Origin of the sequence: Gordonia aichiensis, assembly GCF_039946255.1 — a bacterium.
GTDB classification, from domain to species: Bacteria; Actinomycetota; Actinomycetes; order Mycobacteriales; family Mycobacteriaceae; genus Gordonia; species Gordonia aichiensis_A.
Genome location: NZ_JBCDWL010000007.1, coordinates 1 through 224,644, shown reverse-complemented (window position 1 = coordinate 224,644; position 224,644 = coordinate 1). Strand labels below are relative to the sequence as shown.

240 protein-coding genes and 2 pseudogenes are annotated in these 224,644 nt (G+C 65.7%); 152 read left to right on the top strand and 90 right to left on the bottom strand.

Annotation, left to right across the window (positions count from 1 at the left end):
• The first annotated feature begins 152 nt into the window (after positions 1-152).
• On the top strand, positions 153-374 hold the full coding sequence (locus tag AAFO60_RS11025; protein ID WP_347956245.1) for a hypothetical protein: 222 nt from the start codon (positions 153-155) through the stop codon (positions 372-374).
• A gap of 45 nt (positions 375-419) precedes the next feature.
• Here the strand turns inward: AAFO60_RS11025 and AAFO60_RS11020 are convergent, their stop codons facing one another.
• The 4 genes from AAFO60_RS11020 to AAFO60_RS11005 form a co-directional block, all read right to left on the bottom strand.
• The gene (locus AAFO60_RS11020; protein WP_347956244.1) at positions 420-1,235 is read right to left on the bottom strand and encodes an AAA family ATPase; all 816 of its coding nucleotides are present in this window, start codon (positions 1,233-1,235) and stop codon (positions 420-422) included.
• The gene (locus AAFO60_RS11015; RefSeq protein ID WP_347956243.1) at positions 1,232-2,653 is read right to left on the bottom strand and encodes a Mu transposase C-terminal domain-containing protein; all 1,422 of its coding nucleotides are present in this window, start codon (positions 2,651-2,653) and stop codon (positions 1,232-1,234) included. The genes AAFO60_RS11020 and AAFO60_RS11015 overlap by 4 nt, the downstream gene beginning before the upstream one ends.
• 35 nt (positions 2,654-2,688) lie before the next feature.
• Positions 2,689-3,288: a recombinase family protein gene (locus AAFO60_RS11010; protein ID WP_347956242.1), complete on the bottom strand. Its 600-nt coding sequence runs from the start codon at positions 3,286-3,288 to the stop codon at positions 2,689-2,691.
• Positions 3,289-3,477: 189 nt separating this feature from the next.
• Complete coding sequence (locus tag AAFO60_RS11005; protein ID WP_347956241.1) at positions 3,478-4,377, bottom strand: DUF2268 domain-containing protein; 900 nt, start codon at positions 4,375-4,377, stop codon at positions 3,478-3,480.
• Between the two features lie 63 nt (positions 4,378-4,440).
• Here AAFO60_RS11005 and AAFO60_RS11000 point away from each other — a divergent pair, with 63 nt between their 5' ends.
• The 3 genes from AAFO60_RS11000 to AAFO60_RS10990 all read left to right on the top strand — a co-directional run bounded on the left by AAFO60_RS11000 (position 4,441) and on the right by AAFO60_RS10990 (position 7,184).
• Positions 4,441-5,241, top strand: a complete 801-nt coding sequence (locus AAFO60_RS11000) for an aminoglycoside 6-adenylyltransferase (protein WP_347956240.1) — start codon at positions 4,441-4,443, stop codon at positions 5,239-5,241.
• A gap of 281 nt (positions 5,242-5,522) precedes the next feature.
• Entirely contained in the window at positions 5,523-6,314 is a 792-nt protein-coding gene (gene erm / locus AAFO60_RS10995; RefSeq protein WP_347956239.1) for a 23S ribosomal RNA methyltransferase Erm, read from the top strand.
• A gap of 216 nt (positions 6,315-6,530) precedes the next feature.
• Positions 6,531-7,184 carry a hypothetical protein gene (locus AAFO60_RS10990; RefSeq protein WP_347956238.1) on the top strand — a complete coding sequence of 218 codons (654 nt, stop codon included), beginning with the start codon at positions 6,531-6,533 and terminating at the stop codon, positions 7,182-7,184.
• A gap of 57 nt (positions 7,185-7,241) precedes the next feature.
• Here AAFO60_RS10990 and AAFO60_RS10985 read toward each other — a convergent pair whose 3' ends face one another.
• Entirely contained in the window at positions 7,242-7,922 is a 681-nt protein-coding gene (locus AAFO60_RS10985; RefSeq protein WP_347956237.1) for a hypothetical protein, read from the bottom strand.
• A gap of 278 nt (positions 7,923-8,200) precedes the next feature.
• Here AAFO60_RS10985 and AAFO60_RS10980 point away from each other — a divergent pair, with 278 nt between their 5' ends.
• From AAFO60_RS10980 to AAFO60_RS10970, 3 genes are read left to right on the top strand one after another with little or no spacing between them, the layout of a single operon-like run.
• Positions 8,201-8,713 carry a WhiB family transcriptional regulator gene (locus AAFO60_RS10980; RefSeq protein ID WP_347956236.1) on the top strand — a complete coding sequence of 171 codons (513 nt, stop codon included), beginning with the start codon at positions 8,201-8,203 and terminating at the stop codon, positions 8,711-8,713.
• Entirely contained in the window at positions 8,710-9,552 is an 843-nt protein-coding gene (locus AAFO60_RS10975; protein WP_347956235.1) for a hypothetical protein, read from the top strand. The genes AAFO60_RS10980 and AAFO60_RS10975 overlap by 4 nt, the downstream gene beginning before the upstream one ends.
• A complete protein-coding gene (locus tag AAFO60_RS10970; protein WP_347956234.1) occupies positions 9,549-9,887 on the top strand; it encodes a hypothetical protein in 339 nt (112 codons plus the stop codon). The genes AAFO60_RS10975 and AAFO60_RS10970 overlap by 4 nt, the downstream gene beginning before the upstream one ends.
• Positions 9,888-9,908: 21 nt before the next feature.
• On the opposite strand, the gene AAFO60_RS10965 is transcribed toward AAFO60_RS10970, so the two are convergent.
• The gene (locus tag AAFO60_RS10965) at positions 9,909-10,610 is read right to left on the bottom strand and encodes a hypothetical protein (protein WP_347956233.1); all 702 of its coding nucleotides are present in this window, start codon (positions 10,608-10,610) and stop codon (positions 9,909-9,911) included.
• Positions 10,611-10,662: 52 nt separating this feature from the next.
• Positions 10,663-11,967: an AAA family ATPase gene (locus AAFO60_RS10960; protein ID WP_347956232.1), complete on the bottom strand. Its 1,305-nt coding sequence runs from the start codon at positions 11,965-11,967 to the stop codon at positions 10,663-10,665.
• Positions 11,968-12,090: 123 nt separating this feature from the next.
• On the opposite strand from AAFO60_RS10960, the gene AAFO60_RS10955 reads away from it, so the two are divergent.
• Positions 12,091-13,809: a hypothetical protein gene (locus AAFO60_RS10955; protein ID WP_347956231.1), complete on the top strand. Its 1,719-nt coding sequence runs from the start codon at positions 12,091-12,093 to the stop codon at positions 13,807-13,809.
• Here the strand turns inward: AAFO60_RS10955 and AAFO60_RS10950 are convergent.
• Positions 13,806-14,282 (bottom strand): hypothetical protein, encoded by a 477-nt coding sequence (locus AAFO60_RS10950; protein WP_347956230.1) that lies wholly within the window; start codon positions 14,280-14,282, stop codon positions 13,806-13,808. The genes AAFO60_RS10955 and AAFO60_RS10950 overlap by 4 nt on opposite strands.
• A 60-nt stretch (positions 14,283-14,342) precedes the next feature.
• On the opposite strand from AAFO60_RS10950, the gene AAFO60_RS10945 reads away from it, so the two are divergent.
• The 4 genes from AAFO60_RS10945 to AAFO60_RS10930 all read left to right on the top strand — a co-directional run bounded on the left by AAFO60_RS10945 (position 14,343) and on the right by AAFO60_RS10930 (position 17,158).
• Complete coding sequence (locus tag AAFO60_RS10945; protein ID WP_347956229.1) at positions 14,343-14,729, top strand: hypothetical protein; 387 nt, start codon at positions 14,343-14,345, stop codon at positions 14,727-14,729.
• Positions 14,726-15,319, top strand: coding sequence for a hypothetical protein (locus AAFO60_RS10940; RefSeq protein WP_347956228.1), 594 nt, complete (start codon positions 14,726-14,728; stop codon positions 15,317-15,319). Before AAFO60_RS10945 ends, AAFO60_RS10940 begins: the two co-directional genes overlap by 4 nt.
• A complete protein-coding gene (locus tag AAFO60_RS10935) occupies positions 15,316-16,329 on the top strand; it encodes a hypothetical protein (RefSeq protein WP_347956227.1) in 1,014 nt (337 codons plus the stop codon). Before AAFO60_RS10940 ends, AAFO60_RS10935 begins: the two co-directional genes overlap by 4 nt.
• 76 nt (positions 16,330-16,405) lie before the next feature.
• Entirely contained in the window at positions 16,406-17,158 is a 753-nt protein-coding gene (locus AAFO60_RS10930; protein ID WP_347956226.1) for an HNH endonuclease family protein, read from the top strand.
• Between the two features lie 42 nt (positions 17,159-17,200).
• Here the strand turns inward: AAFO60_RS10930 and AAFO60_RS10925 are convergent, their stop codons facing one another.
• Together AAFO60_RS10925 and AAFO60_RS10920 are read right to left on the bottom strand one after the other, a co-directional pair.
• Positions 17,201-17,476 carry a hypothetical protein gene (locus AAFO60_RS10925; RefSeq protein WP_347956225.1) on the bottom strand — a complete coding sequence of 92 codons (276 nt, stop codon included), beginning with the start codon at positions 17,474-17,476 and terminating at the stop codon, positions 17,201-17,203.
• A complete protein-coding gene (locus tag AAFO60_RS10920; RefSeq protein WP_347956224.1) occupies positions 17,460-18,473 on the bottom strand; it encodes a hypothetical protein in 1,014 nt (337 codons plus the stop codon). The genes AAFO60_RS10925 and AAFO60_RS10920 overlap by 17 nt, the downstream gene beginning before the upstream one ends.
• 188 nt (positions 18,474-18,661) lie before the next feature.
• Between AAFO60_RS10920 and AAFO60_RS10915 the strand changes: the two genes are divergently transcribed.
• The 5 genes from AAFO60_RS10915 to AAFO60_RS10895 all read left to right on the top strand — a co-directional run bounded on the left by AAFO60_RS10915 (position 18,662) and on the right by AAFO60_RS10895 (position 23,815).
• The gene (locus AAFO60_RS10915) at positions 18,662-19,777 is read left to right on the top strand and encodes a hypothetical protein (RefSeq protein WP_347956223.1); all 1,116 of its coding nucleotides are present in this window, start codon (positions 18,662-18,664) and stop codon (positions 19,775-19,777) included.
• Positions 19,778-20,019: 242 nt separating this feature from the next.
• Positions 20,020-20,679, top strand: coding sequence for a hypothetical protein (locus AAFO60_RS10910; protein WP_347956222.1), 660 nt, complete (start codon positions 20,020-20,022; stop codon positions 20,677-20,679).
• Positions 20,680-20,709: 30 nt separating this feature from the next.
• A complete protein-coding gene (gene dnaG / locus AAFO60_RS10905; RefSeq protein WP_347956221.1) occupies positions 20,710-22,449 on the top strand; it encodes a DNA primase in 1,740 nt (579 codons plus the stop codon).
• A 90-nt stretch (positions 22,450-22,539) separates the two neighbouring features.
• A complete protein-coding gene (locus tag AAFO60_RS10900; protein WP_347956220.1) occupies positions 22,540-23,094 on the top strand; it encodes a hypothetical protein in 555 nt (184 codons plus the stop codon).
• A 121-nt stretch (positions 23,095-23,215) separates the two neighbouring features.
• Positions 23,216-23,815, top strand: a complete 600-nt coding sequence (locus AAFO60_RS10895; RefSeq protein ID WP_347956219.1) for a hypothetical protein — start codon at positions 23,216-23,218, stop codon at positions 23,813-23,815.
• A 60-nt stretch (positions 23,816-23,875) separates the two neighbouring features.
• Here the strand turns inward: AAFO60_RS10895 and AAFO60_RS10890 are convergent, their stop codons facing one another.
• The gene (locus AAFO60_RS10890; RefSeq protein ID WP_347956218.1) at positions 23,876-28,129 is read right to left on the bottom strand and encodes a cutinase family protein; all 4,254 of its coding nucleotides are present in this window, start codon (positions 28,127-28,129) and stop codon (positions 23,876-23,878) included.
• Between the two features lie 171 nt (positions 28,130-28,300).
• On the opposite strand from AAFO60_RS10890, the gene AAFO60_RS10885 reads away from it, so the two are divergent.
• Positions 28,301-29,356, top strand: a complete 1,056-nt coding sequence (locus tag AAFO60_RS10885) for a hypothetical protein (protein WP_347956217.1) — start codon at positions 28,301-28,303, stop codon at positions 29,354-29,356.
• A gap of 74 nt (positions 29,357-29,430) precedes the next feature.
• Here AAFO60_RS10885 and AAFO60_RS10880 read toward each other — a convergent pair whose 3' ends face one another.
• The 3 genes from AAFO60_RS10880 to AAFO60_RS10870 all read right to left on the bottom strand — a co-directional run bounded on the left by AAFO60_RS10880 (position 29,431) and on the right by AAFO60_RS10870 (position 32,553).
• The gene (locus AAFO60_RS10880) at positions 29,431-29,898 is read right to left on the bottom strand and encodes a hypothetical protein (protein WP_347956216.1); all 468 of its coding nucleotides are present in this window, start codon (positions 29,896-29,898) and stop codon (positions 29,431-29,433) included.
• A 109-nt stretch (positions 29,899-30,007) separates the two neighbouring features.
• A complete protein-coding gene (locus AAFO60_RS10875; protein WP_347956215.1) occupies positions 30,008-31,351 on the bottom strand; it encodes a hypothetical protein in 1,344 nt (447 codons plus the stop codon).
• 59 nt (positions 31,352-31,410) lie between these two features.
• The gene (locus AAFO60_RS10870; RefSeq protein ID WP_347956214.1) at positions 31,411-32,553 is read right to left on the bottom strand and encodes a hypothetical protein; all 1,143 of its coding nucleotides are present in this window, start codon (positions 32,551-32,553) and stop codon (positions 31,411-31,413) included.
• Positions 32,554-32,926: 373 nt separating this feature from the next.
• Here AAFO60_RS10870 and AAFO60_RS10865 point away from each other — a divergent pair, with 373 nt between their 5' ends.
• Positions 32,927-35,065, top strand: a complete 2,139-nt coding sequence (locus AAFO60_RS10865) for a helicase HerA domain-containing protein (RefSeq protein WP_347956213.1) — start codon at positions 32,927-32,929, stop codon at positions 35,063-35,065.
• Positions 35,066-35,097: 32 nt separating this feature from the next.
• Here AAFO60_RS10865 and AAFO60_RS10860 read toward each other — a convergent pair whose 3' ends face one another.
• Positions 35,098-35,712, bottom strand: a complete 615-nt coding sequence (locus AAFO60_RS10860; protein WP_347956212.1) for a hypothetical protein — start codon at positions 35,710-35,712, stop codon at positions 35,098-35,100.
• A gap of 225 nt (positions 35,713-35,937) precedes the next feature.
• On the opposite strand from AAFO60_RS10860, the gene AAFO60_RS10855 reads away from it, so the two are divergent.
• Together AAFO60_RS10855 and AAFO60_RS10850 are read left to right on the top strand one after the other, a co-directional pair.
• Complete coding sequence (locus tag AAFO60_RS10855; protein ID WP_347956211.1) at positions 35,938-36,264, top strand: hypothetical protein; 327 nt, start codon at positions 35,938-35,940, stop codon at positions 36,262-36,264.
• A gap of 93 nt (positions 36,265-36,357) precedes the next feature.
• The gene (locus tag AAFO60_RS10850; RefSeq protein ID WP_347956210.1) at positions 36,358-36,762 is read left to right on the top strand and encodes a hypothetical protein; all 405 of its coding nucleotides are present in this window, start codon (positions 36,358-36,360) and stop codon (positions 36,760-36,762) included.
• A 271-nt stretch (positions 36,763-37,033) separates the two neighbouring features.
• Here the strand turns inward: AAFO60_RS10850 and AAFO60_RS10845 are convergent, their stop codons facing one another.
• Together AAFO60_RS10845 and AAFO60_RS10840 are read right to left on the bottom strand one after the other, a co-directional pair.
• A complete protein-coding gene (locus AAFO60_RS10845) occupies positions 37,034-37,426 on the bottom strand; it encodes a hypothetical protein (protein WP_347956209.1) in 393 nt (130 codons plus the stop codon).
• 157 nt (positions 37,427-37,583) lie between these two features.
• Positions 37,584-38,621 (bottom strand): hypothetical protein, encoded by a 1,038-nt coding sequence (locus AAFO60_RS10840; RefSeq protein ID WP_347956208.1) that lies wholly within the window; start codon positions 38,619-38,621, stop codon positions 37,584-37,586.
• A gap of 220 nt (positions 38,622-38,841) precedes the next feature.
• Here AAFO60_RS10840 and AAFO60_RS10835 point away from each other — a divergent pair, with 220 nt between their 5' ends.
• The 3 genes from AAFO60_RS10835 (at position 38,842) to AAFO60_RS10825 (ending at position 43,159) form a co-directional block, all read left to right on the top strand.
• Positions 38,842-40,182: a metallophosphoesterase family protein gene (locus AAFO60_RS10835; protein WP_347956207.1), complete on the top strand. Its 1,341-nt coding sequence runs from the start codon at positions 38,842-38,844 to the stop codon at positions 40,180-40,182.
• 3 nt (positions 40,183-40,185) lie between these two features.
• Positions 40,186-40,770, top strand: coding sequence for a hypothetical protein (locus tag AAFO60_RS10830; protein ID WP_347956206.1), 585 nt, complete (start codon positions 40,186-40,188; stop codon positions 40,768-40,770).
• Positions 40,771-40,837: 67 nt separating this feature from the next.
• Complete coding sequence (locus AAFO60_RS10825; protein ID WP_347956205.1) at positions 40,838-43,159, top strand: AAA family ATPase; 2,322 nt, start codon at positions 40,838-40,840, stop codon at positions 43,157-43,159.
• Between the two features lie 207 nt (positions 43,160-43,366).
• Here AAFO60_RS10825 and AAFO60_RS10820 read toward each other — a convergent pair whose 3' ends face one another.
• Positions 43,367-44,539: an AAA family ATPase gene (locus AAFO60_RS10820; RefSeq protein WP_347956204.1), complete on the bottom strand. Its 1,173-nt coding sequence runs from the start codon at positions 44,537-44,539 to the stop codon at positions 43,367-43,369.
• Between the two features lie 70 nt (positions 44,540-44,609).
• Between AAFO60_RS10820 and AAFO60_RS10815 the strand changes: the two genes are divergently transcribed.
• The 5 genes from AAFO60_RS10815 to AAFO60_RS10795 all read left to right on the top strand — a co-directional run bounded on the left by AAFO60_RS10815 (position 44,610) and on the right by AAFO60_RS10795 (position 51,690).
• A complete protein-coding gene (locus tag AAFO60_RS10815) occupies positions 44,610-46,244 on the top strand; it encodes a hypothetical protein (RefSeq protein WP_347956203.1) in 1,635 nt (544 codons plus the stop codon).
• Between the two features lie 90 nt (positions 46,245-46,334).
• Positions 46,335-47,321: a hypothetical protein gene (locus AAFO60_RS10810; RefSeq protein WP_347956202.1), complete on the top strand. Its 987-nt coding sequence runs from the start codon at positions 46,335-46,337 to the stop codon at positions 47,319-47,321.
• A 104-nt stretch (positions 47,322-47,425) separates the two neighbouring features.
• Positions 47,426-49,993 carry a hypothetical protein gene (locus tag AAFO60_RS10805; protein ID WP_347956201.1) on the top strand — a complete coding sequence of 856 codons (2,568 nt, stop codon included), beginning with the start codon at positions 47,426-47,428 and terminating at the stop codon, positions 49,991-49,993.
• A 16-nt stretch (positions 49,994-50,009) separates the two neighbouring features.
• Positions 50,010-51,140, top strand: a complete 1,131-nt coding sequence (locus tag AAFO60_RS10800) for a hypothetical protein (RefSeq protein WP_347956200.1) — start codon at positions 50,010-50,012, stop codon at positions 51,138-51,140.
• A 10-nt stretch (positions 51,141-51,150) separates the two neighbouring features.
• Entirely contained in the window at positions 51,151-51,690 is a 540-nt protein-coding gene (locus tag AAFO60_RS10795) for a hypothetical protein (protein WP_347956199.1), read from the top strand.
• A 75-nt stretch (positions 51,691-51,765) separates the two neighbouring features.
• Here the strand turns inward: AAFO60_RS10795 and AAFO60_RS10790 are convergent, their stop codons facing one another.
• Genes AAFO60_RS10790 through AAFO60_RS10775 form a run of 4 tightly spaced genes read right to left on the bottom strand, consistent with a single transcriptional unit; the run spans position 51,766 to position 56,310 of the window.
• On the bottom strand, positions 51,766-52,569 hold the full coding sequence (locus tag AAFO60_RS10790) for a metal-dependent hydrolase (RefSeq protein ID WP_347956198.1): 804 nt from the start codon (positions 52,567-52,569) through the stop codon (positions 51,766-51,768).
• A 20-nt stretch (positions 52,570-52,589) separates the two neighbouring features.
• On the bottom strand, positions 52,590-52,853 hold the full coding sequence (locus tag AAFO60_RS10785; RefSeq protein WP_347956197.1) for a hypothetical protein: 264 nt from the start codon (positions 52,851-52,853) through the stop codon (positions 52,590-52,592).
• A complete protein-coding gene (locus AAFO60_RS10780; protein ID WP_347956196.1) occupies positions 52,850-53,665 on the bottom strand; it encodes a hypothetical protein in 816 nt (271 codons plus the stop codon). Before AAFO60_RS10780 ends, AAFO60_RS10785 begins: the two co-directional genes overlap by 4 nt.
• Before the next feature lie 26 nt (positions 53,666-53,691).
• Positions 53,692-56,310, bottom strand: a complete 2,619-nt coding sequence (locus AAFO60_RS10775) for an FtsK/SpoIIIE domain-containing protein (protein WP_347956195.1) — start codon at positions 56,308-56,310, stop codon at positions 53,692-53,694.
• Between the two features lie 352 nt (positions 56,311-56,662).
• On the opposite strand from AAFO60_RS10775, the gene AAFO60_RS10770 reads away from it, so the two are divergent.
• Positions 56,663-57,541, top strand: a complete 879-nt coding sequence (locus tag AAFO60_RS10770; RefSeq protein WP_347956194.1) for an alpha/beta fold hydrolase — start codon at positions 56,663-56,665, stop codon at positions 57,539-57,541.
• 117 nt (positions 57,542-57,658) lie between these two features.
• Here the strand turns inward: AAFO60_RS10770 and AAFO60_RS10765 are convergent, their stop codons facing one another.
• Both AAFO60_RS10765 and AAFO60_RS10760 read right to left on the bottom strand, forming a co-directional pair.
• Positions 57,659-58,183 carry a single-stranded DNA-binding protein gene (locus AAFO60_RS10765; RefSeq protein WP_347956193.1) on the bottom strand — a complete coding sequence of 175 codons (525 nt, stop codon included), beginning with the start codon at positions 58,181-58,183 and terminating at the stop codon, positions 57,659-57,661.
• Positions 58,184-58,348: 165 nt separating this feature from the next.
• Positions 58,349-60,016, bottom strand: coding sequence for a hypothetical protein (locus AAFO60_RS10760; protein ID WP_347956192.1), 1,668 nt, complete (start codon positions 60,014-60,016; stop codon positions 58,349-58,351).
• Between the two features lie 152 nt (positions 60,017-60,168).
• Here AAFO60_RS10760 and AAFO60_RS10755 point away from each other — a divergent pair, with 152 nt between their 5' ends.
• The 3 genes from AAFO60_RS10755 to AAFO60_RS10745 are packed head-to-tail and all read left to right on the top strand — an operon-like array spanning position 60,169 to position 62,497.
• Positions 60,169-61,041, top strand: a complete 873-nt coding sequence (locus tag AAFO60_RS10755) for a RusA family crossover junction endodeoxyribonuclease (protein WP_347956191.1) — start codon at positions 60,169-60,171, stop codon at positions 61,039-61,041.
• Positions 61,042-61,050: 9 nt separating this feature from the next.
• Complete coding sequence (locus tag AAFO60_RS10750) at positions 61,051-62,241, top strand: DnaB-like helicase C-terminal domain-containing protein (RefSeq protein ID WP_347956190.1); 1,191 nt, start codon at positions 61,051-61,053, stop codon at positions 62,239-62,241.
• A gap of 16 nt (positions 62,242-62,257) precedes the next feature.
• Positions 62,258-62,497: a hypothetical protein gene (locus tag AAFO60_RS10745; protein WP_347956189.1), complete on the top strand. Its 240-nt coding sequence runs from the start codon at positions 62,258-62,260 to the stop codon at positions 62,495-62,497.
• Positions 62,498-62,501: 4 nt separating this feature from the next.
• On the opposite strand, the gene AAFO60_RS10740 is transcribed toward AAFO60_RS10745, so the two are convergent.
• Positions 62,502-63,440, bottom strand: coding sequence for a hypothetical protein (locus tag AAFO60_RS10740; protein WP_347956188.1), 939 nt, complete (start codon positions 63,438-63,440; stop codon positions 62,502-62,504).
• A 25-nt stretch (positions 63,441-63,465) separates the two neighbouring features.
• Here AAFO60_RS10740 and AAFO60_RS10735 point away from each other — a divergent pair, with 25 nt between their 5' ends.
• The 12 genes from AAFO60_RS10735 (at position 63,466) to AAFO60_RS10680 (ending at position 73,428) form a co-directional block, all read left to right on the top strand.
• A complete protein-coding gene (locus AAFO60_RS10735) occupies positions 63,466-64,620 on the top strand; it encodes a hypothetical protein (RefSeq protein ID WP_347956187.1) in 1,155 nt (384 codons plus the stop codon).
• The gene (locus AAFO60_RS10730) at positions 64,617-65,039 is read left to right on the top strand and encodes a hypothetical protein (RefSeq protein ID WP_347956186.1); all 423 of its coding nucleotides are present in this window, start codon (positions 64,617-64,619) and stop codon (positions 65,037-65,039) included. Before AAFO60_RS10735 ends, AAFO60_RS10730 begins: the two co-directional genes overlap by 4 nt.
• An 82-nt stretch (positions 65,040-65,121) precedes the next feature.
• Positions 65,122-65,610 (top strand): hypothetical protein, encoded by a 489-nt coding sequence (locus AAFO60_RS10725; protein WP_347956185.1) that lies wholly within the window; start codon positions 65,122-65,124, stop codon positions 65,608-65,610.
• An 82-nt stretch (positions 65,611-65,692) separates the two neighbouring features.
• On the top strand, positions 65,693-65,974 hold the full coding sequence (locus AAFO60_RS10720; RefSeq protein WP_347956184.1) for a hypothetical protein: 282 nt from the start codon (positions 65,693-65,695) through the stop codon (positions 65,972-65,974).
• 160 nt (positions 65,975-66,134) lie between these two features.
• Positions 66,135-66,680, top strand: a complete 546-nt coding sequence (locus AAFO60_RS10715; protein WP_347956183.1) for a hypothetical protein — start codon at positions 66,135-66,137, stop codon at positions 66,678-66,680.
• An 85-nt stretch (positions 66,681-66,765) separates the two neighbouring features.
• Entirely contained in the window at positions 66,766-67,422 is a 657-nt protein-coding gene (locus AAFO60_RS10710; RefSeq protein WP_347956182.1) for a hypothetical protein, read from the top strand.
• Between the two features lie 10 nt (positions 67,423-67,432).
• Entirely contained in the window at positions 67,433-68,260 is an 828-nt protein-coding gene (locus tag AAFO60_RS10705; protein ID WP_347956181.1) for a hypothetical protein, read from the top strand.
• Positions 68,261-68,294: 34 nt separating this feature from the next.
• A complete protein-coding gene (locus AAFO60_RS10700; RefSeq protein WP_347956180.1) occupies positions 68,295-68,591 on the top strand; it encodes a hypothetical protein in 297 nt (98 codons plus the stop codon).
• A gap of 156 nt (positions 68,592-68,747) precedes the next feature.
• Positions 68,748-69,866, top strand: coding sequence for a DUF932 domain-containing protein (locus tag AAFO60_RS10695; RefSeq protein WP_347956179.1), 1,119 nt, complete (start codon positions 68,748-68,750; stop codon positions 69,864-69,866).
• A 17-nt stretch (positions 69,867-69,883) separates the two neighbouring features.
• Complete coding sequence (locus tag AAFO60_RS10690; RefSeq protein WP_347956178.1) at positions 69,884-72,241, top strand: YqaJ viral recombinase family protein; 2,358 nt, start codon at positions 69,884-69,886, stop codon at positions 72,239-72,241.
• 213 nt (positions 72,242-72,454) lie between these two features.
• Positions 72,455-72,946 carry a hypothetical protein gene (locus AAFO60_RS10685; protein WP_347956177.1) on the top strand — a complete coding sequence of 164 codons (492 nt, stop codon included), beginning with the start codon at positions 72,455-72,457 and terminating at the stop codon, positions 72,944-72,946.
• A complete protein-coding gene (locus AAFO60_RS10680) occupies positions 72,943-73,428 on the top strand; it encodes a hypothetical protein (RefSeq protein WP_347956176.1) in 486 nt (161 codons plus the stop codon). The genes AAFO60_RS10685 and AAFO60_RS10680 overlap by 4 nt, the downstream gene beginning before the upstream one ends.
• Before the next feature lie 36 nt (positions 73,429-73,464).
• On the opposite strand, the gene AAFO60_RS10675 is transcribed toward AAFO60_RS10680, so the two are convergent.
• The 4 genes from AAFO60_RS10675 to sul1 form a co-directional block, all read right to left on the bottom strand.
• Entirely contained in the window at positions 73,465-73,746 is a 282-nt protein-coding gene (locus AAFO60_RS10675) for a hypothetical protein (RefSeq protein WP_347956175.1), read from the bottom strand.
• 94 nt (positions 73,747-73,840) lie between these two features.
• Positions 73,841-74,605: an IS6-like element IS6100 family transposase gene (locus tag AAFO60_RS10670; RefSeq protein WP_001389365.1), complete on the bottom strand. Its 765-nt coding sequence runs from the start codon at positions 74,603-74,605 to the stop codon at positions 73,841-73,843.
• 506 nt (positions 74,606-75,111) lie between these two features.
• Positions 75,112-75,612, bottom strand: coding sequence for a GNAT family N-acetyltransferase (locus tag AAFO60_RS10665; protein ID WP_000376623.1), 501 nt, complete (start codon positions 75,610-75,612; stop codon positions 75,112-75,114).
• Between the two features lie 127 nt (positions 75,613-75,739).
• Positions 75,740-76,591, bottom strand: coding sequence for a sulfonamide-resistant dihydropteroate synthase Sul1 (sul1, locus tag AAFO60_RS10660; RefSeq protein WP_007929940.1), 852 nt, complete (start codon positions 76,589-76,591; stop codon positions 75,740-75,742).
• A 101-nt stretch (positions 76,592-76,692) separates the two neighbouring features.
• Between sul1 and intI1 the strand changes: the two are divergent.
• Positions 76,693-77,274: pseudogene (gene intI1 / locus AAFO60_RS10655) on the top strand (class 1 integron integrase IntI1); the annotation flags it as partial.
• 55 nt (positions 77,275-77,329) lie between these two features.
• On the opposite strand, the gene AAFO60_RS10650 reads toward intI1, so the two are convergent.
• From AAFO60_RS10650 to AAFO60_RS10640, 3 genes are read right to left on the bottom strand one after another with little or no spacing between them, the layout of a single operon-like run.
• On the bottom strand, positions 77,330-78,094 hold the full coding sequence (locus tag AAFO60_RS10650; RefSeq protein WP_001389365.1) for an IS6-like element IS6100 family transposase: 765 nt from the start codon (positions 78,092-78,094) through the stop codon (positions 77,330-77,332).
• A 32-nt stretch (positions 78,095-78,126) separates the two neighbouring features.
• Positions 78,127-80,325: an RNB domain-containing ribonuclease gene (locus AAFO60_RS10645; RefSeq protein WP_347956174.1), complete on the bottom strand. Its 2,199-nt coding sequence runs from the start codon at positions 80,323-80,325 to the stop codon at positions 78,127-78,129.
• A gap of 55 nt (positions 80,326-80,380) precedes the next feature.
• Positions 80,381-81,451 carry a tyrosine-type recombinase/integrase gene (locus AAFO60_RS10640; protein ID WP_347956173.1) on the bottom strand — a complete coding sequence of 357 codons (1,071 nt, stop codon included), beginning with the start codon at positions 81,449-81,451 and terminating at the stop codon, positions 80,381-80,383.
• A gap of 161 nt (positions 81,452-81,612) precedes the next feature.
• On the opposite strand from AAFO60_RS10640, the gene AAFO60_RS10635 reads away from it, so the two are divergent.
• The 4 genes from AAFO60_RS10635 to AAFO60_RS10625 all read left to right on the top strand — a co-directional run bounded on the left by AAFO60_RS10635 (position 81,613) and on the right by AAFO60_RS10625 (position 84,421).
• The gene (locus AAFO60_RS10635; RefSeq protein WP_347956172.1) at positions 81,613-81,894 is read left to right on the top strand and encodes a hypothetical protein; all 282 of its coding nucleotides are present in this window, start codon (positions 81,613-81,615) and stop codon (positions 81,892-81,894) included.
• A 287-nt stretch (positions 81,895-82,181) separates the two neighbouring features.
• Complete coding sequence (locus tag AAFO60_RS20990) at positions 82,182-82,235, top strand: chloramphenicol resistance leader peptide (protein WP_011113070.1); 54 nt, start codon at positions 82,182-82,184, stop codon at positions 82,233-82,235.
• A 21-nt stretch (positions 82,236-82,256) separates the two neighbouring features.
• The gene (cmx, locus tag AAFO60_RS10630) at positions 82,257-83,432 is read left to right on the top strand and encodes a chloramphenicol efflux MFS transporter Cmx (protein ID WP_347956171.1); all 1,176 of its coding nucleotides are present in this window, start codon (positions 82,257-82,259) and stop codon (positions 83,430-83,432) included.
• On the top strand, positions 83,432-84,421 hold the full coding sequence (locus AAFO60_RS10625; RefSeq protein ID WP_011113072.1) for an IS481-like element IS5564 family transposase: 990 nt from the start codon (positions 83,432-83,434) through the stop codon (positions 84,419-84,421). Before cmx ends, AAFO60_RS10625 begins: the two co-directional genes overlap by 1 nt.
• Before the next feature lie 696 nt (positions 84,422-85,117).
• Here AAFO60_RS10625 and AAFO60_RS10620 read toward each other — a convergent pair.
• A pseudogene (locus tag AAFO60_RS10620) lies at positions 85,118-85,402 on the bottom strand (GAF domain-containing protein); the annotation flags it as partial.
• Positions 85,403-85,463: 61 nt separating this feature from the next.
• Here AAFO60_RS10620 and AAFO60_RS10615 point away from each other — a divergent pair.
• The 6 genes from AAFO60_RS10615 to AAFO60_RS10590 all read left to right on the top strand — a co-directional run bounded on the left by AAFO60_RS10615 (position 85,464) and on the right by AAFO60_RS10590 (position 93,460).
• Positions 85,464-86,078: a GNAT family N-acetyltransferase gene (locus AAFO60_RS10615; RefSeq protein WP_347956170.1), complete on the top strand. Its 615-nt coding sequence runs from the start codon at positions 85,464-85,466 to the stop codon at positions 86,076-86,078.
• Between the two features lie 574 nt (positions 86,079-86,652).
• Positions 86,653-86,829: a hypothetical protein gene (locus tag AAFO60_RS10610; protein WP_347956169.1), complete on the top strand. Its 177-nt coding sequence runs from the start codon at positions 86,653-86,655 to the stop codon at positions 86,827-86,829.
• Positions 86,830-87,091: 262 nt separating this feature from the next.
• Positions 87,092-89,407 carry an exonuclease domain-containing protein gene (locus tag AAFO60_RS10605; protein ID WP_347956168.1) on the top strand — a complete coding sequence of 772 codons (2,316 nt, stop codon included), beginning with the start codon at positions 87,092-87,094 and terminating at the stop codon, positions 89,405-89,407.
• 91 nt (positions 89,408-89,498) lie between these two features.
• Positions 89,499-89,864: a hypothetical protein gene (locus AAFO60_RS10600; protein ID WP_347956167.1), complete on the top strand. Its 366-nt coding sequence runs from the start codon at positions 89,499-89,501 to the stop codon at positions 89,862-89,864.
• Between the two features lie 2 nt (positions 89,865-89,866).
• Positions 89,867-91,555, top strand: coding sequence for a DEAD/DEAH box helicase family protein (locus AAFO60_RS10595; RefSeq protein ID WP_347956166.1), 1,689 nt, complete (start codon positions 89,867-89,869; stop codon positions 91,553-91,555).
• Positions 91,556-91,969: 414 nt separating this feature from the next.
• Positions 91,970-93,460, top strand: coding sequence for an AMP-binding protein (locus AAFO60_RS10590; protein WP_347956165.1), 1,491 nt, complete (start codon positions 91,970-91,972; stop codon positions 93,458-93,460).
• On the opposite strand, the gene AAFO60_RS10585 is transcribed toward AAFO60_RS10590, so the two are convergent.
• From AAFO60_RS10585 to AAFO60_RS10575, 3 genes are read right to left on the bottom strand one after another with little or no spacing between them, the layout of a single operon-like run.
• Positions 93,461-94,264, bottom strand: a complete 804-nt coding sequence (locus AAFO60_RS10585) for a hypothetical protein (RefSeq protein ID WP_347956164.1) — start codon at positions 94,262-94,264, stop codon at positions 93,461-93,463.
• 10 nt (positions 94,265-94,274) lie between these two features.
• Positions 94,275-94,703, bottom strand: coding sequence for a hypothetical protein (locus AAFO60_RS10580; protein ID WP_347956163.1), 429 nt, complete (start codon positions 94,701-94,703; stop codon positions 94,275-94,277).
• The gene (locus tag AAFO60_RS10575; RefSeq protein WP_347956162.1) at positions 94,700-95,098 is read right to left on the bottom strand and encodes a hypothetical protein; all 399 of its coding nucleotides are present in this window, start codon (positions 95,096-95,098) and stop codon (positions 94,700-94,702) included. The genes AAFO60_RS10580 and AAFO60_RS10575 overlap by 4 nt, the downstream gene beginning before the upstream one ends.
• 564 nt (positions 95,099-95,662) lie before the next feature.
• On the opposite strand from AAFO60_RS10575, the gene AAFO60_RS10570 reads away from it, so the two are divergent.
• From AAFO60_RS10570 to AAFO60_RS10560, 3 genes are all read left to right on the top strand, one after another.
• Positions 95,663-96,568 carry a hypothetical protein gene (locus AAFO60_RS10570; RefSeq protein WP_347956161.1) on the top strand — a complete coding sequence of 302 codons (906 nt, stop codon included), beginning with the start codon at positions 95,663-95,665 and terminating at the stop codon, positions 96,566-96,568.
• Positions 96,569-96,696: 128 nt separating this feature from the next.
• A complete protein-coding gene (locus AAFO60_RS10565) occupies positions 96,697-97,347 on the top strand; it encodes a hypothetical protein (RefSeq protein ID WP_347956160.1) in 651 nt (216 codons plus the stop codon).
• Between the two features lie 118 nt (positions 97,348-97,465).
• Complete coding sequence (locus AAFO60_RS10560; RefSeq protein WP_347956159.1) at positions 97,466-97,765, top strand: hypothetical protein; 300 nt, start codon at positions 97,466-97,468, stop codon at positions 97,763-97,765.
• Positions 97,766-97,860: 95 nt separating this feature from the next.
• Here AAFO60_RS10560 and AAFO60_RS10555 read toward each other — a convergent pair whose 3' ends face one another.
• From AAFO60_RS10555 to AAFO60_RS10525, 7 genes are all read right to left on the bottom strand, one after another.
• Positions 97,861-98,988, bottom strand: coding sequence for a hypothetical protein (locus AAFO60_RS10555; RefSeq protein ID WP_347956158.1), 1,128 nt, complete (start codon positions 98,986-98,988; stop codon positions 97,861-97,863).
• A gap of 295 nt (positions 98,989-99,283) precedes the next feature.
• Entirely contained in the window at positions 99,284-99,877 is a 594-nt protein-coding gene (locus AAFO60_RS10550; protein ID WP_347956157.1) for a hypothetical protein, read from the bottom strand.
• A gap of 29 nt (positions 99,878-99,906) precedes the next feature.
• Positions 99,907-103,098, bottom strand: coding sequence for a transglycosylase family protein (locus tag AAFO60_RS10545; protein ID WP_347956156.1), 3,192 nt, complete (start codon positions 103,096-103,098; stop codon positions 99,907-99,909).
• A gap of 1 nt (position 103,099) precedes the next feature.
• A complete protein-coding gene (locus AAFO60_RS10540) occupies positions 103,100-103,738 on the bottom strand; it encodes a hypothetical protein (RefSeq protein WP_347956155.1) in 639 nt (212 codons plus the stop codon).
• Complete coding sequence (locus tag AAFO60_RS10535; protein ID WP_347956154.1) at positions 103,735-103,938, bottom strand: hypothetical protein; 204 nt, start codon at positions 103,936-103,938, stop codon at positions 103,735-103,737. The genes AAFO60_RS10540 and AAFO60_RS10535 overlap by 4 nt, the downstream gene beginning before the upstream one ends.
• 131 nt (positions 103,939-104,069) lie before the next feature.
• Positions 104,070-104,669, bottom strand: a complete 600-nt coding sequence (locus AAFO60_RS10530; protein WP_347956153.1) for a hypothetical protein — start codon at positions 104,667-104,669, stop codon at positions 104,070-104,072.
• 48 nt (positions 104,670-104,717) lie between these two features.
• A complete protein-coding gene (locus tag AAFO60_RS10525; RefSeq protein WP_347956152.1) occupies positions 104,718-107,222 on the bottom strand; it encodes a hypothetical protein in 2,505 nt (834 codons plus the stop codon).
• Between the two features lie 73 nt (positions 107,223-107,295).
• Between AAFO60_RS10525 and AAFO60_RS10520 the strand changes: the two genes are divergently transcribed.
• Positions 107,296-107,838, top strand: coding sequence for a hypothetical protein (locus tag AAFO60_RS10520; protein WP_347956151.1), 543 nt, complete (start codon positions 107,296-107,298; stop codon positions 107,836-107,838).
• A gap of 2 nt (positions 107,839-107,840) precedes the next feature.
• Here the strand turns inward: AAFO60_RS10520 and AAFO60_RS10515 are convergent, their stop codons facing one another.
• The 6 genes from AAFO60_RS10515 to AAFO60_RS10490 form a co-directional block, all read right to left on the bottom strand.
• Positions 107,841-110,930, bottom strand: coding sequence for an ATP-binding protein (locus tag AAFO60_RS10515; protein ID WP_347956150.1), 3,090 nt, complete (start codon positions 110,928-110,930; stop codon positions 107,841-107,843).
• A gap of 48 nt (positions 110,931-110,978) precedes the next feature.
• Positions 110,979-111,587 carry a hypothetical protein gene (locus tag AAFO60_RS10510; protein WP_347956149.1) on the bottom strand — a complete coding sequence of 203 codons (609 nt, stop codon included), beginning with the start codon at positions 111,585-111,587 and terminating at the stop codon, positions 110,979-110,981.
• Positions 111,588-111,600: 13 nt separating this feature from the next.
• Positions 111,601-111,924: a TrbC/VirB2 family protein gene (locus AAFO60_RS10505; RefSeq protein WP_347956148.1), complete on the bottom strand. Its 324-nt coding sequence runs from the start codon at positions 111,922-111,924 to the stop codon at positions 111,601-111,603.
• A gap of 94 nt (positions 111,925-112,018) precedes the next feature.
• Positions 112,019-113,911, bottom strand: a complete 1,893-nt coding sequence (locus tag AAFO60_RS10500; protein WP_347956147.1) for a conjugal transfer protein — start codon at positions 113,909-113,911, stop codon at positions 112,019-112,021.
• A gap of 255 nt (positions 113,912-114,166) precedes the next feature.
• Positions 114,167-116,086, bottom strand: a complete 1,920-nt coding sequence (locus AAFO60_RS10495) for a hypothetical protein (protein WP_347956146.1) — start codon at positions 116,084-116,086, stop codon at positions 114,167-114,169.
• Positions 116,083-116,757: a hypothetical protein gene (locus AAFO60_RS10490; RefSeq protein WP_347956145.1), complete on the bottom strand. Its 675-nt coding sequence runs from the start codon at positions 116,755-116,757 to the stop codon at positions 116,083-116,085. Before AAFO60_RS10490 ends, AAFO60_RS10495 begins: the two co-directional genes overlap by 4 nt.
• 377 nt (positions 116,758-117,134) lie before the next feature.
• Here AAFO60_RS10490 and AAFO60_RS10485 point away from each other — a divergent pair, with 377 nt between their 5' ends.
• Positions 117,135-117,656 (top strand): hypothetical protein, encoded by a 522-nt coding sequence (locus tag AAFO60_RS10485; protein WP_347956144.1) that lies wholly within the window; start codon positions 117,135-117,137, stop codon positions 117,654-117,656.
• A 532-nt stretch (positions 117,657-118,188) separates the two neighbouring features.
• Entirely contained in the window at positions 118,189-120,450 is a 2,262-nt protein-coding gene (locus AAFO60_RS10480) for a hypothetical protein (protein WP_347956143.1), read from the top strand.
• Positions 120,451-120,470: 20 nt separating this feature from the next.
• Here the strand turns inward: AAFO60_RS10480 and AAFO60_RS10475 are convergent, their stop codons facing one another.
• Positions 120,471-121,886, bottom strand: a complete 1,416-nt coding sequence (locus AAFO60_RS10475; RefSeq protein ID WP_347956142.1) for a hypothetical protein — start codon at positions 121,884-121,886, stop codon at positions 120,471-120,473.
• A gap of 4,044 nt (positions 121,887-125,930) precedes the next feature.
• Between AAFO60_RS10475 and AAFO60_RS10470 the strand changes: the two genes are divergently transcribed.
• The 15 genes from AAFO60_RS10470 to AAFO60_RS10400 all read left to right on the top strand — a co-directional run bounded on the left by AAFO60_RS10470 (position 125,931) and on the right by AAFO60_RS10400 (position 134,808).
• Entirely contained in the window at positions 125,931-126,281 is a 351-nt protein-coding gene (locus AAFO60_RS10470) for a DUF3085 domain-containing protein (protein ID WP_347956141.1), read from the top strand.
• A gap of 415 nt (positions 126,282-126,696) precedes the next feature.
• A complete protein-coding gene (locus AAFO60_RS10465) occupies positions 126,697-126,933 on the top strand; it encodes a hypothetical protein (protein WP_347956140.1) in 237 nt (78 codons plus the stop codon).
• Between the two features lie 310 nt (positions 126,934-127,243).
• Positions 127,244-127,531 (top strand): hypothetical protein, encoded by a 288-nt coding sequence (locus AAFO60_RS10460; RefSeq protein ID WP_347956139.1) that lies wholly within the window; start codon positions 127,244-127,246, stop codon positions 127,529-127,531.
• 110 nt (positions 127,532-127,641) lie between these two features.
• Entirely contained in the window at positions 127,642-128,139 is a 498-nt protein-coding gene (locus tag AAFO60_RS10455) for a DUF3145 family protein (RefSeq protein WP_347956138.1), read from the top strand.
• 172 nt (positions 128,140-128,311) lie between these two features.
• Positions 128,312-129,022 (top strand): hypothetical protein, encoded by a 711-nt coding sequence (locus AAFO60_RS10450; protein ID WP_347956137.1) that lies wholly within the window; start codon positions 128,312-128,314, stop codon positions 129,020-129,022.
• On the top strand, positions 129,019-129,693 hold the full coding sequence (locus AAFO60_RS10445) for an RES family NAD+ phosphorylase (protein ID WP_347956136.1): 675 nt from the start codon (positions 129,019-129,021) through the stop codon (positions 129,691-129,693). Before AAFO60_RS10450 ends, AAFO60_RS10445 begins: the two co-directional genes overlap by 4 nt.
• A 211-nt stretch (positions 129,694-129,904) precedes the next feature.
• On the top strand, positions 129,905-130,369 hold the full coding sequence (locus AAFO60_RS10440) for a hypothetical protein (RefSeq protein ID WP_347956135.1): 465 nt from the start codon (positions 129,905-129,907) through the stop codon (positions 130,367-130,369).
• 148 nt (positions 130,370-130,517) lie between these two features.
• Positions 130,518-130,784, top strand: a complete 267-nt coding sequence (locus AAFO60_RS10435; RefSeq protein WP_347956134.1) for a hypothetical protein — start codon at positions 130,518-130,520, stop codon at positions 130,782-130,784.
• A gap of 255 nt (positions 130,785-131,039) precedes the next feature.
• The gene (locus AAFO60_RS10430; protein WP_347956133.1) at positions 131,040-131,555 is read left to right on the top strand and encodes a hypothetical protein; all 516 of its coding nucleotides are present in this window, start codon (positions 131,040-131,042) and stop codon (positions 131,553-131,555) included.
• Positions 131,556-131,584: 29 nt separating this feature from the next.
• Entirely contained in the window at positions 131,585-131,776 is a 192-nt protein-coding gene (locus AAFO60_RS10425; protein WP_347956132.1) for a hypothetical protein, read from the top strand.
• A 253-nt stretch (positions 131,777-132,029) separates the two neighbouring features.
• Positions 132,030-132,293 carry a hypothetical protein gene (locus tag AAFO60_RS10420; RefSeq protein ID WP_347956131.1) on the top strand — a complete coding sequence of 88 codons (264 nt, stop codon included), beginning with the start codon at positions 132,030-132,032 and terminating at the stop codon, positions 132,291-132,293.
• Between the two features lie 68 nt (positions 132,294-132,361).
• Positions 132,362-132,706 (top strand): hypothetical protein, encoded by a 345-nt coding sequence (locus tag AAFO60_RS10415; RefSeq protein ID WP_347956130.1) that lies wholly within the window; start codon positions 132,362-132,364, stop codon positions 132,704-132,706.
• Positions 132,707-132,991: 285 nt separating this feature from the next.
• Positions 132,992-133,444, top strand: coding sequence for a hypothetical protein (locus AAFO60_RS10410; RefSeq protein WP_347956129.1), 453 nt, complete (start codon positions 132,992-132,994; stop codon positions 133,442-133,444).
• Positions 133,437-133,757 (top strand): hypothetical protein, encoded by a 321-nt coding sequence (locus AAFO60_RS10405; RefSeq protein WP_347956128.1) that lies wholly within the window; start codon positions 133,437-133,439, stop codon positions 133,755-133,757. The genes AAFO60_RS10410 and AAFO60_RS10405 overlap by 8 nt, the downstream gene beginning before the upstream one ends.
• Positions 133,758-133,893: 136 nt before the next feature.
• Positions 133,894-134,808 (top strand): hypothetical protein, encoded by a 915-nt coding sequence (locus AAFO60_RS10400; RefSeq protein ID WP_347956127.1) that lies wholly within the window; start codon positions 133,894-133,896, stop codon positions 134,806-134,808.
• A gap of 112 nt (positions 134,809-134,920) precedes the next feature.
• Here AAFO60_RS10400 and AAFO60_RS10395 read toward each other — a convergent pair whose 3' ends face one another.
• A complete protein-coding gene (locus tag AAFO60_RS10395) occupies positions 134,921-135,679 on the bottom strand; it encodes a hypothetical protein (RefSeq protein WP_347956126.1) in 759 nt (252 codons plus the stop codon).
• Positions 135,680-136,194: 515 nt separating this feature from the next.
• Here AAFO60_RS10395 and AAFO60_RS10390 point away from each other — a divergent pair.
• The 14 genes from AAFO60_RS10390 (at position 136,195) to AAFO60_RS10325 (ending at position 144,292) form a co-directional block, all read left to right on the top strand.
• Positions 136,195-136,437 carry a hypothetical protein gene (locus AAFO60_RS10390; RefSeq protein WP_347956125.1) on the top strand — a complete coding sequence of 81 codons (243 nt, stop codon included), beginning with the start codon at positions 136,195-136,197 and terminating at the stop codon, positions 136,435-136,437.
• Positions 136,422-136,643 (top strand): hypothetical protein, encoded by a 222-nt coding sequence (locus AAFO60_RS10385; RefSeq protein WP_347956124.1) that lies wholly within the window; start codon positions 136,422-136,424, stop codon positions 136,641-136,643. The genes AAFO60_RS10390 and AAFO60_RS10385 overlap by 16 nt, the downstream gene beginning before the upstream one ends.
• Before the next feature lie 117 nt (positions 136,644-136,760).
• The gene (locus AAFO60_RS10380) at positions 136,761-137,117 is read left to right on the top strand and encodes a hypothetical protein (RefSeq protein WP_347956123.1); all 357 of its coding nucleotides are present in this window, start codon (positions 136,761-136,763) and stop codon (positions 137,115-137,117) included.
• A 135-nt stretch (positions 137,118-137,252) separates the two neighbouring features.
• Positions 137,253-137,675, top strand: a complete 423-nt coding sequence (locus AAFO60_RS10375) for a hypothetical protein (RefSeq protein WP_347956122.1) — start codon at positions 137,253-137,255, stop codon at positions 137,673-137,675.
• A gap of 217 nt (positions 137,676-137,892) precedes the next feature.
• Positions 137,893-138,165: a hypothetical protein gene (locus tag AAFO60_RS10370; RefSeq protein ID WP_347956121.1), complete on the top strand. Its 273-nt coding sequence runs from the start codon at positions 137,893-137,895 to the stop codon at positions 138,163-138,165.
• A gap of 93 nt (positions 138,166-138,258) precedes the next feature.
• On the top strand, positions 138,259-138,678 hold the full coding sequence (locus AAFO60_RS10365; protein ID WP_347956120.1) for a DUF6283 family protein: 420 nt from the start codon (positions 138,259-138,261) through the stop codon (positions 138,676-138,678).
• Positions 138,679-139,016: 338 nt separating this feature from the next.
• Entirely contained in the window at positions 139,017-139,373 is a 357-nt protein-coding gene (locus AAFO60_RS10360; RefSeq protein ID WP_347956119.1) for a hypothetical protein, read from the top strand.
• 254 nt (positions 139,374-139,627) lie between these two features.
• Positions 139,628-139,837, top strand: a complete 210-nt coding sequence (locus AAFO60_RS10355; RefSeq protein WP_347956118.1) for a hypothetical protein — start codon at positions 139,628-139,630, stop codon at positions 139,835-139,837.
• A gap of 112 nt (positions 139,838-139,949) precedes the next feature.
• Complete coding sequence (locus tag AAFO60_RS10350; protein ID WP_347956117.1) at positions 139,950-140,246, top strand: hypothetical protein; 297 nt, start codon at positions 139,950-139,952, stop codon at positions 140,244-140,246.
• Between the two features lie 234 nt (positions 140,247-140,480).
• Positions 140,481-140,936: a hypothetical protein gene (locus AAFO60_RS10345; RefSeq protein WP_347956116.1), complete on the top strand. Its 456-nt coding sequence runs from the start codon at positions 140,481-140,483 to the stop codon at positions 140,934-140,936.
• A 364-nt stretch (positions 140,937-141,300) separates the two neighbouring features.
• Complete coding sequence (locus tag AAFO60_RS10340; RefSeq protein ID WP_347956115.1) at positions 141,301-142,002, top strand: hypothetical protein; 702 nt, start codon at positions 141,301-141,303, stop codon at positions 142,000-142,002.
• 141 nt (positions 142,003-142,143) lie between these two features.
• A complete protein-coding gene (locus AAFO60_RS10335; RefSeq protein WP_347956114.1) occupies positions 142,144-142,470 on the top strand; it encodes a hypothetical protein in 327 nt (108 codons plus the stop codon).
• A gap of 585 nt (positions 142,471-143,055) precedes the next feature.
• Positions 143,056-143,262: a hypothetical protein gene (locus AAFO60_RS10330; RefSeq protein ID WP_347956113.1), complete on the top strand. Its 207-nt coding sequence runs from the start codon at positions 143,056-143,058 to the stop codon at positions 143,260-143,262.
• Between the two features lie 208 nt (positions 143,263-143,470).
• Positions 143,471-144,292, top strand: a complete 822-nt coding sequence (locus tag AAFO60_RS10325) for a hypothetical protein (RefSeq protein ID WP_347956112.1) — start codon at positions 143,471-143,473, stop codon at positions 144,290-144,292.
• A 7-nt stretch (positions 144,293-144,299) separates the two neighbouring features.
• Here AAFO60_RS10325 and AAFO60_RS10320 read toward each other — a convergent pair whose 3' ends face one another.
• On the bottom strand, positions 144,300-144,944 hold the full coding sequence (locus AAFO60_RS10320; RefSeq protein WP_347956111.1) for a hypothetical protein: 645 nt from the start codon (positions 144,942-144,944) through the stop codon (positions 144,300-144,302).
• Positions 144,945-145,074: 130 nt separating this feature from the next.
• Between AAFO60_RS10320 and AAFO60_RS10315 the strand changes: the two genes are divergently transcribed.
• From AAFO60_RS10315 to AAFO60_RS10295, 5 genes are all read left to right on the top strand, one after another.
• Positions 145,075-146,433 (top strand): cytochrome P450, encoded by a 1,359-nt coding sequence (locus AAFO60_RS10315; protein WP_347956110.1) that lies wholly within the window; start codon positions 145,075-145,077, stop codon positions 146,431-146,433.
• On the top strand, positions 146,430-147,419 hold the full coding sequence (locus AAFO60_RS10310) for a GAF domain-containing protein (RefSeq protein WP_347956109.1): 990 nt from the start codon (positions 146,430-146,432) through the stop codon (positions 147,417-147,419). The genes AAFO60_RS10315 and AAFO60_RS10310 overlap by 4 nt, the downstream gene beginning before the upstream one ends.
• A 156-nt stretch (positions 147,420-147,575) precedes the next feature.
• On the top strand, positions 147,576-148,013 hold the full coding sequence (locus AAFO60_RS10305; protein ID WP_347956108.1) for a hypothetical protein: 438 nt from the start codon (positions 147,576-147,578) through the stop codon (positions 148,011-148,013).
• Positions 148,014-148,217: 204 nt separating this feature from the next.
• A complete protein-coding gene (locus tag AAFO60_RS10300; protein ID WP_347956107.1) occupies positions 148,218-148,778 on the top strand; it encodes a hypothetical protein in 561 nt (186 codons plus the stop codon).
• A 207-nt stretch (positions 148,779-148,985) separates the two neighbouring features.
• Entirely contained in the window at positions 148,986-150,005 is a 1,020-nt protein-coding gene (locus tag AAFO60_RS10295; RefSeq protein WP_347956106.1) for an NYN domain-containing protein, read from the top strand.
• A 15-nt stretch (positions 150,006-150,020) separates the two neighbouring features.
• Here AAFO60_RS10295 and AAFO60_RS10290 read toward each other — a convergent pair whose 3' ends face one another.
• From AAFO60_RS10290 to AAFO60_RS10245, 10 genes are all read right to left on the bottom strand, one after another.
• The gene (locus AAFO60_RS10290) at positions 150,021-150,209 is read right to left on the bottom strand and encodes a hypothetical protein (protein ID WP_347956105.1); all 189 of its coding nucleotides are present in this window, start codon (positions 150,207-150,209) and stop codon (positions 150,021-150,023) included.
• Complete coding sequence (locus AAFO60_RS10285) at positions 150,206-151,990, bottom strand: MinD/ParA family ATP-binding protein (RefSeq protein WP_347956104.1); 1,785 nt, start codon at positions 151,988-151,990, stop codon at positions 150,206-150,208. Before AAFO60_RS10285 ends, AAFO60_RS10290 begins: the two co-directional genes overlap by 4 nt.
• A gap of 64 nt (positions 151,991-152,054) precedes the next feature.
• A complete protein-coding gene (locus AAFO60_RS10280; RefSeq protein ID WP_347956103.1) occupies positions 152,055-152,714 on the bottom strand; it encodes a hypothetical protein in 660 nt (219 codons plus the stop codon).
• 114 nt (positions 152,715-152,828) lie between these two features.
• Positions 152,829-153,686 carry a hypothetical protein gene (locus tag AAFO60_RS10275; protein ID WP_347956102.1) on the bottom strand — a complete coding sequence of 286 codons (858 nt, stop codon included), beginning with the start codon at positions 153,684-153,686 and terminating at the stop codon, positions 152,829-152,831.
• Positions 153,687-154,654: 968 nt separating this feature from the next.
• Positions 154,655-155,371, bottom strand: a complete 717-nt coding sequence (locus AAFO60_RS10270) for a hypothetical protein (RefSeq protein ID WP_347956101.1) — start codon at positions 155,369-155,371, stop codon at positions 154,655-154,657.
• Positions 155,372-155,414: 43 nt separating this feature from the next.
• Positions 155,415-155,765 (bottom strand): hypothetical protein, encoded by a 351-nt coding sequence (locus AAFO60_RS10265; RefSeq protein ID WP_347956100.1) that lies wholly within the window; start codon positions 155,763-155,765, stop codon positions 155,415-155,417.
• Between the two features lie 112 nt (positions 155,766-155,877).
• A complete protein-coding gene (locus AAFO60_RS10260) occupies positions 155,878-156,135 on the bottom strand; it encodes a hypothetical protein (protein WP_347956099.1) in 258 nt (85 codons plus the stop codon).
• 223 nt (positions 156,136-156,358) lie between these two features.
• Positions 156,359-157,411: a hypothetical protein gene (locus tag AAFO60_RS10255; protein ID WP_347956098.1), complete on the bottom strand. Its 1,053-nt coding sequence runs from the start codon at positions 157,409-157,411 to the stop codon at positions 156,359-156,361.
• Between the two features lie 192 nt (positions 157,412-157,603).
• A complete protein-coding gene (locus tag AAFO60_RS10250; protein ID WP_347956097.1) occupies positions 157,604-157,933 on the bottom strand; it encodes a hypothetical protein in 330 nt (109 codons plus the stop codon).
• 254 nt (positions 157,934-158,187) lie between these two features.
• Positions 158,188-159,339 (bottom strand): ParA family protein, encoded by a 1,152-nt coding sequence (locus AAFO60_RS10245; protein ID WP_347956096.1) that lies wholly within the window; start codon positions 159,337-159,339, stop codon positions 158,188-158,190.
• A 1,616-nt stretch (positions 159,340-160,955) separates the two neighbouring features.
• On the opposite strand from AAFO60_RS10245, the gene AAFO60_RS10240 reads away from it, so the two are divergent.
• The 10 genes from AAFO60_RS10240 to AAFO60_RS10195 all read left to right on the top strand — a co-directional run bounded on the left by AAFO60_RS10240 (position 160,956) and on the right by AAFO60_RS10195 (position 167,422).
• A complete protein-coding gene (locus AAFO60_RS10240) occupies positions 160,956-161,237 on the top strand; it encodes a hypothetical protein (protein WP_347956095.1) in 282 nt (93 codons plus the stop codon).
• 3 nt (positions 161,238-161,240) lie between these two features.
• Entirely contained in the window at positions 161,241-162,284 is a 1,044-nt protein-coding gene (locus AAFO60_RS10235) for a hypothetical protein (RefSeq protein WP_347956094.1), read from the top strand.
• A complete protein-coding gene (locus tag AAFO60_RS10230) occupies positions 162,277-163,455 on the top strand; it encodes a site-specific integrase (RefSeq protein ID WP_347956093.1) in 1,179 nt (392 codons plus the stop codon). The genes AAFO60_RS10235 and AAFO60_RS10230 overlap by 8 nt, the downstream gene beginning before the upstream one ends.
• Before the next feature lie 153 nt (positions 163,456-163,608).
• Positions 163,609-164,667 (top strand): hypothetical protein, encoded by a 1,059-nt coding sequence (locus tag AAFO60_RS10225; RefSeq protein ID WP_347956092.1) that lies wholly within the window; start codon positions 163,609-163,611, stop codon positions 164,665-164,667.
• Positions 164,636-164,983, top strand: a complete 348-nt coding sequence (locus AAFO60_RS10220) for a hypothetical protein (RefSeq protein ID WP_347956091.1) — start codon at positions 164,636-164,638, stop codon at positions 164,981-164,983. Before AAFO60_RS10225 ends, AAFO60_RS10220 begins: the two co-directional genes overlap by 32 nt.
• Before the next feature lie 200 nt (positions 164,984-165,183).
• Complete coding sequence (locus AAFO60_RS10215) at positions 165,184-165,531, top strand: hypothetical protein (RefSeq protein ID WP_347956090.1); 348 nt, start codon at positions 165,184-165,186, stop codon at positions 165,529-165,531.
• A gap of 69 nt (positions 165,532-165,600) precedes the next feature.
• Positions 165,601-165,888 (top strand): hypothetical protein, encoded by a 288-nt coding sequence (locus AAFO60_RS10210; protein WP_347956089.1) that lies wholly within the window; start codon positions 165,601-165,603, stop codon positions 165,886-165,888.
• Between the two features lie 235 nt (positions 165,889-166,123).
• Positions 166,124-166,477, top strand: coding sequence for a hypothetical protein (locus AAFO60_RS10205; protein WP_347956088.1), 354 nt, complete (start codon positions 166,124-166,126; stop codon positions 166,475-166,477).
• 75 nt (positions 166,478-166,552) lie between these two features.
• Positions 166,553-167,059, top strand: coding sequence for a hypothetical protein (locus AAFO60_RS10200; protein ID WP_347956087.1), 507 nt, complete (start codon positions 166,553-166,555; stop codon positions 167,057-167,059).
• A 147-nt stretch (positions 167,060-167,206) separates the two neighbouring features.
• A complete protein-coding gene (locus AAFO60_RS10195; RefSeq protein WP_347956086.1) occupies positions 167,207-167,422 on the top strand; it encodes a hypothetical protein in 216 nt (71 codons plus the stop codon).
• A gap of 180 nt (positions 167,423-167,602) precedes the next feature.
• Here AAFO60_RS10195 and AAFO60_RS10190 read toward each other — a convergent pair whose 3' ends face one another.
• The 4 genes from AAFO60_RS10190 to AAFO60_RS10175 are packed head-to-tail and all read right to left on the bottom strand — an operon-like array spanning position 167,603 to position 170,417.
• Entirely contained in the window at positions 167,603-168,109 is a 507-nt protein-coding gene (locus tag AAFO60_RS10190) for a hypothetical protein (protein ID WP_347956085.1), read from the bottom strand.
• Positions 168,102-168,692, bottom strand: a complete 591-nt coding sequence (locus AAFO60_RS10185; protein ID WP_347956084.1) for a hypothetical protein — start codon at positions 168,690-168,692, stop codon at positions 168,102-168,104. Before AAFO60_RS10185 ends, AAFO60_RS10190 begins: the two co-directional genes overlap by 8 nt.
• Positions 168,693-168,737: 45 nt before the next feature.
• Complete coding sequence (locus AAFO60_RS10180) at positions 168,738-168,869, bottom strand: hypothetical protein (protein WP_347956083.1); 132 nt, start codon at positions 168,867-168,869, stop codon at positions 168,738-168,740.
• Positions 168,870-168,911: 42 nt separating this feature from the next.
• Positions 168,912-170,417 carry a WGR domain-containing protein gene (locus AAFO60_RS10175; RefSeq protein WP_347956082.1) on the bottom strand — a complete coding sequence of 502 codons (1,506 nt, stop codon included), beginning with the start codon at positions 170,415-170,417 and terminating at the stop codon, positions 168,912-168,914.
• 260 nt (positions 170,418-170,677) lie between these two features.
• Between AAFO60_RS10175 and AAFO60_RS10170 the strand changes: the two genes are divergently transcribed.
• A complete protein-coding gene (locus AAFO60_RS10170; protein ID WP_347956081.1) occupies positions 170,678-170,932 on the top strand; it encodes a hypothetical protein in 255 nt (84 codons plus the stop codon).
• Positions 170,933-170,936: 4 nt separating this feature from the next.
• A complete protein-coding gene (locus AAFO60_RS10165) occupies positions 170,937-171,209 on the top strand; it encodes a hypothetical protein (RefSeq protein ID WP_045536277.1) in 273 nt (90 codons plus the stop codon).
• A 271-nt stretch (positions 171,210-171,480) separates the two neighbouring features.
• On the opposite strand, the gene AAFO60_RS10160 is transcribed toward AAFO60_RS10165, so the two are convergent.
• Positions 171,481-171,663, bottom strand: a complete 183-nt coding sequence (locus AAFO60_RS10160) for a hypothetical protein (RefSeq protein WP_347956080.1) — start codon at positions 171,661-171,663, stop codon at positions 171,481-171,483.
• Between AAFO60_RS10160 and AAFO60_RS10155 the strand changes: the two genes are divergently transcribed.
• Both AAFO60_RS10155 and AAFO60_RS10150 read left to right on the top strand, forming a co-directional pair.
• Positions 171,662-172,183 (top strand): hypothetical protein, encoded by a 522-nt coding sequence (locus AAFO60_RS10155; RefSeq protein WP_347956079.1) that lies wholly within the window; start codon positions 171,662-171,664, stop codon positions 172,181-172,183. The genes AAFO60_RS10160 and AAFO60_RS10155 overlap by 2 nt on opposite strands.
• Positions 172,184-172,520: 337 nt before the next feature.
• Entirely contained in the window at positions 172,521-173,540 is a 1,020-nt protein-coding gene (locus AAFO60_RS10150; protein WP_347956078.1) for a hypothetical protein, read from the top strand.
• A 138-nt stretch (positions 173,541-173,678) separates the two neighbouring features.
• On the opposite strand, the gene AAFO60_RS10145 is transcribed toward AAFO60_RS10150, so the two are convergent.
• From AAFO60_RS10145 to AAFO60_RS10135, 3 genes are all read right to left on the bottom strand, one after another.
• Entirely contained in the window at positions 173,679-173,888 is a 210-nt protein-coding gene (locus AAFO60_RS10145) for a hypothetical protein (protein WP_347956077.1), read from the bottom strand.
• Positions 173,889-174,326: 438 nt separating this feature from the next.
• Complete coding sequence (locus AAFO60_RS10140) at positions 174,327-174,668, bottom strand: hypothetical protein (protein ID WP_347956076.1); 342 nt, start codon at positions 174,666-174,668, stop codon at positions 174,327-174,329.
• Complete coding sequence (locus AAFO60_RS10135) at positions 174,668-175,036, bottom strand: hypothetical protein (RefSeq protein WP_347956075.1); 369 nt, start codon at positions 175,034-175,036, stop codon at positions 174,668-174,670. The genes AAFO60_RS10140 and AAFO60_RS10135 overlap by 1 nt, the downstream gene beginning before the upstream one ends.
• A 79-nt stretch (positions 175,037-175,115) precedes the next feature.
• On the opposite strand from AAFO60_RS10135, the gene AAFO60_RS10130 reads away from it, so the two are divergent.
• Positions 175,116-175,247 (top strand): hypothetical protein, encoded by a 132-nt coding sequence (locus AAFO60_RS10130; protein ID WP_347956074.1) that lies wholly within the window; start codon positions 175,116-175,118, stop codon positions 175,245-175,247.
• A gap of 87 nt (positions 175,248-175,334) precedes the next feature.
• On the opposite strand, the gene AAFO60_RS10125 is transcribed toward AAFO60_RS10130, so the two are convergent.
• Both AAFO60_RS10125 and AAFO60_RS10120 read right to left on the bottom strand, forming a co-directional pair.
• Positions 175,335-175,682: a hypothetical protein gene (locus AAFO60_RS10125; RefSeq protein ID WP_347956073.1), complete on the bottom strand. Its 348-nt coding sequence runs from the start codon at positions 175,680-175,682 to the stop codon at positions 175,335-175,337.
• A gap of 15 nt (positions 175,683-175,697) precedes the next feature.
• Positions 175,698-177,014, bottom strand: a complete 1,317-nt coding sequence (locus AAFO60_RS10120; RefSeq protein WP_347956072.1) for a hypothetical protein — start codon at positions 177,012-177,014, stop codon at positions 175,698-175,700.
• A gap of 127 nt (positions 177,015-177,141) precedes the next feature.
• On the opposite strand from AAFO60_RS10120, the gene AAFO60_RS10115 reads away from it, so the two are divergent.
• Both AAFO60_RS10115 and AAFO60_RS10110 read left to right on the top strand, forming a co-directional pair.
• A complete protein-coding gene (locus AAFO60_RS10115) occupies positions 177,142-177,567 on the top strand; it encodes a hypothetical protein (RefSeq protein ID WP_347956071.1) in 426 nt (141 codons plus the stop codon).
• Positions 177,568-177,688: 121 nt separating this feature from the next.
• Positions 177,689-178,177 (top strand): hypothetical protein, encoded by a 489-nt coding sequence (locus AAFO60_RS10110; RefSeq protein ID WP_347956070.1) that lies wholly within the window; start codon positions 177,689-177,691, stop codon positions 178,175-178,177.
• Positions 178,178-178,254: 77 nt separating this feature from the next.
• On the opposite strand, the gene AAFO60_RS10105 is transcribed toward AAFO60_RS10110, so the two are convergent.
• The 3 genes from AAFO60_RS10105 to AAFO60_RS10095 all read right to left on the bottom strand — a co-directional run bounded on the left by AAFO60_RS10105 (position 178,255) and on the right by AAFO60_RS10095 (position 179,654).
• Entirely contained in the window at positions 178,255-178,752 is a 498-nt protein-coding gene (locus AAFO60_RS10105; protein WP_347956069.1) for a hypothetical protein, read from the bottom strand.
• A gap of 26 nt (positions 178,753-178,778) precedes the next feature.
• Positions 178,779-179,279: a hypothetical protein gene (locus AAFO60_RS10100; RefSeq protein WP_347956068.1), complete on the bottom strand. Its 501-nt coding sequence runs from the start codon at positions 179,277-179,279 to the stop codon at positions 178,779-178,781.
• Between the two features lie 78 nt (positions 179,280-179,357).
• Positions 179,358-179,654, bottom strand: a complete 297-nt coding sequence (locus AAFO60_RS10095; RefSeq protein WP_347956067.1) for an ArsR/SmtB family transcription factor — start codon at positions 179,652-179,654, stop codon at positions 179,358-179,360.
• 143 nt (positions 179,655-179,797) lie between these two features.
• Here AAFO60_RS10095 and AAFO60_RS10090 point away from each other — a divergent pair, with 143 nt between their 5' ends.
• The 6 genes from AAFO60_RS10090 (at position 179,798) to AAFO60_RS10065 (ending at position 185,342) form a co-directional block, all read left to right on the top strand.
• Positions 179,798-181,384, top strand: a complete 1,587-nt coding sequence (locus tag AAFO60_RS10090; protein ID WP_347956066.1) for an ABC transporter substrate-binding protein — start codon at positions 179,798-179,800, stop codon at positions 181,382-181,384.
• A gap of 83 nt (positions 181,385-181,467) precedes the next feature.
• Entirely contained in the window at positions 181,468-182,421 is a 954-nt protein-coding gene (locus AAFO60_RS10085) for an ABC transporter permease (protein WP_347956065.1), read from the top strand.
• Positions 182,418-183,257, top strand: a complete 840-nt coding sequence (locus tag AAFO60_RS10080; protein ID WP_347956064.1) for an ABC transporter permease — start codon at positions 182,418-182,420, stop codon at positions 183,255-183,257. The genes AAFO60_RS10085 and AAFO60_RS10080 overlap by 4 nt, the downstream gene beginning before the upstream one ends.
• Before the next feature lie 71 nt (positions 183,258-183,328).
• Positions 183,329-184,027, top strand: coding sequence for an ATP-binding cassette domain-containing protein (locus AAFO60_RS10075; protein ID WP_347956063.1), 699 nt, complete (start codon positions 183,329-183,331; stop codon positions 184,025-184,027).
• Positions 184,018-184,629 (top strand): ABC transporter ATP-binding protein, encoded by a 612-nt coding sequence (locus AAFO60_RS10070; protein WP_347956062.1) that lies wholly within the window; start codon positions 184,018-184,020, stop codon positions 184,627-184,629. Before AAFO60_RS10075 ends, AAFO60_RS10070 begins: the two co-directional genes overlap by 10 nt.
• A 116-nt stretch (positions 184,630-184,745) precedes the next feature.
• A complete protein-coding gene (locus AAFO60_RS10065; RefSeq protein WP_347956061.1) occupies positions 184,746-185,342 on the top strand; it encodes a hypothetical protein in 597 nt (198 codons plus the stop codon).
• A gap of 38 nt (positions 185,343-185,380) precedes the next feature.
• Here the strand turns inward: AAFO60_RS10065 and AAFO60_RS10060 are convergent, their stop codons facing one another.
• Positions 185,381-186,298: an esterase/lipase family protein gene (locus AAFO60_RS10060; protein WP_347956060.1), complete on the bottom strand. Its 918-nt coding sequence runs from the start codon at positions 186,296-186,298 to the stop codon at positions 185,381-185,383.
• 107 nt (positions 186,299-186,405) lie between these two features.
• Between AAFO60_RS10060 and AAFO60_RS10055 the strand changes: the two genes are divergently transcribed.
• Positions 186,406-186,735 carry a hypothetical protein gene (locus tag AAFO60_RS10055; protein ID WP_347956059.1) on the top strand — a complete coding sequence of 110 codons (330 nt, stop codon included), beginning with the start codon at positions 186,406-186,408 and terminating at the stop codon, positions 186,733-186,735.
• A 30-nt stretch (positions 186,736-186,765) separates the two neighbouring features.
• Here the strand turns inward: AAFO60_RS10055 and AAFO60_RS10050 are convergent, their stop codons facing one another.
• Both AAFO60_RS10050 and AAFO60_RS10045 read right to left on the bottom strand, forming a co-directional pair.
• Positions 186,766-187,326, bottom strand: coding sequence for a hypothetical protein (locus tag AAFO60_RS10050; RefSeq protein WP_347956058.1), 561 nt, complete (start codon positions 187,324-187,326; stop codon positions 186,766-186,768).
• Between the two features lie 94 nt (positions 187,327-187,420).
• The gene (locus AAFO60_RS10045) at positions 187,421-188,449 is read right to left on the bottom strand and encodes an exonuclease domain-containing protein (RefSeq protein WP_347956057.1); all 1,029 of its coding nucleotides are present in this window, start codon (positions 188,447-188,449) and stop codon (positions 187,421-187,423) included.
• Between the two features lie 158 nt (positions 188,450-188,607).
• On the opposite strand from AAFO60_RS10045, the gene AAFO60_RS10040 reads away from it, so the two are divergent.
• The gene (locus AAFO60_RS10040; protein WP_347956056.1) at positions 188,608-188,868 is read left to right on the top strand and encodes a hypothetical protein; all 261 of its coding nucleotides are present in this window, start codon (positions 188,608-188,610) and stop codon (positions 188,866-188,868) included.
• Positions 188,869-188,950: 82 nt separating this feature from the next.
• On the opposite strand, the gene AAFO60_RS10035 is transcribed toward AAFO60_RS10040, so the two are convergent.
• The 3 genes from AAFO60_RS10035 to AAFO60_RS10025 all read right to left on the bottom strand — a co-directional run bounded on the left by AAFO60_RS10035 (position 188,951) and on the right by AAFO60_RS10025 (position 192,255).
• Positions 188,951-190,819 (bottom strand): hypothetical protein, encoded by a 1,869-nt coding sequence (locus AAFO60_RS10035; protein WP_347956055.1) that lies wholly within the window; start codon positions 190,817-190,819, stop codon positions 188,951-188,953.
• Between the two features lie 148 nt (positions 190,820-190,967).
• The gene (locus tag AAFO60_RS10030; protein WP_347956054.1) at positions 190,968-191,564 is read right to left on the bottom strand and encodes a hypothetical protein; all 597 of its coding nucleotides are present in this window, start codon (positions 191,562-191,564) and stop codon (positions 190,968-190,970) included.
• Positions 191,565-191,712: 148 nt separating this feature from the next.
• Positions 191,713-192,255 carry a MerR family transcriptional regulator gene (locus tag AAFO60_RS10025; RefSeq protein ID WP_347956053.1) on the bottom strand — a complete coding sequence of 181 codons (543 nt, stop codon included), beginning with the start codon at positions 192,253-192,255 and terminating at the stop codon, positions 191,713-191,715.
• A 344-nt stretch (positions 192,256-192,599) separates the two neighbouring features.
• On the opposite strand from AAFO60_RS10025, the gene AAFO60_RS10020 reads away from it, so the two are divergent.
• The 7 genes from AAFO60_RS10020 to AAFO60_RS09990 all read left to right on the top strand — a co-directional run bounded on the left by AAFO60_RS10020 (position 192,600) and on the right by AAFO60_RS09990 (position 199,427).
• Positions 192,600-192,989, top strand: coding sequence for a hypothetical protein (locus AAFO60_RS10020; protein ID WP_347956052.1), 390 nt, complete (start codon positions 192,600-192,602; stop codon positions 192,987-192,989).
• A 1-nt stretch (position 192,990) separates the two neighbouring features.
• Entirely contained in the window at positions 192,991-195,528 is a 2,538-nt protein-coding gene (locus tag AAFO60_RS10015) for an ATP-dependent DNA helicase RecG (RefSeq protein WP_347956051.1), read from the top strand.
• A gap of 26 nt (positions 195,529-195,554) precedes the next feature.
• Positions 195,555-196,676, top strand: a complete 1,122-nt coding sequence (locus AAFO60_RS10010; RefSeq protein WP_347956050.1) for a hypothetical protein — start codon at positions 195,555-195,557, stop codon at positions 196,674-196,676.
• Between the two features lie 63 nt (positions 196,677-196,739).
• Positions 196,740-197,360 carry a hypothetical protein gene (locus AAFO60_RS10005; protein WP_347956049.1) on the top strand — a complete coding sequence of 207 codons (621 nt, stop codon included), beginning with the start codon at positions 196,740-196,742 and terminating at the stop codon, positions 197,358-197,360.
• A gap of 68 nt (positions 197,361-197,428) precedes the next feature.
• Positions 197,429-198,100 (top strand): type IV toxin-antitoxin system AbiEi family antitoxin domain-containing protein, encoded by a 672-nt coding sequence (locus AAFO60_RS10000; protein WP_347956048.1) that lies wholly within the window; start codon positions 197,429-197,431, stop codon positions 198,098-198,100.
• Entirely contained in the window at positions 198,087-199,115 is a 1,029-nt protein-coding gene (locus AAFO60_RS09995; RefSeq protein WP_347956047.1) for a nucleotidyl transferase AbiEii/AbiGii toxin family protein, read from the top strand. Before AAFO60_RS10000 ends, AAFO60_RS09995 begins: the two co-directional genes overlap by 14 nt.
• 105 nt (positions 199,116-199,220) lie before the next feature.
• Positions 199,221-199,427, top strand: a complete 207-nt coding sequence (locus AAFO60_RS09990; protein ID WP_347956046.1) for a hypothetical protein — start codon at positions 199,221-199,223, stop codon at positions 199,425-199,427.
• Between the two features lie 360 nt (positions 199,428-199,787).
• Here AAFO60_RS09990 and AAFO60_RS09985 read toward each other — a convergent pair whose 3' ends face one another.
• Positions 199,788-200,816, bottom strand: a complete 1,029-nt coding sequence (locus AAFO60_RS09985; protein ID WP_347956045.1) for a DNA adenine methylase — start codon at positions 200,814-200,816, stop codon at positions 199,788-199,790.
• A 208-nt stretch (positions 200,817-201,024) separates the two neighbouring features.
• Here AAFO60_RS09985 and AAFO60_RS09980 point away from each other — a divergent pair, with 208 nt between their 5' ends.
• From AAFO60_RS09980 to AAFO60_RS09950, 7 genes are all read left to right on the top strand, one after another.
• Positions 201,025-201,420, top strand: a complete 396-nt coding sequence (locus AAFO60_RS09980; RefSeq protein WP_347956044.1) for a hypothetical protein — start codon at positions 201,025-201,027, stop codon at positions 201,418-201,420.
• 14 nt (positions 201,421-201,434) lie between these two features.
• Positions 201,435-202,160: an RES domain-containing protein gene (locus AAFO60_RS09975; protein ID WP_347956043.1), complete on the top strand. Its 726-nt coding sequence runs from the start codon at positions 201,435-201,437 to the stop codon at positions 202,158-202,160.
• Between the two features lie 154 nt (positions 202,161-202,314).
• Positions 202,315-202,803 (top strand): hypothetical protein, encoded by a 489-nt coding sequence (locus AAFO60_RS09970; protein WP_347956042.1) that lies wholly within the window; start codon positions 202,315-202,317, stop codon positions 202,801-202,803.
• 248 nt (positions 202,804-203,051) lie between these two features.
• On the top strand, positions 203,052-203,564 hold the full coding sequence (locus AAFO60_RS09965) for a DUF6011 domain-containing protein (RefSeq protein WP_347956041.1): 513 nt from the start codon (positions 203,052-203,054) through the stop codon (positions 203,562-203,564).
• A gap of 22 nt (positions 203,565-203,586) precedes the next feature.
• Entirely contained in the window at positions 203,587-203,883 is a 297-nt protein-coding gene (locus tag AAFO60_RS09960) for a hypothetical protein (RefSeq protein WP_347956040.1), read from the top strand.
• Between the two features lie 60 nt (positions 203,884-203,943).
• Positions 203,944-204,189 (top strand): hypothetical protein, encoded by a 246-nt coding sequence (locus AAFO60_RS09955; RefSeq protein WP_347956039.1) that lies wholly within the window; start codon positions 203,944-203,946, stop codon positions 204,187-204,189.
• A 42-nt stretch (positions 204,190-204,231) separates the two neighbouring features.
• The gene (locus AAFO60_RS09950) at positions 204,232-204,567 is read left to right on the top strand and encodes a histone-like nucleoid-structuring protein Lsr2 (protein WP_347956038.1); all 336 of its coding nucleotides are present in this window, start codon (positions 204,232-204,234) and stop codon (positions 204,565-204,567) included.
• Positions 204,568-204,640: 73 nt separating this feature from the next.
• Here AAFO60_RS09950 and AAFO60_RS09945 read toward each other — a convergent pair whose 3' ends face one another.
• Positions 204,641-204,868: a hypothetical protein gene (locus AAFO60_RS09945; protein WP_347956037.1), complete on the bottom strand. Its 228-nt coding sequence runs from the start codon at positions 204,866-204,868 to the stop codon at positions 204,641-204,643.
• Positions 204,869-205,130: 262 nt separating this feature from the next.
• Between AAFO60_RS09945 and AAFO60_RS09940 the strand changes: the two genes are divergently transcribed.
• Together AAFO60_RS09940 and AAFO60_RS09935 are read left to right on the top strand one after the other, a co-directional pair.
• Positions 205,131-205,586: a hypothetical protein gene (locus AAFO60_RS09940; protein WP_347956036.1), complete on the top strand. Its 456-nt coding sequence runs from the start codon at positions 205,131-205,133 to the stop codon at positions 205,584-205,586.
• A gap of 2 nt (positions 205,587-205,588) precedes the next feature.
• Positions 205,589-206,620 (top strand): hypothetical protein, encoded by a 1,032-nt coding sequence (locus tag AAFO60_RS09935; protein ID WP_347956035.1) that lies wholly within the window; start codon positions 205,589-205,591, stop codon positions 206,618-206,620.
• A gap of 56 nt (positions 206,621-206,676) precedes the next feature.
• Here AAFO60_RS09935 and AAFO60_RS09930 read toward each other — a convergent pair whose 3' ends face one another.
• Together AAFO60_RS09930 and AAFO60_RS09925 are read right to left on the bottom strand one after the other, a co-directional pair.
• Positions 206,677-207,144 carry a TIGR04338 family metallohydrolase gene (locus tag AAFO60_RS09930; RefSeq protein ID WP_347956034.1) on the bottom strand — a complete coding sequence of 156 codons (468 nt, stop codon included), beginning with the start codon at positions 207,142-207,144 and terminating at the stop codon, positions 206,677-206,679.
• The gene (locus tag AAFO60_RS09925) at positions 207,141-207,983 is read right to left on the bottom strand and encodes a DUF2786 domain-containing protein (protein ID WP_347956033.1); all 843 of its coding nucleotides are present in this window, start codon (positions 207,981-207,983) and stop codon (positions 207,141-207,143) included. The genes AAFO60_RS09930 and AAFO60_RS09925 overlap by 4 nt, the downstream gene beginning before the upstream one ends.
• A 505-nt stretch (positions 207,984-208,488) precedes the next feature.
• On the opposite strand from AAFO60_RS09925, the gene AAFO60_RS09920 reads away from it, so the two are divergent.
• Together AAFO60_RS09920 and AAFO60_RS09915 are read left to right on the top strand one after the other, a co-directional pair.
• Positions 208,489-209,391 carry a DNA-processing protein DprA gene (locus AAFO60_RS09920; protein WP_347956032.1) on the top strand — a complete coding sequence of 301 codons (903 nt, stop codon included), beginning with the start codon at positions 208,489-208,491 and terminating at the stop codon, positions 209,389-209,391.
• Positions 209,392-209,493: 102 nt separating this feature from the next.
• A complete protein-coding gene (locus AAFO60_RS09915) occupies positions 209,494-209,901 on the top strand; it encodes a hypothetical protein (protein WP_347956031.1) in 408 nt (135 codons plus the stop codon).
• Here the strand turns inward: AAFO60_RS09915 and AAFO60_RS09910 are convergent.
• Both AAFO60_RS09910 and AAFO60_RS09905 read right to left on the bottom strand, forming a co-directional pair.
• Positions 209,898-210,419, bottom strand: coding sequence for a hypothetical protein (locus AAFO60_RS09910; RefSeq protein ID WP_347956030.1), 522 nt, complete (start codon positions 210,417-210,419; stop codon positions 209,898-209,900). The two genes, AAFO60_RS09915 and AAFO60_RS09910, sit on opposite strands and share 4 nt — an antisense overlap.
• 166 nt (positions 210,420-210,585) lie before the next feature.
• Complete coding sequence (locus AAFO60_RS09905) at positions 210,586-210,840, bottom strand: hypothetical protein (RefSeq protein WP_347956029.1); 255 nt, start codon at positions 210,838-210,840, stop codon at positions 210,586-210,588.
• A 399-nt stretch (positions 210,841-211,239) separates the two neighbouring features.
• On the opposite strand from AAFO60_RS09905, the gene AAFO60_RS09900 reads away from it, so the two are divergent.
• The 6 genes from AAFO60_RS09900 to AAFO60_RS09875 all read left to right on the top strand — a co-directional run bounded on the left by AAFO60_RS09900 (position 211,240) and on the right by AAFO60_RS09875 (position 214,863).
• A complete protein-coding gene (locus tag AAFO60_RS09900) occupies positions 211,240-211,560 on the top strand; it encodes a hypothetical protein (protein WP_347956028.1) in 321 nt (106 codons plus the stop codon).
• Positions 211,561-211,806: 246 nt separating this feature from the next.
• Positions 211,807-212,355: a S1 family peptidase gene (locus AAFO60_RS09895; protein WP_347956027.1), complete on the top strand. Its 549-nt coding sequence runs from the start codon at positions 211,807-211,809 to the stop codon at positions 212,353-212,355.
• Positions 212,352-213,704, top strand: coding sequence for a hypothetical protein (locus tag AAFO60_RS09890; protein ID WP_347956026.1), 1,353 nt, complete (start codon positions 212,352-212,354; stop codon positions 213,702-213,704). The genes AAFO60_RS09895 and AAFO60_RS09890 overlap by 4 nt, the downstream gene beginning before the upstream one ends.
• Before the next feature lie 96 nt (positions 213,705-213,800).
• A complete protein-coding gene (locus AAFO60_RS09885) occupies positions 213,801-214,046 on the top strand; it encodes a hypothetical protein (RefSeq protein WP_347956025.1) in 246 nt (81 codons plus the stop codon).
• Positions 214,047-214,072: 26 nt separating this feature from the next.
• Complete coding sequence (locus tag AAFO60_RS09880; protein ID WP_347956024.1) at positions 214,073-214,654, top strand: 3'-5' exonuclease; 582 nt, start codon at positions 214,073-214,075, stop codon at positions 214,652-214,654.
• Positions 214,651-214,863 (top strand): hypothetical protein, encoded by a 213-nt coding sequence (locus tag AAFO60_RS09875; protein WP_347956023.1) that lies wholly within the window; start codon positions 214,651-214,653, stop codon positions 214,861-214,863. Before AAFO60_RS09880 ends, AAFO60_RS09875 begins: the two co-directional genes overlap by 4 nt.
• 417 nt (positions 214,864-215,280) lie before the next feature.
• Here AAFO60_RS09875 and AAFO60_RS09870 read toward each other — a convergent pair whose 3' ends face one another.
• The gene (locus AAFO60_RS09870) at positions 215,281-215,979 is read right to left on the bottom strand and encodes a hypothetical protein (protein WP_347956022.1); all 699 of its coding nucleotides are present in this window, start codon (positions 215,977-215,979) and stop codon (positions 215,281-215,283) included.
• Positions 215,980-216,136: 157 nt separating this feature from the next.
• Positions 216,137-216,580, bottom strand: coding sequence for a hypothetical protein (locus AAFO60_RS09865; RefSeq protein WP_347956021.1), 444 nt, complete (start codon positions 216,578-216,580; stop codon positions 216,137-216,139).
• 132 nt (positions 216,581-216,712) lie between these two features.
• Between AAFO60_RS09865 and AAFO60_RS09860 the strand changes: the two genes are divergently transcribed.
• Entirely contained in the window at positions 216,713-217,132 is a 420-nt protein-coding gene (locus tag AAFO60_RS09860) for a hypothetical protein (RefSeq protein WP_347956020.1), read from the top strand.
• A gap of 91 nt (positions 217,133-217,223) precedes the next feature.
• Here the strand turns inward: AAFO60_RS09860 and AAFO60_RS09855 are convergent, their stop codons facing one another.
• A complete protein-coding gene (locus AAFO60_RS09855; RefSeq protein ID WP_347956019.1) occupies positions 217,224-218,537 on the bottom strand; it encodes an AAA family ATPase in 1,314 nt (437 codons plus the stop codon).
• Between the two features lie 439 nt (positions 218,538-218,976).
• Here AAFO60_RS09855 and AAFO60_RS09850 point away from each other — a divergent pair, with 439 nt between their 5' ends.
• From AAFO60_RS09850 to AAFO60_RS09825, 6 genes are all read left to right on the top strand, one after another.
• On the top strand, positions 218,977-219,204 hold the full coding sequence (locus AAFO60_RS09850; RefSeq protein ID WP_347956018.1) for a hypothetical protein: 228 nt from the start codon (positions 218,977-218,979) through the stop codon (positions 219,202-219,204).
• A complete protein-coding gene (locus tag AAFO60_RS09845; RefSeq protein ID WP_347956247.1) occupies positions 219,201-219,494 on the top strand; it encodes a hypothetical protein in 294 nt (97 codons plus the stop codon). Before AAFO60_RS09850 ends, AAFO60_RS09845 begins: the two co-directional genes overlap by 4 nt.
• The gene (locus AAFO60_RS09840) at positions 219,377-219,787 is read left to right on the top strand and encodes a DUF4314 domain-containing protein (protein WP_347956246.1); all 411 of its coding nucleotides are present in this window, start codon (positions 219,377-219,379) and stop codon (positions 219,785-219,787) included. The genes AAFO60_RS09845 and AAFO60_RS09840 overlap by 118 nt, the downstream gene beginning before the upstream one ends.
• Positions 219,788-220,023: 236 nt before the next feature.
• Positions 220,024-221,874, top strand: coding sequence for a hypothetical protein (locus AAFO60_RS09835; protein ID WP_347956017.1), 1,851 nt, complete (start codon positions 220,024-220,026; stop codon positions 221,872-221,874).
• 133 nt (positions 221,875-222,007) lie between these two features.
• Positions 222,008-223,663 (top strand): AAA family ATPase, encoded by a 1,656-nt coding sequence (locus AAFO60_RS09830; RefSeq protein ID WP_347956016.1) that lies wholly within the window; start codon positions 222,008-222,010, stop codon positions 223,661-223,663.
• 167 nt (positions 223,664-223,830) lie between these two features.
• Positions 223,831-224,556 (top strand): serine hydrolase domain-containing protein, encoded by a 726-nt coding sequence (locus tag AAFO60_RS09825; RefSeq protein ID WP_347956015.1) that lies wholly within the window; start codon positions 223,831-223,833, stop codon positions 224,554-224,556.
• Positions 224,557-224,644 lie beyond the last annotated feature (88 nt).

The window sequence follows — 224,644 nt, the reverse complement described above, 5'->3', positions numbered from 1 at the left end:
TCGTACAAGTCGACCGCGTTACGCCGGAACTCCTCGTCGTAGTGCTTCCTGGCCATGGACTACATCATCTCGCTTCCCCAGCATCAGGCTGGAATCAGCGTGTCCAACATCCAGGGGGAAGGCCCGACTGTGTCTACGAGGGTGCTTTCCGAGTGCGCTTCACTGATGACACTGAATCTGTCGCGGCGGGGTGGTTTGTTGAAGACAAATCCGATCGACCCCTGGTGTGGCACAACGGTTACGCCTCCGGATTCGGCGCTCACATGGTGCTGGATCGCCAGCGCCGACGAGGGGCGTTCATCTCGGTGGTCAGCCCGTATCCCGACGCGGACATCGAGCCCGTCGCGATGACAATGCTGGATGCGGCGGTGTAAGCGACATCCTCTGTACGAGGCCACGACGACAGCAGGACGTTCTCGTCAGTGCCCGAGGACCAGGGTGCTGGCAGCAGCCTCAATGACATCGTCGGTGATGGTCTCCAACTCGTTGATCTTCAACACCCGCTTGATCTGGGGGAACAATCGCTCCACTACGCGGAAGTTGCCGCGGGTCAGTCGCTCGATCGCGGCGATGGCTTGCGCATCTGTGAAGTCCTCCGGGTCCAGTTCTCTACCTAGGCGCTTGTAGTGCCGGTTCAGCACGAACAGCAGCTCGTCTTTGCCCAGGGCACGGTAGCGATGAGAGAAGCCCAACCGGCCGAACAACTGGGGGTAGTGCCGGAAGCGCTGGTCAATGCCGGGCATGCCGATGAACATGATCGCTACACCGTCACGATCGTGGATGTCTCGCAGCATCTCCAGGGCGGTGGGAGGCAATCGTTCTGCCTCGTCGATGATGATCAGCTGGGTGAGCGTCTCCCCACTGGATCTGCGCATGCGGATCTGGTCGCGTTGTTCGGTGGCCATCAGATGCTCCATGATGCAGACGTCGAGTTTTCCCCGGTAGAACTCGATGTCACGGATCAGCGCCCGGTACTTGGGTTGGACCTCAGGGGTGTAAAACACGGTGCGCGCCCAATGGGCCGTCGCATAGATGGCCAGGTCCGATTCACTGCGCGGCCCCCAGTCATCAATGAACGAGCCCAGAACATCCCAGTGGGCGTAGCGTCTGGCGGACTGTGTTTTGCCGACTCCTGCATCGCCGTGGCAGATGCCGATGGTGGTGTCTTTGCGGATCGCGTTGGCGAACTCGACGAAGCGGCGGTGCTCTTTGGTGACGATGAAGTCGCGGCTCATGGTGACAGGTCCTCTTCATAGGTCCGCAGGCGAGACGCACGGCCACGCGGAGGTTGCGTTTCGGTGTTCAGATCGGGGGTCACAGGCCCAAGGTCTGGTGGTCGTGGTTCGTGGGTGGGGATGCGCTCGTTGATTCCGGCACGTAGTTGACGCCGTCGGCGTCGACGAGCGGCCTGGATATCTGCCAGGCTGTAGCGCTGGTTGGGGTGGTCTTCATCCACGGCGACGCACAGCAGGGTGTCGTGGTCGTAGACCCGGATTTCGGAGAGATCCCGCGGGTCGTAACGGATGGTGACGTCATCGCCGACAAAAGGTGCCAGGGTCGGGCTGATGTAGCGCTGTCCCTGGAAATGGATGCCGTCGCGCTGCACCCGGCGGTGGGTGGAGACCCGCAGCAGGAGCCCGTCGAGTTCTTCCAGGTTCTCCGGCATTCTGGGAATCCACCCCTGTCCGATCCACGCGGCCTTCGGGCTGGTGTTGATCGAAGAATGTGTGCGCTGGTTGTAGCTGCTAATGAACTCACCGACGGCGGTATCCAGGCTCGTCAGATCCAGTACGGGGTGTGGGTTGCGGACGCCGGGGGCGAGGTGGCCGGGCAGGGTGGTGAGAAGTTCGGTGTTCACGGTGTTAAAGAACCGCTCGATCTTTCCGCGGCCCTGCGGACGGGCGATGGCCGAGTGGATGATCCGGATCTTCAGCGCTGTCGTGGTGTATGTGATGTGGCCACTGGTGAAGTCGGAGCCGTGATCGACATAGAGGACGTCGGGAATACCGCACATCGCCCAGGTGGGGTCTGTTTTCCGCCAGATCGCCTGACGTAGTGTCAGGGCGGTGTTCATCGCCGAGGGCGCGGTGGGGGCGACCATGTAGCCGCACACTGCCCGGGAGTAATCGTCGATGATGATCGTGAGCCAGGGGCGAGTCGGGGTGCCGTCCGGGTTCTGGATGAGGATGTCGAGTTGGGTGTGATCGGCCTGCCAGATGGCGTTGGGACGTTCAGCCCGGTGCCGGTAGACCAGTTCGTGTCGATCCCGGTAGGACGTCGGGCCCTCCAAGGCGAGGGCGACCATCGCCGGGTCGAGGGCTTGGATGATGTTGCGCACGGTGGCGTAGCTGGGTGGTTTCACCGATAGTTGCTGTGCTCGCGAACTCACCAGGCGATGCAGGGCGGCCATCGATGGCCGTGGCCTGGTGAGCCCGAGGTGTTCGATGTAGGCGACCAGTTCCGCGGATATGCGATGGGCTCCGGCGTCGGATCGTGTGGTGTTGCGTAGGCTGCGGATTCCGTCTGAGCGGTAGCGGGACACCCACCGGGATAGGGTGCGGGTGCTGATGCCGGTGGACCGTGCCAGGTCGGTCAGGGTGATGCCGTCTTCGATGTGCAGGCGGAGGATCTCCCAGCGTTGCATCTCGTCCATCACCGTCACCTCACGCGCTGGTCATTGTGTCAGTGTCAGGCGGTCGGTGCTGACTGGCGTCGTTTGGCGTCCTGCAGATGGCGGTACAGTGTCGCCCGCGACCAGCCGACCATGCTCGCGGCGTCTTCGGCACTACGGCCTTTGGCTCTCTCCTCAGCAACGATGGCGAGCTTGCGATCAACCACCTCGGGATCCACAGGTGGCCGCCCGAAGCGGGTGCCCTGAGCTTTCGCTGCGGCGATACCGGCGTTGACTCGTTCGGTGATCAGTTCTCGTTCGTACTCAGCCAGGGTGCCCAGCATCCCGAGCATCAATCGACCCGAGGACGTCTCCGGGTCGATGCCGTCAGAGACCGACTTGATCTTCACCTCCCGCTCGCGCAGCAGATTCACCGTATTGAGTACATCGAGCAAGGATCGGCCCAACCGGTCGATGCGCCACACCACGACCGTGTCCCCGGATTGTGCGTAGGCGAGGAGCTTCTTCATCCCAGGACGCTCGGTGGCGTTCTTCGCCCCGGAGGTGACATCGCTGAAGACATCACGGTCCTGGACCCCCGCAGTGGCCAAGGCGTCGTGTTGAAGTGTCGGATCCTGACCGACGGTGGATACCCGGGTGTAGCCCAACAGTCTCATGCCCACCATCATGCCTCACTAACCCATAGATCGGAAGAAGATGAAACACATTTCGGTGAGACAGGTTATCGAGACACTTTTCGAGTCGGTTCCCGCAGGAGCGGCCCGTTTCGGTGCGGTCACTGTAGGTGTCCTGTAAACCTTTAGTATTTCAAGACAAGAGAGAACGGGCAGTACAGTTTTGCATTACTACTCATCACCTAGCCCGAGCCGAGGGAGAACATCAGACAGAACTGTTTCCACGGGCGTATGGACGTTGCTTGCCGCCGTGCCCCCATGGAGATGTAGGTACTCACTCACCAATCTGACCCCGGCGGCGTATCCAGCACCAGTGGGCAGGCCGACCGGTTCCGCCCCGAATAGTTGGGCGGTCTTGTCGCCGAGTACCCATGCAGCAAAGTCCTGCATTCCGGTGACCTGTAGGCCACTGGCGACCTTGGCCAGAACACTGTCGTCATTGCGGGTCTGGTCATCGACGAAGTGGGTGTAACCGTGGCTGCCGTAGAGCTCGGTAGCAAAAACATCAGCTAGGCCCTCTGCAACGACATGTTCGCCCACTGTCACTGTGACCGGATCCCACACGACTCCGCCGGGCGAGTACCGAACATTGTGGTGCAGTTCATGGACAACGATGGCCTCCAGACGATTGAGGACGTCAATGGTGGGCCAGACCGATATGACGATATAGCCACTGATGCCGCCGAACGCGCTGAGCCCTTTGACTTCCTCCATGAAGTGCCTGTTGGTGGGATCGCCAAGCAGCAGCAGTACCTTCAGGTCTGGGATGTGTAGGTCTGGGTTCGCTGTCTTCAGCGTTTCGATTCCACGTTCCAGAGCGTGGTGCATGCGTTCCCATGCGTTAGCCCGGATCAGGGTGTCCAGGGATTCACGAAGCTCTTCTTCGGGGCCATTTTCCGGGAAGCCGAAGTTCTGCTTGTGGATGACGGCCAGGTCCATCTCGCCGGGAACGAAGTGATACATGCCATTCATGGGCGACCACATCTTCCTAATGAGGTCACGACGATGCTCTGGGGCCATGTCGAACACTCGGGTCATAGCTGCAGCAGTATCGATGATGTCGATGTTCATGCCGGCTCATGCTAGACCCTGACGCAGCGTCAAGGTCAAGGGATGATCGGGTAAAACAGAATAATGAACTATCAAGGGGTCCTCGCCGACGTCGTGTCCTGGGCCGAGCGAGAGTCCAACGTCCGAGCAGTCATCCTGACCGGTTCCGCCGCATCCAACGCCGAGCATCCGCTGTCCGATCGTGATCTTGAACTGTACGTCCAGCAAAGAGGGCCACTGGAAAACTCGGATGAGTGGTGGTCGAGCCTGGGCGATGTCCTTGCGGTCGAGCGACTAGAAAACGGCGAAGATCAACCAACCCGACTGATCTACTATGTCGGTGGCAAGTTGGACTTCACGCTGATTCGTATCGATGAGGAGCGCGGGGTGTACGACCGCCCGTTCACCGTCTTGCTGGATAAGGATGAGGTAGCTGGTGATTTCACGCTCTGCGCTCCTACGGTGGTAGGCCCCACTCAGGCAGTGTTCGACAAATCCGCCAATTGGGCGGGTGCTGCAGTGTTGATGACCGCCAAAGCAATCATGCGTGATGAGCCCTGGTCGGTGATGATGCGTGACGCTGATTTCAAAGTTGAACTGCTTCGCATGATCGAGTGGGATCATATCCTGCGATACGGATCTTCCCGTGACGTGAGATACCTGGGGACGCAGATGAGATCGTGGATGGACATCGGTGTTCAACATGTCCTTGACACCTGCACTGTGACGTATGGAGCTGATAACCGAGATGCCCTCTCTGCAGGGATCGAATTCTTCAGCCGTCTTTCCCATCAGGTGGCGGGTGAAGGTGGACTCGCGCCGTTTCCTTTCGAACGGATCGAGACCGAGGTCCTCCGCATCCTCAGTGCTTCATCATGGGCATGACCAACCACTGTATGGGCCCCTCACATAGTCGAGATGAAAGTTCGGATGACCAGGACAAGCAGGTCAGGCATCCGCGTGCTGTGATATGATTCGCGCCATGGGCGTAATGAATGCAATTTTCACCACCTTCGGTCGGCTCCGGAGCTCCGGAGCCGCCGGTGGGTGTGTCCGCTAACGGGGGACGTTCCACGGAGGTAGAGACACCCACCGCTCAGCTTGTCCAGCCGGGCGGCCGTTTCGGCATGCCCGGAGCACGATATCTGCTGCGGAGTGTCTTTTCTATGCCTACCTACAGGCCGAACAAGGGCCGTCACGAGAACGGCCAGAACTACCTCGTCAACAAGTCAATGATTAAGAAGGTCGTTGACCTTGTCCCTGTCAGTGCGTCCGTCCCGGTCATAGAGATCGGCCCGGGACACGGGGCGCTGACCTTTCCCCTCCAGGACCGTGTCCTGGCTACCGGTGGATCGTTGACCGCCGTCGAGATCGACCCGGCCTCCGTCCGGTGGCTGGAGGAGCGGCTGCGTCCGGAGGTTCACCTGTACGAGCAGGACGCCCTTGATTTTGTGCTGCCGGATGGCCCGCACGTCCTGGTGGGGAACCTGCCGTTTCACCTGACCACCGCGATCCTGCGGCATGTCCTTCACTCACCGGGGTGGACTCACGCGGTCTTCCTGGTGCAGTGGGAGGTCGCGCGTCGCCGCGCCGGCGTCGGTGGTGCCACGATGATGACAGCCCAGTGGTGGCCCTGGTTCGACTTCGAACAGCACGGGCGAATACCATCCACACATTTCCGTCCCCGCCCCACCGTCGACGCCGGTGTCCTGGTGATGCGTCGCCGGGAAGAGCCTCTCGTCAACTGGTCGGAGCGTGCGCGGTACGCGTCGTTCGTCCATGCCGTGTTCACCGGCAAGGGCCGAGGCATCGCCGACATCGTGTCCCGGGTCGTGGGGCGTCGGCGTGAACGACGGTGTGCTGAGGTCCTGCGTGAGGCCGGTGTTCCGGCAAACGCACTGCCGAAACAGTTGGACGCGGGGCAGTGGGCCACACTGTTTAAGGCCGTGGGGCGCTAAAGGCGAGCTGATCGCGATGCGATCGGTCGCTGCGTCTGATGTCGGCAGCAGAAGAAGTGCCATCCCTCCCAGATCCTGTTCCAGGGAAACTCTAAAGACAGCACCGTTGGCCATACGAAGAGCAATGTCTTCCCGGTCCATCAGACCAGCACGCCATAGAGTGATCAAGAATCCACGCCATATAGCGCTCATATTCACAGCTATGACCAGCACACCGTGATCGACCGAGCCTTCGCCGCACTGCGCACAGCCTCAGCACACCCCCTAGATCCGGCAGCCCAACGGTTCACCAACCCACCCCTCGACATCGCCGGCTACCTACTGACCCGCGACAACCGCTTCGCCCTGCCGCCAGCTTCACGACCGACCGCCGCAGCCGCTCTCGCAGCGAGCCTCGCCGTCAGCAGTGTCGCCTTCGGAGCGCACCCCGTCCATACCCTGCCCGCAGATCTTGCACGCACCATCGGCAATCACCTCAAGCAGACCTTCGGCCGAGCAGGACGACTCTCGCCGGAACTGTCCGCCCGCGCCCGCAACCTCGAAGTGCTTCTCCAAACCACGCTGGTGCCCGATCATGACGAGGCCACACTGACGATCGGTCGCTTCCTGTCAGACGGAGTAGGCGTGTGCTTCACCGGCAGTGCCACAACTCCTGATGGTCGCCGCTACAGCCGCAAAGACATGGAAGACATCGCCCGCCAGTGTGGGCTGCGCACACTCGGCAGCGTCACCAAGAAGCACTGCTCAGCGCTCATCGCCGCACAGATCGGCAGCCAGTCCGGAAAAGCAAAGGACGCGATCCGTTTCGGCATACCGATCTTCTCCGCAAGCGAGTTTCTGGACTGGGCAGCTCAATCCGGGGCTGCATGACGCCGTTCGTGCCCGCGGAGATACTTATCGCGTACTCCACGGGCACGACAGCCTGGGTCAGGCGTCGACGGGTTTCTCTTCAATAGTGAAACTCTCGAATGAGTGATCACGGAAGTATTCCTCGATGACCTGATCCCGGTCGTCAGGGACCCGACCCCGGTCTGTGCCAGCGATCCGTCGGTACAAGGCGTCGCGAGCCCGCTGCTCGGAGGAATGCAAGGACATCTCCGGCCGTGCGACTTCGCCGCCGCCGGTGACGGTCAGCACCCACACGGGGGTCGGGGTGCTGATCCCGTGGCCGGTGAAGTCCAGAAGGTCGCTCAGTGCCTGGAGCGAGTTGAAGCCTTCGAACGGTTCATCGCCCCACGACATTCCTCCCGCCAGCAGCACTTCGAAGCCGCCGATGGTGAAGACCGTGACGTAGCGGCTGCAGATCATCTGGGCAGCCTCAATGAGGTGCTCGCGGGCCTTGGCGACGAGAACGGGAGTGCTGGCGAACTCGGTGATCGCTTCATTGTCGCCGTCGCTGAGATAGTCGAGGACATCCTCGAACCGCTCAGTTTCCGCGTCGTCGAGACGCTCGTAGAACCCTGCGAGGTTCCAGGCGAGCGCCGACGCGATGTCCTTCGGCGTCGCCTCTTCGACCACCCGCCGGTACGGCGCGAGGGGGTCGGTGTCGGCTCCCTGCGGATCGGATGGCAGTCCCTTCAGTGCGGTCATCATCAGGTCAGCTCCCATGGCTGTGCTCCTTCTCGTGTCGCCACCGAGTGTGGTGGGGCGCTGTCTACGCACACCAACGATCACCAACCGGTCCGGGTGGCCGCGGCACGCCGACCGTCGGGACTTGGGCACGGGAAGCGAACCCATGAACCCGATCTGAACTGCGATTATGCGAAACCCATCGGCAGTTTTGTCGGGGGAGTGCGAGAGGCTGTCCGCGGACTTCCGCTCGGAGCTCTCGCAAGGAAACACGTCCGGATAATCGTTAGGAACGTTGAAGAATTGGAGGTTCCGCAGTGACTGTCGCGTATGCGCCCACGGTCAGTTCTCGGTCGGGCAGCTACCCCGACCTTCCCTCTGAGCCGATCGGCTGGCGCGACGAGGGGCACTGCACCCGGTCAGCACTCGAGTTCAACCCGGCGATCGAAGTCGGAGGCCGAGTCCAACCCACAACCGCACAGCAGCGAGCTCAGTGCGTCGGCTGCCCCGTCGCTCGCTGGTGCGCCCTCGACGCTCTCAAACGAGCCGCAGAATACGGCTCCATCGACGGGGTGTGGGCGGGACAGGCCGGCACCGTCACCATGCGAGGCGAAGCCTTCAACACCCTCATCGCCAACCTGGGCCGTATCGCCGGGCTCCCCGACGACCACTACCTGCTGCGCACCAACCGCATCGACCGTCGCCGCGCACACATCGGCACCCTCTACGAATGCGGAGTCAACCCAGAACAGATCGCCAACAGACTCAACCTGAGCGTCGTGACCGTCGAACGAGACCTCACCGCGCTCTGCGCCACCGACCTCCGATGACCGCCGGCCGCAACCTCATCCGAACCGGACCGAACCGCCGCGAGTACCAACGAGCTCACTACCTCGCCGCGAAACTGGCCACAGACGTCGACCCCGCTGACATCGAGTCGACGATCATCCCTCCCCATCCTGAGATCGACGACCTCGTCGACACCGCCGCCGCCTACGCGGACCTGCACGCCCGACACCCGACCGACCGCAGCGGTCACCAACTGTTTGCCGCCGTCCTAGCCGTCGGACACCACGTGGCGGCAGCCGCTGACCGCAGCTCCCGCAGCGCCATCTCCATCGCCGACTGCGGCCGCCCACAACTTCGGCCCGCCGTAGTGACAGCAGCACGGAAAACCGCCAACGAGAACCGCGCGCAATGGATGCGGATCCGGGCTACCGACCCCAACTTCACCCGGACCGACGAGGACCTCGCCAACGACCTGACCGTGCGACCCATCGAACGCCGCTGGCGGCGCGCAGTACTCGCCGACCACCAGGCAAGCACCGAAACATTCCTGACCCTCCACCGTCAGGTCTGCGGCCGCGACGAGAATTGGGCCCAACGCGCCGCGATCCGCACCTACAGCTACGCCACCACCATCGGCACCGATGCCCTCGGCCACGACTGCCTCGGAGCCCGCACACGCGACACCCTGGACGGGCTCTACCGCATCCACCGCCCCGACCTACCGGGCCTCGCCGTATGCGCCAGCGTCCACCGCGCACCGCTGGCAGTAGGGGAGAACGCCCTCCTGACCGGCGACCTCGGCGGCCTCATCGGCGACGGCTGGCGCACCGCCGACCCACACCACCGCGCGTTCATCCTCGGCGCCTGGAGAATCCCTTGACCAGACAATCTACGGTTCGGCGACGTCGGTCGGCGCCACAGCCGATCACCATCGGCATCGCCGGGCGCGATGGATCAGCCATCAGCTGGTCACGCGAAGACGAAACCGATGACTTCAGTCCGGGTCACTTCGCCGGCACTCCGCACCTCGTCGATACCGCGACCGCCATCGTGATTGCCCGGGAACCGCTCACTTTGCCGACCGGCCGCGCCTGGACCTTCCCGCACCACCTGGAGCTGCGGGCCGTCGACGCCGCCGCCGCCATGCTCGCCGCCCTCCAAGCCGACGCCGATCTCAGCGGCCTGATCGCACAGTTTCCCGACCTCGCGGAATGAATGAGTTCGCGGTAGCTCCGGTTACCGCGGAACGACGGCCACAGCCTCCAGCTGCTGCCGTTGCACCTCGGTGAGATAGCCGCGTTTGGTGGCCTTATCGTGCAGCCAGACCCCGATCGGCGCGGACTGTCCCGTCGCCGGATCGGTGGTCTTCTCCCATCGGTGCACCGTCTTGATGCGGGTCTTGGTGGTGTGCGTCGCCACGAGGGTGATCCAATCGTCGATGCTTCGCCGCGGCGCACGGTTTGAGGTTTGCGCGAACGTGAATCCGGGGATCGCCTCGAAGAGCGCGTCGATCCGGGCTGGGAGCCGCCCTTGCCGGAATGAGGCCTTCACCTCCCGCACCCGTTGCCCGAGTGGGTAACCGTCGGCGGTGACATACGCAGCTGGCGGATTCGCATGACCACCTGCCGAGTTCGCGAACACTGCGAGTTTGCGGGCCGTCAGCACGTAGTGGCTGGTGGTGCGCTTGATCAGTCGAATGCGGAAGTCGTCGGTGCCGACCTCATCGAGCAGCCGCGTGTCGATGGTCAGCCGTTTCAGAGTCCGTTCATCGGGGTCGGTGCTCGCTTCGATGCCGGCCCGCCACGCCAGCAGGGCCTCGTTGACGTAGTCGTCTTCCTCGGCGAGCGTGGTGAGCACCTGCCACGCTGCCAGGTGTGAGGTCCTGGCGACCTTGACGTCGATGGGGGAGGAATCGGCACTGCGGTCCAGGACCGGCAAGATGATCAGCGCGTGACGGTCCGGGACAGAACTCGACGAAGGGCGAGGTTGGCTAGTGTGATGACCCGAGTTCAGCGATCTCAGTGACGATGGCACCGAACACTGAGGCGAAGACCTGCGCTGCGTCGCGGACTCGGGCCGGTTCGGTTGCGGATGCGGTCAGGGGGCCGAACATGGCCTGGGGGCCGTGTCGGCGCATGGCTTCGGCGCCCTCGAGGTCGGCGAGCTGCGGGTACCAGGCGGGGTCGCAGTGGTGGTTGATGCCGTAGCGGCGGCCGGAGGTCCGCAGGTTCTCGGCAACCTGCAGGAGGTCGTCGCCGACGCCAAGACGCGCGGCGACAGCATAGTCAGTGTCGACACGCACGTGCATGGACAGGCGGCGCAGCAGGCTCGCCGACAGGGGACGGATTCCGATGTCGGAGTGGTTGTACGACACGATGACCATGAAGCCGTCGACTGCCCTGACTGGCGGCAGATCAGGGCGGTCGGCGTTGATGATCTGCCGCCGCTTGTCGGTCAGCGACAAGAGCGCGTCGTCGACGTCGCGGGGCGCCCGGTTGGCTTCGTCGATGAGCAGGACCTTCCCCTCGCGGGCGGCGCGGACCGCGGGGCCGTCGACCCACCGCCACGCTGCACCGGAGCCGGGCTCGCCGGGCAGATACTGGCCGTACAGGGACGCGACAGTCAGATCGGGGTGGCCCTGCACGCAGATGATGTCGTCACCGAATGCGGCGTCGACGAGCGTGGTCTTACCCGATCCGGGAGGCCCCGACAGTCGGGCGTGCATGCTGCCGCCGGCGCGGAGCTCCCGCAGGAAGGCGACGTCACTGGTGTCGAACAGGGCGCGCGGCCAATACTGGCCACCGCCAGGCAGATCGATCGGGTCGAAACGCGGCCGATCAACGTGGCCGTGGGCCGCGCACACCACCGTCGGGGCACCCGCCGGCGGTGCGGAGAGTTCAGCGGCGGCCCGCTCGGCGCGCATCGGCTCACCAATGGTGGCGGCGACGGCCGACAGCAGCTCCTGAAGGGAAGCGTCGGAGATCTCATCGCCGTCGACGGGCAACCGGTACAGGTTGACGGTCGTCGAACGCAGTGCGCGGTCGGCAGCCTCTACCTCGTCGGGTGAGGTCCGGTCGAAGTAGTCGCCGGCAGCGACGAGGGCGCGGAGGGCGTCTCGTTCGCTGGCGTACTCGGCGCGCAGGATCGCGGCTACTGCAGCATCGCCGAATGCGCGCATGAACGGATCGTGGTTGGCGACGATCCAGGCGCCGGCGTCAGTGCGGTACAGCAGGCGCGGGCTGTCGTCGGCGGTGATGACGCCGACGATCGGGCGTAGAGGTCGGTTGGTAGTCATGGGGGCTCCCCGGGGAGTGATCAATGTGGTCATGGCTGCCACCATGCCAATTCAGGTTTGATCGCCGCGGCACCGACGTGTGGCTTGCCGCACGGCATGGAACTACCCGTCACCATAATGGGCATGAACCCAGCACTGGCGGAACTGACCGCCGATCTGACGCGGACGGTCACTGCGCTGATCGATCGCCGCGACGTCATCGTGGCCCTGGACCCGGCTCTGCCGGTCGATGGGCAGTTCAACGCTGCCACCGCACAGATCGCGATCAACCTGGACCGCATCTGCGCCCCGGACACAGTGGCAGCCCTGCAATCCCGGTCGGTGACCATCACGGACGTGGAACGACTGCACGGGGTCCTCGCTCACGAGGCCGGGCACGCCGCACACACCTCGATCCGGCCGCTGCCCCCACACCTAGTCGACTGGGTCGAACTTCTGGAGGAGCCCCGCATTGAAGCGGCGATCCTTCGCCGACGTCCGGAGCTGGCGTCGCCGCTGGCTGCAGCGGCCGCCCCCGCCGTCGGGACCGCGGCCCCGACTGAAGCCGTCGCCGCGATCGAAACGTTGATCCTCGTCGGCGGCCGCATCACCGCCGGAGTCTTCACCACAACTGCCGACTACACGGCAATGCTCGACGCCGCCCGCACGATCCTGGACGCCGACGACGTCGCCGCGATCGACGTCCTGGCGGCCACGGCCCTGCAGATCCCCGATGATGACCTGCCGGCCATGGTGCGGGCCGCGCAGCAACTGTTCGACATCGCGTCCCGCTACGGTGCCGCCGGCCGCGCTGGAACCACTGTTCATCACGTCACCGGACGGGAAAGCCCCGACGTCGACGACTCCGACGACCCCACCCCCGACAGCGGCGGCGCAGAGGAGTCGAGTCAGGCAGACAACGACGACCGCGGCGCAACAGGATCCGATGACCCCGACGGCGGCAATGCCCCTGCCTCCGACGATGCCCAGCAAGCTGAGTTGGCAGGCGCCACCGCCCCAGCTGCACTCAAGTCGGAGCAGCACGTCCAGGAGGTGCCGACGGCGTACATCGACGGCGACCCGAAATTCTTCAGCAGCACAGTGACCGGACGTGCCGACGACTGGTTCACGGTGCGCGCACTCCCAGACGAAGCGAGCTCCCACCGGCCAGTCACCAGCACCGACCGGTCCTCTGTGCGGGCGCTGCAGTCGTGGTTGGTCGGCCACAGCAGCGAAGCACCAGTAGAGACCGTTGTCGGTTCCCGACTACCGCGGGGCCGGCTGAACACCACCGAGCTGATGCGGGCGTCAGCCCAACAGGAACTCGGCCTGGCGGTCACTGCCACCCCGTGGCGCCGCCGCCGGACCGTCGAACATCCGACCGCGCCGCTGGAGCTCGGCATTATCTGCGACCGCTCCCAGTCGATGAGCAGGCACCTCGAGGCGGTCGCGACGGTGGCGTGGACGCTGCAGCACAGCATCGTCGGCACCCGAGGCCGATCACGTGCGTGGGTCTTCGGAGCAGACGCCCACGTTCTCCCAGAACAACGAGGGGACCGGATCACCATTCCGGCGGTCGACGCAAACACCCTCGCCCTGCTGCCGGCGATCGTCGACTACCAGCGATGGGCGCGCCCCGAGAACGCCGCGAAAGTCCTCATCATCATCTCCGACGGCGCCCTCTACGGAGATCCCGTTCGCGACCAACTCGCCCGACTGGCAACCACCGGCGTCAAGATCATCGGCATCACTCCAAGGCCGACGGCCATCGAAGCCCTCGCCAACCATCTCCCCGCCGGAAGCCCCGTGGAAGTCCTCGGCGCCGACCTGCTCACCCAGATCCAGCAGCACCTGGTCGGTTAGGCAGCTTCGATGTCGGACGCCATCTGGACTGCCATCGATGCCTGGAAATTCAGGTCGTGAACCCAGTCCTGTGCGGTCGCCTCGACGCCGTTGGATTGGATCTTCGGGTACGCGAACCGGCCCGCAGCCACATGGTGCGCCATCGTCGCCATGACGTCGGCGATCTGCCTGAACCACGCGGTGTGCACCAGGACGTGGTCGAGGGGCATCTTGTTTCGCACCAGATCGGATTGCCGTTCCTCATCCATCAACGCCATGTGCGTGAAGACGTACCGCTGCAAGAACAGCAGATCGGCGTAGCTGTAGTCGTGAGTGTCTGCGGACCGCGCCGGTAGGACGGCCGCAGCAGAGGACTGCAACGACATGGTGATGTCGGTGATCGTTGCTGCCAGCCTCCCCAAGGTCTGCACGTTGGTTGCAGCCACCGCATCGTCGTCGGCCCAGATCGGAGTCGCGTAATCGAATGTCGCCATAACCCCAGTATCCGAAGCAGTTTCCCGGCGCCCGGAAACCGGGCTCCTACCGTGTTGACCGTGCACACACGAACTCGGCTGAGACGCTCCCTGCCACTGCTGACGGTCGCCGCCGTCGCCGCGTGCAGCGCTCCCGCCGCTCCCTCCCCGCAGCCGACTGCCGGCCCGCGGGCGGTCGCCGAACCGGCCATCGTCACCATCCGTCTCGATGTGACCGGCACCGGCACCGGCACCATCCGCTACAGCAGTGATCACGGCCCGCAGCAAAGCGCGGTGACCGTCCTGTACGGCTGGTCGTACACCTACATGGCCTCCAGCAAGAGCCCAATCACCCTGGAAGTCCGGCATCGCGCCGACCTCGACGCCAGCTGCGCAGTGCACATCGACGGCCACCTCCGCACCACCGACTCCGGCATCAACCCCGTCTGCACGGTGAACCAGACATGAGCACCACCCGCCGCGGAACCCCCCGCAACCGACTGCAACTCTGCTCCGTCGACCCCACCAATCTCGACGGAGCCAAAGCCGCACTAGGATCGGTGTCGGCTCTCACCGGCGTCCACCAACGCGTCACAGTCCGCGACTACGGCCTCAACCGCCGGGCCGCGATCCGCACCCTGCTCGTCCGGACCGACCCGGACGGGCACATCGAAATCCTCGCCGACGGCGGCACCTACCGGTACCTCATCGTCGGCGGCGGGACCGCAGACATGCACATCACCTCACCTGCAGGGACCCTCGTCGACATCGTCGACGCCTCCGACCTCACTATCACCGCCACCGACGTCAGCGTCGACATCATCACGCGATCGGGAGCGACGACGATCGCCGTAGAGCGCGGCACCCGCGGGCGCATCGAAGTCGTCGACGGCGCCGACTGCACCATCAGCGGCGCCGGCCCAGAGCTCCAGGTTGTGCGGCGCACACCAACCGTCATCGTCGAAGTCTCGCCGGAATTGACGCGACAACTCATCGCCCACGTCCCCGCAAACCCCTTCGGGTTGCCAGCGGCTACAACGCAGAGGACTCACCCATGACCGCCCCAACACATCTGACCGCGACCGGGACCGTGAACGCTGCTGCCGATCTGATCGACCGCACACAACGGTGGCTTCGCACCGATCAGGCCGCGATCATGCGCCAACTCCCCGAACAGCAGTCCGCAGCCAACTGGTGGACCAGCCAGGGCCATGAGCATGCCGACTCGGTCGTGACCGTCCCGGCGTGGATCGAGTTTTGCTACGGACAGTCGGTGACCGCGACGAAGGAACATCCGACGCTGTCGGCGACGGCATCCGCTGTCGCCGAGCTGCTGACCGTCATGTCGCGGCAACTGCAGGACTTGCCGCTGTACGTCATCGACGACCCGCATGTGCGGCTGGCGGCGATCACTCTCGCCAGAACCAGCGCCTATCGGCACCCTCCTGTGAAGTGGCCAGCCGCCAGCGACGCGGGCACCGTCCTGTTCACCGACCCGATTCCACTGCGTCAGTACACAGCTCCCGACGTTGCGGTGCCTGGGCTGAGCGCGACCGTCGACAGAGATAGTGCCCCCACCCTCGCGGGCCTCACGTGGAGCCGCGACCGCGGCCAGGACCTCGTCCGCTGCCAGGACTGGATCCACACCGGCATCGACACCCTGGGCATCGCCAACCTCGACGAACAGATCGCCAAGAACACTGCCGGAGGTCTCGTCCCGCCCATGCTCAACAACGGGTACTGGAAGCTCCCCATCGCCGGCGACTCCTCGCAGGATCAGGCACGTGCTCGGCTGATGGCTGCCCACTCGGAGGTCATGAGTGGCCGCGCAGTCCGGTGGGATGGGCTCGAGACGATCACCGATGACGACGCCCTATTTGCGGCGCGACTGACGACGGTGCTCGCTGATGCGTTGACAGCGGAACTGTTTGAGATCACTGAACGTCGCATCACCAGCGGGGTCGGTCGCTGCAGCGAGCGGAAGTCTTCGCGCCGGCCGCGCCGTCATCGGCGCCCGGCTCGGACGGTCTTGTACACCTTGGCGCCCAAGCCGAGGGCTGCCGGATAAAGGGGTGCCGCGCATCGGAGAACGGCCGCCTACGGTGGAAGCACATTCGAAGCCACACCACCGATCGAGGACCTACATGAGATCACTGCGTACCGCGGCCATCGCCGTCGGCGCTACCGCCGTCATCGGAGCTGCCACCGGCTGCCAGGCGATGAACGACATCGCCACCAGCATCGACATCCCCAGCCAGGCGCCGGTCAGCACACAGACCGACCAGGTTCCTGAACCCGGTAATGCGGCGGTCACGACGAGCGCCGACGTCGCCGACGCCCTGACCCTGCTCGGCCAGCTGCCGGTGAAGGGACGTGCGCCGAAGACCGGCTACAGTCGCGCCCAGTTCGGAAAGGCGTGGACCGACAACGTCAACGTCGAAGGCGGGCATAATTCCTGCCCGACTCGTGAAGACATCTTGGCCAGGGACTTGGTCGACATCGTCTACATGCCCGGCAAGAAGAAGTGCAAAATCAAGTCCGGCACCCTCCACGACTCGTACACGGGGAAGACGATCCACTTCCAGCGAGGCGAACAAACGTCGTCAATGGTGCAGATCGACCATCGGGTTGCGCTGTCGAACGCATGGCAAACCGGCGCGCAGCAGCTCACCGTCGAACAGCGCACCGCCCTCGCCAACGACCCCGCCAACCTCGTCGCCGTCGACGGCCCCACCAACCAGAAGAAGAGCGACGGCGACGCCGCAACCTGGCTGCCTCCCCTGAAATCTGGCCGATGCCAATACGTCTCGGCTCAGATCACGGTCAAGCACACCTATCACCTTTGGGTGACACCGCCGGAGAAGCAAGCCATGGAACGCATACTCTCCGCCTGCTGAAGCTCCACGACCGAGCCACCGACACCCACCGGAGTCGGTAGCTCAGTCGTCTCCAGCGTCGACCGGTTCGGCCAGTCGCCCCTGCTCGTGCCGGTAGCCACGGAACCACATCAGCGCCAGAAACCGCCCCACATCAGAGCGGTCCGCGAGATACGGGTTCTGTCCAGGCGTGATGCGCTCATGAACGGCGGCAGCACCCTCCTGCTGTGCGGTCACGATCTCGCCGATCGGCGCCGGATAGCCACCACGACTGACCTTGAGGTCACCGCGCTCACGGCGAGCTGACAGGAACTTCAGACCGTTAGACAGAGACGGCATTATCGAACCTCTCGATATGGGCTTCCTCGTAGTCACCGCTGGTTCGGATCGCTTTGAACCGCGCGAACGACATATGACCGCCGGTGGAACTCAAGAACCCCAGCAACTCCTCGGAACCGTACGCGTTGACGCGTTTGGCGTTCCCCGACAGCAGCGACCAGGCGTCGACCTTCAATGCGCGGCCGCGCGCATTCAGCAGATGCCCTCGCGTGGCGACCTCAGCTGCCATGTACCGCTCATAGGTGTACTCGTCGTACTCGTCCTGCATCTGCTTGGCGGTCGGCGTCGCGCGGACACCGGCCGCGGTGCGGTGCGCCGGATCCGTGATGATCGTCGCCTCATAGCGGCGGAAGTCGCGGGGGGACATGTTCTGGAACGACCACTCCATCCGCCGGTCGATCGCGTCTTCGAGTTCGGGATCCTCCAGCGGCGAGTCCGTGTGGTTGAGCAGCCGCCGGTCCATCTCCGTCTCCGCGAGATCCCGCAACTGCGGATCGACGTGGGCATCGAGCCACACTTCCTTGAGTTCACCGTCGGTCAGTTCCTCGGGGGAGTGGAGTTTGTCGACCAGCACCGAAAACGACGTGATCGGGAACAAGTCCCGATCGAAGTCGGTGCGGGACTGCATCTCCCGCCGAGACCACTCCCTCTCGACGAGGTGCTGTCCTACGAGATCACTGGAATGCTCCCGCCACAGCCGCTCGAGGTCCTCGTCGTCGGTGTGCGCGAGCTCGTACGCATCCAACGGCGCCGGCGCGGGCGGCTCGACAGGGATCTCTGGAACCTCCGACCGCACACCAATGTCGTTGATCGCCTCAATGACCCGTGACATCGCGCGGTCGATCTTCGAGGCGTCACCGTCAGCCTCCGCGGCCGCGACCGCTCGTTCCCACCGAGACAACCGTTGGACGGCGGAAGCGAGGAGCTTCCTCGCCGGATCCGTATGGGATGGGCAGCGGAGATCGCATTTGTCCCCGCATTTGCGTGAACGGCACATGCAGCTGGTACCTCGTGGTGGTGTGGCTTCGAATAGTGCTGTGATCGTAACCGCACACCATCCCCGGGGAACGGACCTCGGCCTGATCACAGCCTGCAGCACTGCTGTCGGCAGCTGATGCCGCACCAGATGCGCGCGCCTGAGACTCTGGACGCACAGCACCACGCACACGATGGAAGGACAAACTCGTGGCACCGTCAGCAGGCATCGGAGTATCGGTGACGCCCTCTCGTTACTGGGGGGCGACCGTAGAAGCCATCGAGCAATTCTCCTCACTCGACCAGCGCGTCACCGTCACCGCCGTCGCCGACACGATCACCGCCACGGTGACGACGGCGCAGGCACGACTGAGGGTGGCCCGGCACGTCGACTGGTACATCGCCGACGTCGGTGACCACACCATGTCGGCGACCGCCCGTCATATCAGGGACCGCCGCTATCGGATCTCCGAAGCGGGGGGCTGGCACACGTCCACCGAGTCCTGCCGACCAAGTCGGAAAGCGCCCCGAACCGTCCTGTCGCGGACCGCAGCGTCGGGACAAATCACCACCGGCGCCTTCAGCCAGCAACTGTCGGCAATCGTGAACGCGCCAGCGGTCAGCCACGTCCAGATCGCCGCAACCCCCGCGGGTGCCCTTGGACTCTCGACCACCAGCACCGTCATCACCGCCGCGATCAGCAGCGGCCCGATCGGGGACACCGCACAGATCGTGGTACTCCCGGTAAACCTCGCCGCAGCCCTCGCGATCCTGATTGCCGACGAACCCGCCGACCAACCCCTCACAGTGACCGTCGACGCCACGAAGATGACCGTCGCCGCAACCTCCGCCGAGACCACGATCTCCATCACCGCCCGCACCTTCGAGCCCGCCGTGCCGTGGCCGACCCCACCCAACCCCGAGCTGGAGCGCCACGACTTGATCGTCACTGACCTGTCGCCCTGGCACGAACTGGCCGACCACCCGGTAACCGGGCGGCCGTTCCCCACCTCGCACCTGCGGTGGAACACCAACTCCGGGACGCTGTCGGTGCTGTCGCGTATCGGATCAAGCACCATCGACCTCGATCTGCCGGCCACCAGCTCCGATCGATTCGCCGTCGACCTGCCGTGGCCCGCCCTGAAGGCACTCCTCGCCGGCGCCACCGACGCCCGCCAGGTCGGCCTGCGGTACTTCGCGCCGAACCCCACACTGACGTTCCTGACCGCTGACTTCCGACTCGGGGAACTCAGCGGGTTCGCCACCGTCGGAGCGCGCCGCCCAGACAATCGACTTAACGGAGGAGTCTCGTCGACCGGGCGCTAGCGTTCGGCGCGTCACGACCCCACCTCGTACGCTGGCTAGACGACTACCTCTAATCTGGGGACTGCATTAGTCCAGTCCCCAGACGCGACGACGTCGACCTGGGGACACGGGCTGACAGGAATGCGACGTTAAGGGAGACGAGAGTGAGCGCACAGCGGCGCCCACGGTATTTGCCGTGGCAGGATGCCCTCTCAGATCCGGGCCCGGTCATGGTCTTCGACATCGATGGTGTCGTCGCCACGATGAAGAAATTCGAGCCACTCCTCGGCGACCGATTCGACGAACAGGCGTGGCGAGCGTTCAACGACAAGTACAAGTTCGCGGCCCTCATCACCCGCGGGGCCCGACTTGTCGACCTCGCCGTCGAATCCGGCCTGCAGGTCGTCTGGTCGACCACCCGACCCAGCACAGCCGGCGAAGCCACCTGGAACTGGCTCGGCCGCCACAACCTTCCCCAAGGGCCGATCATGATGCGTCACCGCATCAAAGACGGGTACCGGCCAGCGGTGGAGGTGAAGGTCCGGCACTGGTACTCCTGGCTCGACAAGTACGGCGACACCAACCCCATCCTCGGCTGGGTCGATGACGACGATGCCGCCCTGCACGCACTCCCGTACAACGGCTGTCCGACCTGGCATCCGATGAAACTGCAGCGTGCCCTCAACCGTCCCCGCGGCTCCGCCCTGATCCCAACGCTCACCACTCGGGTGTCGCCGCCGACGGACGTGCTCGCCACCAACCTCGCTGAGCACCGCGCCGAATGGGATGCCCGCGATGAAGCCTTCCAAGCAGCTCAGAGCATCTGGTGGGAGAAGGAAAAGGCCCGCAACGCAAAGAGGCGGGAGGCGCGACGTGAGCGTCAACAGCAGGGGCGCCGGGACGCCGATCGGCGACGCCGCTAGCCGGGAGACCCGCCGACTACGGTTCACGGCGTGAGGATCCCCGAATCGTTCGTCGACGAACTGCGGCAGCGGGTCCCCATCGCTGACGTCATCGGCGACTACGTCGACCTGAAACAGCAGGGGCCACTGCTGGTCGGCTGCTGCCCGTTCCACTCCGAACGGACTCCCAGCTTCAAGGTCCGACCCGAATACCACCGCTACCGCTGCTACGGCTGCGGGGAGAGCGGCGACATCTTCGACTTCCTCGCCCACACCGAGGGCCTCGAGTTCCGTGCCGCCATCGAGCACCTCGCCGGCCTTGCCGGCATTGCCGTCCCCGACACCGGCGGCCGCCCCGACGACGCAGACCAGTCACGACGACTGCGCCGCACCCTCGACGCCGCCCACACCCTCCTCCAAACCTGGCTGAGCGACCCGGCTGCGGCGACCGCCCGCACCTACCTGACCGACCGCAACTTCGACACCGACCACATCCACTCGTGGCAACTCGGATACAACCCGCCCGGCACCCAGCTCCTCGACCAGATGCTCGCCGACGGTCACACCCGCGAAGACCTCGCCGCCGCCGGACTGATCAAACAATCGCCCCGCGACGGACGCTGGTACGACTACTTCGGAGGACGGCTCATCTGGCCGCTCCACGACCCGGCAGGACGCCTCTGCGGCCTCGCCGGCCGCGCCCTCACCGAGCAGCCGCGCGCCAAATACCTCAACTCCGAAGACTCCGTCCTGTACCACAAGGGTCGGATGCTCTACGGACTCTGGAACGCCCGCCGCGACATCCTCACCACCCGCACCGCGATCGTCGTCGAAGGCTACACAGACGTCATGGCCCTCGCCGCCGCCGGACACCCCAACACCGTCGCCGCATGTGGCACTGCCATCAGCACCGAGCAGGCCGACCTGCTGCACTCACGGGTCGGCGACCAAGGGCACATCGTCAGCGGCTTCGACAACGACGACGCCGGCCGCAAAGGCGCCTGGGCACTGTTTCTCGCCTGCCAGGACTTCACCACGCAGATCACCGCCATCGACTACAGCCAGTACGGCGCCAAGGCCGACGCCTGCGACGTCCGAACCCGCGGCTCGGACACTGACCTCACCGAGCTCGTCGCCGCCCGAATCCCGGTCCTGCAGCTACTCCTCGACGCTGACACCGCTATGCCCGCCGACGCAACCCCCGAACAGGTCGCATTGGCCGCTCATCACGCCGCCGAGCGTCTCGCCCAGGTGCACTCGCCGATCCTCCGGGACCGATACACGCAGCACGCTGCTACTCGACTCAACATCCCGGCCACCGCACTGCGCACCGCCCACACCGCGCCGCCCGCGCCCGCAATCTCAACGATCTCCCGGCCAGCGCTCGATGACGACGCAGTCACCCTCGCCGCGCACCTCATCGACACCCCGACCGCCGTCGACAGCGCCTTGTCGGCAGCCGGCGTCACCGCGCTGCGGGAACTCGTGTCTGCGCCGATCGTCAACGCCATCGAAATCTCCTGGTGCAGCTTCGCCGACGGCCGCCCCACCGAACCTGACGCGGCTAAGACGTGGGCTGACTACATGACCGCGGTCCTCGAACCCGACGACCATCCACTGTTCTGGCAGATCGCGTTCGCCGACCACACCGCCAGCACCGCGGCCGACCTCGCGATACGACTGCGGCGCCAGCAGCTGCAGACCATCATCGCCACCGCCCGCACCGACCCAGCACGCGCCAACGAATACATGAACGCCCACCGACAGCTCCGCGCCCTGCGCAGCGCCTGAACAGACCAGAACCCCTGGCACCAGCGTGCCGCGACCTCCCATCACGCCCTTCTAGCGTCGAGCCATCACTCGAGTAGAAGGAGACACCAAATGACGTTCCCGAACCGCAACCAGTTCGCGAGCCGCCGACCACCCGTTGCGGTCAAGACCCCGACACCCCCACAGACCACCGAGCCCGAACCTGCCGACACCCTCGATGTGGAGGTGCCCGACACGTCCTCCGACACCGCCACGCCGGCCGCTGAACCGACGCCCGGCAACGACGCGGACGGCGTCGACGAGGCAGCGGCGGCCGACCTCGAGGACCCCGCCGAGGCTACTGCGCCGCACGCAAACCCCGAGCCGGAGATCGTCGAGGAGCCGAAGCCTGCCAAGAAGCCGCGCACCACCAAGAACGCCCGGAAGACCCCCACCGCAAAGGCCACCGCCACGGAACCCATCCTGATCGTCGTGAAGGGTGGCGCCATCACTGCCAGCACCGCAGCAGTGATCATCGACCTCGACACCGCTGCCGACGACGATGTCGACGCCCACCAGATCGTCGACATGATGACCGACCTCGCCCGAACCGGCGACACTCCGATCCGGGCGACTGCCCTCACCGCTCTGACTGAATTCGTCACCAGTAAGGCGATGAACGCCTAGCCGCATACGACCCTCTGTGGTGCTGTGCGAGCGCAACTACGCAGCACAGCACCACAACGGCGGGAATCGTCCCTGACACAATGGCGACGTCGAACACGCCCCGCAATGAAAGGCACCCTCCATGAGCAAGATCCAAGACCTACTCGACCGGGTACCCCGGTGGGGCGAACTCGACGGTCGCGGACGTGCACTGTCCATCGGCGGCCTCGCGGTCCTCGTCGTAGTCATCGTCGTGGCCGGCCTCTTCATCGGCGGAGTCTTCTCCAGCAGCGACCAAGCCTCCGGACCCACCGACGAACTGCCCTACGGGAACGGGGTCGCCGACTGCATGCGGAGCATGACCCACCCCGACGACGCAGAATCCGCCGATCTCGTGTGGGTTGCGTCCGGCGGAGACAAGGGCCTGCCGTACCGAGCGAACGTCGCCGACGCGATGATCCAGGAGGTCCAGGGCAACCGGTTCGCATTCGTCGCGATGTGCATGGAACCGAAGTCGACGCAGGAGCAGATCACCGACACCGCGACCGTGATCGCCCAGAACGTCAAGGCCAAGTTCAGTGGTCAAGCGACGCTGTCCGCGCTCGTCGTCCAGTACCTCGGCGACGGTTCGACCCCGCTTTCCGAGGTCACCACGTACTGGAAGGATCACCCGTTCCTGCCCGGGACCCCGGTGAAGGACCAGCGTTCGGCGTGGGAGTTCAACCCGAACCCGACCAACTAGTCCGGCAGAAACGAGTGTGGCCCCGAACCGGGAAGGTTCGGGGCCACACTCATCTGCTGCCTACTTCAGCTTGGCGAGGCTGGCGAGGTTGTCGATCCACTGGCTCACCCAGGTCAGCGACCCGAGCTGCCCTGAGATCTTCAACTGCGGGTACAGAACGTGGGCGTTGGCCCGCCAGTACTGCGGGTTCGTCACCATCTGCACCAGCCCGGTGTTGTCCTTCACCAGGCCCTGCATGAGCGCGGTGGCCGCCTCCGGATACTTCTGCACATCCAGCGGGCTCGTCATCCCGGCCTCCTGGAACGCTGCGTTGACGCGGGCGAGGACCTTGTCCAGGCCTGTGTTCTCCATCGCGTTCTGCGGTGCCGTGCTCAGACCGCGCAGCAGAGCAGGAACGTCCTGCAACTGAGCGAAGATCTCCGGCATCGCGTCCGGCAGAGTCGACACGCCTTGGGCGACCAGCGCCGCACCCGCCGGCTGCTGCGCCGCCAGCATCACACCGCCAGCGGCGATGTTCATCAACGCCGACAGCGTGTTCGACGACAGCTTCGTCCGCGGCAGTCCCGTGATGTCCGCGACGGTGTTCAGGCCCTGCAGAGCCAGGACGCCAGCCATGCGGGTCGAGCCCTCGTCGCCGACCATGTCGGGGAAGTCCAACGACACGTTCTGCGCGAACTTCACCAGATCCTGCGCGAGCTCCGAGTTCTCCGGCAGCGAGCAGACGATGTCACCGGGCACGCACAGGGACACCACGCGGCCCTTGAGCTGTCCGAAATCGGCGTCGCGCTTGCCGGCCAAGCCTCCACCTGCGACGGCCTTCTGCGTGACCGGCGAGATCGACACCTTGGTTCCACTGGTGGCGGGTGCACTCGTCGAATCCTCCGAATCGGTGGTGCTCGTCGGACCGGTGATCAGGTTCTCCAGCTGCGTCGACAGATCACCATTCGTGGACGGGGTAGTCGTCGACGACGGGTCCGCCCCAGCAACCTGCGGTGTGCTCGTCGCGCTCCCGCCCACGACACCGGTTGACGGTGTCGTCGACGACGGCTCCGAATCCGACGGCGAGTCATCGACCGGGACCACGGTGGTGGACGGACTGGGATTCTCAGAATCAGTCGTCGGCTCGTCCGCCACAGTGGTCGGGTTGCCGTCGCCACCGGTGGGGGCGTCCGCGAGGTTCGTCGGCTCGTCGCCGTCGTCCGGTGTCGTCTTCTCCGGGGTGTTCGTCGTCGGCGCCTTCGGGGTTGTCGTCTCGGCGTCAGCACACGCAGAAGCTGCCTTCTTCTTGCAACTGGGCAGGTCGGTGGGGAGCTGCTCGATCTTGTATCCGAGAGTCCCCTGCTTGTCGGCTTCCTTGCCCTTGTCGATCGCCGACTTCAGCAGCGCCTCGGTCAGCAGATACTCCGTGGACCCGTAGGAGAGCACCTTCTGCTTGCAGTCGTCGTAGCCGAGCTTCGCGCACTGCCCGTACCGGTAGTAGTCCGGGAACAGCTCCGCGCGCTTGTCCTTCTCCTGTTTCGTGTAGTCCCACACGTAGCCCATCCCGAGCTGGGCCGCGATCAGTTTCTCATCGCCTTCGGGTATCGACGTGGCCTGACCATCAGGGCTGATCAGCGTGTTCACGCCCTGCGGCCGTTTGCGTGAATCGTTCCCGGTCGAAACGCTGCGTCGGACGTCGTCGAAGATCTTGACTGCCTTCACGACCTCCGGCGTCGCCCACCGGAATCCGTCTGCGTACAGGTCTTCGGGTTTGCTTCCCGCCGGCGGGTTCGTCGGCGCCGATGCCTGCACGTCGCCGATTACGATCTGACCACGGTCGTCGACCGAGGGGTAGGAGACCTTGAGGACCTTCGTGACACCGTCAGGTGCAGTCTTCGGGCCGCTGATCTCGGACTTCAGGATCGCGCATGCCCTCACCGACAGGGTGTCGCACTTGAAGGGGTTCTCGTAGCGGTGGACACCGTCGGTCGCCGATGCCGGCACGACGTTCGCTTCCCAGTCGGGTTTGTTGCTGTTGTACTGCCTCTCAGCGGTGCCCGCGAGCACTTGGAGCTGGCCGTTGGTGAACTTGCTGCCCTTCGCGTACCTTCCGCCGACCGCCTGGAAGTACGACTTGCAGGCGCTCAACGTCCAGGTGCCGTTCGGTGCCGGAACGCTCGTCTGGTTGCTGCTCAAGCCGTCGCCGCACCCACCGAACTGGTAAAGACGGTTGATGAGGGTTTCGCGGTCCTTGTCGTTGTCGGGACTCCGCGAGGACCGGTAGCCGGTCTTGTACACGATCTTCCCGCCCGTGTAGAGCTTCTCGAAGTCGTTGAACGTTGCGATGGACCAGGCCGCACATTCACGGCCGGTCTCGTGCAAATCGATGTCACCGGACCGCTTGTGGAAGTCGTCCACGCTGGCTGCGCGATTGAACCGGGAGTTGGATCGTCCCCATCCTTCCGTCGCGTTGATCCACGAGGACTTCAGCCACTCGTTGTCCTTGTCGCCCATGTCGGCGGTGGGAGCGGATCCTTGTTTTCCGTCGCGGTGGCAGATCTTGTAACTGCTCTTGGGGTCGATCTTCCCGACGTTCCGATCACGGAGTGCGGTGATCGGCTGCTGGTTACCGTCACCGTCCAGGAACCCGACGGCGTTCTTGATGTCCTCGAGGTAGGGCTTCCGATCATCGGGTTTGAGGTCGTCGAAGTTCGGGATCGTCTTGGCGCCCTTCGACGACGCTGCAGCGGTGTTGTTGCCTGCCTGCTTGAGCTGTGCGTCGAGTGCGCACTTGTCGCTGGTTTTGCTCAGGCAGCCGTCGAGGATCTTCTGATCCGGTCGCTGGTATCCCGGTGCTTTGATCTTGTCGCGGGTGGCGGTGAGTTCACTGGAGGGGACCATGAAGCCGTCGGCGACACGGCCACCGGGCAGTCCGTCGACGAAGTTGCCGCGGCAGTCGCCGAGGGTCTTCGCCTTGCACTTGTCCCAGCCATTCATGAACAGGTCATCGACGACCTTGCGGCGGGCATCCTTCTCAGCCGGGGTCCGGCCGTACACCCAGCCACCCTCCTGTGCCTTCGTTTTGAAGTCGCCGCCGGCGATGCTGCCTTGCCCTGAGATCGGAACCCATTCGGTGCCCTTGCCGATCGACGTGACGCCGTCAGCGATCTTCTTGCGGAGCGTCCCGTCGTCGGCGTCTTCCGGTTGTGCCGGCGTCAGCTCATCGTCGGCCGCTGGGAGTGCTGTCGTGTCGTCGATCTGAACAAACGACGCCGTACCGCTCGTGCTGCTGCCCGCGATCTTCGGCGTCGACGGGTCCAGCGGCACCGACGGTGTGGTCGTGGCGTCGGGACTGTCCGACGGTGCACTGTCCTGCGGTTCGACCGAGGTCGGCGCCGGCGCCTGCGTGGACGGTTCGGCGCCAGCTACACCCGTGGTGCCGCTGGTGCCGGTGACCGCGCCGGCGAGCTTGCCTGCCATGTCGGTGAGGGTGCCGGCGAGATTGGCGCCGTTGTTGCCGAGCAGATCATCGGCGGTCATCTGCAGTTGCGCGAACGACGGGTTGTTGCTGAGCGCTCCGATCGCGTTCTCCAGGAACGCGGGCACGTCGGGACGGGACTGGCTGGTGTCGGCGATGACGTTGGAGTTCGGGGTGCGCTGCGGGTCGGAGACCAGGACGACGCCGGCAATGCGCGCCGGGTCGACCGGGGTCCGCTTCTGGCCGATGGCGGTGGCGACGTCGCCCGCGACATCAGCGCCCTGACTGTAGCCGCCGAGAATGATGCTGGACTTCGGGCAACGGGATGCGGCGTCGGTGATCGTCGCCAGGGTCTTCTTCGCGCCGGCTTCCACTGATGCTTTGTAGCTGGTGCCATTGACGCCGGCGTCCGCATCGTAGGTGATCATCGTGACGCCGAACTTGTTGCCGAGCGCTTTGCTGAGCGGGTCAGTGACCTTCGACAGCATGCCGATCGGCTTGTTCGGGTTGTCGTCGCGGTTGATCTCGAAGGTGCCCGGCACACCGACGAACATGAATGGCGCACAGTTCGGGCGGGTCGACTGTTCGACAGCGGGCCGGTTCGTGAACTGTTTGCGGATGCCTCCGTTGGGGACGATCGGCAGGCGGATGTTGGTGCGTCCATCGGTGCCGATGGTGGGTGTCTTTCCACCGGTTAGGGCGTCGAGGCCCGGGAGTTGCAGGCCTGTTGGCAGTCCCGGCATGGTGTTGGCGGGGTCGGCGAATGCGGTCGCGGGCGTGACGCTGACGGCCAGCACCGCGGTGGCAGCGATGGCGGCGGCAGATCTCCCCAGACGAGTTTTAGGCCGAGTACGCATAGTGCGGACTCCTCTTAGATTGTGTGGCTTCGAATATGGTGATTCTGAGCCTAACAGAGCAGGTTGACAGCGTTTGGACGTCGATTTCGCGGGTGTGGAGTGCCGCGGTTCCGGAACGTGTCGCCGTACGCTGCAGTCGATTTCCCGACCGTGCAATGAGAAAGCGAGCACATGCAGTTCGAACCAGCTCTCCGCGCCGCAGAACGGCTTGTCGGTGCCAGCGCCCGACGCAGTGATGTACTGCCCGCACTAGAGGCCCTGCTGGACGGTGACGGCGCGATCCTCCCCATCCCCACCGACGCCGTCGGCGATCCGGTGGTGTGCGTCGATGGGGCGGTGATCTCCACGCAGACCGACATCGTGACGTGGATTGCGGTGGCCGCTACCAACTCGTCGGAGTCGGCGTCCCTGTCGACGGCGACGGTCACCACCGTCGGGTCACATGCTGATGCGGTCCGGGCGGCGGTGATGGCGGCCGCCGAACTGGCTGTGGCTGTTCGGACTGCGGAAACCGACGGTGGGCCGGTGTGGATGGACGGATCGTTGGCGACACCGCTGATCTCGATCGCGACGAGCCTGACGTCCGTCCCGGCAGCCGAGGCCGCGGAGTTCGCGCACTGCCTGCGCGAACTGCAGGTGGTCGAATCGGTGACCGCGTACGTCGACCTCGCTCACGCTGGCCGGCTACGGTCTCTGCCGAAGCAGGACACCTCGAGGTCGTACCTGAATCTGTGGGCGCCGCGCATGGAAGGGGCCGCGCAGGGCTGGCTGCGACTGCAACGGGACCGAATCCTGATGGGGGAGTTGCTGCCGCCAGGGTTCGTGATGACGCCGCGGCCGTCTCCGGAGGTCGCGTCAGTCGCGCTCGTCGAACCTACACCGGCCGAGCTGTGGGATCTGTTCAGTGAGTTGCGGTTGGCGATGGCCGGATGGGGTGACAGCGACCCGCAGGTCACGTACCTGATGCCGACGGACCTCAACAGGCCGATCAAGATCGAGTTCACCGCGGCCGGGCAGCGCGATCGGGCCGCGGACACGGCGGTGCAGTTGGCGGCGCAGATCGATCCGCTGTGCCACGGTCCGCGGATGTTGGAGCCGTACCCTCAATTCGTCGTGGATTCGTTCGCGAAGGCTCAGGTGCAGTTCGCGAATCAGGTTCTCGCCTCTGGCATTTCATCGGCGTTCGGGGCCAGCCACCCGGAACTGGTGCGTGCCTACCGCACCTGACGGCCGGCCCGTATACGTCGAAGCGCGCCGCACCCGTTCGGGGATGCGGCGCGCTTCGACGTGCTGTGCGACAGCTAGGGGATCGCGATGTAGAACGAGGCGCCCTTCTGGGCCGGGTTCATCGACGAGAACCCGATGAGGTTCAGCCCTGATCCGATGTGGAACTTCTTCTGCGCCAGGATCGGTCCTCGTTTGCGGGTGCCGGTGATACGCATGAACTTCTCGTGGTAGAAGGCGGGAACGGCATTCCAGTAGTTCAGCTTGATGGTTGCCTTGCAGGTGTTGCTGGTAAACCCACGAGACCGCAGCGTGACCTCGATCCAGCCTCGCTTGGCAGGGTCATTCTTGACGCTGACGCCGATGGTTCCGCGGCAGCGGCCGTTGTCGCCAACTGTCCACACTTCGTCGCCTGCGACGCCGATACGGGGGGTCTCGCGGTACTTGGCGTCGGCGGTTCCTGCTCCGACGAAGGTTGCCATCGCCGCGGCGATGAGGCCGATGACGGCCAGCATCACGCCGGTCTTGGTGAAGTTCCTGGTCATGAGGTGCTCCTTAGCAGTCCTGCGCGAGGCGGGATGTCGAACGTTGGTATGAACCGTAGCCGGTGCGGTGGCGGGCTGTCCGTACAGGCTCAGCCCGCCACCGGGTCATCTAGCGGCCGTGCTTGCCGGCGGAGGCGGGCTTCTTCGCGCCCTGCTGGCCGGGAGCCTGCAGCTGCGGCCAGTTCACTTGCAGACCCTTGATCGCCTGTTGTGCCTGGTTGCTGACACTGCGGGTGACGTCGTTGATGGCCTTCTCCGCTGCCGGGGCAGCCGGGCCGAGCGCCTTGATCGGTGCCTGCGCCTGCTCAGCAGTCCACCCGATCTTGGTGCCGCCGACGTTGACCTGGACATCGCCGCCCTTGTTGACGACGTAGTCGACCGGCGGGAGACCAGCGCGCTGCGCATCCTCCTTCGGCAGGTGGACCTCGAACTGGTTGCCGCCGGGGTTCGGCAGCGGAGCGGGGTCGGCCTGCCGGTGCTTGCCGCGCTCTTCGGGCTTCGGCAGGTTGTCACCCGGCCGCTTGTACTTTCCGCCCGGGTCACCTGCACCGAGCACGTAGCCGGCGCCCGCACCGATGAGTGCACCGGTGATGGCTGTGGCGGTTCCGACGGCAAGACCGGAAGCGATGGCCACACCGGCACCAGCTGCGGCACCGAGCCCTGCGCCTCCGAGGATGGAGAAGGGGTTGCCCGTCATGGAGCCGATGCCTGCGCCGATACCGGCTCCGATCGGGACTGCAAAGACGCCGACAAAGATCGTGGTTGCGGTGAACCCGACGGCGGCACCCGTCAGGCCGCCAGCGGCAGCGCCGGTGACGATCGCCGCAGTCTGCCGAACGGCTTCATCCTCGGGAACGCCGATGGAGATCATGAAGTTTGCGATCTCCTGCGAGGCGTAGCCGTTCCAGCCGTTGGCCCAGTCGATCGTGTGCTGCTTGTTCGGGAAGTCCGGCAACTCGTCGTAGTCGCGCTCGAAGTTGCCAAGCAGCAGCGTGCTCTTCTTCGGCGGTGCCGGACGCTTGACCTTCGGTGCGGTCGGGTCAGGGGAGTGGATCGGAGCGACGGGGACCGGACTGTAGTCGCCCTCGTAGTTCGGCGTCTCCGGCGCCGTGTGCTGCGACGGCGGCGCCGAGGGCGCCGACGGCAGACCCATCGGCCCGGGCGTGTACGACGGCGGAGCCACTGGTGCAGGCTCGGGTGCCGGTGCAGGCTGGGTCGGGGTGATACCGCCCTGCTGCTGCGGGCTCTCCGGCTGGGTGGGGGTGATGCCACCCTGCTGCGGTGGAGTGTCCGGCTGCGACGGGGAGATGCCGCCCTGCTGCGGGGCAGCCGAGGCAATACCGGGCGCGAGCGGCCCACCGATCGCGACGGCGCCGGCGAGAAGTGCGGCCATCCCGATCTGGGACAGGGGCCGGCTGGCCGGGGGGCGGTACGTGCAGGTCTTGGATGCCATGTGCTGTTCCTTGCTGTGAAGTGCGCGGCGGTCGTCCGCCGCGAGTGCGTGGGTGGTGGTTACTGAACCTGGTTCGAGACGATCAGGGTCTTGCCGCCGGAGCGTGCCGTCTGGATGCGCTGCTTGAAGATCTCGGGGTCACCTCCTCCAGGAGGGATCTGGGACAGTTCAGTCGAGTAGAGACCGTTTCCGAGATCGGTGATCGTCAGACAGTGGGTGGTCCCCTGGGGGAGGGCGTCGATCGCTGCTTGCAGGTTGTCGATCGACCCGAACATCGGCCTGATCGAGGACGACATCACTGCATCAGCAGCAGCCTCACTAGAGCGTTTCGTGTAGTAGGCGTAATTGAAGGATTTGATGGTGTCCGCGCCGCTGGCAGTCAGGCTTCCGGCATCGTTGCCAGTGGTGACCTTCCCCTCCGTAGAGGACGGGCAGCTGCTGCCGGGCGGCACCGCCGAGGTTGGCGTCTGAGCTGACGTCAGCGACGAAGTCGCTGCCGGCGGCGTCGCCACACTCTGCCCATCGCCTCCGCCGAGCATCATGTAGCCACCGATGCCAGCGCAGGCGACCACCACGGTGCACGCCGCGGCCCCCAGCAGCAGCCGGCGGTTGTTCCGGGAATTATCCGGCCGACTGCCAGCCAGCGATCCGATGTTGCTGTCGGCGTGCTTGCGTTCACGGCGTGCGGCGCGCTCGGCGTCCTTCGCTTCCCGCTCAGCCTTCTTCTCAGCCGCGCGCTCTTCTCGCTTTGCCTTCGTGGCCGCGATCCGCTGCTCCCGGAGTTCATTCTTGGTCAGCCCCTCCTCCGGAACGGTTTCAGCGGTCGCGGCCGCCAGAGCCGTCGTAGCCGGCTCCTCGTCCCGACGAGATGCGCGGCTACGGGGGCGGCGCGGTTCGCTCGGGCGGTGCGAGGCCCGCAGGACCTCGTCCCGGCCAGGCAGGTCGAACGCCGCACCGACGGTGCGCGAGCCGACGAAGTCAAAATCGGGGTCCATCCCGAACTGGACGCCGTTGTCGAAGTCCGCGCTCGAGGAGATCGCGGCCGTCGCGCGCCGCGGAGCAACAGGTGCTGGACTGTCCACGACGGGATCGAGCGTGTCAGTCATGTTCGAGGCCGGAATCGGGGCCGAGTTCTCGGCAACGGGCTCATCGCCGAAATCGTCGGGCATGTCCCACAGCCCGCCCTGGTCGAGTGGGGTCATCAGCGGTCCTCCCGCATCGAGCTAGCGGACAGTACGAAGTTGAGCGTGGCGGGCGCGGTCACACGGTCAGCGCCAGCGATGCTGGGTGTCACAGTGGGTCCTCTCCGCAGCGCTGCCCAACAGAATCCGAGAGAGTTCAGCCGCGGTTAGCTGACAGGTCTGATGAGGCAGTGGTGGTCTGCGCGTTGTGGCTTCGAATAGTGCTCGAAGCATAACCGGCGGGTTTCCGGCACTGCCATCGCAGAACGCGCACGTCACAGCGGTGCGCACCCGATCGGTACCGCGAACTCGGACACCAGCGCTCTACGTTGTCCTCTGACACCGAGCAGTGACACTGCTGCCCGACACCAACCCTGCGAAGGAGCATCGCCGCGTGAGTACCTCACTGGATGTCGCGACAGTCGCGACCCAATCGACCTGCGACCGGCTGGAGCTGATCTTGAAGCGTGACGCCGCCAGCCAGCCCCTGCTGGGCGCGATGCTGGCGATCGAGGTCGACTTCGATGACGGTGACACCGAAGTCGCCCTCGGTGCAGTCACCGCGATCGAAACGGTCAACCCGCTGATGGATGCGCGCGGAGCGATGGCCTCCCATCTCGCTGTCGACTCCGCGACATCGATCCGCGCCAGTCAAGACAATCGGCGGGTCATCGTGAAGGTGGAGGCAGTGTTCCGTGGACACGGCGCGCAGTGGCGGCGGTGGTCGACGACTCTGTCGAACTCTCCGGCCACGGGAACCTCGGTGCGGGTGCTGGACCAGGAGCTCGCGGACGCCCTGATGAGCGATGCCCATGACGCCGGATATCTCGGTACGCTGCGCGGGCCGGGATCGGTTCTGGTGCCGATGACGTTGCCGCACTACGCGACCGACCGCGGAGCGGTACATATTGGCCTGTTCGGGCAGAGCGGATCTGGCAAGAGCGCGTTTGCGTCGTACTTCGTATCGACGATGATGCGGCACGAGAAGATGGCCTTCCTGGTCGCGGATCCGCAGGGGCAATGGAGCCGCGAGCACGGGCTGCCGATCTCCCTGCAGGGTGTTGCCAGCGCGCTCGGCCGCCAAGTGATCGTCGCGCGCATCTCGCAGTCCCTCCGGCTGCAGAAGGACGCGCCCCTATTCCTGCGACTCCTGCAGGAGGCCGGGTTCTTCCGGCTGTTGGCGTTCGGCGCCAGCGCCGAAGAGAACATGGCGGCCGCCCGCGCCACGTTCGCCGACGCCCTCTCCCGCACCGGAGAGGTCGAAGCCGCATGTCACACGGGGGACTGGACCGAGGTGGCGTCCGCTGATCTGCTGGCCTACCTGCTCGATGTCCTGCACACGATCCTGCCGACCGGCACCGTGTACGCCGGCCGCGAGCAGCAGGAGCGCGTCGCCGCCACCATCTACCGCCCCGAGTTCGACTCCCGCGGCGAACCCCTCGAGCAACGACTCGCCGACCGGCTCCCCGCAGGAGCCCTCGACAAGGACGGTGAGCACAAATTCGACCAGCTGCTGGAAGTGTTCGCCGCCCTGCACCAGCTGTGGGGTCCGTTCAACCCCGCCGGGCTCGCCGAAATCGCCGACGGCACCGCACCCGAAGACCTCGACAAGTCCTACCGCCGCACCCCGGCCTGGGGCGTACTGACCACGGCCCTGCGGCCACCGGAGAACTCCCCCGCACCGCTGGTGATCCTGGACCTGTCGGCAGACGTCGCAGCAGGGACCAAGGCGGCCGAGATCCTCGACTCGAAGTCGGTGAAGGCCCGAATCATGCGTCAGATCGTCGGGACGATCAAGCGGGTGGGGCAGAGCGAGTTCTCCGCCGGGCGGACCCTGAACGCTCTGTGGCTGACCGATGAGGCGTGGGAGTGGGCCGGACCGGTCGATTCCCGCACGCAGTCCGACGCCCAGATCGAGTTGTCGAACGAGTTCGCGGCCGCCGCACGCGACGTCCGCAAGTTCGGCATCGGGATGGGTTTCATCACCCAGTCGATCACCTCGATCCGCGACGACATCTGGCGGCAGCTCGGCGTGGTGTTCGTCGGCTACGGACTGCACGATCAGGCAGACGTCAAGAAACTCGCGGGGAAGATCTCCGATGCCCACGTCGCCCTGTACCGGGCCACTCCGCCACCGGCAGCAACCGGACGCTACGTGTGGACGTGCATCGGAGGACAGATCACCGGTCTGAGCTTGGGAACCAACCCCGTATTCCTTGAAGTGTTCACCGATCCGGCACTCTGGCTGCAGCACAACGAGCAGTGGATCACCGAACTACGGGCCCGCTACCTGCATTGCCTGCCCGACGGCGACCGCGGAGGACGACTGACCGCCATCCCCGGGCGCCCTGTGAGCGGCGACCGGTCGGTCCGCAGCCACACGTCTCTGCTGGACGTGCGGGAAGCGCCGACCAGCGCGTCGGTGATGGCTGCGTTCACCCGCCCCCGCACGCCCGGGCACGTGGCACCTGCTGGCCCCGGCAAGTCCGGACGATGGGCGACCGCCGCCGCCGACGGAGAGCCGCCCTTCTAGTCAGGGACAACCCTCCGCCCGGCAACGCGCCGTTAGGACTTCATGATCGGAAGCGCACCGATCAGGATCGGCGACGGGGCACGCCACTGCACGGCCGGTTCGTCGCTGGTCGACGGGGACAGCTTGTCGAACAGCTCGATGCGGTCAATGGTGACCGAGTCCTGGAGCTTGGGGTTCGCGAACGCGATCACTCCCTCGGCGTGGTGATCGATCGGGGCATTGCCCAGCGCGTTCGGCAGGTCGCTCGGAGTCCTGGAGTAGTACTCGCTGGACCCGGTCACCAGCCGCCAGCTCGTGTACAGCGGCTTAAGCTGGCCGGACTGGATGTCAATCACCACATCAAATACCAGCAGGTCGGTCTTGCCGTTGCTGGTGACTGTCCGCCGGGGCTCGTTCTTGACCTGGATCCGTGCAGTGAATCCCTCGCCCTGGACGGTCTGCACCGACCCCAGCTGGCCATCGGTCGATACAGGCTCGGTGCCTGGCTGGGTTGGCGCAGTGCCACCTTGCGTCGGAACCGGCTGCATCGAAGAGACCGACGAAGACGCCGTCGAAGCATCCTGCGAGTCGGTGGACATCGACGAGCCACTCGAGCACGCCGCGGTCGCCACCAGGGCAGCCGAGAGCACTGCTACGGCACCAGCCATGCGAACAGAATGAGAGAACAAGAGATAGTCCTTCCTGGTCCGGGGCGGACCACTGTCCGCTGTCACCCATCCTGCCCCGCCGACTTCCCGGGCGGCGGCCGATAGTTCATCCGTGCCTCGCAATCGACTGGATCGCAAGCACTTTCACCCACGCCGTCAACCAGCAGGGCTGCAGGAAACAGTCTCCCTACACTGACTGAAACCGATCCAGCACAGGAGATTTTCATGGCACAGCCGATCATGGTCATCAGCTTCGACGACACCGAGCGCGCAACCCTCGGCGCGGACGGGAAGGGCCGCAGCGACGCCGCTGGTGAACTGAGCAAGTCGATCAGCAAGATGATCAAGGAAGTCTTCAACGATGCCCGCGCGCTCGCCGGCACCTACCCGAACGAGCAGAGCCTCACGGACATGCAGACCCGACTAGACAACATCCGAGCCATCGTCAAGATCGTTCCCTCCGCTGATGGCGCCCAGGACCTCAACGACGCCGTCGACAGCATCAGCGGCGTCATCGAGTCCGCCCGTCGCGCCCTGCAGACCATGAACTAGACTCCCCCCGCAACCATCCCTCCCATTTCCGCCCTGCCCCGCGAGCATCTGCTCCAGGCGGGGCGGATACGCACACTTCTAGACAGGCCCAGCGTGGACGACCCCCACCGGTATGCGGAGATGCTCCGAATCGTCACCGACGTCGAAGCCCTCCCTGCCAGTCAACAGATGCAGTTCGTGGAGATCTCCCAGCAGACCAGCAAAGCCAGGACCGCCGCCGAGCGCGCTTTGTCGCGCTGGCAGGCTGCGACCGAGTGGAGTCAGCAGTCGCTGATCGCGCGGTTCCCTCGCGCTGGCGGCTATCTGGAGGAAATCACCGCGGCACAGCGCCCGACGGCGCTGCCGTTCGTCGCGCGAACCGCTGTCGTGGACGCCCTGCAGTGCATCCTCATCAGTGGTCTGACGCCGCCACCTCCGGCAGGGATCGTCGAGATCATGTGCGAGCCCGTCGCAGATCTTCTCTACGGGGGTCGGATCGGCACCGCTGCCCACAACTGATATCCCCGGCGAAGAGGGGGATGACGCAGCCGAACCCGTCGACAACAGCGATTGCTGCGCCTGTTCCCCGCACAGCACCGCATAGGACTGTTGGTACGGTTCCTCTCCTCACCGCGAACGGCACGTGTTCCATACGGCGAGGTGAGTAGCTACCTCTCGGTCTCGCGCCGTTATCTGTAGTTGTTCGGCGGTGTGTACGACTGCGTACGACAACGCTCCGATCTCCGTATAGACGTCGTGCACAGTCTTGTCTGGAACGGTGACCCGACGGTCACGATGTCTCCACGCCCTCGTTGGTCACGAGCCGTAAACCGGGACCAGGAGCCTCGGCGGTCACGACGTCGTTCTGCCACGCCCACGCGTAGATTTCGTCCCACGTCTCGGTCGGCAGCCACTTCGGAAGCGTGCGGCCGTTGCGATAGTCAATGCGAAGCACGGACCGGACCCATCTTCGCTGTGGTGTAGCTGCCCCGATGACGATCCTCTCGACGTCCGCCGTCCACTGCGATCGCGGCCCCATCCGGGTCCCGGCGTCCTTACGTCCCTCTGCGACCTCGTACACGGCAAGCACAAACAGCAGCGCATCTCCCGAAAGATCAGGCGTGTTCAGGAGATCGCGGGTTCGTCGATCGCGACTCATGATGCGCGCCAGATCAGTACTCACGTTGCCTCCTTGGTGCGCATGTGCATCACGTCGCCCACCTGACCAAACAACCAGTTCTGCTCATCGAAGTTACGGATAAGGTGACAATGCCGAGGACGATCAGTCCGATACCGATCCTCTGGCCGTGCGTGAGGCATACTTCCTGCTCAGGGGGAGGTCAGCGGTGCGCGAAGCGTGAGAGTGCTTCACTGCGATGACTGACAAGGGTGGTGCGCCGCACTCTACTCGACAGGGGGGTGGGGCCACTGAATATCGTCGTGTGTGAGCGATCTGCGAGGTCGAGGATTCGGTCGTGGTCGACGTTACGGCGGATCGCGGTGAGGTCGCGTGCGTACTGCTCACGATGAGCCGCTGCGGCCATGGCGGCTGCTGCTTGCGAGTCCGCAGCCGCAAGACTGCGACGTCGCTGCGCCCACGGGCTGGGGGCGTACTTCCCTTCGGGGGCGAAGCCGAGGATGTGGGCGAGCTCGGCGACCTTCTCCCACTTGGTGTCAAGAACTTGCTTCAATCGGTTCTTCGTGACCAGCCCGTCGGTCAGGCCTGTGCGCAACAGAGCGATCTCGTCCGTGTAGGACAAGACGATGCGGCCGTCGGCCGAAGCGGTTGGCTTCGCGTCGAGGTAGGACTGCGTAACGACGGTGTCGGTGCGGCGCTCGTCCAGTGCGATGCGGACGGCGTAGGGGTCGTGCGCGCCGACGGGCTCAAGGTCGGCCGGCACCCAGTCCGTGCGCGGATCGTGGCGCACGCCTGTGAGCTCCAGCTCGACGTCGAGAGTGAACTGGTCGAGGTCGCGTCGGCGGGGAATGTGGTGGACGGCGTCAGCGGGGAGCCCTTCGGCGTCGAAGGCGACTGCGCCGCGGACCTCGGTCTGAGGCCGCTGTCCGGCGAACAGTTGCTCGGTGGTCTCCCTCTGGCACTGCTGGAGGAAGGGGCAGCGTTCGCAGGCGCCGACGGCCCGTTTGGCGGCGCGGGCAAACCGTGCTGTCGCGGAGGCCTCGTCGGCGACAGCGTCCAAGGTGATGTACCCATCGTCGGTTCCGACGAGTGGGTTTGCGTCGGCTTCGACAGGAGCGGGTTCGGGCAGGTCGAAGAGCGCGGGGGTGCGTTCACATTCGCGCACCGGGGTGGTTGGTGTAGGCCGAACGGTTCGAACGGCAGGGCGGTATGCCCGATTCAAGACTGCAGCGGCGACCACGATGATTCCTCTGTGTAATTGGTCTTGATAGACCGATCCCACGAGAGAACAAGCGCAAACGTAGAGCGGGTCTATCAATGTGTAGCTTCGAAAGTGAGGCCATGGTATCGCACCCGCGTCTGCGTGGACAGCCGAACGCGCCGGGGACTGTACAGGCAGGGTCTGACACCCAGTGGCGGCTGTGCCGCGCCAGCCGGAAACCGGTCCAGACAATAGGTCCATGACCACGAACACCGTCTTCTCTCTCGGCTTCTACGGCTGCGCCCATCTCGGGTACCGCATGTCGGGGATGGCCCGTCAGCATCCCAGCGGCCTGAACATCCGCGAAGTTGACGGCTACGCCGCCTACGAGCAGGTCATGGCCGGGATGATCGCTGCCGGCGTCGATGTCATCGTCGACGGCGGCGACACCTTCCACACGCACACACCCACGCCCCGCTCAATCGACGAGGCCCTGCGCATCGACGACCTGCGCGTCGCCGCGGAGATCGAACGAATCACGAACTCCGGCAACCACGATGCGGCGTCGTCCACGCAGGTGTCGGCAGTGGCGTCAGTACATCGACCGACGCTGGGGTCGCGGGCGGTGTTCCCCCGCCAGGAGCGCAACGGCGACGACGCGGTCGGTCCCTGGCCGGGCCTTTACGAGGTGCACCAGCCGAACCCCGACCTGCCGCTGTATCTGCATGTGGTGTCGCACTACGGGCTGAATCCGCGACTCGCCGACCGCGGCATCGACATCGATCCCCAACCGGTGCCGGACGCGGTCAACATCCTCGTCGCGCACGGCATCTTCTCCGCCGACGACCGGCTCTTCGGTGCCGACGACCGCCACGGAGCAACCCGCATCATCCCGTCAGAATGGGTCGATCGAGGCTTCAGCGCATCGATCCTGTCGGACTATCACACGCCGGGCCCGATCCCCGGGTTCGGGCCGGACGACCGCAAGGCCGGTCAGGTGTGGATGACCGGGTCGGTGATCGGCCGCGGATTCTCCGACGACATCTGCACACGCGGCTGGCTGCTGGTGGAGCTCGGCGAAGACGGCTACGTCACTGTGACACTCAAGCCGGTGTGGATGCGTCCGCAACGCGACTTCGAACCCATCGACTGCACCGGATCCAGCGTCGCCGACATCAACGAGCTCGTGCACCGACGCCTCGCCGAGCAGGATTGGTGGGACGACCAGTCTGCCGAGATCACCGGAGACGGCGGCTGGATCCTGCGCCAGCAACTCATCGGCGCCACCCCCACACAGCGACACGGCGTACGGGCTCTCGCCGGGGAGTGGTCTGCGGCCGCCGGCCAAGCCGCCTACTGGGGCGTGAGCTTCGCCGGCAACGCGCTGCGCGATGCCGTCGACGGCGGCGAGCACCCAGACCGGAAGATCGGCCGTAACTCCGGAGGCCGCGCCTTCAGCTACATCGACGACTTCACCTCCAGACGAGACCATGGGCGAGTCGCGGCCGTCATTGCCGGCGCCAGCAACGAGGTCCGGGAGGCGGCGCTGTCGAAGGTGACCGCTACGCTCACCGATCTGCAGACAACGACCGGAAGCTGACCTGTGAGCATCTCCTTAACCGCCCATGACATCCTCGACCTCCTCGACGATCCCGCCCAGATCGTGGCGGCCGAGGGCACTGTATGGATCACCACCGACCGGCAGACTCGCGCGCAAGCCGCCCAGTACGCGCGGATACTCGCCGTCTACGAACAGCAGGTCACCGACCTTCTCAGCCTGATCCGACTCCCGAGATCGGCGCTGGTGTACCGCGGCGACCATCTGCTGGGCCTGACTGCGCCAGTCGCTGTAGCCAGAACCGGCGCCCCACCCGGGTGGTTCCTGTCAGGAAAGGACCTGCTGAAGCCAACCGTTCGGAGCGGCCCGGTCGGCAGGGAAGCAGCCCAGGCGTTCAATGCGGCCGAGTACCGTCCCGAGGCCGCCGAGTTCATTGACGGGATCCGTCCGCCGGCGGACGGCACTCTGCTCGCCGGCCCCGGCGCCATCGCGTACGTTTCCGACGACGAGAACGCCGCGGCCAGCAGCCTCTGGGAACGCGTCCCCGACCTGCTGTGGACACAGGTCCGCAGCTTCGCTGAGGAGGACCTCACCGACCTCGGAATGCCGCAACCTGGCGAGCACCCCTGATTCGATCACCATGCGTGAGCCACGGGTTCACGCTCCGCCGCCCTCGTTTTCCGTGAAGGACCATCTCATGCGACTACTGACCGCTCACCTGGAGAACTTCCGGTCCACCGAACAGCTGGACCTCGACTTCCGTGCCGACGGAGTGCACGCGTTGGTCGGGCCTCCCGGCTCCGGGAAGTCCTCCGTGTTCGCCGGACTCGTGTTCTCGATGTACGGAGATCCCGGACCAGATCAGGAGATGCTGGACCTGCGGTATGACCGTGCCGAACCGAAGTCCTTGGTGGTCGCCGACTACACGTGGTCGCATGAGGGCACCACGTACCGGACACGCCGGTGTCTGCGCCGAGCCAAGCGCGGCGGACAGGACAAGGAGATCTCGTCGGCGCAGATGTGGCGCGACGGCGTGGAGATCGAGAACATGACTCCGACGCTGATGACCGGTGAGGTCACCAAGATCCTGGGAATGGGGGAGCGAGGACTGACCGGATCGAGCCTCATCCGGCAGGGCGAAGTCGCGATCCTGACGACTGCACCACCCACAGAAGTGCAGAAGCTCGTCGAGGAGCACACCGGTGTCAGCAAGCTGACCAAGGCCCGCGACACTGCCCGCAAGGCCGCCAACGACGCCCGGAAAATCTCCGACGCGCTGCCCGGCTCCCACCCCGACGTCGCCGACGCTGAAGACGCTGCAGACACCGCGACCGCTGATGCCGAGGAACTGCAGAAGGCCGCCGATCTGGCGCGTGCCAAGTCCGATCGCGCCGTCGACAACTGGCGAGACGCCCACACCATCGCCACCGACCTGCAGCAGCGCGCGATCACCGCCCAATCCTCGAGGGAGGCTGTTGTGGCCGCCCGCGCCGGCGTCTCCGCCGCCACCAACAGCGTGGATGCGGCCACCGCCGCGCTCGCTGAGATTGGGCTGACCCCCTCGACCAGCCTTGATGACGTCGATACGCAGCTGCGCGCACTCGACACCCAACGCGGCACGATCGCCGACCTGGGGAATGCGCTGCTGACGGCCCGCCGGACCGCTGAGGCCGCACACACGGATGCGCAGACCGCGCGGGAAGCGGCCTCGGCTGCCGAAGCCAGCCGCCCGAACGTGGAGTCGCAGGTCACCGAACTGGCCGAAAAGTACGAGACAGTGGTCGCCGAAGGGCAGCAGGCACGGGCTGCGCAAACCGCCGCCACCACCGAAGTCGCGCGACTAGGGAAGTCGTTGGACACCCTCGCATCGGCGGCCGCGCATTGCCCGACCTGCCAGCAGACCCTCGCCGACACCGCCGGACTCATGGCTGATCTGACCGACCAGCAGTCGGAGGCATCGGCGCGTGCCGCCGAGCACGGTCGAACCATCGACGAGCTGACCGGTCAGGCTCGCACCCTGACCGCGACGATCAAGAAGCTCCGCAGCGAGCTCGACCAGGCTGACCGGGTCGCAGCGGCCGCCGACGGCGCCGCGCACCGCGACCGACAGGCGCAGGAGCACCTTGCTGAGCAGCTCGCTGCCGCCGCTGCCCTCGTCGAGGACACCGACGGCAGCATTGAGGAGGTCCTGGCGGGTCTGCGGGCAGCCAAGGCATCAATCGATGCACGGCTGACGACCGCGGGCGAACAGCGTGCCGCGATCCGAGCCGTGCATGCCGCGGGCGAGCAGTTGCGGAAGGTGACCGCCGAGCTGGAGACAGCGACGGTCGCTGTCGTCGACGCACCCGATCCCGAGGTTGTCGCCGAAGCGTTGAGTGAGGCCGGCCGACTGCGGGGGACTGCTGACTCGTTGACTGCAGAGACAGCGTCGGCGACGACTGCGGCGCAAGCAGCGCAGATGGGGGCCTCACAACTGCGGTCCGCCGCGCAGGTGGCAGCTAACCAGTGGGCGCGCAAGCAGAAGGCTGTGCAGGACGCCGAGGTGTTGGCGACGGTATCGCAGCTGCTCGGCGCCTACCGGGAGGATCTGATCGGGGACTTCTGCGCGGGCATTTCCGCGGCCGCTACTGAGCTGCTGGCCCGATTCGGTGGCGAGCATGTCGCGTTCCGACTTGAATCGGATTTCGTTCCTCGGGTGGAGCTCGCGGACGGGCGGCTCCGGAAGACGTCGGCGCTCTCCGGCGGCGAGAAAGCTCGCGTGGGGTTGGCGTTCCGGTTGGGAATCTCGATGCAGATCACCGAGGGCGGTCTGCCGTCGCAGTTGGTGGGCGATGAGATCACCAGCTACCTCGACGAGGATGGCCGCCGCGGAGTGCTGGAAGTGATTCGGGAGTTGTTCTCCAGCCCGATCCTGGTGTCGCACACCAATGAGATCCTCGATCACGCTGCGCAGGTCCACCAGTTGTGGCGCTCTCCGCTAGGGACGACGCAGTCCGTGGACGTCGAGCTGGCGTCCTGAGATCGGCGCAGTCCCGTACAGGCGTCGGAGGGCTCACCTACACTGGCGAGCGATAGGGAAGTGGCCTCTGGCGGTGCATTACTGATCCCCTTGGGATGTGCTGGGAGGCCGCGATCCTCATCCCTGGCCATGTGTGGGCCGGCAAGGTGCGGCGCCGGAACGCTGCGGGTCTTTGCTGTGGACCCTCGTTCCGGCGCCGACACTCGTTTACGGGGACACCGCCACCAGCGGACTGATCTGTGTGGACAGGATGTTCGCGGCTTCCTGCCCGAAGTCCTCTGCCTGATCGACAGGGCATTTGGACAGGAGAGCTGCGGCCGCGAAGTCGACACCGAACACCGTTTCCACGCTCGCCGCCGACACTAGTTCCCGCTGCGATGGCACCCAGAGGGTGTGGTCCTGCTCTTCGAGCGCCCGTTGCTGACGTGCTTGGGCGAGGGCGAGGAGGGTCGGCGGCACGTGGTCGGCGACAGCATCGAAGTTGACGGGGACTTGGATGATCAGGTCTGTGCGGCTCAGGATCGGGTCGGACAGGCCATACCCGATCCCAGGGTTGACTGTGGTTATCACGCTGAACCCCTGTGCGGCGTGAACGATTTGCTCGTTAGGGCGGTCGATGACCGTCACACGGCGGCTGTCATCCATGACCGAGTGCAGCATGGCCTGAACGCCAGGTGGCATCCACATCGCATCGTCGATGAGCAGTGGCAGACCGCGGGTCATCGCCTGCAGGAGCGGGCCGTCGACCCAGTCGTATTGCCCGGCCGAACCGGGGACTGGAAGCAGCGCTCCGACAACGTCCTCACGGGCCATGCCCTCGTAGCAGTTCATCATGATGATGCGGTCACCGAACGCGGCGACGGTCGCCGACGTCTTCCCGGTTCCCGGCGGTCCGATGAGCGCCGCATGCAGGCCGGCGCGGTTCGCGGCGATCAGCATCGACGCGTCACCGACGTCGTTGACCAGCCGCGGCTGGTATCGCCGGCCATCAACCAACGTCATGGGCGTAGGGGCGGCACCGCTACGCCCTACAGCGAGCGGCATACTCCGCCGCGCGAACTCTTCGGCACTGCCCTGGATGCCCTTGCCCTGGTAGACCTCGTTGATGAAGGCCTTCACGCACTGTTCCCAGTCTCCGGATTCGACGTCGACGTCGACGAGGACCGGCGGACTCGACTGCGATGCCCGATTGGCGTGGAGGGCATCGATCAGCTCCGCGAGCTGCCGTTGTTTGGTCCGCGACAGCCGCCAGTCAGGGGAGCGGTGCGCCCGCGACGCCAACCCTTGGCGGGAGTCCAGGGTGTACCCGTCCTCAGTCACCGCAGACATCTGCGCATCGGCGAACTCGCCATCGGCATAGACGAACCCGTACAGGAGCATCCCCTGGTGGCCTCTCACTCGGAAACTACTGACCTACATTTGCCGAGCAGTCTAAGGATGAGGTTTCCAAGTGAAGACGACGTTTCAGCGCGCCACCACGGCCGCCGCCGCACTCGCCGCTGAACTGTTCCCCCACACCCAGTACCCCGTACCGGCCGTGGTGGTCGGCGCCCGACCGGGGGCCGGTGTCATCGTCCCGGACCGGTACCGCCTGCCTGATGCGGCGCTACGACAGGACATCGGCACCTACACAGGCAAACTGCGTGCAGCGCCCTTCGTGGCGGCCACCGTCGCGGTCAGTACTGCGGCCGCCGCACCCAGCGTCATCGACCTCAGCGCCGAGGCCACCGACGACCACATCCAGGTGGCCCAGCACCTGCGTGCACTCCACATCGGGTTCCAACTGAGAACGACGGGCATCGAGGAGGCCGGCACTCTCACGGCGGTCGCCGACACCCTGTGGCGACCCGAACGGACCACCGGCCCAGTCACCGCCGCGTTGGCGGTGTGGGAGCTCCTTCCCCGCGTCGATGCCGCGATGCTGCCACCATCGGTCACCAGCGACATCAGGGACCTGTTGGGCGAGCACCTGCCGATCGCTTCCCTCGCCGAATTTCAGCGACTGTGGCGGGCCGCACTGACCGGACACCCCACCCCGACTACGGTGCCGACCGCACTGGACTGGCTGACGTTGGCAGCCCAATGGATAGACCTGCACCACCAGACGTTCCCCGACGTCCCCCTACCCGGCCTCGGAACCGACGGCATACTCCAGTGGCCAGAGAACCCCACTCGAGACCCTCTCGGAAGGCACCTGTCAGCGTCACTGTTGGCGGCGGCAAAGACCGCCAAGGACCGGGCCGCGAGGCTGTCCACACTCATTCCCGACGCCGCACCGGCCGTAGGTGTCGGCCACGCCGCCGCCGGCGGTGAGATCGGCGCCGGCGGCCCGATGACATCCGGTCGCCGACTGGTGTCCTGGCGGGAACCCACCGAACGCGATCTCAAGAACCGGCGGACCTTCATGCAGGGTCTGGTCGTTGCCGGCCACCGGGTGCCATCGATGGCACCGACGCCGATCTCCTATCCGGCAGGGCGGTTGAACACCCGCCAACTGGTAGCGCGGTCAGCCCAGTGGGCTGCAGGGCTCCCGGTCACGGCGAAACCGTGGACGGCGATGCGGTCAGTTCCGCGGACGAGTACGCGTCTTCGGTTGGCGGTCATCGTCGATGCGTCGGCGACCATGCAGCGGTGGGCCCAGACGGCTGCCCCGTTGGGGTGGGCGGCCGCGCACGCTGTCGCCGAAATCGGTGGGCAGCACACCCTGTGGGGGTTCGGCGGGGATGCGTTCCCGATCGTCCCCTCCGGTGTCGCGCCGAGAAAGGTGCCGGTCGTTCTCGATCCGGGTTCCGGGTCGGCGGGAGCGGGCGCGGCGATCCGGTCATCGACCGCAGAGCTGACCGGTGACGGCGTCGGCCTGATCGTTGTGGTCACCGATGGTGCACTTCCTGACGAGACGGACGTGCAGGATGCCGTCGATGACGCCGTCCGGGCCGGATTCACGGTGGTGTGGGCGATGCCCGACAGCGGGGAGGACCGGGTCCGTCCACGGCAGGCGCACGTCCTGGAGCGGCAAACGCCGGACAAAGTCGCGGCCACCATCTCCGAGACGGCGTTTGCGCTGCTCACCGGCATGAACAAATAGCTGGTCCCACAGCTGTCCAGGGGTGGGGAAACGCGGTTCCTATCCTCAGATCACCCATTCGAAGCCACCTGGAAGGTCCAGTGATGTTCCGTGACCGTGATTGATTCCGAGCAGGCGCGGCAGATCCCCCCGCACCTGTGCGCTCCGCCGATGTGCACCACGGATGCGAAGAAGACTGGAGTCGGCGCCGCCCACGGTCGAGTGCTGCCGCTGGTCGGCAACACGCGCCCATACTTGTATGACGTGACAATCGTGGGCACCGATGACCGGATCTACGCGGACCGGCTCACCGACGTCCTCGGCGTTCTGATCGGCGAGCAGTACTTCGCCCTCGCAGAGCAGATCGACGCACTCGGCGTCCGGGACACCACCGATGACGGGGCGTCCGCCAGCGTCGGTGACCTGTTCCCGCCGGAGATCGCCGCCGCCGCCGAACCTGACGAGGACGAGCCGACTCCGTTCGACTCGCCCGAACGAATCCGTGCACATCAGGAGTTGCAGAACCTGCTGTACGAGATGGCACTGCTGAGAACTGCGTTCGCGGCCCGCATCCGGATCACATTGCAGCAGGCGATCAACGCCGACGCCGTCGCCTCCGGGCTGTGGGATCAGCTCACTGACTTCGAGAAGGAGGAGCTGACGGTGTCCGCAACCGAGGGCGGCGGCTTCCCGATCGGCATCCCCGCCGAAGTTCCGGTCGTGATCAACGCCGAGACCGCACCGCAGACCGTGCTGATGGTGCGCCCCGAGTGGCGGGCTGAGACCCGACTGGTGATCAACACCGGCGACTACAACCCGTGGACAGATGCGCCGACCATCGAAACGATCCGACAGGCAACCGACGCCGACGGCGAAGTCTTCGACTACCCGACCGATGAGAACGTCGTGTCGCTAACGATCGACACCGAAGAAGAACTGATCGACAGCCTGGTCCAGGCGGGGTTCCTCACGTGCGAGACACGGCCGGCATACCAGCTCTCTGATCTGTACACCGAGTTCACCGATGACCCTGTCGCGCAACCGTTCCTGCGTCGCAATCAGGAATCCGACCCATCATCAGCGCAGGTCAATGCCTGACAGCAGGCGTGCGCGCCTGTGATGATCTAAGACACCATTCGAAGCCACACAGACACTAGGAGACCCCAGTGGTTTGCCGCGAAAATCCTCAACGGTCTGCAGTCATGGGCCTGATCAAGAAGATGTCGGTCGCCAACGGTGACGGCGTCTTCCACGACGCCGAAGTCCAATCGTCGATCCACGAACTCGGACACGAGCTCGAAGGCATGACGCCGATGACCAAAGAGCAGCAGATCGAGCATCTCAACCAGATCATTGCCCAAGTCGAAGCTCTCCCGGATCTCACCGACGAAGAGAAGTACCGCCCCTACAGTGGCCGCGCAGGACAGACCGGAATTATTACCCGCTTCCGCGCAGAGCAAGAGGCACTTAGGACCGGCAAAGACCGTCATGGGCGACCGATCGAAGGCACTGCCCGCGAGAACAAACCTCATCAGCTGGCCGCGACGCTACGACTCGGACAGATCCTCGAGAGCCGGCAGCCCGCCAAGATGAACTTCCTGGAGATGAACGCCCGTCACCGGGGCATCCCAATGGCGCAGGCCAAGTCCGAGTGGAATGCCCTGATGAAGCGGACCGGCGACTTCTCCAACATCTCGCTGACCGACACGTTCCGCGAGAACATCGGCGCCGGCGGACCACAAGGCGAAGGCGACACCCGACCGGTGTCGCTGCAGCAGAGTTTGGCGATGGCCGGTGTCACCTCCCGCGACCAGGACGAGATCGGCCAGTCGGGGCGGGCTCGGGCAGCGATGGCCGAAATGGAGCAGCGGCGGCTGTCCGCGCTCGCGGGGCAGCCAAACAAGTCTGCGATGGGCGACGAGTTCTGCACGACACGCACCTTCCAGGACGCCAGCAACAAGAAGAACCTCCTCAAGTGCGGCCAGTGCGGCCAGTTCGGTCACGAAGAACCCGACTGCCCGAACGAAGTGCTGGTCGCCCAACGAGACGCCCTCGCCGAACGCAGCAGCAAGCTCGATCTGATGCGAGACGCACAAAGGTGGCAGTCCGTCATCAACACCGACGACGCAAAACTCGAAGCGGTCCTCGATCGCCTGTACCCCGGACATTCCCTCGCCTCCCTGCGCGAACTCGGGTCGGCACGCATCAACGAACTGTGCCCCGACGGGGTTCCCACCGAACGGCAGATCGCCCGCGAGGAGAAGGACATCAACGCCGAGAGCGCCGCACTACGCGCCGAGTTCGACAAGGCTGGTGGCAGCGCCTCGTGGATCCGAGAGGCTCGCTACAACCCGTCCAACGGGGTCCTGCAGATTACCCCGCAGCCGTACACCCGCAAGGACGGCACCGTCACCCCGCCGACGCCGTTCCGGCGCCGGATCTCCCCGCAGACGTGGGAGGAACTGACTGACGGCACCGACAGCTTCGGAAAGCGTGTCCACGCACTCGGTCTGGCACCCCAGAAGTTGGATGAGGTGTACAAGTTCGAGAACGCAGCGGATGCAATCGCCGCAGGCACCATGACTCAATGCCCGACCTGCGGGCAGTTCGCGTCGATGAACAGTGCCCACCGCTGCCCGGTCGTCGGTGGCCCCTCAGAGAAGGTCCCCGCCCGCAACGCCGCCAACAACGCCGCCTACCGCCAAGTTCTCCGTGAGGTTCCCGGGGCAATGCCTCCTCGACCCCGCACCCTGAAGACTGGTCTGGCGCGCGCCGGCAGCAAGCAGCTGCACTACCTCGATGCCGACGGAAACCACGCTGAGGGACGCATCCAGATGGCGACGGTCGCCGCGGTCAAAGCCGAGACGGCGACCAACTCCACCCTCGCCCAGGTCGGTGTGACCGCGGACCTCCCGGACGCGAACGTGACCGGCCACGTTCGGCTGTGGTCCGAAGACGGTCAGCGGTACATGTCGCCGTTCGACGACGGCGGCCGCTCAACTCTCAAGTGCAGTTGCGCTCAGTACGCCCGCAATCACTCCTGCCACCACGTGGCCGTCGTCGCATCAAACACCGGGCGCCACTACGAGGCCGCCAACGGCTCCCAGCGTCGCCCTGACGCCAACCCCGAAGCCGTCCGCGGTGTCTCCCTCGATGCGCCGCTGACCGCGAGCAGTCGCGTCGACTTCGCGACCCTGGCCCGGCGACGCGGGGAACGCAACGGCGAGTTCCTGGCGGCCGTCGAACAACGCAGCTTCGCCACCACCCTGATGCGGTCACCGGTCAGCATGCCCGCCCGCAACGCAGACAATCAGCCGATCGACGAACCCACAACGTGGACCCGCCACCACGACGCGACGCGCTCTGACGGCACCACCGCCACCCAAGTCCGCGATGTCGATCTGACCGACACCAAGGCCGTGCAGTATCGACTCCGCAAGGTCCTGTCCGGTCGCGGTGCCCGCCGCTCCTACTCGGTCCTCGCCGACGCCAACGGCGGCATCACCGTCGGCATCCAACGGTCGGCGCGCGGCAAGAAGACGATCGCCACGCAGCAGCGTGACCTGAAGCAACTGCTAGGCCTTCCGGCGAACGCCAACGTGGAGCACGGCTACTACGTGCCGCCTACCGGATCAGCTCGTCACGAGGTCCTGGACCGGGCCTACGGCGACGAGCAGCGCGTTCAGCAGTCCCGCTGGCTGGTGAACCCGACCTCCTCCGACATCGCCGCCGGCCGCCGTCAGCGGCTCGCCGCCGAGCACAAGTTCTGACCAGTAGAGGAACCCGATGACCATCACAGATCCCGGTACGGCGATCGACGACGCCGACGCGGCCATCGACGCCGACCTGGCGGAGATGGCGCTGGTCGATCAGGCACCCGCCGCCACTGACGGCGAAGTCGTCGACATCGCGTCGACACCGTGCACCGCGGAGGAGGCGCGCGCACTGATCGGGAAGGCCGTCACTGCCGCCAACGACTTCTACGAAGCCGTCGGCGAGCTGCTATCCCGCAAGGGGCACGTGGCGCTCGGCTACGACTCTCCGCGCCAGATGCTTTCCCGTGAGCTCGCGGGGATGCTGCACAACCCGCGGACGGGGAAGCCGTTGTCCGACACGCATCTGCGGCGGATGACGCGGGTGGCGTGGCTGGCGTGGTCGATCGCGCAATCGACGGGCATCGACATGTCGCAGCTGCACATCACCGAACGGCAGGTGCGGTCGATCTCGGCGGCGTCGGCTGGCGCCGATGACACCGACTTGATCGAGGACATCAAGGACCGGCTCACCGAGCTCGACCCGAAGGGCCCCGACCAGGTCAACGACATCATCGGTGATGCGTTGGAGAGCTTCGAGGAACGTGCTGCCCGGAAGGAGCAGCAGCAGGCCGGTCCCCCAGATCGCGACGACGACGTCGATGATGGGTCGACGCGGCCGTCCGGCGGCACCTCGGACGGGGGAAGCGCACGAGAGGGGCAGGCTTCACGCCCCCGTGCTGACAGCGTCGAGGATGAGGACGACCTCGACGACGGTATCGACGACATCCCCGCCGAGGCGCCACCGTCGGCGCCACCGGCTCCAAAGCCGTCGGTGACGTCGATCTTCGACACCGCTATGCCCGAGGGCGCTACCGAAGTCTCTGATTTCGACGTCAGCAGTGCGCTGGTGCATATGCGAACGGCCGCTGATGTGCGTCGGGCGATGCACGATGCTGTCCGCATCCTCGAGCTGCTGCCGGCGATCGCCAAGATCGAGAAGACCGTGCCGCACGTCATCGACGCCGTCGACGACGATGACCTCGACGCGATCCGGAAGGAACTGACCGGCACGGAAGCGGCCACCAAGTGGGCCACGAAGACACTGGCAGTGATCGCCGAAGCGCTCGAAGAAGTCGACACCCGCATCGACGAAGCCGTCTAGCTCAGGAGACATGACCATGCCCCACCCCCTCACCCGATCGGCGGTCCTGACCGTCGCAGCTGCCGCCGCAGTCATCGGCGTCAGCAGCTGCAGCACCGCCTCCGCAGAGCAACCGGCCAGCGTGGCGTGGAGTCATGCGCCGCACGAGTACCAGGAGGCCATCGACTCCGCGGTCGGCAAGCACGGCTGCAACGGCATCACCCGCGACATCATCGCCGCCCAGATGTACACCGGCTCCCGTTTCAAGGCCGTCGAGTCCCCGTCGGGGGCACGCGGCCCAGCGCAACTGTTCCCGTCCCAGTGGGATCGTTACGCGCCCATCCTGAAGGCCACCGACATCAACAGCCCCACCGACGCCTCGAACGTTCTCGTCGCGGTCAACTGCGACAACGTTCAGGAGTTGCGGTCCGCCGGCATCGACCCGAACCTGAACAATGTGATGGAGGCCTACGTCGCTGGCCCCCGCGCGGTGATCAACCCGATCCCGCAGCACTACAAGGACATCCGCGCCAACGTCGAACCGCTGTTGGCCGCTGCACGTCCTGCCTGACCACTCCGCATCACCCCGGAGAGGACTGTGGCCGCCCACCTGATCGGTGGGCGGCCACAGTTGCCTTCTCGGGCGCTACGGTGCTGCCGTGGTCAACGCGGGCGGCCAGGGCGCACCAAGAATCGACGGGTCGAACACGGTCGCATACGTCAGCCACACCGTGAGGACGGTGAACACCCCGAGCAGGACCTTGTCGGCGACGCCGTTGGCCTTGATCCGCAGGAACCCGGGCGGGCAGATGTCCCACCACCTTTTCCCGTTGATCGACACCAGTCCGCCGAGCATCGGCACCCCCGACTTGGTGAGCGCATCCCCAAGCAGGTGCGCAATCACCCCGACAGTGACCGCCATCCCCAATGCCCACGCACTGGCCATCTGCGGCTGCCACGCGCCGACCGCGAACGCCGCCCCGGCCGAGACCGCGGTGATCGCCAGCCAATCGGACTTCGATGACCATTCCGGGAACAGGCCGCGGACCGCGAGCCCTAGCATCAAGAACAGCACAATCAGCGCCGGCACCTTCCCGAACATCGCCACCAGCACCCCGACGAGAAGGCCCGCGAGGATCGCGAACCAGATCGTGTGTGTGGCTGTCCGGTGCCCGTTGTGCAGGTCCCGATCCCGATCCGACCGCGACACCTCATAGACGGCCAAGGCGGCGTTCTCGGTGATGTGCGCAGCCCCCACCGACAGGAACCCGAAGGTGCGGGCGATGGTCGCCTGCGGTGAGTCCAGGTCCGGCAGGAGTGCGGCGCCGGCGGTCACCGCGGCGAACGTCATCGCGCCCACCGCGGTCGACGGCCCTCCGATCGATGCGGGGATCACCGCGGCCATCCCCAACCCGAGGGCAGCACCGGACATCGAGTGAGTCGGTCCCATCACCATGGGTGATCAGCCCCTCACGCCGCGCACGCCGGTAGGGTGCACACGATCTGCCGGGAACCGTCGACGGCGCCGAGGCTGAAGTTCTGCGGCTGCGGCGTCTGCGTCTCGTACTTCGCCTTCTGCTTCTCCCATTCCTCCTTGGCGGGCTCGACCTTGTTGTTCCAGGCCTTGTCCCACAGGTCACGGACGCCTTGTGGAACGGGCAGGGACCCGTACGCCGCCCAGAACAGGATGCCGAGGACGATGACCACCGCCCCTACGAGGCTTCCTAGTCTCATGTCAGTTGTTCTCCTTGCTTAGTGGTGGCGAGATGGTGGCGGAGGCTTACTTCCGCCGCACGATCGATGAACGGCACCTGCACGTCAGCGATCGCGCCGGATGCGGTGAACCAGCCTCGGCCGAGACCGGTGCCCGGCGCACGGTGGGGGAGTTCGACGGTGCCGAACAGGATTCGGGCGTTGTAGTCGGTGTCCGTATCGGGTCGTAGGAGCAGTCGGGCGGTCAGCATTTCCCGCGTCGTCGCATCCAGGCATACCGAGTTCGCCTGCAGTGCGGTCACCGCGACGTGAACGCCGACGGCGGCGCCTGTCCGGAGGATCTCGCGAAGGTCTTCAACCATCCGGGAGGCGCCCTTCATGTGGCTGATCTCGGGGTCGGCTTCGATGACCAGAACCAGTCGCCGCCTAGGGTCGGTGGTGTTCTGTTCGCGGAGCCGACGGCGCACGACGGCGAGGCAGTCCGTGACGACGGCCCGAAGATCCTCCCGGCCGGTGTAGCGGATGCCGATGTCAGTCACCGACTGCGGCAACTCCGCGTGTGGCGAATTGACGATCATGTCGATCAGGTCGTGGTTGGCGGCCGCCTGGTACGCCAGCGTGGTCACGAGGGTGCTCTTGCCGCTTCCCGGTGACCCAACGGCCAGCAGGTGCCCGTCGGCTGCAAGATCCCATTCGGCAGTACCGCCGTCTGCGGTGCGCGCGAGGATGAAGCGGTTGTCGCAGACTCGGTGGATCCAGTCCTGACCGCGGTCAGTCGCCAAGGAAGGGAACGGAAGTGGGCCGATCGTGTCCAACTGAGCGAGTGTCGTCATGTGTAGCTCCTCCTCTATCGGTCGGGTCAGGCTGATTCGTAGGTGTTTTCGTCGGTGTCCCAGGGCGGGTCGTCCCACAGCTCTTCGCCGGCACCGAACGGGGAGTCCTGGCTGTTGGGGGTGTCGTCGGTGAGTTCGTCGTCGACGAGGTACTTATCGCCAGCATCAGCAGGGAAGTCGGCCGGGACCAACCTCTGTTCCGAATCCGTCTTGCGTCGTGCAGTTTCCGATCCCTCGACTGTGACCCAGCGCGGCTCCATGCCACCCGATGCGTTCGGTTCGTGAATCTGAACGTATCCTTCTGCTTTCAGCTTTTCTCGAATCAGATCGCGAGTTCCTCGCAGTTTCACACTTGGATCCCAGGGGCACAGCTCATCGGCGTTCGGCAGGTAAGGGATCTGAACAACCTGGTAATCAGCACCTGATGTGTAGGCCCAGCCGCGGCCCTTCGGGGTTCGCTTACTGGGGAATCGTGTGCCGTGGTTAGAGTCAAGAATCTGCTCTGACGTAGGCCCGTTAACCCTTCCCACACACAATCTGAAACCAAGATTCTCTTTTAGCTGCGTCGACAGCCGATTCTTGTCTGGCTTCTGTGCGGCCGTTAGGACGTTTATCTCGAGTGCGCGAGCAAGCTGCCCGATACCTTCCATCTGAGTTCGGGCGCGCCCTTTCAGCTCCTCTAGTTCACTGTCGTCAGACTTCATCCACCAGTTCGCGATCTCGTCGAAGATCATGATCAAACGTTTCGGGGCGGGACCGTCTTCAGCTTCATACTCGGGGTGTTCCTTGTAGAGTCTTCGCAGGTATCGCATGTTTCGAGTTCCTGGGTATTTCTGCAGCAGCCCCTGGCGGCGGTCCATTTCCGAGGCGAGATAATCGATCGCATCGACGATCTCCGTAGCTCCTGCCGCAAACTCGACGACGTTCGGAAACTCAGGAGTCCAGGTGAAGTCACTTCGCTTGGGGTCACAGATCACCAGATCCACCATGTCGTGACACCACATGCTGAGGAAGATCACCTCATCGAGCGTGACGCTCTTTCCCTGACCCGTTTTTCCGCCGATGAGGCCGTGCGGATCTTCATTGAGGTTCCATACGAAGGTCCCTCCCCCCTTCTGCTCCCCAATGACAATCTTCCCTTCCCGGAACAGGCGGATGTACTCGTCAAACTCCGGGGTGCCGGGCCCTGGGAACGAGAAAGCTTGCGGAAGTGGTGGAACAGCCTTGATTTCCACGTACCCTTCTGGCGTATTCCACTCGTAATGCCAGTCATTCGCGTCGTCGATGCTGTCCCAGTGATCCTGGAACTGATCACGAGTGTCGGACTTCGTAACATCAACGGTCCCGAAGTGGACTCGCGCCTTCTGTGGAAGTGCCGTCCCCACCGCACTGAGGTCCGGCTGCCATTCAAGAACTTCGGTCGTGACGGCATTGCGGCTGGTTCCGAACTTGGAGTCCACAACATTCCGAAACCGAGTAAGCGCTACTCGACGGAGAGCGCGGGGGTCGTCTTTAGCTACTAGCGTGATGTCGAGTTCAGTGGTCGCCCCGTGATGCCATTCGAGTAGGGAACGCGCTTCAGGCCAGCGATTGACGACGGCCGCATCGAACCCGTCCTCGATCTGATCCTTCTTCCGTGGATCGTCCAGAGCAAGAGTTCCGAACGAGACGTGAAGATGCCGGGGGAGAGCTTGTTCTGGGCCAACCCATTCGACGACTTCGAGGATGACGGGGTCTTTCCCGCGTGCGGGGGAGAGTGCGTTGATGTCGTCGGACATGCGCCGTTGTGTGCGTTTGCGTTGCGCTTCGAGGCTGTCCCTGTCGGTGTGGTCGACCGACAGCATGGAGGCGCTGGCGTCCCAGGTGAACAGCCATTCGCCGGGGACGGGGATTGCGCGTTCAGTGAGGCGTTCGACCTTGTCGCGGAGAGCGAGGTCCGTGAGGTCTCGGTCGGCGCAGCGGACGCTGATTCCGGTGGGGTATTCGACGGTTTCGCCGGTGGCGGATTCGGCTTGTGCCCAGTCTTTGACTTCGACGGCCCAGCCGGTTGCTGCGGCGGCGGTCATGCGGACGGCGAAGTTCTGTGCGACGAGTGCGGTGATCCGGCGTTCGTAGAGTTTACGGACCAGTCGGGGATCGGTGTGGTCGACGGCGGTGGCGGTGAGGGTCGACTTGTTCCAGGTGAACAGCCATTCGCCGCCCTGTTTGCTTTTGCTGTGGGGGAGGCCTTCGATGATGACTTCGAAGCCGCCGCGCAGCAGTGGGGCGACGGCGGCCGGGGATGCGGAGTTGAGGGTGACGCTGAACTGTTCGGGGAGTGCGCCAGCACCCCACCGGATCTTCTTGATGTGGTTGCTCGGGACCGCGGGGCGGGTGGCGGTTCCGGACGGCCACTTCGCTGCGGGTGCAAGGGATTCGAAGATGCCGGCGACCTGAGTGCGGCGGCGGCGCTGGACGTAGGCGGACCGGAGCAGGGTGATGAGGAACCAGCCGCCGGTGACGGCGGCGATGGTCAGGGTGAAGCCGGAAGCGTAGATGATGACGCCGATGACGGCCAGGAACATCCAGTTGAGCAGCGTGGGGGTGATCGGGCCGGCGAGCTTCTGCCTGTCCTGGATGAAGGTCAGGGTGAACCAGTCGCTCATGAGTTGCTGAAAGTGTCGTCCGGCGGCCGCGCGGGCGCGCTGGGCAGTCGGGGATGAACGACGTCGTGCTGACACCTGCGGACTCCCTGGGTGTGTGGCTTCGAATGATGCCGCTGAGTCTATGGACCACCTTTCCTGAATCGCCTTGCCGCGTTTTCGCATGTGGGGGGAGGGGACTGGAGCGTCAGATTCGGCGGTATCTGCCTGTCGTCAGGCCGGGGAGTGGTCGTTCATCTGATCTGGGTTCGCCTGGTGCCGGGGGGAGGTCGTGTGCCGCGGCTCGGGAATGTCGGGTGCGACGCTGTGCCCATCACATCGAAATGTGATCCACGTCTCTTGGAAGGGTTTCGCGATGAAGATCAAGGTCCCCACCGCAGATGGGACAACATTGGCCGCTTCTATCAGCGGACCGGACACTGCCGGCCTGACGGTCGTGCTCGCGCACGGGTTCTGCATGAACTCGAGCAGCTGGGCGCGGACCCGGCGGACGCTGGCCGCGGCGTGCCCGGACGTGCAGGTCGTCACCTACGACCACCGCGGACACGGCCACTCGGCCGACGGCCCCCGCCACTCTCACACGGTGGAGACCCTCGCCGATGACCTCGCTGCCGTCATCGACGCAGTCGCCGGGGATGGCCCGCTGATCCTCGGTGGGCATTCGCTGGGCGCCATGACGATCCTCGCGTGCCTGCGCCGTCACCCGCACCTCGTCAGCCAGGTCCGCGGAACCGCCCTGGTGGCGACCGCTTCGAGCTGCATCGCCGACCACGGCGGCATCGCACGACTGCTACCGAAGCCGATCGGACACGCCCTGCCCGGCGTCGCGCAGCGGCTGCCGTGCCTGTTCAACTCGGTGTGGGGTCTGGTGCGGACTGCGATGTCGCCAGCGCTGGGGAACTGCGGAACGCTGCGGCGCCCCTCGTCGATGGTGCTCGCCGAGCTGCTGTCATCGCTGCTGGACCTCGACGAGTCATCGTCCCTGCATCGGCTGGCGGGCATCCCCACCGTGGTGGTGGCAGGCGCACAGGACTTCATCACGCCAGTCGCGCACGCCGAAGCGATCGCAGCAGGCGTACCCCGCTCATCACTCCGCGTCGTTCCCCATGCCGGCCACAACCTGGTTCTGACCGACCCTGAGATCGTTGCCCGCGAGCTCATCGAGCTCGTGACTGCCGCCATGGTCTCGGCGGCTGATGCTGCCCCGGTGCGGCTCGCGGCTGCTGGAAGCTGACTACCGGAGCTCACGCGCGAACGTGCAGTTGGGGACTGGATTCGACTTCTTCTGATCGTGGATACGCCGATGGCGGGCACCGAACGCGGTGCCCGCCATCGGCGTTTCGGGGTCGGGTCAGAACGGGGGTTCGTCGTCGCCTGCGCCGAAGCCGCCGCCCGCTGCCGGGGCGCTGCCCCACGGGTCGTCGGCCGGAGGGCGCGACTGCTGCTGGCTGCCGCCGCCCTGCTGGCTGCCCTGCCCGCCGCCGCTGTACTGCTGGCCGCCCTGACCCCGGCTGGGGGTGCGGGTGACCTTCGCAGTCGCGTACCGCAGCGACGGCCCGATCTCGTCGACCTCGAGTTCGACGACGGTGCGCTTCTCACCCTCGCGGGTCTCGAAGGACCGCTGCTTGAGCTTGCCCTGCGCGATCACACGCGAGCCCTTCTGCAGGCTCTCGGTGACGTTCTCCGCGGCGTCGCGCCAGATGCTGCACCGCAGGAACAGGCCCTCACCGTCCTTCCACTCGTTGGTCTGCCGGTCGAAGGTGCGCGGGGTAGACGCAATCGTGAAGTTCGCGACCGGAGCCCCGGAGGCGGTGAAGCGGAGTTCAGGGTCGGCAGTCAGGTTGCCGATGACGGTGATGACGGTTTCGCCAGCCATGGTGATGTCTCTTTCGTGTTGGTCGCCGCGTAGGTGTGCGGCTGCGGTGGCTGAGTGTTCGAGCGGCTGCACCGGGTGGTGAGGTGCTCGTTTGCGGCCAGTGTGGCCTGTGCGTTTCCCGCGCCGGCCGGGCGCAAGGGCCGGGCGGCCGGCGCGGGAAGCTCGTTACGCGGTGCGGGCCGCGTTCTGCTTGTTGTAGGCGGCGCGGGCTGCGGTCAAGAACTGGTCGACGTCCTCCTTCCACGCGTCGGCGACTGCGGCGAGCCGGTCGGGGTCGATCTGTTCCAGATCGGTGGTGCCGAACACCTGACCCAGCAGCGGCATCAGGGCTGCGGGAGTCAGACCGTCGGAGAGCCCGAGGATCGGCGTCAGGATCGCCTTGTTGCGATCGGTGACCGAGGAGACCGGTCCGGTCCCGCTGTCGTCGACGGAGAAGTCCGGCTCCGGCGGCGCCTGCACGTCGCGGTTGGCGGGCACCGTGGTCGGGCGCGGGTTGGTCTGCTCGTTCTGGCGGGCCACCTGACGCTGCGCTCGTCCGGATGCATCGTTGATCGGCGTCGGTTCGGCGACCACGTCCAGGTACTGCCCGGTTTCCTCCATTACCGCGGCGGTAAGCGCGCGGGCCAGTTCGGTGACCATCGACAGCCATGCGGTCTTGGAGGCTGCGTCGGCGAGGATCTGCACGGTCAGCGGCACCTCGCGGAGCATGACCTGCCGCAGGGCCTTGCTGGCGGTGATGTACGAGCCGTCGATGCGGTTCGCGGGCTTGTTCGTGATCGTGGACTGGATGCCGTCGGCTGCCCTCGCGAGTGCTCCCATCAGTGCCGTGGCGGCGACGCTGATCTGCTCGGCCGTCAGCAGCTCCGGGTCACGGTTCTCGCCGTCGGCGGCGGCGGCTTCGGCGTAGTTGGCGTCGCCGAGTGCGGTCAGCGCGGCATCGCGCAGGCTCAACAGAGCGGTGACGGCGTAGCTGCCGGGATTGACGCGACCGTCGGAGTTGAAAGCCTCCCACCGCTTGCCTTCGGCGCTGCGGCCGGTCCGCTTCGGGGGGCGCGTCATCGTCGGGTCGTCCGAGGTCGCACCCAGCCGGGTCGCGACAGCGTCGGCGATGCGCGCCAACGCTGCGTCGTCGAGGACGGTGCCGCCACTCGTGCCGGTGAGTTCGGTCCACTCGGACTTCGGGACGGCCGCACCACCAGGTGTGCCGTCGGGGCGGGTGATGCGCACCCAGTCGAGCGGCGGCGTCGCACCGATGCGATTGGAGCGCAGGGCGGGCCAAGTCATCGGGTTCGAGCGGACCTCGTCGGAGATCAGGTTCCGGGTGGGGTCGGAGACGGGGCCGATGACGGCCAGGACCTTGCTGATGTTCTCGCGGGATGCGCCTTGCGAGGCCGGGGTGGGGTTGCCCTTCTCGTCGCAGCCGCGCAGCTGCATGATCGGGGTGTCGTACGGGATGACCTCGCCGCTGAAGTTCTTGTACTTGCGCCGGTACTCGACTGCCAGGTACAGCGGCTCGTCGTTGTCGAGCGCCCACCGCAGGGCCTTCTCGATGTCTCCACCACCGACGGTGTTGACGTTGATCGGACGACGCAGTGGCTGCTTACCCTCGGGGACGGGCACCGAACCCGGATCGAACTCGACCGCCAGCCCGCTGCCCTTCTCCGACGGAGAGATCGACTTGACCTTGATGCACGGGTACTCGTGAACGAACACCTCCGGGTGCAGGTGAGCCTTCTCCTCGCGGTCACCGACCTGGATCGGCATCGGTGTACGAGTGGGGTTTGCCTCGTAGGCGACGAAGGAGCCGCCGCGCTGGCGCTGGAAGGTGGTCATCTGATCTGCCCTCTCGGTGTGGGTGTGGCTTCGATGAGGACAACGCTGTCAGCAGGGGGTGACGGCGTGCGGCACGCAACCATGTTTCTGCAGTTCACGGCCACTAAATCGTGGATCGGGCGTCCGGAAAGGTGGCCCCTATGCTGGTCGGCATGAACGGCCAGCAGATGCTCAACGCAGGCACCCACAAGGTGTGCCAGTGCGGAGGGACGATCATTCCTATCGACGTCGAGTGCTGCCGTGCGTGTCGGGACCAGGCGCAGAGAGCTGCGCGATCGAATCCGCCCGTTCCGCCGGCATCACGCCCCCGGTCGACGCCCCGCCGTCGGGGCAAACCATCGTCTGGGTCGCTGCTGCGGATCGGGGATGCGGTCATCGACGACCACAACGCCGGAGGTCTCGCCGATCTGCCCGACCGGTCAGCGATGTTCGGGGCTGCGGGTGTCGCCGTCCCGCAGGGTTCGATGGTGGCCGCCGCGCCCGGTGTCATCATCCGCGAGAAGGGCAGTGACCTGCTCGCGTGGCGGAACGCTGTCCACCGGTCGTTCATGGCGTTCGCGGGCCGCCCCGGCTGGTCGAACCCGGACTGCCCGATCCGCGTGCATGTGGTCCTGACGATGCCCAAACCGGAGAGGTGGGGGATCGTCGCATCCCAGACCAGGCCTGCCGTGCCTGATCAGCCGTTCCTGCCTCGGGTGGCGCCGTCGACCCGTCCCGACCTGGACAAGCTGGTGCGGGCGATCGGGGATGCGCTGGCCCCCAAGCACAAGCCGCGCGCCTACACCGATGACGGCCGGATCGTGGAGTTTCTGACCGCGAAGACCTTCCCGTACCCCGAGCACATCCACCCGTGGGCGCTCGGAGTTCCCGGTGTGGTGATCATGGTGTGCCCGCTCGATGTGCCTGCTCTGTTCCCGCCAACCACCCTGACCGATCCTGGGCCGCGGCCGCAGGCCCTCATCGATGCCGTCGACGAGGAGCTTCTCGCTTCGCAGGTGCCGCTCCCGACGCTGAAGGCTGGCTAGATTCCGTCCATGAGTTCTGTGACCACGATCGCCGAGCAAGTCGTCCTCGGAGCCCTCCTCGACGGAGGTAGCGGGGAAGACAGTCAGCAGTACCTGAGTGAGGCGGTGTCGGCGTTGGCGCCGGCCGCGTTCACCCCCGGCCCGCACCAACGGATCTTCGCCGCCGTCTGTGACCTGTTCCTCGAGGGGACGCCGGTCGGGCTCGGGTCAGTTCACGAGCATCTGGGGTCGAAGGGGATCTTGCAGGAGGTCGGCGGGTACCCGGCCCTCACCGACCTGCTGAATACGGTCCTCACCGAACCTGCCGGAGCTCCCGCCACCTACCTGGCGCAGTTGGGTGATCAGTTCCAGGCGCGCACTGCCGCGAACGAACTGCGGGTGATCGCCGAGCGGCTGGGTTCGGATCTGACGTTGGATGCGGCGGCGGAGAAGGTGGAAGCACTGTTCAGCGCTCCGTCGCGGTCGAGTCTGGTGCTCCCCGATATCGGTGAGCAGATCACCTCGCTGCACACGCAGTTCCATGAGGATCGGCTGCATCCTCGGGAGTTCGTCGGGATCCCCACCGGATGGTCTGATCTCGACGGCGGGCAGAACCGGACCCGGCAGCTCATCGGCGGACTGCGTAAGGGTTGGCTAACCTACATTGGTGCGCGTCCGGGTGTCGGAAAGACCGTTTGCCTCCTCGATTGGATTCGCGCCGCCACCCAAGCCGGCCACGGAAGCTACTTCGCGTCGACCGAGATGACCGCACCGGAAATCCTTGCCCGCCTGACGGTCTCGCTGACCGCAACGGTCAAGCTCAAGGACTTCCTGCATCACCCGGACACCCTGACGCCCTCGCAGATCGAGCAGGTCGAGAACGCGATGGCTCAGATCGCGGACCTGCCGTTGGTGATCGACGATCAGTCCACAGACGTGCCGGCGATCGCCCGCGGCGCCGCCGCCGCGCGCGCCAAGTTCCGGTCCACCGGCGGCGACCTGGAGGCGATCTACCAGGACTATCAGCAACTCCTGCAAGCACCGCCCGGCCAGCCCGCGCCATCGGAGTATGCGCGCGTCTCGGACAACTCCACCCGACTCAAGCTGCTCGGGAAGAAGATGCTCGTCCCGGTGACGTCGGCGGTCCAGCTCGGGCGCGACGCCGCAGCCCCCGATCGTCCGTCCTCCCTGACCGACCTCAAGTCGTCGGGGCAACTTTGAGCAGGACGCCGATCTGGTGATCTTGCTGAACCGGCCCTTCGCGACCGACCCGGCCGCCGCTGAGAAGGGTCTGTTGCCGTCTGAGATGACCGCGCAGCTCGGCAAGTTCCGGCACGGGCAGGCCGGTCAGGTCGTGTCGCGGGACTTCATCGGCGAGTTCATGCGCACCATCGACCCCGACCGCAGTACGTGGTCGAGCACCGACCGCGCGCAAGCGTCACCGCTGTCTGCAGCCAGTTCGAACTGGGGCAACTGAGGCCCTACAGGTTGCCAGCCCGTTGGTAGGCGACGAGCTTCGCTGACTGGGCCCGCCACAGGGTGTCGAGGGTGGAGATCGCATCGTTGGTGGTCGCCCCGGGGAACGTCAGAGTCACGTACAGCACGTGCTCGCCGGTCGTGCCGACAGCGGTCAGAGTCGTCGATTCGGGTTCCGCGTTCGCCACGTTCGGGGTGACCGTCTGCGCGAACACCCGGGCCGCAGCCAGACCGTAGACCTTCGGGTCGACCGGCAACTGCTTGAGCGTGACCTGCAAGGAGCTGTCCTTGCCGGTCACCGTCGTCGACCCGCAAGACGACACCCACTTCTCGACCGGGGAGACGACGTCGCGATCGCTGGCGACCAACATCGTTTCGGCGCGCGCCTGCAACGCGATGTTGGTGAAGTCGGTTCCTGCCCACGCATCACCGTCGACCGCCAACCCCTGCACCGACCGCTGGAGTTCACCGCCGGGCACACACGCTTCAGGCTTCGCCGACATGCCGGCCTGAGGGGTTGCCGTCGCTGGCCGATCCTTCTGTGTGCGTTCGGTCCAGCCCGACCACAGATTCGCCGGCAGGTCGCCGGTAGTGACCAGGGCCTTCGTCAGCCGATCCTCGCGGTCATCGTGACCACCGCCGAGCGCGCCGCCGACGATGACCGCGACGACGGTGACGACCAGGATCACGCCAACCACGCTGAGGATCTGCATCCTCCGCGATGCGGCCCGAAACGCGCTCCAGCGGTCACCAGCAGCATCAGAGACTGTCCACCAAGCGCGGCGCAGACGGTCGACAACAGACCCCATCGGGTCCTCCTCACAAGTGTGGCTTCGAAGTTGCCGTGATTCTCGCACTTGCGTTTCCTTCCACTGCCGACGTTCCCGCACCGTGGCGAAACGCTGCGGCTGGGTTGGGAAACTCGCCCGGATACTGATTCGCAAGATCAGCGATCAAAGGGAGGTTCCTGTGGCCAAGACCGTGCTGGCAGTCGACGTGGGGTCGGCGACCATCACCGCAGCCTGCGCCGGCGGTGACTTGTCGCAGCCGACGATCCTGTCGCCACGCAACCAGGAGTGGTGGCCGGCGGCGGTGTACGTCGGCGCCGACGGCACGCTCCTCTCCGACGACGCTGACCACGCCGCGGCCGAAACGGTCATCACCCGGTTCACCCGACTGCTCGGGAGGGAAGCCCAGGTGATTGCCGGGTCCGCGCGGCATGCCGACAGTCTCGTGGCCGCCGCTCTCACGCCCGCCTTGACGGCGGCGACCACACACCTTCGCCACAACATCGACCTGGTCATCGCAACGTATCCGTCGACGTGGCCGACGCAGATCGTGGAGGCGTACCGGTTTGCGATCAGCCAGTTCGCTCCCGGCGACTCCACCCTCGTGCCGTGGGCTGATGCTGTCGCGGCCTCGACGTTGCCACCGAACCCGTACGTCGACTGCCCGATCACCTCAATCGACATCGGAGCCCGGTCCTCGACGGTAACGATGGTGCGCGTCAGCCAGTCCGGGAACTCCCGGAGTGAGTACTCGATCACCAACCCGCAGGGCGGGTGGGCGCAGATCGTTCGCCCGATCATCGCCCGCATCGCGGAGCAAACCGGGACCGAACTTCCGAGCCTGACCAGCGAAACCTGGTGGGACCAGGCCATCAGCGCGTTCAGTCGGGCACGCCAGGACCCGACTGGTCAACGACAGGGCATCGACCCGGGAATGATGGTCGTCGAGTTCCCCGCACCGCTCGGGCCGCTGACGGTCGGTTACGACGAGATCACCGAACTGATCTTCCTGCAGCTGACCGAGGCGCAATCAGATCTGATGGACGACGTCGGGTTCCCGCAGCCGAGCCCGGCGCAGTCCGGAAGCCTGCTGTCGCAGCTCCTCGACCGCGGCCCGATCACCGGCCGCTGGACAGTCCCCGGCAATCCACACGCCTCGCGGCCGATCATCGAGCTCACCGGTGGGCTCGCCGAGGATCCCGGCGTGCAGAAGGCTGTCCGGCAGAAGGCCGAGACGTCGGTGATGGTCGCCGAGACGCCGGCGCACGCAGCAGCGTGGGGAGCCGCCCAGATCGGAGTCCAGTCGCACAACAAACTGATCGGCGGTCGCCGATGACCTCACCTCGCCCGAGCCGCGCTCACCTGGTGCGGACCGCAAAACGCCTGCGGATCCAGGTGCCGACGATGTCGACGACGCAGCTCATCCGCCGAGCCTGCGACCACTACAACGACCGCAACCCGGGAAAGCGGCCCGCCGATCCCGAGTCCGCGGCCGCAGACGAATCGTTCGTAGCCCGCATCTGCGTCAACTATCTGAGGCACGCGCTGTCCGACTACGACGCCAACCGGGATGCGATCCGGCGGCTCACCCGCGATCCGGCCGCCCAGGAGGCAGTGGGGGCGATCATCAAAGCCCGCACGCTGGTGGCGATCGCTGAAACCTATCCGCAGTTGATGGCCGAAGCGCGCCGCCAGGCCGTCTACACCGACCGGAAGGCGACTGCCGCGCCGATACGGCGAAGACAACGACCCTGATTTCGGCCTACTGCTGTGGGCCCGCCGGGACGAACACATGTCAGACCCGGCTGATGCAATCACATTCACCGGAAGGACTGCCATGACCGCCAGCACCCACCTGCCCCCGTCGAGAACCCAGGTATCCCCACGCTCTGATGCCGAGGTGTGGCGCATCCGCTACGAGAACGCAGCCAGGGAGCGCACCGAAGCCGAAGCCGCCAGCCAGCACTGGCAGCAGGCGGCGCTGGGATTCGCTGAACTCCTCAAGGCCGCCGGCGGCGAGGTCGGCGACATCGAGCCGCTGCTCGTCGATGTCGCGAAGGTGAATGCCACCGCGACGATCGACGCGGAGATCGGGCAGAGCTACCGGGAGTCGGTCGCGCGGGCACTCGACTACGCCCGCGAGGAGCTCAGCCAGCAGCGCGATCCCAAGGACATCCTGAACAACCTGGTCAAACGGCTGGACAATCTGGCGGTCGCCTCGGCCGGGCATCGGCGTCGCACGCGTGCGTCAATCCACAAGAAGATCGGATTCCGCCGCGACGCCATCCGGAAGACGCTCGGTCTGCCGCAGCTGCCCCACAGCTAGCCGCGGCTGCTCGTGCCGCGACGTCGCGGACCCGATCGAGACCCTGATGGTGGCCCACACACCAACCAGAAGGAGCCAGGACATGATCAACCCCGATTGGGTTTACGTCATCGTCGCGGTCATCGTCGTCCCGTTCGTCTACTACTTGGTCGTTCACTTCGAGAAGGACCTCGCCTGGGAACAGAGCCTCCGGCAGGAGCAGGACGAAGCAAACGTTCAGGCGGCCGTGGCCGTTCGGGAGCCGCATCGTCTCGAACCGATCGCGAACTCCGCGGCCGGTCGGGCGCACACACCGAGCCTCCCGCAGCTCGTGCACAGTGCCCGCCCCTCCCAGCGATCGCACCGACAGCGTTCGGCAGCCTGACACGACATGCACTGATGCCCGACCAGCACACAGCACCTGGTCGGGCATCAGCGTCTTCTCGAAGCGTTCTTCGCCGCGCCGCCGCATCGGTGCTGTGAAACCCGGCATCTAAGCTGCTGTCGTTCTCACCCGACCACCCTTCGACGTTGTGGAGCCCCCAGTGGATGCAGTCAGCCCGGACAGCACTCGTGCGCTCCCCGCCGAAGCGTGGAGCGAAGCACCTGACCGCACGCCAACACCACCACCGACCCCCGTTCCGGCACCGCCACCGTTCCCCGACCCGGCATCCGAGCGAGAGGCAAACCCATCGGCCGCCGTCGCCGAACTGCAGGTGGTGGCAGCTCGCCGGCAGCGTAACAACGCGTGGAAGGTGACAGTGGTCGCCGTCGCAGCCGCTGCCGTTGCGGTCGTCGGCTTGATCGTCGGCGTGATCAGCAGATCGGGAACCGACACCCCGGCACCCGCCGCCGACCAGAGTCCGGTCACCGTCACCGAGGTCGACACGACGACCGAAACGGCGACTGAGACTGCGACTGCGACGTCAGCGACGACGCACACCACGGCGGCCACGACAACGGCGACCGTCACCGCGACCGAGACCGCTGTCAAGCCCGTACCGACGACCGTCACGCAAACCGAAGTCACCAGGGAGACACAGGTCAACACAGTGACGGTCACGGTGACCGACCCAGCGCCGATCAACTGACCTTTCCCAGCAGGAGAATCGGCCGCGGAAAGCTGATTCGTACCCTGTTCACGAATCGACAAGCGAACCCACCAGGGATCCTGACGTGACTGAGGTGACCATGTCTGACCGCGACCGCATCCTGGCGCTGCTGTCCCAGCACCGCACCCGGCTCGAAGCCAAACGCACAGTCGTGGTCTCCCAGCACGACAAGGCGGTCGCCCGAGCAGAGAAGGCAACCGCGATCGCGGACCGCCTGACCATCGAATACCAGTCGACACCGCGCGGGATCGCAGAATCGATCCGCGCGATCGAAATGGCGCCCGCCGCCGGCGCATCCCGAGCACAACTCCGCAAGATGCACCGCCAGCACCTGACCGCTGAAGCCGTCTCCAAAGAGGAGTACGACACCCGATCCGCACGATGGGGGCACGCCGTCGGCGATGGCCCGGCCCGCGGCTGCCCGGTCGGAGACGACCCGACACTGCAGCCGTTGATCCTGCGTGACCAGGTCCTGGGCAGCTACCGGCTCGACCCGCACGCGCCGACAGTGCGTGTACGGCTATTCCGCAACACCACCGAAGGGCGACTGCGCACCGAGGTCACGGTTCCCGCCACCGTTCCGATGACGCTGTCCGCGATTCTAGGGTTCGCGTTCGCTGACCGCCGCACCCGAACCCGACTCCTTGACCGGCTCCACCTCGATGCCCAGCAGTGGGACCCGACGCCGCAGAGTGCCGCCGCCCCTGAGATGAGCCGCTAGCGTTCTGGTCATGCACTATTCCCAGATCGGTTTGACGGTGGACGGCAGCTTCTGGAAGCTCCGCAACCCGTACCTACCTCCAGCGTTCGCCGCGCCGGCCCGCCGACCGCGGACGCCGTTGTACGCAGGCGGCGCCGCGATCGGGTCCGGCACCGTCATCGGGTCGACCGCGATAGCCGCGTCCGCAGCCGCACCCACTGCGTTCACCGCGGCTGGGATCGGTGCTGTCGGCGCCGCAGTGGCCGTGTTCACCTGGCTGGACCGCCGCACGCGGCAATCGGCGGCCGACCGCGACAGCGCACAGGCCGCCCTTGAGGACACGCTCGGCAGACCGCATCTGACGCGGTCGGACTTCACCGAACCTGAACTGCGCAGTCACTGCGACCGCGCCGTCGCCAGTGCCGCCGCCATCGTCGGGTCTGCAGCATTCGCCGAGGGGGCGCTCGGTGACCCTGACATCGTCGGAGCCGACCTGCAGGAAGCACTATGGGGCATCGCGTCGGACTTCTCCGACCTCGATGAGCGGTCCCGTGACTTCCGGCGAGCTGAAACATCGATCGCACTGCACCATCGGCAGCAGGATGAGGGGGTTGCCGACACGGTCCTCGCTGAGCTCGCCGCCGACACCGAACCGCTCATCGGCCAGGTCGACGACCTCGCGGCGCTCGCCGAGCAGGCCGCCGCTCTCGACGCGCGCCTCGCCGGACGGCAGATCGATGCTGATCTCGCGAGTTCGCTGAACACCGCACGTTCCAGCACCGACAACGTCGCGCTCGACCGGGTGGCGGGCAGTCTCGCCGCCGGCAACGACGTCCTCGACGCCGACGGCCTCCACTGAGGCCACGACGACCGACTAGCAGGAGAACATCATCATGATGGTGGAGAAGATCGACGACACCGGCACCTACCGGTGCGAGCTCGGCGAGTTCGCGGCGCTGTCCGCCGAACTTCCGGCCGGACCACCGCCATCGATCTTCGGTCTGTCGCACTGGACTCGCGACGATCCGCGCATTCGTCGCCGCCGCGCCGGCGACCTGGAGCTCGTCGACCTCACGCACGAGAACCAGACCTGGACCTACCAGCTTTCTCTCGCGTGCACGGCCGACACCGGCGGTATGGGGTTCTGGCTGGTCGCCGAGTCGTTCGACGTCGCAACCCGAGTCGACTGACCCACACGCTCGGGCGGACATCCGGAGGTGCTGTCCGCTCGATGGGCCGGGTGAGCAGCCGGGTGCTGCCCATCCCGGACGCGGGAGTGCCGCGACCTCAATGGGCTGCCTGGTCAGGTGATGGTGACCAGCTCACCTCAACCAAAGGACTCCACGATGACCGTCATCGACATGGCTTCCCCGATCACCGATCCGACCGCCCGAACGTCTCCCGACCTCGTCCTCGGGACCGACACGTCTCGGGCGACGAGCCTGGACCAGGTCCTCGAAGATGCCGACCTCGACTGGGGTGTGTACTCCGTCGACGGCAACGCCGGGATGTCGGTGATCGTCGGCGACCGCGAGATCAGCACGTTCGCGCCGGATCGCCAGTTGATCCTCCGTGACGACAACAACGTCACCCTGTCGATGGTGGGCGCCGATTACCACCCGATCAGCAACGCTGAAGCGTTCGCCTCCACCGCGGCGGCCGCCAAGATGGGTGCGGTCTACGAGTCCGCCGGCGAAACCGACTTCGGTCGCCATACGTTCATCACGATGGGTCTGCCAGAGGCCCTGATCCGGGTCGGCGGCAAGGACGTCGTGCGGTTCTCCATCCGATTTCAGACAACAAGTCACGCTTCCGGTGCGGTGAAGGCGTCAATCCGCGGGGTGCGTCAGTGGTGCACGAACGGCTGCACCACCCGCCTGCGTGCGCCGATGGGCTGGTCGATCCGGCACACCGCGTCGGCATCCGAGCGTCTGGCGATGGTCGAGGACGCGGTCCGCGGCGGCATCCGGTACGCGAAGGAGTTCGCCGCGCTCGGCGAGCAGCTGATCAGCACTCCGATGTCGCTGCGCGACTACGAGCAGTACATCGACGGCCTCTACCTCAAGCCCGAACCCGGTGCCAGCAAGGCCGCGATCACCCGCTACGAGCGTCGCCGCGCTGACCTGATGGGCCTGTTCCAGACCGCAGCCATCCAACAGGACGCCCCCGCGACAGCATGGGCAGCAGCAGCGGCAGCGACGGAATTCGATCAGTGGTTCCGAAGCGCGCGCAGCGCCGACAGCCGCGCCCGCCACCAGTTCAACTGGTGCCGCCGACCGCTTCACCGACGCAGCCTTCAGCCGCGCACTGGACTTCGCCAACCGCTAGATCCCTGCACCGTGCGGCGGGGACTGGACTTCCAGAACCCCGCCGCACAGTCGTCCCCATGCACCTCCCGGAAGGTCCCCGCCGGTGTCATACCCGGCCGATACAGTGAAGGCACTTCGAAGCCACACCACTGCTAGACCTAGAGGAGATCGCCATGTGCCTTGGCGACAACGAACCCGACGGCCCCCGACGCTGCGAAGGCGAAGCCCTCGCCCGCTGCCAACGCGCCCAAGCCAACGCCGCCGAAGCCACCACCACCACGATGGTGCTCGAGTCCGAACGCGACAGCCTCGAGCAGACCGTCGTTGAACTCGACGACCTCTACGCCGCCCTCAACGGCACCCTGACCCCCGAACGGGAAGCCGAGCTCCTCGACCGCGCCGAACGGTTCCGCCACGAGGAGCGGCTCCAGCAGCTGCGCGACAAGCTCGCCGACGCCGAGTCCTCCACCGAGCAGACCCCCGACGACTGGCGCGACCAGATCACGTCTGCAGACGCCAACGTCGCCGATACCCGCAGGACGTGGGAGGACGCCGTCGCCAGGGAGTCCCACCGGCAAGAGCACCCCGAAATCGTCGAGACCGACGCCGACATCGACGCCCGACTCCGCTCGTACTACGAGGAAGAATGCCGGCAGGCTGGCATCGAACCGGATCCTGACGGGCTCAGCGACTACATCAGCACCGAGCGCATGGCGATGGCCAGCCACGACGAGTGGCAGGCTGCTGTCCGGGAAGGCGACAGCCTCGACCGAGCCCGCGCGGTCGCTGTCGAGAACCACCGCGGCCTCGCCGAGACGATGGACCTCGACGCCCTCGACGCCGAACTCGAAGCCCGCACGACCTCGCCGGAGATGGCCGACCTGATCGCCGCCCGCGACACCGCACGCACCGAACTCAACGCCGCCAGCGCACAGTGGGACCAGGCTAAACAGGACGTGGCCGACGGCAAACCCGGCGCCCTCAACGACCTCAACACCGCCCGTGAACGGTACGAGGAAGCGTTCGCCGACTACAAGGTCACCAATGGCGACCTCGAGCACTACAAGGACTGCACCGCCCAGTACGCCGGCGTCCTCGGCGAGAAGGACCCGCGCCCGGAGTACACCGGCAGCACCTTCGGCACCGCGACCGAAGTCGGGGTGTATGAGGAGGGCAGCCGCGAGTGGCTCGAAGCCCGCCAGACCGGGTTCGGCGGCTCCGACATCCCCAAACTTCTCGGCCAGTCCCAGTACGGGAAACCCTACGAGGTCATCAACACCAAGATCGACGCCATCACCGACGAGCAGGTCGCCGAACAGACCATGGACCGCGCCAAGTTCATCGGTTCCACGGCTCGCGGGCACGCCTGGGAACCGGTCCTGGCTCGCCAGTTCGCTGCCGAGAACCCCGAACTGACATTGCAGCGCACCAAGGCCACCTGGAAAGGCAACGAGGAGTGGCAGAACGTCAACGTCGACGGCGTCCTCGTCGACCGCGACGGAGCACCCGCTGCGATCTGGGAATCGAAGACCGCCAACAACGCCGAAGACTGGGAGGGCGGCATCCCCGCCCACTACCGGCCACAGCTCGCCCACTACATGGACGCGGCCGGTGTTGACCGGGCAGCTCTCACCGTCGCGATCGACGACCATGACGTCCGCACCTACTGGATGAACCGCAACGATCCCCTTGACCCGGCTGACCCCGACAAGCGGACCTTCGCCGATCGCAAGCCCGAGATCGACGAGGCGTGGGCCAAGGTCAAAGACAAGCGCGCGAACCCGCCGGACCCGAACGCTCCGCCGAAGAAGAACTCCGGCACCTTCCGGTTTGTCAACAACCCCGGATCCGACTCGTCTCGCAAGACCAACGACGACACCATCCGCCAGCTCGCCACCTACCGCGGTTGCCCGCCCGCTGAAGCCGAGCGACTGATCCGCGACAACCTCGACAAGGACATGAAGGCCGACGAAGCTGTCCGTCACGCCTACCGGTCCTACAAGCCCGCCGCGGACCCGAACCGCCGGTTCGTGATCGTCGACTTCGAGACCAACGGCACCCATGCCGGCAAGCACCAGATCATCCAGACCGGCTACCAGGTGTGCGACGGTGCCGGGAACGTGCACGCCTCCGCGAACACCCTGCACAACATCAACCCGAAGATCGCCTCGTCAGTCGGCACCGGCATGGTCGACGTTCACCAGATCCGCTACGAGCAGCTCGACGGCACCACCCCCTTCGCGAAGTCCGAACAGCGCGAGCAACTCACTCGACTCGCCGCCGACCCGAACGTCACGTTCGTCGCTCACAACGCGAACTTCGAGATGTCGTTCCTGCGCGCGCACGGCATCAACACCGACCGCGTCATCGACACGATGAACCTCTCCCGCAAGTTCGACCACCAGTCGACCGGCGCCAAGCTGTCCGACTTCACCGCGGCGCACGGCGTCCAGTACGTCAACGCCCACGACGCCTACCAAGACGTCGACATGACCCGCCGCGCCCTCACCAACTTCTGGGCCGGGAAGTAGACCGCAGTGAAGAACCAGCACCTCGCCTTAATCTCCGAAAGGAAACGCGACTGAGAGGATCAGGGCTCACCGGCCCCAACAGCAGTGCGGAGACGACAACGATGGCATCCGTTGCGAGGTCTTCCCACCACTGCTGCCGGGTGAGCGTGTTCGCCGAAGCTGACCGAGCTGCCGATCTGCGATGTCGTCGTCCGCAAGGGCACACGAACGCAGTTGCAGGATCGGCGCAGCCTCACCGGCACGCGCCGCGCGCTGGCACTGACCGTCGACCGCCACGACCTTGACGAGCACACCGACACCGATGCCGGCCGATGGATCCTCACCCAGCAGGCCACGCTCGCCACCGCGGAGAAGCCAAGCCAGGCCCGGTGGGGGCGTCGACTACAACGCATGCTGCTCGTCATCGCATTCATCACAGGGGCGACAGCTGTGCTGATCTCCGGTCCGTGGCAACTCCTCGCCACAGTCACCGCTGTCCTGTGCGGTCTGGGCGGCGCCTGGCTCTGGCGAGAACTGCGCCACGAACACCTCAGCGACGTACTCGCCGCCGACTACACCGCAACTCGCGCATGCGGTGACGACGCGGCGCTCGCCGCACTGACCAGCCGACCAGTGCTCTACAAGTCGAAGCTGCACGCCGTGCTCGACCAGCGGAACCCGATCAGCATCACCAACCGCATCGACCGGCTCCAGGCACACCGGTGACGGACCGGAACAAGCACCTGATCATCGGTGCGGCTGCTGCCGTCGCGATCATCCTCATCGTCGTGGTCCTGTGGCGGGCGTTCACCGGCGGACCGACACCCGACAACAGTCGCAGCGGTGACGCCGGCACCGTGTGGGACAGTGCCGAACCTGCCCCCGAGTTCGATATCCCGAAGATCGCTGACTGCGCGCCAGCTCAGGCGAGCGAAGTCGCGAAGGTTCAGGCGCAGCTGCAGCCGCACACCGGTGTGGCCACCTCGGCACGCTCCGTCGACGACCACGACGTGTACATCGCCGCCATCATCACCTACAACGACCAACCGACCAGCCGCGAGCCCGGCCTATGGGTGATCCGCGACGGCAAGATCTACGCCGTCGGCGACACCACCGCCTACTCGGCAGCGCCCCCAGCGACCGACATCGGCGTGTTCGGGGATCGTGCGGCCGCAAGCACCGCCATCGGCTGTGCGGCCGGCTACTGACCCCACCATCTCCGCAGCGTGCGGCGTGCAGATCGATCAGATGCTGTCGTCGAGGCTGAATGCCTGCACGATGACTTCTAGAGAGGCCGCCGCTCGCGCCGTCTTCGCGTTCGCGGCGACACCGTGTCCGGAGAGGTCTCCAGCGGGGGTCCGGAGGGTGACGGTGGCCTCGACGTTGTCTCCGCTGTCGGCCGTGTCGATGCCGGGAGGCGTGCCGGTGAACACGGTGGCCATGTTGTTCACCCACGCCGACGGCGACTTGACCGCGTTGCGGTACTTCTTGGCGCGGGTTTCGACGGTGTCGCCGAGCGCGGCCACCAACTGTGGATCGGATCGGACGCGTTCGGGAACGTGAACGGGCTCTGTTGCAAAGATTGGCGGCAGTCAGAGGTAGGCTGTCGCTCTGCGCCGATCAGGCGGCTGCTGCGAAATGGTGGTTGAGCATGCCCATGGCCTCCGTCAGCGCCGAGGGCCCAATGCCAAAAGCTCTCTCCACAAGGCGCACCTCGCCCCTGATGCCGGGCTGCAGGCACCAGGGGCGAGCCTGTCCTTTGCGCAGGGCTCGCATGACTTCGAATCCCTTGATCGTGGCATAGGCCGTGGGGATCGATTTGAAACCGCGCACCGGCTTGATCAGTATCTTGAGCTTTCCGTGATCGGCCTCGATCACGTTATTGAGATACTTCACCTGCCGGTGGGCCGTCTCCCGGTCCAGCTTTCCTTCGCGCTTCAATTCGGTGATCGCTGCACCATAGCTCGGCGCTTTGTCGGTATTGAGCGTGGCAGGCTTTTCCCAGTGCTTCAGGCCTCGCAGGGCCTTGCCCAGGAACCGCTTCGCTGCCTTGGCGCTGCGGGTCGGCGACAGGTAGAAATCGATCGTGTCGCCCCGCTTGTCGACTGCCCGGTACAGGTAGGTCCACTTGCCCCGCACCTTGACGTAGGTTTCATCCAGGCGCCAGCTCGGATCAAAGCCACGCCGCCAGAACCAGCGCAGCCGCTTCTCCATCTCCGGGGCGTAGCACTGGACCCAGCGATAGATCGTCGTATGGTCGACCGAAATGCCGCGTTCCGCCAGCATTTCCTCAAGGTCGCGATAGCTGATCGGATAGCGACAATACCAGCGCACCGCCCACAGGATCACATCACCCTGGAAATGGCGCCACTTGAAATCCGTCATCGTTCCGTCCGTCCAATCTCCGCCAAGCATGCTCAAGCTTCACGATTTTTGCAACAGAGCCCACACGAGTATTGAGCATAGTCGAGATTGGTGCAGATCACTTCTGATATTGAACTGTCAGGAGCTGGCTGCACAACAGCCATTACGCCCAATCAACTGGTGCAGTCGTCTTCTGAAAATGACATTTGGTATCTCTCATAAACGGATGTTTTTGAGAGAACTATCTTCGGCCTTCACACGCACGAAAGGCGGCGAAGCTCCGCCGTTAATCCGTCCGCCGGAGATCTCGCCCAGGCAGGCTGAAGGCCGAGCAAGCCTGACAGGCCCGAAAAGCCCGGCACGGGCGTCGGCGGCGATGACGGCGGCGGCATTATCCAGGGTTGATGATGGAAGTGGAGGATATCGACAACCTCTCGCGCAACCAAGACATCGCGGTCGGACTGCAAGTGATCTTGAAGCCACGGGCCCGTCCCACCCCGACATGGACCTCGATGCCCGAACGGACGTTAGATTTCGAGTTCTAGGCGTTCTGCGATGAAGGTTGGATCCCAGCCGGGATTGAAAGTGTCGACGTGGGTGAATCCGAGCCGCTCGTATAGGCCACGCAGGTTCGGGTGGCAGTCGAGCCGCAGCTTGGCGCACCCCTGCGTTCGCGCGGCATGGCGGCAAGCCTCGATCAGCGCGGAGCTGACACCCCGGCCCGCATGTGTCCGTCGCACCGCGAGCTTGTGCAGATATGCGGCCTCCCCCTTGAGGGCGTCGGGCCAGAACTCGGGATCCTCGGCCGACAAGGTGCAACAGCCGACGATGCCGTCGCTGCAACTCGCGACTAGGAGCTCGGATCTCAGGACGAAGGTCTCCGCGAATGTCCGGTCGATCCGCGCGACGTCCCAGGCGGGCGTTCCCTTGGCGGACATCCACGCCGCAGCGTCGTGCATCAGCCGCACAACCTCGTCGATATCACCCGAGCAGGCGACCCGAACGTTCGGAGGCTCCTCGCTGTCCATTCGCTCCCCTGGCGCGGTATGAACCGCCGCCTCATAGTGCAGTTTGATCCTGACGAGCCCAGCATGTCTGCGCCCACCTTCGCGGAACCTGACCAGGGTCCGCTAGCGGGCGGCCGGAAGGTGAATGCTAGGCATGATCTAACCCTCGGTCTCTGGCGTTGCGACTGCGAAATTTCGCGAGGGTTTCCGAGAAGGTGATTGCGCTTCGCAGATCTCCAGGCGCGTGGGTGCGGACGTAGTCAGCGCCATTGCCGATCGCGTGAAGTTCCGCCGCAAGGCTCGCTGGACCCAGATCCTTTACAGGAAGGCCAACGGTGGCGCCCAAGAAGGATTTCCGCGACACCGAGACCAATAGCGGAAGCCCCAACGCCGACTTCAGCTTTTGAAGGTTCGACAGCACGTGCAGCGATGTTTCCGGTGCGGGGCTCAAGAAAAATCCCATCCCCGGATCGAGGATGAGCCGGTCGGCAGCGACCCCGCTCCGTCGCAAGGCGGAAACCCGCGCCTCGAAGAACCGCACAATCTCGTCGAGCGCGTCTTCGGGTCGAAGGTGACCGGTGCGGGTGGCGATGCCATCCCGCTGCGCTGAGTGCATAACCACCAGCCTGCAGTCCGCCTCAGCAATATCGGGATAGAGCGCAGGGTCAGGAAATCCTTGGATATCGTTCAGGTAGCCCACGCCGCGCTTGAGCGCATAGCGCTGGGTTTCCGGTTGGAAGCTGTCGATTGAAACACGGTGCATCTGATCGGACAGGGCGTCTAAGAGCGGCGCAATACGTCTGATCTCATCGGCCGGCGATACAGGCCTCGCGTCCGGATGGCTGGCGGCCGGTCCGACATCCACGACGTCTGATCCGACTCGCAGCATTTCGATCGCCGCGGTGACAGCGCCGGCGGGGTCTAGCCGCCGGCTCTCATCGAAGAAGGAGTCCTCGGTGAGATTCAGAATGCCGAACACCGTCACCCTGCTGCGTAACATCGTTGCTGCTCCATAACATCAAACATCGACCCACGGCGTAACGCGCTTGCTGCTTGGATGCCCGAGGCATAGACTGTACAAAAAAACAGTCATAACAAGCCATGAAAACCGCCACTGCGCCGTTACCACCGCTGCGTTCGGTCAAGGTTCTGGACCAGTTGCGTGAGCGCATACGCTACTTGCATTACAGCTTACGAACCGAACAGGCTTATGTCCACTGGGTTCGTGCCTTCATCCGTTTCCACGGTGTGCGTCACCCGGCAACCTTGGGCAGCAGCGAAGTCGAGGCATTTCTGTCCTGGCTGGCGAACGAGCGCAAGGTTTCGGTCTCCACGCATCGTCAGGCATTGGCGGCCTTGCTGTTCTTCTACGGCAAGGTGCTGTGCACGGATCTGCCCTGGCTTCAGGAGATCGGAAGACCTCGGCCGTCGCGGCGCTTGCCGGTGGTGCTGACCCCGGATGAAGTGGTTCGCATCCTCGGTTTTCTGGAAGGCGAGCATCGTTTGTTCGCCCAGCTTCTGTATGGAACGGGCATGCGGATCAGTGAGGGTTTGCAACTGCGGGTCAAGGATCTGGATTTCGATCACGGCACGATCATCGTGCGGGAGGGCAAGGGCTCCAAGGATCGGGCCTTGATGTTACCCGAGAGCTTGGCACCCAGCCTGCGCGAGCAGCTGTCGCGTGGGCTCTGTTGCAAAGATTGGCGGCAGTCAGAGGTAGGCTGTCGCTCTGCGCCGATCAGGCGGCTGCTGCGAAATGGTGGTTGAGCATGCCCATGGCCTCCGTCAGCGCCGAGGGCCCAATGCCAAAAGCTCTCTCCACAAGGCGCACCTCGCCCCTGATGCCGGGCTGCAGGCACCAGGGGCGAGCCTGTCCTTTGCGCAGGGCTCGCATGACTTCGAATCCCTTGATCGTGGCATAGGCCGTGGGGATCGATTTGAAACCGCGCACCGGCTTGATCAGTATCTTGAGCTTTCCGTGATCGGCCTCGATCACGTTATTGAGATACTTCACCTGCCGGTGGGCCGTCTCCCGGTCCAGCTTTCCTTCGCGCTTCAATTCGGTGATCGCTGCACCATAGCTCGGCGCTTTGTCGGTATTGAGCGTGGCAGGCTTTTCCCAGTGCTTCAGGCCTCGCAGGGCCTTGCCCAGGAACCGCTTCGCTGCCTTGGCGCTGCGGGTCGGCGACAGGTAGAAATCGATCGTGTCGCCCCGCTTGTCGACTGCCCGGTACAGGTAGGTCCACTTGCCCCGCACCTTGACGTAGGTTTCATCCAGGCGCCAGCTCGGATCAAAGCCACGCCGCCAGAACCAGCGCAGCCGCTTCTCCATCTCCGGGGCGTAGCACTGGACCCAGCGATAGATCGTCGTATGGTCGACCGAAATGCCGCGTTCCGCCAGCATTTCCTCAAGGTCGCGATAGCTGATCGGATAGCGACAATACCAGCGCACCGCCCACAGGATCACATCACCCTGGAAATGGCGCCACTTGAAATCCGTCATCGTTCCGTCCGTCCAATCTCCGCCAAGCATGCTCAAGCTTCACGATTTTTGCAACAGAGCCCGTGAACGAACGGTAGGGGAGGCGCCGCCGCGACGACCATGGCCGGGTTCTTCGGGATCTTCCTCGGTCGTGGACTCGGGAGCGAGGTCGCGGCGATGCGGTGAGTCAGACCGTCGGCCGGAACCGTGGAGGGCAGCGCTTCTGCCTGGGGAGTCTCCGACGGTTCCTCGAGGGGTGCCGGTTCGGATTCGATGCCGCCGATGAGGCCAACGATGTCCCACACGGCCTGCTGTTCGGCGTCCTTCTTGGTCGATGCGGTGTGCCATTGGCCGACCCACGGGTGCAGTTCGGCGCTGATCGCGAACGTGGAGGCGTGGGCGGGCCCCGAGCGGCGGGTGTGCATCGTCGGCGCCGACGGCTGTCCTTCGCGGCCTTGCGCCCAGGCCGCCAGCACGGAGTTCGCCACGTGCGGTGCCCGCTCACGCATCGCGGTGATCACGTCGGCGAGCAGTCCCCGCCAGGCTTCTGAGTGGCCGGTCAGGAGCGCGGCGATCATCGGTCCGTCGAGAGCTCCGAGGTTGGCTCGCCGGCGGACTTCGGCGGCGACGTCATCGTCAAGGGCGCCAGTTGTGACGGTGCGCAGCAGTCGCAGCCACTCGCGGTTCGCCATCGCAGGCAGCGTCGCAGTCCCCGACGCCGCCGTGGAGGTGGCATCGAACGGGGGCAGCTGCTGCGGGTCGGCTGATTCCCGCCGGCCCGCGATGATGTCAACGATGTCCCACATCGCTTCCTGCTCGGCGGCCTTCTTCGACTCGCCGGTCGCCCATCGGGACACTCGATCGGCGACACGGACGCGCACAGCGAACGTCGGCCGGTGCGGTGGCCCTTCGCTGACCGACTCAATACGCGGAGCATCCTGATCGGCGGAGGTGAGCTGGCGCCACGCGGACACGACGGACGGCCCGTACTGCGGAGCCAGCTCGCGGGTGCGGGTGATGGCGTGTTCGACGACTGGCGCCCACCCGTTCCCGTCGGCGTCGACGATGGTCGCGAGCTGTCCGCCGTCGATCTCGCCGCGGTCGGCCCGGGCGATGATCTCGGCGGCGAGTGTCGCAGGGAGGGCGGATCCTGCCGCGACGCGGAGGATGCGGAGCCAGTCGCGGCCCTGAGCGTGGGAGTAGTCGCCGCGGGAGATGGTCGATGCCGCCTGCTGACGTCTGCTGGCTGACGCCGACTTCGCGGTGTTGTCCTTGATCTGCCGGATCGTGGTGTTGGCGGTGCTGGCGATGTCGTCGAGCTGGTCGAGGTCGTAGGGCTGGGGAGCGCCGTCGAGTGCGGCGAGGACAACTCGTTGGGTGACGAGGTCCGGATAGCGGCGTAGCGGCGAGGTCGCGTGGCAGTACGCCGGGATCTGCAGGCCGTAGTGCGAGTGCGCGACTGGCGCGTATGTCGCTGGCCTCAGCGTCTGATTCACGCGGGTGGCGAGCGCTTCGAGCTGGTCTCCAGCCAGCTCTGCGGCGCTGTCGATCTCAGCGGCCACGTCCGCCAGCAGCTCCTGGGCGGCGGGCGCGACGGCGGCACGCCGGTGGTTTCGGAACAGGATCGGCTGGTCGCTGTCGATGGCCCAGGTGGCGATGGTCGCGTTGGCGGCGACCATCAGCTCCTGGACGATCAGGTAGGCATCCGCGGTCTGCCCTCGCCGAAGAGCAACGAGTTGGCCATCCTCGGTGGTGACCATGCCGCGGGTGGTGTCGAAGATCGCGAACGCTCCCGCGGCACGGCGGCGGGCGAACAAGGTGCGCGCCAGTGCGTAGGCAGCTGTCAGGTGCTCGTGCTCGGGGTCTGCGGTGTCGGTGAGTGCTTGGGAGACGCGCTTGTGCGTGTAGGCGACGCAGTCGCCGGCCTCGAGGTGTTCACGCCCGAGGCTGCTGTCGGTGAGCTCGCCGGCCGCGGTGAAGCGCATCCGGACGGTCAGGGTTGGTCGGGTATCGGTGGCTGTCAGGGTCGTCGCGTCTTCGAGGTCGCGGCCGAGCATCGGTTTGGTGCCTGCCCGCAGGTAGCGGGTGACGATCCGGGTGAGCGCCTGCCGGTCTGCGTCGGAGCCGATCGGCACCAAGTCGGCAACGGCCGCGATGTGGACGGCGGCGTCCCAACCGTCCGCGCAGGGCGTCACGGTGATCGCGTCGTCGCGGTCGACGGTGCTTGCGTCGTCGATCATCAGTGCGGGCATCGGTCTCACTTTCATCTGGTCGGGTTGCGGACGTCTCGACATCGGCGTGCACGGCTCATTGCTGGTCTGGTGTGGGTGGGTGACGCCGCGCCAGGTCAGCGTGCGCGTTCCGTGCGATGTCTTCCCGGGTGTCCTGTCCGGCGCCTTCCAGGTAGACCTGGGTGGCCGACAAGTGGGTGTGTCCCATGAGTCTGCGGAGCTTGTATGGGGTGATACCGGAGTCGGCGAGGCCTGTCGCGAAGCTGTGGCGGAGCGAGTGCGCGAGGGCGCCGTCGGGCGGCGTGACGCCTGCTCTGCGGAATGCGCGGCGTAGCCGGTACTCGAGGGTTCCGCGGGTTAGTCGTTCACCGTCGGCGCCGACGAACAGGGGACTGCCAGGAGGGTGGCTTTCCAGGAGTGGTTTGGGGCTCTTGAGGTTGGGGTGCCCGAACAGCTGGGCTCGCGACTGCAGGTATTCGTCGATGTCGGCTTCGAGGTCCTCGCCGACGGGGATGGGGCGCGACTTGTCGCCCTTGCCGTTGAGTGTCACGACCAGCCCGGTCGGGGTGCGGCGGAAGTGGTCGGTGTTGATGGCGATCAGTTCGGATGCGCGGGCACCGACGAGGACTCCGACCAGGATGATCGCGCGTTCGAGCTCCGGCCAGGAGCGGGGAGGTGCGTCGACGGAGCTGACGGCGTCTAGGATCTTTTCCAGATCGGTGCGGTCGACGGCCTTGGACTTCGGCTGGGGTCGTTTCGGGCGTCGGATCTTGCGCATCGGGTTGACGCCGAGCATGAGTTCCTCATCGAGGAGCCATGAGCACAGGCCGTTCCACGTCGACCAGCAACGCAGTTGCGAGTTTGCCGAGTGGGAGTCCGCGAACACGGCGAATGCCTCGCCGAGCCGTTCGCGGGTGAGGTCAGCGACGGTGAGATCGTCGAGTGGTCGACCGGCTGCGATAACTGAGGCGATGTCGACGAAGTCGCCGCAGAGCGCCTTGATCGTGTTCGCTGAATGCTTCTGCTGGCGCCGGACGTTGAGGTAGGACGAGAACCAGACTGGTTTGGGGATGTCGACGGCGCGAGTCTGGCGACCGACGGAGGCCGATGACTGCGGCGTCGTCGTGGTGGTGGTGGGTTTGTCCATCGGGGTCCCCTCTCAACCCGATCCAGAGTACATGGATATTAAAGATTATCCATGTAATGGGGATCGGCCGGTGAGAGTCGTTCGCATCGACGCGCGAGACCTCCGTTTCGGCAATACTGAGGCGACAGCAGCGTTCCCTGGCAAGGCAAGAAGGAAACGGAATGGACTTCAACAGTGCGCAGTTCGTACGAGCCGACGAGCTCGACGCCCTCATCCGAAGCTCTGAGGCGATCGCCAGCTGCTCCGGCTACGACGGGATGCTCGACGCAGTGAACCGGGTCGAGGACGCTGCTAAACGTGTCCGCGCAGCCATCGTCGCCGAAGCCGTCGCCGCTGGCAACGCTCCCAGCACAATCGCGACCGCGCTCGGAATCACAGGTAGTGAACTCGAAGACCGCTATCTGCGCCCCACCAGACCTCCGCGCACCTTCCGCGGCGCCTAGATCCCCGGGTGGCCGTCGTCGTCGACGGGGACGTCGTCGGGGTCGGTACTGTAGCCGACGACGCGGAGCCGGACGAGTCCTAGCTGTGATGTCCAGGGACGTTGTTCTGGCCCCCGCCCGTAATGACACCGTGCCGATTCAAGAAGTATCTGTCCAGACCGCTTGCCATTGAAGGCATGTTAGAGTTTGGGGCATGTCGAGTCCCGAATCAGACAGGTCAGGGGTTGTCGGTCACACCGCCAGCCCCTTGAACCACTAGTTACGACGCCCACGATCTGTGTGGGCGTATGTCTGGCGTACCCGGGGCGCTGGCCGTGGTGACAAGAAGAACCATTTCTTGATCTCACACCTCGGAGTACTCGATGCCTTTTGCCCTTTACATGCTTGCCCTGGCGGTCTTCGTCATGGGCACTTCAGAATTCATGCTCGCGGGATTGCTCCCCGCGATCGCGACCGAACTTGACGTCTCGGTCGGCACTGCGGGCCTGCTGACCTCCGCATTCGCAGTCGGTATGGTCGTCGGCGCGCCAGTGATGGCGGCATTCGCTCGCCGTTGGCCACCGCGGCTCACATTGATCGTTTGCCTTCTCGTGTTCGCGGGAAGCCACGTCATCGGAGCGATGACACCAGTGTTCTCTCTCCTGCTCATCACCCGGGTGCTCAGCGCTCTCGCAAACGCAGGATTCCTCGCCGTAGCACTGAGCATGGCCACTACCCTCGTGCCAGCGAACCAGAAGGGGCGTGCACTGTCGATCCTGCTCTCCGGCACGACGATCGCAACCGTCGTGGGCGTCCCCGCCGGGGCACTGCTCGGCACAGCGCTGGGCTGGCGAACGACGTTCTGGGCGATCGCCATCCTCTGTATTCCCGCGGCCGTTGGAGTCATTCGTGGCGTCACGAACAATGTTGGTCGGAGCGAGACTAGCGCGACCTCACCAAGGCTCCGTGTCGAGCTCAGCCAGTTGGCGACGCCGCGGCTCATCCTGGCCATGGCACTCGGAGCGCTGATCAACGGAGGGACCTTTGCGGCATTCACCTTCCTGGCACCCATCGTGACCGAGACCGCGGGCTTGGCCGAAGCGTGGGTGTCCGTCGCGCTGGTGATGTTCGGCATCGGATCGTTCCTTGGCGTCACGATCGCAGGACGACTATCAGATCAACGACCTGGCCTCGTGCTCGCAGTCGGCGGACCGCTATTGCTGACAGGCTGGATCGTGTTGGCAGTGGTCGCATCTCATCCCGTTGCGCTTATCGTCCTCGTCCTCGTTCAGGGATTCCTGTCGTTCGGCGTCGGCAGTACTCTGATCACGCGTGTGCTGTATGCAGCATCGGGTGCGCCAACGATGGGCGGTTCGTACGCAACCGCAGCATTGAATATCGGAGCTGCAGCGGGGCCCGTGCTTGGTGCGCTCGGGCTCGCGACCGGGCTGGGGCTGCTCGCGCCGGTTTGGGTCGCTTCGGTGCTGACAGCGATCGCTCTCGTCATCATGCTTCTCACCAGACGCGCGCTTACGAAGACCGCGGCGGAGGCCAATTGATGACCCATCCGAACGCTCTTCTCACTCCTCGTGCCCGTCTCCGGTTAGCTCGGCTGATTGTCGAAGACGGCTATCCGGCCACGATCGCCGCAAAGATGTTCATGGTCTCCCCGATCACTGCCCGGAAATGGGCAGGCCGCTACCGGGAAGAGGGTGAGTTTGGGATGCAGGATCGCTCCAGCAAGCCGCACCGGATCCCAGGCAGGACGCCCGAGCATGTCAAGAAGAAGATCATCAACCTGCGCTGGCGGCTTCGACTGGGGCCAGCCCAGATCGCTGCGCGACTTGGTCTCTCGACGTCGACTGTTCACGCGGTCCTCGTCCGTTGCCGCGTGAACCGCCTCTCGCATATCGATCGTGTCACTGGCGAGCCATTGCGGCGATATGAGCATCCTCATCCGGGATCGTTGATTCATGTCGATGTCACGAAGTTCGGCAACATCCCCGACGGCGGTGGACATCGTTACGTAGGTCGGCAGCAAGGCGCACGGAACAAGCTCGCGACTCCGGGATTACCACGAGGAAAAGATCACAAGCCGCGCACCGGGACGGCGTTCGTTCACACAGTCATCGATGACCACTCCCGCGTCGCATACGCAGAAATCTGGTCGGATGAGCAGGCGAGCACAGCGGTGGGAGTTCTCGAACGCGCCGTGGCCTGGTTCGCCGAACGAGGCGTGACCGTCGAGCGAGTCCTATCCGACAACGGGTCGGCATACAGATCCCACGCATGGAGGGACTTCTGCGCTCGGCTCGGCATCCGACACAAGCGGACACGCCCCTACCGGCCGCAGACGAACGGGAAGATCGAGCGATTCCACCGCACGCTCGGGGACGGCTGGGCCTATGCCAGGTTTTACGGTTCAGAGGCCGAACGACGCCTGGCGCTGCCCGGCTGGCTCCACTTCTACAACCACCACCGACACCACTCTGCGATTGGCGGCGTACCCTTCGACCGACTCAACAACGTCCCTGGACATCACACCTAGCGCCGGTCCGGTGCCATCGATCTCGGACAGGATCGTGCCGTCGCCGTCGATGACGAGCCAGCGGCGACCATCGACGGCGCCGTTGAGTCTGCGGAGTCGGATCCCTTTGATCTGGGCGGCGCGGGCCTCACCGGTGAAGATCGGCGTCACCGCGGCGAAGATCCGTTCCACGTCGTCGGGATGTGGTGTGTCGCGGTTGTCGACCTGCCCTTTCCACTGGACTTCGCTGATCGGATCGGTGACCCACCGCAGTAGCCGCATCTTCGCGACGTCCACCAAGACGATGTGCGTGTCCTCCGGAGACAGCATCGGCAGGGCGGCTAGCGTCGCTGACTCCAGCGACGGGAACGATCCTTCAGGCGGTAGAACTTCGTGCACGATTCCCCGCCACAGTTCACCGTGGTCGGCCGTGCCGGTCAGTGCCAGGTGAATCGCCGAGATGCTCTCCCCTGCTCGCTGGTAGCGGGCGATGCAGTCGTACTCCGCACCAGGGTCAGGCGACAGCAGAGTGCGGATGAAGTCGATGCTGTCCTCGACTTCGAAAGCTCTGAAAAACTCCGGCGGCGTCAGGGGGTTGCGACTTGGCAGGTGCGGGCCGCGGAGCTCTCGGGGCAAAGTCGTGGGGAGCTCAATGAGTCGTCGTGTGGAGTTCCAGGTGATGCCAGCGGCCGCAGGCGGCGGGCCGGGCTCGTCGGAGGTATCGCCGATCCACACGGACATGCCGTGGACCTGTTCGTCGGGTCCGAAGATGCCGGCGAAGGCGAGTCTGGTCGATGCGGTGAAATCGATGACCGTCATCCCTCGGGGAGCTTCACGAGCTGCGTTGCGGATCGCATCACGGATGGGGATGGCGAGTTTGTGGGGCAGGCGTTCGCGGAGTGACCGTTCGAGCGAGGTGTGCGACTTGCCGCGACCACCGGAACCCACCACTCGCGGCGAGTCACCTAGAAGGTCGAGGACCAGCCATTTCTTGTCGTGCATCGTCGTCTCCTTCACCTATCAGGGCGCCAGAATACCGACGGCCTCTGCCAGAATCGGAGAGATGAAGGTCTCCCCGGCGACAGCATCCGACATCGGCGAGGCCGCGCAGGTACTCGCGATCGCCTTCGCCGATGACCCGCTCATGGCAGTTCTTTGGCCCGACAGTCGTCGGCGGCACGCCGCGCTGCCGGGGTATTTCGCCACCAGCATGCGTCACCATCACCTGGCCGGCGGCGGCATGCTCGTCGCCCGTGACGACGACGGTCGGATCGGTGCTGTAGCGGACTGGGATCCGCCGGGCCGGTACAGCCAATCGATATCGGACACTGTCCGCGCTGCGCCGGCGTTGCTTCGGGCCCTGCGGGCGCGGGTGCCGACGGGGGTCGCCGTGCGGCGCACGTTGGAGTCCGCGGCGCCGGACGGTCCGTTCTGGTACCTGGCGCATCTGGGTTCGCTTCCGGCGGTGCGGGGCCGCGGGTTCGCGGAGTCGCTTCTGCAACACCAGCTGGAGGTAGCCGACGAGGCCGGCGTCGACGCGTACCTGGTGTGCACCTGCGCCGAGACCATCAGCTACTACCGCCGCGCCGGGTTCGACGTCACCGAGCACATCCAGCTGCCGTCGAACGGCCCGACCGTGTTCGGGATGATCCGCCGCCCCACAGGGAAGGGCGACTAGCACCTGGCGTTATCGCCTGAAATGCCTGGTGGGGCTGTCCGGTCGATGCGGCATGATCCGATCAGTGCCCACCGAAAGGACCCCATGCACCCCTTCAGTACCCGCATCTACGCCCACAACCTCCCCGCTCTCATCCGAGATGACATCGCGCGCCTTCAGCGCCACCGGCTCGATTACGCCGGTTACACGTTCGGCCTCCGTCGGCTGGCAGAGCACGCGGCGGACGCCTGGCGCCGCGGTGACCTGGCCGCCAGCCAGACTGTCCTGGACGAATGGCGGCGTGTCCGTTCTGACCTCGGCCGCCACCCGCACCCGCTGATCACGCCGTACGCAGTGAGCCCCTTCCGAAGGCCGCGTCGTCGGTACAGGCTCCGCCCGGACCTCGTCCGGCAGTAGCCCAGTTCCGCGCCCACGGACATCGTCAGATCGCTGGCCACTGTCGGCGGCGTTCCGCAGCAGGGAAATGCGATCGCTAATCTGCCGACGGTGGCACATCGGACACGGAGCCACTGACCAACCCCCGATTCACACTGCTGCGTGATCTGCGCGGCAGCAACCGTCAGGAGCAATCAAGATGCAGTACGTGCCGACCTTCTTCTTCGCCTTCGGAACCCTCCTTCTGGTGAGCGCTGGCGTGCTAGTCCAAACTGGCAAGCGGGACAGCAAGACCGCCATGAACATGCGCTTTATGGTCGTGTTCGCGATTCTGGCCTACATTCTTGGCGGCGGCTTCTGGATGCTCGGTAGCTGATGAGTGGCGGGGCATGCGTTCATCTCACGACCCCTTCCCCGCACTTGCTCTGTGCAACCAGAGCCGGGTTCTGGAACGACTGTGCCAGCGGTACTTGCTCCGAACGGAACACATCTAGCCGCAGAATCATCGGCGGTGGCCGCCGCCGCTCACACACACCACACCCCCTCCACCATCCTGCGTGCGTGCCGCGCCAGCGGAAAGCTGAGGCCAATACTCCTGGTGAACCTCTTCGAAGCCACACGAGCCCGTAGGACCACCGATGGACACTCCTCAGATCATCACCACCCGCACCGCCTATCGCCCTGATGGCGGTACTGGTGTGCTCGCACAGCACCCGTTCGTCGCGATCGACCTCGAGACGACCGGGTTCTCGGCTGAGAATCACCGCATCGTCGAGATCGGTGCAGCGAAGATGGCACCGGACGGCACCGTTCTCGACACGTTCTCCCGCGTCACCAATCCCGGAGCGAACGTGCCGCTGCCGCCGGCCGCCGAGCGCATTCACCACATCACCGCCGGCGAAATCCGGGCCGCACGCCCTCTGGACGAGGCGCTCGACGATCTCGTCGCGTTCGTCGGCAACAGCGGCTTGGTCGCGCACAACATCAGCTTCGAGGCACGCTTCCTTGCTGCTGCCTACGCGCGCCGTGGTGGCAGGCTCCCGGCATGGCAGGGCCTGTGCACGCTGCAGACCGCCCGCCGCCACATCGACGCCGACTCCCACAAACTCGCTCGCCTCCTGGAACTGCTGGGGCTCCCGGGCGTCAACTCGCATCGCGCACTCGATGACGCGAAGGCCTGTGGAGTCTTGGCGGCATACCTGATCTCGACGATGAACGTTTCGGCGTTGCAGCCGCTCACGGCGGGGACTGGAGGAACGCGGAACGTGGACGCGTCCACCGCCGAGGCCATCGCGGTCCTGCAGCGAGATCTGGGCGCCACCGTGGTCGGCGAGCGCTCCGGTGAAACCTCACGGCGGCCCGCACGCACACAGCTGCCGACGGCCGCGCCGCCTCTGTCTGCCCACGACCGACTCAAGGCCGCCTTCGGTGGGCACACCCCGACCAAGGAGCAGGAGTACGCCACCGAGCTGTACCTGGGCGGGGGTGATCTGAAGATGACTGCGGTCGCCGGGTCGGGAAAGTCCGCCACGCTGCTGGCCTTCGCTCGACTCGACGAAGACCGGAAGCCCTCCCGCCGGATCTTCAATCTGACGTTTACGCGGGCAGTCGCTGAGGAAGCACGCACCAAGTTCCCGCACAACACGATGTCGACGAACGTGCACTCGCTGGCTCGGAAGGCGATGGTGGACACCGCGTACGGACCTCTCCTGGCCAAGCTCGGCTCTGAGCTGCCGCCGTGGTCGACGACGGCGGAGGCGATCCTGCCGCGCAAGGTCGTCGTCGACCTGACCGGCGGCCCGAAACTGTTCTCCGCGTACTCGGTCGGCCGCTACGCACTACAGGCGGTGAACATGTTCTGCCGAACCCTCGACGCCCGGATCGGCATCGAGCACATGCCCGACATCCCTGGAGTCGACCGCGGATCGGTCGCCGAACAACAGCTGGCTGAAGCGGCTCTCCCCGCCGCTCGCCGAGCCTGGAAGCATCTGCTGGACCCGAACTCGTTCGCCGTCGGATTCCAGCACGATCACTACCTGAAGTTGTACGTCGATTCCCGGCCCACCATCGGCCGCCCGGAGGACGTGCTCATGTTCGACGAGGCGCAGGACGCAAACCCGATCGTCCAATCCCTCGTTGCCGGGCAGGGGCACCTGCAGCGGGTGTACGTCGGCGACTCGGCACAGTCGATCTACGCCTTCACTGGTGCCGTCGACGCCCTGCGTTCGATGCGCGCCGACCACACAGCGACCCTGTCGCAGTCGTTCCGGTTCGGGGACCGAATCGCCGAGGCCGCGAACGTCTTCATGGATCTGCTGGACAACCCGGTGAAGGTGCGCGGGAACCCGGCCGTCGACGACGTCGTCGATTGGACGGTACGGGACGTCACCGCGGTACTGTCGCGCACCAACGGCGGCGCACTCGCCGAAGTGATCGCCGCACAGAAGACCGGACGGAAGGCCGCGCTCGTCGGCGACACCAAGGGCGCCCTCGAGTTCTGCGACGCCGCCCGGAAGCTGAAGACCGGGCAGTCCCCCGACGGGGTCAAGTACGCGGCGTTTGATCGCTGGTCACAGCTCCTGGAGTACGTAGAGAATCAGCCCGATGCCTCCGACCTGGCGACGCAGACCAAACTCGTCGAAGATCACGGCGTCGACACCGTCGAAGCAGCCCTGAAATCTCTCGTCCATCCCCGCCGCGCCGACACGGTCGTCACCACCGTCCATAAGGCCAAGGGCCTCGAGTTCGACCGGGTGCTGATCGCCGACGACTTCTACCTCAACGACGACCCCGACGGCTCCCCGATGGCGCCGACCCCGGAGGAACGCGCCGAAGAGCAGCGGCTGGCCTACGTGGCGGTGACCCGCGCTAAGTCGATGCTCAACCCTGGCCTGCTGCTGCAACCGGCGCAGTTGTCGACGCAGCGGACGGCCCCGGCGGGCATGCTGCTGTGACCTCAACAGCACGCAAGACCCCGAGCTCGCGGGGGAAAGGCGCTGTTTACAGTGGGGCAGATTCAGATGAGCACCACCATTGGAGACTCGCATGGCCTTGACCGAACCCGACGTGACGTTCATGCGCGGCGTCGCTGACCAGATCGACGGCACCGTCGTCACCCGCTGTACTGGCGGCCGATGGATGTCCGGGCAGGGGCTGAGCCAGGACACCGCCTCCACGATGCGTGCGGTGCAGGCTGACGGCACCGAGTATCACCTCGGGACTGCGATCGATAAGAACAATCAGCGGGCGATGATGGCCGCACAGCCTGCGGTCCTCACGCAGATCGCCGAAACGCTCCGCTCCGCAGACGAAGGCACTCCTGCCCCGTTGGCGGCGGCGCTACTGCATTTGGCGCAGCTCTACAACACGACCATGGCACTGCGGGTGCCGGAACCCGCCGCCACAGTCTGATCGTGGCCACCAGGGCGCGGCGCAAACCCAAGAAGCGGGTCCGCGAAGTCCTGACCCTTGAGGTGCCGCCGGCCGGTCAGCGTGTTTGGGTTCTGGACATGCCGTTCCGCATGGGTCACCCGAAGGTGCGGTGGTACCCCGATCCGGGAGTGCATGCATTCGTCGGTGTGCAGTTGCCTCCGGAGCTGGTGCCGTTCGCGTCGATGAAGTACACGCGGCTGCGGCGCATCGAGGACTCCTACAACCGAACTCCCGGGCCTCGGCTGGAGAGCGTTCGCTGGACCTTGCGTCCGATTCAGAAGGAGATGGCCGCCGAGCTCGTGGCATCACTGCGCGCCTGGAATCACGCTGTACTGAGTGCGGACACAGGTGTCGGCAAGACGCTGGCTGCGATTGCGGCGGCCCGCGTCTTCCTGGCTGATCGGCCGGCGGCGAAGGTCCTCGTAGTTGTCGATCGGCCGGCCGCGATCACGATGCGGTCGTGGGCGGCTGCGATCGCCGGCGTCGGGGACGGTGGTCTGGATTGGGTGGTGTCGTCGCCGGATCAGTTGAAGCGGCTGCTCGGCCCGCGCGGCGGTATTCGTGAGTCGTTCGATCTCGTCATTGCTGATGAGACCCAGAATTTCCGACACCCGTCGGAGCGGACCCAACTGTTGAAGAAGGTCGCCGAGTTCAGGACTGGACCGGTTCCGATTCTGTCGGTGACGGCCACGCTCGGCCACAATCCATCGGAGTACCTCCTTCTCGCGCCCTTGATTGCCGCAGTGCGTGGCGAGCGGCTGTCCCAGTGGAGTGATGTCGGTCGACGGTTGATTGCGTTGGGTCATCCGCTGGTGCCCAATCAGTTCTCCCCCGGCGACTACCGCTGGTCTGATGCGGCGCGCGAGGATGCGACGTTGCAGCAGCGGTCGACTGGGGAGGTGCAGCGGTGGCTGGCGTCGGCGAGGCCATCGGCGATCGTGCATCGAGCGGCGCCGTGGGGTGCGCCGCATGTGCGGGCTATCGGTGTCGACTTGGATGCGGCGCAGTTGGCCGAATACCAGCAGGAGTGGCGTGAGTTCCGTCTCGCGAACGACATCGCCCGTACCCGTGGTGATGGTCAGGGTGGTCGCGCCGCGTTGATCAGGTTCCGTCAGAAAGCGTCGTTTCTGCGGGTGGGGCACACGGTCGGGCTCGCCTTGTCGCAGGTCCAGAAGGGCCGGCAGGTGGTGATCTCGGTCGAGCATGTGACCACCGGCGCCGATCCGATTGCGGAGGCGATCGAGGCTGCAGGTGTCGCATGCTCGCGGATCTACGGTGATCACGATGCCGCTGAGGAGCGGTTGGCGTTCCAGTTGGGTGTGAAGCCGGTGTGTGTGGTGTCGAAGACGTCGGCGATCAGCTTGCATGCCAACGAGGAGTTGCCCGATGGTAGGCGGGCGTCGTCGACGCCGCGGGTAGGGCTGATGCATCAGCCTCGGTACTCGGGGATCGCAGCCCAGCAGGTGATCGGGCGTACCCATCGTGATGGGCAGACTTCACCGTGGTTCCTGCTGTTCGCTCGCGGGACGATTGAGCAGGAGGCTGCTCAGATCATGGTCGAGCATGCGCTGAATGCGACAGCCTCTGCGGGGGCGAGCACTCGCGTGTGGTCGCGGGTGGCGGGGCTGTTCGGGATCCAATGGATTTCGGACAATGACGATGAACTATGACAATTGGAAGCCTTCGTCTTGACCAGAAGCACAGAATCCGACATGTCATCCAGTCGCATGTGGCGGCCCGCTTGACTCAGCGTGCGTTACAACTAGACTGGGTTGCAGAATCTCAAGGAACACAACCTTCGGGTCGGAACTTGAGTCCCGGTCGCATCAATGTGCGATCGGTTGTATTTCACGCAATTAGTCGATTGCAGCGAGTCCACAGATTGTGGTCTCCTCTGGGTCTATTTGTGTGGCTTCGAAACTCTGTATGGCCTGGCACCTCGGTGCCGGGCCATACGGCTTTCTCCAGTAAGCCCACACCCCACATCGACCACCAGCGACTCCCCCAACACGAAGCAAACGTTCATTTATGAACGCAGACGCTACTCTATATGGACCACATGACGTGTGCAACACTCGTACTCGATGAACACCGGACCAGTGATTACCCTCGCCCGCGCCGACCACACACGCATCTCCCGATCGCAAGCCGACTGCCTCGACCGGGCCGGACGACTCGCCTCGGCAATCCACGACGACGACGTCGTCGCCGTCGGCGACAACGTCGGGCTTCTGGCACACAACAGCATCGATTTCGTCGAGGCCTCTATTGCCATCGCCTCAGCCGGCGGACGCCCTGTCCCGATCAACTGGCACTGGACTCCGCACGAGATCCGGCACGTCCTCGTCGACGCCAACATCACAGTTTTGTTTGTCGGCCCCGAGTTCGTTGACACCGCCGGCGCCGCGGCCGCGCTCGCTGGCCGTGAGCTTGTTCTCATCGCACTCTCCCCCACCGCCAACCTCGTCGACGTCGACCACCTCATCGCGGAGCACACCAGCACCCTCGAGCACGTCGAGGGAGCTCTCGCAGCCTCACTGGGCCTGATCTACACATCGGGCACCACGGGCGCACCGAAGGGCGTGTCTCGGGAGACCATGACCGCGGCCCAGATCCTGTCCGTGGCCGGCAGCACGGCTACAAGAATGGGATTGCGCGACGGAGGCACTGCGCTGATCGCCGGGCCGCTGTACCACACCTCACCGAACGCGATCTCGACTCTCGCTCTGCGGATGGGCTCCAACCTGATCCTCATGGAGCGCTACGACTCCGAGCACATGCTGGCCCTCATCGACGAGTTCGCCGTCGAGCACGTCAAGGTCGTCCCCACCATGCTCTCGCGGATCCTGTCGCTGCCAGCAGAGGTTCGCTCCCGCTACGACCTGTCGTCGCTGACCCATGTCATCCACTCCGCTGCGCCCTGCCCGCCCGACATCAAACGCCGGGCTATCGACTTGTTCGGGAACGCACTCACCGAGTTCTACGGCTGCTCCGAGGCTGGCACCATCACCTGGATCACCGCCGACGAATGGCTCGAGCACCCCGGCTCCGTAGGCCGTCCCGCAGATGGCGCCGCCGTCCAGGTTGTCGATGACGCCGGCACCCCTGTCCCGGCCGGCACCGAAGGGCGACTGCTTGTGCGCGGCGCCGACTACTGGCCCCGGTTCGGGTACCTCAACCACGGAGGCCTGGAGCCGGAGTTCATCGACGTCGGCGACATCGGTTACCTGGACGACGACGGCTTCCTGTATCTGTCCGGCCGCTCATCTGAAGTGGTGATCATCGGCGGCACCAACGTGTACCCGTCCGAGATCGAAGCCACCGCACTCAGCCACCCCAACATCGAAGACGCGGCCGCCGTGGGCGTCCCTGCCGAACACGGCGATCTCGGCGAACAGGTCGTACTGCACGTGGTCGCCCGGCCCGGCGCCGAGGTCGATCCCGCCAGCGTGGCAGCCCATCTCATCGATCGATTGGCGTCGGTGAAGATGCCCCGCCGGATCGTCGTCCGCGGCGAACTACCCCGCGATGACAACGGGAAGTTGTACCGCAAGGACCTGGTCGGCGAAGGCTGATCAGGGGCTGCCGGACCCGGTCGCCCGGAACAGTTCGTCTTCGGCGGCCCGCTCCTGCCGGTAGGCGATCCGTTCGCGGCGCGCAGCCAGCAGCTCGCGCCACCGGATGATCACCAGACCGCTCACACACAGCACGAGCGCTGATAGGCCGAGGGCCACCGAGACAGGGCTCGCGGCCGCTATTTCAATGCCGGCGACGGTTCCGAAAACGCCGCCGACCTTCCAGATTCCCCACGCTGCAGCACTGGCTCCGCCCGCAGCAACAAGCCATCGAGGCCAGCCGAAGCTCCGTGTGCGGGCCAGTGAGTAGCCGAGGGCGCTAGCTGGAACAGCAATCCAGATCGCGAAGATGATCTGGTAGATGAAGACGCCGGTAAGGTGTCCGTACTCGTTGAGGAAGTCCGCCGACGCAGGCAGATTACGGTACGGCTGGAGGACGTAGTAGATCGCTGCCAAGGAGATGGCAGCGAGCATCGACAGCAAGATCGTCCACCGCGAACGCACTTCGTCTGCGGCCCCGCGCAGTGTGCTCCGGGTCTCGGATACGACACCCAGAATGCACGCGCCAGCGATGATCGCTGTCATCGCACCCCACGCCCGCGACATCATGTCGATCGGTTCGGCAGGTGACCCCATCAGCGGAACGTAGGTCAATCCGGTGAGCGAGTAGAACAGGATTGCCACGCCAATCAGCAGCGTCGGCGTGCGGGCTTTGATCGCGCCCACGATGCCCAGCGACAGGCCGATGGCCGCGCCGATCAGCATGACGAACGTCGCGATGTCGCGATCGAATGCAACAGACATACGAGCGACTTCAGTGGGCACCGAGCGCGGCGGCCCACTGACCTGACATGCCGCGGCGGCGAGTGCGAACACATTCACCGACACGCTCTGCGAACTGTTCAGCCTCTGCCTCGCCGGGTCCATTGGTGCAGCCCGCGTGGTTGGCGATCAGGTGCCACGCTTCGTGCGCGCAGACGTGGATGGCATGTTCCAGGGAAACCGAGTCGGGCACCACGATGCACGCACGAGTTCCGCACGGCGCCCAGAGTGCCGCGCCGCTGACCTCACCAGAGACGAAGTTGGAGGACACGATGGTCAGCACTTCGACCGCTGTCTCCTGGGAGACGAGTTCCTCGAATGATTCCCACTGCCAGCCGTTCTCGCGGCACCAGGCCGCGGCGACACGTTCGGCGATAGCATCCATGCGGCGGACAAGGAAGGGTTTGCGCAGCCCTCTCATTGGCGTTCACGTCGCAGGATCGCCGAGGCCTCCTCGAAGACGCGCTCGAGGTCGCGGCGCCCTTCATCCGACAGTTCCGAGGACCGCAGCCCGGCCACCGCCAAGCTGTGGGCCTTCATCTGCTCGGTCAGAGTGCCATCACCGGCCGGAGACGAGAAGTATGTCAGCGGGACGTCGAAAAACAGGCAGATCGCGTCACGGACCTCACTGCTGACGCTTCGGACGACGCCGTTGCGGAGTCGGTGAATGTATTGGCGGTCGATACTGCGTCCGGTGTGTTCGGCCACTGCCGCAGCGATCTCGCGGTTCGCCGATCGGGACCCGTTCGGCCACCTCTGATCGCACAGCTGGTTCAGCGCCAGCGCGAAGTCGGAGAGCTCGGGAGTCGTCGTCACGACCTAGATTCTGCCATGCCGGGGCCTGTGCCATGGGGTCCGGTCGGTGAGAACTGGCGCGCTGCCAGCTCTCACCAACCGATTTGTGTGGCTTCGAAACAGTGACCCCGAGGGCCGGCCCCAACCGCACGCCATGGCATGCGGTGGTCTGTCGCGCCATGGGATCCACACAGGGCTGACGGCACCGTGCACGCACGGTCCGAGCAGTGTGGGATTGCCATGAGTTCTCCTTGGGTCGCGGAAATCAGCCACCGCAATCGTTCGACGCTGAGCATCGTTCGGCGGTGAGCCGGTAAGCGACTGGGACTGAACATCGAAGACCCAGGAGTTTCCCGAATCTCAGGTGATTCGGCGCTGTGATGGACGATACCAGGGACTGGATTTGATGCAAGAACGACGTCATCTAGTCGCCCCTCCTGCGACCTCCCGGCGTGGTGAAACGTCTGCGCGACAATGGTTCCAGCATCAGAGGAGGAACTTTTCGTGTGCCGACGCAAACCGGGGCCCCGATGCCCGTCCTGCCAGCGCAGAGCGCTCGCTTCAATTCAGGGCAGGCTTGAGCGGGTGGCGGCCGCGCTGTCCGAGGCACCTGAAGGTGAACGCGCGCAGCTGCAGGCCGACGCCCTCGACCTCGCCCGCGACGTCGCCTGTCGCCGCGCCGACCTCTACGCCACGGCAGCGTTCCAGCGCGAGACACTCGCCGAGATCGAGCACCTGGTCGGGCAGAACCCGAAAGACAAGACGATTGGCAAGCTCGCTGCACAGGTCGTCGAAGGTCGCATCATGGACCGCTACCGCCGTGAGCAGCAGTCGCTGATGCCGCCCCTGCCTGCGAACACTCACGCCCAGACCTACCACCAGCAGCTCGGCGACGCACGGTTCGACATGGCGCACGCACGACTGCGAATGGATATGTCGCAGGGCCGTCGATCCGAATGGCAGGAATGGCAGAAGCGGCACCATCAGGCTGCGCAGCGAGCGGCGATCGCCCAGGCACGCATGGAAGCCGTCGCCGCCGGCGGCGCCAGCGGATGGACCTCACTCAGCCGTGAGGAGCAGCGTGCGCGCCGCGATGGCATCGCTTCCGACCCCTCGCTGGCGACTCCAGTCGTCCCGCGACGCTGGAGCGACGTCGTCGACGAAACGCAAGACCTCCTCGACGGGATCGAACCTGTCCGGGAGCCGGTCGATGACACCGGGTATCAGCCGTACGGTGATCCCGAGCCGCGGCAACGCCCCGGGGGCGGGGCACGCGATGCGATCACCAAACAGTCTCGGCGGCGCGGGAAACGACGCTCCGGAGCTCGTGGCGCGTGGCGGTCTCTGCAGGCGGACGGTCGCCGCTTCCAGAGCACGATGGACAAGGTCGATCAACGGCTCGATGAAGTGACGCCGAGCCCTGAGTACGACAGCACCGTGTTCGACCTGACACTGTTGTCGTTGATCACCGAGAAGATGGGAAGCCGATAGTGACTGTGTTCAATCGACGCATAGCAGCCGCGAGTCTGGGGGCGTGCGCACTGCTAGCCATGACTGCCTGCGGCAGCAGTGACAACCCGCCCTCGGGCGGCCCATCGTCGAGCTCGCCGGCCTCTGAGGTGAAGCTCCCGGCTCCGGTCGGCCCGTTCACGCCGTTCCTCGCCGCGATCGACGACGCAGGTGGCTGCTCTGACGCTCTCGTCGACGGCATCACCAAGACCGTCGGCGCCATGAACGTCTACGGCACCAGCAATGCCGCGGGAACCGCGAAGGTCACTGGGCACGACGACGGCCGCATCGCAGGTGTCCCGACGTGTACGTTCACCATCGACGCCGGCAATACCGAGTTCCCGACGACGGTGATCATCGGTGGTCTCCCGCAGGACCGAAACCCGATCGTGTCCACTCCGCCGGCCCCGACGCCCGCGGGCGATGAGTACGTTTCCAAGGCCGATAAGACCTGTCCGATGCAGGTCACCGACAAGGTGTCGGCCGCGGCAGCACAGGTCCTCAAGGACAATGGCGCCGACGAGCTCACCTGCGCCGAGAACACCTCGGCGACTGGATCGCTGTCGGTAGATACGGACCGGTTGGCCATGACCGGCCGCGCGTCGTTGAACAACAGCACGGCGGACGGATTCTTCGTCGTCGCGGTTGCCCCAAACGCTACCCAGTTCGGCCCGACGTCCAGTTTCACCGGAACCGTTGTGAACTGGTTCGACCGCGAATCAGCGGAGAACAAGCCGAACTTCTACACCGACGGCAGCTAGTCGGCGCAGGCAACCGATTCAGCGAGTTCCGCACCCTGTTCTGTCGTAGCCGTATGCTAGGGGAAACCCGTGTCATACCGTATGGCGCAGAGACCGTCTCACCGAAGGAGGCAACACCATGCACGCCGTCGTTATGATCATTGCCGGCTTCATCACGCTGCTGCTGGCTGGGCCGGCGCTGCTGCGTGGCGGACTGCTCCGCGCATGGCTGAGCGTCGCAGCCAGCATCCTGCCCTGCGGGATCCTGTACCTCGCATTCGCTGATGACAGTCAGGCGAAGTACCTGTGGCCGGCGTTCATCCTGCTGACGATCGCCCTGATCAAGGCTGCGACGATCCTCAAGGAGATGGTCGAGAACGCTCCGCGCTCCCTCAACAACGCGCCGGTGACCGACCAGCCGCATTGGGCAGCGTCCTGACCGCACCTGAGACAAACGAGTGAGGCTCCCACACCGGGCGGTGTGGGAGCCTCACTCGTTTCGCTACTACCTCTGCGTTCCGGTCCCCTGATCGCTCAGTCGGCGGGTTGGAGCTGGAAGTCCACGACCGTCGCCAGGTCTTCGACGAACTGCGCGTCCAAACCCGCGGTCGGCAGCGACATCAGGTAGTCGACAAGGGTTGCCGGGGTCACCCATGTCACGACGTCCGAGACACCGCCGGCAACAACCTGCTGCATAAGCATCGGCCCGTCGATGGTGCCGTCGTGGGCGACCAGGACTGCTCGCGTGACGCGCCGACGATTCGGGGTCAGCAGGTGATGGTCTATCGCTGCTGCGGTCTCGCACAGCACTTCGGAGACGACCAGCCCGGTGTCAGCCTCGTCCATTGTCACCGGAACCCCCACATCGGTGATGTTCGCTTCATCGAGTCGAAGGTGCCCGGGAAACCGTTCCGAGCGGAGTGCGATCACTCCGGGTGGGCCGACAACGACGTGGTCGATGATGTCGCCGGTGTAGGCCTGCCGCGAGTGGAAGGTGAACCACCCTGCGGGCAGTTCAGCCAACGCGCGAGCGGTCGCCTGGTCTGCCTCCACACGCTCGATCAGCGTCTGCTGGTCGACGCCCGTAGGGGGATCGACTCGGAGCGAGGACAAAGTGAACAGTCCGCTGCCGAGCATCGGGATCGATGACCGGCGGGACGCCTCCCGGACGACGGCCCGTCTCGGAAGGTTGATCTGCCAGGCGACGAACGCTGCACCCAGGAGAGCTGCGATCAGGAGTACCCATCCGCCGATGATCTTCGACAGCAGGAATGTCGTCGGCGGGATCACCGCGACGATCGCCCCTGCGAGAAGTCGCGGGAGTCGGCGCGTGCGTCCAGCCACCGCTCCGAGCACCAGCAGGACCGTCAGGACAGCGCCACCGATGGACAAGCCCCAGTTCAGTCCGCCGATCCAGCCGACCCAGGCAGTGATGGCAGCGCTCGCGATTCCGACGACACGCACTGCGGCCGCTCCCCTGGTCGCGTAGACGAAGGAGGCTCCGGTCGCGATCGCTGCGGCGATACCCACGAGGAGTAGTCCGTTGCCGGCGTTCCCCCAGAAGAACAGTGAGAATCCGATGGCCCAGAGCACAGCGAGTGCGCCGAGCAGGATTGTGATGGCCAGCCGGTCGCGATCGTGTTGCCGATCGCTGCGGCTCATGCTGCGAAATGCTGCGCCCGCGGTGCTGATCGAGTCGCTGACGATGCCGCGCTTTTCCATGTCCTATCCCCTTGGTGTGCTGTCGGTTGCTGTTGGTGTTGACGCTATCGGTGACCGCGTTTCGTGTGCGGCACCAGCTCGGCAAGCATCTTTGGCGGTTCGCGGGGCCATGGGGTGGTTCTCGTTCGGTCCGGCTTGTGGCTGCGGGCCGTCGTGTTCACCGACGGTGATGGTCACGCTACGAGGTCGATTTCCACACGGGCAGAAACACTCGAAACGTTTCGAACCGTGTCGTCTATGTGGTCTGGACTCGAAACTGGGACACCTGCCACCCGTCATCACCCTTGCCTGCGGTGGCATACACGACCCAGTCCTGTGTGGTCGTCGTGCTGTCAGCGTCTGATCCGGGATGGGCGGTCTCGGTGACGGCCAGGACCCGCGCCACCGACGTCGGCGTGTCGACAGGGTGCTCGGACGTGGTTACGGTGCAGCGGCCTTGGATCCAAGCCTTCTCGTTCTGCCACCGCACCCACTGCGGGAACGGGCGCTCCACGGTCGCGGGCTTAAGGAGATCCTTCGCCAACGCGGCCGTCATCAGCGGCTTGGCTCGACGATAGGAGTCCGAGTAGCTCTTCTCGGTTCCTGCATCTCGGGTGAACACCGTCTCGCACATCGTCACCAGTAGTGCGAGCGGATCGTTCCCGTCATCTCCCGGCTCCGGCCGCGGGAGCGTCGGCCTCGCCGGCGCCTGCGTCACCGGAGCCTCGGGCGCGGCCGAATCACCGGCGTCAGGGGCCGGAGCCGGGCCTCCACAGGCGACGGCTGTCAGCAGTGTCGCGGCCGCGACAGCGGTCGCCGCCGCGCGCCGTAGATGTCGATGGGTTTGCATGGCGAGCATTGTGTCGGCCTTCCTTGCCGTCACGCGGCATTCTTGTAGTCGCGGTCGAGGGGGAACTGCATGTAGACGCCGTCCTTGGGGACCGGCGACACCTTGACGGGAACGCCAGCCTGTTGCGCTTCAACGACCTTTCCGTCGCCGATGTACATGGCGACGTGGCCGGGGGCGCCACCCTGCTCGCCGATCGCGGAGAACACCAGGTCGCCGGGCTTAGCTTGCTGCTGGCTGATCTTGATGCCGCGCGGATACTGGGCGCCTGTCCAGCCGCCGATGTCGACGCCGGTCGCCTTCTTGTACGCGTACTGCATCAGGCCCGAGCAGTCGAACGCGTCGGGGCCGCGAGCTCCCCACACGTACGGCTTCCCTCGCTGGGCCATCGCGATCTCGACGATCTCTTTGTACTTTCCTGTGCCCGCTCCGGTGCCACCGTTGCCTCCGGTGAGGTTTCCTCCGCCGCCGTCGAACTCTTTCGCGCGAGCCATGATCTTCTCGGCGTAGGGCTGGGTCTGCGTGGTGTAGTCACCGCCGGAAGGCATCCCGCCAGCGGAGATGACGGCGCCGAGACCGGCGTTGTAGGCGGCCAGGGTCAACGCAACCGGGTCTCCCTTGACCTTGCCTTCGGAGATCAGCTTCACGATCGCGTCGTAGTCGTTGCACATCATGTGCCCCTGCGCCATCGTCGCGTCGGCAGCATTGCGCGGGTTGCCCGACCCGCCTGGCCCGATCGGCTTACCGTTGTCGTCGACCTTCTTGCCCCACGTCGGCCAGGTGCCAGGCATGAACTGCGACGAGCCCATCGCGCCGGTATTCGACGTGGCCTGCTCGTTGAATCCGCTCTCCTGCTCGATCTGCGCTGCCAGCAGCGGCGCAGTCATCCCCTCGCAGATTTGTCCGGCGAGCTCGATCCACTTCACGAAACGCTCGGGGACCGCACCCGGCTTCAGCTTGCGGCCGCCGGTCACCCCTTGCGTGCATTCGACGTCGGTGCTCGCTCGTTGCATCGCCGCGTTCGCTGCCGCTGCGGGGTCGCTCCACAGTTTGGTGACCGCACCGATCGACAGCTGCTCCCACGACCCGAACTCAGGTCCCCGCGTCGCCTGCTCGGGATACATCTCCACCAGGACGTCAGCGAGCGGTTTGCGCGCCCACCCGCGGTCCTTGTCGGCGACTTCCTTGAGCCTGTCCATGAACCGGTTGCCGGCATACGGCACGTTCACCAGGTTCGACAGGTCACCGCTGTCGGACCCTTCGAGTTTGACCTCGGCGAAAATACCGGTCCGCTTGTCATCGCTCGTCGGGGTCAGGGACACGAAGTTGGTTTGTGCCCCCGCGTACGCAATCGCGAGGACCGCGGCGCGGCCAGCTGGTTTGATTCCCGATCGGCGAGCCGCCGAGATCAATCCCTTGATGTTCGCTTGCTGTTCGGGTGAAAGGTTCTGACTCTTCTGATCCCCGGTCGGCGGATAGGGCTGGGCGCCGTCGGGGGCCTCGTCGCTGCCCTGTCCTGGCCCGGTGCCGGCGAGCCCGGTGACGGACGAGGTCGGCGGTCCGGACTGCTTGAAGCTGACATGGACGTGGTTGTTGTGCTTGGCGTTGTCGTCGCCGCTGGAACCGTAGTCCGACCAGGATCCGCCCTGCCAGATCTTGTTCCGCCAGATGACGTACTTGACCTTGAGGTCCCCGGCATTGTCGATGTAGAGCTTGGCGATCTTGTCGCCGAGCGTGATTCCCGACGCCGACTGATAGTTCGGCACCATGATGTCGATCGCAGTGCCGGTGCCGTGGTCTTTGGGGTCGTTGTCGCCGCGATAGCCGCCGATCGAGGGGACCTCGGGGAACTGCTGGGCCGCCAGCCGCATGCCGCGCTGCGCCGCGGCTTGCAGGTTCCGCTCGTCACCCTTCGGCGACTTCGGAAGGTCGGTGGGCGTGCCCGACGCCGACGGGTCGCTCGAGTTGGAAGCCGAGCCCTTACCGAAGAACGTGCCCGCAGGTGCTGGCTTCTTCCCGCGGATCCCGGCCCGCTCTGACGGCGGCCACGCACCCCAGCCTTGGGTTCGGAGGACGCTGTTGGCGACCTCCATCTGCTGTTCCTTGGAGGCCTTCCATGCTTCGGGCGCATACTCGGTGCCGCCGTTGGCGGCCCACGTCGACGCCGTGAACTGCACGCCGCCGGAGAACCCGTTGCCGGTGTTGATCTTCCAGTTGCCGCCGGACTCCAGTGCGGCGAGTTTGTCCCAGTCGGCTTCGGTGACCACATCCGACGATGCTGGAGCGCGGGGGCCTTCCCCTCCGTTGGGCGGGTTCTGCGGTCGCGGGTTCGATCCGGGCTGCTGGCCGCCAACCGCCTTAAACTTCGACAGCCACGGCATCGGGTCAACCCCGGCGCCGGACTTCCAGCCGCCGGGGTACACACCGAAGTGCAGGTGCGGCCCCGTCGAGACGCCGGCGTTGCCGACGTCGGCGATCTGCTGTCCGGCCTTGACCTTGTCGCCGGCTTTGACCTTGAGGTGCCCGTCCTCGATGTGCCCGTACAGGGTTGTGACCCGCTTACCGCCGATCGTGTGATTGAGGAGCACCCAGTTGCCGTACCCGCTCGCTGGGCCAGCCTGTTCGACGACGCCGTCGGCGACGGCGTAGATCGGCTTCCCATGGATTCCGGGGCCGCTGAAGTCGATGCCGTCATGCCAGCTGGTGGCTCCGGCAGTGGGCGCGTCGCGGCCACCAAACCCTGATGCGGACTGCATGTAGACCGCATCCAAGGGTGCGCCGAGACTGCCTGCAGCGGCGGTTCGTCCGTTGTTCTGGCCGCCCCCATCGGTGACGCGGGGCGCTGTGATGTCCAGGCACGTTCCGTCTTCGACGCTGCTGGTGCCGGCGGCTCCGGAGCCGCCGCCGAGGATCGCTGAGCCGAGCGCCATCGCCAGGAGCGAACCGACGAGGACCGCCAGAGTCAAGACGATGGCTCCGACGGCGAAGTACAGTTGCCGTCGCCGCTTCTTAGCCTTCTCGTCTGTACCGATGAGGCTGGTCAGGGCTGCGGCGGCAGGCGCGCCGACACCGCCTGTTACTCCGCTGATCGCTGAAGCGGCTCCCTTGCGGACAGCTTCGTTGGCGACCTTCTTCTTAGTGCTGTCGGGCTTCTTCCCGCCAGCGGGCGTACCCGCAGCGCTCACCCGCTGACGTGGCGGGCGGCCGGCATTCGGGGATGTCATGTCAGTCGCCCCTCGGCGGGCCGTCCGGAGTCTGTTGAACGTCGTCGACGAGCGCACGGTTGCCGCTCGCGTTGAGTTTCATGTCGCACAGGAACGTCAGCTTCTGTGTGCGAGCTTTGTCGCCGGTTTCGTTGATCCCGAGAATCAGCCTGTCTGCCTGAACGCGAACGACTCGCTGAAGGGAGTCACGGTCAGCAGTGATGATCTCGCCGGGTTCGAGGATCCGGACGTCGAACGCCTTCCTCGAAGTCTGCCAAGTCCACGCCCACTTCTTGTTCAAGGTGACCTGGGATCGCCCGAGCAGAGACGGCGTCGCGTACTGCTTCCACCGGTTCTGCCAGTCCTGCGCGGGCTCGAAGTCGAACGGGCTGAACTCGGCGTACCCGACGACGAATGCCTCGCAGACCGAGGCGACAGCGGCATCGCTGCGGCCCGGCCTAGCGACCGGCGTGCTTCTGCCAGAGTCCGTTCCGTGCGACGGCATGTCAGGGTCTTCGCTGGGCGTGGCTGAGTCGGACTGTTCTGGACCGGGGATGCTGAGCTCGGGGGTCGGTGATGGTTCCGCGGTCTCAGGGCTGCTGCAACTGCTGCCGAGCAGTGCGATCGCGACGGCAGACAGGATTGCGGTCTTGCCTCTCACCGGCGACTCCGGCGACGTCTGCCCCGCGACTTACGCCAGGCACCGCGGACTGTGAAGAACACCGTCGAGGCGACGATGTCGATGACGGCGACCACGACCAGGACCAGGCCTGCTTGGCTGCTGACCTCGAGGCCGCCGAGAACTGCGCCGAGCAGCAGCAGCGCTGTCCACCGCCGCCATGCCACCGTGATCAAGGTCAAGCCCCAAGGCGCCACCGCGGGTGTCGTTACCGGCATGTGACTGGCCTCTGGCGTCGATGCAGTTGATGCTGCTGGCGCGAGAGTGCTGGTCGGCGATGCCGAGACGCGCTGGCGCGGCGGGTGGGCGACGGTCACAGCACACCGCCGAACATGAGTGCGTTGACCAGCAGTCCCAGCGCCATGAGACCGATCAGCGCGTACAGCAGAATGCTGCCGACATTGCGGCCCTTGTATTCCTTTTTCTGCAGGTCATCGAGCACGGGGCCGGCGTGCAGCGGGTCGCGCCAGTTGCGGGTCTTGCGGTCGACTGCGGCGAGGAGCCCTTCGTCGTCATCGACGACCTCTGCCGCAGGATCGGCAGATTGTGCAGCCTCACCCATCGCCGCCATCGGCGCCACGTTCTCGGCGGGAACGAAGTCGTCGGGCTCTCCCCCGCCGAGCTCCCAGCGCGCACGGGCGAGCGCCTCGGCCTGCGCGTCGAGTTGAGCGCGAAGTCGGGCAAGTTTGATCTCGCTGAGGGGGACCTCGGCGGCGGATCCGTCGGCGAACTCGACGACGAGGAACGCCTCACTGGGATCGTCGAGGAAGTACTGGACGTCGATGCCGGCGGCCACAGCCTCCACCGCAGGTGCCGCCGGAGCAGCCTCGGCCGGGGTTGCCTCGGGTCGATGCGCGCCGCCACGGAGGCCGGTGTCCAGGGGCACCTTCGGAGGGAAGGGCTGATCGGTCATTGATCTCTCCAACGTTGTGTTCGGACACTGTAGGGGCGAGGTTTCCTGTTACTGCCCGCCGCCGCCACGGCGCTCGATGCGGTGGGCCTTGTACAGCCGGTTCTCGAAGTCCCGGCCCTTTTCCCATTCGGAGAAGCTGCGCGGCCGGTACGTGTTGCCCTTGGCCTGAGCTGCATCGCGGCGAGCATCGGCGCGAGCCTTAAACTCCGGCGACAGGTAGTCGGCGTAGGCGCGGGGCGTCAGGTACGACACCGCCGACTCCACCCTTTCCTTACCGGTCGCGACAGCTCGTTTACCGAACGCGGTCGCTGTCTGCGTCGACTCGCCATCGACCTTCGAGGCGGGCAGTTTCGCTCCCAACGCACGGTCCATCCGGCGTCCGGCACCACGGCCGCGCTGAAGTCCCTGGTGCGCCTTGTCGGCGGCCCAATCGGAGGCGAACGCAGCCGGGCGACGCATCGGGGCACCGACAACGAGCGCGCCGCGCCCGACTGCAGCAGCACCGGAAGCGACCTTCTCGTCAGCCTTGTTGATGCCGGACACGACGCCGGTAGCTGCACGCCGGACCGGCGAGTACCGCGGCGGCGCCGCAACGCCAGCTCCCCCGATGGTGGCCCCCGTCTTCGATCCCGCCGAACCGCCGACCGCGGCGGCCGCAGCAGACGCGGCGACGGTCGCTGAGTCGGGCTTCGGCTTCCGAACCGCCCACGCGCCAGCGCGTCCGGTCCCCCGCACAGTCGCGCCGGTCGTCTTCGCGGCCATCTCTGCCCCCTTGTAGAGGGCAAGGCCGCCAAGCAAGCCTGTGGTGCGGTTTGCTGTGCTTGCCGGGCCTTCGATGGTCGACCCCTTGATCTTCATCGCGTCCTGGATCTTCTTGAACGAACGCATCATTCCGAACATCAGCAGGGCGGTGAACAGAATCTTCAGGCCCATGGCCATACCGGCACCGAAGATGAGTGCCACACCGGCGATCATCGCCAGCGACAGCAGCCCGTATCCGATGCGCTGGAGGAAGGTGGAGACGAAGTCGGCACCGTATTCCTTGAGTGCGCTGGCCCGCCCCGGGAACGACGCGTACATGAGTCGGGGGACGCCGGTGATGAATAGCACCAGGAGCATGAACTGCCACCACAGGGACATCACACTGATCACGCCGACGCCGGCGCCGACGATGAGGCTCGCCACCAGCGCGACGATTGACTGCGTCAGGTGCGGGAACAGTCCCTCTCCGTGGTAGGAGCGGCTGATGCCACCGGCAGCGTTCGCGATCGACGGTTTGTTGCTCTTCTCCAGCAGGACCAGCTGGTTGGCGACGGCATGGTAGGGGTCGCATTGGATCAGGTGCGTGTAGTCACCTTCGTCCTGCATGCACACCTTGCGGGCGGCGTCGAAGCTGGGGCCACCTTCTTGGGCGATGAGGTAGGACCGCATGTCGGCGCAGCCGAGGTAGTTGTTGTAGCAGGGAACGCCCTGACCCTTTGCGTCTGGTTTGGACGTCACCAGGTTCGATTTGCCGCCGATCCGTGGGTCTCCGAATCGGGTGGTCTTCTCCGCGGGGCTGATCTGGTCGTTGCCTGCGCTGCCGAACTGGCCCAGCGCCCACGGCCGGTAGGCGAGGCCTTCAGCCAAGATGCATGAGGAGTACCGCTGTCCTGGAGCTGCCGCGACGTAGGCCTCGTCCTGTCCAGTCGCGGCCGGAACTGGTCGCGGCTGCTTGCACAGCGAGGAGCTGCCGTCCAGATTCAGTGCGCGGAATGAGGCTTCGGCGACTGCGGAGTTCACGCTCGAGGTCGCCGAGTCCAGCATCGACCCGAAGTAGAAGAACCCACTCGAATCGGGGTTCGACCAGTTGGCGACGGTCAGGCCGCTGAACAGCATCGCGCCCACCATGACCGCCAGCGTTGTCCCCCACATATCGCCGACGGCCTCGCGGAAGCCATTTCCGCCGCTGACGGCGCGGACGACTACTGAGATGCCGAGCAGGACGAACATCAAGGCGGCGGCGGGGATGAAGAGGCCGTTGAACAGGGTGTCGACGAGGGGGATGGTTTTGTCGTAGAGGAACTCGAATGGCCTACCCGATTGGGATATTTCCTTGAGGGTGATGATTCCCTGCAGAATGTAGGTGTTCAGGCTCATGATCATGTTTCCGCTGGTCACTGACAGCCACGGCATGATCGAGCACTGTTCGTCTCCGGAGTCGTTCTTCTGCCAGTTGACGAACTTGATGCCGCGCAGCCCGGCGATCTCATACAGCGTGTAGTTGTCCATCGACTGGTTGGCGCCGAGGCGGTCGAACTGGCCGATCTGGTCGGAGTACGACGGTGTCTCATTGACGTTCGAGAAGCCTTTGACCTGGCCGAAGTTCCGCGACGGCAGCATCGATTCCGGTCCGGTGCCTACGCCTTGCTGCGTCAGGTCGGGGCGGGTGAACGAACAGAGCATGTCGTTCTTGATCGACTCCACCATGTCGCCGATACCGAAGATCCCCGACGCTGCTCCGGGCGCACCGAGCGAGACCGTGACGGCTGCGAACACCGCCACCGCGCCCATCCCGACTTTCCGGCCGACGCGGCGCCAGCGACCCTGAGTCGGCTCGGCGTGTCGGGACCGGAAGTACACCCCCGTGATCGCGACGATGAACGTCCCGACCGCGACGAGCGCTGTCCAGTCCGATGTCGGGGCCATCACTCCGACGGGCAGCGCGAGAACAATCGGTGTCTGGCCGAGCGCGACACTCCATCCGGTGTGGACGCCGCGGTGTGGTGCGACGAACACCGCCGCCGTCACGATCAGCAGCATCGGGACCGACAGCATCACCGGCCACGACACCACCGGCAGACCGCTGGCGGCGATCGACAGGAACGCTGCAACGACGACGGCGGTCGCCGACAAGGTCGAGGAGGCGATGACTCCAGCGGTCTGGGGGAACCGTCGCCGGCCGAGGACGATGGCGGCTCCGATGAGGACGAGCACTAGCCAGACAACAGCGACACCCACGCCGGCTTTCGCCCACATCACCTTCAGGATCGCCATCGCGAAGAGCACGCTCGCGGCGCTCTTCCAGTTGGTTGCATCGAGCGCTCGGCGAGTGCGACTGCCGAGGTGTCCGACGGCATCCCACACGCGCGGTGCTGTAGCGATGACTGGCATGTACTGGCCCTTCTGAGGCTAGATGGAGGACGACGCGAACTCGGGGAACTCGAACTGGACGACTTCCGCGGTCGCTTCGTTGAGTCGGTCGCGGACGATGGTGCGGCGGGTGGAGTCGCGGATCTCGGTGAGCAGGGTCCAGTCGCGCGGATCTGACGGTGGGTTCACCGACTGGTACTTGGGCCGCTCAACAGCGTTGGTCTGGGAGGCGGCGAACAGTTCCTTGAACATCTGGTCGACGGCGACGGTCCCGACCCGGCCGTCGCAGTCCTTCATGACGCAGTAGCCCGGCGGGAGTCGCAGTTGTTCGGCGAGTGCATCTTCTTCGACCGACGACATTCGGGCGCCAGATCGCAGCAGGCGCAGCGCGTCCTTGGCTTCCTTGTCGCCTTTCTGCTTGAACACGAAGATCGTTGAGAACTGGTTCTGGTCCGGGTCGGCATCGTCGCCGCGGTCCGCGTTCTCGATCTTGCCGATGTCCAGAGCCTGCTGGCTGATGAAGATGACCCCGAAGTTCCGTGAGCGACCCTGGCGGAGGGCCACGTTGAGCATCTCCGCTCCGGCTTCCATCGCGGTGATCATGTAGCCCTCGTCGACGATGAGGAGTCGGGGGCGAAGTCCCTTGGTCTTCTTGTTCGGGCTAATGGTGTCGCCGGCACCGGAGAATAGCCGTTCCACCTGCCACAGGACTGTGAACATGACCGCGCTGGCGTTGCGGGCACCCGAGTCGGTTTTGATCTTTTCCGGGTCGGTCGGGAGTTTGAAGCCGATCATGGTGATGACTGTGCGGCGGTGGTTGAAGCCACGCAGAGCAGCATCGGTGTCGGGGTTGTCTGAGCCGAACAGGAGTCTTGAGTTGTCGGAGGTCCGCGCCGACTCCAGTCGGTTCTGCACGACCTTGATCTGACCGATCTGCTGCTGCGCCTGCATCTGCGCGACGCGGTCCTCGTCTGAGGCCTTGAACACTTCCTGGTAGTACTCGGCTTGCTCTGCGATGCCGGTGATCAGATCGCCGAGCCTGGGCAGCTCGGGGTCGGGGTCGGTCACCCGCGCTGCTTCGTAGTTCTCGCGGATCTTCGCGAACGCCAGGTCGATGAGGACTCGAGCCCCCGACTGCGGGTCGTAGTCGGCGAAGAGGTGCTCGACCTGGCGGCGAGCGAGCTGCATACCGTCTTCGAAGTCGCCGGTCAGCAGCCACGGATCCATCGAACCGTTGTCGCCGTAGGTCAGTGAGACGATCTTGGTGTCGGCCCAAAAATCGCGGTTGATGGGTTGGAACCGCGAATGCGGCGTTCCGAGGACACCCCGGCGTGCGTCTTCCCTGAAGCCGTCAGCGAGCACTTGGGATCCGAACGAGAGGTAGTACACGAACGCCTCGAAGTCGTTCTTGGGGTCGATGACGACGGTCTGCGCGCCGGATTCGCTGGCCCAGAAGAACAGGGTCAATGCCAATGTCGACTTGCCGTGCCCGGAGGCACCGATGATCGCGGTGCCGGCACCGGAGTCTCGCGCCATCTGAACGAACGGATCGAAGTGGACGATGCTGCCGTTCTCCGATGCGTACCCGATGACGTGTCCGAACCAGCCGCGGATGTCGCCGTGTGCGGTGATGGTCTGGTCGTCGCCGACGGTAGGCGAGGAATCCATCCGTGCCATGGACAGGATGTCCAGGTCCGTGTATCTGGTGCCGACGTCGATGCCTCCGGCGTCGGTGTTCATCACCAGTCGTCCGACGTTGGCCGCACTGCAGTCGCCGGGCAGCTGTTCCTCGACGAGTAAGTACTGGATGTTCTTGCGGCGTTCGAGTTTGCAGAAGTTCTTCATCGCTTCGCGCACGTCCTGCTCGGCGATGTCGAGTAGCTCGAGGGTCGGTGCGGTGATGCTGATCCGCAGTTGTCCGATCAGGCCGGCGGTCGACCTTGTCTCCATACTTTGACGCACCATCTCCGAGACGCCGGCGAGCTCCCCGAACTTGGTGTCGATCAGCGCCGCTTCGGAGCCGTCCTTGGTGCGGTCTTTGACCTCGTCGGCGATGTTGTTGGTGGCTTTCAGGATCTGCTTGCGGAACAGGGCCTCAGAGACCATCGCGTATCGCCAGGAGATCTCCGGTGGGTTCGGCAGTCCCGACAGGGTTCGCGCCCACGCGTTCCAGTAGTCGAAGGGGATCGTGATCTCGGAGGTTGAGACGGTCAGGACTGCGGTGTAGCTGGAAGCTGGTTCATCTTCGCTGGTCGGGTTCGGGTCGTTGACCTGGACTGCGGCCTGACTCTTCAGGTTGAACCCATCGAAGTCCGCGATCTGATCGAACCAACTGTTACGAGCAAATCGGGTCCGCGAATAGTCGCGGTCCAGATCAACAGGGAACGTCCCTGACAGTGGCTTGCGGATGAGCCAGGCCAGCTCAGCGCGGGACATCGGCGCCGAGTATTCAGCCATCCGCTGGATCACTTCTTGGGCGAGCTGGCGGTACTTACGGAGCTCGGCGGTGGAGAAGACTTCGTCGGACAGTTCGTCGTCGGCGTCGACGATGGCCGCCAGCGGGTCAATGCGGCGGGGCGCGGTTTGGTCACCGAGCCGGATCAGCAGGTAGTGGGCGCGTTCGGGGGCTGCATCGGCAATGTGCGGCTGGACCTGCTCGTCGATCAGTTCGGTGAACAGGCTGCTCGGATCCCACTGGGACTGGTGGTAGCTGCTCTGCCATTCGGCCGTGTCCGGCGGCCGGTTGCGGACCAGTTCGTGGCACTGGACGCGGACCTCGCGTTTGGGGTCCTTGTTCGTGAAGTAGTTCAGGAGCGCCTGACGAGCCTCGGTGGTGCGCGCGATCGTCGATTCCTGCTCGGCTTCGGTGTCGAACTCGTCGGTCGTCGACGCCATCTTGACGCCTGTCCACACTCCGCCGTCCTTGATGAACCAGAACGGGAACTCCTCGCAGTACCGGTAGCCGAGGCGGCGGTTATCGGAAACTTCCTTGACCTTGAGGTCCTTGGCGCGACTGTTCGGCGAGGACGGGTCTTCGGCGAAGACGCCCTTCTTGGCGATCTTGAGGTACGCGGCTGCACCTCCCGTAGGCAGCAAGATCACGACGAGCAGAATGATCAGGATCCCCATGAGGTGTCTTCCTTTCGGTTCTCGAGCAGTGAGCGGTGAAGTATCAGGTCAGGCCATCGGCTTGGCGAGGTATTCCATCCAGTCCGCGTAGATGTACTGGTCGTCTTCGACGCCGAACTCGACTCCGGCCGGGCGTGGTCGGTAGGCAGTGCGGTTGGGGATTGCGGCGCTGGCGAGCATGTGTGCCGGGTCGCCGCGCTTGACGATGACGAGCCACCGCAGCGTCGTCGGGTAGTTGTCGGCCGCAGCATGTTTGCGTCCGACGAGCTCGGACAGGACGTTGCTCGATCTGACGGTCGGGAGACCTCCGCTGATCCGGACCGGCGCGTTTCGCCGAACAGTGATCGCCATCAGCACACGCCCCCAAGGGGCCTGCGAGTCAGTCGTCTCGCGCGAGAACCACAGGTAGGTGCCGATGGCGGCGAGGAGTGCCGGAATGATGGCGAAGAAGACCGTGATGCCCGTAATGAAGAACACGACAGCGAAACCGACACCCACGATGACTGCCGGTACTGATGCCACCGCTGCCGACTGTAAGTCGATACCGTTGATCTTCGACAGCGACAGGTCGCCGATCGTGAACTGTTTTCCGCGGTGCTTGACGATCGGTGTGTAGTCGAGTGCGTACGGCCGCTGGGCGCCGTTGTCTTCCACCATCAGGTCACCCGAGTTAGTTCACGCCGCTGGTGTTCGACGACGGCGACTTTGTCACCTGCTCGCCGGTGCCGACGGCGACACCACCGAAGAATGTCGCCCCGCCGACGAGGACACCACCCAGGATGATGATGCCGATCTTCGCGAAGTTGCTTCGGAGGTTCTGGCCGGAGCCGAATGCTCCGAACATCACCGAGATGCCGACACCGACGATGACCAAGACGATGATCGCGACACCGACAGTCTTCAGCAGGCTGGTGGTGTTGTTGATCATGTTGACGAGGCTGTCGACGCCTGCCGCGGTGTTGGTGACGGTTTCGGCCACGTAGATTGCGTTCATTTCTTCCTCCAACTGGTGGTGGGTTGGTTCTCCGGGTTTCCAGAGAGTTCTTGGGGGCGCGGTAGCGCGTTAGCCGGGTCGAGCCGCGGTCTGGTCATGGCTCCACCGAGGCTGACGGCGCCAATTGGTTCTCCACCGACGGTGTCGTGGACGTGGTCGACTCCTCGACGGGGCCGCCGGTCGCGTCGGGAGCTATCCCAGCAATCCCTGGCTCCTGTCCGCTGCCGGCGGAGTCGGTGTTGGCGCTGGTAGCTCTGGAGTTGACGGCGCCGCCGCCGATGTCGGCGACTGCCCACTTGCCCGAGGACTTGACGACGTTGATGCGGTAGCCGACGGTCTGCTTCGAGTCGGGAAGGTCCGCCACGGAGGCGGGCACCGTCCAGGTCACGGTGACAACCATGGTTGCGGTGTCGCCGTCACTGTAGGTGCCGGGCTGCCCGTCCCCCGGAGCTGACGGCGAGTACGCGAGGGTCGATTGGATCTCGGGATTCTTCACCGTTCCGCGGAGTCCGCGTTTGGCGTTGGCGGTGGCGTTCGGGGCGACAGCGAGGTCGATCTGGGTTCGGTTCGAGGCAGCCCATGCGCTCAGGAACGGTTCGACTAGGTTGGTTTGCAGGTCTGCTGCCAGTGCTGTGTCGGTTCCCATTTCCGGGTCGTATTCCTGCGGGGTGGTGACCTTCATGCCCGGCGTGTAGCCGATGTCGCCGATCACCGACATGTTGTTGGATGTCGCTGTTGATTGCACCCACACCGGAACGGTGTATGTCGCGAACTGTCCAGGGCGGGTGGAGACCAGAAAGTCCAGGTAGGCGCCGGTGCCGGAGTCGAAGCTTCCCTCGATCGGCTGAAATCGGCCGGTGAAGGCCACTGACTGCGGGGTCTGCTGCTCTCCTCCGTCGGTCCACCCGCAGCTGGGGGATGCGCCGCCGGTTGACATCTGCGCGAGGAGTGCGGCCCGGGCCTTCATCTGATTCCGGTCGCCGTGTGTCAGGCACGTCGTCAGGTACTGTTCGCCGAACGCCGACATCGCGGATACCGGCAGTTGGCTGAGTCGGTAGAGGGCGGCTTCCTCTGCGCTGACGACGCCTTGGGCGGGGACTGCGCCGCGGCCCCATAGGGTTCCGATCAAAGCGCCGCCGACGAAGACCACTACGGCGGCGGACGCCGCGAACACCATCCGACGATTGCCCTTGGTCTTCTCGGTGACGACGCCGACGGGTTTGCCGATCGCCGGGACCGCGAAGTGTTCGACGGGCACACCGTTCTCGTCGTAGAGGGGCGGCAGGTCATCGGCGAGGGGTTCGGTGGTTTCGCCGCCGGACCTGACGAGGTTCTTCAGCTTCCCGACGAACGCCTTGGACTGCCCTGTGCGGAGGTCGGTTCCTTTGCTGTTGACGTAGATGAAATCGCCGACGTCGTCGGTGAAGATGTTGCCGTCCTCGTCGATGGCAACGTGGCCGCTGCCCTCGTTCGCCCAATGGTGGAAGTTCCGGCGGCCCCTCTTATCGAGGTTGTAGTCGTCCTCGGACGGCAGGTAGACGTACTCCGCGACCGCGGCTCCGTCGTCGTAGGTGTCGTCGACGAGATCGGCGGGGTCGGCGAGCACTTCGTCGAAGCCGGGGTCGCTCGCGGCGTCGTCGACGGGATCGGCGGCTTGTTCTGGCGTTGGCGGTGCTGTGGCCGGCGCCGAGGCCGGGGTGGCGGTCGGAGCCGAGTCGGATGCTCGGTGCCGGGCTCCGAGATCGATCGACGGCAGCGGCACGGTGCGGGCCGCCCGGCGGCGGTGCAGCTCGGCGGCAGCCCTGTTGACCGGGTAGTCGCGCAGCAGATCGATCCATTCGATGAGATCGGCGTCGGTGCCGGGTGGGGCTGCGGCGGCTCTGCTCAGCGGCGCGACCTGATCGACGTAGATCCCGCACCGCGAGCTGGAACCGTCGCCGAGCGGCGCCGGCCGCAGAGCGAGCGGGGCAGCTTCGGGAGCTGACAATGCGTCTCCTCTTCCAATGGCTGCGCCTGCGTCACGGCGAGGTACAGCGGGGTCGTACAGGTGTGGCTTCGAATGTGATCCCGAGTCTAGGGCACATGTTTCCCCGACTCCTTGACCTCATTTGCGCAGGTGAGGGCGTTGCGTTTCGCTGTCGTGCGAATCTTGGATTCGCGGTCGGAGACTCCGAATTGTTGGACGGTCGACGGTTGCGTCCCGCGCGTCACCGAGTCGCGATTCCGCTGACGGCGCCGTCGATCAGAACTGAGGGAGTCCGGTGTCGCCGTCGTTGTCGCCGCCGAACGGCGAGCTGGACTGGGCGAACGGGTTGGCGTCCGGCGGCGGCTCACTCAGTGGCGGTTCGTCATCGAACGGCGGGACCGGTTCGCTGCCCCACGGGCTGTCCTCCGCGACCTGGCTCCCCGGCTCTGGTTCGGGTGGCGCCTCGAAGTACTCGGCGTCGGACAGGACATCGCCGACGCTCGCGACGCCTTCCAGCCGGGCGGTGTTGAGCTTCTCCAGGTCTTGGAACAACGGCGAGTCGTAGCGGGCGCGCAGCCGTTTGATCGTCGCCTGTTTGGCGGCCTCGGCCGACCTCGCGGCTGCTGCCGGATCTGCGAATGGTTTGTAGCCGAGCTCGGGGCCGTCGACGGGCACCATCTGGATGACCTCAGACCAGTTGTTCGGACCTTCGGGTCCGCAGGTGTGGACCGCAGTCAGCTTGGGCGACTTGGTGATCCACAGCATCTCGCGGATGTCGTCGTCGTCTTCGGAACGGAGTTCCTTCGTGCTGCCGTACGGGACGCGTGGCAGTGGCTTGGCATCGGTCATCACCGATTTCGCCTTCTTGGCGCCGATGAACAGGTTGAGCCGGTTGTTCTTGACTTCGACCGATTCGCGGGGGACCTGCTTGGTGACCGCCCCTGAGAAGTCGCAGAAGTCCCGGTCATCGGGGTCGGCACCCATCTGCAGTGTGATCAGGTCGTTGAGGAGTCCGACGATCCGCTGCAGGTAGACGTCGCCGATCTTGCGGATGTCGGCGAGGGACTGGGAGCTGATGATGGGGCGGATACCGACGTCGGCGGACTTGTTGAGCAGACCGATGAGCGCTTCTGCGGACGCGGCGTCGGCGGCCGAGCCGAGTTCCTCGAGTTGGAGGATGACCGGTGGCCAGGGTGTCTGATCGGCGGCCGTTCGCGCCATGTGCGAGGTGTACTCGCGCAAGGTCGACACCGTGTTTTGCAGGTCCAGCAGGATCATGGCGTTGAGCATCGTCGCCTCCTGGTGGTAGTCGGCGGCCGACAGGTCGAACAGGATGATCTCGCCGCGGACGATCGCTCGCAGAAGATCGATGCGCATGCCGGGTGCGGCGCCGGGACTGAGGGACTGAGGGAAGAACGCGGACGAATTGATGAACGAGGCGGTGATCGAGCGGGTGTCGGCCACGGCCGAGGACATGATCGACGACTTGTTCTTGGCGTCCTCGGCGATCGTGCGCGCGCGGGACTGGAACTGCTCGACCATGGTCTGCGCATCGCTCGGATGCATGTGCGGGTGGTGGTTGCGGACCATGTCGACGTTCAGCCAGCCGGCGACCCGCCCGAAGGTCTCCATGTCGAGCATTTCGAGAAGGACCTGCATCGATCGCTTCTTAGTGCGCGTGACCTGTCCGTCGGGGCGGTGGGTGGTCGCGTAGTCGAATCCGGTGAGTCGCGCGAGATCCCAAGCCAGGCCAGCCATTTCCATGGCGGTGCGGCGGTAGACGTCGGAGGTGTCGCTGTGGACGACCGAGTCGATGAGCATGCGCGCTCGGACTGCGCCTGATCCGCGTTCGAGGGGGTCGTAGTGGCAGGGCGCTGGCGGCTCGTAGGGGTGCAGCTGCTGGAAGTGCGGCCCTTTGGAGGCCATCGAGAAGTGGAGGAAGTCCTTCCCCATTCGCTCGGCGTCGCGGGCCTTCTCGGCGACGAAGGCGGGATCGGGCTTGTTGTTGATAATGATCTGGCCGCTGCCGAGCTCGATCGACTGTTGACGGGCGAGGGAGTTCGCCAGGCGGGTCTTGCCGGTGCGGGTGGTCCCGAGGATGAGGATCGTTTTCGCCAGATTCCGCATCTCCTGCTGGACGGGGTGGCCGTACTTGCCGGTGCCGAACGTCGCGACCGGAGTGTTGCGTCGACTCACTGCTGCTCCTCCTGCATCGCGGGTGTGGCGCCAGCTTCGATGCCTGCGCCTGGATCGTGTTCGTCCACAGAGTTCGGCGGCCAGTTCGTCAGGTAGTGGCCGGCCGCGATCTTCTTGCGTTCGCGGTCATTTCGAGCGCGGTCGAGCACGCCGACGGGCCGCTGGTTGCTGTGGGTTTCGCCTTCGATCTGTCCTCGCTGCTCTCGAGCCAGTCGTCGGTAGCGGACGATCGCTGCCGTGGTCAGGAAGGCCAGGGGTGCGCTCGCTACCAGCTGCGCGAGGACCGAGGTGAGGGGTTGGCCGGCGAATCCGGCCGCGACGGTGAGCGCGGTGGCCGGCATCTGGTTGGGGTCGGGCAGGAACCGTGAGAAGAGCAGCCCGACTTGCGCGAGATTCCAGCCAGCCCAACCGGTTGTGCCGCCGGCGGCGATCAGGCCCACGAGGAAAGACGCGGCGCCCCAGATCAGGTACCAGCGTCCGCGGACACGGCGCTCTTCGTGGATGAAGACGCCGATGGCGGTGACCAGGAGGTAGCCGGGCAGCAGCACGATCGCCAGCAGCAGCGTAATCGTCAGTGCGAGAACGCTCCTGCCGCCTGCTCGTCTGCCGCTGCGTCTGGTCTTCGGCTCTGACTTTTCGTCGTCTTGCTCTGGTGCGGAGAGCAGTCCCACGGGGCCTCCCATGTGGCTTCGAATGGTGATGCCCGATTATGCAAAGCGAGTTTCCCGGAGACTTTCGGGAGCTACTTGTCACAGAAAGTGGGGTGCGGCGGCGTGTCGTGCCGCGTCCTCGCCGCCGATCGCCGTAGCTTCAAACACAGCAGATTCGTTGACACGCAGTCACTGAATCATTGCGAGATCGCGAGATCGTCAAGTACGCTTCGAGCACCTTCGAAGCCACACCAAAATTAGGACCTGTCATGTCGACTACTGTGTTCGGCCGACCCACCAAGGGTCGTCGCCCCATGTCTCGTCTGTCGATCCACGCTTCGAATCTCCCGGCCATCGCCAAGCTCTGCAGCCGACACAACCGTATCCGCACAGAGATCGTGGCCGCACTGCTTGTGGTCGGTTTGGACCACCCCGACGAACTCGTCACCGCAATGCGCGAATGGTCACGCCGGCCTGTCGATCTGCCCCCGGAGTACGACGCCATCCCGGCAACTCCCGACGAGGACGTCGACGCCTCCAGCATCCGAGTCCGGCTCACCGAGCTGCACCACAACGCTGTCGAGGAGTACCTGGCCGGACCGCAGCTGCGGTCGGCGCTCGTCTGGGTCGGCCTTCACCACGTCGACGAACTGCCGAAGGTGCTCACCGAGATCGACATCCTTCAGCAGCGCATGTCGACCGGCGGATCCCTCGGCGATTTCTACGTCGACACCATCGCCGAGTTCTGCGGCGACAATCCTCCCTCGCCGGGCGAGGCCCTGCGCGCGATCCGCCAGCTGCGTGCCGGCGAGTCAGCTGCCAAGGTCGCCAAGGCGACCGGCCTGCCCCGAAAGCTCCTCGCCGCGATGTCGGTCGAGGCCATTTCCGCGATCGACGGGAGGCTGCCACTGACTGGATAGAGCATCGAGTGCTTCATGTCGTACACCCAAACGGCATGGACCGCACCCCGCGCACGCGTCGACTGTGATTGACCGCAGACGGGCCGCAGCAGCACACAGAGGAAAGCTCTTTCGCTGACCGGGAGTCGGGACCGCCAATCCCGCAAACAGACCCCCAGAAACGCGAAAGAGCGGTTCTCGGAGAAATCCGAGAACCGCCCAAAAAGATCTAGTTTCGCCGCCAGATCCAGCTTCGCCCAGGTGCTGCAAGGCCCACCAGTGGTCAGTCACGTGAGACACGTGCACAGGTGTAGGGACATTCAGTTTGGGGTGATCACCGAATCGGCCGGCCAAGGCTGATACGGCGGTCGTTTGCGTCTCCTCGAAGGGATCCGCAGATGCCAGGGTACCCCCTTGTCTTCTCACGGGTCCAGTTCTTGGCACCCTCCGTGTGTCATCAACTGACCCACCAGCCTCACCCGTCACACCCGTCTCGTTCGACGTGGTGGTCTTCATCGCAGTCGCCGGCCGTTCGCACGGCCACAGGAACGCGATGACAACCGCCACCCCACGCACCGACCACACCGCGGCTGAACGGACGCAGCTGTTCACCATCGGCTGCGCCTGGTCCAGCCACCCCGGCCGCTACCGGATCGATCCGACTTGCGAGCACCGCTACCGCACCGCACGGCGCGCGATCCCCGGCACTCCGGCACCGAACGTCCCGTGGGCAATCCTGACGACCGACGGCCACCTCCGCACCGTCCTCGCGGCCGACTTCGACGGCAGCAAAGGCGGCGACCCTATCGCCGACGCGACCGCCTTCAGCGCCCTCCTCTCGACGCTCGGATGCCCGCACCTGGTCAGCCGATCATCCCGCGACGACAACGGCCACGACAGCCGCAACCGCCATGTCCTCGTTCTCCTGCACACCCCGTGGAACAAGCGCACCAGCGCTGTCATCACGGCCTGGATGAGCCGGACCTTCCCCACCTTCGACGCGACGCCGATGGCACACTCACGGACCGCCGCGATCCGCTTCCCCGGTGCCCCGCACCGCGGTGGCGGCGCCGCCGAGCTCGCCACGATCAGTGCACCCGCCGGCACCGACCCCGCCGGCGTTCTCACCGGCGCAGTGCGCGCACCAGCAGACCTCCACACTCGTCTGCTCGACGTCGCAGCCACCGCCGCCACCACCACTCCCGCGCAGCTCGCCACGCCGACCGACGCCCGCGTGATCGACTCCCCCGCCGTCCTCGACCTTCTCGTCCGGTCCGCGGCCGACGTCCTCGAGGACCGGTCCGGAGTCCTCCAGCCCGCCGAATCCCGCCCCGAACTCGCCGTCGTCACCCCCGCGCCGCACGCTCCCGCACCGGCCCCGAATCCGCCCACGAACGCCGACAGCAGCTCCCCGCAGCCGCCAGTCACGGATCCGTTGACGTTGCCAGTCCGCGACCCCGCCGCGAGAATCGGCGTGTCCCAATGGGCGCCGCGACGTGACGACCCCACGTCCCTGTACCCGGTCTCCTGGTACACCCGCCGCTGGACCATCAACGCCGTCAGACCCTCCTCCCGCGCGGCGACACAACCATCACCGGCTACCCGAACCATGCCGGCGTCGGACATCGAAGCTCGACTGCAGGCGCTTCCCGCTGCCGTCCAAAGCCTTCTCCATCAGCGCGGCGATCTTCCGCCCGGCACCGCGTCCGGCCCTCAGCACGGCACCCTGATGAGCCTGGCCGCACGCGACTGGACAGCCGATCAGGTCGTCGAGTTGGCGCTGCACACCCAGTCAGCGGCGTTCACTCACTCCCGGCGCAGCGTCGTTTACGGTCGTCCCATCCCGCGCAGCGAACGCGACTTCACCGACCACCTACGCCGCCAGTTCGCGCACGCGCAGACCTCCCTGACACGACGCGCCAACACTCACACCGCGCCCGAGCATCGCGCCGCGATCGCCGACCTCGCAGCCCTCGTCGTTCAGGTCCTGGCGGCCGCCGACGCCGACCCGCGCCTGCAGTTCGACCGCTACACGCAGACCCTGCGCCGCGTCCTCGAAGCGCACCTGCTCACCGCTCTCTCGGCAGCCGCCACCCAGTACCGGTGCGGTAGCCGAGACCTCGCGCGCATCGCTGGGCTGCGGTCGCCTCAGACCGCGGCCACGGCCACCCGAGCCCTCACCGCATGGGGCTATCTGACCCTCGTGGAGGAGTCCCGCGGCACCCTCGCCAACCGGTATGAGCTGCGGGTTCCAAAGGATTGGACACAAGGGGAACCCGCCCCCCAGGCAGCGCCCACCCGCAGCAATCTCGGGACTCTCCTGGCTGCCCGCTGCGGGCACTTCCAGCACGACGTGTGGCTCTCCCGGACGCTCGGCGCCGACGCTGCACTCCTGCTGCTGCACCTCGGGCACCTAGAGACCCCGGCTTCAGAACTCCCGGCCGCGACGGGTCTGGCGCCGTCTCGGATCGCGGCGCTGACCGTGCGTCTGCAGTCCGTGGGACTGCTCGATGAGGCGGGAAACGTCGTGCTCACGCAGTCTGCGTACGAGGGCGCAGCGCACGCAACTGCCTCGGCTGGGGCGTGGTCGAAGGTGCTCCGGCACTGGGAGATCGCCCGACTGCGGTGGGAATGGTGGTGCGCGGAAAGTGAGTTCCTGCGCGCACCCCGCGACAGCAAACACCAGCGCTACGTCAGCTCAGTGCTGGACCGCCGTGGCCGCTACCCGCGCACCACAGATGGCAACGGAGACCACCACGCAGCAGCCGTCGCAGTCGCCGCGACCCTGCCCCAACTGATCGAGGAGGCACGATGACCACCCCAACGAGCTACCCGTCAGCGGGAGTGCCGGCCGCGGCGACCAAGCGGACTACCAACAACGTCTTCGGCGGTAAGACAACGGTCGAAGTTCGACAGATCGTCACTGCCCGCAGGGACCATCAGCCACCGCGCGAACGTCAGAATCCCACGCCGGGACGGCTCAACACTGTCGTGCCACACCTCGCGCCACAGTCGCCAACGCTTGTAGGAACAGCGGTACGCGGCCGGCAGAATCCGTTGGTCGAGGGCGTACTGCACACCGAAATCATCAGCGGTGACTTCCTCCACGTGCATCGGCAGATCCGGGTGCTGACGCGCCCAGTTCACACCCTGGTACTCGTCGGGCATGGCCTTAGCGATGTGACCATTCGAGTAGCGTCCGGTCACCGGATTCAGACGCCCACGCAGCAGGCTCATCGACTCGGGAACGCACAGCCAACGAACCTGACGGAACTGTCGACGAGCGAGCACGAGCTGCTTCTTCTTCTGCTGCTGACCGGTCGCCGGATCAGTGCGCGTCACGATCGTCGTTCGGTACCCGCCCTGACCGTCCGGGACCAGACGAGCGACCGCGGCCGCGTAGCCGGACACGATGGCACCGAGCCGGTAACTGGACTTCGCAGCGATCTCGACTTCGAACGCAACGAGCTCACCGTTCGCGAGCACCTGCACGAAGTCCGGGTAGCGGACGCTCGCCGGCTGACGAGTGTCGAGCGGCTGCTTCACGCTCGGGTAAGCGGCAGCCACGAACGTCTCATCGGGAGTCAGCGGACGCTCAGCAACACCAGGAACCTCGGGACCCGAACGCCACACACGGCCGGCGCGAATACCAGGCTCGTAGCCGTCACTACTGAACTTGCCACCGACGGCCGGGGACGCCAGAAACTCACGAACAGCATCGGGGTCCTGCCCATCGAGCAGCCGAATCTGCCGTTCGGTCAGCACCCGGAAACCCTGCGACTGAGCCACGAGAATCCGATCCGCGACCAGAGCAGCATGCAGGAGATTGTCCGGCGGCGACAGGTGACGATTGGCGAGCTTCTCGAACATGCTCGGCAACGCCATCAAGCCAACGCTCTGACCGGCGCGGGTCGGAGTCAAGACCATGCCAGCCCAGTCCGCGACGCCGTCATCCCGGTTCAGCAGACCGGCATCGACCATCTTCGTCACTCGCTGGGAAGCCGTCGACTCCTTGCCGCCGTAGAACCACTTCGCGGCCTGACGGAACAGCACCATGCCATGCAGGGTCACGAACTCCAGCAGCTGCTCATCGCGCGCAGTGCGAACCCAACCGTGCCCCTTGCGCCGCTCCCCCGACCGCGGACCCAACGCCCGAGCCGCAGCACGATTGCCACGCTCGCGATGCCAACGCGTGAACTGAACCTCCACCGCCGCAGCATCAACCAGGTCCTTCGGAACCACCTCCGCCACCGCGCACCCTCCCAACTGTCACGTCATTACCAAAGTCATTTACCACAATGACTACACTCCATACAAGCCAAACGCGACAACCAGCGATAACAATCCAGATACGTCACTGAAACTCATCCAAACTTTTCCCGACTCTCGCACTAGCCCACACAACACACACACCACCTCATTGAAAGCGTCTCCGGAAGGTGTGTGTGCTGCGTGGTCTAGTGCTCGCCGCCGTGATCGACAGGAGTGGACACCCACTCCCGGACGGGGGCACGGAGGAATCGACCTATTCGGCCGATCCCTCCGCACCCCCGTCCGGGAGGTCCACGGACCTGTCGATCACGGCGGTGCCGGGGGCGTCCCTGCGCTACCGGACCCACGTCTCACCAGTCACCACTGGTGGTGGTCCGGTAGGGGACGCCCCCGGCCGCGACTCTCGCTGCGAGCAGTCAGGTGCCGCGCCAACCGACCGCGTCACACGGTGGTGTCGGGTCCGCCCTTCGGGCCTGGACCCTCAGCGGGGTGCCCGGGTGGCCGACCCGCGGGTGGTCGACGTCGATGCCGCCGTCGTTGTTGCCGTCGTCGCCGTCTGCCGGCCCCAGCAGTGCTGGGTGCCGACGCCGACCGCGCCGCGACCAACAGCTGAGCCTCCAGGCCCGAAGGGCGGAGGCGGACCGCACCCCACGCCAAGGGTCCGAGGCCGGAGGCCGGACCCGGAGGTGACCACACGCCGCGAAGCGTCCGGCGCCCGAAGGGTGGCGGATCCCGGACACCTGCAGACCGGCCAGCAGCTCCAGCCGCAGGAGCGGGGCAGCACCGAACAGCCGGGATGCCTGACAGCACCCCGGAACACCGGCCCCGCCGGAGGTCGACCACGACGCCAACAACGACGCCCACAACCGAAGGCGACAACCAGAAGGCGACCAACAACCAAGCCTCCAGGCCCGAAGGGCGGAGGCGAACCGCCACACACCCGCCAAGGGTCCAGGGCCGAAGGCCGGACCCGCCGTAAGCACAGCGCGGCCGAAGGTGAGGGGTGGGTGAGTAGGGGGGTGAGGTGGTGGGTGAGTAGGGAGGTAGGTGCGGTTCAAAGATGGAGCGCTGAGCGCCGCGCGTAGCGCGGCGCTCACCGCACGAAGAGCATTCACTGCATCGCCCGTGAGGGCGGCCGGCACCGAAGGTGTCGGCGCGGTTTCCGCTGCACAGCGGTGGGTGCCTGGCGCGGGCTTTTGTAGTGGTTATGAATGCGCGGGGCGCGGGTGTGGCGGCGGCGGGCGGCGCGGCGGGGAGCGCAGCGAGCCGCGATCTGATTGGGGACAAGATTTGCACCCGTGGGTTCGGGCTGTCGCTGAGCACAGGCTCTGGCGAGGGCGGGGCGCGACCGCACTCGATTGGGGACAAGGACGTCGGCACAGTGGCGTCGGGTCAGGGGGCGCGGGGCTGACGGAGTTTGGGGTGCCGGCATGCGCCTCGTTGGGTTGTGGGTGTGTTGGGTTCGAACCCATGGGTTCAGGCTGTGGCCGGGGACTGGAGCAGATCAGTCCGCCTGGTCTGGCATCTCGATTCCTGGTCGACGGCCGCCGCCGTCGCGCGGTAGGTGTTGGGGACAGCAATCATTCGTGAGGTTCAGATGCGACCCGCGCCATGGTCGATCGGCCGCCCGGTCGGCAGGGCTCGATCTCGGCGTGTGGGTTGGGGACAAGACGATCCGGTGGGTGGGAGGCCTTGTTGTCGCGGTCAGTGGCGGGAGACGGCCAGCAGTCCTGCGGTGGAAGATGCCGCGAACTCGTCTGTCGACGGTGCCGAGAGGTCGGGTCAACCGACGACAGATGTTCGGGGACTGGAGCAGGTCCATTCCGCTGGCGGGCCTGGTTCCCGGTGGGGTTGGTTCCTCGAGGGCGGAGGCGGCGAATCGACCGTCGGCGGGCACATCGAGTTCCCGCGCGAGTCCCGCTGCGGCGATTGCTGTCCGCATCGAGGAGCCCTGGCCGGCGGAATCATCGACCGCGCCGAACCGGGGACGATCTGGATCGACTCGGGCAGCGGTGGCCTGGCCGTCTGGTGGCCGCACCCACGGACCGGAGAGAACCCATCGAACTGCTCTAACCAATCGCAGACGACGACTCCTAGTAGACCAGTCCGCGACGGAGTGGCAGAAGCGCATTCGATCCCGGTATCGTCACCGCAGCACCTACTCTCCCTCGCAGGGCTGCACGGACGACGGAATGTCTCACCCGCGGCCCGACCGGGGGGAATCAGCCATCGACGGGAAGTCCCAGCACTATGACCCTTCGTCGACTTGGGCGTGTCAATTCCCTCGACGGTCTCCTCGCGCACGACTCCCTCTACCCAGCCGAGGCGACGTGCATGCACCCCGACTGCAGCAATCTGTGCCACCACCGGCCGGACGGTCGCGGTCGAGCCCGACTGTTCTGTTCGAAACCCTGCGCCACGGACTACTCGCAGTGCCGGCAGGCCCTCCTCGCCGAGCTCGCTGCGATCGATGCCGTAGTCGCCGATCTTCCACGATCGAGCAACGACGCCGTCGCGCTGCGACGCCAACGCTCTCGAGTGCTGTGGATCCTGGCCCGGTACGGCGGAGAACCAGCCACGACCCCGTGACGAACGTAGGTGTGGGGACCCCACATCAGTGATGCTGTGAGCACTTAGTGGGTGTGGGTTCGCACCCGTGGGTTCAGGCTGTCGCCGCAGAATCGATGACGAGCTGCACTCCACAGCAGCGGCGTCATCCAGCCCGTGTACGAGCTGAACTGTCCGGTGCGGAGGGGCGACCCTGCTGGTGAAGTCGACCGCCGCCGCCCTCCAGACGCTGAGTGCCGCACGGCGGCGAGTCGATTCGAGTTGGCCGCGGGAAGCGCGAGTGGCGCGAGAAATTGGGGACAAGACTGACGCCTGTTGTTCGGTAGCAGATTCCTCGAGTGACGTGCGTGCCCGAGCGGCGGGTTCGCACCCGTGGGTTCGAGCTGTCGCTCAAGCCGCCGCAAGGGGATCGCCGCCGCCGTGGATGAGGTCAACAAGGGCAGGCCGAGGGACTCGAATGGTTCGCCCAGTACGCTGATCGGCAGGCGGGGCCTCCTTGTGTCGGGACCCGGAGGAGTCGGTGTATCGCCTCGCTGACGCCAGCGCCATTGAGCAGACCAGGGCCGGTTGGGAGGCCAAGCGCCATGATGATTCCCGGACTGGGTCGCGCCAGCTCGGTCGAGGACCTCATCTCCCACGACTCGCTCTACCCAGCGACCGCCACTTGCATGCACCCCGACTGCACCGATCTATGCCATTACCCGACGAACGCTCAGGGGCGTCGCCAGTTGTTCTGCTCGAAGCGGTGCACCACTGACTACTCGCAACGTCGCCAGTTGTTCCTCAACGAGCTCGGGGCGATCGACGCAGCTGTGACTGATCTGCCCCGATGGGGCAACAGCGCCATTCAGCTGCGACGCCAACGCTCTCGAGTGCTCTGGCACCTGGCCCGATACGGCGGAGAACCGGTCACAGCTCCGTGATGAATGTAGGTACGGGGACCACAAATCGGAGATGGTGTGAGCCGTTGGTGGGTGTGGGTTCGCACCCGTGGGTTCAGGCTGTCGCTACCGCCGCGATTACGCCAACCTCACCGGTGGGGGCCGAAGATGATCGAGTATCCCGCGGCCGTCGATCCTCCAGTGATGCGGCCGGCGAGTTCGCGATCGATGATCACGTACCCTTGCATTCGTGCGGGCTGCCGGGGCCTGGACGTGACGCCAACGTAAGACCTCGCTTCGGCTGAGGGCCGCCAGAAGCCTCGCAGTCCGCACCTCGTTCTCGAGCCGGACGTCGTCGCCCTCGCACGCCGCTTTCCGACTCGATGCGGTGCAATGGCAGAGACCTGGCACATCCCAGGTCACCACTATCCTGTCCGCCCCACATGGCAGGCGGATCCCCTCCTACGTAGTAGGCCGGGTGCCGCACGGATTCGAACGCCCGCGATCTCCTGGAGGTGCTCACACCTCGACTGAGGCCGGGGACAACGGTCGCCGGTCGGATAAGGGAAAGATCATGACATTGCGTTTCAAGGCCAAGGATTTGGCGCCGGTCGTCGCGGAGGCGGTCGCCACGAAGTCTCAACTGGTGTTCGCCAAGGACGAAGGCGTGTACTTCTTCGCTCGCGGCGGGGAAATCGTCGACGGTGCCCGCAAGCACATCGCGTACGCGGTCGGCTGCAACCCGAACGTCGACGACTTCGACGACTGGTGGGAACGGGCACGCCGGGAACTTGGCGGCGACGACTTCGGTGAGTACTTCGACGCCGACGGCCCCGTGTTCAATGCGATCCGGCAGGGCACCCATCACTTGGAGATCAAGGCGAGCCCCGATTCCCTCGAGCTGTTCGCGGTGCCCACCCGCTAGACCCCACCGCTGCCCCGCACCGCCGCCAGGAGGTGCGGGGCACGACTGTCGACGCACCCGGCCTGTCGACGATTCAGCGATTGGGGACAAAGAATGCGATGTGTGGTTCGTGCTGGTTGGGTGTTCTCGATGCGTCTCCAGGGCTGGGTTCGAACCCGTGGGTTCAGGCTGTCGGGTGCCGAATGCCGTCAGGGGCGATCGAGAAGGCCGACATCAAGAATAATGTGTGAGGTAGATCACATTAGAGATTTTCTACGGAGTGGCATGTCGTTGACCTGGCGACTTGCGCTCATATGATATGTATAGGCCCCAGTCCACCGGGGGGCTGTGGACGAGTGAACCCTGATCAAGACGCCGCCAAACTGCCGCTTGATTCGGCCTAGAACTGGCATTCGCTCGCGCCTACGTTGTGCTCATGAAATTCAAATTTTTCAAGCACAAGCACACTCCGGCCTCGACTGACAATGAGATCCCCGGTGACCCGACAACCGGCACGAAGCTCTTCTGCGGAGAACACTTCGACGTCGCTTACTGGGAAAAGACCGGCACCGCCACAGACGGCGACGGGAGGCTCGCGGGTGTTTACAAATGCCCGACGTGTTCGCACGTCCTGTGGGATACCGAAAAGGAGTTCCGCGAAAGCCTCTGCTGACATCCCGTGCGGCCCGAGCCCACTGCCAGAGCTCCATCTCGGCCAACCGCTATCGGTTGCGTCGTTCGGCAGCAAACAGGCACCGTCGTCGCCACCACCCCGATGAGTTGAACGCCAGTACCGATGGACAGAACCGTCCATCGGTACTGGCGTGCTCGCTGTCCGCATCCTTCGGTAGGCCGGCCAGCGGTTCGTCGAGGTCAAGGGAGATCGTCGTGCGGTGCGGCAGGTTTCGAGTGCCGCGCCCTCCGCCGGTGGCTCGGCATCGTATGAGGCAACACCCCGACCGCCCCACACGAAGGAGCTCCCGATGACCGCGACCGCAACGCCCACTCCGGTCGTCCGACTCGATCACGTCGACGTTCCCGCGGACGCCGGCTTCGACGCTCGCTACCCCCACGGGTCGGACGAGCGCTACGAGTGGACGTTGCGGTCGGCTCGGAACGCAGCTGAGCGACGCCGTGCGGCGAAGCGGCGTGCCGAGGAGGAAGCGCGGCGTGCGGCGCGGAAAGCCGAGAACGACGCCGCCAACATCGCAGCGCGCGCCCGGATGGGTGCGAGCTTGGACGGCTACGTTTTCGGCAACGAGTTCCGCTAGAGCGTTGCCAGCGATGCTGCCGCAGTCATCAGGGATGAGTCGGCAGCGTCGCCAACAGGCCGCGATACCAGATCGCGGACCACCACCCCACCGACGAAGGAGACATCATCATGGGTGACCGAACGCCTCTGCAGCTGCAGATCGTCGCCTGCCCCACTGCTCAGGCTGCAGCAGTCCTGGAGATCATCGACGCCTACAACCTCGTCCTCGACGCCGACGGCGACGGCGATCACGGTGTTCTGCGGCTCGGAGAGAAGTATGTGGACGCCGAGGCGCGTTGCGGGTCGGCGGAGGAAGTCGCCTCCAGACTGCATGAAGCAGCCCCCGACGCATCGTGGGAATGCTGGGAAGACCCCAAGTACGAGTGGCTCGGCAACCTCTACCAGTTCACCCCCGAACTGGGTCTGTTCACCGCCGAGTGCGACGGCGAAGGACAGCCGCGGTTCACCGCGTCAGAAGTCCGTCAGTTCACAAACATGGCCGCGGCTGGTCAGGACGTCGACCTCGCGCGTGCGCTCGGGGAGCTGCACGCGCAGTTCCTCGCCAAGAAGATCGAGCAGGCCAAGACCGGGGACCGTGACCGCATCGCCGTCCCCGCCGAGGACTGAGGCCCCGTACGGTCGGTCGCCGCGCTGGTTGGCCGACCGCACGGGAGTCGCCGTGTCCGTCGACTGTCCGGCAGTTCCTCCTGGACGTGCGCTGATTCACGATGCCGGCAACCCTCGACCCAGGGGCTAACGTCAATTAGAATGGAAGCACCGCCGTTAGTTAGGAGTCGTGATGAGTAGCCCGACACAAGTCCGCGACCAGTCGCAGAAGCCCGCATCCAGCCGAGGCATGAAAGCACTCGACGAACTGGTCCGGGCACCGCTCCTCACCGGCAAGGACTCCCATGAGGAGCTCATCGCCATCGTGTCGAACCTTCATCAGCTCGAAGCGATGACGAACGTTCCCCTGTCGGAGTTCCTCACGATCCTGACTACGAGCCAGGAGTCGGCGGCGACACCGAAATCAGCGTCGCAAACGCTCACTGCCGAACAGGAAGCTGCACTGCGTGCAGCGGGCTCGTTCGTTGACGAGATGCCGCCGGCCGCGGAGCGTGCATCCACGCTCGCACTGCAAAGGACCAGGGAACTTCTGGCAACAGCACTCACAACAGAGCAGGCTGCCGAACGACTCGATGTGTCGACCGGACGGATCCGGCAGCGGTTGACCAAGCGAAGCCTGCTCGCGATGAAAGTCGGGACTGGACATCGACTCCCCTCCTTCCAATTCACCGGTGACGGTGAGGTCCCCGGCTGGGCTCAGGTAGCTCCCGTGTTCCCGGAGTCGGCACACCTGACCGCGGTCGCCTACTTCATGCAGCACCCGCACTCGGATCTGACCGTCGTTGGAGAGCCGGTCTCGCCGATCACGTGGCTGACCGGCGGCGGTGACCCCGAACCGCTGCTAGGAATGATCACCACCGCGTTTCAAGAGCATGCCTCGTGACCGAACACCTCTCACCCCCGGACACGTCCCGCTTCCCCGACCTCGACGACCAGTACGTGCGAACCCTCGACACCACGGTGACGATCGGCCGCATCTACTTCGCTGGCGGACCGTATCCGGGGATGTGGGACCAATTCCGGTCATTCGGTCCCACCAAGTCACGGTTCGACCATCACCAAGCACCACCTACCGTGCATGCCGATCGCGCCATCATGTACCTCGCTCCCGCACTCGCCGACGCCCGAGGACGTCTGACCTCATCGCTGGAAACCGCACTCGTGGAATGCTTCCGCGACACTGGCACCGTCGACGCCCGCACCGACCTGCCCTACTTTGTGACCTTCACACACACTCGCCCACTACGGCTCCTCGACGTCGCCGACAGCGACTGGATCACCACTGCCGGCGGTAACGCCGCCATCTCCAGCGGCACCCGAGACATTGCCCGCCAGTGGTCCACCGCCATCTACGAGCACTACCCTGCCGACGACATCGACGGCTTGGTCTACACCAGCTCCAACATGCCCGCCAACCGCGCTATCGCCCTCTACGAACGCGGTGCCGACGCACTGCCCGACCGGCCGACCTTCAACGAGCCTCTCGACCACATCGGGCTGCGGCCCGCGATTGAACAGTTCGCCTACCGCGTCGGTCTCAGCCTCATCACCTGACGCCCAGGCCCCGTCCTCCGGTGATCACTTCTCCGCGCAGACCGGACAGGGCTGTCCGCTGCCGGTCTGGCCGGAGGCACTCAGCACACGCACCGAGGTGATAGCTAGACGAGGAACGATGCCGCGCGACCTGCGCCCCTGCTGGAACCGTCTCCATCGACACCGCGAGCGCTGAACGGCAGCGCCCGTACGATCGAGATGGAGCACCCCGATGAACAGCGCCGACTTTGACTTCGTTCCGACCTCCGACGTCGCCCGCCGTGGTGACTTCGTCGCCATCGTCAACTCCTACGGCGTCGGCACCTACAACGGCAACGGCGCCATCGTCACCGCGGTTCGTCTCGGGGTGATCACCAACATCTCCCGTAGCGGTGAGATCCGCGGTTGGCGTGACTTCGATGCCGATCGCGTCTACAAGGGTTCCGCTCTGGCCGACTACCAGTTCCTGTTCGTGCCGGCTGCCGACTACGACATCGACGCCCTCTGCGCTGCCTACATTGCTCGCGATGAGTACGCGTTCAACCGTGGCTGGCGCTCCCAGGCCGAAATGAATCACCTGCCCGCCCGCGTCGCCCGCGCGATGCGCGACCGCAAGCCGCCGACGCCCGCCGCCATCATCGAGTGCCGTGACTTCCTGCTCGCGCACCAGGTGGCCGAGCATGGATCGGTCGCCTGAGCGGGACCCCTCACTGCCGCGTATGCCGGTCGTCCGCTGCCCGAGTACACCGCAGCAGCATCCGCCCACAGGCCGCCGCAGCCGCCATGTACCGATTGGTTCCTGTCACGACATGGGGAACACTTCCCAACTGGAATGGAGACAACGAATGCGCACGCTCACCACCACGCCCCACACCGGTGAGGCCGACCAAGATCGGCACGCCGTGACGCTCACCGCCACCGAAGACTCACGCTGGGGAACGACAACGATGGATGGTGACCTGGAGCCCGATCCGCTGCCGTGGGTTCACGTCAGCGGCGAACGCACAGCGGACCCGCACGCTCCCGGAGCCCCACAGGGCGGCTACACCTACAGTCCGCGAGGCGGCTTCAGCGACTACCCGAATCGGTACATCAGCACCCGCCACCGATAGGCCTGCACCGCAGACGCGCTCGGGCGATACGCGCCGACCGAAACAGGCCCCAGACGCTGCCCATGACGGCAGCAACTGGGGCCTGACTCATCCGAAGCCGCGATCGCCGCTGGACTGTCCGGGACCACCATCAGCCAGACGTCGGCCCACCTGGGCATCCACACCGGAAGAAGCAGGCCCAGTGCCGCGCCCTCACGCACCCCGACGTCACTGTTGATTCATCACCTGATCACCCCAACCACCCGGAGGCACCCCGTGAGCATCACCTTCTTCCCCGAGATGGCGCCGGTTGTCGGATACCAGCTGCGCGACTTCTGCGACGGACGATCCGAGACGTTCAGCACCTACGAAGCAGCGTGCGAAGCGCTCGCCGACCTTCGTGCGACCGGCGGCACCCTGCCAGGCTGCACTGACCCCGACGAGGCCGCCTCGCTCGGTGGCCCCTCCGTCGACGTGCTGACCGCTGACGACGGCACCGAACCCGAAGTGCGGGTCACCAACCAGAACGCCCGCACTCTCCTGCCGACCCTCGGCATCACCGAAGACTGCGGGACGATGGACGCCGAACAGTTCCTCGGCGCCGTACTGCTGGCGCAGGCTCTCACCCCGACCGACGAGGGCATCCCCGTACAGGTCGCCTACGGCCCCGACGGCTGCATTGCCGCCGTCAACTGCGGCCGCCCCGCCGGCTACCTCGACGAGCGGCTCACACAGCTCGAAGAGGTCGCAACCTGGGCCATTGGCCGCGGCCGCCGCGTCTGCTGGTCCTAACCCATTCCCCCGAACGGACGGAGAACCTCATGCCCACCACACCGCGACCTCGGCGTCGACTCCCACCCCGACCGAGTGACCACGTCGACACCTGCCTGCACCGCACATTCCGCGAGCTGACGCCCGGCGTCATGGTCTGCCTGTGCGGCCTCAACCTCGACGAAACCCGGCGGCGCGTACAGGAATCGCAGCCCACCACCGGCGAACTGAACAAGGGCTGACCGACACCGGGCCGGCAGCGATCAGCGAAATACGCGATCGCGGCCAGGACCGGTCTCACCGGGCAGTGAGCTGTCCGCCATCAGCAATCGCGGGCTGGGGTCATGTTCCTGCACAGTGGGGCATCGTCCCTGCATCTCGGCCCGCCATCAGCGTCGGCACTAGGGCACTGCGGTGCCGCACCACGAGATGCCCGGTCGGCAGCCTGAACCTCGCAGACACCATCACCACCGACACCTACGGAGGGAACAGACCATGGCCGAGGACGAAATGAACCCAGCAGACCGGGAAGGTTCGACGAGCATCAGCGTCGACATCGTCGATACCGACAGCCTGTACCGGGCATACAGGGAACTGGACATCACGCGCGGCTACGTCGACGGGTCGACCACACCGATCTCGATCGTCCTCAGCACCCGCCACCCGCGCCGGCGCGCCACGATCGGAGACACCGTCACCCGCCACAACGACGGAACGCTCACCGTCGCAAAAACTCCTCCCCAGGACGGCCTGTGGTAACCCAGGAGACGGCCAGAACGGTGACCGCAACACGAGCTGGCGACAGCGAACACGATCGGAGATCCCGCATGATCACCTACCCACAGCACCTCGCCGAGCATCGGTGGGCAAGCATCTACCAGGGGTGCGAATGCCAACGCCCCTGGGACACTCCGCCCGCCGAGCCGATGGACCAGGACGACCACGACCGCCACGTCGCCGCCACCTGGCGTCAGACCCGCACGGTGCGGACCGCCGACGACCTCGCCGAGCTCCCCGACGGGTCGATCTACATCTCCGACAGCCACAGTCTCGCCGAGCAAAAGATCGTGAGCGTGTGGTTCGCGGCCGGATGCGCCGAACCATTCGAGCCGTCCCTGCCTGGCGTGGTCATCCACCGCCCGGACCTGGACGACCTCACCGACGATGAGTGACCATCTCGACCTGTTCACCATGGACTGGGACGTCGCCGTCGACCGGCGGCGTGCGCCCGCCGCAACACCAGACCCGGAATGAGAAGCGCGGACCCAGCCGCTAGCTGGGTCCGCGCCGTGCGCGTGTCTTCCCCACGCGCACCGAAGAATCTAGCAGCACCCACCGACACCCTGTCCGCCTCGGCGCCACCGGTCGATCCGTGCTCGAGGTGCCGGACACGGTGACCTGTCGTGGGGAATCACGACTGCCACACTCGCAGTGCCCGAACTGCACAAGGAGGCTCGATGCCGTCACCTCTCCCACCCCCGACTGATGATCGACGCACGCCAGCGCGTGAGCTCAGCCGATTCCTCGCCGGCCACCAGTACGAGGGTGTCTCCTGGCGCGAAGGGCAGGCCGGATTCCGACTGAGATGCTCCTGCGGGCACGCCAGCGAACGACTGTCCTCCCTGCTGACCGCAGACCAGCTGCGCACCTACGACGACCCCGACTGGCACCTCGACCACCTCGACGACGCCCTCGCCATCGCAGGCCTTTCCTTCATCTCCAGGCCTGCCGTCGATGCGCCGACACCGGCATTGGTTCAGGCTGCCTATGTCGCCCAGGATGATCTGTCGCGGCCACCGGAACTGTGGGCGATAGCAGCCGCAGCCGAGGTCATCGGTGAATACATCGATGCCCAACACAACGATACTGTCCACGTCCTCGGTCACCCGGCAGGAGCCAGCGGTGAATGACCTGCCGAGCGCAGTGCAAACGAACCCGGAGTGTGGGGCGTGCCGCGCCGACACGCGTCTCGATGGTGACCGCTTCGTCTGCGAGGACTGCCGACTTCAGTTCGATCCAGACACGATGAACGCCGCGTACCTCGACAGCCTCGAATCAGCGTGCGGGCATCCCTGCGACAACTGGTGGCACGGCCCGGGCCGCATCAACCGCGGCGAAAGCTTCCACTGCCGACCGTGCACTCTTCCCGCCGGGCACACGTCGATGCACTGGCACGACTGCATGAAAGTCGACATCGCCGACGGCGTGAGCGCCGACGTCTGATCAAATTGGGGCACGCAGGGGGACAGGATTGAAGGAGACTTCGATGCGGTCATCGACCCACGTCAGGACTGTCGACAGCCGGGCCTGCTCACATGGGCCGGCGGCGGCACGCATGGACCAATCGGCGAGGTGAGCGATGCGTCCGCTGAGTGCTGTCCACCTTCCATCGATCCGCGATGCCCTCGTCGACAATCAGCGTCGGGCACTGCGCTACATGAACGATCTCCGAGCCACGACCGCGGACCCTCGTGTCCGTGCGCTCGTCGAATCGCAGCTTGAGCACGATGTCGACGCTCTTGCCCGGGCCTCCCTGTGGTGGATCACCGCCGACATGACCACCCTGGCCTGGCACACTGCCACCACATCCGAGGACCTCCCGGACTGGAAACCAGAACCGGAGCAACGGACCGGCCTGATCGTGTGGGAGCACGGCATCCCCCTTGAGGTCGAGCTCCCCGTCGACAACCCCCAGGCGCTGGCGGCCGCCGGCCGTGACGCTCCGCCGACCGACACCGTTGCCGTCACCGCGATCTCCTGGCACATTGACGAGGACCGCACCCGGCTGGCGTACTACACCGCAGACACCCGACTCACTGTCGGCACCGACACCGGGCAATGGGTGACACCCTGGCTGTCAACGCCGACACCACTGTTCCCGGTCCCGCACCCCACACCGCGGCCCGAGATCGACGCACTGCTGATGCGGCTCCTGTCCGCCACCATGCTGATCTCCGCTGAACCCACCGTCGCGATCACCCGGCCGGCATCGTGGGCGCACGATGTTCCCGCTAAGTCCAAACGTGACCGGCAGGTGCCCGCAGTCAAGGTTATCGCCCTCCGCGAGATTCCCGCACCTCACACCGGCCACGACGACGGGGACGGTGGCAGTCGCGAGTACACGCACCGCTGGATCGTCAACGACCACACCAGGACGTACTGGACTGGCCCCGGACGAACGGTGAAGGAAGAACGGTGGATCGCCCCGTACGTCGCTGGCCCCGCCGACCTCCCACTCCTGGTGAAGCAGACCGTCAGAATCTGGCGCCGCTGACGCGCACCGGAAGCCGTGAGAACGCAAACCGGCAGCGAGGCTGTCCGGTGGGCCGGTACGCGTCCCGGCCCGCAGCAGCGTCGTGCTGCGGGCCGGGTGTCGTTGGCGAAGATCAGCAGGCCGCCCACCCGAAGAACAACCACCCGGCGCGGGCTTTCCCCCGGGTCGCAGGGGCAGTCTGCTTGCGCGTGTGCACCTTCAGGGTGGCGGTCACCGACTTACCGGACACCGTCGCAGACACCAGCGGGTCGCCGTTGTCGCGGCGCGTGATCGCGATGATTTCCAACGACCGTTCGTAGGTGACACCGCTGCACCACACGCGCACCTGATCAGCGAGAGCCTGACGCGCTTCTGCCTGGCTGTTGTAGCCGCTGGCGAAGTCAGGCAGCTGCGGGTAGTGCGGATCGATGATGAAGTACCGCTTGACGGGCTTGCCGGTCGTTGCGTTCGCTCGAACTCGCGGGGACACCGCCAGCATCTCCTTGCCCTGAGCGTCTCGGACGACCTCATAGCGTTCAATCTGGTCGACCTTCAGTCGGAGTTGCTTGGCGATCGCAGCCGCCATCTCATGCCGATCGCGGAACACGTTGCCGGGGACGGTGATCGTGAGGTCGACCAACTCTCCTCGCTCGTAGACGGCGGGCGTCTCGGCCACCAGTGGGATCGCCTCGCACACATCCCACTTGTTGAGGTCATCGAGCCGCTGGTCGATCACCGTGCGAGCCTCAGCCATCGTCATCGGCTTCACGCCAGGGACGACACGAACCCCGTAGGTGGTGGCGATCGTGCCCGAGTAAGCACCGTGGCCCTCTTCGTGGGCCGCGTCGGCACAGGACTGCCGGTAGGCCGACTCCGCCGAATCAGTCGTCATCAGGATGGTCGTGAAATCGTGGGAACCCATAGCTACTGCCTCTCACCGTCGTTACGTGGACTGACTCAAGAAGACCAACCGGTAACCAGACGGCGCGGCACGACAACGGCGAGCTTCAGCAGCCAACTCAGGAAACCCCTTGAGAGACTTCTGCATCGGCGTTGTTCCGCTGCTACGACGACGACTTCGAGCTGCGTCCTGGGAACGAAGTCGAGCACCGAATGTCGGCCGGCTACACAGCGGTCATCCGCGACCGCCTCCGGGGCTCCTAGGCCAACGTCCGCACCGGAGACTGGATCATCGGCGGTGCCGACGACGCGTTCCAGGTATGTCGAGACGGAGAGTTCGCCGGAAAGTGCCGGTCAGTGACGTGCGACCGTCACGACTGTCCGTAGGCGGCGCGAGCGTCTGCAGCTCGACAGCGCAAGGTGACGCTGACTCGGTCTGCCGCAACAGCGCGTGAGGCGGTGGAAGGCTCGGCACCAACGAGACCAGACGACCAAGGAGGCAGTGCCATGAGCACAGTGACCACAACCACCGCACTGATTCAGACCGTCGAGACCGCGATCACCGAAGATGGCAATCGGCCGAACGAATCGGAGTTCGGCCACCGCGACGACTACCCGGTCCCGGAGTCGAACCGGAAGCGGATCATCGCTCGTGATGGACGCCCAACTGACGACGGCTGGGTGTACTCGGCACGCTTCATCAGCGACGACTGTTGGCGTCACCAGCGCATCCGGTGGGCGCAGTCATGAAGGGCATTCAGACTGACCGGATCGCGTGCGCGATCGAACTTCCCGGCGTCACTTCCCTCGCTCCAGTACTGCTGCTGATCGACGGCACCTACGCGTTCGACCCGAGCCTGAACCACAGTGCCCAGAAACAGGCGCGGGAGTGGGTGCGTCGTTGCGGAGACCGATTCCGCAACTACGTCGCCGCGGAAGGCCTGCTCGATCAGTAGACCTTGTGCTGGTCCGATGCGCGGCCGACGTCGTCGGCTCCTCCGCGGCGGTCCGGAGGAGCCGGCGGCAGGTGCAATAGAGTTCGACCAGCAGACGACACGGGAGGATCGACGGTCATGGTGGTGTGGGAGACGACAGCGGTGTTCGCGGTGATGACCTCGCTGGGCGGCTCGATCATCCTCGCGTGCTCATCGATCCCGGGTCTGACCGCCAGGGATGAGCATCGCGTGCGGAGGCTTGCTCACCTGGTGTGGGGCGTCGCCGGTGTTATCGCGGCGACCGGCATCGTCACCGCGATCATCCACCTTGCGAGCGACACGACGGAAGAGCATGGCGGTGCCGTTGCCGCGTTCGCGGACCTAATGGTCGGCGGGATCGTCATCTTCACCGTGACCATGATGCTGGGCCTGCACGGAGTATGGGCCGACCTCGCCTCGTGGCTGCGTAAGCAGTGCGAACCTCAGCAGCACTGACTGTCCGACTCTCTCGTCATTTCACGGGGGCGGCTGCTCGTCGCCGTGCCGCGACCTGTCGCCGGTGATCGCAAGACTGCAGGCAGCATCTTCGAGCGGGGCATCCGGCCGCGTTCCCTTCAGGAGGAGTCTCCTATGTCTGCTGTACCTGCGATCGTTCCCGCCCACCGCGGTGATCTCGTCTGCGTCGTCTCTGTCAGCGACGTCCCCAGCACTACCGGACCGGTCGTCGTCCAGACCTCGGTGCGACTGACGGTCGTCACCAACATCTCGCGATCGGGCGAGGTCCGCGGCTACCGCGAGATCGATGGCACCCACATCAAGCGTGTCGGGTCCGCTACCCGGGGGGAGCAGTATCTGCTCGTTCCCGCCTCCGCGGTTGACGTCGACGCCGCCGCGGCGAACTACGTGGCGCGTGGCACCTGGTTCGAGCGTTCCTGGACCTCGCAGGCCAGCCGTCGTGACGTTCAGCAGGGAGTGACGCCGGCGGCGATCGACGCTGCCCGCGAGTTCATCCGGCCGTTCCGGTTGGTGCAGGCCGACCAGACGAGCGCCTAGCGGTCTTTATCGAAGGACTCGCCGGCACGGGAGTGTCGGCGAGTCTGCCGAGCAGCCGACAGCTGTCCTGCCGGCGAGGATCGATCCCCGTCCCGGCCTGCGGTGTTCCTGCCTGTTGTGTGCGAGACGAGCCCCGGCTGTGCCGCGCCACCGACCGTGCGTGCGGAAATCTGTGGGCACTTCGGACGACAGACGAACACCAACACAAGGAGCCACGATGACCGCGACGATCGCCGACCGATACGAGCACCTGCAGGCGATGGCGACCTATCGCATGGAGTGGGGCGACCGCACCGTGACCACCGATGAAGGCCTCACCGTGATCAATGGCGTGCGCATCTGGGACCTGGCTACCGGCGACGAAGTCGACTTCGTCGACATCACCGAATGGGCGGACAACACCGAGATCAGCGACGCCCTCAAAGGCGCAGGCTACATCGCGCTCGGGCTGAAGTTCCTCCGGAAGGTCGCCGCAACCCCGAACCGTTGACCGGTAGGTCCTTGTGGCCGTACCGGCAGTAGACAATCGAGAGCACCCTATACACGCACGTAGCAATGGGGACCGGACAGGAATGGACCAATCATGAGCGTACGAGGCCCGGCACCGCGGCCATGTCAATCGTGCCCGTATCGGCGTGACGTTCCCGCAGGAGTGTGGGACGAATCCGAATACGCCAAACTGCGCCGCTACGACGCCGACACCGCAGATCAACCGACCGCAGCGTTCCAGTGTCACCAGTACGACGCCGGGGACACCGAGAGTCGACTGTGCGCTGGTTGGGTCGGCTGCCACGGCGGCGAGCTCCTCGCGTTGCGGCTGGCTGCAACTACCGGCGTACTCGCCGAGGTGGACATCGAAGCGACCTTCGACTACCAGTCGACGGTCCCGCTGTTCGAGTCAGGTGCAGCTGCGGCCGACCACGGGGTCAGCGAGGCCCCCGGCCCACATGCGCGAGCTTTGCAGGAGAAGGTGCTGCGCACTCGCAGCGACATCGTGGTCTGATGTTGCCTCGCAGCTGTAGTTCCGCCAGCGCGCGGCAACGGACACCTGGCAGATCAAGTTGTGATGCGGGACCTGAGCGATACTCCAAGCGCGGCCGACAGTCGGTGACCGTGAGTCCACGCCACTGGTAGACGCCCTTGCCGAAGCCCGGTGAGCACTCATCGAGTCATGGGTCAGCGTCGGCATTGTCAGCGGGGACTGTCCAGAGCGATGCTTCGGGCCCAGCGCAGTTGCAAGGTCGTGTCCCGCCTTGGTGTTCACCGTGCCGCGACCTCTGACCGGGGATTCATATGTTCGATGTGGCGGTCGGAGATACCGGCGGCTGGAAGGGAACTCCCATGGATGGTGTCGGCAACAAGGTCGAGCAGTGGCTCGCGCAGAGTTCGGTCACGTCGTACCTCGACGCTCACCCGCACCTGGTGCTGTTCTGCATCACCGTGATCGTGGCGATGCTCGTTGCAGCGTTGACGGCGATCTTCGTCGTCCAGATGTTGGAGCGGTTGGCTCGGCGGCGCATCACGCGGGCGATCACCGAGGTGGAGCAGCAGGTCGCTGCACGCACCACGGTGCCCGGACCGACGTTCCACGGCTGCGCGACGGCCCCCAAGCCTGACGATCAGGCACCGTACCCGCGGTTCGCTGACGAGGACGACGAGCCCGTCTACCTAGCAATCGTCGACGAGGACGCCAAGTAGACGTTCACGGTCCCGATGTAGGAGGAAGGTCCGGCGCATAGCAGCTGCGCCGGACCTTCCTGCTTCGCACGGTAGACGAAGACCTTCCTCGTGCGGTCTCCGGCGAACGGTTTCGCGGCTGAGCTGTCCGTCCATCACTGCAGATCACTCGCCGGCGGCGGCCCCGTAGAGTGCCGCGACGTCGGAGACCGCATTGCGAAAGTCGTTGGTGTCAGCAGGACACGCCCGCTGACAGACCCGAAGGAGACATCACGGTGGACGGACCGAACCACTACCTGCGCTCCAACCAGGCACTCGCCGACGCCAGGCACGCGCTTGTCGACGATGCGGACCCGGCGACCGCTACGGCGTGGGCGCAGATCGCAGCCGTCGAGGCGCAGCTCGCGCAGACGATGCTGGAGGCCGGGACGCTTTCCGACGGCCCGGACGCCGAGGACTGGAAGCTCGTCCGACTGAGCGCCTGAGCGCTACGCGCTCACGAGGGCGGCGACCTGATCGCGGGGTCGCCGCCCTCGTCTCTGGGGTCAGAGGAATGCCAGGTGACACCATTCGACCCACCACACACCAGGAGGGCAGTTGAATAACGCCAGACGAGTCCGGTTCGCCACGGCGTCCGCTGCGCTGGTCGCCGTCGCTCTGGCCGCGTGCGGGCAGTCACGCGAGGTCATCGACCGCACTGTGAAGGCTCCGGGCTGTACGTCCAGCGTGAGCATGATCGGCAAGGTGACAGTGCCGTCCCGTCGCTGTCACGGCCAGCAGTGGACGCTGACGCTCCGCAACTCCGACGGCAGCACCGAGGTCGCCACCGTCTCGGCTGAGGTCTACGCAGCCTGCCGAATCGGACTCACCTACCCGGACTGCGCGCCACAGTGACCAGCACCATCTCCTGCCGCCAGCTCGCACAGCCCGAGGCTCGGTTACCAGTGCCGGCGCAGCGCGGCTGTCCGCCCTGACCCCAGGGCGTCCTTCCCTGACCCCAGGGCGTCCTTCCCTGACCAGCCGTTCCGTTGCCTCTCGGGGCACTGCACGCTCCTCGAGTGCCGCGACCTGAATGGCCGTCGCGGGATTGTCGTTGCAGACCTTCACCGACGACCGCAGGAGTTCACGATGACCAGCACCACTGCCCCCGCCACGATCAGCATCGACGATGCGCGGCGCGCATTGCTCCGATTGGAGGAGGCCGTCAACGAGTTCCGGGCCGTCTACCTCGCCGAGTCCCTCGCTGCCAGCGGACTGCCGTCGATCGTGCGGCTCGTGTGGCTTCGTGACCTTTACACGACCGACGACGAACCGCGTGCATGGATCGTCCAAGACGACGAGGTCAATGACATCGACGACGCCGAGCATGTCGGTGTTGAGGTCAGCCGCCACACGGTCTTCGGTGCCACACTTCTGATGCTCTTGGCGGACGGTGACGAACCGGTCAGGCACCTCGCCGTCGGCAGCATCGAAGAGGTCGACAACCCTGACGGAGCATCGGGCTACGTCGCGCACATCAGCACCGGGTTCGCCCCGTCGGAGAGCGCGCAGCGTCTCGTCGCCGCCAACCTCCCCCAGAAGTAGCCAGGTCCGTTGGCCGCCGCTCCGTAGTCGGGGCGGCGGCCGACGCGAGCCAGATCGACGAAACGACAACGCCGATCGGGAAACACGCCAGAGAAGATGACCGCCGACAAAGAAGGAAGGACTACCACCGATGCCATCGCGCGCCCCTTCTGTGCCCAAGGCGCTGATCATCTGCTTGGACTGCGGAGAACAACGCATTCACATTGCGCGAGGACTGTGCCAGGCCTGCTACTGGACCAGGTACAGGAACGACACACTCGATGATCGGCCGCCGGTCCGTCGCCGTGGCCGTCGGCCGTGCATCGAGTGCGGTGCCCCGGCGCGAGGTCGGGACCGCTGCAGCCGCCACTACGAGGCCTACCGTGTGCGTCGGAAGGCCTACGGGCAGTGGACGGTTGACCAGACCGTGGACGCCGCCGACGTGAGCGACAAGATCCGCTCCCTGCGGCAGACAGGCATGCCACTGCGGTTGATCGCCGCGACCGCCGAGCTGTCGCCGAGCACCGTCAGCGGACTCCTCGACGGCACGATCGTCGCAGTCAGCGCCGCGACCGCCGACCGCATCGCAGACCTTCCCATCCCCACGTGCTGGCCGCTGGAAGCGCCAGACAGTGTGCTCGTCGACTCCACCGGGACCGTGCGCCGTCTCCAGGGACTGGCCGTTCTTGGGTGGAGCTGCGGAGCACTCGCCGATCGGCTCGGGACCAGCAGTCGAGCACTTCAGCCGGTCGTCGCCGGCCGCATTCACCACGTGAAGGCTCAGCGGGCCCGCGCAGTGCGCGACCTCTACGACGAACTGTCGATGACAGTCGGAGGATCCGCCCGCACGGTGACCGTCGCCCGCAAGAACGGCTGGGTCGCCCCGCTCGCATGGGACGACGACACCATCGACGACCCAGCAGCCCTCCCGGACACCAGCACCGCGACCGTCAGCACAGAAGACCGGATCGCCGAATACGAGTGGCTGTGTGTATCCGGTGTCGACCCGGTCCGCGCGGCCGGGCAAGCTGGGATCTCGACAGTCACGATCAAACGGCACAAGCAGCGCGCTGAGACTGCGGCCTGACCCGGAGCAGAAGAGGGACCGCGAACAAAGGAACTGATGAGCGACGATCCACTGCACAACCTGCACCTCAAGTCGTCCGGGAATACCGCGGACGGCGGATTCCGACTGTCTGTTGCTGCCGATGAGACTCGAAATGACGGGGTGGCGCTCGTCTTCGCTGGTATGGCTGACATTCTCGAAACCGAAGGTGCACCGAACTATGTCGAGTTCGACTTGCACCGCGGTGTCGGGAAGCGCCCGGTGTCGGTGTGCGTGCGGTGGCTGGACCGGCCTACACCTCACGAGCTGCGGCGCACCGCCGAAGAGCACTCGGTGCAGCTTCGGACCGTGAATCAGCATCTGCACGCGGTCATCGAGCGGGTGCGCGCCCTGCACACCTCGATGACCGACAACGAGGGCTACCTGCGATGCCGGACATGCCGGCAGTACACACCGTGCGACACTGTCCGCACCCTTGACCGGATCTGATGATGGGCTCGCCTCGGTGCTGTCCGCCCCACGCCCACGCCCGCGCACTCGCGGCGAGGGGCGTCGGAGGTCGCTGGTACAACGAGACCACCTGACAGGAAGCCCGGATGATGTCTGCTAGCGACGGTTCCCGCCGCGCTGACGCACGGTACCCCGACTTCCATCGGGTTCCAGGTCTCGCCGTCGACCGACGCATTCCCGGCCACGTCACCGGCGCAGCGTGGTTCCCCATCACGGAGTCCGTCCGCGGCCGTATCGGCGACGGCGACGACGTGCAGCGGGCGCAGATCCGTTTCGAAGGCGACACCATCGCCGAGATGCGATGCAGCTGCAGACCTCGACATCACCGCCGCACTCGACGAAGGCAACGCACTCTCCTCTGCACTCACCGCCGACGACCTCAGAGAACTGCTGTCCTAAGCCACGGCGCTGGTGGATGCTGTCCGCAGCGGCGGCCGTTCGGAAGTCGCTGCACCTGGGGCGATGGCCGGTACTGCTGCGCTTGGTCGGGTGTTCGGTGCCGCGTGCGAACTGGCGCGACGGAGACATTGGTGGGGACCGCTTCACCGACGTTAGGAAGTCCAGATGTGCATCACCGCCACCACCTCCGAGTCCAGCAACCGTGTCCTGACCGTTGAGGACTTCGCACCGCTTCTTAACGACACCGTGATCCGCACTGACGACGGTGCGGTGTTCGAGAAGGAGCACCGAGGTTGGTACGGGATCGGCATCAGCCAGCCGGAGCGCAACCTGCGGTGCCTCGTCCCCGCGACGATCCTCCATCGCCCCTGACGGATGGTGCTGTGCTGCCGGTCAGCACAGCACCATTCGCGTCTTGTTTCGAGTCGATCAGCAGTCCGCTCAGACGGCGGCTCCTGTGTGATTGCGGAGCAGGTTGTTCGTTCGGTCGGTCATTCTCGCGATCGGTTTGATGCCGCGGCCGTCGAGGGCTATTGGCGATCCTGATGGCATCCCGTACCGAACTGCGAAGGAGCAGACCATGATCGCACCGACCTTGCATGATCCGAAGACCGATCTGGCGATCCAGTCGTGCGAAGCTGTCGGCGCAGGGTTCATCTCGCTGGCGAAGCGGCCTCGCAGTGCCTTCGCCGCCACTTCAGACGGCTACGTCCTCATCACCTGGACCGTGCGTGGCGACTGGCTCGACGTCGACGCGCACCGGTTGCCCGGCCCGCTCGCCGAGATCGGAACGTTGGGGACACCGGTTCAGAGCGCACGGATCCGTATCCGTACTCCGCGACAGGTCGACGGGTTCGGCACCGACTTCGGTCTACCCGCTGCGGATCAGGTCAGCGACGAACCGACGCTTGACCTCGGGATCGTCGAACCGGCGCCGGTCGTGACGGCGACGGTCCGCGAGTTGCGCGCCGGGCACGACGACGTTGTCTGGAACTTCATCGACCTCGCGGACCTGGACGAGGTCCGCGAGATGCTGCGGCCGCGGTCTCCGGGTCGCCCTGGTCTGTACGCACGTGAGATGTCGGACGGCATGGTCGTGGACGGCGTCACCTCCGACGGTTACTCGATCTACGTCGTCGAGTCCGAGCAGATCCGTGAGCGTGGGCAGCGAGCGATCGCTGGGTCGACGGCGGTCGTCACCGACGGCGCATACATCGCCGAGGTCGTCGATCTGTTCGACGCGGCGAGCATCGCATCGTTCATGGGTTTGCTCCCTCACGATCGGTGGCCCTTCCTGGCGTTCGGCGCGCAGTTGGCCGTCAACGGGATCGCCGCCTACCAGCATCCGCACACCCGCAGGACGACCGTGTTCACCGCGCACACCGCACCAGACGAGGCGTGACCCGCTGTTACCGGCCCTCGCGCTGGTGGCCGAGCGTCTCCAGGACGGTGCGCAGCGTCCGCGCCGTCGCCTCGGCATCCTGCGCCTTCAGCTGCGCGGCATGGGCCTGTTCCTCTGCGGTGCGAGCCCTAGCGTCGGCAGCGTCCGCTCGGGCCTCGGCCGAGTCGAGTCGGCGCTCAGCGTCGGCGGCCGAGGCATCGGCGCGCGCCTGGAGCTCCGCGAGCTGGCCGGCCAGCCTGTCCATCTCGATGCGCCGATGCTCACCCTCGTCGACGAGGCGCTGCACCTGCGCCGTCGCGGCCTCTGCCTCGGCACTCACCGCAGCGAGTTCGTCGGTGAGCTGCTCGATCTGGGTGAGGGCTTCTGACTCACTCGTGGCGGCGGCCTGGAGTTGCCTGTTGTGTGTGTCGGCAACATCAGCGCGGGCTGCGGTGACCGCGGCGGACCAGACCGGAGCGAAGGCTGCCGCGATGAGCTCCAGCGGCGCCTCACTGATCTCGGGGTCGGGACGATTGCTCTCCAGCCATTTCCGCGCGGTCTCCGTGGTACAGCGGGCTCGGTCGCGGAGTGCGCGGACCGTGACGTCTGCACCTTCGGTGACGAGGGCGGCGTACGACTCGGCAAGCCTGGCGGTTGCGGGTGGCTTCGGCACAGGAACTCCCAATCTAGAAACGAACGTAACGTTTCGATTGTATCGAACTGACAGATATTCTCGACATTCGACACACTTGATGTCACCCGGCCGGACGACCCCGGGGACTGGAGCTTCTAAGGTAAAACTCATGATCCGAGCCAGTGACCTCCCTCGTCCACCGATGCGGATGCCCCTCATCGGCGATCTGTGGCGCATCAACCCTGCTCGCCCAGTGCAAAGCGAGTACGAGCTCGCACAGAAGGTCGGACCTCTGTTCCAACTCGACCTCGCCGGCGGCAGCGTCCTCATCGCCACCGACGACCTCGCCATCAACTCGATCGCCGACGAAGAAACGTGGTGCAAGTTCGTCGCCGGACCGTTCCTGGTCCTCCGCGAGCAGTTGATCGGCCGAGGGCTCCTCACCGCCAAGAACTCCGACCCCCTCTGGGCGGGCGCCAACGAAGTCCTCCAACCCGGCTTCACGCAGCAGGCAATGCGCAGCTACCACCAGGCCATGCACGACGCCGTCTCCGAACTCTGCACCCTGTGGGCGGATCGCGCCGGCGAACAGATCGACGTCTCCACCGACATGAACAGACTCACCAGCGAGGTCATCGCCCGCGCAGGATTCGGCACCACCTTCAACGCACTCTCCCCCACCACCAAGCACGGCTTCTCCGAACAGCTGTCCGCAGCACTCCGCGAAGCCTCTGCCGCCGCCAACTCAGTCCCCGGCCTGTCGAACATCCGCAAGCTCCTCCTCGCGCAGAAGGCTAAACCGCTCCAGAAGACCGCCCGCAAGGTCGCGCAGCTCCCAACCGGTGCCGCCGACAGCACCCTTCTCGCCCGCATGTGCCCGGCGAGTGGCGCCACACTGCCCGCCGACAACATCGTCGACCAGTGCCTGACATTCCTCATTGCCGGCAACGAGACCACCGCCGGAACGCTCGGTGTCTGCCTGCACTACCTGGCCAACGACCCTAGTCTGCAGGACGCAGTCCGCGACGAGCTCGATGCGGCCGGCGGCCTCGAGTCGCTCGCAGACTACGACACCATCAGCAAACTGCGACTGACCCGCCGGATCGTCGACGAAGCTCTTCGTCTGTGGCCGGTGGCGCCGGCCTACTTCCGTCGAGCCCGCGCCGACACCACCATCGAGACTCGAGACTTCGGCACTGTGCAGATCCCCAAGAACACCGTGGTCATGGCGCTCACGCTCGGCGCCCACCGCGACAAGGCCACCTGGGGCCCCGACGCCGACGAGTTCCGCCCAGACCGGTTCACCGCAGCGAACCTCCGCAAATACCCGGACCGGGTGTACCGCCCATTCGGAATCGGTCCACGCTCGTGCATCGGCCGGCAGTTCGCCCTCCACGAAGCTGTCCTCGCAATCGCCGCGATCGCCGGCACCTTCAACGTGTCCGCCACCTCGGGCAGCGACCTGGTGATGGCCGAGCAGATCACCCTCAAGCCGAAGAACCTCACCGTCACGGTCGGTGCCCGATGAGCTCACACGACTGGTCCGTGGTCGAAGTCATCAGCCCACTGGGCATGAGCGTGATCAGTCAGGGCGGACGCTGCAAGGAGTGGACCTCCATCGACAGGCTGGCGCCCTCGCACATCCCGACACAGAAGATCATCCAAGGAGTCGTCGACACCGGCGTCACCGCCGACCTGACGTTCACCGGACGCAAGGGCAACGTCGAGCGCGTGATCGTGCACCCCATCACCTCACCGCGGGACGCGATCTACGGCGTCCAGTTCTGGCGCGGCCCGACTGATGTCGAGCCCCCCGAGAAGCGACGCATCACCGGAGTGTTCTGGGACCTGCAGCGACGGATGGTCGTTCAACCGTGGGAGTCGACGTGGATGTCGGGCCGTGAGGATGACTACCACGAGGAGGTTCCGTTGGCGCGCGTCCTCCAACTCGGGACGCGGTACGACCAGTTCGCGGAGACGCTGCAGCTGCTGTTCCATCCGGAGACCGGACAGAAAACGCAGACAAACGTCACTATCGTCCACAACAAGACTGGCGAACGACTCACGTGGCGGATCAACATCGTGGCGACACCGCCAACGGGTGTGAAGGTGCTCTGGGAGGACGTGACCGACGTCGACCCGCCCCGGACACCGACCCTGCATCAGATGGGCATGGAGGCGGCCGCCGCAGCTGGTCTCACCGTCGCCGTGATCGCGCCATCAGTCGGCACCTTCGCCCTGTTCCTAACCCCGCCGCCGTCCTGGCTGCCGTGGTACGAACCGACACCCGGCATTAGGCTCATCCACCCTGACGACCAGGAGAAGATGCTGGTGTTCCTCAGCTCGGCGCGGTTCGGAATCAACGAGTCGGACTCCACGCTGTCCATCAGGCTCCTGACCACCGCAGACCAGTGGGTTCCCGTCGACATGACGCTGAATCCGATCCCGGGGTCGATCGGCTCGGGCACCGTCCTCGCGACCTTTCCCACACCGGCGGAAGTCCTCGACGCATAGAACGACACCGCTGGTCGGCCAGGACTGTCCGCTGCCTCGAGCAGGTCAGCGGCCGGTTCGGCACGCACTGGTGCCGCACCAGTGAAGCACTGCAGCGACGGTAGTGGGGACAGCTCGCAGCGACCGCACGAGCTGACCCGACCACAGGGAGTCAGCGTGACCGCATCGACCGCCACCCGCACCATCTCCGGCCTGAAGATCCTCCCCAACGGCAAGATCGAGACCGTCGAACTCACCGCCGACGACACCGGTATGCTCCGCGCCATGTACCCGCACCTCGGGAACACGGTCGCCGAGGTGCTCGACGTGCGGGCGAGTGCGCCCACGAGCGCCTGGATGGACGAGGAAGGCCGTTTCCGCACGCCCGGGCTGCCGAACCTCATGGCCTCGACGATCATCGCTGAGCTCAACCAGACGGCAACCCACGAGCAGCTCATGTACAGCATGGTGTTCTTCGCGGGCCGCCCCGACATGCTCCACTTCGGCACCATCCTGCTGTTCGGCGAGAGTTACGACGAGGATTCGGAGCCGATGATCGACTCCCTCGCCCCGTCGGTCCTGGACCAGATCAAGGCACTCGGACACACCTTCTAAACAACCGCACCACACCTCCGAGGAGGGCGCCCCAGCCTGGGACGCCCTCCTCACTGTTCATTGCGCCGGCGACAGCACAGCTGTCCGCCGCTCACTCTGCGCCGAGCCGGTCGGCCGCAGCGGTCACCGCACGCACGTGCCGCAACCTCAGACCACCGTGGCGTCGACTGGAGGGCACTAACCACCGCACCGAGGGAGAACAGCATGGCCAGCAACGACGTCGCTCGCGCAATGAACGCCCCCACACCGCCGCAGCCGAATGGCGACGGGCTCACCGGCCCAGTCCTCGCGCTTGAAGGGACCGGCATCTACACCAGCCCCTTCGGGAAGGGGCTCTACGTCCTCGTTGATCGCATCCACCGATGCCACGACGGTCATCCCATCTACTTCAGCACCAACGCTGCGGCCCTCGCCGAACTCGAATACGCCTTCAGCACAGCCGGAAAGGCCGACTACCAGAGCAACGGAAGGGGCGAACCGCTCGCGGTCCCCTTCCAGAGCGAGCCGGTCACCGGAGTCTGCACGTGGGTGACCGTTGACGCTTGGGATCCGGCCGAGCTCGTGGTCCGCTACATCGTCATCGTCCGCGGAAAGTTCCACATCAAGGAGCGTGCCTTCCACACCTACAGCGACTACACCGACGCAGTGGCCGACCTCGCCTACGCCGTCACGAAGATCGGCCGATCCGCCTTCCGGGACTACGTCGAAACTCGATCGAGACGCCTGCCGCAGCCGATGTCCACAGTGCACGCACGACCCGCATAGACCACACCTGAGCCATACCCTATGGCGCTCATAGTTGCCATACCGTATGGCAACCACGTGGGGCCACGAAATTACATAGGGTATGGCACCTTATGCACCCCAATAGTTCCCACATATTCATGATTCCGTGACTAGGAAACCGCACGTCAAAGACGTTCATAGATTCCAACGGACCCCGCAGAGAAACCAGAATGCGAGCCTGACCCCATGCGACCCACCTGTAGCCTCTACATCGACACCGGATACCTCCTCGCCGCCGCAGCCACCCGCACCACCGGAACCTCACTCCGCAGCGGCATCCACATCGACTACGCGCGACTGATCACCAGCCTCATCGACACCGCCGAGGACCTCAGCGGCCTCCCTCTGCTACGCGTCCACTGGTACGACTCCGCCCGCAACGGAGTCCCCAACTGCCAGCAGGAGCGCATCGGAGAACTCTCCAAGGTCAAACTCCGACTAGGACGCTTCGGCGTTGACGGCGAGCAGAAGGGCGTCGACCTGCGGATCGGACTCGACCTCGTCACACACGCCCGCCACAACACCTCCGAGGTGTTCTTCCTGATCTCCGGCGACGACGACCTCACCGAAGCCGTCGAGGAAGCCCAAGCCCACGGCGTCCAGGTCGAAGTCCTCGCCGTCCCCGACACCGACAACCGCGCCCGCGGCGTCGCCCGACACCTCATCCGGGCCGTCGACCAACTGCACGTCCTCGACGCAGACAACATCGACGCCGCCGTCATGAAGGTTGAAACCCCACAGCCAGAGCCAGCGACCGAGGAACCAGCCGACACCTCGCCCACTCTCGCAGCAACACCCCTCGACGTGGCAGCAGCTCGAGCACCACGCGCCACCCTGGCGACATCGTCACCGCAGAAGTCACCGCAGAAGCCGGAAACCCGCGACCGTGGACTCGTCTACACCTCCACTACCGGCAGCGGAGGCAGGCAGATCACCGACTACCCGCGCAACTACCTCGACGCCCACGACGACCTCCCCGTTCTGGACGGTGTCATCGAACGAGTACTGACCTCATACCTCGCAACGGCCGACGGAGACGGACACCGTCGACTGACCCAGGTCCGCCCGCTGATCCCCCAGGACGTCGACCGAGCGCTACTGTTGGATGCCTCGCACGCCTTGCAGCGCTACGACCTGGACGAGTCAGTCCGGTTCAGCCTCCGCCAGAGGTTCTGGCACATGGTCGACCGCGACATGGCCAGCTGACGCCCACGCAGACACTCACTCCCGGTCGATACGGAGCAGAAGCCGCGTGAACCCCAACACGGCCAACGGGACGGCGGCGACATACAACGGCACAATCGAGCCGATCACCAGCGCCGCCAGTAGCAGAACAGCAATCGCCACCACGCATACCCCGACCGTCTGATCCGGACGCCGCGTCAATACTGCAAACGGATCCCGCGTCACACTGACCTCCGCAGCGACGTCACAACCTCGGCGGCCAACTGCAGCAAGGCATTCGACGTCGCCTTGCTGGCCAACATGATGTCGACCTCAGAACCGTCCTTGAGCGTCGGATCGAACGGAACCGACACGACCTCCCGAACCCCGACACGCTCCCGGAACATCTCACCGACCTCGTCATCGCGCAGGATCGACTTCGGCGCGATGTGATTGAGTGCAATCACCGCCGTCGAGATCAGACCGCGATAGTGCGAGGCCCGATGCGGATACTTGTCAGCCAGATACATCAGCCGGTTCATCGTCACCACCGCACCGGAGACACCGTCGCGGCCGGCCGCCGGAACGACGATGACGTCGGCGGAGTCCAGGATTGCGTCCTTCAGCTCTCCCGTCACTCCGGCATCACAGTCGACCAGCAGCAGGTTGTAGGTGTCGTTGGCCGTCAGAACATCGATCACTCGCTCGTAGCCAGCGGCAGTCAGGACTGCGTCGTCCGCGATCGAATCGCCTGACGTCAGCAACTCCAGTCCCGTGCGGCCCTGCGAAGTGTGCTCGCGAGCGTCGCTCCATCGGTGAATCGACGGCAGGTTCGACAGCAGCGTCTGAATCGTTGACTCGTTCTGCACCGGTAGCCGCTGGGACAGGCCGCCAGCAGCGACCGCGGCGTCGATCGCAATGACCCGATCGCGGCGGTGCGTCGCGATCTGCTGTCCGACAGCCGCAGACAGTGTCGACTTGCCATCCCCACCGGCGTGCTGCACGAACGCCACCACCACAGGCCTCGGGAGAGGCTTCTTCAAGTTCTTCGTCAGCTGCTCCGGCGGCAGCTGCTTACTACCGAGCCGACGTCCCATCCGGCGGCGAACCCCAGACAGCCCCTTCTCCGGGTCCTTGGCCAACTCCTGATCGTCGACGATGGTCCGAGCATCGCGGTCAGGGACAGGGACGGCGACAGGTGCGGGCGTTGCACGCGGCGACACCGGCACACGCGCCGACGGACGAACCCCTGCCGAGGATTCCGACTCAATAGGCCCGCCGACAGGCACCGACGCCGGGGCACCCACACTATGTGGCTCGCTCGCCGGCGCCGCCGTGGTCGCCCACGGATTAGGCGACGTCTCCGCCGTAAGGTGCTCTGCCGGCACTGCGACGACGCCTCTGCTCGGCTGCGCCGACTCCGACTGGACCGGCGATGCGTCCCACTCAGGCTCGTGCTCGGTGCGCGGCGGGGCGAACGGAGCGGTCGGCGGCACCACAGCCGGCCCCTGCAGATCGGGATCAGATGCGGGCTGCGGCCGTTCGCCCCCGTCCAGGGGCACCGCCGGCGGCCGCCGACGAACCGTTGCACGTGCGCTCGCCACCGGCGCGGCTGCTGGCGACTCGGGGATGGCCGGAGCGCTCTCCGGTGGCGGGGTGTCGAGGTTGGGGTGGGACGTGCTCAGAGATTCACCGCTGTCCGCCGATGGCTCCGGGACCGCAGGATCCTCCGAGCTGAAGCTCAGCCATTCAGGTTCTGCTGGCGTCTCCGGTGGGGCAGGTGTGGGCTGGGCCGGATAGTCGGCCGTGGCGGGAGCCTGGTCGGCCGGCACGGGTTCGGCAGGGGTGCTGAATGAAGGTAGACCGCCGGCGGAGTCGGCAGCATCGAAGTCGGCATCGAATCCCGGCATCGTCGGCACCCACTCATTCGGGAGCGGAACGTCCTGCGCAGACGACTGTGCATCCTGTCCGCACATCTGCGCGACGTCCATGTCGGTCATCGACCACGGATCTAGGTCGGTCATCATGCTCCTTACCTGTCGAAGTCCAGTGTCGCAAGAGTGTTTCCCTGCGCCATTCGTGCGTTCGATCTCATCGGCGACCGCCGCTGAGCTGGGCTTTCCACTGCTCGTGATCGAGGCCGGTGCGATGGTCAGTCCACCCCGTTGTCCCCATCGTCGCGAACTCGCGAAGGCGCGACACCGACTGAGCGCCCATCCAGTCAGCAAGGCCTCCCGCCTCGGCCCAGGTCTGCCGGTTCGTCGTCACGATCAGCAGCGTCGGATAATCCGCCGATCGCAGGAAGTCCAGCAGATACTTCCACGCCGACATCACCTGATCGGCCGGGCGCGCGACCGAACCGAGATCGTCGACCAGGACACACCGTTTCCCGCCGACCATGCGGCGGATGTGCTGGGGCAGCTCCCACGGAGGGACCTCGGGGGCCAGCAGTTCCGCTTCAGAGGAGACCGCGACACCGAGGGGGTCGAAGTCGCCGACAGACCGGCAGATTCCGATCGCAGCGCGGGTCTTTCCGATGCCGGCTGGACCAATCAGGACCAGTCCCCCACGAGTGATGCGCCCCTGAACAAAGGACGTGTGGAGCTCGTCGACAGCAGCCACCGCTGCCTTCTCCCACTTCGAAGTCGGATGCTCAGACAGGACTGCCGACCGGTAGCCGCCGGCGCCGTCGAAGCGGGCGAGCTGACGTTCGAGGGCTGCAGCAGCCTGCTCCACGACGAGGGCGCGCATGGCGCCGACGCCAGAGTCGGTGCACTCCGTGCAGAGGACGGTCTGGGTGTTGCTACCGGTCAGCCTCCGGACCGGAGTCGAGCAGGAACTGCAGGGGTACAGAGTGAGCACGTGCTACACCTCGCTGACGTCGATGGAAGCCGATACTTGACCGCTCGCACCGCGGTTCGTTGCCGCCACGGAGGTGTCAGAACGCGTCGACATCGAGACGATGCCGCGGCGCACCTGCGCCAGTGCCGGGAAGTCGACCCCGCTGACCAGGAACGCAGTGTGACGATTGTCTGACTGGCACAGCCACCGAACGAAGTTCTTGATCGTTTCAACGGGGACTGGATCTGCGCCGTCGGCGCCGGTCAGGCAGTCATGCAGATGGCTGAAGGTTGTGGGGGTGATTGGCATGTCTGAGAAGTTCTGCCGCTGCGAGTAGTGGTAAACCCAGCCTTGAGCGAGGACGTCGATGGTTTCGCGTTGCTGGTCGCTGATCGTCCGTTCGACCGGACTGCCGGCGCTGATCCAATCGCCGCGGATCCGCGCGAACGTCGCGGCCGTCGGAACGCTGGAGACGTTGGACCGCCAGTGCTGTCTCGAGCGAATGCCCCACCCGATGATCGCGACGATCTCGCCCGCATCCCACCGGTGCTTCCGCAGCACGGTAAGCGCGTTCTTGCGGGCGTTCACCGGCTGCTGAGAGAACTCTTGGACGCGGAGCTCCGAGACCGCCGCGACGACACCGGCGACGACCAGATCGATCTTCGCTGAGGCTTCGGGGTCTTCTCCCGTCGTCGCCCGGTACTCGGCGAGCAGCTGTGCGAAGTAGCCATGGCGGCCGGCTCCACGGCCCGCCCGCGGTGCGGCGATCGGGGCAGAGAGTTCACGCCAGAACGGTGACGGGCACGACTCGGTGAACGCCCACACGAACATCGCGTGGGCGCGGCGCGGTGTCGCGGCAGCCACGATCGCGGCCGCCCACACGGCGGGGTCGCCGGAGACGAGGTCAGGGCGGTTGCACAGGACCCAGGACTGGAGCTCGGTGATGGCCGTGTTGCTCTCGGCGTCCGGGTCCGGTGCTTCCGTTGGCACCTGTTCTGGCGTTGGTGTTGCCGGCTCGGGCAGATTCGCGGATGCCAGTGCTGCGGCGAGACGGTCTGCGAGCTTGTCGATGAACGTCGGATGGTTCAGGAGTTTGTCCACGATGCGGTCCGCGATCAGTTCGCTCTCGTCGACCGGTTCACCGGCGGGTTCAAACGCGTGAACTGTCATTGCATCCTCCGTCCATTCCGTAGACCGCCGCTGTGCGGGCTAGTTTGCTCTCTGCGGGCTTAAATCGCTTTCGGTGACAGGTGGTGCCGGAAACGTGGTTCTCGGCTTCACAGGACGTTTCTGCGGGCGGTCGCGTCTGGGGCTTGGGCTTGTCCCAAGCTCGGGCTGTGAGGCGAAGCCTCGCAGTCGCAGCGTTGCGGTCGCGGCATTGGGACGCTGCTCTCCCCCCACACCCCCCTCCCCACGCAAGTTGAGTACGAAACGCACCTACGCGGGTAGTTGTTTGTAATTTCTCAGCGCGCGCTCTCGCGTGCGCGCGCACGCGAGAATGGCAGAGGGTATGCCATAGGGTATGGAAAATGTGTGTTGACCTGCTGTAATCGGAGCGCCATACCCTATGGCATAGGGTATGGCATAGGGTATGGAATCTACACTTTAGAAGATTCCCGAAAGGGCCTAAGCGGACGCCATACCCTATGGCAATAGGTCGATTTTCGGGTAGGCAAAACGGACGCGCGCCATAGGGTATGGCGCTCTGTTTGGGTGCTGTCCGCACTGACTTTCTGGGCGAAATGCCCGAGGGATTGAGGGCTTCGGCCACTCGAGGTCGTTGGTCGGCGATCAGGGGCAGATGGGTGCTTGGCGTCGCACCGAAGATTGGACGACGAGCGAACATCGGTCTATTCGCTGCCGGTTCGGCGTCCGCGGATAGCGGTCACTGCCGAGCCTGTGGTGTCGAACGCACTTTGCAGTGCTTCACGGACAGTCGGGGGAAGGCCGAGCCATCGACGCTGTTCAAGGGCGAGGAACACCTTGTCGGCCTCGGGCATCGTCGCGAGTGCGTCCACCATGAAACGGTCTGGGGCGTCGACGTTGCCGTGCATATGGTGCGGAGGCGGAAGTTCCTGCCCGCCCGTGATCTCCGACCAGAGACTCTGGGCCGCATCCCACAGATTGTGGGCCTTGCTGGTCTCCATCTCGACGAGACGAAGTTGCAGCAGTTGGACCCCGACGAAGAACCGCAGGAGCGGGTGATCCAACAGAATGCGTTGCAGGTCCCACAGCCCCGACCGAAGGTAACGGGGCTGGTTGAAGCCCTGCTCAGCCATGTAGCCCAGCAGAATGATCGCCGGGCCGGACACGACGACCAGCTCCTTTTCCTCGAGGGACCGCAGGGTCACGTCGATGGTTTCTCGACTGCATCCGGCGATCGATTCCCATTCATGCTTGCGGTAGACGTAGCCGCAGGCAGAGGTGTCGACGTCGCAGTACATCTGCATGTAGAGGGCGATTTCTTGGAGGGTGCAGCCGGCGCCGCGGAGGTAGCTGGATAGGGATTTCGGCACCGAAGTGAATAGGCCGGCGCGGCGTGGCTTGCGTGCAGCAGTTCCAGTCATCGACGTACCTGCTCACGGAATTGTGGTGATGCTGTCAGCTCCTTCATGCGGACACCCTCTCCAACGCTGGTCGGACTCCGCCGCAGAAGGCGACGATGTCATCAACCGAGTACAACGCAAGCCATCGGGACCACGCGGCACGGACGATCACCGACGGCGGAAGGTCGGTGCGGAGGTGAAGGGAATCGACCAACTCCTGCATCAGAGCCGACGGCGCGATGGTGGTCCGACTGAACGTGCCGGGGATGGGAGCGGTCGCGTAGTCGAGCAGCGCACGCGAGTCGTTAGCAACCGCGACCGCGGCGTCGGTGATGGCTTCGCCGAGGATCCAGACGATGGTTCGCTCGGTTCTAGCTGCGAGCTCGTCCATGATCTCGCGGTCGACCAGCCTCACGGTAATGCGGCGGCAGGACATAGTTGGGGCCTATTCAGTAGGTGGCTTCGAAACGTTGCCCCAGAGCATAACTTTATGCCTTCCCAGGTCAGTGGCACCGATTCACCGCAGGTCAGGGACGGTATCCGCGAGCAGTGGCCGGAACGTGCTGCCACATCTTGCTGCGCTCCTCTGGCGAGTTCGCGATCGCTTCCATCCCGAGCCTGGCCACCATCTGAAGAAACACGCCTTCGGCGAGCGTGCCGTTCAGCAGCTCGAAGACCTGAGCGATCTCGGCCGTGACGAACGCCTTCCGCGCGTCCTTCAACTCGTCGAGGAACTCCGTCTCGAGCGAAAAGCTCTTCGGCGTCGACCGGCCTTTGGTCGTCATCGGGTCTCCATCAGTTCATGAGGTGCGGTGCTGTCCGGTCACTCTAGGGACGGTGTTTCCCAGAGCTATTGACCTCAATGGAGTCACATACCTCCATGAACTAACGGGTTACATGCATCATCACTAGTCCACGCATACACATGAAGACCATGAATGTATAGATGTCGTAGATAGGAAATCGCAGGTCATAAGGATTACGGGTGTCTGCGATGCCCGCGTGGGCCTAGTTCGGCAGCTGCAAAATGAACAGTCGCTGCGATGCCGCGTAGCGAGACAACGTCGCGTCGACAGGACGCCAATCACCGTTGATGTCGGCCATCCTCAAGGTCATCGTGACTCCCCCGGTCGAACCGAGGTCAGCGGCGACGTCAGCGACAGTCGAATGGTCTTCGGGATGGATGATGGTGCGCTGGGCTCGGTCGACCGGGCCCCAGTCGTTCCAGTACGGCATCCACGGCGGCGCCGACGCTCGGCACCAGTAGGAGATCACCGGTTCTGGGGTACCGCCATCATTCGCGCGCAGCGCTAGGACTGCGCGCGAATGACCGTCCGGTGTCGTCTGGGCCAGTCGTGCCGCGGTATCAGGGTCGATCGACGGCGCCTCAAAGGACGAGATATCCATGGTGATGCCGCGGGCGTCGTTGCGGCCGTCCTCGAGGAGGATCTGCTTGGCGACGAAGAAGTTGTTGACCAGCCGTCCATCGTCATGGAGCAGCGTGCACGCAGTACTCATCGACAGGCCGGACGGCTCCCCGAACACCACCTCCATTACCTTGCCGAGCTCAGGGAAGTGCACGGTTCGCGCGAAGAAGGAGTCGGGGTCGGTGATGTCGGCGTAATGGTCGAGGTTGCTCGCCGACAGAAGGAAGGTGTCCGGCGAGTTGTAAAGATTCCCGTTTGTGGGATCCCAGCGGACGCCGGCGGCCCGAGGACGGCTCTTCGGCAGATCGTCGGACGGGCCGACCCACATCAGGATTCCCCACGGAATGCGCTGTACCGGTCCAGACTCAGGGACATGCCACAGCAGCGCAGACATCCCGTCGGCACCTGGCACGGGTAGCTGAGCGAGAGGGCCTGCTTCGCGTTCGTCGAACGGCTGCAGTGGCATCGCCATGGCCTGCGCGACAGCCTTCGGCAGCCACATCAAGCGCTCTTTTGATGCCAGCCGTTTCAGTGACGTGAAGTCAGCGCGACGTGTGGTGTTCCAGATGACCGTCGGCTCACTTCGCGGATCGAGCTGCTCGATCAGAAACCACTTGCCCGACGCTGCTGCCATGCCCACCAATTCCCGTCGCCTACCTACGCTGTCCTTCCGAAAGCTCGACAAACTCTACCGTGACGGGGAAGCCGCGGCCCCCCTGAACGGTGACGCCAATCTCATTGGCCCTCGTGACAGGGTTCATTGCCTGGCCGACGAAGATCGTCCCTGACCACCGCGACTGGGCGACATGGTCAGGGACGACTCCAACTACTTCTGCGAGGCGGCCTCGATCGCCGCGCGAACGAGCTGCGATCTATTCTCCGCGCCGTACTGGGTGACCAGGCGGTCGATCTCCTTCAGGTTGCTCGTTCGCGTGTGGATCTGCAGCGGCCCGATCACCAACTCGGACTTGGGCGCTGACAGGGTGAAGCCGCCCTCCTTCCGTGAATGGTTGCGAAGCTCGAAGACCCGGTCCGAGAGGCTGTCGAGGTTGTTGACGATCGCCCGCAGCACGACATCGGCGACGGTCTGATCGGTCGTGCGCTGCTCGCGTACCCACTTGATCAGCGGCCCCGGCAAGCTCAGCGTGATGGGCACGGCGATGTCGTCGGCGTAGCTGTGGGCTCGGCGCCGCGACTGAGGAGCATCGGTGGCGTCCTCGTGCGTTGCAGTGACCGCGACTTCTGCGGGGGTGGTCGGATTGGTCGCGATCGGGGCCGACGCGGGTACCTCCGCGGATGGCGCAGGCTCCGGCTGCTGCGGCCTGGGCGGCGGGACGGGCATCTGCCGAGGTGGAGGCGGAGGTACAGTCGCCCGTCCGAGTCCGGCTGGCTTCATCGGCCGCCGTGCCATCAGTTACCTCCTGCAGCGACGGCCCCGAGCTTTGCAGTGAGGGCTCCGAGAACTTCTTGTGCCAGCAGCTCGTAGTCGCCGGCCAGTCGCGGCGCGGCCCCTGGCAGCCGCTCAGGAGTACGCCCGGCCTTCAGTGCGGCGTAGTACGGTTCGGCGTTCTCGACCTTGTCGGCGATCTCGTGGACGAGCTTGCCGTCGTAGCGGGCTTCGGTGGCGGTGGCCTCAGAATGGCGAATGACCGTTTCGAACACCGGAGCCACTCCCCCGAGCGCGTCGCTGATGTCGTCGATTGCGTTCTTGCGCACGGTCGACGCGCCGGAGGTGACGCCGAAGAGCACTGCGCCGAGGACATCGATGTCCTCGCGCTGTTCGCGGACCGGGGCGAGCTGCCCCGCGAGGTTCGACAGGCCCTTGATGCTAGCGCGGTCCGACTTGGTGGGAATCACGATCCAACGGGCGGACATGAGCGCGAGGTCAAGCAGGATCGGGCGGGTCGGGGGCGTGTCGATGAGGATCAAATCGTAGTCGCCTGCCAAGCGCGCCAACGGTTCTGCGAGCAGTCGGCTGGTGTCGCCACGCCGACGAGTCGATCGGCCGAGCAGAACCATGTCGAGGTCGTCGAGGTGCTCTCCGCCGGGGATCACATCGAGGTTGGGGCGGATCTGGCGGAGTACCGGCTGCAGTTCAACTCCGGGGCGGGCGACGGCATCACTCAGGTGGAGCCCGCGGTCGTTGGCGGGGTTGTCGTCGTAGCCGAGGTCTTCTTCCACGTTGCCCTGCGGGTCTAGGTCGATGAGCAGGACCCGCCAACCAGCGCGGGCCGCACTGCCGGCGAGGTTGACGGCGACAGAAGTCTTCCCTGCACCGCCCTTGCCGTTGGCGATCGCGATGACTCGGGTGAGGTACGGACTGAGGTCGTCCATGCGTGGCTCCATTCGGTGTGCCTTGTTGCTGTGTATGTAGACCCCGGCACTCTGTGCGCGGGTGCTCACGGTGCTGCGATGTGTGTGGTGCAGCGCATGTAAGCCGTTGCGACACTGCGCAATCGGTACGGCATGACTGTCAGTGTCGTAGCCAGTATCGCACACATCATTCCGCACCGTGATGAGTAGCGTCAGGTGCACGCTACGGAACCCAGCCACCAGGACCATGTGGAATCCAGCAATGAGCAACGTGTGTAGACAAATAATTAACAAGAGAATGGATCCAGCTATGACTACACCAACGATAGTAACAATGGTGTCGATAATAAGTTGCGTGTGCAACAGGGTGATGCGTAGCGGCGTGCATCAAGCAATGTTATCGGTGGTGTAGTCAGCGTTGTGCACGATAATGCATAACGTACGCAATGCCATGCCTAACACAACGATGCATGCATTGTGAATGAACGTAATGAATGAACAACTAGACAGAGTGCGGCATGAAATAATGAACACCGTAATGAGGGCATTAATGGGCTTGTACCAGGCATGATGTATGGACACGATCGGCATGTGCGGCTGTACTTCATCCACAGATGACGGATTGCACTAGGATTAGAAATCCTAAGGATACATCCCTGTAGAGTGGCGGAACGATACTTCTACCGGTTCTAGAACGTGCATCGAAGGAACGAATCTGGGGTAGCTTGCAGTTCTGGTCTCCACGTGTTTCTAACCTATTGTGGATCCATCTATCGAAAGAGTAGTAGGGGAAGCATATCGAGTGGCTTCTCGACGACCGCCTACCCGTAGTTCTCTAGATTCCTGGCCATTCTCAAAGCGGCCTCCTTCTGCGGTGAGCCGATGATCGGGCCGTGGGTCGACGGACGTGCGTGTTGAGCGCGGCCCGGACAACCCTGTGGGCGGGTTGTGTTTGCGGGCGTGGCCCGAGCGCCAGTGATGGGGGAGCGGTGCCGAGTCTGCGCCAGGTTGGACGCGGATCCGGACTGAGTAGTGCTCGCGACGTCGCCCGCGTCGTGCCCGCACGCAGTAATCGGACGCTGCGATGGGCCGGCCCACGTCGCGCTTGCGGTTGGCGCCAACCGACTGAAGTGCGACTGGCGAACGGGGGCTCTAGATCGGTGATGCGCGGCATAGCGGCGACCAGCTCGGCGGTGTTGCTCTCGACCTATGCCAGTCGCGCGCTGCACGGCGACGGCCGCGTTTGGAGCTGACTCGCCAGGAGAGGACGGGCAGCAATCCGAATAGTCACTGTGACAATTCAATATGGTTCGGGCGTGTATCACTGCAGGTCAGAAGGCACTGTTGCCCACCTGCAGTGTTGGCGGCCGCGATCGCGGATGGTCGTGCCGGTGGCCAAGCACTGCGGCAGACGTCGGACGGACACCGGTCGGCCGACGTAAGTCCGACGTGTGGGAGGGATCTACCCGGGTCAGGACTATCTGATTGCTCGACGAGATCACTTCGGACGGTTGGCGTACTACTCCCACCGATACGAACGTGCTGGTGGGAAGGTGTGCCGAGTGTCGGCCAGGCTGCGGAAACGCGGGTAGAACTGCCCAGTGGAAACGCCGGATACGTGGTACAACAGACGTGCAATGTTGTTACTTCTCGAATCGGAGAGATTAGGGACGAGAGTTCTACTTCTCGCGTCTAGTCCATAACTGACCTGCGGATATATCAACCGAGACCTATGTTTACGCAGGTCAGCGTGTTAAGGTGATTAGGAACGCTGCACGCGAGAGAGTGGATGCCCAGCCATGTCCGACCTAGTCGCCCCCGGAGCTGTCCGAACCAGTACGGAATGGCCCCTGACCAGGCCATTCATGAGCTTCGACGCCGGAATGGCGCCCGTACCCGCCGGCCTGCCCGTCGGCATCCTCCTCGCCGACGACGACGGCTGGGACTGGCTGCAAGGCCACCCCGACGAGGTCATCGCGGCCGCCTGCTACCTGCGCGACGCCTCGGCGGCGCCGGTGGATTCGGAACTCTGGCTCATCGGCAGCTTCCGAACCGCCGACGTCGGCGAGATCCGACTCGTGACGCGCGGACTAGCGGTCGACGGCAAGATCAAGGCAGCAGTACTCGATATCGACCCGAAGGGATAGCGCATGGCCACGAATGAGGCAGCGGCGGCGGAAACGTCACGTGACACCGCCGAGGGGGACGCCTTCCTCGTGGAATGGGACGGGGAGCAGATGTACGCCCTCGCGTTCGTCAAGCGGGGGCGCGTCCACTTCCGTACCGCACAGAGCCACGTCCTACCGGCGGACACGACCGTGATCAGCCGACTCGCTCCAGCGCTGGACTCGACTGAGACAAGGTCGGACGCCGCGGTCATCGAGTGGAAGGGTGCGAGGTACCACGCCCTCGCGTTCATCAAACACGGGAAGCGCTTCTACCGGCTGGCAGACGGTCGGAGCCTCGGCCGGGCGACCTTCGTGTCAGGGCTGGCCGACCCCGACAACGCCGCGCAACTCAGTGACACCGCAGGCGAGACAGGGGACTGGACGGAGTCGGCGACGGATCACTCGGTGCGGGAACTCCCTCTCCCAGGGAACCCCGAGGTCCGGGAAACTGCGGAACTGGGATCGGTCGTCGGCCACTACGACATCGAGCCCGGCAGCCCGTTGGCGCAGGAACGGCCGACCGCGAGCAGTGGCCAGGAAGAACAGAACTCCGGACACGCGCCCGCGCGTCGCCCAGCATCGACCGGGCACTGGTCGGACGCGATCGTCGACGAACCCTCACCGACCGCAGCTGCACCGAAGACCGTCCCCGCGGCAACCGCGCGCCCCAGCGAACCCGCACTGCCGCCGACGGCGTCGCAGCAGCCGCCGCCGCCCACCGAACAGTCACCGCAGGTCCGGTTCGATGGACAGCGATGGCAGGGCGTGGCAGTGGACGGCTCCACGGTCACCGTCTGGGAAGGACAGGCCCGACTGGCAGAGGTCGACACCGAACTCGCCGCTGCAGAACAGCGCGTCCGCCACCTGACCGAACTGCGCCGGATGATCGACGGCGACCGCGAAGCTGCCATCGCCGAGCACATCGCACGGTTCGCCGAGATCGACGGCATCCACGACCTCGCCGACGCCACCGACACGCAACGCGCGACGTGGCGCCGATACGCAGAAGGGATCGTCGGTGACTGACCGCAAACCAGGACTCCCGCTGGTTGCGGTGCCGTCCGCATCCAGTGAACCGGCCACCGTCAGCGATACGAGCCGACTCCGACTGCGCGAGGCGCTGTCCGACGTTCTCGCGCCGGCATCGAAGCGTGCCTACACCCGGCACTGGGCGGCTTTCGAGCAGTACTGCGCCGTCAAGAACTACCGGTCCCTCCCCGCCGACGTTGACGTCGTGTGCGAATACCTGCTGATGCTCGAACACTCGACGCCGACCACCCGAACCAGGGGAGAGGGCACCTACTCGGTGTCCTACATCGACCAGGCGCTCGCCGCGATCCGCTACGTCCACCGCAGCACCGCTGCCATGCCAATTGACAGCAAGGCCCTACCGCTGTGGCTTCAGCCTCAGCTCGCGGAGTTCATGCGCGCCATGCGCAACCGCGCGGCCGCCGCCGGCCGCAGCGACGTCGAGCAGGAAGCGCCGCTCCTTCTTGAACAGCTCGACGCGATGCTCGAGACCGGTCGCGACGACGCCGACACCTGGCGCAAGCACCTGCACCTGCGCCGCGACAGCGCCCTGCTACTGATGGGGTGGAGCGGGGCGATGCGCCGCTCCGAACCGGTCGCACTGCGCGTCAGCGACGTCAAGCACAGGTTCGGGAAGTGGACCATCACCCTGCGCCGGTCGAAGACCGACCAGGGCGGAAAGGGGCAGATCAAGGCCCTCCCGAAATGGAGTTCCGCGATCACCTGCCCACCCTGCGCCTACCTGCGATGGATGGAAGCTGTCCACGTCTACGACTCCGACGGCCGCCCGGGCCTGATCCGGCTGCTGGCGCGCGATAAGCCCCTCACCCAGCACATCTGCGCGCATCCTCCCGAGCTCGCGAAGCCGCTCACGCCGGTGTTCCGCAGCATCACCCGCACAGGCGACATCGCCACCATCGCCATGTCCGACCAGCTCGTGCACACCATCGTCCGCCGCAGACTCCAAGCCGCCTACCCCGACCTGGACATCACCGAGTACGGCGCCCACTCGCTGCGCGCCGGCTTCACCACCCAGAGCCTCATCCAGGGAATCGAACCGCGAGCGATCATGCGCCAAACCGGCCACCGCACCCTCGAAGGCGTCCTCATCTACGCCCGTGAACGCGATGCCCACGACAACAACGCTGCCACCATGCTCGGTCTCTAGAACTCACAGTGAGAGACGCCTCGTGACATGCGTCGGGCGAGGCTGGACAGCCCGTCACGACTCATCGTGACTATGCCGCGTATCGGATGAGGCCTGCTGATACTGAGAAGCTGAGGCCAACGACTTATCTCGCCCCGAGCAGCCGAAGGAGACGTGACTGCAATGGAACCCGACTACGACGCCGTATCGAAGGAGTCACCAGCGGGAGCCCGACATCTGCTCATGCCCGCCGCCCCCGACCGAGTCTTCGATGTCGTGCCGATTGAGGCTCAGGATGAGGCCGTCAAGGGTGTTCGGTCAGCGATGCGGAGAGTTGGCGAGGCGTCGTTGCGTGGTACGAATCTCGCTGAGCTCCCGATCAGCTTGGATCTACGGGTGCGGCTGCAAGCAGCCCGTGCGGCGGGTTACGTCCTACCCAACGGCGTGTTCACTGCGGCGAATGGAACCTACGGCGTGACGTTCCCGGCAGAGATCCGCAACGGCCGCCGAATCGAGTTTGGCGCCGTCACGGGCGTTGCCGTGGAGGAAGCCCGCGGACTATTCCGGAAACGCAAGCGCCGTGGAGCACCTGCTGCCGTGGCACCTCGAGGGGTTCACCAGTTCTCTTACGAGGACCGTGATGAGCTTGCAACGGCCCTCGCTTCTCCTTGGCGGCTGCCAATGTCGGATCCGGGCGCTGGCGAACTCTACTACCGAATCACTGTGGTGGCCTCGAACCTTGTTGCGGAGCTGCAGGCAAGTAGAGCCTGGAACAGTGAGTACTTCGACGTTGCTCATGCGAAGTTCTCGCCGTCGGCGGAGCTCGAAGAAGTCACACGGCACGCGCAGCACCTGGCTCGGCTACAGGATGCGATCGGAACAACGTGCGACGGCGTCAGCGACGAAGCCGCACTCGCACGCAAGCACCAGGACTTTCAACGACAGCAACTGGAAGTCCTAACGGAAAGCCTGATCAGACGGGTAGGAGCTCTGCACCACTACGTGGGTCTGGTCACCGACCTGTCGGAGAAGGTCGTGGCACTGGAGCAGTTGGAACAAGCAACTCGAATCGATCGCGAACTCGAAGAGGCATTCCTCCAGTACGGGCGAGACGAGCTTGCACGTCAACGCTACCGAGAACTCGAGACAGACCTCGCCGGTGTGCGTGCGAGCGTCGGATATCTCCTCGCGACGCTCACCGGTGAACCCGGATTGGCCCCTCCGGGCCGGTGAAATCGCCGATACGCTCGAGGTGAGTGAACATCAACGATTGGGGGAATCCATGGCTGCGGACTACAACAACGATGACCGGATCGACGAGGCGGTCACTCAGCTGCGGCACCTGCGGGGGTCGATTCAAGACCTTCAAGGGGCTGTCGATCACCACGCGTACGGGGTCCAGGTACTGCCGCTCACCAACGACAGTGTCGGCGCTTCAGCGGCGGCGGTGATGAACGGCAACGCCGACGAGTTCGTTTCGGCGCTGCGCACGGGGATGTCGGACATGCTCAAGGTTGTCGACGAGCAGCTCGACGAGATGCCGTCGTAGCGCCAACACCAGTAGGCAGCAGACCAGCCTCACCGTCCTCGCCGGCGGTGAGGCTGTCCGCTGTTTAGCATCCGATCTCGGTCCCGCGGCCAGGTGCTCGGCGCTGACGAGCGCTTGCGCCCGCGAGAGTGAGTGCCGCGCCATCCGGGGACTGCGACGTCTACTTCTCGTGTAGCAACCGACCGAGCAAGGAGAACCCGATGGGGACCGCGACGATCACGATCTGGCACAACGAGGAGACCGACAGCGAGGGCCGTCACCCGGCGTGGGAGCGCGGTTACCGGGCGACCGACCGTCTGGTGCGGGTGATGGAGGACTTCGAGCTCACGGTTCGTGACTCCGCGGGTGTCGTGGAGATCGCCGAAGGCTGTTTCCAGGGCGCGTCCCGCGAGTTCGGTGTGATCCCGGAGTGGACTCATCCGGTCGCCGAGCACTACGTGCGTGAGCAGCTGCGGTCGCTGTCGAAGGGCGACGTCGTGGTGGTCGACGGTGAAGCCGTCTCGTGCGACAGCGTCGGCTGGATCCCGGTCTCGACGCCGACGGCCTGAACGCCGTCTCGTGCAGCAGAACCCGCTGCTGCACGACTCCTGCTTTCGTCCCCGAAAGGACTTCCCCCGATGAACAACCAGAACACCCTGACCATCCGTGACGTCGTCCGCTTGAACGGTATCGTCCAGGCATCCCAGACCGGTGCGCGCGTGCGTTTCCTGTACGAGCGCGACGGGCAGGACGTCGACATCGCCGGTGTGGCGCGCCACATCGAGTGGAACGGCGAGGACATCCGCGACGGCCACCTGATCGTCAACGACGGCGTCAGCGACGTCCCGGTCCTGATCTCCGATGCCATCAACGCCGACGACGGCGCATTCGATGCCGGGCCTCGGGCGGTCAGCCCGGTCGGCTGACCTACGCCGCAGCGACTCATCGGCACCGCCGGAGGCCCACCGCCTCCCGCGGTGCCGATGTCGTTCCGGGAGGAGTTGAGCTGTCCGCAGTCCGCTGTCGCGCCGCGGTGCTCTACCTGGTCGAACGTAGTAGCCGGCGAACAGTGCGCTGGGTTCGCCGTGCCGCGACCTCGATGAGGCGACTGGTGGTCTGAAGGCACGCAAGCACACCCCCCTCCGCCGGAAAGGATCCGCCATGGCAATCACCCTGAACCTCGAGGTCTGGCACAACGAGCAGCTCGACGACCGCGGCCGCCCGGCCGGACCGATGCGCGGCTACCACCACGGGGATCGGCTCACTCCGGTGCTGGCCCTCGATCTCGCCGCCCCGGAGGGCATCACCGCCATCGAGGTCGCGCAGGCCGTGTTCCAGTCCTCCTGCCATGACGCCGAGGACCTCCGCGGGTGGATGGTGCCGATCGCTCTCCGCTACCGGGTGCGGCGACTGCGAGCGCTGGCCGTCGGCGACGTCGTCGCGATCGACGGAGTCGGCTACGCCGTCGACTCCCACGGCTGGTCCAAGATCCCCGCACCGCGCCCGGCCGCGTGACCGACACGGCGCAGCCGGAAGGCCGCGCCACCAACCACCTCCACATCCGATCGACCACCTGACAGGAGAACACCGATGACCACCAGCACAGAGCAGACCCCGACGTTCGTCTGGGACCGCGACTACGACAACCACGAGCAGGTCCGCCCCTACATGAAGCAGTTCCTGACCCTGCACCAGGGAATGAAGGACCGCGGCGCGTACCCGTACAACGACTCGTTCAAGGGCCTCATCGACGGCGTCGCCGGATCCGCAAACGAGGACACCGCTATCTACCTGCTTCAGGGCCTGAAGTCGCTCGACGAGCTCGACGCCCAGATCGCAGCGTTCATCGAGGGCGGCGGCAGCCACCTCGCCGATGCTGGCGCGGTCATCGGTGAGCAGTACCGGGGCAGCGTCGTCCAGTACGGCTTCTCCGTCGGCGGGACGGGCTGGCGGCAGTACGACAATGCCCGGTACATGGTGTGCGAACGCGAGAGCGCCAGGGGCGGCAAGACCACCTACCTGAAGGTGTGGAAGCCGCGCAAACGAAACCCGATCATGATCGACGGCAAGTTCCTGCTGAAGCCGGCGACCAAGTAGGGGACAGGCCGGCATCAGCCAGACCATCGGCGGCACCTGAGAGGAATCTCGGGTGCCGCCGCCGTTGCTGCACCGGGTCTAGGAAAACCGGCCCCGACAATAGACCCGATCGCGGGACCTGCCCCGCCAGAAACGAAAGAGCCACCCGTGAGACTGTCCCCATTGTTCCGCCGGCCACAGCCGGCCATCGACCACGCGGTGATGCGCAGCTTCCTCGACCACCCCGTCGAGCTGACCCTGACCGGCGGCCAGGTGATCACCGGCGGCGTCGTCAAGCACGTAGGGTCGGCGACACCCGAGCCGCACACGCCGACTGGGCAGTCGCGGTCAACCTCCACGCGATCGACGCCGTACGATCCCTGATCCCCGAGACCGCGCGGTCGGAGTTCCCCCTCCCCGACGAAGACCGCACCGGCCGCCCCGCCCTGTAGCGAACCGCTCGCGCCGCCGGTGCGGCGCTGCCGACTGAGGGAGGGCTGTCCGTACTGAACACCGGCGAGGCTGCCGGAACAGGGCGTCCTGTTCCGGCAGCCTCGCGCGTGCTCAGGCGATGGAGTCCGGTTCTCCCAGAGCCTCGGTGAGCCCGAGCAGGAGAGAGTCCGCGAAGGTGTCGGGCGTCTGCACAGTCAGAATCTGGTCGACAACCTCGATCGTCACGCCCGGCCAGTAGTGGGCGACGAGAGTTCGCGCCTGATCGAACTGCGCGAACGTCAGGTCTGCCCAGTAGGCCGCTCCGGCGTCATCGGCGTCAGTCGACCATTCGCAGGACGCAGCGGTCACACCGTCGAGCTGCGTTCCGTCAGGGATCGCACAGAAATCGGCCAGCGTTCCAGCACGATCGCAGTTGCCACATTCGGCGGCGCTGGTGGGCAGGTACTCGTGTGCGCTCAACTGAGCATCGGTGCCGCCCTCGGTAAGACGAACCTGGACCGATGCAGTCACCGTGACGGCATAGTGGTCCCCGCACTGCGGGCAGCGGACACCGAGTTCGTGAAGCCATCCGGTCGGCCACTCGGCAGGACGCTGAAAGTCGGTGGCGGCGTCAGGCATGGGTGGTCCCTCCGGCGAGGTCGAGCTCGTCCCAGTTCTCGTCGAAGGTTGCGGTGTGCCGGCCACCGGTGATCGCGGCGAGGTTGGCGGCGATCTCGGTGACCTTGGCGGGGGAGGCGAGGACCTCGAAACGCAGTTCGATGGTGTACGGGACGGCGGGGCCTAGGTCGACGACGGCGGCCTGACCGAGCAGCGTCGACTCGCGCAGCGCTGCCGCCCAGGGGCGTGACAGTTCCGGCCCGGACAGGACCGGTTCGGTCACCTTCGGCGCAGAGGGTGCGCAATCGGCGTGGTCGGCGAAGGTGATGTCGTCGGCGTAGGCCGCGTACTCACCGCAGCCGGTGCAACGCAGTTCGACAGAGAATGGACCGGAATGGGTCAGGGCGACCTCCGGCAGCCGAGGATCGCGGGTGTCGATCAGCGACTCGGAGAACCATCCCGACTGCATCGCGTCTTCGGCCTCGCGATCGCTGATGTACCAGGTGTTCGGATCGTCGCAGTCGGCGTCGACGATTTGCCCGCCAACCTCCTGTTCGGGGGTGAATGTGGCGCGCCATTGGGGTTCGATCGTGGTGTCGGACATGAGTAGTCTCCTTCGGTTTGGTGCAGTTGGTGGTGGGGACTGGATTCAGATGGTGGGTTCGCGGTGGCGGCGCAATGCGGCGACCGTGCGTGCGGACACAACGAGCAGCAGCGACAGCGCGAGCAGCGCGACCAGGAGTGCGGTCGCCGGATTGAGTGCGGTCGAGATGACGTGCACGGCAGGGGTTCCCTTCGGTCGTTGAAGTTGGCCCTTCAACCTTCAGCCAGTGGGGTCCGGTGGCGCGGCACCGCTCACGATAGGCCCCGATACCGGTGGAGCAGGCAGACGAGCCAGTGCTCCGATTTGGGGATCGACGTTCAGCCGGCAGCGAGGCAGGCTGTCCGCTCGCCTCTGCCGGCGATGGCCGGTCTGCCACCCCGACAGGGAGATGACAGACCGGCCAAGCGGGAAGGTCAGACGACCTTGCTGGTTCCGGCGTCCGCGAACTGCGTCAGATCGCACTCGTTGGGGGGCCTTGTCGGTGCGGCGTTCGATCAGCCGCGGCTGCACCATCCGCGGGTGTGTGGGGTCGTTGACGTACAGGAACAGCACCTTCCACACCTGCCCTACATGCACGCCGCCCGGCCCGGCGACTGCGTCCTTGCCGATCGTCGACGCGGACCCGACCTGAGTCAGCACACCGTCGTCGTAGACGGCGAGGTCGGCGGACTCCTTGCTCGGATTCAGGCCGACCACGACCACGTCAGCGTCCTTGACGAGCTTGTGCTTGACCAACGTGGTTGATCGGCGAGCCTGCTCGTAGCCGCCGTCGCGGTGACGCAGGACGATGCCCTCCCGGTGCTCGGCGACCGCCGTCGCCAGGAAGTCGGCCTTGCTGTCGGTGTCGTCGGCGATCGGAGCCAGGACGACACTGCCGTCGGGACGCTCAGCAGCCGAGGGAATGCTGAGCACTCCGGCGATGGACGCGAGCACCAGGTAGCGGTCGACGAAGCCCGTGTCATCCCGCACCCACGTGCTGGTGCCGTCAGTGGCGGCGGCGAGGTCGAACAGCACCAGCGTTCGGCCTACAACCTCGCAGTCGAACACCCACCGCCCTGAGTGCAGCGCCGTGAACGGAGCCAGGTGTGCGTGGCCGACGTTGCGGACCTTGGCCTGCCCCTGCCGGTTCAGCACCCTGATCTGCCCGTCGACGACCTCGATGACGACGCGGTCGCCGTCGTACTTGAACTGCCCGAACCACTGATCGGAGGTCATGGCCGCGGCGATCGTCTGCTCGTCCTGCACGGACGCGAGCATCGGCCGTACCGGCAACTCCGGGGCGAGATCAGTGGGGACGGCCGCGGCCGACGGTCGCCATGCGAGAACGGCGACCACGTCCGCGACACGGTTCGGGCGAACCTCAGCCCCAGCCAGGTCGACCGTCGGCGCAGCGCCCATGTCGACGGGGGTCGGGTTGTCGCCGACGGGAAGCTGGTGAGCGGCGTCGTCGAGCACCGTCACGTCGGACAGATCAGCGATGCCCTCAACGGTCCCGGAACGCTTCGGGACGTACCCCTTCTTGACCTTGCTCCGAATCTTCGCGGCGGCGGCCTTCACCGCGGCGTCATGGTCGGCGGTCTCGACGATCTTGGTGAACGTGCCGAGGGTGCCCGAGCGTCCGTACTGGATCAGCCACGACTGGCCGATCACGAACGTCCGATAGAACTTGTCGTGCCCGGCGCGGGCGTCGACGTAGCTGACCTCATCGATCTGAACTGCGGTCATGGTGTGCGTGCTCCTTCTCGTAGCGAATGTGGCGACACCAGACTCGCGGGCACCCCACTTCCCGTGCGGCACGCACAACGCGACCACACCAGCCCGCGCACGCCTTCGATGAGGCTGTCCGCCTGGCCTGATCGGAAAGGCGCCGGCGGCCGGCCAATCGCGCAGCAGCGGGGTAGTGGGCGTGCCGCACCACCGGCATCGCGCCGGAAGACTTCAGCTCGTAGTTGAACGGTTATCGGCACACCACGGGAGGTCAGAAAATGTTCGGACTCTATATCGGGCTCGGCGACAGCGAACGACTCATCGCCGCGTACGACACCGCAGCCGAAGCGATCTCCGCGCAGGACGCGATCGTCGACTGCGTCCTCGAGGAGGTCCCCGGCGGATCCGTCGATGTCAGAGCGCAGTCGGACACTGACCGCAGCGTGTACGTGCTCAACCCCGCTGGCCACCGACTCGGCTACGTCAACGTGCGCGCCATGCACGCGAACCCAACCCCAGCCAGGAAGGCGTGACCCAATGCAAGCTCGAACACCGGAGAACAAGGGAATCAACGGACATCGGAACCGTACCGACGGGATATGGTCCTGGGATTTCAAGACAGAGCAGGCTCTCACCGATGAGGAGGCCGCCTCGATCACCTTCCTCGCAGACCTCGACGGTGTGGCCCTCGGCGACAGTGTCATCGTCGAGGACGCCGACGGCTCCCGCATCGGCCACGTCACGACGCTGACACTGCGGCCACAGCGACTCAGCCCAGCGATCGCACTGTGTTCGATCACCTTGATGTAGCCGACGACAACCCGACAGAGCCCGGACCGCGCCGGTCCGGGCTCTTCCATGCGGGCATCACCGGTATGGCTGTCCACTCAGCCACCCCGATTCAGACGGCATCGCTCAGTCCGCGGCCGGATCACGGTGACGTCCGCGTGCCGCGACCTGAGACCACCACGGGGAAGAGTCGCCAGTGCAAGACGCCCCCGACTAGGCGCCGCCAGCACTGAGGTGAAGGAGAGAACGCGATGATCGCATTGGAAGCACAGCTACGGAAGTGGCTCCAGACTCAGGCCGACCAGAAGTCGACGACCTGCTGGCGGGCGTACGTGGCGCTGGCCGTCATCCAAACAGTTGCGGTCGTCGCCGCCGTGCCCGCGGCCGCCATGAGGTGGTCCGGGGACGGAGTCGACTGGTGGACCGTGACACCGTTGGCGGTCGCCGGCGTCTTGGTCGCGACGGCCAGCACCATGATCGCCGCCTACGGTGACGGCCGCGCGGTCGCCGCGAGCCGCGCCTACAGCGGCGGCTACTGGCTGATCCTGCTCGGCGGGGCCGTTGCGATCTCGCTCCCTGAGCCGACCTCCCACAACGCGTCGTCGGTCCGAGACTGGATCGTCACGCTGGCCGCATACGGCATGCTCGCACTGCAAACACCGCACGTCGTGAGGGCTGCGGAAGCGATGGCGGTCCCTGCCGGTGACCAGCGGCGGGGAATCTCGCTCGCACGGCTACGGCGGGCGACGCACCGCAAGATGTGGCTGCGCAGCGGCGGCGACTACGCGATCCGCCCCATCGCACAGGCCGTGATCGGCTTCTGGGTCTTCGCGCTGATCGTGATGATCGCGTTCGAGGGAACCCTGGCCGATTCCCTCTTGCTGTGGACAGGCACGCCGCTGGCCGTGGCCGCAGCCTGCAAACTGCTCCGTGAAGCCATGAACGAGGCATGGTCAGCCGAAACGCTGACGCTGGTCGATGTCGGAGAAAACTGATCGCGCACGCCCGGCAAGGGCAGGAAGCACGCTGGGATACTTGTGAACGAGAGAAAGGGGACGCCCTGATGAAAGTTACCCGGACACACCTTCATGCACTGATGCTTGATCCTCAGCGTTCGATACTCGTTGCAGACGGTGATCAGCTCTCGGTGACGTCGCCGGGACAGTTCCTGGCCGATGGGCGCGGTCGACTGCTCATCACTGCGGCTGACCTCCACGATGCTGGCGTTCGCTTGACCCGCGGCGGCGGCCGATTCGCAGCCGGGGCCGGCCCCATCGTCGACTACCTCGTCGCACACGTGAACGGACTTCTCACCGCAGTGCAGGCGCAGTGATGGCAGTGGACGTTCCCACCACCTATCGCAGCGAATGGTCGCTGTTCGCCGACTGGTGCGCAGCCTTCGAGCGGGAGTCTCTGCCTGCCGACCCACGGACGGTGGCGCGGTTCCTGATGGAGGAGAACCCGTCGGCGTCGCGGTCTGTTCTGCGGCGCCGGGTGGCGGCGATCAACAACGTGCACCGCGGTGCCGGCTACGACGAGCCGGGCACGGTGACTGCTGTCCGGCGGCTCTTGTCGGCGCGGCGTCGTGATGTGGAGCTGGCGCACGATCGGGTGCGTGAGCTCCCGACTTCGGGGTGGCCGGCTGGTCTGTTCGGTCGCCGCGATGCTCTGATCTTGTGGCTGGTGGTCATCGTCGGCGTTCCGGCGTCGAAGGTGGGGGAGCTGCGGTGCGGCGACATCACGATGACCGACGATCAGATGATCCAGATCGGCGGCGGCCACGACATCGAGCTCCCCGCTGATCCGGGCGATCCGTTCGGGTTGCTGCCGGTGTGGCGGCGGTGGGCGCAGCTGCGGAACATTCTCGCTGTACGGCCGTCGTCTGCGTCGGTGGTCAAGCCGCTCACGTCGGCGGCTCCGGTCTCATACGATGCGCGGCCATCGCTGGCCGCGCCTCCATATCCGCCGCGCCCGGATTACGTCCTGCTGCCAGCGTTCGACCAGTGGGGAAATCTCCTGGCACCGCCAACCGATGACGAGACGGGGATGACTGGCCGGGCGGTGTTCGATGTCGTCACCATGCACCTGTACGGCGGAGGCCGCGGGGGACGCTCGCGGGAAGCGTGGGTGCAGCGGATCCTGGACCGCACGAAGCCGCCCGAACCGGCGCCGCCTGTTGAGGAGCTGAAGACGCCGCGGCTGGCCGACAACTACGGGCACGGCATCGACGCCCGCAAAGCCGCCGTCGATGATGCCTTCGACGGCATCGACGACGTGTACGCCGACATCGACCAACGGACCGCAGACCTCCTGGCGCGCACCGAGAAACTGCTCGCCGAGTTTGGTGCGTGAGTGAGGTCAACGCTGGTGGTCCGCGGCCCGCGAGGCCGGCGTACCCGCTGTCCGGGGTCTCCGAGGAGGCCGGAAGGGTAGAGCCTCGCACGATCGAAGGAAGCCAAATCGTGCGGGGCTCATGCGTTCAGTGGCGAACTACCAGCCGATGCCGCCCTGGCGGGGGGTGCACGGGATGCCGATACCGCCCTGCTGGGGCGGGCAGCTGTTGCCGATGCCGCCCTGCTGCGGGGCAGCCTGGCTGCTGCCCGCGGGGCCGGCGGTTGCCAGTACTGCGACTGCGGGGGCGCCGATGACGGCGGCAGCGGCAGCGATGCCAGCAAGAGTGCGGGGGAAGGTCTTACTCATGTGTCTCCTTGACGTGGTTGATCCGGCCCCGAGGGGCCGCAGTGCGACTCGAACCCTGCGGCCAAGCGCCGACGATGAGGGATTGCGAGCTCGCAGAGGGGAGCGTAGGAAGCCGGTTTCCCGGGGAGAGTTCTCCATGGGAACGGCCGCCGCGGAGAGAGCTGCGGCGGCGATGGTCGGCGATCCTCGCCGCACGGCACTGACACTGATCTCGGAATCTGACTGTCCGCCGCGGAATGCCCGAAGTGCGACCTGACACCGAGCACGGAATACGGCCGATCGGCTGGAATCGCGACCGGCTACTGACACCGAACCCGGAAAACAGGGGGTTTGCTGCCAAATCCACTGACACGCAGCCCGGAAACTGACAAACCTCAGCGGAATCCTCCAGGCCCGGCGAGGCCCGCACATCGCGGAACCTCGCCGAGCCAGCGGTGGTCAGCCGGTCACGTCACCGTCGTAGATCTCCTCGCGGTAGTGGTACGGCCGCGCAACGTCGTCCCAGTCGATCGCGAGGGCGTCGCACAGATGACGGAGATCGTTGATCAGATCAGACATGCAGGTGCGGGCCGACTCCTGATGCGCGATCCCGGTTTCCTTCGCATACGCGAGCACGCCGATACCGGCGTGCCACGCACGGCGGGCGTTCTGCTCGGCGGATGCGCCGTCCTGGACCAGACTCGTGTCGCTGTACCGCTCCAGGAGGGTGACAGCATCACCGATCGGGCGGCCTTCCACACTGCCGTCTTCGGTGCTCCATACCTGTGTCGCCTTGCTCATCAGGAGGCCTCCTGATCGATGTAGTCGTCCCCGGGCGGGGCGGTGAGCACTTCCTGCAGGTGCTCACGAAGCGGCCCGCTGGTCGACTCGAGGCTGCTGTCGACGAAGTTCTGCCACTCGCTCGGCGACCATCCACGTCCGGCGTCGACAACGATCGTCGATGCCGAACACGGTTCGTTGTCGGCGAAGACGGTCACGTCGTCGTTGCCGTCAGGATCGCGAACGACGACGACCGTCAGGTCGGGGATCACGCCGGTCTGGGTTGCGCGGGAGATGTCGGCGGCGTCGACACCGGCCGCGCGAGCAGCCGCGGCGAGGTCAGCCAACTGCGTCAGCAACTGGTCAGGGGTGGGGGTCGTAGCGGTCATGGTGCTCCTTCGCTCGAGAACAGGTACATGCACAGCATCGGTCGACGACGTTCGAGGTTGCGGCACTCGAAGAGCGATCGTGAAGCTGTACGGGAAGACGGCGAAGGCCCGGCGCGCGAGCGCGCAGCTGCTCGTCACCGCCGCCGAACGACGCGGGCAGACCCCGAACCCGTGGTACGTCGAGGTCGCTGCCGGACGCATCCCGGCCTGACCTAGAGCGGAAGGGAGCCCCCGCCGGTCGGCAGGGTCTCCCTTCGTTTGTGCTCGATCTGGATGCTGTCCGGAGTCACACGGGGGTTCAGAAGACGGTGCCTTCGGGGAGGTCTTCGTCGTCGACGAGATCAGTGGGCAGTTCAGCGAACGCTTCCCGGCAGTCGGCGTGCCCGGAGACCGCCGCGATCATGGCCGCCGCCGCATCCGCCACCCGCAGTGACTCGGTGGCCGGGGCAAACTCGTAGGCCACGTTCGGCATGACCACCACCACCGGCTCCCTCAGCACCAAGATCAAGTTCGCGCGGTCGATCCACTCCTGGTCGCCTGTCCACTGGCCGGGATCGGCGTCGTTGTCGCGGTCGCTGCGCGTCCACACCAAGGTGCGCGGACCGTCGTACTCGGTGGCGGTGATGGTGATGGGGGAGGTGGTCATCGGTTCCTCTCGGGACTACCGGACGTGGACGGCAAGGTTGTGTGCGGTCGCATTGGTGTGGGTTTGCTCGGAGCGGTTGGCGGTGGCGAAGAGACCGAGCATGAGGTTGCGGTGCTCGAGGTCGGCAGGGCTGTTGTCGAAATGGTTGGAGCGGGCGCCGGTGAGTCCCCCGAAGTTGCCCGAGAAGATGCTCTCCATGCCGACCGAGAACACTTCGGTGGCCGGCGGCGGATACGACTTGCCGACATAGCCGTGAACGAAGCCACCCTTCCGGACCTTCTCGCCTCGCGCGAAGGCCCTCTCGGGTTCGCGGCTTCCGTCCGCGCGGGTGGTGCGCCGACGGAGGAACTCATTTGTAGCGACCGAGATCTGGGGGATCTGGTACTCGAGGCGATGACCGAACTCGTGATACATGGTGGCGTCCGTGGCGTCGCCTTTGATGAGATTCTCGGTGTCGTTGTAGTGGGCTCGCCCCTTCCTGTCCATCTTGACGTTCAGAGGTGGCGCCTCATCGTTGATGCGGGTGACCCAGTCCGCGGGGAGGTCGTTGCTCACTCGATGGAGTTGTTCGACGAGTGGCCGGTAGGGGCGCTTCCCACCGAGGATGGGCTGCGCGCCACCGAGCGGCCGGACTTCGGCGATGGCATCCCGGTAGGCCTGCGTGCGGATCTGGGCATGCCTCTCAATCTGTTGGCGCTGGTTACGTAACCGCTCACGGCGCGAATCCAGTTCTGCCACCGACTCTGGGTCTGATCGATCGAGTGCGCGGCCGGCCGCGAGTACGTCCGCCATGGTGATGTCGTCGAGGGGGCCGGCGGCGGCGATCCGTTCTTCGATGAGTTCGTCAGCGCGCTCGCCGATGACTGCGCCGGCACTGATGACAGCCTGTTCGTAGGCGGCGCACGCAGCCTTGTAGTTCTCCGGGTTCAGGCGCCGCTCGAAGTCGTCGGGACCGTCGTTCTTGTTCAGGACCGGGCTCGACCTGGCCACGTCCTCCCATGCGGAGTTGACCTGCGCCACAGCTGCCGCCGATCGAGCTTCCCAACTGTCCGGTGCCGGGCCGGCAGGCCCGCGGCCATCGTCGCTGCTGTCTTCGGTGTCGGCGTCGAAGTCGAGCCGGTCGAGTAGCTCACGTTCACGGTCGGCGGTCAGCGTGCCGTTCAGGGCGTCGTGCAGGTCGTTGAGCATCTGGTCGATGTCGGTGATCTCGCTGGACAGGGCGTTCACTTCGCAGGTGCATTCCTGCAGCGCTGCTTGGGCGTTCTGCGCACGGATCGAGGTTTCGCCGTCGCAGCGTTGGGGGCCACCGGGTTCGTTCGGACCTTTGCACACGACTCACACGATAGGCAGACCCTTTCCTCCAGTAGGGACGGTTCGGGGATCGTCGAGTGCCGCGTCGCCGAACACCCGACGACGAGAGTTCAAGGCAATCCACCGACACCGACTGGAAGGCCCAACCATGACTCTCCCGACCCTCTCATGCACCCGCAAGCTCGCCGACTCGGCGAAGTGGCAGAAGCTGGAGCACTACCTGGTGGCCCCGTACGCCTCCATCGAGCACCATTTCCAGAACCTGGTGATCGTGGACCCGTCTCTCGCCGAGCCAACGTGGCTGCTGCGCGCCGGAACCCGCAAGGTCTCCCGACGCAACATCGTCGCGCTGCTGCTGCCGACGCTGGACCACCTGACGCTGGATCTAGCGCAGACCCTGACGCACATGCTCACCGACTACATCGGCATCCGCGAAACCCCCATGGTCGGCACCCTCCGCTCCCGGCTGACCATCTACCCCAGCGAGCTGCCGCTGATCGCCGAGAAGATCACCGCGGACGGTCCGGTCTGGCGGGGGAATCGCCGCCCTGCAGGCTGCCGACCGGCCGCCTGACAACCAGACAACGACCTACGGCCACCGCGACATCAGGGGTGTCGCGGTGGCCGCTGTCGTCGACAAACTAGGTGTGGCGTGTCCTCGGAGAACGGGTCGGTGCAGACCCCAGACTGGATTCATGACGATGAGATACGCGGTGATCGAAGTCCAGGACCTCCCTTACCCGCACGGCCTCGGTAAGGGCGAGCACCCGAACCTGCAGAAGAGGATGGAACGTCTACTCGGGAACGCATGGCGCGACCAGGACGTCAACAAGAAAGCCTTCTGGACCCTTGAGTACCAGACGATCCTGCACGACGAACTGTCCGCTGGGTTCGACCGGCCCGGCCGGATCGAGGACATCGTTCGTGACGCAACCGAACTGGCACAAACGGTTGCTGGGTTCGCGCAAGGGGCCGCCTCGGTCGACGCGTCTGTGTTCGATTCCGCGCTGCCGGCGAAGACCAGCAACGCCTACGAGCTCTGGCTCCGCGACACGCCGATCCTGGGGACCGGAAGCGACAGGACGACGTTCTTCGTTGACGGCCGTCATCGGACGAGCTATCTGCGATCGTTCGTCCAACAGCGCGACCCGTCCTTCCCCGTCCTCGTGCGATTCGCGGACTGAACAGCACTGCAGGCTCCGCTTCCACGTACATGTCGGAAGTCGGAGACCTGCAGAAGTTGGGCGCCGGATGTTCGGGGTCAGGCGACGAGCACGGCAGTCCACGCTTCCTGTGCGCGCTGAAGGTTGTGGTTGAGCCGGTCGGTGTACTCGGCGGCGAGACCGACCAGCTGGTCGAGCAGGGTCGGTGAGATCACGTCCCGGCAGAGGCGGTCGGCGTCGATGACGTCGAGGTGTGCGCCGACGCTGATCCGCTGACGAGCCCCGGCGGACCGGAACGTCACGTCCAGTTCGCAGTGCGTGCCGTCCGGGAACCCGTCGTCGGCGAAGTCGGTGTCGGAACTGATCATGATGTCGGGGTCGGTGGCCGTGTCGGGGAGCCCGGTGACGGCGTGCACGATCAGGTCGTGGATGGACGCCTCGTTCAGAGCCTCAGCGAAGTGCCCACGCAACGCCGACAGATCTTCGGCGTCGATGAGACCCTTCTCGTCGCCGGTCAGGGCGGGGGCGTCGGCGATGTCGATGACGTACTGGGCGGCCGCGCGGAACGCGTCCGCGTCGAAGGACAGTTGGATCATGGGAATCTCCAGGCAGGTCGAAAGGGTTAGGCGGTGAGCAGCGTCGACCACGCCGACTGCTGGTGTGCGAGTTCGGCCGAGACCGCCTCGGTGCACAGGCGAGCGAACGCGATGAGCTGCTCGGTGCCGGACACGTCGTCGGCGTCGGTGCCGTCGGCGATCAGGTCGGAAGGGTCAAGGTTGAACCAGGTGGTGACGGACAGTTCGCCCGGCACACCGACGATCTCCCAGCGGATCGCGCTGGTGGCGGCGAACCCTTCCGATCCGCCGAACCGGTCGTAGTCGATGTGGGCGGTCGTTTCGACCCTGGTCAGCGTCGCACCGTCGGGTAGGCCGCGGACGGCGAACACCGGGTCGGCCTCGCCGGTACCGAACATCGCGGCGTTGTTGAAGTACTCGACCAGACGCGCTTCGTCGTCCGAGTCGATGAACTGCTCATCGAGGCCCGAGAGGAATGAGCACTCGGGATAGAGCGGGCTGGTTCGTGCGCGATCGGCGAACAGACGGGTGTTGAGGACGAGTTGCACGGTGCGGCCCCTTCCAGGTGGTCGGTGATGGACCACCCCAGTACAGGGCACGAGTGGGGGAGGGTGCGGCACGCCGGATCAGTGGTGGTGGGCGCCGACGATGTCGTGCAGGATGCGGTGCACGATCGCATCGGAGTTGAGCCGATAACGGACGATGCGGCCGTCGCGGTCACCGTGCACCCAGCCTTCCTCGCGGAGCCCCCGCAGGGCCTGTGATGCCGCGTTCCGGGTCGTGCCGGAAGCTGCGGCGAGCTCGAGGACCGACTGTCCGGGAACGGCGTGCATCGAGATCAGCAGACTGAGCCTGGTCGGATCTGAGAGAACAGCGAAGCGTCGCGCCCACTGTGCGGCGTCGAGATCGATGGGGTCGTGCACGGGCGGCTCCTCCTGGCGAGAGAGTGGTTGACCTGCGGTTCCGGTAGGCCCGGCTGTGTGGAAACGCGGTGGCTACGGTGTTCCCAACACCAACAGGTGTCTGAGCAGACACATATAGCAATCTGGTTTCCGAAGGGGCACACGTGAACAACCGATGGCGCATCGCCGCCGCCGTGACCGCACTCGCAACGATCGCACCACTGGCAGCCTGCCAATCGACGCCCGCACCATCAGACCAACTGGTCCTCGCCGACTCCCAGCCGCTCGGCGAATACAACCCGCTCCTCGGCTACGGCAGCCTCGGCGTCTCCCCGATCTACGAAGGCCTCCTCAAGCCCGCCGCAGACATCGACCGGACCCTCCCGCACCTGACGCCGGCACTCGCCGCGGACGCCCCGGAACGACTGTCCGACCGCGCGTGGAAGATCCGGCTCCGCCCGAACATCACCTTCTCCGACGGCACCGCACTGGACTCCGCCGACGTCGTCGCCACCTACAAGGCCGTCGCCTCCACCACGGTCGCCGCCGACATCGCGAACCAGTTCGCGCCGATCGAGTCGGTCACCGCCGACGGCCCCCTCGCTGTCACCGTCACCCTGTCGCACAACGTCAGCCCCGACCCGTACCTGCTGCTGGGCATCGTTCCGTCAGAGAAGGTGCAGGACAAGCCCGCTGCCGAATGGGACCTGAACACACACCCGGTCGGCACCGGCCCGTACCGACTCGACTCCCTGCGCCCCGACCAGGCAGTGCTCACCGCCCGCGACGACTACTGGAATCGCACACCGGCGATCCGCCGCGTCGTCTACTCCTACGTCCCTGACGACAACACCCGCTCGCAGATGGTCGCGACCGGCCAGGTCGACGGCGCCAACCTGCCGCCGCGGCTGGCGAAAGCCAACGACGGGAAGAACAACACCACGATGGTGACCGTGTCGACCGCCGACTGGCGCGGCATCTCCCTGCCCGCCAGCAACCCGTTCACCGCCGACCAGACCGCACGCACCGCCATGAACCTCGGCGTCGACCGCACCGCCCTGATCCGCGACGTCCTCGCCGGCAGTGGGGAACCGGCCTTCACTCCGGTCGCCCCGGTTTATGGCGCCGCCTACAACCCTGACGCCACCTTCACCCACGACGCCCAGTCCGCGGCCGCCATGCTCGATCGCGCCGGCTGGATCCGCGGCGCCGACGGAATCCGCAGCCGCGGAGCCGACCGCGCCGCCTTCACAGTCCTCTACGACGCCAAGGACACCGTCCGCCGCGACCTCGGCGTCGCCTTCGCGGACGCGATGAAGAACCTCGGTATCGAGGTGACGGTGACCGGCAGCAGCTGGGACGACATCGAGACCCGGATCAGCACCGATGCCGTCGTCCTCGCCGGCGGCGAGATGCCCTACTCGATCGACCAACAGACCTACACGACGCTCCACACCCGCGAACCCGGCTCCAGCCCGTTCTCCAACCCCGGCAACTTCATCGCGCCCGGCCTGGACGCACTGCTGGAACAGGCCCGTTCGATGCCCGACAGCCCCACCAAGAACAACCTGTATCGGGAGATCCAGAAGCGGTACGTGTCCGCACCCGGATCGGTGTACCTGGCGTTCATGCACCACACGTACACCACCCGCGACACCGGGATGCGCCACCCGAAGCCGATCCTCGAACCCCACATCCACGGAACCTCCTGGGGACCGTGGTGGGATCTCGGAGCCTGGAGCGCCCGCTGATGACCGTCGTGGACGAGACCCGGCACGATTCGACGACAGCAGAGGTAGCACCACAGTCGGAGCGTTGGCCTGCGATCCGACGCATGCTGTTGCGTCGCACCATCACCGGAACGATCACCCTCATCGCGGTCTCCGCAGGGATCTTCGCCGTCGCCGCCGCCTCCCCCTTCGACCCACTCACCGCGCACCTGGGGCAGAACTACCAGTCGGCGACCATCGCACAACGGCACGCCGCCGAAGCCGCCTACGGACTCGATCAGTCCTGGTGGTCGGCGTGCTGGCACTGGTGGGTAAACCTGCTGCACGGTGACCTCGGCTGGTCGAGCACCCTGCACCAGCCGGTCACCACCGTCCTCGCCGAACGACTGCCATTCACGATCGGACTCTCCGCAGCAGCACTCGTCGCCGCCGTCATCATCTCCATCGCCGCCGGCACCCGGGCAGGACTACGCGCAGCCACCCCCACCGACAAAGCCGTGACCGGAACCGCGACCGTCCTGGCTGCCACACCGCCGTTCGTCCTGTCCCTGCTACTCGTCGCGGTCGTCGCCGTCGGCGCCGGTTGGCTGCCCGCGGCCGGCGCCGCCGCCCCCGGGCAGGGATACACCGCCGCCGGGCTCCTCGAGCACGGGATCCTGCCGTGGATTGCGCTGACCGTCTCCCAACTGCCGTGGCTGACCCTGTCGACACGGTCAGCCGTCGCCGCCGCCGCCAGTAGCGACCCCGTGACCGCGGCCCGCGCCCGCGGAATACGCGGATGGCCACTGCTGTCCGAACATATCTGGCCGGCCGCCATCATCCCGACCCTCGCGCTCCTGGGGACTCGGCTCCCTGAACTGGTCGCCGGCGCCGCCATCGTCGAAGCCGTCTTCGGCTGGCCCGGCGTCGCCGACGCCCTCGTCACCTCCGCGACCGCACTCGACTTCCCACTTCTGGCGACCCTGTCGATGACCGCAGCCGCCGCAGTCCTCCTCGGATCGGCGCTCTCCGACGCTGCTGCCATCGCACTCAACCCGCACGCAGAGGTCACCGCATGAGCATCCCGACAGCCCTGCATCGATCCCGGATCGCCTGGTCGTACTGGTGGCCGATCCTCACACTGACGGCGCTGGCCGCGACGGTCCTGATCGCACCACTGTTCATCGACAGCGGTCGTCCCGACTTCGGGATCGCCCTGACCGGACCATCCGCACAGCACTGGGCCGGTACCGACCACTTCGGTCACGACCTAGCAGCGCGCACCCTCGAGGGCGTGCGGACGTCGCTGCTCGTCGCCGCGGCCTGCGCACTGCTCGCCACGGTGATCGGCGCTGTCATCGGCGTGTTCGCCGCCCTCATCGGCGGCTGGGTCGACGCCCTAGTGATGCGGATCGTCGACGGGATCAACGCCCTCCCGCACCTGGTGCTCGGCGTCGTCATCGCCGCGATGTGGCGCGGCGCCATTATCGCGATTATCGCCTCGATCGCGTTGACGCACTGGCCGGCCGTGGCGCGCATCGTCCGCGCCGAACTCCTCGGAGCCAACCGGCACGGCTGGGTCGAGCACGCCCACCTGATGCACGCCTCCCGCTGGTTCATCGCCCGCCACCACCTGTTCCCAGCAATCAGCGGACAACTACTCGTTGCCATGGTCGTACTCCTCCCGCACGCCATCTGGCACGAGGCGACACTGTCCTTCCTCGGCGTCGGACTCTCCCCGGAATCAGCGAGTCTGGGGTCGCTGCTGAACAACGCTCGCGGCGACATCCTCACCGGCGCCTGGTGGACCCTCGCAATACCCGGCACCGCCCTGATCGTCACCGCACTCATCGCCGCCGTCGCCGCCGCCCGACTACGAACCGCATTCACACCTCCCGAAGGGCACCCGCGATGACATCGCCCTCCCTGATCGCTACAAGCCTGACGGCCACAGCCTCCCTGACCCACCGGGGACGATCGGACACGGTGACAGTCCTCAACGACGTCACCCTCACCGCGACCGCCGGAACCGTCACCGCACTGGTGGGGGAGTCCGGCTGCGGGAAGTCCATGATCGCCCGCACCCTCATCGGCCTCCCGCCAGCCGGCGTCACCGTCTCCGGCACAATCCACCTCGGCGGTCACCGACTCAACCCGAGCCGCACCACCGGGTGGAGCGCGGTCCGAGGCCACCACATCGGGTACATCCCGCAGTCGGTGTCAGGTGCGTTCACCGTCTCGCACACCATCGGCCGGCAACTCGATCAGGTGTGCCGAACCCTCACCGCGGACCGCACACCCACCGAACTCGCGGCCGCCGCCGGACTGGCCGCCGACGCCCTGACCTGCTGGCCGCATCAACTGTCCGGCGGCATGCTCCAACGCGCGGCGATCGCCGCCGCCATCGCCGGCCGCCCCACCGTGGTCGTCGCCGACGAACCGACCTCAGCACTCGACCCCGACCTCGCCGACCACACTTGGCGGCTCCTCGGCGACCTCGCGTCCGACGGTGCTGCCGTCGTCGTCATCACCCACGACATGAGATCGCTGCATGCCAGCGACCTCGTCGACGACGTCCTCGTCATGCGCAACGGGACCCTCATCGAACAGACCACGCCCGCCGCGCTCGCCAACCACCCCGACCAGTACATCGCCGCCTTCGGGAAGGCCCCCGCATGGAACTGACCGCCCAGCACCTCACGATCGGCTACACCACGGCCCTACACCTGCCGATCGACCTGACTGTCCGGACCGGCGAGATCGTGGGCCTTACCGGGCCGTCCGGCGCCGGCAAGACCACCCTGCTCCGCACCCTCGCCGGACTCACCCCGCCCCTCGACGGAACCGTCACCGCCACCGGCCAGATCGGGATGCTCGCCCAACATCCCCGGCAGGTCACCAACCCTCGCTGGCGACTGCACCGGGTCATCGCCGAACCCACAGCGATCCACGGGCGGACCGCATCCGCCACAGAACTCGCCGGCCTCGCACGGAAGGCCGGCCTCGACCTTCAGCTCCTGCAGCGGTTCCCCTCTCAAGTCAGCGACGGCCAACTACAACGCGCCTGCCTGGCACGACTACTCGCACACAACCCGCAATGGGTGCTGTGCGACGAACCGACCGCGATGCTCGACCCGATCGCCTCCGGAACCATCACCACGGCACTGACCGACCTCGCCGCCGCCGGCACAGGAATCCTCATCGCCAGCCACAACCACCAGCAGCTCCACGCACTGGCCGACCGAGTCATCGACATCGCCGAACTCAGCGCAGACCTCACCCGCTAGCGGAAGGGGACGGCGCACCCGGGGTCCTCCGTGCGCGGACGTCGGCGGATGCCGCACCCGGAGAGCGTCGTTGGCGACGGTGGACTGGTCACCCCGACCGCGACAGGAGCTCCCGAATGACCACTCCCACCCACACACACCCGATCGCTGCCGACACCCTGACCGTCACCAGCGACAACAACAGCATCTGGACTCTCACCGTCACCGTCCCCGGGCAAGCACCGATCGCAGTGACCGGCACCTACCTGCAGATGCAGCGCGCCCTGGACGCGGCCACCGTATCGGTGCAGCCGGCCGACATGGACCGGCAGGCGATCGCCACACGGCTGTGGGACGAGCTGACCGACCACCTCCGGCAGCACGCCGATCGGCAGCGCCTCGACGACGACGAGCAGACGATCGACGAGTTCCTCGACGGAATCGAAGCATTCTCGATCGGGTCCTACGAATGGGACAACGGCTACTTCCCGTCCGGCGTGATCGCGCTCGGCAAGATCGGCGACGATCGTGGCGTCGACCTCGGGGTTGACCTGTACCTGGAAGACGGCGGTGATGGCCTCGAAGTCATCGTCAGCGATCACACCGAAGACCTGATCCTGCTCGGCGGTGACCAGGTGGGGCGACACTGGTCCTATCTCCTCGATCGGCCCGCAGACCGCCCCGCAGCCCCGGCACAGAACCGACCAGCGGCCACTGAAGGCGACGCCGCATAACGCTTCCGGCTACGACAGCAGCGGCCCGGCACAGTCCGTCAGAAGGTGTGACGGACCGGCCGGCACCGCTGGGGATCCACCGGACGCTGCGCGAGGCTCGCCACCACCACTTCCTGAGCGAACGGCGAATACGGGAGCTGGAAATGCCCGGACCGATCGACAGCACAGCGGTCCTGAAGCACCACGTTGCTGACATGGTCGCCGCCCGGCAACTGAGTCCCCTCCAGATCCTTGTTCAACTCGTCGTCGCGGGAGGAGACATTCGTCAGCACCCCCACCGGCAGGACCCGCTCAGCATTCAACCGGCGCAGCAGTGGGGAACCCGCGAGCCGATCGCGCGAAGCCTGTCCGAGAACTCCGCCGACAGCAGGCATCACATCCACACCGGCCTCTCGCAGGCGCCCAGCAGTCCGATCGAACCCGCCGAGCGTGACACCGCGATACGACGACCCCAGAGCGACGACGTTATGGACAGTGCGCCGCCCGCCGCTGTACGTCAGGTAGTAGAGCGCGACCACGCCACCCTGCGAGTGACCGACGACATCGACCTGGTCGGCACCCGTCGCAGCCAGAACACGATCGACGAACCGCGAGACTTCGTGTGCAGAGCCGGGGATCGGCGCAGTCGCATACACCTGCGGTCCACGCCCCGCGAGGCTCGCCCCGCGATCGTCGCCGTAATTGACGGCGAACACGCACCGGCCCGATCGCGCAATCCGACCAGCCATCTGCGCCCACGTGTTGAAGCTGTTCTCCCAACTGCCGTGCAGAAGCACCACCGGCCGCGTACCCGTAGCCGGGCGACAGGACCAGTCGTTGGCGCCGGTCGGGTTCTCAGCCAGGCCCGGATCAGCGATCGCCGCTCGGGCCGCCGAAACGAAATCAGTCGGTTCAGGTTGAGCGGTCGACTGTCCGCCAGGAGAGGCGATGAGAGCAGCAACCACCGCAGCAAACACGACAGGAATCGTCCGGAGTCTCAGCACGCCGAACATCGTATGTGCCGCACCCCCGAACCGGGACACGGCACCGTCAGGGACACGCCCCTCGACTGAAAGGCCTCACGATGACCGCCACCACAGACTCCCTGATCGCTGCGCTGAACTCCGCGGAAAGGGATCGCGCCGCCGCAGGTGTGCGTGTTGCTGCGGCGGCGACGCGCGCACTGGCAGCAATCATGGAGGACCGCGGCTGGATCGAGGTGCACGTCGACCTCGAGAGCCGCTCCCGCGTCGATGGAGTCACCCTTGCCGACGGCACCGCCGTCGAGATCGACTTCGACGACGAGCAGCAGGCCCACGATGTCGTCGGCAACTGCGCCCGCAGTCTCTTCCTGTACCGGGACGGCGAGTACCGAGTAACCCTCGACGAGGTACGCGCCGCTGCCAAGTCCTGACGTCTGCGTGACCAGTGGTGGCCGACAGCGTCAGTCGGCCACCACTGCTGTGTCTTCGGCTTCTCGCGCCGGGAATGGCCGGGCGTCGGGGTGATCGCCGTGAAGGTACTCGCGGGCATGCCGAATCGATTCGAGCTTCTCCCACGCCTGGGCGAGCTCGGCGACCGCGTGCGCCGCCGCGATCGTCGTCACGATCGCCGGATTCTCCTGACTCGCGCCCCGAACCTCGGCAGGCAGCTGTGCGGCGTCGAACGGTGCGGGCACCTTCAGTGGCTGCAGCGGTGCCCTCGGCTTGCCTGCCGGAGTCAGCGACGCCCTGTTGATGGCGGACATCGCTTCGAACTCGTCGACGACGGCCTGGCGGGTGGCGACCGGGTCGAAGCGCTTCATCCCACGCACGTCTGGGACGTGATCGCGCGCATCAGGCAAGACCAGGATCCACTGGTCGCGGAGAAGGTTGTCGGCGTCGTTGTCGGCGTCGACCCAGGCGCCACAGAGTCGGCCAGGGCCGAAGCCGGGCTGGATGTTCACCTCCCACACGATCAGTTCACCGTCTCGATGGTTGAGGATCTTCACGCTGATGGGATCCATGGCTGTTCCTTCTGTCGAGGGGAGGGGCGTCGACGGGCGCGACGTAGTTCATTCGCCCAGTTCACGCAGGGGACTGGAGCGGCTGGAGGGGTAGCTACGGAAGATCGGGCACCAGCCGCAACTGCGGGGTCGGTGCAGGCTGTTCGTCGATCGGAGTCAGGGTGCCGTCAGCGGAGAAGTTGAACACCGTGCTCACCGCCGCCATGAACTCCCGCTCGTCCCACAATTCGATCGGCTGCCCGGCAGCGCGATTCGCCAGGGCCTTCTTCGCCTTACTCGTCGCAGTCAGACTGTCCAGGTTTGTGCTCGTGAAGCCGTCGCCGACAACGAGGATGCTGGTCTTCTTCGTCGTGGACTTCGTGATCGAGCCGCCGGCGTCGGCTACCGCATCCCAGGCGAGGCTGCGCTGCATCGACGTCAGGCCGCCGGTGAAGCACACGAACTGCCCGAAGAACGGATTCGCAGGATCGGCATCGAGGTTCGCAGTGGGAATTGTCCTGGTCCACTTGCCGCCACCACCGGTGGACCGAACCGAGATCGGCAGTGCCCGAGTCCCCGTCCAACCGCCAGGGCTGACCTCGCCCAGCGCGCAGTGCGCAGCGTCGAGAACCTCCTCGACCGTGGACGCCCCGGTGAGGTTGGCGAGCGCCAACAGGATGCCTGCGGCGGCCCCAGCGTCAGCGGAAGCATCGTGGTGGTTGCGGAGGAGCACTCCAAGATGCTCAGCGACGATCGGCAGAGCATGCGAGGGCAGGTCCAGCAACCGCCGCGACAACGACAGCGTGCACCCGTACTGCAGCGTCGGCCACGCGAGACTGCTCGCCGTGCACGCACCGCGCACCGCACCGACGTCGAACGGCGCATTGTGGGCGATGACTGTCCGGTCGCCGATCATCTCGGCGATGACCGGCCATACCTGCCCGAAGCGGGGCCTGTCGGCGACGTCTGCGGCGCTGATGCCGTGCACGTTCGCCGTCAGGTACGGCTCGAACCAGTCGACCGACTCCGGTGGCCGGCACAGCACAGAGCCAGAGGACGCGACGCGGTCGTCAACGATCTCTGTCCATCCGATTGCGCAGATGCTGGCGCGATTGCTGTTCGCCGTTTCGACGTCGATTGCCACGAACTCCATGCCGACACCGTAGATCCTCAATTTCCGGCATTCGCCACTACTCCCGGCAATGTCGCCTGATTGGACGAACGCAGGTGCCGCACCACCCGGGCCGCAGGTGGATCAATGGTCGAGACCGACAGGTACCAACCACGCAGAGGGAGACAGTCATGGGAGTTCGCTACGAGTGGGTAATGGCCACGGGCGCAGACCCGGAAGTCGTCGACGCCAGCACCGCTGAGGACTATGGGATCGAGGAGCTCATGAGGGAGGAGAACCTCGTCCTGGTGCTCACTTCGGGCGGAGATGCGGTTGGCGTCGAAGGCAGCAAGGCCGAACTCCTCGCATTCCTCGCCTCTGCGAAAGAACTGATCGAAGATCACGAACCCGCACCCGCAGAAGACGCCGACGAGGACGACGAGGACGACTAGCCGACAGCGCCGGAACAAGTGAATGGCCGCCCAACCTATACGGCTGGGCGGCCACTCCGGCACACCAACGACTAGTCCACGATCAACCGCACGTCTTCCCTGGAGCGGATGCCTTGATCCCGGCAACGAGTCCGTCGGCGTAGGTCTGCAGGTCGGAGTCGGCGATCTTGTTCGCACCACCGCCACCGGACGCGGGACCGAACTCGTTGTAGACCCACGGCACCTTGTTCGAGATCAGCGAAATGATCGGAATGTTGCCCGACCACAGCGGCGCGCGACCGTCGAAACTGTTGTCACGCACCTGCACCTGCGTACCCTCCACCGAAGACCTGGCGCGGGCGAACTTCCCCGAGAACAACGCTGACCGCGACGCGACATTCTCGACCGTGAACGTGACCTTCTTGTTCGATCCGTCCTCAGCCGGCCCCTGACGGAACAGTCCGACACGCTGCGGGAACACAGCGTTGTCGCCGGGCGAGGTGTGGATCGAGACACCCATCACCGCACCAGCCTGCTCAGCCTTGCTGACCCGATCCCGATAAGACACGTTCGACATCGGCTCGTCCTTGAGGATGACGATGCTGTAGCCGCCAGCGGTGCCGAGCTTCTGAGCCACGAGCTTGGCGACAGTGAACGCATCGAAGTTCTCCTCGCCGTTCGGGTCGTCGACCATCTTCGCCCCGGTCACCGGATCGAATGGTTCGATGTGGACCCCGTTGTGGCCGGGATCGAGAGCGATCACCGTCTTCGTGCACGTCGAGTCCGGTGCGGCCAACGGCGTCGCCGACTTCACCGGTTCGACGGGAGTAGTCGTCGACGTCGACGGAGACTCGGTCGGGGAGGGCTCAGCTGAAGACGTTGTCGACGGCTCGGCGACTGATGTCGTTGACGTCTCGGCCCCGGCTTCCGCTGGCGTCGTCTCGGCCGGCGACTGCTCCGAGGATGGCTCGCTCGACGGTTCCGCAGACGTCGACGGTTCGCTCGACTGCACCGAAGTCGACGAGGCCGATCCGGTCCCGCTGGACGCGCTGGCCTGGTCGCTCGGCGAACAGAAACCCGCGGGCAGACCGTCGAGGTTCTTCGTCAGCCATTCGGTCGCCGCCGTGACGATCGACACCGCGTCATCGCGGGAAGCACTGTCCGCCAACCCCGAAATCGACACCGACATCAGACCCTTGCTGGTCTGCAGCAGCCCGAACTGGCGGGCACTGTAAGCGGCTGTGCCGATCGGACCCCAGCCGCCGTGCGCGGCCACGAACTGGACTCCCGGCTTGCCGGACGCATCCTGTAGACCCCACCGCCCGTTGTCGCCGGCGGGCGCCTGCATCATCGCCGAGGTCACCAGCGACCTGTCCGGAGCACACAGCAGGCCGGCGCCGAACGCGGCCTGGTCGGCGACCGGCCACACCGTCTTCGCGAGATCCTCATAGCTGGTCCCGGGATCCCCGGCGACCTTCGTCCCCTTCGCGCCGAGTTCGGTCAGCACCTCAGTGACCTTCTTGCCCGGATGAGTGCCGAGCTCCTTCCACAACTCGGTGGCCGCAACCGAGTTGCTGTCGGCGATTGCCGCGGTCACCTTCTCCAGACCGGTCGGCTGCGCGCGGGCCGCGGCGAGCGCGATCGGAACACGAATGCTGCCCCACGCCGGCGTCTGATCAGAACCGGAGCCTGCGGGCGCTTCCGTCGGCGACGGCGCTGGCTGGTCGTCCGCAGCGGAGGTTGCCGACGGAGATGCCGTCGCAGAGGACTTCAGGACCACGGGTTCGTCGTTGGAGCCGGCCGCGGCGACAGCGAGCTGCACTGATCCGGGCAGCGTCTTCGCGAACTCGGCGAATGAGGACTGCAGCTCGGCGGCAGGATTAGCGTGAGCCAGCGGCACCATCACCGCAGCGAGGACAGCAGTGGACGCCGCAACAGCAGCGGCCGCGCGCACCTTGGGACGCACAAACATGAGCAAACCCCAGATCAGAGTTGTGTGGCTTCGAATAGTTGCCACTGACTCTACTGCCTGACCTGCAGACGGGCGCGGAGCTGACAGTGCCAAACGGGGAGGGCTCCCGCAGTAGTGGAGAGCCCTCCCGTGTGCGACTCAGACCGGACTACCCGACAAGGATGTCCGATTCCCGGCCGGGCGGAACATCAATCCAGATGCCAGTGCCGATCACACTGCGGACAGCCTCCGGCGCTTCGGTGGTGCGGAAGTACCGCCGTGAGGTGCCGGCGACGTGCTCCCACCGGACGACCTTGCGAACATGCTCGGGGTGCACGTACCCCTTCGACGTCGCGAGCAGGATTCCACCCTCGTCTACCAGGCGGTTGGCGTTGTGGAGACTGAGCTTCCAGACGCCTTCGACTCCGTCCAGATTGGTTGGTTTCGTGTAGTCGACACCGGCGTTGTCGCGCAGGATGTCGTCGTTCAGGTCGCGGCAGACGCTTGGTCGTTTCTCGATCACACTGACGCGGAACACGAGGTCGGCAATCTCGGCGGGGTCGACGACGTAACGTGTGCGGTTTGCGAGTGCGACGACCTCATCGCGATCGATGCGGTACTGGGCGCCTTGACCGTGGTTGTCGAACAATCCGGCCTTGATGAGCGTCAGGACCTTCGCGCTCGTGATCGTCGGTGCTCCGTCGGCGTTGGCGAGGAGTTGGGTCAGTTCGCTAGCGACCTGACCTGTGGTGAGTTCAATGCCCATGTGGGCCACCCCTTTCGGTGTTGGTGCGGCGACAACCTCGGGTGGCTATCAGCTCGCATCACCGACCGTACACATACCTACATCACAAACGCAACAGGTATTAAAAATGGGTATTGAGGTGAGCGAAGGGGCGATCTGACTGGTGTGGCTATCCGGCCTTCTTCGAGCGTCGCGCGGCCAGCTCGTCGACTCGCGGCGCCTCGTCTCGGACCGCGACCTCGGCGGGCATCTCGCGCAGCTGCCCGGCCAGATCGAGCATGGCCGGCCCGACGGCGATCCCGAACACACCCTGTCCGCCGCGCAGCAGGTCGAGGACCTCGTCGTCGCGAGTGCATTCGTAGACGGTCACGCCATCGGAGAACAGGGTCGTCGATGCAAGGTCGTGCACGCCGCGACTGCGGAGGTGCTCAACCGCGACGCGGATGTTCTGCAGGCTGATCCCGGCCTCGAGGAGATTCTTGACGACCTTCAGCACCAGAATGTCCTTGAATGCGTACAGCCGCTGCGAGCCGCTGCCGGCCGCGGCCCGTGCGGTCGGCACGACCAGGCCGGTACGTGCCCAGTAGTCGAGCTGGCGGTACGTGACACCGGCCAACTGAGCCACAACCGGCGACCTGTAGCCAGCGGCGTCGTTGTCGGCGGCGTTCAGCTCGAAAAGCTCCGGAGCCATCTCATCGAAAGAACCCTGCATACCTCCAGCGTAAGGCCCAACGCCGACTGCGCACGGACCTCCAAGCCGTTGCTGTCCGTCCCCGGCGCGAACCGAGCGTGGGATGTGTTTACCGGCAACGGGTTACGTCGGAGGTCCGTGCGCCACGCCGACTGCCGCGATCTCGCCGAGTTTCGGCCGGAGATCCATGCGTCCCTGCGCTTAGCTGCTCCGCTGGCCAGGTCAACCCAGGAGCTGGCCGCGCAGACGATCCTGGCCGCGCCACGCCCACCAACGGCGTCGTAAGTTTGGACGACGACGCGACGCGGCTTCTGCGGACCGGTCAGTGACGCATCCGCGGAAACGGTGGTCGTACGTTGGCGTACATGAACGTCCACGTCTACGGTTTGCATCTCGCTCGTGCCGGAGCACGCATCGCTGCGCGCTGCCGAGACCACGGCGTCGACCCGACCAACCCGATCCTGCTCGTCATGGCCTGCACAGAAGGCCCGCAGCAGTTGGCGTCCGCCGTCGCGAACTGGGGCGAACGGCCTCTCACTGTCGAGAGCAAGACCGGCCGACTGTCGGGAGTTGTCGAGCTGGCGGCCCACTCCATCACGGAAACGGCGCTCGCTCACCCCGACGAGTTGCTCGCGAAGACCGACGACGGAATGCCAGCCCCGGTAGGAGAGGACGGGCAACGCACCATCGTGTGGGCCGACCTGTCGAACCCGACCGCAGTCCAGGTCGGCGACCCCCGCGCCCGAGCAAGCTGACATGACGGCGCAGACACTCACCCGCGTCCAGTCGGCCTACCTGCAGCATGCCGCCCGCCAACTCCTGCGGGCCGACATCCGAACCCGTGCCATCACGGCCGCTGCCGAACGGCCCCAGGCCGCATGGCCGCCAGCACTCGTTACCGAACTCATCGACGACATCCACCACCATGCAGAGGGCGTCGCAGGCATCGATATGGCTCGCATCCCCTCCCTCCCTGAGCACTCATCGACGCCGGTGCAGGACCGGTCATCACCGCAGCACGCGCACACCCAGCCAGCAGGTCGCCCCGCTGGTGATTCGCCGTGGCCGACCGGGACCGCGGCCGCGCGGCCCGCGCAGCTACGAGTTCCTGACACCGCGCAACTGCGCGCATCCGCCGACATCCTGGCCCCGGCCGCCGGGACAGAACCCATCGTCTTCGACGGCACCATCGACTCGCTGCGCGGTGCACCCATCACCGACCTCGCCGACCAGGTCGGAGCCCCGACCATGGAATCGCTCACCGGCGCCGGCGTCGACAGCATCTTCGACCTGCTCATGCGGATCCCGCGGACCTACATCGACCGCTCGACGCTGACGCCGCTCGCGGAGGTCCAGCCGGGCACCGACGTCGCGTTCACGGGCGTCGTTTCCGGAATCACCCGAAACTATGAGAAACGTTTCGTTCGTTTCCGAATCACCGACGGGCCGGCCACCATCACCTGTTCGTTCTTCAACGCACTCTGGATGGCGCAGCGCATTCCGGACAGGTCGCTGGTGATCGTCCAGGGGCATGTCGGCGAATACAACGGCACACCGCAGATGACCAGCCCAGTCATGGAACGACTCGCAGACGCCTCAGCGATCCTCATACCGATCTACCCGCAGACCACCATCAAAGATGCGACCACCGGGAAGCGCGACAAGGGGCTGAGCACCGGCATGCTGCGCACCGCGACCATCGCCGCCCTGCAACGCATCCCCGCCCTCGACGATCCAATCCCCGCCGAGCTGGTCGCCCGCAGGCAGGTCCTGAGCCGGCTCGACGCACTCCGCGCCGTCCACGTACCCGACTCGGTCGCGCACGCCGACGCCGGCCGCTCCCGCCTGGCCTACGACGAGCTGCTGCGCCTGCAACTCGCGCTCGGCGTCATCCGCAACGCCCAAGCCGCACAACCCGGCATCACACACCACCCGACCGGAACGCTGCTCAACCAGTGGAAGGCGAGCCTGCCGTACAAGCTGACCGGGGCGCAGGATCGCGCCCTCGACCAGATCCGTGACGACCTCGTGCAGCCACGACCGATGAACCGGCTGATTCAGGGCGACGTAGGAGCCGGCAAAAGCGCAGTTCTCATCGGTTCTGCGTTGATGGCGATCGAAGGCGGTTACCAGGTCGCACTCCTCGCGCCGACAGAAATCCTCGCCCGCCAGCTGTTCGACGAGATCGCCGACGTCTTCGCACGACTCGGCCGCACCGTCGACCTCCTGGTCTCCAAACACCTCCCGCGACCGCGGAAGAAGGTCCTCGCCAGCCTCGAAGCCGGGACGGTAAACATGGTCGTCGGAACACACTCGATCCTGTCGGACGAAGTCGTGTTCTCCCGCCTCGGCCTGGCGATGATCGACGAACAGCACCGCTTCGGCGTCGACCAACGAGCACTCCTCGCCGACAAAGGCCCCGCCGGGACCGTCCCGGACATTCTGCAGGCCACCGCCACCCCGATCCCGCGAACCTCGGCGATCACCACCTACGGCGACATGGCCGTCACCGTCCTCGACGAGAAGCCGGTCGGCCGCTCCGAGATCGACACCCACTGGATCCCGACCGCAGCCCTCGACAACCCGGCCGCACCGCCCTGGCAGGCGATCCGCCGCCAAGTTGCGCAGGGACGGCAGGCGTTCGTCGTGTGCTCCCGCGTCGAAACCGGCCCCCAATCAGAAACCAAGGACGCCGCCGCAGCAGTGTCGGCTGCCGCAGACCTCACCGACGGTGCTCTCCACGGCCTCCGCGTCGCCGTCACACACGGCAAACAGAAACCCGACGAACGCGCACAGGTGATGGCAGCGTTCAAGGCCGGCGATGTCGACGTCCTCGTCGCCACCACCGTCATCGAAGTCGGTGTCAGCGTCCCCAACGCCACGGTCATGGTCGTCCTCGACGCCAACAAGTTCGGCCTCGCCCAACTCCACCAGATCCGCGGACGCGTCGGCCGCGGCCAACACCCCGGCCAGTGCTGGCTCGTCACCGACAGTGACAACGACGACGCCGTCTCGCGCATGGAAGCAATGACCGGCACCACCGACGGCTTCAAACTCGCCGAACTCGACCTCGAAATCCGGGGTGCCGGAGCACTGACCGGCACCGAGCAGTCCGGTCACGACGCCGGCCTCATCGTCGCCGACCTCCTCCGCGACGCCCGCATCCACCTCGCCGCCCGCCAAGACGCCCTCCACATCCTCGAACACGACCCGCACCTGAACCGGCATCTCACCCTCAAACGCGAAGTTGAACTCGCCCTCGGCGACGACGCCCGATACCTAACCCGCGGATAGCGCTGATCGCAGCGACAAGGAACTCCATGAACACTCAGCAGCAGCAACATCTCCAGCGAGAGTGGGTAGACCCTCTCAATCTCGGAGACAGCGTCGCCTTCGACGTCGCAGCGATCGCCCGGCTCCCCGAAGGGCGCCCCGAACGGCAACTATGGCGTAACGCGGCAGGAATACCACTGGTGAGAAAGGGAAGCAACGACCAGCTGTATCAGGCACTTGCACCAGCATGGCCGGCAGATAGGTATGCCTTCTCGCCACAGGGCATAGGGTGGAGTTCCCAACAAGGGAACCTCGCCGACTACCTGGACCTGATCCACACCGAGCAGGGTGCTCGCTGGGACGAGGAAGTCAACGGCCCCGCAGAACGCTTCCTGACCTGCGATGCGACCATCACGAGCTGGCAATGCACCAAGACCGGCGACTACTTCTGTGCACCGGTACGCGCCGTGTGCCAACTGAAGTGCTTCGTGTGCCACGCTCGATCGGTCAAGCAGCACGGGCGCCCAGCGAGCGCACACGGACTCAAGCTCTGGTCGCCCGAGCGGAACTGGCCTCTGCGCCCCGAGCATCTCCTGGGGCGCAGCGTCGCCGAGTTCGTCTGCCCCGACTGCAACATCGGCTGGAACACCTATTGGGAATGCGTCGACCGCTGGACCCCACCGACTGGCTGCCCTCGCTGCAAAGTTGGTGCACAGACCTCGATCTCCGAACGGTGGATCGCACGGAGCCTTCAACACCTCTACCGCGACACCGCGCACGTCGACACCAACGTGCCGGTCGCCGGCTTCAAAGGGAACATCGACATCACCATCGACACTGGAACGGTGAAGGTCGCCATCGAATACGACGGCTGGTACTACCACGGCAGCACAGAGCAGTTCGAGCGCGACGAACGAAAAACGAGGTCAGCAATCGACGACGGCTACGCCGCCGTCATCCGTCTCAGGCAAGAGCCCGTCGGGCAGCAGCCGCCACTGCCCAACGTCCCCCACGCCCACAACATCCCCGCCGGCAAGAAGGCCTGGGACATCCGAGTGCTGCGCAGCATCGCCAACATCATCCGCGAGCACGACCCAGCAGCACGCACCGTCACCGTCAAGCAAGCAAAAGCCGCACGCGACGACACTGTGGAGCAACCGGCCGGATAGTTGCCATCGACGCCCTCAACTGATGCTGGAACGCCGAACGTCGATCGCGCCATACTGGGCACCGTGAACGACTCTGAACGCCCCGATGAGGCAGCACTCCGCATCGCACGTGTGACAGAGTTGGAGACTCGGCTCGACAAGGCACGCGAGCGAGCTGCGGCAGCTGATCGACGGCTGGCCGAAGCGGAACTGGAGTATGCAGCAACCGGCGACGGCATCGCGGAGTCGCTGCGCGCCATCGAACTCCGCACGAACCGTCAGCAGCGGCGCCGACTTCTCCGCCAGCACTTGGCCGCTGAGGAAGCTGCGACCGCAGAACATCAGGACCGGGCACACCGGTGGGGACCAGACGTCATCGGAGTCCCGCACCCACTACCGATCGGCGATCCGGCACCCGCGGCCGCACTGATCCTCCGAAACCACATCTTCGGCTACTACCGCATCGACAGCTCGACGGGCACCCAGAAGATCACTCTGTTCGTCATCCCGGGGGATGCGAACTCAGCCCGCCGGCGCCGGCATCTGACGCGACCTGCAGGACAACACTGCTTGACTATCACCGACACGATCACCGTCATGAGCGGCAGCGTCCCAGACCGACTGGAAGCTCTCATCGGACCGGAAGCCGCCGCCGCTCTCGCAGATGTTCTCACCAACCACGACCGAGGAAAGGACCAGCCATGATCACCGCAGCGCCGGCGGCGCCTCGACGACGCCATGGCCCGCGGATTCCTGGCGGCTACTGTCGTGGCATGACGCGCAGCGGATGGGCACAACTTCGGCACCTCGCCGAAGACGACCTCCATCTGTTCTCCACCGGCCAAGCGCGCGACGCCGGCATCTCACGGACAGAACTGACCGCCGCCGTCGAACGTCAGGAACTGTGGCAGGCCGCCCCCGACGTGTGGGCGTTCACCGACCTCGAGATGAACCCCTACGAAGGCTGGGCCGCGGCCTGGATGACGATGAACCTGCAGACTCCGATCGAAGAACGGCACCGCAACCCGGACGTCGTCATCAGCCACGACGCCGCCGCCGTGATCCGCGAGCTCGGCACCCTCGCCCCCCGAGCTCTCACCGTCACCGCACCGATCACACCCGGACAGGTTCCCGCATCGGTCAGCGCGGTCATCGTCGAAATCGGCGACGTCGGCATCGAAGGCGTCGACTGGACCATCTGCGAAGGGCTCCCGGTGTCGACGCCGAAACGACTGATCGCCGACCTCGCCGCAGTCCACACCGAAGGATCCCACCTCGGGACCGTCATCGAGGAAGCGATCGTCGACAACCTCCTCACCCACGACGAGGCCACCGAAATCCTCCGACCGCACATCCACCGGTGGGGCCTGACCAACCCCGACACCGCCGTCGACCTGCTCATCAACGCATCCGTCGAACCGGAGTACCCGAATGTGCCTCGGTGACTGCGACCCAGGAGGCCCCCACCGCTGCAGCTCCGACTGCCGCCACGCCGTCGACAAAGCCCGAGCAGAGGCCGAGGCAGCACACCAGGAAGTCGCCGACCTTGAAGCGGACCTCGCCGACGCCAAACGGACCTACCAATCCGAACGGGCGTTCCGCGAAGCACTCAGCACTCGCATCCGTGCCATCGCCGGCAGTGACGGCCGCCAACACCCCGACATCGCCCGCCGATTCGTCCTCCAACAGTTCGTCGGCCGCCTCGCCGCCGCCAACCCCGACAGCTGGGTCGTCACCGGCGGCACAGCCATGCAGTACCGCAGCACAGAAGCCCGCGAAACGATGGACGCCGACCTCGCTTCCCAACTCGACGCCCAACAGGTCGAGAACGCAGTCCAGGCCGCGGCACGCAGGGTCCCCGGCCAGCACGGTCAGTTCACGACCAAACTGATCCGATCCGACGACGGCGCGATGAAATACCGCATCACCTACCTTCTCGACGGGAAGCGGTTCGCAGTAGCCTCGATCGACATCAACACCGGCCGCGACTTCCCGACCGGCGCCGAAACGATCACCCCAGACCGGATCGTCGACATCGACGACATCGGCGCCCCCACGCCCGTGAAGGTGTACCCGAGCGCCAGGCACGCTGCCGACAAGGTCGCGGCGATGTACGAAAAGCACGGTGCCGACGACTCGCCGTCGTCACGCGCGCACGACCTCGCCGACATCGTCCTGATCTCACGCTGCGCCGACGTCGACGCCGCAGAACTCCGAACCCGCATCGACGCCGAGCGACGACGCCGCAACATCACCATTCCCGCCGACCTGCCCCTGCCGTCCAATGAGTGGCGCACCAGCTACGACCGGATGGTCACCATCAACAGCGGCCGCCCCAAACCGCTTGAGAACGTCGACGCCGCTCTCACCTCAGCCCGCAACTTCCTCTGCCCGATCCTCGACGGCAGCGTCACCGAAGGACGCTGGGACCCGCAGGAAGGGGTCTGGAGAAAGGCCTAGAGTTCACGGTTCGGTGGTCCGAACCTGTCTTCGCTAACGGGATCGGCTGTGGTGCTCCCGGCACTCAGGGCATCGACACTTGGCCTTCCAGGCACGTGCAGATCCGTGAGGCAACGAGGGATCGCGACCCTGCATGAGGGCGGCGTCGACGCGGGCCGCGAACACCGGGTCGACCGACCGCTGTCCGGTGACGGCCTGCGCGGTGACCTCAAGCTGTTCGAGGACATCGGTGTAGGAGCCGCCGTCGGCGAGGAGCTCGCACAGTGCGTCGACTCGTTCGGCCCAGAACTCGGCTCGGTGTTCGCGGCGTAATTCTCGGGATGCGCTGTTGTGCGCCGCCCGGCACGCAGCGCAGCGGCGCCCGTCCTCATCGCGACATGCTGCTAGCCGCCACCCGGCGACCGTCCCACATTCGACGACAGGCCGCCGCACGATCGGCGTCCAGCGTTGATGGGCGGCTTCGACATCCTCTGGGCGCCAGCCGCCCTCGCCCGCCGGCAGCAGACCGACCTTGATCCAGTGACGGATGACGCCGTGGTCGACGCCGACGTGCCGGCCGGCGGCGGACATGGTGGGGAGTAGTGCGGACATGGGAGGCCTCCATCAATCGGGGTGACCCCCGCATGCGCGGGGAAACGATCACGGTCAGGGCACCTCGCAGCACCGACAGATCTACCGTTTCGCGCTACCGAGGTCATTGCGGAGGAGGAGCCTCGGGACCTCGATGTCGGGTGTCGCGTCCTCGTCGTCCCAACGGATCCACTCGGCTGTCCCGTCGGGGAGTGGGATGGCGGTCCGATCAACACCGGTGAGGCCGGAGAACACCGCGTACTCATGGGCGATCCGCCGTCGGTTGGCGCTGTTGGCGATAGAGAACTGCAGCACCCGATGCTGCGGATACAGTTCCTCGTGCACGCGCGGTTCATCGTCGTAGGTCAACACCCAGCGGGTCGGCGAGCCGGTGAGCGCCGCGGCGAGACGCCGATGCTCGGCCAGGTCGAACGAACGCGCGTACAGCCGCGGCCCCTCCCGCAGATACGGTGGGTCGGCCAGGATCATCACCTCATCTTCGAAGCCGACGCTGCCGTCGAGGCCCGCTACGTAGTCGATGCCGTCGAACTCGTGGAAGGTGATCCGTGACGACATCGCCGCGACGTGGCGGATGCGGTCGGCGAGTGCGGCCAGGTTGTAGCGCGACCCGATCGTCCATCGCCCGGACTGGTGGCGACCACCCATCGGGCCAGCGGTCGGGGAGCATATCCCGGACCGCGAGCACCGGTTGATGAAGAATCCGGCGAAAGCCAGGTCCCAGTCGTCGACGACCTCACCGGCTTCTGCGGCGGCGACCAGCTCCCGCGACGTATCCCACCGCACCATCGACGCTTCACTGGTCTCGACGCGATCGGCGAACGCGTCGCCGTCGCGGAGAACTGTCCGCCAGAACGCCGCCAGCGACGGATTCAGATCCATCAGCCACAGCTCGTCGACCACACCGGAGTCGACTAGTGCCAACCCCACACCCGCGCCGCCGGCGAACGGTTCGATGAACACCTCGACGTCCATCACCGACGGCTGGTTGATGAACATCTCCGCGAGATAGCCGGCCATGCGCGCCTTCCCGCCCGGATAACGCAACGGGCTGAGGTAACGCGCCGAGGTGTTCAGCCGCGGTGGCAGACGATCGCAGGTGTGCAAGCTCATGGACGCGGACGCTACCCAGGTGGTTTCCGGCGGGTGCCGGTCCTGTGGTGTGGGCGGACGCAGGCGATGGGCGCTGCCTTGGCTCAACGTTGTCCTACTCGGCGGGATGGTTAGGACGCAATCGTGACCGACTCGTACTCTGACTGCTCATCTGAAGTGTATTTCGATGTGTATTTCAAGTACACTTTGAGAGAGGGAAAGGGGTGACATGACTACTGCAGTGAAGGAATCCGACCTCGCCGCCTACAACCGAGCACTCCGCATGGACGATGCGGAACTCGTCAGGCAGGTCCGCAACCTCCTCGGCGGCAAACTCACCGCGTACATCGGCGGCGTCAAGAGCACCCGATCGGTCAGCCAGTGGGCTGACGGGACAGCCACCATCCGCAGTGATGAGGCCCGAGCGCGTCTCGGGCTCGCCTACCGCGCGGCATCGTTGATCAACGAGCGCGACTCCATCAGGGTGGTCCAGGCCTGGTTCCAGGGCATGAACCCGATGCTCAATGACCGTGCACCGGCCCGCGTGTTGGTCGAGTCGGCTCCCGACAGTCCCGATGCCTCCCTGTTCCTCGCCGCGGCCCGCAAGATGGCGGCCCTCGGCTGAACGGGAACACCAGCGTGCGCGTCGAAACTTCGACCGACGGCCACACCATCGCCGTCTCCGATGTCGACACGACCGTGTGGCGCGTCGGATTCGAACCGTCCCCATGGTCGTGGAGCGACTGGAACTACGCCCGCGACGGCCGCTTCGATGGCCGCTGGGATGATCCGCACGGACGCTGGCGAACCCTCTACGTCGCCGACAGCAAACGCGCCTGCTACCTCGAAGTTCTTGCTCACTTTCGCGTCGAAACGACCCTCTCAGCACGCCTCGAAGAGATCGACGACGAAGACGACGATCATCCCACCCTTTCCCCCGGCACCGTGCCAGCGGATTGGTGCACCAAACGGATCGTCGGATCCGCGAGACTCCGCGGAACGTACGCCCTGCCCTCGGCTGCCGAGACGCTGTCTCAACTCCGCAGCCGTTTCCTCGACCGTGCCAAGGCACTCGGCTTCGTCGACGTCGACGCCGCCGCGATGCGCCAGTCGGAGCCGCGGACCCTCACGCAGGAAGTGTCTGCGTGGATCTACACCCTGGCCGTCGGAACCACAGGACTCGACGGCGTCGAGTTCAATTCTCGCCACGACGACCAGGCGACCCTCTGGGCAATCTACGAGCGACCCCCAGCGGCATCGAGCACCCCGCACCTGACTGAACACACCGGCCGGCCGGTCGACTGGGAAGACGCCGACCTCGAAGCGGCCATGCGGCTGCACCATCTCAGCTGGGCGGCCAACTAACCGCCGGAAGCCCAGCAACCGGGATCACGCCGTCACGCTGTCCGACCGCCACAGAGGAGAACCCATCCTGGACTGCCGCGCCCCGAACCGCACCCGAAGAACCTGGAACAGAGCCCGCCACCTCCGCGGGAAGTATCTGTTCCAGGAGACCCCGATGAAGACCGACACCACCACGAGCATCTTCGCGCTGACCACACCCGCCGTCACGCCCGACGTTGGGGAGATCGCCACCGACGAGGTCACCGAACGATTCGCCGCGATGCTCACCACCGAAGCCCCCGCCGACGTCGACGACACTGAGGTCGCCGCCCTGGCCTATGCGTTCATGGTCCGCCCACTGGCCCGCACCATCGTCCTGTCGGCAAGCATGAACGCCGCCGACACCGCCCGCGCCGGCGAAACCCTCGCCCGACTGGCCGGCCGCACCCGCGGGCTCGAACGCGCTCTGATCCTGGCGATGGCCGCGATCCACTTCTACTGCACACGCGATGACCCCGATCTGTTCGAGCAGGCCGTCGACGAGATGAACACGGACCTGCTCGACCAACCCGACTCCGCTGCACTGATCGACATCGTCCGGCAGCTCGCCGCCCGCCCGCTGAACCCGGACCACGTGCGCGAAGCCTTCACCATCCGGGGCTAAGCAACCACTGACCCGCAGCTCACCAGCCCTCGATCTCCGGGGGGTGAGCCGACGTGTCGGCGGCCCCACAGTGAAGCTGTCCGCTCACACCCCCGACGTCGGCGGCACATCTGGCCGCCGACCTCGCAGAACAGCAGCTCAGAGTCCTCCCGGCCAGTCAGATCGACCCCGTCGTGTGCCGCGCACCATCGGCGCCTACCGGCACCGTGGAACCCACACCGCCCGGACACGACTTTGAGGAGATCACGATGACCGCACCGACCATCACCCGCCAGGCCACCGACCGTCAGCGCAACTACTTGCGTTCGCTCCTCGAGCGCACCGGGGATGACACGACTGTCGCCGACACCGGCACTCTGACCTGCGCGGCTGCCAGCGCCCTCATCGACGCCCTCATCCCGCGCGCTAAGGCCGCGAAGGTCACGCCGCCGCCGGTCGACGTCGATCCCGATCTCACCCCCGCTGGCCGGTACCGCATCACCTATGCCGGAACCGATCTGACCGTCAAGGTGGACCGCCCGACCACGGGCCGGTGGGCCGGATGGGTGTTCGTCAAGGAAATTGACGCTGACGGCGACGAGCACCGACTCAGCCGGGCCGACAGCAAGGGCGTCCTCGCGGTGATCGCAGCGACCGGCGCGAAGGCCGCGTCGTCGGCGTACGGCCGCTTCACCGGCGTCTGCGGTGTCTGCAGCCGCAGCCTCACCAACCCCGCTTCCATCGAGGCTGGCATCGGCCCCGTCTGCGCCAGCCGACTCTGACCCCGCGAAAGAAGCCACCGCCATGACGAGCGAACTCACCCAGGACGACTACGTGCTCCACACCACCGCCGACGCCGACCAGAAGACGGTGGTGTCGGTGCTGGTCATCGAGCACCGCCGCGGTTCGGACATCTCCGTCTTCGGATTCGATGCGGACGCCGACACCTACCTCGCCGGCTGGGTCCGCGACTGGTGGTCCGAGGTGGCCGAGCGGCATCGCCCCGCCGAGCCGCCGACCGACGACACCGAAGCGATCAAGTTCTACTTCGAGGCGCACGACGACGAGACCTACTACCGCGATATCGTCACCGTCAGATGACGGCCCGCTACCGTTCACACATCTGGCGGCACCCGCCCGGCCCTGACCGAGGATGAGCCTGTGAAGATCAGACTCCTGTACGGAGACCACGCATCAGCAGCACCGGGGACGGCGATCGAGGTTCTCGCATGCAAGCATCGACGACACCCCGAGTTCTGGGCCGAGCGCGTCGCTGAGGCGACGAGTGAGGTCGATGGCAACTACCACCGGATCGTCGAGGCGACGATCGACGTCGCCGCAGAGAACCTCCGAACGATCCTGTACCCGGAGTCCACCACGATCACCGCCGCCGTCGACACGCACTAACAGGCCAGACAGGGGCTCGGTCAGGCCAGATAGGCTCACCGCATGGCACGCGTCCCCAAGACCGTCATCACTGACGACATCACCGGCGAGATCATCGACGACCACGAAACGATCCGGTGGGGCGTCGACGGCACCACCTACGAGTTGGACACCACACCCGACCGCGCCGCAGAGTTCCGCGCGCACCTCGCCGGATACCTGCAGGTGTCGCGGACTGTCAGTGCCACAGGCCGTCCCTATTCGCGGACCGTCATTGCTCCGACCGGCCGCGCCGCCAGCCGCATCCGCGACTGGGCCGCCGCCGAAGGGATCGCGGTCCCGGCTCGCGGCCGGATCCCCACTGCTGTCCGCGAAGCCTTCGACGCCGCTCACCCGTAGGCCGAGGCCGGCGGATGTGCCCGCACGGCGAGCCAGTCCGGACGTCGAGAAGGGGCTGTGGGTGAGGCGATCACTAACGCCGCTGCTGTGCGGCGAAGACCTCGCCGGCCCGCTCCCGGAGTGCGTCGCCACCGACCATGACGGCCACGAAACCGAACAGCGCCCGCAGGCCGTCGTGGTCGATCGAGGCGAAGGCGGCGACCGCATCCGCTTGACTGTCGTGGACCATGCTGAGGCCGTAGTCGGCGAGTGCGTCGAACGTCAGCGCTTGACACGCCATCGTGACGAGTGCGCCGGACATCGGTAGCCAGAGGGGTGACGTCAGAACAGCGAGTAGGACGGCGGAACCGATGTCGGCGAGTGCTCGGATGTCGGAGCGTGTGGAAGATTTCGTGTGCCTGACGCTACGCGCGGTAGGCGCGGTCTCCAAGGAGCAGGAACACGCTCTGACCTGGTGCTATGTAGGTACTCACACACTACTTTTGCGGTGAAACTCTTGACTCGCAGCAGGGGGGTGTGGTCGGGTTGGTTCACCTTCGAAGCCACACCGGAAAGACCCACACATGTCTGAACCTCCAGATGCTGCCGATCCATGGACTGCCGTCCTCTCGCCGCATCGTCCCCCCGCCGCCATCCCGAAACTGTCCACACACCTCGAAGCCGCCGGCGTGACCGCTGAGCTCCTCGCTGTCATCCTCAACGACCCGCCCCAGGCTGAATCCTGGCTCGGCGGCACGGCCTCACCCGATGCTCCCGGCTGGGTGCGCAACCCGATCGCCCGAGCACTCGTCTGCGCCGAACTCGGAGAACAGGACGTTATTCGGAGTCGGCGGTTCGCCGATCATCGAGCCGCGGCAGTGTCCGAAGCCGTCGACGGATCGACCGTGGCTTCGGTGGCTCGAGAAATCGGCGTCCGTCCTCAAGTCGTCAGCCGACTTCACCACCGCACCAGTCGGGATCTTCTGGAAACCGTGGAGGCCTGGCTGCACCGCAACACAATCTCGCTCGGAGAGAGGTAACCGTGATCGTTCTCATCGCTGCCGCCGCTGCGGCCGGAATCGGCGCCCTCGCCGGGATCGTACTGTTGTCCAAGTTCGTCGCACCAACGCTCAACCCGGGGCCGGAGGTCAGAGCGGAATCGCGTGCGATCATGCGTCGTCGAGGTCGGTTCTGCTTCATTCTCGAAGCAGTCGCGACTATCGCACTCATCGTCCTCACTGTTGCTTTCTCCTGGATGTTCCCAACCGCTGTCGGCGAACCCCAGAGTTCACCTGCCCTGTGGATCCAGATCGCACTCGTCGTCAGCGGCGTGGTGGCACTCGCGGCAACCGCAGCGACCGTCACTGTCAGCGTCGGAGCTCGCCGGCGTGCTGGGTGGCTGCTTCCGCCGACCGAATCTATTCCCACGGAACGCACTCCGCTCACGCTCAGGCTGTTGCTGGTCGTCGCCATTTTCGGCGTCCTCGCTGCCTTCGCGTTCGAGGGGAGCAGCAAGACTCTGTTCGCGGTAGTCCTTCTGGCTGTCCTGTTCCCGGCTGCTCAGGTCACAGTCGTCACAGCCGATTGGGCGGTCTTCGCAGTCAAGGCGGCTGCGCACGCATTCCTCCGTAGCGCGGCGGCAGGAAACGAACGTGCGGTGAAGGCGGCGACCACTCTAAGCAACTGCGGTCGCGGATTTGAGCCCCGCAAGGGCCGCGCAAGGAAGGGACCGGTGTCAGGGATCGCAGTGCATCGACTCACCAGACTGACGTTGTCGGCCGCGCCAACGCGACCGGACCTCGGCTCCGTGGCGACGCTGGCGTTGTCCATGAGCCTGGCATCGGCGCTGGTCGCCTGGCAGGTGCGGCGGCCTGCGCTGGCAGAGGTCGCCATTGCCTACAACAAAGCGCCAGGCGGTGCTGTCTCAGCGGCAGATGGCTGGCCGCAACTGGTCCAGATGTTCTTGATGACCGCTATCGCTCTGGGTGTCCTCCTGTATGGATTCCGGCTGATGCTCGGCTCATTCGCGAACCACGATCGCCCGTCGCTGCGTCGAATTAAATCTGTGGCCTAACCCATCTGGGGAGTCGGGGAGTTCCCACCGTTCTGGCGGTGGGAACTCCTGTGTATTCAGCCGACCTCGACACCTGACTCTCGGTAGAGAACGCCGAGCACGAACGCGGCTTCTGGCCCGACGATCAGTTCGAGGAGTCGGAGGACGGTCGCAGTGAATGCGGGTCCGTGCCTACTCTCGGGTGCGAAGTGATGCCCGAGTTCGTGGAGGACCACGTACTCGCGGAGGAATGTCGTTGTCTCAGGGACCGCGATCGTCTGCGTGGCGTACTCGTAGTGGGCCTTCTTCGTCCCCTTCCTCACCCGCACGGTGACCGTCCCCTGATCGCCGAACTCGGCAACCACGGCCGGGTGAGCGAGCGCAGCGTTGACATAGCGTTGGACGGCTGCGACATCACCGAACCGTGCTTCGGGTGGCACCGTCACTGAGGTGCCCGCGATCTGCACAGCGCCACCGCGACCGAGCATCCCCATGAACAGGGTTTCGGCGCTATAGACGAGGGACTGCTGGTAGTCGCGGCTCATGCCGTCAGCTTCCGTGCGCTGCCACCCAGTGTGGCCTGCTCGCCGATCTGAGCTTTGGCGGCAGCGGCGGCACCGGCGTCGCGGGCAGCCTGGCTGTAGGTCGTAGCGCGGCTGTTCGCGCGGTAGGAACCGCGAGCGACAGACGACTTTTTGTAGTGGTCGGCGACGGCAACGTCCTTGCCCTTGAGGACCAGCTCGGCACTCGGTGCGCTCCCTGGGCGTGAGTCGTCGACGCCGTTGGTTGCGTCGATGTCGCGGGTGGCCTGCTCTCGGGCTGCTGACAGGCGTTCGTCGATGTGGGCGGAGTACCCGGCCTGAAATTCGATCCGCGCTTGCAGGCGGTTCGGGGTCCGTGTCTCCCACCGCTGGTAGCGGTGCCCGCATTCGTCGCGATAGGGGACCAACCGCTGGATCTTGGTGTTCTTCCAGTCGCCAGACTGCAGGTACACCTCGGAGGCCTTCACCATCTGAACGATCAGGCTCGCGTACAGGGCGTCGACAACGTCGATGTCAGACTCGAAACCGTAGCGGATCACGAACGTCGAGTTATGGGCGATGTCGCACCTCACGTTGTTGTTGGTCGCGATCGCCAACATGAGGGACACGTAGGTCCGCAGTCCCTTCTTGCCTCGCTCACCGATCACGCAATGCCGAGTGATCGGGACGGCTGTCTTGTCGCGAGCTCCGGCGGCGGCGCGCGCCAACTCGAGGCTGACCGAGTGCGTGGTCGCCAGGCGCTGCGCGGTCTCGGTGAAGGCGTCAGCCTCCGACTGATTGTCTGTGCCTTCGGCCTGCCGAAGGAGGTTGCCGATCCGGGTGAGCATCTTGTCGTTGTTCATGCTCAGCAGTCTTCGCGGTGGTGCTGAAACGGTGCGGCACGGCGACAACTGGCCCGAATGACCGTGCCGGATCACCAGCGTGAACAGCCTGTACCGAGGCATGACTGGCATCGTCAGCCGTCCGATGGCTGCCCGGCACCGTCGATCGGGCATGGCTGCCGACCTGGCTCTAGGCGTGCCCCGCAGGAGCTGCCGACCAGCGGTGACCCGGCTGTCCGGGGCGCCGACCTCGCTTGCGTTGTAGCCCGTCCCGCGGGGACCACGACGCGATCCCCGCCGGCCAGCCGGGCTGGTAGGGGAGCCGGGGCAGGCTGTCCGCCGCTGGCGTCGTCCCGGACGCCGAACGCCCGCGCAGGTTCTGCCTGGTCACGCCGACTTCTCCGTGGTGCTTCCTGCCGGTGTCGGACAGGGCAGGTCCGCTCGCGTGCCGCGCCGACAATTGGGCTACCGGTGAACTTCAGGGGACCGGCCCGATCGGGCCCGGCACCTACTACCTGGAGATCCCGTGACTACTACCGCCACTGTTTCTGAACGCCCCGACACCGCGACTGCGGCGTGGGCTTACCTGGCCGCCGTGTCGGACGGCCCCAACCCGACCCTGCGGTCGTTCATCGCCGAACACGGGGTGCGCATGGCCGCCGACTGCATCGAATCGGGGCTGATCCCCGACGAGTACGCCGAGGCCCTGGACCCGGTCCTCCGTCGCGCACAGCAGCTCGACTGGGCGAAGCTGACCGCCGACACGTCCGCGGTCGACGCCGTCATCCTTACCCCCGAGCACGACCTGTGGCCGCACCGCCTCGCCGACCTCGGCGACCAGGCACCGTTCGCGGTGTGGGTTCGCGGCCCGGCCGTCGCAGACCTGGCCGCCGGTGGAGTCGCCGTCGACGGGACGCGAGCATCGAGCAGCTACGGAGCGTTCGTCAGCGAGCAATTCGGCGCCGACCTGGCCAAGGCCGGGCACACCGTGTTCAGTACCGGCGGCTACGGCTGCAGTGGCGAAGCTGCGCGCGGAGCACTGGACGCCGACGGCACGGTTGTCGCAGTCCTCGCCGCCGGAATCGACCGGCAGTACTCGCGCCCGGCAAGTGAGCTGCTCGCCGACATCGAGGCCCGCGGTGTGCTCGTGTCGGAGTACGCGCCTGGAGTGGTGGCCAGCAAGCGACGCCGCCTAGAGAGGAACCGGATCCTGGCTGCGCTGGCCTCGGTTGTCGTTGTCGTGGAGGCTGGACGCCGCAGTGGTGCCATTCACTCCGCACGGCAGGCCGCACGTCTCGGTCGGATGGTCGGAGGTGTGCCCTCGTCCGTCACGAGCGCCTATGGGATCGGAGTTCACGCGCTCCTGCAGGACGGGACGGCGCAGCTGGTGACCAGCGCGCAGGACGCCCTGGACTTGGTCGCCGCCTAGCAGCCTCCTCGGCTGCGCGAGGTCGCCGACGCTCATGGGGAGCGTCGGCGACCTCTGCGTTCGACCAACCCAACTATCGAACAACTGTGCGAGAATGGTCGAGTGAATGAGGGGACTGGATCAGCTGATGGCGACGCTGGCATCGCCGACCTCATCGACGCCGGCACCTGGCTTCCCCTCGACCCGCCACGACCAGTCACCTTCATCCCCGCCGAAGCCCTCGGCTGGGCCGCCCGACTGGCCGGACGCCGACCACCACCCCTACGAGTCCGCTCCTGGGGCCTCACCTACCCGCCAGAACTACCCGCCACACAAACCGGGTGGGTGCGGTTCTGCACCGGAATCTGGGCGGCCACCATCACCGTCGACATCCCCACGTTCAACCGGCGAGCACACCTGACCGCGGACCTGTGGGTGCCCGCCGACGCGATCCGACTGTCCGCCGACCCCGCTACACCGCGGCCGGCGGCCGCCGGCACCATCGCCGACGACCACCCGCCCGCGCGTTAAGCCGCCGGATCAGCGACCGCGAGACCCCAGAAGTCCAGGTCTGCACGGAGCTGCCGGTTCAGATGATCGGTGACGTGGGCGACGAACGCCACGAGCTGGCCCTCGAGCGTGACCTCCTCGGGGCGGCCCCCGACCGAGTCGCCCGCGGGCATCAGTTCAGCTGTCGCGACACGGGAGGTCTCGTAGCTGACGTCGTAGAGGGCCGCACGGTCCCGGTCAGGGGTGCCGCCGCCCATCAACTGCACCAGGACCTTGACGCCGGTGGTGACGCCGTAGTCGTTGAGGAGCGGCGAGAACTTCAGCGACTGCACGCGGAAACGGCCGTCGGCACACGCCACCGCCCGGTAGGAGATGACGAGAGTGTCGAGCATGCTGACCAGCCGACTGACGTTGCCAGCAGACAACGAACTGCCGGCGGTGGGGAACGGCGCGGCCTCCGCCAACGACTCGCCGGTCGCTGGATTGTTATGGCTGTGGATCTGGGTGAGGAGAACCTCCGGACGGAAGATGAGCTGCACGATTGACTCCTTCTAGTCGGGTGGAAGTGCACATCAAGTCCACCTCGGGCGGTTGTCGGGGCGCGGCACGCAGATGACGGGAGGCGACGTGCGACTGTGCCAGGGGCTGGCTGGCCGTCGACGCCCCTGGGATGCGGCCGCCGACGCGCAGTCAGCGGCCCAACAGTCACACTGTCACCTGGAACGTGATCGCCCGCTTCCCGCACTCGGCGCAGGTTCCGGGCTGAAAAGTCAGCCAGTCACCGTCGCCCATGTCGGGTTCCTCGCCGTACCGTTCCTCGAAATGCGCAGCGCACAGGGGCACATGACCGCTTCCCTCACCGGACACGGTCACCGGCTCCCGGTCGGTCTCCGACGGCTGGTTGGGGTCGTCGGCGATCCGGACGATCCGGATCTCAGCGGTGCGGGATTCGAGGTTCATGACGGCTCCTTCTGGTTGGGGAAGATGCCTCTAGTTCACGGCAGGCCCGTTCGAGGTCGCGGCACACAAGCCGCAGCCGACGATGGGCTGGACCAGCGAGCAGGGAGTTCGCCGATTCGCTGGACCGCGATCCCGATGATTCTGTGGACTCACACGCGGCCGGACGCGGGTTTGAGCCGCGCGAAGCGACCGATCGGGTCCATGAGTCCAGACTTTGTGGCGGATGAGAAACAACGAGGCGTGAGAGTCCAGCTGTCCAGACTTTGCGGCCGCCAGTCCGGACTTCACCCGCCTGCGCAAGCGGCCCGCGCTGCCGTCGGCGCCGCTGCGTGCCGCGTCCGGCGATCGGCCACCCGGACACTGATCCCAGATCACCTGGAGCCCACCGAGGAGAACGCCATGACCGCCACGATCACCAACCCGACCGCCTACGACGCCGACGTCGCCGCCCTCACCGCCGCGGGCATCCCGGCGACCTTCGAATACTTCGGTCACGGCTGGCAGATCATCGTCGTCGAACTCGGCAACGACCGCCGACTGCTCATCGGCAGCGTCGGCGACAACCAGTGCCTGCCGATCCGCCGCGGCGACCTCGCCGGCTGGCAGATCGACCACCTCGACGGCGTCGGCGACCTCATCGACCGGTGGGACACCGACACCGCCGACACCGCATCCCTCGTCACCCTCTGCCAGCGCGTGTACACCGACCTCGCCAACTGACTCGGAGAGCACGCAAGCGCCGCTCAGTCAGTGCGGGGACCACTGTCGTCGCAGGCCACGTCGCTGATCTCGTCGCGCGGGAAACCAGGGTGGGACACTTCACTCACTATTCGAAGCCACACCCTGGAGGACCTGACCATGGTCGCCATTCGCCGTACCCTCATGCCCGCCCTCGCCGCCCTCACACTCCCACTCCTCGCGCCACTCGCCCCAGCCTCAGCCGCACCCACCGTCACCCCGGGATCGATGCTGCGAATCACCGTCGGCGAGTACGGCTGCACCGTCGGAATCACCGGCACCGACCGCACCGGACAACCGTTCGCGGTCACTGCCGGCCACTGCGCCTCCAAAGTCGGCGACCTCGCCTATCCAGGCCTGAGCCTCGACCCCATCGGCACTGTCCGCGCCGTCTCGAAGATGTTCGACCTCGACTACGCCCTCATCCGCGTCAACGGCACCGTCCCCGAAACCGCCGTCGCGGCGCCACCGCAGGTCGGTCAGAGAGTCTGCAAGACCGGCCGCATGACCGGCGTGACCTGTGGGCCGATCACCGCCGTCACCGCCAAGGACATCGTCGTGCGTGTCAAGGCGTTCCCTGGCGACTCCGGCGGCCCCCTCCACGATCAGGCCGGCCGCGTCATCGGCATCACAAGCCGCGCGAACCTGCCGCTCAGCACTCCACCGATCGCCGCCATCGGGCACTGGGGGCTACAGCTGGCGTCACCGAAGGAAGTGCGATTCGTTCGCGCCGACCGCATCACCAGTCGCATCGGCTACGCCCCGGCTGCACGATGACCGGCAACGAGCAGCTGGCCCCGTCGCCCGCAGTCCACCACATCGTCATCAGCCACCTGACCGACGCGAACATTCCGACGACCCTCGCGAGTGCGATCAGCCAACTCAGCGACCCGGACACCACGGTGATCGTCACCGTCGTCATCGACCGCGGAACCACGCCCACCGATCCGGGAAGCGACCGCGTGCACTTCCTCGAAGCCAACCCCGAAACCTCGATCGCTGTCCGCGACAACCTCGCCGCGTACTCCCAGCCAGCCGCCACGACGATCAGGTTCCTCGACGACGGCGACATCCTGGCGCCATCAGCGACCGTCGACGACACCCGAGCTCTTCGCGGCGCCCACTGGTGCGCCTCCGGCGTCGCCGACACCGACGGAACCGCCATCCACCGCCGCGCTCCGGGCACAGTCCCAACACGTACTGTGCTCGACGAATGGGCCGCACCGACCGTTGGCCTGTCGATCCACCCCTCCGGCGTCGCCTACACGATGACCGCGTTCACAGCGCTCGGCGGCTTCAGCGCTGTCGAGTACGCACATCGCACCGAACTGATGGCCCGCGCCAACGAACACTGGCCCGGCCACTACCGGACCGGGGCATCGAGCCTGACCCTGCGCCCGCACACAGCACTTCTGCGAGACCGCCCGATGTCGTTCGGGCGAGATCGACTCGCCATCACCGAAGCGCTGCTGTCCGGACGCACCCTCACAGCGACAGTCCCCGACCGCAGGTCGATCGAACAGTGGTGGGACGAGATCTCCGACCAGGCGTGGATCACCCACACCGAAGGCCTCGCCACCACCATCAGCGACGGCGACTCCCTCGAGGACGTGATGATCCAGGCGCGGAAACTGCACTACCGGTTCGCGTGGCCCCGGCTCGTCGACTATCTCAACTCCGCCGGCACCCGATTCCGTAGCGTCGACGACTACCTCGAGGCGATGTATCTGACCGCTCACGCCGCGACCACCCAGCACTGGGATGACGCGATCGCCTTCACTGCCGAACACGGCAAGCACCGCATAATCCACCTGCTGCTGACGGCGGTCTTCGAATCCGGTGCCACCTCGCAGGACGCGATCACCGCCGGCATCGGGTTCGCCGACCTCCTCCTCGAACTCGACCCAGCCGACCCGGTCGCTCACTACCGGCAGATGTCGCTGCACCGGATGCGCGGCGACTACCCAGCCGCCGACCAGTGGCGGCGCCGCGCCCTCGACGCCATCGCTGTCCTCCCCGACGCCAACCTCTCCGACCACCTCCGAGAACGGGTCCTCGCCGAAGTGCCGATCATCACCGCACACCTGCTCCCCGAATCCGCAGAAATGACGTCGACCAGCAGCTGACCGCGGCGTCGCCAGTGAAGCTCTGTGCCGCTTCACCCGAACCCCCACGGACATGCTCAGTTCCACCTCGACAACAACCCAGGCAGGGAGGCCACCATGGCAACGAAGAAGACTCGCACGCTCACCGATGAGCCCGGAGTGATCGCGTTCGCCGAACTCTGGAAGCAGAAGTTCTCGGATAAGTGGCTGAACCTGGAATGGGTCGAGAGCATCGGCTACCTGCCGGTGCTCCGGTCGAATGTCGCCGACTACATCGCCCGCTACGGTTTGGACTGCACCGTCGACGAACTCCTCGACGCGGTCCGCACCCTCACCTCAGAAACCACGACCTCCGCCGCCTGACTCCGGCACTCTGAAAGGAGAGGCCGATGCCGATCATCGGACCCCTCGTGTTCCTCGACACCGAAACCACCGGGCTGCGCCCGTTCACCGACCACATCTGGGAAGTCGCCGCGATCATCCGCGACCAGGACGGATCCATCACCGAACATCAGATGTTCGTCGAACACGACCTGACACTCGTCGACGAACTCCCACCGGAGTATCGCGAGGACCACGACAACCGCTACGACCCCATCCGAGCGGTTCCTGCAGCGGACGCCGCCCACATCATCAACGGCTGGTTCGCCGGCCGAAAGCATCTGGTCGGCGCCAACCCCGCCTTCGACGCCGCCATGATCACCAACCTTCTCAACAAGACCGGCGGCGGGACACCGGCCTGGGCCTACCATCTGATCGACATCGAAGCCCTCACCGTCGGCCACCTCCAGGCCACCGGACACACCATCGAACTGCCGTGGAAGTCCGATCAGCTTGCCGAAGCCGCCGGCCTCGGCATGACCAACGATGACGGGACTCCCCGCTACCAGCGACACACCGCCCTCGACGACGCCCGCTGGGTCTACGACTGGTACAACCACCTCGACACCACCGCGAAAGGCACCAAATGAGCGAACACCACCACCTGTACGGCGCACACCGCAACAACCAGTGGGTCCATCGCATCGTCTCGGGCGGACCGACGCCGCCCGACACCCAGACCACGGTTACCCCCTCTGGAGAGTCGCTCCGCCTGCCGTACCTGGCGACCTTCGACCACGAACCCACCGAAGACGACCTCGACACCTACCGTCCCGCCGAGTTCGCCCACCACGACTAGCAGATCCAGCAGTTCCACACCAGGCGAGGGCGAAATGACTGGCACATCACCGGATCAGATGTTCTGTAGATCTCCGACGTCCTCGGCCTGCCGCTCCATGTCGGCCAGCAGCAATACGGTGAGGCCGACTCAGAACACGCCCGCTCGGAAGGGAGGAACACCATGACCCGTAAGAGGGGCCGCAAGGCGGCGGCGACCGCGTTCCGCCGACAGATGCACGCTCTGTCATTTTCCGGCGTTGAGGTGCCCGCACCGCGAATGTCGCCGGAAGAACTGGCAACTCATCTGGCGAACCGAACCCGCGGTGGTCGCCGGACGAACAAGCGCGCCGCGGCCAAAGCCGGCAGCGGACGCGGTGGCCGTGCAGGAGCACGTCGCGCCGCGTGCGCGTGGTAGCCGCCACAGCGTCAGTCGGGGTCAGTCAGGATCGTGACCGGACGGTACATCCATGTTCTCGTAGCTGAGGAGATCATCGAGATCAGTGATGTGCCGGTGAAGCTGTCCGAGCCCATCCATGAGTTCGAAGCCGAACGCGGCGAGCGATCCGACTGCGAGCGGACTTTCGTCCGCGTCGACGACCTCGCGGCGATCGCCGGCGTTGAGTCTTTCGATGAGAACCGAGCCCAGGTACCCAGCCACGTTGGCGACCGCGTCGCAGACGTCTTCGAAAGCGGACGTCGGCATCGGGGCTTCGAGTACGTCGAAGGACGTCAGGGGGAGAGGGAAAATACTCACCTGTATCAAGGCCGCCTGCCCGAAGATCTCCTCGCGGGTGCTGTCGAGCGGTGAAGTCGGATCCTGGAGCGCCTGCAACACAGCCTGAGACCAGGAGACCAGGTGCAGGGCGAGGCCGCCGGGGATCGCCACGATCCCGTCCTCCGGCGGATCCTCGTCGTCCTCGATGCTCGTTGCCCACGACCGGACCGCATCCTCGGTGATGTACAGACGGGCCTGACGTTCATCGACGCCGGTCGAATCGGCGATCGAAGAGACCATCGCTCGCACGTAAGCGTCGGCTGCTTCCGGCGGCATTGTGATGCCTCGCCGATGCAGCTCGGCTTGCAGGAGGCCACGGTACTTCTCGACCCACGCGTCGAGACTCTGTTCATCGTCCACCCGGTCAGCATGAAGCATCGGCGCCGCCCAGTCATAAGGTTGCGGCGACTCGCCGACAGATCGGACACTAGCGTCCTATCGCAGGTCACAGCAGGGACTGGACGCGCAGTGACCGCACTCGGTTCCCGATCTGTGCGGGCATGACTGCCCGTGCTGGTTAGGTCGACGAGTGCACGGTCGCCGTGCCGACGGAGGCGCCCTGGTTGGTTACCGTCGATGGCGCCGTCGGACCGACCTCGACGCTGTCCGGGCGGCCACTGAACGCCAGCCACACCGCGATGACAACGAACACCGTCGCCACGATCATGGCGACAACCGCGGTGGTCCTCCAGACGGACCGGGACGATTCTGTTGCCGCGGCCTGCGCTTCGAGCGCGTCGCAGCGATCCATGAGCGCGTCCAGCTGCAGTCGCCGCCTCTCGTTCTGATCGAGGTAGGGGCTGATCGGGTCGGCAGTGAGAGCACCGAGCGAGTATCCGCCGATGCCAATGCGGTCCGAGCTCACGCGGTGGATGTCGGCCATGTAGCCGCCAGCAGCGCGTGCCGGCCGGTCATCGTCGTTGTCGGAGGAATCAAACGGGGGAGTGCAGGGATACGACACGGGAGCTACCTTCTGCGGGTCTGGGACGTTGCGTGCACCGTAACGCCGCACTTTCCGGCTTCTGCTCCAGCTCGACAGGAAACGCCGGTGCCATGCTGAGCAGACGATTCGAAGCCACACTGGGAGGTCCGAATGACTCTCGCCCCCGCCCACGACGATCTGCGCACCACAGACCAGCCGGACTCCGGCCCACGCCTGAGATTCAGCAGCCACGGACTCAGCAACTCGGGAATGGTCCTGTTCGCCTCGAAAGTGCAGGAGCAGACCGGTCTGCGCGCCCGCCAGGTGACCGTGCACCCGCTCGGATGCGACGGCGCCGACCTCGAACAGATCACCGACGGTCTACTCCGCAGGCTCCGGTCAGAACCGGTGGCTGCTGTCTTCGCCTACGTCGACCAGCTTCGGCGGCGGTACCAGCTCGAGGCGATCACGTTCTCCGGCCCGGTCGGCGTTGTCACCGTCAGCCGCGGCGGCGCCGTCGACGTCACCCCACCCAATCGGCAACCCACGGTGTTCGCGAGGCTGTCCGCGGTCCTCGACGGCCTCGGCTGAGCCGGCATCCCCACGTTCCCTCGGGGATGGGAGTGGGGCCGGTGCGCGACGAGGGGGAGAGCCTGCGCACCGGCCCCACGATCAGGGGCCGTCAGGCGACGGCAGTCAGGGCCAGCGCGGTCGGCGCGATGCCCATAGCTTGGGTGATCTTCGCGATCACGTCATCGTCGCGGCGGTGCTCAGGGCATGCGGTCAGCAGGGCGTTGGCGGCGAACTCATCGCCCAGACCGGCGTTGATCATGTTCTGTACGTCGAGCAGCGTCGCCACTGACGGAGTCCACACCGGAATGTCGCCGTCTGCGATCTGCTGGCGGCGCATGGTGTCGAGCGTGCGCCCGATCTTCACCAACCGTGCTTCGACGCCTCGCCGCTCGGCGGCGGTGTAGTCGTTCTCCACCAGCAGACGAATCGGGAACCGGCGCAGGAGCGCCTCATCCAACTCGTGCAGGCCCTCGCCCTGGTCGTTCCACGTTGCGCACACCCAGAACCCGTCAGCGGCCTTCACGACCTTCCCGCCGAGCGCTTCGACGGTCAGCGTCCGCTGGAAGTCCATCACCGAAAACAGCTTCGCGAGCGTCGTTCCCGGGATACGCGTGAGTTCGTTGATCAGAACGGGGCGACCTTCCTCGACCGCGGTCAGCAGCGGCCCGGACACAAACACGAAACCGGACGCCGACGTGACACCGTCAGGGGCAGGCACGAACTGGCCAACCAGATCAGCGACCGTCAGTTCTTCGTGGCCCTCGATGACGACCAGATCGTCACCGAACGCCGCCACCGGCAACGTCGTCTTACCGGACCCCGTACCGCCATACAGGCCACAGCTCTGCCGGAGCACGGTGCGAGCCTTACGCAGCAGATCAACGTCAGTTACGCCTCCGACTATGCGCGGGAAGTACTCGCCACCATCAGGCAACGGAATCGGCGCGAGCGCGCTCGGAGAGAGTTTCGGCTTCTTCACCGACCGACGGCGCGGGGTAGGGCGGCGCACCGGTGCCGGAGCGGCGGCACCGCCGACAACTTCGGTGGCGGCGTCGAGCGCGCTAGGACGGTCGTCACCGAAACCCTGGCTGACCGCGCGGAGCACCTGCCGGGTGATGTTCTCAACCGGTTCGGTGGCCAGACCGCTGTAGTCGAACACGCACGGCGCGGCGAGGACCGTGTCGTAGCCGGAGGACTGCTTATCGCGGAGCTTCCGTTCAAACTCGCTCGTGATGTTGGACGACACCATCTTGTGAGGGCCTGACTCGACATGAACCTTCATGGAAGCGGACCGAACGGCCGATTCCCCGCCGTGAGCCGTGCAGTAAACAGGATTACCGGCGTCATCGACCCACGCCGCAGCGCCGTAGACCTTCGCCCGCGCACTTCCCTGATCCTGGACGAGCCAAGCTGCAACCTTCATTCGAAACTCTCCCTTGTTCGAGGTGCTGAACTGTTGCCACAACACTCCCAACTCGGTGCCTGAGCACGCGGCACACGAACCATCTACGCAGGTCACAGGACGATTCCGAACCTGTGGCCGCCAATCGTTCCAGTGACCGCAGGCCTGCCGTGTGCTGCAGCCGGCAACCCAAAACCCCAGGTCACAGCTGCGCAGCGCCGCACCGGTAGAACGCTGGTCCTGATCGGCGGGCATGAGCGACCTCGCCGGCGCATCGCGAGCAGTGAGGCTGTCCGCGGTAGCTGCCGGTGCTGCGCCGCTGATCGGACTGTCCGCCGCCCCCCGGTCGGAACCAGCAGCTCAGCCGGGGAGCCTCGGCATCGTATGCCGCGCCATGAGTGGTGCCCCTGATGGTCTGAACGCATCCCAACCGCACCGACCGAGCCTGGAGGCAACCATCATGTCGAACCCCACCAGCAGCATCTGGACCGCCGAGATTCTGCCCGATGAAAACCCGGCGTCACAGCCGCTGTGGGAGAACAGCGGCTACCCCAGCGAGGCGGCGGCACGCTCGGCCGCCGCCGCCGTCATCGGGCGTGCCGGTGACGTGCTCGGTTCCGACGACCTCGCCCGCGACCACGACGGCAACGTCGTCGCCGTCGTCCGCACTGCGGAGGCGGCCGCGTGAACGGCGCGCTCGTCCAGCAGGTCTGGAACCTGCAGAACGCGCAGCTGGGTGCCGCGCTCCCGCAACTGCGGCCACTGAACCTCGATGACGTCCGCGAAGTCCGGTCAGCGTTCGCCGGATGGTTGAACCGGCAGCGCGCCAGCTACAGCAGCTGGCAGCAGGCCTGGAATGCGTGGACTCGTGCCACCGAACGGCATCCCGGCCGCGTCGAGTTCACCCGTACGCACTGCCCCAACTGCCACGGACGCCGATACGACGCCGCCGCGGACACCTGTGCCACACCTGCCTGACCGGCAGCCGCTGGAGGCACGTGTCGACCATCGCCACACACCAGCAGGAGCCGGCCGCGCAAACGGGCGGAGGAAAGGCCGCGAGGACACTTCCGACTGTTGGGCAGCGAGTGAAGATCACCGGCGTCATGGACGACCCCGACCCACTGCCGGTCGGCCTCACCGGCACGGTCACCGCCGTCACCGAGTTCGGCCACAGCATCATCGTCGGAGCCGGAGCGCAGATCAGCGTCGACTGGGACAACGGGCGAACGCTGATGCTCGTGGACACCGACCCCTACACCGCCCTCTGAACGCACCTGGGGAGGCCGCCGCCACTCGGCGGCCTCCGACAGGCGCGTCCGCGCCGATCGGGGAGCTGTCCACAGCCTCGTGCGCGCCGCGAGCGTGAACAGCTCACCAGGGCAGAAGTATCTGCAGCCACCTCCCGCCGGCCACACCGGAATCGACCCCGACCGGCCTACTGCGTGCCGCGCCAGCGAACACCGGTCAGTGACATTGGTCAGGACCTCAACGAATGGAGAACACCGTGACTGCAGCGACGCTCAACGACACCGACCGCGAATGGATTGCCCGGTCGGCCGAACTGACCGCCCTGGTCGACAGCATCGCGGTCCGCCGCGACCTCACCGTCACGATCACCGACCAGCCGGTCGTCGCTCCCGGCCTGTTCCGGCCGTCGACGTGCACGATCACTCTGGACGCCAACAAGCTGCTGCCACCGAACACCGAACCGGACGACGTCAGCTTCGCTGACCCCCGCGACCTCGCGGACAACCCGATCGTTTCCGGCGTGCTCGCCCATGAGGTCTCCCATGCCGACCACACCATCTGGAACGGTGACCTCGGACCGCACCGCCAGTGGGTCACCATGCTCGAAGAACCCCGCATCGAATCGGTCATGGCGCGCACCCGCCCGCACACCCGCCAGTGGATGCAGGCATCCGTGGCCCACATCCTCGGGAAGGTCGACCCCACGAACGCAGTTGAGGCGGCGAACACGCTCATCCTGCTCGGCGGTCGCCTGCTCGGCGGTGTCATCGACCCGCACGACGGCCTAGACCTCGATGCCGTCTGCGCGCCGTGGCTGACACCTGAGCAGATCGCCGTCATCACTAGCGCAGTCGACACCGCTGTTGGCCTGGACGACGGCGACAACGCCGGAATGGCCGAGTGTGCAGAGACAATCGCCGCCGCACTCCGCACCGACGACCAGACTCCCGACGACGATGCGAACAGCAACGACAACGGCGACGACAGCGGTCAGCATATCCCCGGCGCAGTCGGCACCCCAGTCCAGGGCAGCGGTCCCGCCGCCCCGCAGCACGGCAACACGCAGGGCAGCGACCAGCAGGACGGCGACAGCAACTCCACCACCGAAGACGCAAACGGCCAGGCCAACGCGGGGACTGGAAGCGCGCCCGGAAACGGTGCCGACACGACCACCGGCCAGCGTGACGTCGGGGCCGTGACAAACCTCAACGCCGCGCTCAACGAGACCGCCCAGGACGCCCAGGACGCCATGAACGCCGCCGCAGGCAACATCACCGCCAGCCCTGCCGCCCAGCGCCGCCACCAGGCCGACAACCAGCGCGCCGCCACCATCAGCAGCTCATCGGCCGACGCGAAGAACACCCGCCACCGCGTGACCTTCCGCAAGCCGACCGCCGCCGAACTTGCCGGCCGCGAGAACCTGCGGCGAGCGCTGCGCCGCGCCGCCGACCGCGGCTACGACACCACCCGCACCGCCCACCAGACCCCACCCGGCAAGCTCAACATGCGTGAACTCGTCCGCCGCTCCGGCCAGCGCGCCACCGGCCAAACCGTCACCGCCACCCCCTGGACCACCACCAACCGCCGTCGCCGCCGCCAACCCACCCTCACCGTGGGTGTCGCCGCCGACATCTCGCCGTCGCAGGACCACGTCACCGACCCCGTCGGTGTCGCAACCTGGCTACTCAACGTCCTACCGCGCGACCGCGGCGGCCGCGTCGAAACCGTCACCTGGCACTCCACCGCCGCGAAACTCCCCATCGGTCGCGGTGACCTCATCCCGATCGCCGAAACAGACGGACTTTCTGGCGGTCTACCGAAGGCCCTGCAGGCGCTCGACGGCATGCTGCACCTGAGCGCCAAACGAGACGGCGCACGACTGGTCGTCGTCATCACCGATGCGATGCTGCCGAACGCCGATGCCGTCAACGCCGAACTGCAGCGACTCCTGGACAACGGTGTGCGCGTCCTATGGCTGCTGAGCCAGCGCGCCCCCAGCTACCAGATGACCCCGGTACGCGGGGTGACCGTCGCCCACATCGACAACCCGGCCACCCTCGCAGACACCATCGCTACCGCGGCCGTCGACACGTTGACCACGTACTGATCTGATCAGACGAACCGCGACACCGCCTCGCCAGCGAACACGCCCTATCGGGCATATTGGATGCGCGTAGACGAAGACATGTCTACGCGCATCCGCGTGCGTCCAGCGCGCCGAAACGAAGAGGAACCCGACGATGAAACTCGATTACACGCCGGAGTTCACAGCGATACTCGAACACCTCCACCAGGGGCGCGGAGCTTTCGTCACCGGACTCGCTGGGTCCGGAAAGTCGACCCTGATTCGCGAGTTCTGCCGAACCACCGACCGCAACGTTGTCCGAGCGGCTACCACCGGCATTGCGGCGCTGCTGATCGATGGGAGCACCGTGCACAGCCTGTTCGGGATCTCCTCGTCGACAACTGTCCACGACGTCGTAACGGGCAAGTTCAAACCCCGCCGCCGCAAAGTGCTCAAGTCGATGCAAACCCTCATCATCGACGAAGCATCCATGTTGAGAGCCGACCTGTTCGACACCATCGTCGAGATCCTCAACCGATTCGGCCCCACCCCCGGGCAGTGGGCCGGCGGCGTGCAGCTGGTCCTCGTCGGCGACCTGTACCAACTCCCACCCGTCGTTATCAGCTACGAAGAGGAGTACTTCCGTACCCACTATGGGTCGCCGTTCTTCTTCTCCGCGCACCACTTCAGCACCACCCGCATCCCGACCGCCAGACTCACAAAGGTCTTTCGCCAGATCGGTGACCCTAGCCTGGTCGACCTGCTCAACGCTGTCCGTGAAGGGCTCGCGACCGAGCACGTCCGTCAGCTTCTCGCTACCCGCACGATCGAGAACTTCGAACCACCCACCGACGAGTTCTGGCTTACCCTCGCCACGTCCAACGAACGGGCCCGCATCATCAACGAACGGCGTCTCAACAGGCTCTCCGACGCACCCCGGACCAGCACCGCGACCATCACTGGAGAAGTAGGCAGGCGCGAGTACCCCAACGACGAAACCATCGAATACGCCGTCGGCGCGCAGATCATGCTCCAGACCAACGACTCACACCGTCGGTGGGTCAACGGTTCCGTGGGCGTGGTCACTGCGATTAACACAGACGGCAGCATCGAAGTCACCCTCCGTGACAGCACCGAAAGCGTCACCATCGGCCCACACACCTGGGAGATCGTGCGCCCCAAAGTCAAGGACGGACGCATGACGAACAAGCTGGTCGGGACGTTCACCCAGCTGCCGTTCAAGCTGGCCTGGGCGATCACCATTCACAAAAGCCAAGGCCAAACCCTCGACCGGATCGCCATCGATCTCACCGGTGGAGCCTTCGCCGCCGGTCAAACCTACGTGGCCCTCAGCCGCGCAACGTCCCTGAACGGAATCGTCCTCACCAGGCCAGTTCGAGCCAAAGACCTGAAGGTCGATCCCCGCATCATTCGGTTCCTCGCCGAACCTGACCCTTTCGCCGCCACTGCGCCACGCTGCGCCATCGCTGTCACAACCATCGGCGAAACGTTCTACGCCGATATCCCCCGCATCATCGAGATCGGTATCGCGTTCAGTGACGGCACCGCACTGTCCACTATCGTCAACCCAGAACGTGACCCGGGCACAGCGCTCCAGGACTACGGCATCAGCAACGACGACCTGCTCCTAGCACCGACGCTGCCCGCAGCATGGGCGGTCATGAGCCAGTTCCTCGTCGGCCGCGCCCTCATCGCAGCCGACGTTGACGCACTGACCCAAGTCCTGACCGCGGACCTCAAGCGACACGGTCACGCGATCAGCCTCCCGATTGGAACCGACGCCGCCGTCCCCGACAGCTATGACCTGTGACTTTGTCCGCTAAATGGCGTGACATCTTGATCGCTGTGTGGCGCCCTCAGAGTGTCCACTCGTGAGACGCGTCGCCGGTAGGGTGAACAGGTATGAAACCCGCCTGTCTCACAAACGCATCAACGACAGACGGTGACACCGCTCTGGCAGGCCTTCTACTCAACTCCTTGCCGCTCAACCGCCCCGTCTATGCCGCCTGTCTCGCCACAGTCGGCCCGGCAGGCACTCGCATCGCCACGATCGGGTGCGACCTGCAGAAAACGTTCCACATCGGTTCAATCAGCAAAGCCCTCAACGGCTTGATCTACACCGACATGGTGCAGACCAGGCTGATCTCACCGCACGACCGGCTCGAAGACTACCTCCCCCTGGCCGGAACAGCTGCCGGTGAAGCGACTTTGGAGTCCTGTCTGACCCACACCTCAGGACTGCCTGCCACCGGCGGGGGAATCCGCTCAGCAGCCCGAGCGCTCAGTGCTGTACTGACAGGTGGTGATCCACAACCCGAGAACCTCGCCGATCTGATGAACCAACTTCGCCGATCGCGTGTCCGTCATGCCGGGCGCTTCAGCTACTCCAACCTCGCTGCCTCAGCATTGGGCCACGCGTTAGCGGCCGCCGACGGGGCGGACTACCCGACGCTGGTGCGAAACAGGCTGACGATACCGCTGGGGTGTTCACGCCTGCGCGCTCAGCAACCTGCACAGCGAAACCTCCCGCATGACCTCAACGCTGTCACCGTGTGGGGCACTGACCAACTGCCCTGGACCGGGCAAGGCTATGGACCGGCCGGAGTGATCAGGGGAAGCGCCCATGATTTCGCCACGGTCATGTCAACCCTTCTCGCCGATGACGGGGCTTCCCCCCGGATAGTGGACACAGGGGTGAATTAAGCTGCGTCTCCGATTCTATCGGAGACGCTCCGCTCGTAATCGTTCGGGGACATGTTGTTGCAGAACGAGTGCCGCCGCCGCGTGTTGT

What these genes read in the sequence shown, in the direction of transcription:
- AAFO60_RS11020 (WP_347956244.1), bottom strand. Translation starts at nt 1,235, where the DNA reads ATGAGCCGCGACTTCATCGTCACCAAAGAGCACCGCCGCTTCGTCGAG.
- AAFO60_RS11015 (WP_347956243.1), bottom strand. Translation starts at nt 2,653, where the DNA reads ATGGACGAGATGCAACGCTGGGAGATCCTCCGCCTGCACATCGAAGAC.
- AAFO60_RS11010 (WP_347956242.1), bottom strand. Translation starts at nt 3,288, where the DNA reads ATGAGACTGTTGGGCTACACCCGGGTATCCACCGTCGGTCAGGATCCG.
- AAFO60_RS11005 (WP_347956241.1), bottom strand. Translation starts at nt 4,377, where the DNA reads ATGAACATCGACATCATCGATACTGCTGCAGCTATGACCCGAGTGTTC.
- AAFO60_RS11000 (WP_347956240.1), top strand. Translation starts at nt 4,441, where the DNA reads ATGAACTATCAAGGGGTCCTCGCCGACGTCGTGTCCTGGGCCGAGCGA.
- erm (WP_347956239.1), top strand. Translation starts at nt 5,523, where the DNA reads ATGCCTACCTACAGGCCGAACAAGGGCCGTCACGAGAACGGCCAGAAC.
- AAFO60_RS10985 (WP_347956237.1), bottom strand. Translation starts at nt 7,922, where the DNA reads ATGGGAGCTGACCTGATGATGACCGCACTGAAGGGACTGCCATCCGAT.
- AAFO60_RS10975 (WP_347956235.1), top strand. Translation starts at nt 8,710, where the DNA reads ATGACCGCCGGCCGCAACCTCATCCGAACCGGACCGAACCGCCGCGAG.
- AAFO60_RS10960 (WP_347956232.1), bottom strand. Translation starts at nt 11,967, where the DNA reads ATGACTACCAACCGACCTCTACGCCCGATCGTCGGCGTCATCACCGCC.
- AAFO60_RS10955 (WP_347956231.1), top strand. Translation starts at nt 12,091, where the DNA reads ATGAACCCAGCACTGGCGGAACTGACCGCCGATCTGACGCGGACGGTC.
- AAFO60_RS10950 (WP_347956230.1), bottom strand. Translation starts at nt 14,282, where the DNA reads ATGGCGACATTCGATTACGCGACTCCGATCTGGGCCGACGACGATGCG.
- AAFO60_RS10940 (WP_347956228.1), top strand. Translation starts at nt 14,726, where the DNA reads ATGAGCACCACCCGCCGCGGAACCCCCCGCAACCGACTGCAACTCTGC.
- AAFO60_RS10935 (WP_347956227.1), top strand. Translation starts at nt 15,316, where the DNA reads ATGACCGCCCCAACACATCTGACCGCGACCGGGACCGTGAACGCTGCT.
- AAFO60_RS10930 (WP_347956226.1), top strand. Translation starts at nt 16,406, where the DNA reads ATGAGATCACTGCGTACCGCGGCCATCGCCGTCGGCGCTACCGCCGTC.
- AAFO60_RS10925 (WP_347956225.1), bottom strand. Translation starts at nt 17,476, where the DNA reads ATGCCGTCTCTGTCTAACGGTCTGAAGTTCCTGTCAGCTCGCCGTGAG.
- AAFO60_RS10920 (WP_347956224.1), bottom strand. Translation starts at nt 18,473, where the DNA reads ATGTGCCGTTCACGCAAATGCGGGGACAAATGCGATCTCCGCTGCCCA.
- AAFO60_RS10910 (WP_347956222.1), top strand. Translation starts at nt 20,020, where the DNA reads ATGAAGAAATTCGAGCCACTCCTCGGCGACCGATTCGACGAACAGGCG.
- AAFO60_RS10900 (WP_347956220.1), top strand. Translation starts at nt 22,540, where the DNA reads ATGACGTTCCCGAACCGCAACCAGTTCGCGAGCCGCCGACCACCCGTT.
- AAFO60_RS10895 (WP_347956219.1), top strand. Translation starts at nt 23,216, where the DNA reads ATGAGCAAGATCCAAGACCTACTCGACCGGGTACCCCGGTGGGGCGAA.
- AAFO60_RS10890 (WP_347956218.1), bottom strand. Translation starts at nt 28,129, where the DNA reads ATGCGTACTCGGCCTAAAACTCGTCTGGGGAGATCTGCCGCCGCCATC.
- AAFO60_RS10885 (WP_347956217.1), top strand. Translation starts at nt 28,301, where the DNA reads ATGCAGTTCGAACCAGCTCTCCGCGCCGCAGAACGGCTTGTCGGTGCC.
- AAFO60_RS10880 (WP_347956216.1), bottom strand. Translation starts at nt 29,898, where the DNA reads ATGACCAGGAACTTCACCAAGACCGGCGTGATGCTGGCCGTCATCGGC.
- AAFO60_RS10875 (WP_347956215.1), bottom strand. Translation starts at nt 31,351, where the DNA reads ATGGCATCCAAGACCTGCACGTACCGCCCCCCGGCCAGCCGGCCCCTG.
- AAFO60_RS10870 (WP_347956214.1), bottom strand. Translation starts at nt 32,553, where the DNA reads ATGACCCCACTCGACCAGGGCGGGCTGTGGGACATGCCCGACGATTTC.
- AAFO60_RS10860 (WP_347956212.1), bottom strand. Translation starts at nt 35,712, where the DNA reads ATGGCTGGTGCCGTAGCAGTGCTCTCGGCTGCCCTGGTGGCGACCGCG.
- AAFO60_RS10855 (WP_347956211.1), top strand. Translation starts at nt 35,938, where the DNA reads ATGGCACAGCCGATCATGGTCATCAGCTTCGACGACACCGAGCGCGCA.
- AAFO60_RS10835 (WP_347956207.1), top strand. Translation starts at nt 38,842, where the DNA reads ATGACCACGAACACCGTCTTCTCTCTCGGCTTCTACGGCTGCGCCCAT.
- AAFO60_RS10825 (WP_347956205.1), top strand. Translation starts at nt 40,838, where the DNA reads ATGCGACTACTGACCGCTCACCTGGAGAACTTCCGGTCCACCGAACAG.
- AAFO60_RS10820 (WP_347956204.1), bottom strand. Translation starts at nt 44,539, where the DNA reads ATGCTCCTGTACGGGTTCGTCTATGCCGATGGCGAGTTCGCCGATGCG.
- AAFO60_RS10805 (WP_347956201.1), top strand. Translation starts at nt 47,426, where the DNA reads ATGGGCCTGATCAAGAAGATGTCGGTCGCCAACGGTGACGGCGTCTTC.
- AAFO60_RS10800 (WP_347956200.1), top strand. Translation starts at nt 50,010, where the DNA reads ATGACCATCACAGATCCCGGTACGGCGATCGACGACGCCGACGCGGCC.
- AAFO60_RS10795 (WP_347956199.1), top strand. Translation starts at nt 51,151, where the DNA reads ATGACCATGCCCCACCCCCTCACCCGATCGGCGGTCCTGACCGTCGCA.
- AAFO60_RS10790 (WP_347956198.1), bottom strand. Translation starts at nt 52,569, where the DNA reads ATGGGACCGACTCACTCGATGTCCGGTGCTGCCCTCGGGTTGGGGATG.
- AAFO60_RS10785 (WP_347956197.1), bottom strand. Translation starts at nt 52,853, where the DNA reads ATGAGACTAGGAAGCCTCGTAGGGGCGGTGGTCATCGTCCTCGGCATC.
- AAFO60_RS10780 (WP_347956196.1), bottom strand. Translation starts at nt 53,665, where the DNA reads ATGACGACACTCGCTCAGTTGGACACGATCGGCCCACTTCCGTTCCCT.
- AAFO60_RS10775 (WP_347956195.1), bottom strand. Translation starts at nt 56,310, where the DNA reads ATGAGCGACTGGTTCACCCTGACCTTCATCCAGGACAGGCAGAAGCTC.
- AAFO60_RS10770 (WP_347956194.1), top strand. Translation starts at nt 56,663, where the DNA reads ATGAAGATCAAGGTCCCCACCGCAGATGGGACAACATTGGCCGCTTCT.
- AAFO60_RS10765 (WP_347956193.1), bottom strand. Translation starts at nt 58,183, where the DNA reads ATGGCTGGCGAAACCGTCATCACCGTCATCGGCAACCTGACTGCCGAC.
- AAFO60_RS10760 (WP_347956192.1), bottom strand. Translation starts at nt 60,016, where the DNA reads ATGACCACCTTCCAGCGCCAGCGCGGCGGCTCCTTCGTCGCCTACGAG.
- AAFO60_RS10755 (WP_347956191.1), top strand. Translation starts at nt 60,169, where the DNA reads ATGAACGGCCAGCAGATGCTCAACGCAGGCACCCACAAGGTGTGCCAG.
- AAFO60_RS10750 (WP_347956190.1), top strand. Translation starts at nt 61,051, where the DNA reads ATGAGTTCTGTGACCACGATCGCCGAGCAAGTCGTCCTCGGAGCCCTC.
- AAFO60_RS10730 (WP_347956186.1), top strand. Translation starts at nt 64,617, where the DNA reads ATGACCTCACCTCGCCCGAGCCGCGCTCACCTGGTGCGGACCGCAAAA.
- AAFO60_RS10725 (WP_347956185.1), top strand. Translation starts at nt 65,122, where the DNA reads ATGACCGCCAGCACCCACCTGCCCCCGTCGAGAACCCAGGTATCCCCA.
- AAFO60_RS10720 (WP_347956184.1), top strand. Translation starts at nt 65,693, where the DNA reads ATGATCAACCCCGATTGGGTTTACGTCATCGTCGCGGTCATCGTCGTC.
- AAFO60_RS10705 (WP_347956181.1), top strand. Translation starts at nt 67,433, where the DNA reads ATGCACTATTCCCAGATCGGTTTGACGGTGGACGGCAGCTTCTGGAAG.
- AAFO60_RS10700 (WP_347956180.1), top strand. Translation starts at nt 68,295, where the DNA reads ATGATGGTGGAGAAGATCGACGACACCGGCACCTACCGGTGCGAGCTC.
- AAFO60_RS10695 (WP_347956179.1), top strand. Translation starts at nt 68,748, where the DNA reads ATGACCGTCATCGACATGGCTTCCCCGATCACCGATCCGACCGCCCGA.
- AAFO60_RS10690 (WP_347956178.1), top strand. Translation starts at nt 69,884, where the DNA reads ATGTGCCTTGGCGACAACGAACCCGACGGCCCCCGACGCTGCGAAGGC.
- AAFO60_RS10670 (WP_001389365.1), bottom strand. Translation starts at nt 74,605, where the DNA reads ATGACGGATTTCAAGTGGCGCCATTTCCAGGGTGATGTGATCCTGTGG.
- AAFO60_RS10665 (WP_000376623.1), bottom strand. Translation starts at nt 75,612, where the DNA reads ATGGACAGCGAGGAGCCTCCGAACGTTCGGGTCGCCTGCTCGGGTGAT.
- sul1 (WP_007929940.1), bottom strand. Translation starts at nt 76,591, where the DNA reads ATGTTACGCAGCAGGGTGACGGTGTTCGGCATTCTGAATCTCACCGAG.
- AAFO60_RS10650 (WP_001389365.1), bottom strand. Translation starts at nt 78,094, where the DNA reads ATGACGGATTTCAAGTGGCGCCATTTCCAGGGTGATGTGATCCTGTGG.
- AAFO60_RS10645 (WP_347956174.1), bottom strand. Translation starts at nt 80,325, where the DNA reads ATGCCCGCACTGATGATCGACGACGCAAGCACCGTCGACCGCGACGAC.
- AAFO60_RS10640 (WP_347956173.1), bottom strand. Translation starts at nt 81,451, where the DNA reads ATGGACAAACCCACCACCACCACGACGACGCCGCAGTCATCGGCCTCC.
- AAFO60_RS10635 (WP_347956172.1), top strand. Translation starts at nt 81,613, where the DNA reads ATGGACTTCAACAGTGCGCAGTTCGTACGAGCCGACGAGCTCGACGCC.
- cmx (WP_347956171.1), top strand. Translation starts at nt 82,257, where the DNA reads ATGCCTTTTGCCCTTTACATGCTTGCCCTGGCGGTCTTCGTCATGGGC.
- AAFO60_RS10625 (WP_011113072.1), top strand. Translation starts at nt 83,432, where the DNA reads ATGACCCATCCGAACGCTCTTCTCACTCCTCGTGCCCGTCTCCGGTTA.
- AAFO60_RS10615 (WP_347956170.1), top strand. Translation starts at nt 85,464, where the DNA reads ATGAAGGTCTCCCCGGCGACAGCATCCGACATCGGCGAGGCCGCGCAG.
- AAFO60_RS10610 (WP_347956169.1), top strand. Translation starts at nt 86,653, where the DNA reads ATGCAGTACGTGCCGACCTTCTTCTTCGCCTTCGGAACCCTCCTTCTG.
- AAFO60_RS10605 (WP_347956168.1), top strand. Translation starts at nt 87,092, where the DNA reads ATGGACACTCCTCAGATCATCACCACCCGCACCGCCTATCGCCCTGAT.
- AAFO60_RS10600 (WP_347956167.1), top strand. Translation starts at nt 89,499, where the DNA reads ATGGCCTTGACCGAACCCGACGTGACGTTCATGCGCGGCGTCGCTGAC.
- AAFO60_RS10590 (WP_347956165.1), top strand. Translation starts at nt 91,970, where the DNA reads ATGAACACCGGACCAGTGATTACCCTCGCCCGCGCCGACCACACACGC.
- AAFO60_RS10585 (WP_347956164.1), bottom strand. Translation starts at nt 94,264, where the DNA reads ATGTCTGTTGCATTCGATCGCGACATCGCGACGTTCGTCATGCTGATC.
- AAFO60_RS10580 (WP_347956163.1), bottom strand. Translation starts at nt 94,703, where the DNA reads ATGAGAGGGCTGCGCAAACCCTTCCTTGTCCGCCGCATGGATGCTATC.
- AAFO60_RS10560 (WP_347956159.1), top strand. Translation starts at nt 97,466, where the DNA reads ATGCACGCCGTCGTTATGATCATTGCCGGCTTCATCACGCTGCTGCTG.
- AAFO60_RS10555 (WP_347956158.1), bottom strand. Translation starts at nt 98,988, where the DNA reads ATGAGCCGCAGCGATCGGCAACACGATCGCGACCGGCTGGCCATCACA.
- AAFO60_RS10550 (WP_347956157.1), bottom strand. Translation starts at nt 99,877, where the DNA reads ATGCAAACCCATCGACATCTACGGCGCGCGGCGGCGACCGCTGTCGCG.
- AAFO60_RS10545 (WP_347956156.1), bottom strand. Translation starts at nt 103,098, where the DNA reads ATGACATCCCCGAATGCCGGCCGCCCGCCACGTCAGCGGGTGAGCGCT.
- AAFO60_RS10530 (WP_347956153.1), bottom strand. Translation starts at nt 104,669, where the DNA reads ATGACCGATCAGCCCTTCCCTCCGAAGGTGCCCCTGGACACCGGCCTC.
- AAFO60_RS10525 (WP_347956152.1), bottom strand. Translation starts at nt 107,222, where the DNA reads ATGGGCGCGGTGGCGGTGTTCGCAGCCGTCACGGTCTCGCTCGGTGCG.
- AAFO60_RS10515 (WP_347956150.1), bottom strand. Translation starts at nt 110,930, where the DNA reads ATGGGGATCCTGATCATTCTGCTCGTCGTGATCTTGCTGCCTACGGGA.
- AAFO60_RS10510 (WP_347956149.1), bottom strand. Translation starts at nt 111,587, where the DNA reads ATGGTGGAAGACAACGGCGCCCAGCGGCCGTACGCACTCGACTACACA.
- AAFO60_RS10505 (WP_347956148.1), bottom strand. Translation starts at nt 111,924, where the DNA reads ATGAACGCAATCTACGTGGCCGAAACCGTCACCAACACCGCGGCAGGC.
- AAFO60_RS10480 (WP_347956143.1), top strand. Translation starts at nt 118,189, where the DNA reads ATGACAACCGCCACCCCACGCACCGACCACACCGCGGCTGAACGGACG.
- AAFO60_RS10470 (WP_347956141.1), top strand. Translation starts at nt 125,931, where the DNA reads ATGACATTGCGTTTCAAGGCCAAGGATTTGGCGCCGGTCGTCGCGGAG.
- AAFO60_RS10465 (WP_347956140.1), top strand. Translation starts at nt 126,697, where the DNA reads ATGAAATTCAAATTTTTCAAGCACAAGCACACTCCGGCCTCGACTGAC.
- AAFO60_RS10460 (WP_347956139.1), top strand. Translation starts at nt 127,244, where the DNA reads ATGACCGCGACCGCAACGCCCACTCCGGTCGTCCGACTCGATCACGTC.
- AAFO60_RS10455 (WP_347956138.1), top strand. Translation starts at nt 127,642, where the DNA reads ATGGGTGACCGAACGCCTCTGCAGCTGCAGATCGTCGCCTGCCCCACT.
- AAFO60_RS10450 (WP_347956137.1), top strand. Translation starts at nt 128,312, where the DNA reads ATGAGTAGCCCGACACAAGTCCGCGACCAGTCGCAGAAGCCCGCATCC.
- AAFO60_RS10440 (WP_347956135.1), top strand. Translation starts at nt 129,905, where the DNA reads ATGAACAGCGCCGACTTTGACTTCGTTCCGACCTCCGACGTCGCCCGC.
- AAFO60_RS10435 (WP_347956134.1), top strand. Translation starts at nt 130,518, where the DNA reads ATGCGCACGCTCACCACCACGCCCCACACCGGTGAGGCCGACCAAGAT.
- AAFO60_RS10425 (WP_347956132.1), top strand. Translation starts at nt 131,585, where the DNA reads ATGCCCACCACACCGCGACCTCGGCGTCGACTCCCACCCCGACCGAGT.
- AAFO60_RS10420 (WP_347956131.1), top strand. Translation starts at nt 132,030, where the DNA reads ATGGCCGAGGACGAAATGAACCCAGCAGACCGGGAAGGTTCGACGAGC.
- AAFO60_RS10415 (WP_347956130.1), top strand. Translation starts at nt 132,362, where the DNA reads ATGATCACCTACCCACAGCACCTCGCCGAGCATCGGTGGGCAAGCATC.
- AAFO60_RS10410 (WP_347956129.1), top strand. Translation starts at nt 132,992, where the DNA reads ATGCCGTCACCTCTCCCACCCCCGACTGATGATCGACGCACGCCAGCG.
- AAFO60_RS10400 (WP_347956127.1), top strand. Translation starts at nt 133,894, where the DNA reads ATGCGTCCGCTGAGTGCTGTCCACCTTCCATCGATCCGCGATGCCCTC.
- AAFO60_RS10395 (WP_347956126.1), bottom strand. Translation starts at nt 135,679, where the DNA reads ATGACGACTGATTCGGCGGAGTCGGCCTACCGGCAGTCCTGTGCCGAC.
- AAFO60_RS10390 (WP_347956125.1), top strand. Translation starts at nt 136,195, where the DNA reads ATGAGCACAGTGACCACAACCACCGCACTGATTCAGACCGTCGAGACC.
- AAFO60_RS10380 (WP_347956123.1), top strand. Translation starts at nt 136,761, where the DNA reads ATGGTGGTGTGGGAGACGACAGCGGTGTTCGCGGTGATGACCTCGCTG.
- AAFO60_RS10375 (WP_347956122.1), top strand. Translation starts at nt 137,253, where the DNA reads ATGTCTGCTGTACCTGCGATCGTTCCCGCCCACCGCGGTGATCTCGTC.
- AAFO60_RS10370 (WP_347956121.1), top strand. Translation starts at nt 137,893, where the DNA reads ATGACCGCGACGATCGCCGACCGATACGAGCACCTGCAGGCGATGGCG.
- AAFO60_RS10365 (WP_347956120.1), top strand. Translation starts at nt 138,259, where the DNA reads ATGAGCGTACGAGGCCCGGCACCGCGGCCATGTCAATCGTGCCCGTAT.
- AAFO60_RS10360 (WP_347956119.1), top strand. Translation starts at nt 139,017, where the DNA reads ATGGATGGTGTCGGCAACAAGGTCGAGCAGTGGCTCGCGCAGAGTTCG.
- AAFO60_RS10345 (WP_347956116.1), top strand. Translation starts at nt 140,481, where the DNA reads ATGACCAGCACCACTGCCCCCGCCACGATCAGCATCGACGATGCGCGG.
- AAFO60_RS10330 (WP_347956113.1), top strand. Translation starts at nt 143,056, where the DNA reads ATGTGCATCACCGCCACCACCTCCGAGTCCAGCAACCGTGTCCTGACC.
- AAFO60_RS10325 (WP_347956112.1), top strand. Translation starts at nt 143,471, where the DNA reads ATGATCGCACCGACCTTGCATGATCCGAAGACCGATCTGGCGATCCAG.
- AAFO60_RS10315 (WP_347956110.1), top strand. Translation starts at nt 145,075, where the DNA reads ATGATCCGAGCCAGTGACCTCCCTCGTCCACCGATGCGGATGCCCCTC.
- AAFO60_RS10310 (WP_347956109.1), top strand. Translation starts at nt 146,430, where the DNA reads ATGAGCTCACACGACTGGTCCGTGGTCGAAGTCATCAGCCCACTGGGC.
- AAFO60_RS10300 (WP_347956107.1), top strand. Translation starts at nt 148,218, where the DNA reads ATGGCCAGCAACGACGTCGCTCGCGCAATGAACGCCCCCACACCGCCG.
- AAFO60_RS10295 (WP_347956106.1), top strand. Translation starts at nt 148,986, where the DNA reads ATGCGACCCACCTGTAGCCTCTACATCGACACCGGATACCTCCTCGCC.
- AAFO60_RS10285 (WP_347956104.1), bottom strand. Translation starts at nt 151,990, where the DNA reads ATGATGACCGACCTAGATCCGTGGTCGATGACCGACATGGACGTCGCG.
- AAFO60_RS10280 (WP_347956103.1), bottom strand. Translation starts at nt 152,714, where the DNA reads ATGCGCGCCCTCGTCGTGGAGCAGGCTGCTGCAGCCCTCGAACGTCAG.
- AAFO60_RS10270 (WP_347956101.1), bottom strand. Translation starts at nt 155,371, where the DNA reads ATGACTGGAACTGCTGCACGCAAGCCACGCCGCGCCGGCCTATTCACT.
- AAFO60_RS10260 (WP_347956099.1), bottom strand. Translation starts at nt 156,135, where the DNA reads ATGACGACCAAAGGCCGGTCGACGCCGAAGAGCTTTTCGCTCGAGACG.
- AAFO60_RS10255 (WP_347956098.1), bottom strand. Translation starts at nt 157,411, where the DNA reads ATGGCAGCAGCGTCGGGCAAGTGGTTTCTGATCGAGCAGCTCGATCCG.
- AAFO60_RS10245 (WP_347956096.1), bottom strand. Translation starts at nt 159,339, where the DNA reads ATGGTCCTGGTGGCTGGGTTCCGTAGCGTGCACCTGACGCTACTCATC.
- AAFO60_RS10240 (WP_347956095.1), top strand. Translation starts at nt 160,956, where the DNA reads ATGAGCTTCGACGCCGGAATGGCGCCCGTACCCGCCGGCCTGCCCGTC.
- AAFO60_RS10235 (WP_347956094.1), top strand. Translation starts at nt 161,241, where the DNA reads ATGGCCACGAATGAGGCAGCGGCGGCGGAAACGTCACGTGACACCGCC.
- AAFO60_RS10215 (WP_347956090.1), top strand. Translation starts at nt 165,184, where the DNA reads ATGGGGACCGCGACGATCACGATCTGGCACAACGAGGAGACCGACAGC.
- AAFO60_RS10210 (WP_347956089.1), top strand. Translation starts at nt 165,601, where the DNA reads ATGAACAACCAGAACACCCTGACCATCCGTGACGTCGTCCGCTTGAAC.
- AAFO60_RS10205 (WP_347956088.1), top strand. Translation starts at nt 166,124, where the DNA reads ATGGCAATCACCCTGAACCTCGAGGTCTGGCACAACGAGCAGCTCGAC.
- AAFO60_RS10200 (WP_347956087.1), top strand. Translation starts at nt 166,553, where the DNA reads ATGACCACCAGCACAGAGCAGACCCCGACGTTCGTCTGGGACCGCGAC.
- AAFO60_RS10190 (WP_347956085.1), bottom strand. Translation starts at nt 168,109, where the DNA reads ATGCCTGACGCCGCCACCGACTTTCAGCGTCCTGCCGAGTGGCCGACC.
- AAFO60_RS10185 (WP_347956084.1), bottom strand. Translation starts at nt 168,692, where the DNA reads ATGTCCGACACCACGATCGAACCCCAATGGCGCGCCACATTCACCCCC.
- AAFO60_RS10175 (WP_347956082.1), bottom strand. Translation starts at nt 170,417, where the DNA reads ATGACCGCAGTTCAGATCGATGAGGTCAGCTACGTCGACGCCCGCGCC.
- AAFO60_RS10170 (WP_347956081.1), top strand. Translation starts at nt 170,678, where the DNA reads ATGTTCGGACTCTATATCGGGCTCGGCGACAGCGAACGACTCATCGCC.
- AAFO60_RS10165 (WP_045536277.1), top strand. Translation starts at nt 170,937, where the DNA reads ATGCAAGCTCGAACACCGGAGAACAAGGGAATCAACGGACATCGGAAC.
- AAFO60_RS10155 (WP_347956079.1), top strand. Translation starts at nt 171,662, where the DNA reads ATGATCGCCGCCTACGGTGACGGCCGCGCGGTCGCCGCGAGCCGCGCC.
- AAFO60_RS10160 (WP_347956080.1), bottom strand. Translation starts at nt 171,663, where the DNA reads ATGGTGCTGGCCGTCGCGACCAAGACGCCGGCGACCGCCAACGGTGTC.
- AAFO60_RS10150 (WP_347956078.1), top strand. Translation starts at nt 172,521, where the DNA reads ATGGCAGTGGACGTTCCCACCACCTATCGCAGCGAATGGTCGCTGTTC.
- AAFO60_RS10145 (WP_347956077.1), bottom strand. Translation starts at nt 173,888, where the DNA reads ATGAGTAAGACCTTCCCCCGCACTCTTGCTGGCATCGCTGCCGCTGCC.
- AAFO60_RS10140 (WP_347956076.1), bottom strand. Translation starts at nt 174,668, where the DNA reads ATGAGCAAGGCGACACAGGTATGGAGCACCGAAGACGGCAGTGTGGAA.
- AAFO60_RS10135 (WP_347956075.1), bottom strand. Translation starts at nt 175,036, where the DNA reads ATGACCGCTACGACCCCCACCCCTGACCAGTTGCTGACGCAGTTGGCT.
- AAFO60_RS10125 (WP_347956073.1), bottom strand. Translation starts at nt 175,682, where the DNA reads ATGACCACCTCCCCCATCACCATCACCGCCACCGAGTACGACGGTCCG.
- AAFO60_RS10115 (WP_347956071.1), top strand. Translation starts at nt 177,142, where the DNA reads ATGACTCTCCCGACCCTCTCATGCACCCGCAAGCTCGCCGACTCGGCG.
- AAFO60_RS10110 (WP_347956070.1), top strand. Translation starts at nt 177,689, where the DNA reads ATGACGATGAGATACGCGGTGATCGAAGTCCAGGACCTCCCTTACCCG.
- AAFO60_RS10105 (WP_347956069.1), bottom strand. Translation starts at nt 178,752, where the DNA reads ATGATCCAACTGTCCTTCGACGCGGACGCGTTCCGCGCGGCCGCCCAG.
- AAFO60_RS10085 (WP_347956065.1), top strand. Translation starts at nt 181,468, where the DNA reads ATGCTGTTGCGTCGCACCATCACCGGAACGATCACCCTCATCGCGGTC.
- AAFO60_RS10080 (WP_347956064.1), top strand. Translation starts at nt 182,418, where the DNA reads ATGAGCATCCCGACAGCCCTGCATCGATCCCGGATCGCCTGGTCGTAC.
- AAFO60_RS10070 (WP_347956062.1), top strand. Translation starts at nt 184,018, where the DNA reads ATGGAACTGACCGCCCAGCACCTCACGATCGGCTACACCACGGCCCTA.
- AAFO60_RS10065 (WP_347956061.1), top strand. Translation starts at nt 184,746, where the DNA reads ATGACCACTCCCACCCACACACACCCGATCGCTGCCGACACCCTGACC.
- AAFO60_RS10055 (WP_347956059.1), top strand. Translation starts at nt 186,406, where the DNA reads ATGACCGCCACCACAGACTCCCTGATCGCTGCGCTGAACTCCGCGGAA.
- AAFO60_RS10050 (WP_347956058.1), bottom strand. Translation starts at nt 187,326, where the DNA reads ATGGATCCCATCAGCGTGAAGATCCTCAACCATCGAGACGGTGAACTG.
- AAFO60_RS10040 (WP_347956056.1), top strand. Translation starts at nt 188,608, where the DNA reads ATGGGAGTTCGCTACGAGTGGGTAATGGCCACGGGCGCAGACCCGGAA.
- AAFO60_RS10035 (WP_347956055.1), bottom strand. Translation starts at nt 190,819, where the DNA reads ATGTTTGTGCGTCCCAAGGTGCGCGCGGCCGCTGCTGTTGCGGCGTCC.
- AAFO60_RS10030 (WP_347956054.1), bottom strand. Translation starts at nt 191,564, where the DNA reads ATGGGCATTGAACTCACCACAGGTCAGGTCGCTAGCGAACTGACCCAA.
- AAFO60_RS10025 (WP_347956053.1), bottom strand. Translation starts at nt 192,255, where the DNA reads ATGCAGGGTTCTTTCGATGAGATGGCTCCGGAGCTTTTCGAGCTGAAC.
- AAFO60_RS10020 (WP_347956052.1), top strand. Translation starts at nt 192,600, where the DNA reads ATGAACGTCCACGTCTACGGTTTGCATCTCGCTCGTGCCGGAGCACGC.
- AAFO60_RS10015 (WP_347956051.1), top strand. Translation starts at nt 192,991, where the DNA reads ATGACGGCGCAGACACTCACCCGCGTCCAGTCGGCCTACCTGCAGCAT.
- AAFO60_RS10010 (WP_347956050.1), top strand. Translation starts at nt 195,555, where the DNA reads ATGAACACTCAGCAGCAGCAACATCTCCAGCGAGAGTGGGTAGACCCT.
- AAFO60_RS10000 (WP_347956048.1), top strand. Translation starts at nt 197,429, where the DNA reads ATGACGCGCAGCGGATGGGCACAACTTCGGCACCTCGCCGAAGACGAC.
- AAFO60_RS09995 (WP_347956047.1), top strand. Translation starts at nt 198,087, where the DNA reads ATGTGCCTCGGTGACTGCGACCCAGGAGGCCCCCACCGCTGCAGCTCC.
- AAFO60_RS09985 (WP_347956045.1), bottom strand. Translation starts at nt 200,816, where the DNA reads ATGAGCTTGCACACCTGCGATCGTCTGCCACCGCGGCTGAACACCTCG.
- AAFO60_RS09980 (WP_347956044.1), top strand. Translation starts at nt 201,025, where the DNA reads ATGACTACTGCAGTGAAGGAATCCGACCTCGCCGCCTACAACCGAGCA.
- AAFO60_RS09970 (WP_347956042.1), top strand. Translation starts at nt 202,315, where the DNA reads ATGAAGACCGACACCACCACGAGCATCTTCGCGCTGACCACACCCGCC.
- AAFO60_RS09965 (WP_347956041.1), top strand. Translation starts at nt 203,052, where the DNA reads ATGACCGCACCGACCATCACCCGCCAGGCCACCGACCGTCAGCGCAAC.
- AAFO60_RS09960 (WP_347956040.1), top strand. Translation starts at nt 203,587, where the DNA reads ATGACGAGCGAACTCACCCAGGACGACTACGTGCTCCACACCACCGCC.
- AAFO60_RS09950 (WP_347956038.1), top strand. Translation starts at nt 204,232, where the DNA reads ATGGCACGCGTCCCCAAGACCGTCATCACTGACGACATCACCGGCGAG.
- AAFO60_RS09945 (WP_347956037.1), bottom strand. Translation starts at nt 204,868, where the DNA reads ATGTCCGGCGCACTCGTCACGATGGCGTGTCAAGCGCTGACGTTCGAC.
- AAFO60_RS09940 (WP_347956036.1), top strand. Translation starts at nt 205,131, where the DNA reads ATGTCTGAACCTCCAGATGCTGCCGATCCATGGACTGCCGTCCTCTCG.
- AAFO60_RS09930 (WP_347956034.1), bottom strand. Translation starts at nt 207,144, where the DNA reads ATGAGCCGCGACTACCAGCAGTCCCTCGTCTATAGCGCCGAAACCCTG.
- AAFO60_RS09925 (WP_347956033.1), bottom strand. Translation starts at nt 207,983, where the DNA reads ATGAACAACGACAAGATGCTCACCCGGATCGGCAACCTCCTTCGGCAG.
- AAFO60_RS09905 (WP_347956029.1), bottom strand. Translation starts at nt 210,840, where the DNA reads ATGAACCTCGAATCCCGCACCGCTGAGATCCGGATCGTCCGGATCGCC.
- AAFO60_RS09900 (WP_347956028.1), top strand. Translation starts at nt 211,240, where the DNA reads ATGACCGCCACGATCACCAACCCGACCGCCTACGACGCCGACGTCGCC.
- AAFO60_RS09895 (WP_347956027.1), top strand. Translation starts at nt 211,807, where the DNA reads ATGCTGCGAATCACCGTCGGCGAGTACGGCTGCACCGTCGGAATCACC.
- AAFO60_RS09890 (WP_347956026.1), top strand. Translation starts at nt 212,352, where the DNA reads ATGACCGGCAACGAGCAGCTGGCCCCGTCGCCCGCAGTCCACCACATC.
- AAFO60_RS09885 (WP_347956025.1), top strand. Translation starts at nt 213,801, where the DNA reads ATGGCAACGAAGAAGACTCGCACGCTCACCGATGAGCCCGGAGTGATC.
- AAFO60_RS09880 (WP_347956024.1), top strand. Translation starts at nt 214,073, where the DNA reads ATGCCGATCATCGGACCCCTCGTGTTCCTCGACACCGAAACCACCGGG.
- AAFO60_RS09875 (WP_347956023.1), top strand. Translation starts at nt 214,651, where the DNA reads ATGAGCGAACACCACCACCTGTACGGCGCACACCGCAACAACCAGTGG.
- AAFO60_RS09860 (WP_347956020.1), top strand. Translation starts at nt 216,713, where the DNA reads ATGACTCTCGCCCCCGCCCACGACGATCTGCGCACCACAGACCAGCCG.
- AAFO60_RS09855 (WP_347956019.1), bottom strand. Translation starts at nt 218,537, where the DNA reads ATGAAGGTTGCAGCTTGGCTCGTCCAGGATCAGGGAAGTGCGCGGGCG.
- AAFO60_RS09850 (WP_347956018.1), top strand. Translation starts at nt 218,977, where the DNA reads ATGTCGAACCCCACCAGCAGCATCTGGACCGCCGAGATTCTGCCCGAT.
- AAFO60_RS09830 (WP_347956016.1), top strand. Translation starts at nt 222,008, where the DNA reads ATGAAACTCGATTACACGCCGGAGTTCACAGCGATACTCGAACACCTC.